This is a genomic window from Bacillus sp. S/N-304-OC-R1 (assembly GCF_019749375.1).
Taxonomy (GTDB): Bacteria; Bacillota; Bacilli; order Bacillales; family Cytobacillaceae; genus Cytobacillus.
Genome location: NZ_JACWFE010000009.1, coordinates 57,672 through 263,638, shown reverse-complemented (window position 1 = coordinate 263,638; position 205,967 = coordinate 57,672). Strand labels below are relative to the sequence as shown.

Annotated in this window: 222 protein-coding genes, 6 pseudogenes and 6 riboswitches; of the genes and pseudogenes, 179 read left to right on the top strand and 49 right to left on the bottom strand. The window is 37.7% G+C overall.

The genetic code is table 11. From position 1 onward, the window contains the following. Window positions 1-1,180: 1,180 nt before the first annotated feature. Window positions 1,181-1,627, bottom strand: coding sequence for a ribonuclease FAU-1 family protein (locus H0173_RS09985; protein WP_313770624.1), 447 nt, complete (start codon window positions 1,625-1,627; stop codon window positions 1,181-1,183). Window positions 1,628-1,846: 219 nt separating this feature from the next. Continuing rightward, window positions 1,847-2,182, bottom strand: coding sequence for a helix-turn-helix domain-containing protein (locus tag H0173_RS09980; protein ID WP_221846201.1), 336 nt, complete (start codon window positions 2,180-2,182; stop codon window positions 1,847-1,849). A gap of 426 nt (window positions 2,183-2,608) precedes the next feature. On the opposite strand from H0173_RS09980, the gene H0173_RS09975 reads away from it, so the two are divergent. The 14 genes from H0173_RS09975 to purD all read left to right on the top strand — a co-directional run bounded on the left by H0173_RS09975 (window position 2,609) and on the right by purD (window position 16,866). Further along, on the top strand, window positions 2,609-3,130 hold the full coding sequence (locus tag H0173_RS09975) for a DUF2179 domain-containing protein (protein WP_221846236.1): 522 nt from the start codon (window positions 2,609-2,611) through the stop codon (window positions 3,128-3,130). Beyond that, window positions 3,127-3,333, top strand: coding sequence for an NETI motif-containing protein (locus H0173_RS09970; protein ID WP_221846200.1), 207 nt, complete (start codon window positions 3,127-3,129; stop codon window positions 3,331-3,333). Before H0173_RS09975 ends, H0173_RS09970 begins: the two co-directional genes overlap by 4 nt. Window positions 3,334-3,423: 90 nt before the next feature. After that, window positions 3,424-3,525, top strand: a riboswitch (purine riboswitch). Between the two features lie 145 nt (window positions 3,526-3,670). After that, complete coding sequence (gene purE / locus H0173_RS09965; RefSeq protein WP_221846199.1) at window positions 3,671-4,156, top strand: 5-(carboxyamino)imidazole ribonucleotide mutase; 486 nt, start codon at window positions 3,671-3,673, stop codon at window positions 4,154-4,156. After that, window positions 4,143-5,297, top strand: coding sequence for a 5-(carboxyamino)imidazole ribonucleotide synthase (purK, locus tag H0173_RS09960; RefSeq protein ID WP_221846198.1), 1,155 nt, complete (start codon window positions 4,143-4,145; stop codon window positions 5,295-5,297). The genes purE and purK overlap by 14 nt, the downstream gene beginning before the upstream one ends. Window positions 5,298-5,300: 3 nt before the next feature. After that, on the top strand, window positions 5,301-6,593 hold the full coding sequence (purB, locus tag H0173_RS09955; protein ID WP_221846197.1) for an adenylosuccinate lyase: 1,293 nt from the start codon (window positions 5,301-5,303) through the stop codon (window positions 6,591-6,593). Between the two features lie 295 nt (window positions 6,594-6,888). Continuing rightward, window positions 6,889-7,614 (top strand): phosphoribosylaminoimidazolesuccinocarboxamide synthase, encoded by a 726-nt coding sequence (gene purC, locus H0173_RS09950; protein WP_221846196.1) that lies wholly within the window; start codon window positions 6,889-6,891, stop codon window positions 7,612-7,614. Next, window positions 7,602-7,856: a phosphoribosylformylglycinamidine synthase subunit PurS gene (gene purS, locus H0173_RS09945; RefSeq protein WP_221846195.1), complete on the top strand. Its 255-nt coding sequence runs from the start codon at window positions 7,602-7,604 to the stop codon at window positions 7,854-7,856. Before purC ends, purS begins: the two co-directional genes overlap by 13 nt. Then, window positions 7,853-8,539, top strand: coding sequence for a phosphoribosylformylglycinamidine synthase subunit PurQ (gene purQ / locus H0173_RS09940; protein WP_221846194.1), 687 nt, complete (start codon window positions 7,853-7,855; stop codon window positions 8,537-8,539). The genes purS and purQ overlap by 4 nt, the downstream gene beginning before the upstream one ends. Beyond that, window positions 8,523-10,739, top strand: coding sequence for a phosphoribosylformylglycinamidine synthase subunit PurL (gene purL, locus H0173_RS09935; RefSeq protein ID WP_221846193.1), 2,217 nt, complete (start codon window positions 8,523-8,525; stop codon window positions 10,737-10,739). Before purQ ends, purL begins: the two co-directional genes overlap by 17 nt. Further along, window positions 10,724-12,133 (top strand): amidophosphoribosyltransferase, encoded by a 1,410-nt coding sequence (purF, locus tag H0173_RS09930; protein WP_221846192.1) that lies wholly within the window; start codon window positions 10,724-10,726, stop codon window positions 12,131-12,133. The genes purL and purF overlap by 16 nt, the downstream gene beginning before the upstream one ends. Window positions 12,134-12,371: 238 nt before the next feature. Further along, window positions 12,372-13,397, top strand: a complete 1,026-nt coding sequence (gene purM / locus H0173_RS09925; RefSeq protein ID WP_221846191.1) for a phosphoribosylformylglycinamidine cyclo-ligase — start codon at window positions 12,372-12,374, stop codon at window positions 13,395-13,397. Window positions 13,398-13,418: 21 nt separating this feature from the next. After that, entirely contained in the window at window positions 13,419-13,988 is a 570-nt protein-coding gene (gene purN, locus H0173_RS09920; RefSeq protein ID WP_221846190.1) for a phosphoribosylglycinamide formyltransferase, read from the top strand. Between the two features lie 31 nt (window positions 13,989-14,019). Continuing rightward, window positions 14,020-15,555 (top strand): bifunctional phosphoribosylaminoimidazolecarboxamide formyltransferase/IMP cyclohydrolase, encoded by a 1,536-nt coding sequence (purH, locus tag H0173_RS09915; RefSeq protein WP_221846189.1) that lies wholly within the window; start codon window positions 14,020-14,022, stop codon window positions 15,553-15,555. A gap of 39 nt (window positions 15,556-15,594) precedes the next feature. Next, window positions 15,595-16,866, top strand: coding sequence for a phosphoribosylamine--glycine ligase (gene purD / locus H0173_RS09910; RefSeq protein WP_221846185.1), 1,272 nt, complete (start codon window positions 15,595-15,597; stop codon window positions 16,864-16,866). On the opposite strand, the gene H0173_RS22720 is transcribed toward purD, so the two are convergent. Together H0173_RS22720 and H0173_RS09905 are read right to left on the bottom strand one after the other, a co-directional pair. Continuing rightward, entirely contained in the window at window positions 16,844-16,957 is a 114-nt protein-coding gene (locus H0173_RS22720) for an EYxxD motif small membrane protein (protein ID WP_396021205.1), read from the bottom strand. The genes purD and H0173_RS22720 overlap by 23 nt on opposite strands. 54 nt (window positions 16,958-17,011) lie before the next feature. After that, window positions 17,012-17,284 (bottom strand): YgaP family membrane protein, encoded by a 273-nt coding sequence (locus H0173_RS09905; RefSeq protein ID WP_313770623.1) that lies wholly within the window; start codon window positions 17,282-17,284, stop codon window positions 17,012-17,014. Window positions 17,285-17,449: 165 nt separating this feature from the next. On the opposite strand from H0173_RS09905, the gene H0173_RS09900 reads away from it, so the two are divergent. The 8 genes from H0173_RS09900 to pruA all read left to right on the top strand — a co-directional run bounded on the left by H0173_RS09900 (window position 17,450) and on the right by pruA (window position 28,897). After that, window positions 17,450-19,192, top strand: a complete 1,743-nt coding sequence (locus H0173_RS09900) for an adenine deaminase C-terminal domain-containing protein (protein WP_221846183.1) — start codon at window positions 17,450-17,452, stop codon at window positions 19,190-19,192. A gap of 123 nt (window positions 19,193-19,315) precedes the next feature. Further along, window positions 19,316-20,374 (top strand): DUF3048 domain-containing protein, encoded by a 1,059-nt coding sequence (locus H0173_RS09895; RefSeq protein WP_221846182.1) that lies wholly within the window; start codon window positions 19,316-19,318, stop codon window positions 20,372-20,374. 27 nt (window positions 20,375-20,401) lie between these two features. Continuing rightward, entirely contained in the window at window positions 20,402-20,707 is a 306-nt protein-coding gene (locus tag H0173_RS09890) for a YerC/YecD family TrpR-related protein (RefSeq protein WP_221846181.1), read from the top strand. A gap of 160 nt (window positions 20,708-20,867) precedes the next feature. Further along, a complete protein-coding gene (gene pcrB / locus H0173_RS09885) occupies window positions 20,868-21,551 on the top strand; it encodes a heptaprenylglyceryl phosphate synthase (RefSeq protein WP_221846180.1) in 684 nt (227 codons plus the stop codon). 73 nt (window positions 21,552-21,624) lie between these two features. Next, window positions 21,625-23,847 carry a DNA helicase PcrA gene (pcrA, locus tag H0173_RS09880; RefSeq protein WP_221846179.1) on the top strand — a complete coding sequence of 741 codons (2,223 nt, stop codon included), beginning with the start codon at window positions 21,625-21,627 and terminating at the stop codon, window positions 23,845-23,847. A 49-nt stretch (window positions 23,848-23,896) separates the two neighbouring features. After that, window positions 23,897-25,903, top strand: coding sequence for an NAD-dependent DNA ligase LigA (gene ligA / locus H0173_RS09875; protein WP_221846178.1), 2,007 nt, complete (start codon window positions 23,897-23,899; stop codon window positions 25,901-25,903). Between the two features lie 52 nt (window positions 25,904-25,955). Further along, a complete protein-coding gene (locus H0173_RS09870) occupies window positions 25,956-27,104 on the top strand; it encodes a CamS family sex pheromone protein (protein WP_221846177.1) in 1,149 nt (382 codons plus the stop codon). A gap of 245 nt (window positions 27,105-27,349) precedes the next feature. Next, entirely contained in the window at window positions 27,350-28,897 is a 1,548-nt protein-coding gene (gene pruA / locus H0173_RS09865) for an L-glutamate gamma-semialdehyde dehydrogenase (protein ID WP_221846176.1), read from the top strand. Between the two features lie 401 nt (window positions 28,898-29,298). On the opposite strand, the gene H0173_RS09860 is transcribed toward pruA, so the two are convergent. Next, complete coding sequence (locus H0173_RS09860) at window positions 29,299-30,555, bottom strand: FAD-dependent oxidoreductase (protein ID WP_221846175.1); 1,257 nt, start codon at window positions 30,553-30,555, stop codon at window positions 29,299-29,301. A gap of 248 nt (window positions 30,556-30,803) precedes the next feature. Between H0173_RS09860 and aceA the strand changes: the two genes are divergently transcribed. The 17 genes from aceA (at window position 30,804) to H0173_RS09775 (ending at window position 47,305) form a co-directional block, all read left to right on the top strand. Continuing rightward, a complete protein-coding gene (gene aceA / locus H0173_RS09855) occupies window positions 30,804-32,090 on the top strand; it encodes an isocitrate lyase (protein ID WP_221846174.1) in 1,287 nt (428 codons plus the stop codon). Between the two features lie 283 nt (window positions 32,091-32,373). Next, window positions 32,374-33,534: a trans-sulfuration enzyme family protein gene (locus H0173_RS09850; RefSeq protein WP_221846173.1), complete on the top strand. Its 1,161-nt coding sequence runs from the start codon at window positions 32,374-32,376 to the stop codon at window positions 33,532-33,534. A 187-nt stretch (window positions 33,535-33,721) separates the two neighbouring features. Then, window positions 33,722-34,543: an amino acid ABC transporter substrate-binding protein gene (locus H0173_RS09845; protein WP_221846172.1), complete on the top strand. Its 822-nt coding sequence runs from the start codon at window positions 33,722-33,724 to the stop codon at window positions 34,541-34,543. Window positions 34,544-34,554: 11 nt separating this feature from the next. After that, window positions 34,555-35,238 (top strand): amino acid ABC transporter permease, encoded by a 684-nt coding sequence (locus H0173_RS09840; protein WP_221846171.1) that lies wholly within the window; start codon window positions 34,555-34,557, stop codon window positions 35,236-35,238. A gap of 13 nt (window positions 35,239-35,251) precedes the next feature. Further along, window positions 35,252-35,995 (top strand): amino acid ABC transporter ATP-binding protein, encoded by a 744-nt coding sequence (locus H0173_RS09835; RefSeq protein ID WP_221846170.1) that lies wholly within the window; start codon window positions 35,252-35,254, stop codon window positions 35,993-35,995. Between the two features lie 16 nt (window positions 35,996-36,011). Then, window positions 36,012-37,145 carry a bifunctional cystathionine gamma-lyase/homocysteine desulfhydrase gene (locus tag H0173_RS09830; protein ID WP_221846169.1) on the top strand — a complete coding sequence of 378 codons (1,134 nt, stop codon included), beginning with the start codon at window positions 36,012-36,014 and terminating at the stop codon, window positions 37,143-37,145. A gap of 179 nt (window positions 37,146-37,324) precedes the next feature. Next, window positions 37,325-37,753 (top strand): YueI family protein, encoded by a 429-nt coding sequence (locus H0173_RS09825; RefSeq protein ID WP_221846168.1) that lies wholly within the window; start codon window positions 37,325-37,327, stop codon window positions 37,751-37,753. 141 nt (window positions 37,754-37,894) lie between these two features. Then, on the top strand, window positions 37,895-38,680 hold the full coding sequence (locus H0173_RS09820) for a VanW family protein (protein WP_221846234.1): 786 nt from the start codon (window positions 37,895-37,897) through the stop codon (window positions 38,678-38,680). A 184-nt stretch (window positions 38,681-38,864) separates the two neighbouring features. Beyond that, the gene (gene gatC, locus H0173_RS09815) at window positions 38,865-39,155 is read left to right on the top strand and encodes an Asp-tRNA(Asn)/Glu-tRNA(Gln) amidotransferase subunit GatC (RefSeq protein ID WP_221846167.1); all 291 of its coding nucleotides are present in this window, start codon (window positions 38,865-38,867) and stop codon (window positions 39,153-39,155) included. A gap of 14 nt (window positions 39,156-39,169) precedes the next feature. Further along, window positions 39,170-40,627: an Asp-tRNA(Asn)/Glu-tRNA(Gln) amidotransferase subunit GatA gene (gene gatA, locus H0173_RS09810; RefSeq protein WP_221846166.1), complete on the top strand. Its 1,458-nt coding sequence runs from the start codon at window positions 39,170-39,172 to the stop codon at window positions 40,625-40,627. A gap of 13 nt (window positions 40,628-40,640) precedes the next feature. Continuing rightward, complete coding sequence (gene gatB, locus H0173_RS09805; RefSeq protein ID WP_221846165.1) at window positions 40,641-42,068, top strand: Asp-tRNA(Asn)/Glu-tRNA(Gln) amidotransferase subunit GatB; 1,428 nt, start codon at window positions 40,641-40,643, stop codon at window positions 42,066-42,068. Window positions 42,069-42,256: 188 nt separating this feature from the next. After that, window positions 42,257-43,312, top strand: coding sequence for a LytTR family transcriptional regulator DNA-binding domain-containing protein (locus tag H0173_RS09800; protein ID WP_221846164.1), 1,056 nt, complete (start codon window positions 42,257-42,259; stop codon window positions 43,310-43,312). Between the two features lie 129 nt (window positions 43,313-43,441). After that, a complete protein-coding gene (locus tag H0173_RS09795; protein WP_221846163.1) occupies window positions 43,442-44,290 on the top strand; it encodes an ABC transporter ATP-binding protein in 849 nt (282 codons plus the stop codon). Continuing rightward, window positions 44,287-44,994 (top strand): ABC transporter permease, encoded by a 708-nt coding sequence (locus H0173_RS09790; protein ID WP_221846162.1) that lies wholly within the window; start codon window positions 44,287-44,289, stop codon window positions 44,992-44,994. Before H0173_RS09795 ends, H0173_RS09790 begins: the two co-directional genes overlap by 4 nt. 193 nt (window positions 44,995-45,187) lie before the next feature. Further along, complete coding sequence (locus H0173_RS09785) at window positions 45,188-45,748, top strand: thioredoxin family protein (protein WP_221846161.1); 561 nt, start codon at window positions 45,188-45,190, stop codon at window positions 45,746-45,748. A gap of 20 nt (window positions 45,749-45,768) precedes the next feature. Beyond that, window positions 45,769-46,833 carry an NAD(P)H-dependent flavin oxidoreductase gene (locus H0173_RS09780; RefSeq protein WP_221846160.1) on the top strand — a complete coding sequence of 355 codons (1,065 nt, stop codon included), beginning with the start codon at window positions 45,769-45,771 and terminating at the stop codon, window positions 46,831-46,833. Window positions 46,834-46,960: 127 nt separating this feature from the next. After that, window positions 46,961-47,305, top strand: a complete 345-nt coding sequence (locus H0173_RS09775) for a hypothetical protein (protein ID WP_221846159.1) — start codon at window positions 46,961-46,963, stop codon at window positions 47,303-47,305. Window positions 47,306-47,344: 39 nt separating this feature from the next. On the opposite strand, the gene H0173_RS09770 is transcribed toward H0173_RS09775, so the two are convergent. Further along, the gene (locus H0173_RS09770; protein ID WP_221846158.1) at window positions 47,345-48,277 is read right to left on the bottom strand and encodes a manganese-dependent inorganic pyrophosphatase; all 933 of its coding nucleotides are present in this window, start codon (window positions 48,275-48,277) and stop codon (window positions 47,345-47,347) included. A 161-nt stretch (window positions 48,278-48,438) separates the two neighbouring features. Between H0173_RS09770 and H0173_RS09765 the strand changes: the two genes are divergently transcribed. After that, window positions 48,439-49,188, top strand: a complete 750-nt coding sequence (locus H0173_RS09765; RefSeq protein ID WP_221846157.1) for a metallophosphoesterase family protein — start codon at window positions 48,439-48,441, stop codon at window positions 49,186-49,188. Window positions 49,189-49,233: 45 nt separating this feature from the next. On the opposite strand, the gene plsY is transcribed toward H0173_RS09765, so the two are convergent. Then, window positions 49,234-49,860, bottom strand: a complete 627-nt coding sequence (plsY, locus tag H0173_RS09760) for a glycerol-3-phosphate 1-O-acyltransferase PlsY (RefSeq protein ID WP_221846156.1) — start codon at window positions 49,858-49,860, stop codon at window positions 49,234-49,236. 480 nt (window positions 49,861-50,340) lie between these two features. On the opposite strand from plsY, the gene H0173_RS09755 reads away from it, so the two are divergent. The 6 genes from H0173_RS09755 to rlmD all read left to right on the top strand — a co-directional run bounded on the left by H0173_RS09755 (window position 50,341) and on the right by rlmD (window position 56,795). Next, on the top strand, window positions 50,341-50,916 hold the full coding sequence (locus tag H0173_RS09755; RefSeq protein WP_221846155.1) for an RNA polymerase sigma factor: 576 nt from the start codon (window positions 50,341-50,343) through the stop codon (window positions 50,914-50,916). Then, window positions 50,913-51,389: an anti-sigma factor family protein gene (locus H0173_RS09750; RefSeq protein ID WP_221846154.1), complete on the top strand. Its 477-nt coding sequence runs from the start codon at window positions 50,913-50,915 to the stop codon at window positions 51,387-51,389. Before H0173_RS09755 ends, H0173_RS09750 begins: the two co-directional genes overlap by 4 nt. Next, window positions 51,386-52,468: a hypothetical protein gene (locus tag H0173_RS09745; RefSeq protein WP_221846232.1), complete on the top strand. Its 1,083-nt coding sequence runs from the start codon at window positions 51,386-51,388 to the stop codon at window positions 52,466-52,468. Before H0173_RS09750 ends, H0173_RS09745 begins: the two co-directional genes overlap by 4 nt. Before the next feature lie 104 nt (window positions 52,469-52,572). Next, window positions 52,573-53,511 carry a hypothetical protein gene (locus H0173_RS09740; RefSeq protein WP_221846153.1) on the top strand — a complete coding sequence of 313 codons (939 nt, stop codon included), beginning with the start codon at window positions 52,573-52,575 and terminating at the stop codon, window positions 53,509-53,511. A gap of 244 nt (window positions 53,512-53,755) precedes the next feature. After that, window positions 53,756-54,712: a diacylglycerol kinase gene (locus tag H0173_RS09735; protein ID WP_221846152.1), complete on the top strand. Its 957-nt coding sequence runs from the start codon at window positions 53,756-53,758 to the stop codon at window positions 54,710-54,712. Between the two features lie 712 nt (window positions 54,713-55,424). Next, window positions 55,425-56,795, top strand: a complete 1,371-nt coding sequence (gene rlmD / locus H0173_RS09730; protein WP_221846151.1) for a 23S rRNA (uracil(1939)-C(5))-methyltransferase RlmD — start codon at window positions 55,425-55,427, stop codon at window positions 56,793-56,795. 63 nt (window positions 56,796-56,858) lie between these two features. Here the strand turns inward: rlmD and H0173_RS09725 are convergent, their stop codons facing one another. The 5 genes from H0173_RS09725 to H0173_RS09705 form a co-directional block, all read right to left on the bottom strand. Next, the gene (locus H0173_RS09725; protein WP_221846150.1) at window positions 56,859-58,007 is read right to left on the bottom strand and encodes a tyrosine-type recombinase/integrase; all 1,149 of its coding nucleotides are present in this window, start codon (window positions 58,005-58,007) and stop codon (window positions 56,859-56,861) included. 16 nt (window positions 58,008-58,023) lie between these two features. Continuing rightward, entirely contained in the window at window positions 58,024-58,404 is a 381-nt protein-coding gene (locus H0173_RS09720; protein ID WP_221846149.1) for a hypothetical protein, read from the bottom strand. Then, window positions 58,404-58,766, bottom strand: coding sequence for a hypothetical protein (locus H0173_RS09715; RefSeq protein WP_221846148.1), 363 nt, complete (start codon window positions 58,764-58,766; stop codon window positions 58,404-58,406). Before H0173_RS09715 ends, H0173_RS09720 begins: the two co-directional genes overlap by 1 nt. Continuing rightward, complete coding sequence (locus H0173_RS09710; protein WP_221846147.1) at window positions 58,759-59,388, bottom strand: ImmA/IrrE family metallo-endopeptidase; 630 nt, start codon at window positions 59,386-59,388, stop codon at window positions 58,759-58,761. The genes H0173_RS09715 and H0173_RS09710 overlap by 8 nt, the downstream gene beginning before the upstream one ends. A 74-nt stretch (window positions 59,389-59,462) precedes the next feature. After that, entirely contained in the window at window positions 59,463-59,807 is a 345-nt protein-coding gene (locus H0173_RS09705; RefSeq protein ID WP_221846146.1) for a helix-turn-helix domain-containing protein, read from the bottom strand. A gap of 156 nt (window positions 59,808-59,963) precedes the next feature. On the opposite strand from H0173_RS09705, the gene H0173_RS09700 reads away from it, so the two are divergent. The 14 genes from H0173_RS09700 (at window position 59,964) to H0173_RS09635 (ending at window position 69,131) form a co-directional block, all read left to right on the top strand. Continuing rightward, window positions 59,964-60,197: a helix-turn-helix transcriptional regulator gene (locus tag H0173_RS09700; RefSeq protein ID WP_221846145.1), complete on the top strand. Its 234-nt coding sequence runs from the start codon at window positions 59,964-59,966 to the stop codon at window positions 60,195-60,197. Window positions 60,198-60,228: 31 nt separating this feature from the next. Beyond that, window positions 60,229-60,540 carry a hypothetical protein gene (locus H0173_RS09695; protein ID WP_221846144.1) on the top strand — a complete coding sequence of 104 codons (312 nt, stop codon included), beginning with the start codon at window positions 60,229-60,231 and terminating at the stop codon, window positions 60,538-60,540. Continuing rightward, window positions 60,540-61,328 carry a phage antirepressor gene (locus H0173_RS09690; RefSeq protein WP_221846143.1) on the top strand — a complete coding sequence of 263 codons (789 nt, stop codon included), beginning with the start codon at window positions 60,540-60,542 and terminating at the stop codon, window positions 61,326-61,328. The genes H0173_RS09695 and H0173_RS09690 overlap by 1 nt, the downstream gene beginning before the upstream one ends. A gap of 144 nt (window positions 61,329-61,472) precedes the next feature. After that, complete coding sequence (locus H0173_RS09685; RefSeq protein WP_221846142.1) at window positions 61,473-61,739, top strand: helix-turn-helix domain-containing protein; 267 nt, start codon at window positions 61,473-61,475, stop codon at window positions 61,737-61,739. Window positions 61,740-61,753: 14 nt separating this feature from the next. Beyond that, window positions 61,754-61,954, top strand: coding sequence for a hypothetical protein (locus H0173_RS09680; RefSeq protein ID WP_221846141.1), 201 nt, complete (start codon window positions 61,754-61,756; stop codon window positions 61,952-61,954). Between the two features lie 321 nt (window positions 61,955-62,275). Continuing rightward, complete coding sequence (locus H0173_RS09675; RefSeq protein ID WP_221846140.1) at window positions 62,276-62,455, top strand: hypothetical protein; 180 nt, start codon at window positions 62,276-62,278, stop codon at window positions 62,453-62,455. Window positions 62,456-62,534: 79 nt separating this feature from the next. After that, window positions 62,535-64,520 (top strand): AAA family ATPase, encoded by a 1,986-nt coding sequence (locus H0173_RS09670; RefSeq protein WP_260631116.1) that lies wholly within the window; start codon window positions 62,535-62,537, stop codon window positions 64,518-64,520. A 1-nt stretch (window position 64,521) separates the two neighbouring features. Beyond that, window positions 64,522-65,448, top strand: a complete 927-nt coding sequence (locus H0173_RS09665) for a recombinase RecT (RefSeq protein WP_221846138.1) — start codon at window positions 64,522-64,524, stop codon at window positions 65,446-65,448. Then, complete coding sequence (locus H0173_RS09660) at window positions 65,448-66,149, top strand: MBL fold metallo-hydrolase (RefSeq protein ID WP_221846137.1); 702 nt, start codon at window positions 65,448-65,450, stop codon at window positions 66,147-66,149. Before H0173_RS09665 ends, H0173_RS09660 begins: the two co-directional genes overlap by 1 nt. Window positions 66,150-66,174: 25 nt before the next feature. Then, window positions 66,175-67,086: a DnaD domain-containing protein gene (locus H0173_RS22535; protein ID WP_221846136.1), complete on the top strand. Its 912-nt coding sequence runs from the start codon at window positions 66,175-66,177 to the stop codon at window positions 67,084-67,086. A gap of 345 nt (window positions 67,087-67,431) precedes the next feature. Next, a complete protein-coding gene (locus tag H0173_RS09650; RefSeq protein WP_221846135.1) occupies window positions 67,432-67,854 on the top strand; it encodes a RusA family crossover junction endodeoxyribonuclease in 423 nt (140 codons plus the stop codon). Window position 67,855: 1 nt separating this feature from the next. Continuing rightward, window positions 67,856-68,227: a replication terminator protein gene (locus tag H0173_RS09645; RefSeq protein WP_260631115.1), complete on the top strand. Its 372-nt coding sequence runs from the start codon at window positions 67,856-67,858 to the stop codon at window positions 68,225-68,227. Window positions 68,228-68,253: 26 nt separating this feature from the next. After that, on the top strand, window positions 68,254-68,967 hold the full coding sequence (locus H0173_RS09640) for a hypothetical protein (protein WP_221846134.1): 714 nt from the start codon (window positions 68,254-68,256) through the stop codon (window positions 68,965-68,967). After that, window positions 68,967-69,131, top strand: a complete 165-nt coding sequence (locus tag H0173_RS09635) for a hypothetical protein (protein ID WP_221846133.1) — start codon at window positions 68,967-68,969, stop codon at window positions 69,129-69,131. Before H0173_RS09640 ends, H0173_RS09635 begins: the two co-directional genes overlap by 1 nt. 170 nt (window positions 69,132-69,301) lie before the next feature. On the opposite strand, the gene H0173_RS09630 is transcribed toward H0173_RS09635, so the two are convergent. Next, window positions 69,302-69,694, bottom strand: a complete 393-nt coding sequence (locus tag H0173_RS09630) for a hypothetical protein (RefSeq protein ID WP_221846132.1) — start codon at window positions 69,692-69,694, stop codon at window positions 69,302-69,304. A gap of 131 nt (window positions 69,695-69,825) precedes the next feature. Here H0173_RS09630 and H0173_RS09625 point away from each other — a divergent pair, with 131 nt between their 5' ends. The 6 genes from H0173_RS09625 to H0173_RS09600 are packed head-to-tail and all read left to right on the top strand — an operon-like array spanning window position 69,826 to window position 71,637. Continuing rightward, window positions 69,826-70,098 carry a hypothetical protein gene (locus H0173_RS09625; RefSeq protein WP_221846131.1) on the top strand — a complete coding sequence of 91 codons (273 nt, stop codon included), beginning with the start codon at window positions 69,826-69,828 and terminating at the stop codon, window positions 70,096-70,098. 46 nt (window positions 70,099-70,144) lie between these two features. Next, window positions 70,145-70,543 carry a hypothetical protein gene (locus tag H0173_RS09620; RefSeq protein WP_221846130.1) on the top strand — a complete coding sequence of 133 codons (399 nt, stop codon included), beginning with the start codon at window positions 70,145-70,147 and terminating at the stop codon, window positions 70,541-70,543. A gap of 34 nt (window positions 70,544-70,577) precedes the next feature. Further along, window positions 70,578-70,838 (top strand): hypothetical protein, encoded by a 261-nt coding sequence (locus H0173_RS09615; RefSeq protein WP_221846129.1) that lies wholly within the window; start codon window positions 70,578-70,580, stop codon window positions 70,836-70,838. A gap of 4 nt (window positions 70,839-70,842) precedes the next feature. Further along, a complete protein-coding gene (locus tag H0173_RS09610; protein ID WP_221846128.1) occupies window positions 70,843-71,130 on the top strand; it encodes a hypothetical protein in 288 nt (95 codons plus the stop codon). Window positions 71,131-71,156: 26 nt separating this feature from the next. Further along, window positions 71,157-71,408 carry an IDEAL domain-containing protein gene (locus H0173_RS09605; RefSeq protein WP_221846127.1) on the top strand — a complete coding sequence of 84 codons (252 nt, stop codon included), beginning with the start codon at window positions 71,157-71,159 and terminating at the stop codon, window positions 71,406-71,408. Between the two features lie 28 nt (window positions 71,409-71,436). Next, complete coding sequence (locus tag H0173_RS09600) at window positions 71,437-71,637, top strand: hypothetical protein (protein WP_221846126.1); 201 nt, start codon at window positions 71,437-71,439, stop codon at window positions 71,635-71,637. A 29-nt stretch (window positions 71,638-71,666) separates the two neighbouring features. Here the strand turns inward: H0173_RS09600 and H0173_RS22245 are convergent, their stop codons facing one another. Continuing rightward, window positions 71,667-71,834 carry a DUF8096 family protein gene (locus H0173_RS22245; RefSeq protein WP_313770625.1) on the bottom strand — a complete coding sequence of 56 codons (168 nt, stop codon included), beginning with the start codon at window positions 71,832-71,834 and terminating at the stop codon, window positions 71,667-71,669. A gap of 72 nt (window positions 71,835-71,906) precedes the next feature. On the opposite strand from H0173_RS22245, the gene H0173_RS09595 reads away from it, so the two are divergent. From H0173_RS09595 to H0173_RS09395, 42 genes and pseudogenes are all read left to right on the top strand, one after another. After that, on the top strand, window positions 71,907-72,107 hold the full coding sequence (locus H0173_RS09595) for an XtrA/YqaO family protein (RefSeq protein ID WP_221846125.1): 201 nt from the start codon (window positions 71,907-71,909) through the stop codon (window positions 72,105-72,107). Continuing rightward, on the top strand, window positions 72,104-72,832 hold the full coding sequence (locus H0173_RS09590) for a hypothetical protein (RefSeq protein ID WP_221846124.1): 729 nt from the start codon (window positions 72,104-72,106) through the stop codon (window positions 72,830-72,832). Before H0173_RS09595 ends, H0173_RS09590 begins: the two co-directional genes overlap by 4 nt. A gap of 175 nt (window positions 72,833-73,007) precedes the next feature. Next, window positions 73,008-73,382, top strand: coding sequence for a helix-turn-helix transcriptional regulator (locus H0173_RS09585; protein WP_396021203.1), 375 nt, complete (start codon window positions 73,008-73,010; stop codon window positions 73,380-73,382). Window positions 73,383-73,491: 109 nt separating this feature from the next. After that, window positions 73,492-73,671, top strand: coding sequence for a hypothetical protein (locus H0173_RS09580; protein WP_221846238.1), 180 nt, complete (start codon window positions 73,492-73,494; stop codon window positions 73,669-73,671). Between the two features lie 60 nt (window positions 73,672-73,731). Continuing rightward, window positions 73,732-73,872 (top strand): hypothetical protein, encoded by a 141-nt coding sequence (locus H0173_RS09575; protein WP_221846123.1) that lies wholly within the window; start codon window positions 73,732-73,734, stop codon window positions 73,870-73,872. A 164-nt stretch (window positions 73,873-74,036) separates the two neighbouring features. Continuing rightward, a complete protein-coding gene (locus tag H0173_RS09570) occupies window positions 74,037-74,246 on the top strand; it encodes a hypothetical protein (protein WP_221846122.1) in 210 nt (69 codons plus the stop codon). Between the two features lie 54 nt (window positions 74,247-74,300). Next, window positions 74,301-74,522 (top strand): hypothetical protein, encoded by a 222-nt coding sequence (locus H0173_RS09565; RefSeq protein WP_221846121.1) that lies wholly within the window; start codon window positions 74,301-74,303, stop codon window positions 74,520-74,522. A gap of 65 nt (window positions 74,523-74,587) precedes the next feature. Beyond that, the gene (locus H0173_RS09560) at window positions 74,588-74,905 is read left to right on the top strand and encodes a hypothetical protein (protein ID WP_221846120.1); all 318 of its coding nucleotides are present in this window, start codon (window positions 74,588-74,590) and stop codon (window positions 74,903-74,905) included. A gap of 83 nt (window positions 74,906-74,988) precedes the next feature. Beyond that, entirely contained in the window at window positions 74,989-75,744 is a 756-nt protein-coding gene (gene terS / locus H0173_RS09555) for a phage terminase small subunit (RefSeq protein ID WP_221846119.1), read from the top strand. Beyond that, window positions 75,744-77,018, top strand: coding sequence for a PBSX family phage terminase large subunit (locus H0173_RS09550; RefSeq protein WP_221846226.1), 1,275 nt, complete (start codon window positions 75,744-75,746; stop codon window positions 77,016-77,018). The genes terS and H0173_RS09550 overlap by 1 nt, the downstream gene beginning before the upstream one ends. A 9-nt stretch (window positions 77,019-77,027) precedes the next feature. Further along, on the top strand, window positions 77,028-78,473 hold the full coding sequence (locus H0173_RS09545; RefSeq protein WP_221846118.1) for a phage portal protein: 1,446 nt from the start codon (window positions 77,028-77,030) through the stop codon (window positions 78,471-78,473). Continuing rightward, entirely contained in the window at window positions 78,457-79,485 is a 1,029-nt protein-coding gene (locus tag H0173_RS09540) for a minor capsid protein (protein ID WP_221846117.1), read from the top strand. Before H0173_RS09545 ends, H0173_RS09540 begins: the two co-directional genes overlap by 17 nt. A 311-nt stretch (window positions 79,486-79,796) precedes the next feature. Next, window positions 79,797-80,408 carry a phage scaffolding protein gene (locus tag H0173_RS09535; protein WP_221846116.1) on the top strand — a complete coding sequence of 204 codons (612 nt, stop codon included), beginning with the start codon at window positions 79,797-79,799 and terminating at the stop codon, window positions 80,406-80,408. Window positions 80,409-80,422: 14 nt separating this feature from the next. Further along, window positions 80,423-80,782, top strand: a complete 360-nt coding sequence (locus tag H0173_RS09530) for a hypothetical protein (RefSeq protein ID WP_221846115.1) — start codon at window positions 80,423-80,425, stop codon at window positions 80,780-80,782. A gap of 15 nt (window positions 80,783-80,797) precedes the next feature. Next, window positions 80,798-81,847: a major capsid protein gene (locus tag H0173_RS09525; RefSeq protein WP_221846114.1), complete on the top strand. Its 1,050-nt coding sequence runs from the start codon at window positions 80,798-80,800 to the stop codon at window positions 81,845-81,847. Between the two features lie 44 nt (window positions 81,848-81,891). Next, the gene (locus H0173_RS09520) at window positions 81,892-82,236 is read left to right on the top strand and encodes a DUF7210 family protein (protein ID WP_221846113.1); all 345 of its coding nucleotides are present in this window, start codon (window positions 81,892-81,894) and stop codon (window positions 82,234-82,236) included. Between the two features lie 2 nt (window positions 82,237-82,238). After that, window positions 82,239-82,589: a head-tail connector protein gene (locus H0173_RS09515; protein ID WP_221846224.1), complete on the top strand. Its 351-nt coding sequence runs from the start codon at window positions 82,239-82,241 to the stop codon at window positions 82,587-82,589. A 4-nt stretch (window positions 82,590-82,593) separates the two neighbouring features. Beyond that, the gene (locus H0173_RS09510; protein WP_221846112.1) at window positions 82,594-82,953 is read left to right on the top strand and encodes a hypothetical protein; all 360 of its coding nucleotides are present in this window, start codon (window positions 82,594-82,596) and stop codon (window positions 82,951-82,953) included. Next, the gene (locus H0173_RS09505; RefSeq protein WP_221846111.1) at window positions 82,953-83,456 is read left to right on the top strand and encodes an HK97 gp10 family phage protein; all 504 of its coding nucleotides are present in this window, start codon (window positions 82,953-82,955) and stop codon (window positions 83,454-83,456) included. The genes H0173_RS09510 and H0173_RS09505 overlap by 1 nt, the downstream gene beginning before the upstream one ends. Next, window positions 83,446-83,868 carry a phage tail terminator family protein gene (locus H0173_RS09500; protein ID WP_221846110.1) on the top strand — a complete coding sequence of 141 codons (423 nt, stop codon included), beginning with the start codon at window positions 83,446-83,448 and terminating at the stop codon, window positions 83,866-83,868. The genes H0173_RS09505 and H0173_RS09500 overlap by 11 nt, the downstream gene beginning before the upstream one ends. A 4-nt stretch (window positions 83,869-83,872) precedes the next feature. Then, window positions 83,873-84,073, top strand: coding sequence for a hypothetical protein (locus tag H0173_RS09495; RefSeq protein ID WP_260631112.1), 201 nt, complete (start codon window positions 83,873-83,875; stop codon window positions 84,071-84,073). Window position 84,074: 1 nt separating this feature from the next. After that, window positions 84,075-85,397: a phage tail sheath subtilisin-like domain-containing protein gene (locus H0173_RS09490; RefSeq protein ID WP_221846109.1), complete on the top strand. Its 1,323-nt coding sequence runs from the start codon at window positions 84,075-84,077 to the stop codon at window positions 85,395-85,397. A gap of 13 nt (window positions 85,398-85,410) precedes the next feature. After that, window positions 85,411-85,884: a phage tail tube protein gene (locus tag H0173_RS09485; protein WP_221846108.1), complete on the top strand. Its 474-nt coding sequence runs from the start codon at window positions 85,411-85,413 to the stop codon at window positions 85,882-85,884. A 63-nt stretch (window positions 85,885-85,947) separates the two neighbouring features. Beyond that, window positions 85,948-86,372, top strand: a pseudogene (locus tag H0173_RS09480) (phage tail assembly chaperone). Between the two features lie 237 nt (window positions 86,373-86,609). Next, complete coding sequence (locus tag H0173_RS09475; protein WP_221846107.1) at window positions 86,610-87,266, top strand: hypothetical protein; 657 nt, start codon at window positions 86,610-86,612, stop codon at window positions 87,264-87,266. Window positions 87,267-87,319: 53 nt separating this feature from the next. Continuing rightward, a complete protein-coding gene (locus H0173_RS09470; RefSeq protein ID WP_221846106.1) occupies window positions 87,320-89,422 on the top strand; it encodes a hypothetical protein in 2,103 nt (700 codons plus the stop codon). Beyond that, window positions 89,423-90,097, top strand: coding sequence for a LysM peptidoglycan-binding domain-containing protein (locus H0173_RS09465; protein WP_221846105.1), 675 nt, complete (start codon window positions 89,423-89,425; stop codon window positions 90,095-90,097). Further along, window positions 90,094-91,053, top strand: coding sequence for an XkdQ/YqbQ family protein (locus H0173_RS09460; protein ID WP_260631109.1), 960 nt, complete (start codon window positions 90,094-90,096; stop codon window positions 91,051-91,053). The genes H0173_RS09465 and H0173_RS09460 overlap by 4 nt, the downstream gene beginning before the upstream one ends. 1 nt (window position 91,054) lies before the next feature. Continuing rightward, window positions 91,055-91,408, top strand: coding sequence for a DUF2577 domain-containing protein (locus tag H0173_RS09455; protein ID WP_260631124.1), 354 nt, complete (start codon window positions 91,055-91,057; stop codon window positions 91,406-91,408). Next, the gene (locus H0173_RS09450) at window positions 91,405-91,809 is read left to right on the top strand and encodes a DUF2634 domain-containing protein (protein ID WP_221846103.1); all 405 of its coding nucleotides are present in this window, start codon (window positions 91,405-91,407) and stop codon (window positions 91,807-91,809) included. Before H0173_RS09455 ends, H0173_RS09450 begins: the two co-directional genes overlap by 4 nt. Then, on the top strand, window positions 91,809-92,900 hold the full coding sequence (locus H0173_RS09445) for a baseplate J/gp47 family protein (protein WP_221846102.1): 1,092 nt from the start codon (window positions 91,809-91,811) through the stop codon (window positions 92,898-92,900). The genes H0173_RS09450 and H0173_RS09445 overlap by 1 nt, the downstream gene beginning before the upstream one ends. Continuing rightward, complete coding sequence (locus tag H0173_RS09440; protein WP_221846101.1) at window positions 92,893-93,441, top strand: putative phage tail protein; 549 nt, start codon at window positions 92,893-92,895, stop codon at window positions 93,439-93,441. The genes H0173_RS09445 and H0173_RS09440 overlap by 8 nt, the downstream gene beginning before the upstream one ends. Then, window positions 93,441-94,172 carry a hypothetical protein gene (locus H0173_RS09435; protein WP_221846100.1) on the top strand — a complete coding sequence of 244 codons (732 nt, stop codon included), beginning with the start codon at window positions 93,441-93,443 and terminating at the stop codon, window positions 94,170-94,172. The genes H0173_RS09440 and H0173_RS09435 overlap by 1 nt, the downstream gene beginning before the upstream one ends. A 14-nt stretch (window positions 94,173-94,186) precedes the next feature. Continuing rightward, a complete protein-coding gene (locus H0173_RS09430; protein WP_221846099.1) occupies window positions 94,187-94,609 on the top strand; it encodes a hypothetical protein in 423 nt (140 codons plus the stop codon). A gap of 1 nt (window position 94,610) precedes the next feature. After that, window positions 94,611-94,751 (top strand): CD1375 family protein, encoded by a 141-nt coding sequence (locus H0173_RS09425; protein ID WP_221846098.1) that lies wholly within the window; start codon window positions 94,611-94,613, stop codon window positions 94,749-94,751. Window positions 94,752-94,844: 93 nt separating this feature from the next. Beyond that, window positions 94,845-95,051 carry a DUF4177 domain-containing protein gene (locus H0173_RS09420; protein ID WP_221846097.1) on the top strand — a complete coding sequence of 69 codons (207 nt, stop codon included), beginning with the start codon at window positions 94,845-94,847 and terminating at the stop codon, window positions 95,049-95,051. Between the two features lie 243 nt (window positions 95,052-95,294). Next, complete coding sequence (locus H0173_RS09415) at window positions 95,295-96,239, top strand: hypothetical protein (RefSeq protein WP_221846096.1); 945 nt, start codon at window positions 95,295-95,297, stop codon at window positions 96,237-96,239. A gap of 107 nt (window positions 96,240-96,346) precedes the next feature. Further along, window positions 96,347-96,631 (top strand): hypothetical protein, encoded by a 285-nt coding sequence (locus H0173_RS09410; protein WP_221846095.1) that lies wholly within the window; start codon window positions 96,347-96,349, stop codon window positions 96,629-96,631. Next, the gene (locus H0173_RS09405) at window positions 96,631-96,864 is read left to right on the top strand and encodes a holin (RefSeq protein ID WP_221846094.1); all 234 of its coding nucleotides are present in this window, start codon (window positions 96,631-96,633) and stop codon (window positions 96,862-96,864) included. Before H0173_RS09410 ends, H0173_RS09405 begins: the two co-directional genes overlap by 1 nt. An 18-nt stretch (window positions 96,865-96,882) precedes the next feature. Beyond that, window positions 96,883-97,299: pseudogene (locus tag H0173_RS22235) on the top strand (glycoside hydrolase family 73 protein); the annotation flags it as partial. A 39-nt stretch (window positions 97,300-97,338) separates the two neighbouring features. Then, a pseudogene (locus tag H0173_RS22230) lies at window positions 97,339-97,890 on the top strand (N-acetylmuramoyl-L-alanine amidase family protein); the annotation flags it as partial. A gap of 560 nt (window positions 97,891-98,450) precedes the next feature. Then, window positions 98,451-99,488 (top strand): Abi family protein, encoded by a 1,038-nt coding sequence (locus tag H0173_RS09395; protein WP_221846092.1) that lies wholly within the window; start codon window positions 98,451-98,453, stop codon window positions 99,486-99,488. A gap of 13 nt (window positions 99,489-99,501) precedes the next feature. On the opposite strand, the gene H0173_RS09390 is transcribed toward H0173_RS09395, so the two are convergent. Next, window positions 99,502-99,672, bottom strand: coding sequence for a hypothetical protein (locus tag H0173_RS09390; protein WP_221846091.1), 171 nt, complete (start codon window positions 99,670-99,672; stop codon window positions 99,502-99,504). 176 nt (window positions 99,673-99,848) lie between these two features. On the opposite strand from H0173_RS09390, the gene H0173_RS09385 reads away from it, so the two are divergent. The 4 genes from H0173_RS09385 (at window position 99,849) to H0173_RS09370 (ending at window position 102,230) form a co-directional block, all read left to right on the top strand. Next, window positions 99,849-100,718: an ATP-binding protein gene (locus tag H0173_RS09385; protein ID WP_221846090.1), complete on the top strand. Its 870-nt coding sequence runs from the start codon at window positions 99,849-99,851 to the stop codon at window positions 100,716-100,718. A 69-nt stretch (window positions 100,719-100,787) separates the two neighbouring features. After that, window positions 100,788-101,351, top strand: a complete 564-nt coding sequence (locus H0173_RS09380; RefSeq protein WP_221846089.1) for a hypothetical protein — start codon at window positions 100,788-100,790, stop codon at window positions 101,349-101,351. Window positions 101,352-101,560: 209 nt separating this feature from the next. Beyond that, on the top strand, window positions 101,561-101,728 hold the full coding sequence (locus H0173_RS09375; protein WP_221846088.1) for a hypothetical protein: 168 nt from the start codon (window positions 101,561-101,563) through the stop codon (window positions 101,726-101,728). A gap of 73 nt (window positions 101,729-101,801) precedes the next feature. Further along, a complete protein-coding gene (locus H0173_RS09370) occupies window positions 101,802-102,230 on the top strand; it encodes a hypothetical protein (protein WP_221846087.1) in 429 nt (142 codons plus the stop codon). A gap of 161 nt (window positions 102,231-102,391) precedes the next feature. Here H0173_RS09370 and H0173_RS09365 read toward each other — a convergent pair whose 3' ends face one another. Together H0173_RS09365 and H0173_RS09360 are read right to left on the bottom strand one after the other, a co-directional pair. Beyond that, window positions 102,392-102,748, bottom strand: a complete 357-nt coding sequence (locus H0173_RS09365; protein ID WP_221846086.1) for a YhjD family protein — start codon at window positions 102,746-102,748, stop codon at window positions 102,392-102,394. Beyond that, a complete protein-coding gene (locus tag H0173_RS09360) occupies window positions 102,749-103,078 on the bottom strand; it encodes a YolD-like family protein (protein ID WP_221846085.1) in 330 nt (109 codons plus the stop codon). Between the two features lie 103 nt (window positions 103,079-103,181). Here H0173_RS09360 and H0173_RS09355 point away from each other — a divergent pair, with 103 nt between their 5' ends. Both H0173_RS09355 and H0173_RS09350 read left to right on the top strand, forming a co-directional pair. Beyond that, window positions 103,182-103,400 carry a hypothetical protein gene (locus H0173_RS09355; RefSeq protein ID WP_221846084.1) on the top strand — a complete coding sequence of 73 codons (219 nt, stop codon included), beginning with the start codon at window positions 103,182-103,184 and terminating at the stop codon, window positions 103,398-103,400. 2 nt (window positions 103,401-103,402) lie between these two features. Next, window positions 103,403-103,642 (top strand): YolD-like family protein, encoded by a 240-nt coding sequence (locus H0173_RS09350; protein WP_221846083.1) that lies wholly within the window; start codon window positions 103,403-103,405, stop codon window positions 103,640-103,642. A 31-nt stretch (window positions 103,643-103,673) separates the two neighbouring features. On the opposite strand, the gene H0173_RS09345 is transcribed toward H0173_RS09350, so the two are convergent. Further along, window positions 103,674-103,871 carry a helix-turn-helix transcriptional regulator gene (locus tag H0173_RS09345; protein ID WP_221846082.1) on the bottom strand — a complete coding sequence of 66 codons (198 nt, stop codon included), beginning with the start codon at window positions 103,869-103,871 and terminating at the stop codon, window positions 103,674-103,676. A gap of 257 nt (window positions 103,872-104,128) precedes the next feature. Here H0173_RS09345 and H0173_RS09340 point away from each other — a divergent pair, with 257 nt between their 5' ends. The 3 genes from H0173_RS09340 to H0173_RS09330 are packed head-to-tail and all read left to right on the top strand — an operon-like array spanning window position 104,129 to window position 106,354. Next, window positions 104,129-105,427, top strand: a complete 1,299-nt coding sequence (locus H0173_RS09340; protein ID WP_221846081.1) for an FtsK/SpoIIIE domain-containing protein — start codon at window positions 104,129-104,131, stop codon at window positions 105,425-105,427. Beyond that, window positions 105,375-105,944 (top strand): replication-relaxation family protein, encoded by a 570-nt coding sequence (locus tag H0173_RS09335; RefSeq protein WP_260631108.1) that lies wholly within the window; start codon window positions 105,375-105,377, stop codon window positions 105,942-105,944. Before H0173_RS09340 ends, H0173_RS09335 begins: the two co-directional genes overlap by 53 nt. Then, window positions 105,941-106,354, top strand: coding sequence for a hypothetical protein (locus H0173_RS09330; protein WP_221846080.1), 414 nt, complete (start codon window positions 105,941-105,943; stop codon window positions 106,352-106,354). The genes H0173_RS09335 and H0173_RS09330 overlap by 4 nt, the downstream gene beginning before the upstream one ends. A 670-nt stretch (window positions 106,355-107,024) precedes the next feature. Here H0173_RS09330 and H0173_RS22715 read toward each other — a convergent pair. Both H0173_RS22715 and H0173_RS22710 read right to left on the bottom strand, forming a co-directional pair. Beyond that, window positions 107,025-107,921 (bottom strand): methyl-accepting chemotaxis protein, encoded by an 897-nt coding sequence (locus tag H0173_RS22715; RefSeq protein WP_396021208.1) that lies wholly within the window; start codon window positions 107,919-107,921, stop codon window positions 107,025-107,027. Window positions 107,922-107,969: 48 nt separating this feature from the next. Continuing rightward, window positions 107,970-108,758 (bottom strand): annotated as a pseudogene (locus H0173_RS22710) (MCP four helix bundle domain-containing protein); the annotation flags it as partial. Between the two features lie 352 nt (window positions 108,759-109,110). Here H0173_RS22710 and H0173_RS09320 point away from each other — a divergent pair. Continuing rightward, window positions 109,111-109,608 carry a YehS family protein gene (locus H0173_RS09320; RefSeq protein ID WP_221846078.1) on the top strand — a complete coding sequence of 166 codons (498 nt, stop codon included), beginning with the start codon at window positions 109,111-109,113 and terminating at the stop codon, window positions 109,606-109,608. A gap of 536 nt (window positions 109,609-110,144) precedes the next feature. Here the strand turns inward: H0173_RS09320 and H0173_RS09315 are convergent. Then, window positions 110,145-111,032 (bottom strand): hypothetical protein, encoded by an 888-nt coding sequence (locus tag H0173_RS09315; RefSeq protein WP_221846077.1) that lies wholly within the window; start codon window positions 111,030-111,032, stop codon window positions 110,145-110,147. 242 nt (window positions 111,033-111,274) lie between these two features. On the opposite strand from H0173_RS09315, the gene H0173_RS09310 reads away from it, so the two are divergent. Both H0173_RS09310 and H0173_RS09305 read left to right on the top strand, forming a co-directional pair. Next, window positions 111,275-111,592, top strand: coding sequence for a PadR family transcriptional regulator (locus H0173_RS09310; protein ID WP_221846076.1), 318 nt, complete (start codon window positions 111,275-111,277; stop codon window positions 111,590-111,592). Beyond that, complete coding sequence (locus tag H0173_RS09305; RefSeq protein WP_221846075.1) at window positions 111,589-112,125, top strand: DUF2812 domain-containing protein; 537 nt, start codon at window positions 111,589-111,591, stop codon at window positions 112,123-112,125. Before H0173_RS09310 ends, H0173_RS09305 begins: the two co-directional genes overlap by 4 nt. A 157-nt stretch (window positions 112,126-112,282) precedes the next feature. Here H0173_RS09305 and H0173_RS09300 read toward each other — a convergent pair whose 3' ends face one another. Next, on the bottom strand, window positions 112,283-113,479 hold the full coding sequence (locus H0173_RS09300) for a DUF418 domain-containing protein (protein ID WP_221846074.1): 1,197 nt from the start codon (window positions 113,477-113,479) through the stop codon (window positions 112,283-112,285). 355 nt (window positions 113,480-113,834) lie between these two features. Then, complete coding sequence (locus H0173_RS09295) at window positions 113,835-115,061, bottom strand: MFS transporter (RefSeq protein WP_221846073.1); 1,227 nt, start codon at window positions 115,059-115,061, stop codon at window positions 113,835-113,837. Between the two features lie 105 nt (window positions 115,062-115,166). Between H0173_RS09295 and H0173_RS09290 the strand changes: the two genes are divergently transcribed. Next, window positions 115,167-116,942 (top strand): SgrR family transcriptional regulator, encoded by a 1,776-nt coding sequence (locus H0173_RS09290; protein WP_221846072.1) that lies wholly within the window; start codon window positions 115,167-115,169, stop codon window positions 116,940-116,942. A gap of 136 nt (window positions 116,943-117,078) precedes the next feature. Next, entirely contained in the window at window positions 117,079-118,137 is a 1,059-nt protein-coding gene (locus tag H0173_RS09285) for a beta-carotene 15,15'-monooxygenase (RefSeq protein ID WP_221846071.1), read from the top strand. A gap of 165 nt (window positions 118,138-118,302) precedes the next feature. Here H0173_RS09285 and H0173_RS09280 read toward each other — a convergent pair whose 3' ends face one another. Both H0173_RS09280 and H0173_RS09275 read right to left on the bottom strand, forming a co-directional pair. Beyond that, complete coding sequence (locus H0173_RS09280; protein WP_260631122.1) at window positions 118,303-119,616, bottom strand: DUF4179 domain-containing protein; 1,314 nt, start codon at window positions 119,614-119,616, stop codon at window positions 118,303-118,305. Continuing rightward, on the bottom strand, window positions 119,609-120,118 hold the full coding sequence (locus H0173_RS09275) for a sigma-70 family RNA polymerase sigma factor (protein WP_221846217.1): 510 nt from the start codon (window positions 120,116-120,118) through the stop codon (window positions 119,609-119,611). Before H0173_RS09275 ends, H0173_RS09280 begins: the two co-directional genes overlap by 8 nt. A gap of 485 nt (window positions 120,119-120,603) precedes the next feature. On the opposite strand from H0173_RS09275, the gene H0173_RS09270 reads away from it, so the two are divergent. Continuing rightward, complete coding sequence (locus H0173_RS09270; protein ID WP_221846216.1) at window positions 120,604-121,608, top strand: DUF3231 family protein; 1,005 nt, start codon at window positions 120,604-120,606, stop codon at window positions 121,606-121,608. Window positions 121,609-121,894: 286 nt separating this feature from the next. On the opposite strand, the gene H0173_RS09265 is transcribed toward H0173_RS09270, so the two are convergent. Beyond that, entirely contained in the window at window positions 121,895-122,371 is a 477-nt protein-coding gene (locus H0173_RS09265) for a glutathione peroxidase (RefSeq protein WP_221846069.1), read from the bottom strand. A gap of 28 nt (window positions 122,372-122,399) precedes the next feature. Next, window positions 122,400-123,650, bottom strand: a complete 1,251-nt coding sequence (locus tag H0173_RS09260) for a helix-turn-helix domain-containing protein (protein WP_221846068.1) — start codon at window positions 123,648-123,650, stop codon at window positions 122,400-122,402. Window positions 123,651-123,773: 123 nt separating this feature from the next. Between H0173_RS09260 and H0173_RS09255 the strand changes: the two genes are divergently transcribed. The 3 genes from H0173_RS09255 (at window position 123,774) to H0173_RS09245 (ending at window position 127,446) form a co-directional block, all read left to right on the top strand. Beyond that, the gene (locus H0173_RS09255; protein WP_221846067.1) at window positions 123,774-125,078 is read left to right on the top strand and encodes an MFS transporter; all 1,305 of its coding nucleotides are present in this window, start codon (window positions 123,774-123,776) and stop codon (window positions 125,076-125,078) included. A gap of 90 nt (window positions 125,079-125,168) precedes the next feature. After that, window positions 125,169-126,554: a leucyl aminopeptidase family protein gene (locus H0173_RS09250; RefSeq protein ID WP_221846066.1), complete on the top strand. Its 1,386-nt coding sequence runs from the start codon at window positions 125,169-125,171 to the stop codon at window positions 126,552-126,554. A 73-nt stretch (window positions 126,555-126,627) separates the two neighbouring features. Then, window positions 126,628-127,446: a GNAT family N-acetyltransferase gene (locus H0173_RS09245; protein ID WP_260631107.1), complete on the top strand. Its 819-nt coding sequence runs from the start codon at window positions 126,628-126,630 to the stop codon at window positions 127,444-127,446. Between the two features lie 55 nt (window positions 127,447-127,501). Here the strand turns inward: H0173_RS09245 and H0173_RS09240 are convergent, their stop codons facing one another. Next, complete coding sequence (locus tag H0173_RS09240; protein ID WP_221846064.1) at window positions 127,502-128,128, bottom strand: nitroreductase family protein; 627 nt, start codon at window positions 128,126-128,128, stop codon at window positions 127,502-127,504. A 140-nt stretch (window positions 128,129-128,268) separates the two neighbouring features. On the opposite strand from H0173_RS09240, the gene H0173_RS09235 reads away from it, so the two are divergent. From H0173_RS09235 to H0173_RS09220, 4 genes are all read left to right on the top strand, one after another. Next, complete coding sequence (locus H0173_RS09235; protein WP_221846063.1) at window positions 128,269-128,640, top strand: winged helix-turn-helix transcriptional regulator; 372 nt, start codon at window positions 128,269-128,271, stop codon at window positions 128,638-128,640. A gap of 153 nt (window positions 128,641-128,793) precedes the next feature. After that, window positions 128,794-128,975: riboswitch (Lysine riboswitch) on the top strand. Window positions 128,976-129,157: 182 nt separating this feature from the next. Next, complete coding sequence (locus tag H0173_RS09230; RefSeq protein WP_221846062.1) at window positions 129,158-130,015, top strand: transporter substrate-binding domain-containing protein; 858 nt, start codon at window positions 129,158-129,160, stop codon at window positions 130,013-130,015. A gap of 234 nt (window positions 130,016-130,249) precedes the next feature. Beyond that, window positions 130,250-130,975 carry an amino acid ABC transporter permease gene (locus tag H0173_RS09225; protein WP_221846061.1) on the top strand — a complete coding sequence of 242 codons (726 nt, stop codon included), beginning with the start codon at window positions 130,250-130,252 and terminating at the stop codon, window positions 130,973-130,975. 144 nt (window positions 130,976-131,119) lie between these two features. Then, a complete protein-coding gene (locus H0173_RS09220; RefSeq protein WP_221846060.1) occupies window positions 131,120-131,854 on the top strand; it encodes an amino acid ABC transporter ATP-binding protein in 735 nt (244 codons plus the stop codon). A gap of 146 nt (window positions 131,855-132,000) precedes the next feature. Here the strand turns inward: H0173_RS09220 and H0173_RS09215 are convergent, their stop codons facing one another. Continuing rightward, window positions 132,001-132,900, bottom strand: coding sequence for a TetR/AcrR family transcriptional regulator (locus H0173_RS09215; RefSeq protein WP_221846059.1), 900 nt, complete (start codon window positions 132,898-132,900; stop codon window positions 132,001-132,003). 185 nt (window positions 132,901-133,085) lie between these two features. Between H0173_RS09215 and H0173_RS09210 the strand changes: the two genes are divergently transcribed. Next, window positions 133,086-134,615, top strand: coding sequence for a DHA2 family efflux MFS transporter permease subunit (locus H0173_RS09210; protein ID WP_221846058.1), 1,530 nt, complete (start codon window positions 133,086-133,088; stop codon window positions 134,613-134,615). 177 nt (window positions 134,616-134,792) lie between these two features. Here the strand turns inward: H0173_RS09210 and H0173_RS09205 are convergent, their stop codons facing one another. The 3 genes from H0173_RS09205 to H0173_RS09195 form a co-directional block, all read right to left on the bottom strand. Next, a complete protein-coding gene (locus H0173_RS09205) occupies window positions 134,793-136,664 on the bottom strand; it encodes an ATP-binding protein (protein ID WP_221846057.1) in 1,872 nt (623 codons plus the stop codon). Next, window positions 136,665-137,057, bottom strand: coding sequence for an anti-sigma regulatory factor (locus tag H0173_RS09200; RefSeq protein ID WP_221846056.1), 393 nt, complete (start codon window positions 137,055-137,057; stop codon window positions 136,665-136,667). Between the two features lie 322 nt (window positions 137,058-137,379). After that, window positions 137,380-138,543, bottom strand: coding sequence for a pyridoxal phosphate-dependent aminotransferase (locus H0173_RS09195; RefSeq protein ID WP_221846055.1), 1,164 nt, complete (start codon window positions 138,541-138,543; stop codon window positions 137,380-137,382). Window positions 138,544-138,815: 272 nt separating this feature from the next. Continuing rightward, window positions 138,816-138,920, top strand: a riboswitch (SAM riboswitch). 36 nt (window positions 138,921-138,956) lie between these two features. On the opposite strand from H0173_RS09195, the gene H0173_RS09190 reads away from it, so the two are divergent. The 9 genes from H0173_RS09190 (at window position 138,957) to H0173_RS09155 (ending at window position 147,508) form a co-directional block, all read left to right on the top strand. Next, window positions 138,957-139,550: a dehydroquinate synthase/iron-containing alcohol dehydrogenase family protein gene (locus H0173_RS09190; RefSeq protein WP_260631106.1), complete on the top strand. Its 594-nt coding sequence runs from the start codon at window positions 138,957-138,959 to the stop codon at window positions 139,548-139,550. Between the two features lie 303 nt (window positions 139,551-139,853). After that, entirely contained in the window at window positions 139,854-140,831 is a 978-nt protein-coding gene (locus H0173_RS09185) for a proline dehydrogenase family protein (RefSeq protein ID WP_221846053.1), read from the top strand. 247 nt (window positions 140,832-141,078) lie between these two features. Beyond that, complete coding sequence (locus tag H0173_RS09180) at window positions 141,079-142,302, top strand: MFS transporter (protein ID WP_221846052.1); 1,224 nt, start codon at window positions 141,079-141,081, stop codon at window positions 142,300-142,302. Window positions 142,303-142,459: 157 nt separating this feature from the next. Then, complete coding sequence (locus H0173_RS09175; RefSeq protein ID WP_221846051.1) at window positions 142,460-142,852, top strand: hypothetical protein; 393 nt, start codon at window positions 142,460-142,462, stop codon at window positions 142,850-142,852. 370 nt (window positions 142,853-143,222) lie between these two features. Then, window positions 143,223-144,569 (top strand): cytochrome ubiquinol oxidase subunit I, encoded by a 1,347-nt coding sequence (locus H0173_RS09170; protein ID WP_221846050.1) that lies wholly within the window; start codon window positions 143,223-143,225, stop codon window positions 144,567-144,569. After that, window positions 144,566-145,597, top strand: a complete 1,032-nt coding sequence (locus H0173_RS09165; protein ID WP_221846049.1) for a cytochrome d ubiquinol oxidase subunit II — start codon at window positions 144,566-144,568, stop codon at window positions 145,595-145,597. The genes H0173_RS09170 and H0173_RS09165 overlap by 4 nt, the downstream gene beginning before the upstream one ends. Then, entirely contained in the window at window positions 145,598-145,711 is a 114-nt protein-coding gene (gene cydS / locus H0173_RS22705) for a cytochrome bd oxidase small subunit CydS family protein (protein WP_396021200.1), read from the top strand. 130 nt (window positions 145,712-145,841) lie between these two features. Next, window positions 145,842-146,516, top strand: coding sequence for a response regulator transcription factor (locus H0173_RS09160; RefSeq protein WP_221846048.1), 675 nt, complete (start codon window positions 145,842-145,844; stop codon window positions 146,514-146,516). Further along, a complete protein-coding gene (locus H0173_RS09155) occupies window positions 146,513-147,508 on the top strand; it encodes a sensor histidine kinase (RefSeq protein WP_221846047.1) in 996 nt (331 codons plus the stop codon). Before H0173_RS09160 ends, H0173_RS09155 begins: the two co-directional genes overlap by 4 nt. Window positions 147,509-147,550: 42 nt before the next feature. Here H0173_RS09155 and H0173_RS09150 read toward each other — a convergent pair whose 3' ends face one another. Genes H0173_RS09150 through H0173_RS09140 form a run of 3 tightly spaced genes read right to left on the bottom strand, consistent with a single transcriptional unit; the run spans window position 147,551 to window position 150,819 of the window. Further along, window positions 147,551-148,108, bottom strand: a complete 558-nt coding sequence (locus tag H0173_RS09150; RefSeq protein WP_221846046.1) for a class I SAM-dependent methyltransferase — start codon at window positions 148,106-148,108, stop codon at window positions 147,551-147,553. A gap of 19 nt (window positions 148,109-148,127) precedes the next feature. Then, a complete protein-coding gene (locus H0173_RS09145) occupies window positions 148,128-150,065 on the bottom strand; it encodes an FtsX-like permease family protein (protein ID WP_221846045.1) in 1,938 nt (645 codons plus the stop codon). Continuing rightward, window positions 150,052-150,819 carry an ABC transporter ATP-binding protein gene (locus H0173_RS09140; protein WP_221846044.1) on the bottom strand — a complete coding sequence of 256 codons (768 nt, stop codon included), beginning with the start codon at window positions 150,817-150,819 and terminating at the stop codon, window positions 150,052-150,054. Before H0173_RS09140 ends, H0173_RS09145 begins: the two co-directional genes overlap by 14 nt. A 338-nt stretch (window positions 150,820-151,157) precedes the next feature. Here H0173_RS09140 and H0173_RS09135 point away from each other — a divergent pair, with 338 nt between their 5' ends. The 9 genes from H0173_RS09135 to H0173_RS09095 all read left to right on the top strand — a co-directional run bounded on the left by H0173_RS09135 (window position 151,158) and on the right by H0173_RS09095 (window position 162,565). Further along, window positions 151,158-154,217, top strand: coding sequence for an efflux RND transporter permease subunit (locus tag H0173_RS09135; RefSeq protein WP_221846043.1), 3,060 nt, complete (start codon window positions 151,158-151,160; stop codon window positions 154,215-154,217). Between the two features lie 313 nt (window positions 154,218-154,530). After that, a complete protein-coding gene (locus H0173_RS09130) occupies window positions 154,531-155,877 on the top strand; it encodes a M20/M25/M40 family metallo-hydrolase (protein ID WP_221846042.1) in 1,347 nt (448 codons plus the stop codon). 130 nt (window positions 155,878-156,007) lie between these two features. Beyond that, window positions 156,008-156,619, top strand: coding sequence for a methyltransferase (locus H0173_RS09125; RefSeq protein ID WP_221846041.1), 612 nt, complete (start codon window positions 156,008-156,010; stop codon window positions 156,617-156,619). A 662-nt stretch (window positions 156,620-157,281) separates the two neighbouring features. Continuing rightward, a complete protein-coding gene (locus H0173_RS09120; RefSeq protein WP_221846040.1) occupies window positions 157,282-158,427 on the top strand; it encodes a trans-sulfuration enzyme family protein in 1,146 nt (381 codons plus the stop codon). A 189-nt stretch (window positions 158,428-158,616) separates the two neighbouring features. After that, a complete protein-coding gene (locus H0173_RS09115) occupies window positions 158,617-159,687 on the top strand; it encodes a YeeE/YedE family protein (RefSeq protein WP_221846039.1) in 1,071 nt (356 codons plus the stop codon). 12 nt (window positions 159,688-159,699) lie between these two features. Continuing rightward, on the top strand, window positions 159,700-159,924 hold the full coding sequence (locus tag H0173_RS09110) for a sulfurtransferase TusA family protein (protein WP_221846038.1): 225 nt from the start codon (window positions 159,700-159,702) through the stop codon (window positions 159,922-159,924). Window positions 159,925-160,072: 148 nt separating this feature from the next. Beyond that, window positions 160,073-160,519, top strand: coding sequence for a universal stress protein (locus H0173_RS09105; RefSeq protein WP_221846037.1), 447 nt, complete (start codon window positions 160,073-160,075; stop codon window positions 160,517-160,519). 217 nt (window positions 160,520-160,736) lie between these two features. Beyond that, complete coding sequence (locus tag H0173_RS09100) at window positions 160,737-161,393, top strand: 5-bromo-4-chloroindolyl phosphate hydrolysis family protein (RefSeq protein ID WP_221846036.1); 657 nt, start codon at window positions 160,737-160,739, stop codon at window positions 161,391-161,393. Further along, window positions 161,390-162,565, top strand: coding sequence for a toxic anion resistance protein (locus tag H0173_RS09095; RefSeq protein ID WP_221846035.1), 1,176 nt, complete (start codon window positions 161,390-161,392; stop codon window positions 162,563-162,565). Before H0173_RS09100 ends, H0173_RS09095 begins: the two co-directional genes overlap by 4 nt. A gap of 51 nt (window positions 162,566-162,616) precedes the next feature. Here H0173_RS09095 and H0173_RS09090 read toward each other — a convergent pair whose 3' ends face one another. After that, window positions 162,617-164,275 (bottom strand): PAS domain-containing sensor histidine kinase, encoded by a 1,659-nt coding sequence (locus tag H0173_RS09090; protein ID WP_221846034.1) that lies wholly within the window; start codon window positions 164,273-164,275, stop codon window positions 162,617-162,619. A 255-nt stretch (window positions 164,276-164,530) separates the two neighbouring features. Between H0173_RS09090 and H0173_RS09085 the strand changes: the two genes are divergently transcribed. After that, window positions 164,531-164,764: an excisionase family DNA-binding protein gene (locus tag H0173_RS09085; RefSeq protein ID WP_221846033.1), complete on the top strand. Its 234-nt coding sequence runs from the start codon at window positions 164,531-164,533 to the stop codon at window positions 164,762-164,764. Window positions 164,765-164,810: 46 nt separating this feature from the next. After that, window positions 164,811-165,052, top strand: a pseudogene (locus tag H0173_RS09080) (pyridine nucleotide-disulfide oxidoreductase); the annotation flags it as partial. Window positions 165,053-165,290: 238 nt separating this feature from the next. Here H0173_RS09080 and H0173_RS09075 read toward each other — a convergent pair. Beyond that, window positions 165,291-166,451: a serine hydrolase domain-containing protein gene (locus H0173_RS09075; RefSeq protein WP_221846032.1), complete on the bottom strand. Its 1,161-nt coding sequence runs from the start codon at window positions 166,449-166,451 to the stop codon at window positions 165,291-165,293. Window positions 166,452-166,855: 404 nt separating this feature from the next. On the opposite strand from H0173_RS09075, the gene H0173_RS09070 reads away from it, so the two are divergent. The 3 genes from H0173_RS09070 (at window position 166,856) to H0173_RS09060 (ending at window position 169,927) form a co-directional block, all read left to right on the top strand. After that, complete coding sequence (locus H0173_RS09070) at window positions 166,856-168,256, top strand: M28 family peptidase (protein WP_221846031.1); 1,401 nt, start codon at window positions 166,856-166,858, stop codon at window positions 168,254-168,256. 169 nt (window positions 168,257-168,425) lie between these two features. Further along, window positions 168,426-169,358: a DMT family transporter gene (locus H0173_RS09065; RefSeq protein ID WP_221846030.1), complete on the top strand. Its 933-nt coding sequence runs from the start codon at window positions 168,426-168,428 to the stop codon at window positions 169,356-169,358. Window positions 169,359-169,381: 23 nt separating this feature from the next. Continuing rightward, window positions 169,382-169,927, top strand: coding sequence for a GNAT family N-acetyltransferase (locus H0173_RS09060; protein ID WP_221846029.1), 546 nt, complete (start codon window positions 169,382-169,384; stop codon window positions 169,925-169,927). Between the two features lie 50 nt (window positions 169,928-169,977). On the opposite strand, the gene H0173_RS09055 is transcribed toward H0173_RS09060, so the two are convergent. Both H0173_RS09055 and H0173_RS09050 read right to left on the bottom strand, forming a co-directional pair. Next, the gene (locus tag H0173_RS09055) at window positions 169,978-170,940 is read right to left on the bottom strand and encodes a D-2-hydroxyacid dehydrogenase (protein WP_221846028.1); all 963 of its coding nucleotides are present in this window, start codon (window positions 170,938-170,940) and stop codon (window positions 169,978-169,980) included. Between the two features lie 71 nt (window positions 170,941-171,011). After that, on the bottom strand, window positions 171,012-171,830 hold the full coding sequence (locus H0173_RS09050; protein ID WP_221846214.1) for an MBL fold metallo-hydrolase: 819 nt from the start codon (window positions 171,828-171,830) through the stop codon (window positions 171,012-171,014). Between the two features lie 207 nt (window positions 171,831-172,037). Here H0173_RS09050 and H0173_RS09045 point away from each other — a divergent pair, with 207 nt between their 5' ends. After that, complete coding sequence (locus H0173_RS09045; RefSeq protein ID WP_221846027.1) at window positions 172,038-172,331, top strand: hypothetical protein; 294 nt, start codon at window positions 172,038-172,040, stop codon at window positions 172,329-172,331. A gap of 35 nt (window positions 172,332-172,366) precedes the next feature. On the opposite strand, the gene H0173_RS22530 is transcribed toward H0173_RS09045, so the two are convergent. The 4 genes from H0173_RS22530 to H0173_RS09025 all read right to left on the bottom strand — a co-directional run bounded on the left by H0173_RS22530 (window position 172,367) and on the right by H0173_RS09025 (window position 176,492). Beyond that, window positions 172,367-173,812 (bottom strand): TerD family protein, encoded by a 1,446-nt coding sequence (locus H0173_RS22530; protein WP_221846026.1) that lies wholly within the window; start codon window positions 173,810-173,812, stop codon window positions 172,367-172,369. Between the two features lie 190 nt (window positions 173,813-174,002). After that, window positions 174,003-174,437 carry a hypothetical protein gene (locus H0173_RS09035; RefSeq protein ID WP_396021207.1) on the bottom strand — a complete coding sequence of 145 codons (435 nt, stop codon included), beginning with the start codon at window positions 174,435-174,437 and terminating at the stop codon, window positions 174,003-174,005. 17 nt (window positions 174,438-174,454) lie between these two features. Beyond that, window positions 174,455-174,805, bottom strand: a complete 351-nt coding sequence (locus H0173_RS09030) for an ASCH domain-containing protein (RefSeq protein ID WP_221846024.1) — start codon at window positions 174,803-174,805, stop codon at window positions 174,455-174,457. A gap of 22 nt (window positions 174,806-174,827) precedes the next feature. Then, window positions 174,828-176,492 (bottom strand): glutamine--tRNA ligase/YqeY domain fusion protein, encoded by a 1,665-nt coding sequence (locus tag H0173_RS09025; RefSeq protein WP_221846023.1) that lies wholly within the window; start codon window positions 176,490-176,492, stop codon window positions 174,828-174,830. Window positions 176,493-177,017: 525 nt separating this feature from the next. On the opposite strand from H0173_RS09025, the gene H0173_RS09020 reads away from it, so the two are divergent. The 3 genes from H0173_RS09020 to H0173_RS09010 all read left to right on the top strand — a co-directional run bounded on the left by H0173_RS09020 (window position 177,018) and on the right by H0173_RS09010 (window position 183,581). Then, complete coding sequence (locus tag H0173_RS09020) at window positions 177,018-179,735, top strand: GTP-binding protein (protein ID WP_221846022.1); 2,718 nt, start codon at window positions 177,018-177,020, stop codon at window positions 179,733-179,735. Window positions 179,736-179,862: 127 nt separating this feature from the next. Continuing rightward, window positions 179,863-182,646 (top strand): response regulator, encoded by a 2,784-nt coding sequence (locus H0173_RS09015; RefSeq protein ID WP_221846021.1) that lies wholly within the window; start codon window positions 179,863-179,865, stop codon window positions 182,644-182,646. A 110-nt stretch (window positions 182,647-182,756) separates the two neighbouring features. Then, on the top strand, window positions 182,757-183,581 hold the full coding sequence (locus tag H0173_RS09010) for a CheR family methyltransferase (protein ID WP_221846020.1): 825 nt from the start codon (window positions 182,757-182,759) through the stop codon (window positions 183,579-183,581). A 575-nt stretch (window positions 183,582-184,156) separates the two neighbouring features. On the opposite strand, the gene H0173_RS09005 is transcribed toward H0173_RS09010, so the two are convergent. Then, window positions 184,157-184,846, bottom strand: a complete 690-nt coding sequence (locus H0173_RS09005) for a universal stress protein (protein WP_221846019.1) — start codon at window positions 184,844-184,846, stop codon at window positions 184,157-184,159. A 149-nt stretch (window positions 184,847-184,995) separates the two neighbouring features. Here H0173_RS09005 and H0173_RS09000 point away from each other — a divergent pair, with 149 nt between their 5' ends. The 8 genes from H0173_RS09000 (at window position 184,996) to H0173_RS08965 (ending at window position 191,439) form a co-directional block, all read left to right on the top strand. Next, a complete protein-coding gene (locus H0173_RS09000) occupies window positions 184,996-187,380 on the top strand; it encodes a Na+/H+ antiporter subunit A (RefSeq protein ID WP_221846211.1) in 2,385 nt (794 codons plus the stop codon). Further along, window positions 187,377-187,799, top strand: coding sequence for a Na(+)/H(+) antiporter subunit B (locus H0173_RS08995; RefSeq protein ID WP_221846018.1), 423 nt, complete (start codon window positions 187,377-187,379; stop codon window positions 187,797-187,799). The genes H0173_RS09000 and H0173_RS08995 overlap by 4 nt, the downstream gene beginning before the upstream one ends. Window positions 187,800-187,801: 2 nt before the next feature. Beyond that, a complete protein-coding gene (locus H0173_RS08990; RefSeq protein WP_221846017.1) occupies window positions 187,802-188,140 on the top strand; it encodes a Na(+)/H(+) antiporter subunit C in 339 nt (112 codons plus the stop codon). Continuing rightward, window positions 188,133-189,629 (top strand): Na+/H+ antiporter subunit D, encoded by a 1,497-nt coding sequence (locus H0173_RS08985; protein ID WP_221846016.1) that lies wholly within the window; start codon window positions 188,133-188,135, stop codon window positions 189,627-189,629. The genes H0173_RS08990 and H0173_RS08985 overlap by 8 nt, the downstream gene beginning before the upstream one ends. 13 nt (window positions 189,630-189,642) lie before the next feature. Further along, window positions 189,643-190,119, top strand: a complete 477-nt coding sequence (locus H0173_RS08980) for a Na+/H+ antiporter subunit E (protein WP_221846015.1) — start codon at window positions 189,643-189,645, stop codon at window positions 190,117-190,119. Further along, window positions 190,119-190,403: a Na(+)/H(+) antiporter subunit F1 gene (locus tag H0173_RS08975; RefSeq protein WP_221846014.1), complete on the top strand. Its 285-nt coding sequence runs from the start codon at window positions 190,119-190,121 to the stop codon at window positions 190,401-190,403. Before H0173_RS08980 ends, H0173_RS08975 begins: the two co-directional genes overlap by 1 nt. Beyond that, window positions 190,381-190,743, top strand: a complete 363-nt coding sequence (gene mnhG / locus H0173_RS08970) for a monovalent cation/H(+) antiporter subunit G (RefSeq protein ID WP_221846013.1) — start codon at window positions 190,381-190,383, stop codon at window positions 190,741-190,743. The genes H0173_RS08975 and mnhG overlap by 23 nt, the downstream gene beginning before the upstream one ends. Window positions 190,744-190,878: 135 nt before the next feature. Continuing rightward, the gene (locus tag H0173_RS08965; protein ID WP_221846012.1) at window positions 190,879-191,439 is read left to right on the top strand and encodes a tyrosine-type recombinase/integrase; all 561 of its coding nucleotides are present in this window, start codon (window positions 190,879-190,881) and stop codon (window positions 191,437-191,439) included. Between the two features lie 46 nt (window positions 191,440-191,485). On the opposite strand, the gene H0173_RS08960 is transcribed toward H0173_RS08965, so the two are convergent. Next, window positions 191,486-192,628: a PP2C family protein-serine/threonine phosphatase gene (locus H0173_RS08960; RefSeq protein ID WP_221846011.1), complete on the bottom strand. Its 1,143-nt coding sequence runs from the start codon at window positions 192,626-192,628 to the stop codon at window positions 191,486-191,488. 254 nt (window positions 192,629-192,882) lie between these two features. Here H0173_RS08960 and H0173_RS08955 point away from each other — a divergent pair, with 254 nt between their 5' ends. After that, window positions 192,883-194,244 carry an aspartate kinase gene (locus H0173_RS08955; RefSeq protein WP_221846010.1) on the top strand — a complete coding sequence of 454 codons (1,362 nt, stop codon included), beginning with the start codon at window positions 192,883-192,885 and terminating at the stop codon, window positions 194,242-194,244. 56 nt (window positions 194,245-194,300) lie between these two features. Here H0173_RS08955 and H0173_RS08950 read toward each other — a convergent pair whose 3' ends face one another. Further along, window positions 194,301-194,786, bottom strand: coding sequence for a QueT transporter family protein (locus H0173_RS08950; protein ID WP_221846009.1), 486 nt, complete (start codon window positions 194,784-194,786; stop codon window positions 194,301-194,303). Window positions 194,787-194,794: 8 nt separating this feature from the next. Further along, a riboswitch (PreQ1 riboswitch) is annotated at window positions 194,795-194,839 on the bottom strand. Window positions 194,840-195,014: 175 nt separating this feature from the next. On the opposite strand from H0173_RS08950, the pseudogene H0173_RS22700 reads away from it, so the two are divergent. From H0173_RS22700 to H0173_RS08910, 9 genes and pseudogenes are all read left to right on the top strand, one after another. Continuing rightward, window positions 195,015-195,545, top strand: a pseudogene (locus H0173_RS22700) (protoglobin domain-containing protein); the annotation flags it as partial. A 15-nt stretch (window positions 195,546-195,560) separates the two neighbouring features. Beyond that, window positions 195,561-196,307: a methyl-accepting chemotaxis protein gene (locus tag H0173_RS22695; protein ID WP_396021206.1), complete on the top strand. Its 747-nt coding sequence runs from the start codon at window positions 195,561-195,563 to the stop codon at window positions 196,305-196,307. Between the two features lie 221 nt (window positions 196,308-196,528). Further along, window positions 196,529-196,629: riboswitch (glycine riboswitch) on the top strand. Beyond that, window positions 196,630-196,728, top strand: a riboswitch (glycine riboswitch). A 102-nt stretch (window positions 196,729-196,830) separates the two neighbouring features. Then, window positions 196,831-198,231, top strand: a complete 1,401-nt coding sequence (lpdA, locus tag H0173_RS08940; protein ID WP_221846008.1) for a dihydrolipoyl dehydrogenase — start codon at window positions 196,831-196,833, stop codon at window positions 198,229-198,231. Window positions 198,232-198,253: 22 nt separating this feature from the next. Next, complete coding sequence (purU, locus tag H0173_RS08935) at window positions 198,254-199,123, top strand: formyltetrahydrofolate deformylase (protein ID WP_221846007.1); 870 nt, start codon at window positions 198,254-198,256, stop codon at window positions 199,121-199,123. Between the two features lie 52 nt (window positions 199,124-199,175). Continuing rightward, window positions 199,176-199,334 (top strand): FbpB family small basic protein, encoded by a 159-nt coding sequence (locus tag H0173_RS08930; RefSeq protein WP_260631104.1) that lies wholly within the window; start codon window positions 199,176-199,178, stop codon window positions 199,332-199,334. Between the two features lie 257 nt (window positions 199,335-199,591). Next, complete coding sequence (locus H0173_RS08925; protein ID WP_221846006.1) at window positions 199,592-200,374, top strand: TerC family protein; 783 nt, start codon at window positions 199,592-199,594, stop codon at window positions 200,372-200,374. 143 nt (window positions 200,375-200,517) lie between these two features. Continuing rightward, window positions 200,518-201,018 carry an RNA polymerase sigma factor gene (locus H0173_RS08920; RefSeq protein ID WP_221846005.1) on the top strand — a complete coding sequence of 167 codons (501 nt, stop codon included), beginning with the start codon at window positions 200,518-200,520 and terminating at the stop codon, window positions 201,016-201,018. Further along, window positions 201,018-201,812, top strand: coding sequence for a hypothetical protein (locus H0173_RS08915; protein ID WP_221846004.1), 795 nt, complete (start codon window positions 201,018-201,020; stop codon window positions 201,810-201,812). The genes H0173_RS08920 and H0173_RS08915 overlap by 1 nt, the downstream gene beginning before the upstream one ends. 70 nt (window positions 201,813-201,882) lie before the next feature. Further along, window positions 201,883-202,020, top strand: a complete 138-nt coding sequence (locus H0173_RS08910; RefSeq protein ID WP_221846003.1) for a hypothetical protein — start codon at window positions 201,883-201,885, stop codon at window positions 202,018-202,020. A gap of 187 nt (window positions 202,021-202,207) precedes the next feature. On the opposite strand, the gene H0173_RS08905 is transcribed toward H0173_RS08910, so the two are convergent. The 3 genes from H0173_RS08905 to H0173_RS08895 form a co-directional block, all read right to left on the bottom strand. Then, complete coding sequence (locus H0173_RS08905) at window positions 202,208-202,537, bottom strand: hypothetical protein (RefSeq protein WP_221846002.1); 330 nt, start codon at window positions 202,535-202,537, stop codon at window positions 202,208-202,210. A 116-nt stretch (window positions 202,538-202,653) separates the two neighbouring features. Next, window positions 202,654-203,052 (bottom strand): VOC family protein, encoded by a 399-nt coding sequence (locus H0173_RS08900; RefSeq protein WP_221846001.1) that lies wholly within the window; start codon window positions 203,050-203,052, stop codon window positions 202,654-202,656. A gap of 69 nt (window positions 203,053-203,121) precedes the next feature. Next, window positions 203,122-203,526, bottom strand: a complete 405-nt coding sequence (locus H0173_RS08895) for a GNAT family N-acetyltransferase (protein ID WP_221846000.1) — start codon at window positions 203,524-203,526, stop codon at window positions 203,122-203,124. 140 nt (window positions 203,527-203,666) lie between these two features. On the opposite strand from H0173_RS08895, the gene H0173_RS08890 reads away from it, so the two are divergent. The 3 genes from H0173_RS08890 to H0173_RS08880 all read left to right on the top strand — a co-directional run bounded on the left by H0173_RS08890 (window position 203,667) and on the right by H0173_RS08880 (window position 205,483). Next, window positions 203,667-204,044 carry a nuclear transport factor 2 family protein gene (locus H0173_RS08890; protein WP_221845999.1) on the top strand — a complete coding sequence of 126 codons (378 nt, stop codon included), beginning with the start codon at window positions 203,667-203,669 and terminating at the stop codon, window positions 204,042-204,044. A gap of 9 nt (window positions 204,045-204,053) precedes the next feature. Then, a complete protein-coding gene (locus H0173_RS08885) occupies window positions 204,054-204,566 on the top strand; it encodes a hypothetical protein (protein ID WP_221845998.1) in 513 nt (170 codons plus the stop codon). Between the two features lie 197 nt (window positions 204,567-204,763). After that, the gene (locus H0173_RS08880; RefSeq protein WP_221845997.1) at window positions 204,764-205,483 is read left to right on the top strand and encodes a YebC/PmpR family DNA-binding transcriptional regulator; all 720 of its coding nucleotides are present in this window, start codon (window positions 204,764-204,766) and stop codon (window positions 205,481-205,483) included. The last annotated feature ends 484 nt before the right edge of the window (window positions 205,484-205,967 follow it).

Sequence of the window (205,967 nt, the reverse complement as noted above, 5' to 3'; positions counted from 1 at the left end):
GTCGCCAGGCAAATGGAAAAACAGCTCATAAGAGCTGTTTTTTTATTGATTAAATGGTGTTCGAAGGAACAAGACTTAGTTAAGAAATAAAAATGCGAGGGTTTGAAGAAGCAAGGAGGTCAAGGAAGTAAGGAAGTGACGCCCGGAATGTGCGATGCATGAGGACGGAACGAGTGTAGCTGACGCAGAGATCCGCAGCTTATTCAAAGCCGAGCCCGAACACGGAAGTTAAGCTTCGGCGCAGATGGTTGTTAGGGGCTCTCCCCCTGTGGGAGTAGGACGTCGCTAGGCCAAAAAAGAACAGCTAATAAGGTAAATAGTTCCGTTTCAGTAGAGAAACATACCAAATAGAATGCAAAATAAGAGACCAAATCGCATATGATTTGGTCTCTTATTTTTGCCTCTTATATATCAACGATTTTGAGGTTTTACTACTTTAATCAGCAAGCAAAATCGTAACCTAAAAACATCTTGACAATTGTTTTTGTCAACGTACTAATTACTATTTTAATTCATATGCTATTTAATATGTTGATTTTTTTACTTAAGAGTAGGTAATTGATGTCTTTTTTGAGTAACCAAAGATAATTTAAAACATAAATGAGTTAACTGAATACACTTGACTAATCGTAAGAAATAAGCGGAAATTTTTCGGCTATACAGCAGGATAGAGCTCGGTTCGGGGGATATAAGCGGAAGTTTTCCGATTAAGCAAAGCAATCTTACTCATTTTCTCGTTTTTCGAATCAATAGTCGGAATCTTTCCGTCTATTAAGTTACTTTTAGTACTATTTTCTAACTTAAGGGAAATTTCTTCGCTTATTTATCAAACTCGCTTTATCGGCTAATGAACTTGTACAACTTCTAAATCAAAATAGATGGTTTTAAATGTTCTCCGGCTTCGCTCAAGAATTGTTTCAGATTTTAGGTTGTCATATCTCCCATTATGATATTATCAAAAAAAAGCTTTAAAAGATCACATTGAAAGCCATATATCTTTAGTGTAAGAGGGAAAGATAAGACGCCTTTCAGTTTTCGGAAAAGGCTCCCTTTTCTTGAATAACAAGTCTTTTAATAAATAATGCTATTTTAATTTATTTACTAAGATATCCTTATGAATATTTGATAAATTTAGCAATTCAAAACTACAGTTATTTATTAACTCGATAAGTTTGGTTGCTTAATCCCAAGCTAAATTGTAAAGAGACTCGTCAATAATTCCATTTATAAAAGCCCCTTCTAGTTCATCAGCATCTTTTTGAATTACCTCTCCAGAAGGTAACAAAACAATATCCAAAAATAAATCATCCATCCAAGGGATATTTCTATCTAATCCATTTTCCATGCAAATATCTATATACCATTGCACTATATTGCCTTTAACATCAAACATAGTTGTTACTGAATGTTTTTTCTCTAAGGGGAATTGTTGAAGCCACATATAGCCATCATCAACAATACATATTTCATTTTCTCCATAACTAACTGTTAATGGTTCAGTTACTTTAATAGTACGTAATAAAGTGATATACCCCTTAAATTCCTTTGTATCAAGAAATGATTGTGCGTATTTTCTTTTTAAAATTCGTTTCCATTCTGAACGATCTCCATACTTTCTCTTAAGCATCTCCATCCCCCCAAAATCAATTTTCCTAATTACGCCATATGTGGATCGCTTTAGACTTTTGAAAAAGGATTTTCACTTTTTTGTTCAGACCTATAATAGAGGCATCCCTTTGTTAAAGAAATGTGCCAGATTGTTGAAGATCGTTATTAGATTAAAGCCCCCTTTAGCAGCATTGGCAGCCCTTAACTTAACTCTTGCACCAGTTAGTTAAATATGGTTTTAGTATTGTCCGACTTTCACTGGTCCAGTTTCAGTTAACCATCTATCAATTGCTTTAACTGAGAAATAGAACTCATTTCCAATCTTTAAATATGGAATCTGGCTTTTTGTAACATCTTCACTAACAAACATTTTGATTTCCTCTTCTGTAATTCCAAGATAGTCTCCTAATTCGGATAAAGTTAATAATGGTTCCTCTCGTGTTGTTTCCTTATTACTTTTTTCATTAACCATTTGTTCTCTGCTATTATTTAATCCACTTGAAATTAACCAACTGCCAATTACAATAGCAATCGCTAATGAGAAAATTGATGTAGCAATTAAATTATTTTTCATTTCGCATCTCCCTTTTTAACTTACTAAACTAGCTGCTTCTTTACTTCAATAAGAAAGAGCCATTCTCCTTCTTGAAGAATAGCTCCCAATAGTATCATAAGGAATGTTATTGATTTATTCTAGATATCTAGGTTATTCAACAATCTGGCCCGTTTGTAGAACAAGAAAAAACAACATTTTCCATATATTAAATCTGCGGATCGCCCTTTTTTCCATTTTTTCATACTCTTCTTCTGCTTTATTGTTCAATATACTAATATACATTGAACAATAAATATTTTATTTATAATACACATCGCAAAATTTGTTATTCTTTTGTAAAATGATAATTCAATATTAGGAGTAAAATGGAGTATGGGAAGGGTATAAAAAAGGTAGAGGAACTTTTATAAGGAGAGGGTCGTTGTGCTCGAAAATAGTTTTATCATGGTCACCATTATTCTAGTAATAAATATTGTTTACGTGTCATTTTTTACGATTAGAATGATATTAACGTTAAAGGGACAACGATATTTAGCGGCCTTTATCAGTACAATAGAAGTGGTTATTTATGTGGTGGGACTTGGGCTGGTTCTGGATAATCTTAATCAGATCCAAAATTTGATTGCCTATGCAGTTGGGTATGGGATTGGGGTTATTGTTGGGATGAAAATTGAGGAGAAACTGGCTCTTGGTTATATAACGGTAAATGTCATTACGAAGGGATACGATGTGGACATGCCGAAAATGCTAAGGGAGAAGGGATATGGTGTAACTGATTGGGCTGCGAACGGATTGGAAGGAGACCGGATGGCACTGCAAATCCTGACTCCGAGGAAGTATGAGTTAAAGCTATATCAGACCATTAAAGAGCTTGATCCGAAAGCATTTATTATTGCGTATGAACCGAAAACTATACATGGCGGCTTCTGGGTAAAAACAGTAAAGAAAGGAAAGTTATCTTCATGAGTAAAGGAAAAAAGAAAATGATGTTTGAAGTACAGGAAAATGAAACAATTGGTGCTTGTTTAGATCGAATACAAAAAGCAGGTTATATGCCTGTCAGAAGGACGGAAAAGCCTGTTTTTGAGGAAAAAATAGTGGAGGGATCAACCATTTACGAGCCTATAGGACGGCAGATTGTGTTTGAAGCTAAGTTAATTGAAACTTAAAACACGAACATTAAATTAATATATTTTTTAATTGTTCGATTATTGGTTGACATGACTATCTATAGTTGTTAAGATGTGGATATAAGTTATAAATGAAGCGAATAATCCCCTCATATAATAATGGGAATATGGCCCATGAGTTTCTACCCAATGACCGTAAATGATTGGACTATGAGGGAAAGTAGATATGCCTGGCGCGTAATTCAGGAATTCATCCTGTTGTATTTAGGTGTGTTCCCGTATGCTTTTTTTGCCTGGACAAATTACTTTCTCTCATTGAGGAAGTATTTGTCTAGGCTTTTTATTTTGAAAAATACATAGATCCGGAGGAGAAAAGATGGCACAAGTTGCAGTGATCATGGGAAGCAAATCTGATTGGGAAACAATGAAGCATGCGTGTGAAATTCTTGAAGAGCTTGGAATCGACTACGAAAAGAAAGTTGTTTCCGCCCATCGAACTCCAGACCTAATGTTTGAATATGCAGAGATTGCAAGAGGAAAAGGCATTAAAGTGATCATTGCCGGGGCTGGAGGAGCAGCTCATCTGCCTGGAATGGTTGCTGCTAAGACGACCCTTCCGGTTATTGGTGTTCCTGTTCAGTCGAAAGCTCTTAATGGACTAGATTCTCTATTATCGATTGTTCAAATGCCTGGAGGAGTACCGGTGGCAACTGTTGCCATTGGCAAGGCTGGAGCAACGAATGCAGGCTTGCTGGCAGCTCAAATTCTAGGTGCATTTGATTCAAATTTAGCTGATAAATTGGAGCAAAAAAGAGAAAAAACTAAACAAGAAGTATTAGAAAGTAGTGATGAGCTTGTCTAATAAAGTGATTTTACCAGGACAAACCATTGGAATCATTGGCGGCGGGCAGTTAGGAAGAATGATGGCTATCGCGGCAAGAGCGAAGGGCTTCAGAATTGCTGTGCTTGATCCAACAGAGGATTCTCCTTGCGGGCAAGTCGCTGATCACGTTATACTCGGCGATTATGACAGCATTGATGCCATTAAAGAACTGGCAAAAGTAAGTGATGTCATTACGTATGAATTTGAAAATATTAATGCGAAAGCTTTAGATTGGCTATGTTCTAACACTTATGTCCCCCAAGGTTCTGCTTTACTTGAAATTACTCAGGATCGAACAAAGGAAAAAGCGGCTATCCAGAAGGCTGGTGCGGAAGTAGCTCCTTATGCAGTTATTGGGGATGTAAAAGACATTTATGAAAATATCGAAAAGCTTGGCATGCCTGCTGTATTAAAGACTGCTAGAGGCGGATACGATGGAAAAGGACAATATGTGATTAAGAATGAGAAGGATATTATAGAAGCAGCTAAGCTTCTTGAAAAAGGGATCTGTGTCCTAGAAAAGTGGATTCCTTTTGAAAAAGAGATCTCTGTTATTATTTTCAGAAGCGTGTCAGGGGAAGTGGCTGTTTTACCAGTTGGTGAAAATATTCATAAAGAAAATATTCTGCATCAAACAATCGTACCGGCTAGAGTATCAGAAGCAGCAAAGGAAAAAGTCATACAGGCAGCAAAACAGCTTGCAGAAGCATTCAAACTAGTGGGAACCTTGGCAGTAGAAATGTTTTTGACAGAAGATGAGCAAATTTATATTAATGAGCTTGCGCCAAGACCGCATAACTCTGGGCATTATTCTATTGAAGCTTGTGAAACCTCGCAGTTTGAGCAGCATATCCGTGCGATCTGTAATTGGCCGCTTGGTAGTACAGAGCTATTAAAACCGGCTGTAATGGTAAACATATTAGGAGAACATCAGGAGCCATTAATAAAGAATATTCCTTTACTAAAAGACTGGAAGATTCATTTGTACGGTAAAAAGGATGCCAAATATAAACGCAAAATGGGGCATGTAACCCTGTTATGCGAATCAGTTGAAGCAGCACTTGTAGAAGCTGAGGAGAGCGGCATTTGGTCCGATGTGACAGTAAAGATCGGAGGATAAAAGATGATTGAACGTTATACAAGACCTGAGATGGGTGCAATTTGGACAGAAGAAAACCGGTTTCAAGCATGGTTAGAGGTTGAAATTTTAGCTTGTGAAGCATGGGCAGAGCTTGGTGATATTCCAAAAGAGGATGTTCAGAAAATCCGAGAGAATGCTTCCTTTAACATTGATCGCATTAAAGAAATTGAAGAAGAAACGAGACATGATGTAGTTGCCTTTACTCGTGCCGTTTCTGAGACTCTTGGTGAGGAGAGAAAGTGGGTTCATTACGGACTAACGTCTACAGATGTTGTGGATACAGCCCTTTCCTACCAAATTAAACAAGCTAATCATATTCTTCTGAACGACCTTGAACGGTTTGTTGAAATTCTAAAAAACAAGGCTCAGGAGCATAAGTATACCGTTATGATGGGGCGTACGCATGGAGTTCATGCAGAACCAACTACATTTGGTCTAAAGCTTGCCCTTTGGTACGAGGAAATGAAGCGAAATGTTCACCGCTTTAAAGATGCAGCTGCCGGAATTGAATTCGGAAAAATCTCTGGTGCTGTTGGAACATATGCGAATATTGATCCGTTTGTTGAACAATATGTTTGTGAAAAGCTTGGCCTAAAGCCAGCTCCGATTTCTACACAGACATTGCAGCGTGATCGCCACGCGCACTATATGAGTACGATTGCCCTAATTGCCACTTCAATTGAAAAATTTGCAACAGAAATCCGCGGTCTGCAAAAGAGTGAAACACGCGAGGTTGAGGAATTTTTTGCAAAGGGGCAAAAAGGTTCATCTGCTATGCCGCATAAGCGCAACCCAATTGGTTCAGAGAATATGACAGGAATGGCAAGAGTCATTCGCGGCTATATGCTCACTGCTTATGAAAACGTAGCTCTATGGCATGAGCGTGATATCTCGCATTCTTCAGCTGAAAGAATCATTATTCCCGATGCAACGATTGCCTTGAACTATATGCTGAATCGCTTTGGAAATATCGTGAAGAATTTAACCGTCTTCCCTGAAAACATGAAGCGAAATATGGATCGTACATTAGGATTAATTTATTCACAGCGTGTTCTACTTGCTCTAATTGATAAGGGAATGCCACGTGAAGAAGCATATGACACAGTTCAGCCGCGTGCAATGGAAGCATGGGAAAAGCAGGTTCCATTCCGCAGTTTAATTGAACAGGACGAGACCATTATTGCTAAGCTTACATCGGCTGAAATCGAAGAATGCTTTGATTACCATTACCACATCAAGCATGTTGATACAATTTTTGAACGCTTAGGACTCTAAGAAATTGACTCTGTTAAAGCTCCTTGTTGAATGTGTTATTCGTTGATTGGAGCGGAAGGCGCGAGACTCCTCCAAAATGCATACGCATTTTGTCGTGCGGTGTTCATTCAAGGAAGTTTTTTCATTGTCCTGCGGGAAAAGCGAGTCTAAGGGAGACCCCGCAGGCGCGATAGCGACGAGGAGGCTCCCAGACCGCCCGCGGAAAGCGAGTGCCTGCAGCGGAAATCAACAGCAAGATAGCTAAAAAATTATATCTATATAAAATTCCCAATCTTCACACTTAGGAGGATCCAGCATGGAAAAGGGAACACTGTTATACGAAGGAAAAGCGAAAAAGGTTTATAAAACACATGATCAAAATGTTGTTTGGATTGAATATAAGGATTCGGCAACTGCTTTTAATGGGGAAAAGAAAGCGAGCATTTCAGGAAAAGGCCGCTTGAATAACGAGATTACGAGTTTGCTATTTTCGAAGCTTAAGGAGTTTGGGATAGAATCACATTTTATCAGACAAGTTTCAGAAACAGAGCAGCTGGTGAAAAAAGTAGAAATTATCCCGCTTGAAACAGTAGTTCGTAACATTTCCGCTGGGAGCTTCGCAAAGAAATTTGGAATGGAAGAAGGTAAGCCGCTCCCAAGAGCCATTGTGGAATTTTACTATAAAAATGATGACTTAGGAGATCCGCTCGTAACAGAAGAACATATTGAAATGCTTGGGTTAGCGAGTAAGGAAGAAGTAGAAATTTTAAAAGAAAAGGCACTAAAGGTCAACGAAGTTTTATCGGAATTTTTCAAAGAGTTAGGAATACGCCTCGTTGATTTTAAGCTTGAGTTTGGAAAAGAGTCAGGTGGTCATATTCTACTTGCAGATGAAATTTCACCAGACACATGCAGACTTTGGGACATCGAAACAAATGAAAAGCTAGATAAAGATGTATTCCGCAGAGATCTTGGAAGTTTAACAGATGCATATAAAAATATTTTAGCCAGACTGGGAGGCCAAACAGTATGTACAAAGTAAAAGTATTCGTCACATTAAGAGAAAGCGTATTAGATCCTCAAGGAACAGCAGTGAAAAACTCTCTACACACCATGAATTACAGCGAAGTTTCTGATGTTCGCATCGGAAAATACATGGAATTAGGCATTGGAAAATCAGACCGTCCAGTAGAGGAAATCGTGAAGGAAATGTGTGAACGTTTATTAGCTAACGTGGTGATTGAAGACTACCGTTTTGAAATTGAGGAGGCTGTTGCTCAGTGAGATTCGCGGTTATCGTTTTTCCAGGATCGAATTGTGACGTAGACATGTATCATGCTGTGAAGGATGAACTAGGTGCTGAAGTAGAATATGTTTGGCATGATGCAGAAAGCTTAGAAGGCTTTGACGGAATTCTGCTGCCTGGAGGATTTTCATACGGAGACTACCTTCGCTCTGGTGCCATCGCGCGTTTTAGCAATGTTATGAAGGAAGTTGTGAAGGCAGCTGAAGCTGGAAAACCAATTCTAGGCGTTTGTAATGGATTTCAAATTTTACTAGAAGCAGGGCTATTGCCAGGAGCCATGAGAAGAAACGAAAGCTTAAAATTCATTTGCCGTCCGGTTCAATTAAAAGTTGAAAATAACGAAACGATGTTTACTTCTGCCTATGAGAAAAATGAAGTGATTACGATCCCGATCGCACACGGTGAAGGAAACTACTATTGCGACGTGGAAACTCTAACAAAATTAAAAAACAATAATCAAATTGTATTCACATACAGCGGTACGAATCCGAATGGAAGTCTTGAAGATATCGCAGGCATTGTCAATGAAAAAGGAAATGTACTAGGGATGATGCCTCACCCTGAGAGAGCTGTTGATGAACTATTAGGCGGGGCAGATGGTCTGAAATTATTTCAATCAATCGTAAAACAATGGAGGGAAGCACATGTCGTTAAAGCTTGAGCCAAGTCCGGAACTATTAAAGGAACAAAAAGTATATAAGGAAATGGGTTTAACAGACGAAGAGTTTGCGATGGTTGAAAGTATTCTTGGACGTCTTCCTAATTACACAGAAATCGGTCTTTTCTCCGTAATGTGGTCTGAGCACTGCAGCTACAAAAATTCAAAGCCTGTGCTAAAAAAATTCCCGACTAAAGGGGAAAGAGTACTTCAAGGACCTGGAGAAGGAGCGGGAATTGTTGATATTGGCGATGAGCAAGCAGTTGTATTCAAAATCGAGAGCCATAATCATCCTTCTGCGATTGAGCCTTATCAAGGAGCTGCAACAGGTGTAGGCGGAATTATTCGTGATGTGTTCTCTATGGGTGCAAGACCTGTAGCGATGATGAATTCCCTTCGCTTTGGAGAATTAGATCATCCGCGTACGAAATACCTTTTTAAAGAAGTAGTAGCGGGAATCGCTGGCTATGGAAACTGTATCGGTATTCCAACGGTTGGCGGCGAAATTCAATTTGACCCAGCATACGAAGGAAATCCGCTTGTGAATGCGATGTGTATCGGCTTAATCGATCATCAGGATATTCAAAAAGGCCAAGCACATGGTGTTGGCAACACGGTTATGTATGTTGGAGCGAAAACGGGCCGTGACGGCATTCATGGAGCAACATTCGCTTCTGAAGAATTAACAGATCAATCGGAAGAAAATCGCCCAGCGGTTCAAGTTGGGGACCCGTTCATGGAGAAGCTTTTACTAGAAGCTTGTCTGGAACTTGTGAAATCAGATGCTTTAGTTGGAATTCAAGATATGGGAGCGGCTGGATTAACGAGCTCTTCAGCTGAAATGGCAAGTAAAGCTGGCTCTGGAATTGAAATGAATCTTGATCTTGTCCCACAACGTGAATCAGGGATGACTGCATACGAAATGATGCTATCTGAATCTCAAGAAAGAATGTTAATTGTTGTGAAAAAAGGCAGAGAACAAGAGATTGTCGATCTTTTCTCTAAATATGATCTAGAAGCAGTCGCGATCGGAAAAGTAACAGATGATAAAATGCTTCGTCTTCTTCATAACGGAGAGGTTGTGGCAAATGTTCCGGCTGATGCACTTGCTGAGGACGCACCGGTTTACCATAAACCATCACAGGAACCAGCTTACTATCGCGAGTTCCAAGCGATGGACAATGATATTCCAGCTGTCGAAGACTATAAAGAAACATTAGTTAAACTCCTACAGCAGCCTACGATTGCGAGCAAAGAGTGGGTTTATGACCAGTATGATTACATGGTTCGCACGAATACAGTTGTAGCACCTGGATCCGATGCAGCAGTCATTCGCATTCGCGGTACTGAAAAAGGCTTAGCGATTACAACAGACTGTAACTCTCGTTATATTTATCTTGATCCAGAAACAGGCGGAAAAATTTCAGTGGCTGAAGCGGCTAGAAATATCGTTTGTTCCGGTGGGGAGCCATTAGCGATTACAGATGGCTTGAACTTTGGAAGCCCAGAAAAGCCTGAAATCTTCTGGCAGATTGAAAAATCAGCGGATGGCATCAGTGCAGCATGTCTTGCATTAGATACTCCTGTTATTGGCGGAAATGTATCTTTATATAATGAAACGAACGGTGAAGCCATCTACCCGACTCCAATCATTGGAATGGTTGGACTTGTTTCAAGCTTAGATCATGTAACAACACAAGAATTCAAAGCAGCAGGTGACCTCATTTATCTTTTAGGAGAAACAAAGGATGAATTTGGCGGAAGCGAGCTGCAAAAGCTGACTTACGGCAAAATTTTCGGAAAAGCACCTGAAATTGACCTTGAAGTGGAAAATCGCTATCAGCAGCAAGTTTTACAAGCCATTCGTGCAGGGCTCGTTGCTTCTGCTCATGACCTTGCAGAAGGCGGCTTAGCGGTTGCTGTTGCAGAAAGCGCAATGGGATCAAAAGGCCTTGGGGCAACGATCCGAATCGATGGTAACAAAGTTTCAGCTCTATTTAGCGAATCTCAATCACGTTTCTTAATATCTGTCAAAAAAGAACATCAACAAGAATTTGAAAGTTTAGTAGATGCAAAGCTAATTGGAGAAGTGAGAGAACTACCAGTTCTTACGATCAACTCAGAGGATGGCCTTGTTTTAGCAGAGCAGGTGGAAACGCTAAAGCAGGCTTGGAAAGGAGCTATTCCATGCTTGCTGAAATAAAAGGGTTAAATGAGGAATGTGGCGTGTTCGGTGTATGGAATCATCCTGAAGCATCTCAAATTACTTATTACGGTCTTCATAGTCTGCAGCACCGTGGACAAGAAGGGACCGGAATGGTTGTAACTGATGGTCTGACGCTTAAAGGTAAAAAAGGCGAGGGGCTAGTGACAGAGGTTTTTTCAACAGATGCTATTAACGATTTAAAAGGGAAAGCAGCCATTGGACACGTAAGATACTCAACGGCAGGCGGAGGCGGCTATGACAATGTTCAGCCATTGCTATTCCATTTTCAGAGCGGCAGCATGGGACTTTGCCATAATGGCAACTTGATTAATGCGACTGGACTAAGACATCAGCTTGAAGGTCAGGGCAGTATTTTTCAAACAAGCTCTGATACTGAGGTGTTAGCTCATTTAATTAGACGCGGAGGTTTTACGGAGTTAAAGGATAGAGTTAAATATGCATTGTCGATGCTAAAAGGTGCTTATGCCTTTCTGATTATGACGGAGACAGAGTTAATGGTGGCGCTTGATCCAAACGGCATGAGACCTCTTTCTCTAGGGAAAATTGGTGATGCTTATGTGGTTGCTTCGGAAACATGTGCCTTTGATATTGTTGGAGCAACGTTTGTCCGTGATGTTCAGCCAGGGGAATTGCTGATTATTGATGATAACGGTGTTCGCTCCGAATTGTTTGCGCATGCTTCAAACATTGCGATGTGCACAATGGAATATATTTATTTCTCTCGTCCTGACAGCAATATTAACGGAATTAATGTTCATACTGCCCGTAAAAATTTAGGAAAACAGTTAGCAGTTGAATTTCCAGTTGATGCGGATGTTGTGACAGGTGTGCCTGATTCGGGAATCTCTGTTGCGATTGGCTATGCAGAAGCAACAGGAATTCCATATGAAATGGGCTTGATTAAAAACCGCTATGTTGGCCGGACATTCATTAAGCCTTCTCAGTCGTTAAGAGAGCAAGGGGTTAAAATGAAGCTCTCTCCGGTAAGAGGAGTCGTTGAAGGCAAAAAGGTTGTTATGGTAGATGATTCGATCGTGCGCGGGACAACGAGTAAACGAATTGTCTCTATGCTAAAAGAGGCTGGAGCAACAGAGGTTCATGTTCTCATCTGCTCGCCTCCAATCGAGCATCCATGCTTCTACGGAATTGATACTTCGACAAAAGAAGAATTAATTGCAGCAAATCATTCAGTTGAAGAAATTAGAGAAATGATTGGTGCAGACACTTTATCCTTCTTAAGTGTTGAAGGTATGGTGAAAGCGATTGGGAGAAAAGGAGATTCCTGCGGCCAATGCCTCGCTTGTTTTACAGGCAAGTATCCGACAGAAATCTATCCTTTGCAAACAGAACATTCTCCAGTGACAGTTTGATTTTTGACATGTAAAAAAAGCGGCATTGAAAAATGTCGCTTTTCTATTCAGTAGTATCAATCGTAGTTTATAGAGAAAGTAACTTTTTAATTTGAAAAATGTCTAGCTCCAGCGCCTACCCCCTCGAGGTCACAAGCCAATCCTCCTAAAAAGGTAAAGAACACCTTTCCAGGAGGCTCGTCTTGTGCTTGTCGGGGGTGACCAAGGCGCTTGCGCTTTTCTAATTAGGAGGATTAGGATGTCGAATGCTTATAAACAAGCCGGCGTGGATATTGAGGCTGGCTATGAGGCAGTTTCCCGAATGAAGAAGCATGTACAAAAGACTATTCGTAATGGTGTGCTTGGCGGACTAGGCGGCTTTGGCGGAATGTTTGATTTGTCTGTCTTGAATTTAAAGGAGCCTGTTTTGGTTTCTGGCACAGATGGGGTTGGAACGAAATTAATGCTTGCTTTCATGATGGATAAACATGATACGATCGGTATCGATGCGGTAGCTATGTGTGTGAATGATATCGTTGTCCAAGGAGCAGAGCCGATTTACTTTTTAGATTATATTGCTTGCGGTCATGCAGATCCAGCAAGAATAGAAGCAATTGTCAAAGGAATTGCAGCTGGCTGTGAGCAAGCTGGTTGTGCGCTTGTAGGCGGAGAAACAGCGGAAATGCCTGGCATGTACAGTCCTGAAGAGTACGATCTCGCTGGATTTGCAGTAGGAGCCTGTGAAAAGTCTAAATTAATTTCTGGTACTGATATTAAAGCCGGGGATGCTTTAATAGGGCTTGCATCGAGCGGGATTCACAGCAATGGCTATTCACTTGTGAGAAAGTTATTTTTCGAGAAAGCTCAGATGGCATTAACCCATTATGTAGAAGAGCTGGGCTGTACGCTAGGCGAGGAGCTCCTTCGCCCGACAAGAATTTATGTAAAGTCCATTTTATCGGCATTAGAAAATTTCGAGATTAAAGGACTTGCACATATAACAGGCGGCGGTTTTATCGAAAACATTCCGCGCATGCTGCCAGCTGGCTTGGGAGCTGAGCTTAAAGAAGAGAACTGGGAAGTTCCGGCTGTGTTTAAGCTTATGGAAACTATCGGTGATTTAGACAGAAAAGAGATGTACAATATTTTTAACATGGGGATAGGTATGGTTGTAGCTGTTGATGATGAAATAGCACAGGAAGTGATTGCCTATTTCAACTCTATCGGAGAAAAAGCATATCTTCTTGGAACGGTAACAAGTCATGAAGGCATTGAAATTCTGTAGTAAAAGTTACGGAGGAAAATCATGAAGAATATCGCAGTATTTGCTTCCGGGAGCGGGACAAATTTTCAAGCTATTGCCGATGCAGCGAAAAAAGGGAACCTCCATGCAAATATAAAGTTAGTAGTCTGTGACAAGCCTGATGCCTTTTGCGTTGAAAGAGCCGAAAGAGAAAACATTCCATGCTTTACTTTTTCGCCAAAGGAATTTGCAGGAAAAGAAGAGTACGAGAAAGAAATTTTACAAAAGTTACGAGAGCATCATGTCGAATTTATCGTTTTAGCAGGGTATATGAGACTAATTGGTTCTGTCCTTTTAAAAGAGTACGAGGGAAGAATTGTGAACATTCATCCTTCGCTGCTTCCAGCTTTTCCAGGTAAGGATGCTATTGGACAGGCAATTGAAGCGAAGGTAAAAGAGACGGGGGTAACCGTTCACTTCGTTGATGAAGGAATGGACACCGGCCCCGTTATTGAGCAGAAAAAAGTGAACATTTTCGTTGGCGAGACAAAAGAAAGCCTTCAGGAAAAAATCCACAAGGTTGAGCATGAGCTTTATCCGGCTGTACTTCACAAATTGTTTTCTAATTTTTAATTCATCATGAAAAAGGTCAGGAGGAAATCTGATGAAAAAAAGAGCGTTAATCAGTGTATCCGATAAAAATGGCGTTACGGAATTTGCCAAGAAGTTAAGTGAACTAGGCTTTGAAATCATTTCGACAGGCGGTACGAAAAAAACACTAGAGGAAAATGGTGTTCCTGTTATTGGAGTAAGTGATGTAACAGGCTTTCCAGAGATTTTAGAAGGGCGTGTTAAAACTTTAAATCCTATGATTCATGGAGGCTTGCTTGCCAAATTTTCAGAGCCTGGTCATAAAGAACAGTTGGAGAAGCATCAAATTCAGCCGATTCATGTTGTCTGCGTGAATTTATATCCTTTCCAGCAAGCGATAGCGAAGCCTGATGTAACAGTGGAGGATGCGATTGAAAATATCGACATCGGCGGTCCGGCAATGCTTCGTGCTTCTGCAAAAAACCATGAATACGTAACAGTTGTTGTCGACCCAATTGACTATGAAACAGTCTTGACTCAATTAAAAGAGAATGGCGAAGTAGAGAAGGAAACTCGCCGAAAACTTGCAGCGAAGGTATTCCGTCACACAGCTGCTTATGATGCGATGATTGCAGATTATATGACGAATCTTGCGAATGAAGAAGCTCCAGAAAAATTAACGGTGACATATGAATTAAAACAGTCATTACGATACGGAGAAAACCCTCATCAGAAAGCGGCTTTTTACAGGAAGCCTCTTGGCTCGGAGTTTTCCATTGCCAATGCTGAGCAATTACATGGAAAAGAATTATCTTATAACAATATTAACGATGCAGATGCTGCGCTTCAAATTGTTAAAGAGTTCAAAGAGCCGGCAGCAGTGGCTGTTAAGCATATGAATCCTTGCGGTGTGGGGAGCGGAGAAACGATTTATGATGCTTTTTCAAAAGCATTTGCAGCAGATCCAGTCTCCATTTTTGGCGGAATTATTGCTCTTAACCGTGAAGTAGATAAAGCGACAGCCGAGAAATTATATGAAATTTTCCTAGAAATCATTATTGCACCATCTTTCTCAAAAGAAGCAGAAGAAATTTTAACAGGGAAAAAGAATCTTCGTTTACTAACGATTCCTTTCTCGAACCATGATAAGCAAGAAGTAAAGCTCTCTTCTATTGAAGGCGGATTATTAGTTCAGGATAATGATCAATACACACTTGATCATGCTGAAATCTCTATCCCAACGAAGAGACAGCCAACTGAAGAGGAATGGAATGCATTAAAGCTTGGCTGGAAAGTAGTTAAGCAAGTGAAATCAAATGCCATTGTCGTCAATAATGCGGATATGACCCTTGGAATTGGTGCAGGGCAGATGAACCGTGTGGGTGCAGCGAAAATTGCGCTTGAACAAGCAGGAGAAAAAGCTGTTGGGTCAGTAATGGCATCAGATGCTTTCTTCCCAATGGATGATACGGTTGAAGCAGCGGCGAAAGCTGGGATTACAGCGATTATTCAGCCTGGAGGGTCTGTCCGTGATGCGGATTCTATTAAAAAAGCAGATGAATATGGAATTGCGATGGTATTCACGGGTGTTAGACACTTTAAGCATTAATAAATTTAATAGCTAAAAACCTAGTTGGGGGTTATTCATATGAAGGTACTAGTAATTGGGAAAGGCGGCCGTGAGCACGCTATTTGCAGAAAACTAGCTGAAAGTCCATCAGTGGACCAAGTATTTGTCGCACCAGGCAATGCGGGAATGGAAGATGTAGCTACACTTGTGGGAATCAGCGAAAGTGATCAGGAACAACTGATCCAATTTGCAAAAGAAAATGAAGTGGGCCTTACAGTGATTGGACCAGAAGTACCCCTGCTTGAAGGTTTATCAGATCGATTCCAAGCAGAGGGACTTCCAGTCTTTGGTCCAAAAAAGGAAGCGGCCATGATTGAAGGCAGCAAGTCATTTGCAAAAGATTTAATGAGAAAATACAACATTCCGACCGCTGATTATGCAGTATTTTCAACCTATGATGAAGCCAAAGCGTATTTAGAGGAAAAAGGCGCACCGATTGTGATTAAAGCGGATGGATTAGCTGCAGGTAAGGGCGTGACAGTCGCATTAACAATTGATGAGGCTAGAGAAAGCTTAGAGGAAATGCTACTAAATGAGAGATTTGGCGATGCATCATCAACAGTAGTGATGGAGGAATTTTTGACTGGAGAGGAAATTTCTCTAATGGCATTTGTTAATGGAGAAAATGTAATTCCGCTTGAGATAGCTCAGGATCATAAACGTGCCTTTGATGGAGATAAAGGTCCTAATACAGGTGGAATGGGCGCTTATTCTCCAGTTCCTCATATTAGTGAGGATACTGTAAAAATAGCGATTGAAACGATAGTAAAACCTACTGCAAAGGCTCTCGCACAGGAAGGCAAGCATTTTTGCGGAGTTTTATATGCGGGACTAATTATTACAGAAAATGGTCCAAAGGTTATTGAGTTTAATGCTCGTTTTGGAGATCCTGAAACACAAGTTGTCCTGCCGAGAATGACATCGGACTTAGCGGAAGTCATGCTCGCTGTTATCAATGGGGAAACCCCTAATATTGTTTGGGATAAGCAGGCGATGTTAGGAGTGGTCGCTGCTTCAAACGGTTATCCCGCAGAATATCAAAAAGGTGCTATCCTATCGGGATTAGAAGACATTAGTGGCAATGTTTTTGTTTTTCATGCAGGAACTGAAAAAAGCAGCTTAGGGGAATACATGACAAATGGCGGCCGTGTTTTCCTTGCTGCTGCAAAAGCAAACTCATTAAAAGAAGCCCAAGATCAAGTATATACAGAATTAGAAAAGGTAAACTGCGATGGCATCTTCTATCGTAAGGATATTGGACATAAAGCTATCGTGCACGTTTTCTCTTAGTTTTTCGCATAAACGCATACAGTAAAGCAATAATGCTGCCAACTAGGATAATTAAGACAAAGGACATATCTGTTAAATATTCCATAAACATTGATTGGCACTCCTTTTTTCATAAGCCCCCATATTGGGGGCTTTCTTGATTAATTTAAGTTGGATTATGTGGAACCATTTCACTATTTTCTTCGTTCTGGCCATTTATGCGTTCCTGTCCGCATTGATATAAGTCCGTTAAAGGACAGTATTTGACAATCCCTTCTGCCACTTTCATTGCACCCATTATGACAAGCAGTAAGTAAGACTCTCGCCAAGGACGCTTTACTAGCTTTGCTGATGCACATGATAATACAGTTAAACCGATGGTGATTCGGATTAATGCATTCAATATCCCGATATTTGGTTTGAAGCTCAAGCTATTCACCTTCTTAAAGTTTTTAAATTTCTTTAGTGCGTTAAATCACGACATATGTTAAGATTTAAAATGTAAGGGCTTTCTTTTTTTGCTATTTTTCCCTATTAAAAGTTAAAGTATATTTATACTTATAGAAATTCTATAAATAGAAGAAAAACCGGGGGAGGGATTAAAGTGCTGGAACAGCGATTTCGTTGGAAAAATAAGCACTTGCGAGACCATGTTTCCGTATTAGATGGAAAGATATCACCTACATTACTGCTAAAAAATGCACGATATTTAAATCAGGCATTTCGCAAATGGATAACAGCAAATATATGGATTTATAATGATCGCATCGTGTATGTAGGAGACAATCTACCAAACAACACGAATCAATGCGAAGTTATGGATTGTGATGGTTACTTACTTGTTCCAGGATATATCGAGCCCCATTCCCATCCGTTTCAATTATATAATCCCCATTCCTTTGCTAGCTATGCATCTCAATTTGGGACAACAACCTTAATTAATGACAATATGGTTCTAGCTCTGCAGCTGGATAAAAAGAAGGCGTTTTCCTTTATTGGGGAAATGAGAGAGCTGCCATCTTCTATGTATTGGTGGTGCAGATTTGATGCCCAAACGGAAATACAAAACGAGGGGGAAATCTTTTCACATAACAATATAAAATCATGGCTAGAGCATGATTCAGTTCTACAAGGCGGAGAATTAACAGGCTGGCCGAAATTATTAGATGGCGATGATTTAATTTTGCATTGGATCCAAGAAACGAAAAGACTTGGGAAGAAAATTGAAGGCCATTTCCCTGGCGCTTCAGAAAAGACATTAGCAAAGCTGATGCTGTTAGGAACTGATTGTGATCATGAAGCAATGACAGGGAAAGATGTCTACAATCGCCTAATGCAAGGATACACTGTATCCCTTAGATATTCATCAATTCGTCCTGATTTGCCTGTCTTATTAGATGAAATGCATGAATTAGGCATCGACCACTATGATAAAGTCGTGTTTACTACGGACGGGTCCTCTCCAGCTTTTTATGAGCAAGGGATTATTGATGGAATGATCCAAATTGCGATTGAAAAAGGGGTTCCTATAATGGATGCCTATAATATGGGGACGATAAACATAGCACGTCACTATAATATGGAACATTTGCATGGAAATATTGCGACAGGAAGAATTGCCAATATCAACTTCCTTACTGACGAGAGAAACCCAACTCCTGTTTCCGTATTGGCTAAAGGGAAATGGGTGAAAAAGGACGGGGAGCCACTAGATGTTTTCGGTTCGATCTCTTGGGAAGAAGAAGGATTTAAGCCGCTGCAAATCGATTGGGATCTAGATTCTGACGATTTACAATATTCCATGCCGTTCGGAATTAAAATGGAAAATACAGTCATTATGAAGCCGTATTCCATAGCCATTGATGTATCTGGTGATGAGTTATCCACTGATCATGATGAATGCTTTTTCATGCTAGTTGATCGGCATGGAAAGTGGAGAATCAATACACTGCTCAAAGGCTTTGCAACCAGCTTAGATGGGTTTGCCAGCTCTTTTTCTAATACAGGAGATTTTATTTTAATAGGAAAGAGCAAGCAGGATATGCTGAATGCGTTCAATCGAATGAAGGAAATTGGTGGAGGAATCACGGTTTCTGAAAAAGGACGAATTGTTCAGGAAATCCCACTTAGCATTATGGGACTTATGTCAAATGAGAAAGTTGAAAGCATTATTGAAAAAGAAAAAGAGCTGCGTTGTTATTTAAGGGAAAAAGGCTATAAACATGCGGATCCCATTTATTCACTTCTATTCTTCTCTTCCACTCACCTTCCTTACATCAGGGTGACACAGCAGGGAATGTATGATGTTATGAATAAAACAGTACTCTTTCCAACTATAATGCGTTAAAATATAAAAGTAAAATTGAGCATAGAAATGACATCTAGACTATTTTAGCAACTGCCTAAGTATTTGACGAAATCTGCGTTGGCAATTACAGTAGAAAATTCAACATTACACAGGGGTGTCTTCATGTCAAAAAAATGGATGGCTGCATTTGCGGCGTTAATGCTGCTTGTTTCAGGATGCAGTAAAAATGAAAAGTCAGTAGTTGATGAGGATGAAAATGAAGAAGCAATTGCTGATGAACAAGATGGAGCTTCCGAAGAAAAGGAACTGCCCTATGCATTTCCGCTAACCGGACTAGGTTCCGAGGAAGAGGCAAGTGGCCGTTCGGTAGCTGTGATGATTAATAACCATCCGCAGGCACGTCCGCAATCTGGTCTTAACAAGGCTGACATTGTTTATGAAGTGCTTGCAGAAGGAGATGTCACAAGGTTTCTTGCTATTTTCCAAAGTGAGCATCCTGAGAAAATAGGGCCGATCAGAAGCGCAAGAGATTATTACATGGAACTTGCTAAAGGCTATGATAGTCTTTATATCGCTCACGGATATAGCCCTGATGCGAAAGCAATGATTGATAGCGGCTATATGGATAATTTAAATGGGATGAACTATGATGGGACTCTTTTTTACCGTTCTAATGATAGAAAAGCTCCGCACAATTCCTATAGCTCCTTTGAAAATATTTTGAAGGGTGCCGAACAAAGGAATTATAAAATGGAAGAAGCTCCTCCTGCACTAACTTTCCTTACTAAAAAGGAAGTAGAAGCTTTACACGGAGAAGAAGCTAAAGCCGCAATGGTCTCGTATTATAACAGCAAGTTATTCAATGCAATCTATGAATATGATGAATCAATTGAAAAATATAAACGCTATTCCAATGGTGAATTAACTGTTGATCATGAAACAGGGGAGCCAGTGCTTCTTGATAATATTTTTATTGTAGAAACAGATCACCAAGTGATAGATTCTGCTGGGCGCAGAAAGATTAACTTTACCTCGGGAGGTAGGGCGTACCTTCTTCAAAAGGGGCAATGGCAGGCTGTTGACTGGAAAAATATTGATGGTAAAATTCTGCCGGTATTAAATGGAGAAAAGGTTGGACTTGTACCAGGGAAAACATGGATTAATGTCATTCCTACTAGTCCAGGATTAGAACAAACTGTCTCTTTTGATGTGAAGAAATAGAATCTATATTAAAAGGAGTTTGAGTATATGCAAATTGATAAATTAAGAGGAAAAGAGCTGGATCAGTTATTTAAATCCGTACTGTCTTTGAAGGATTTAGAGGAATGCTATCGTTTTTTCGATGATTTATGCACAGTGAACGAGATCCAATCATTAGCTCAACGACTCGAAGTAGCGCGTATGCTTCGCGAAGGAAAGACTTATCATAAGATTGAAACGGAAACAGGAGCAAGCACAGCAACAATTTCACGTGTAAAACGCTGCCTAAACTATGGCAATGATGCCTACGAAATGGCACTAGAACGGATTAAGGAAGACGAAACGATTAAATAAGAAATACTATGAAAAAGCCGTGGGTCTATGTTCCTGCGGTTTTTCTTATGACTTGAAAATATCGGCATATATGGATTTTGGTTGTTCTGCTCTATACTTTTTGATTCATGGCACAAATGCTATAATGTTGAAATGGAATGATAGAATGGGGGAAGTATGGATGTACGATGTTCGCGAGTGGCGACATGTGTTTAAGCTCGATCCAGATAAATATATTTCAGATGAAGATTTAGAGAAGATTTGTGAGTCAGGAACGGATGCACTCATTGTTGGCGGAACCGATGGAATTACTCTTGATAAGGTATTGGATTTGATGGCGCGGATCCGCCGCTATACTGTTCCGTGTGTGCTTGAAGTATCTTCTATTGAAGCCATAACACCGGGATTTGATTTATATTTTATTCCGACGGTATTAAATAGCAATGAAACAAAATGGATAACAGGTCTTCACCATGAAGCTGTAAAAGAATATGGAGACATTATGAATTGGGAGGAAATACTGGTTCAGGGCTATTGTATTCTTAATGAAGAGTGCAAAGCAGCTAAACTGACAAATGCCCAAACAGATTTATCCAATGACGATGTGAAGGCATATGCCATGATGGCAGAGAAAATGTTCCATCTCCCTATCTTTTACTTAGAATATAGCGGGAAATACGGCGACCCTGGATTATTGTCTGATGTACGGAAGACTCTTGAGAATACAACTTTATTTTACGGCGGGGGAATTGAAACCGTTCAACAGGCTAAAGAAATGGCTGCTCTTGCAAATGTCATTGTCGTGGGAAACATTATTTATTCTGACATTAATACAGCTTTAGATACTGTAAAGGCTGTTCGTTAAGGTTGTATTAAAGAGAAAAACGAATTAATATATAAATAAGAACATATGTTTTTATGGTGGTGAAGAAAAGGAAATGAATTTTTTAACAAATAAACTTTTAAATGGGCTTAATCCAGAGCAGCAAAGAGCGGTAAAAGCTACTGACGGTCCACTATTAATTATGGCTGGTGCGGGCAGTGGAAAGACGAGAGTGCTGACACACCGAATTGCTTATTTAATGGTTGAAAAAGGAGTTAACCCATATAATATTTTAGCAATTACTTTTACAAATAAAGCTGCACGCGAAATGCGTGAGAGAATCCAGAGGATGATGGGCGGAGCGGCAGATGAGATCTGGATATCAACCTTCCATTCTATGTGTGTGCGGATATTAAGAAGGGATATTGACAGACTCGGCTTTAATCGGAATTTTACGATTCTTGATACTACAGATCAGCAGTCTGTTGTTAAGGCTATATTAAAGGATAAAAATTTAGATCCAAAGAAATTTGATCCTAGAGCGATACTTGGGACGATTAGTTCCGCGAAAAATGAGCTGACAACACCTGAAGAATTTTCAAAAACGACGGGGGATTATTATCAGCAAGTTGTAAGTGATGTATATACGGAATATCAGAAGAGACTTCGAAGAAATCAAGCGTTGGATTTTGATGATTTAATTATGACGACAATCCAGCTATTTCAGCGTGTCCCAGAAGTGCTTGAGTATTATCAGCGAAAGTTTCAGTACATCCACGTTGACGAGTATCAGGATACGAACCGTGCACAATATATGCTTGTAAAGCTTTTGGCAGCAAGGTTTAGAAACCTTTGTGTAGTAGGGGATTCAGACCAATCCATTTATCGTTGGCGCGGGGCCGATATCGCAAATATTCTTTCCTTTGAGAAAGATTATTCTAATGCAAATGCGATTTTTCTAGAACAAAATTATCGTTCTACAAAAAGAATTCTTCATGCTGCAAATGAAGTCATCTCAAGAAATATGAATCGAAAGCCGAAAAATCTTTGGACGGAAAATGATGAAGGAAACAAGATTTTCTATTATCGGGCGGATAGTGAGCAAGGAGAGGCGCAATTCGTTGTCGGAAAAATAAAAGAGCTAACGAAAGATGGGAAACGTAATTTATCAGATATAGCTATTTTATACCGTACAAATGCCCAATCCCGAGTGATGGAGGAAGTGCTGCTCAAATCAAATATTGAGTACTCCATCGTTGGCGGAATTAAGTTCTATGACCGTAAAGAGATTAAAGACATACTTGCTTATTTAAGATTGATTGCCAACCCGGATGATGATATTAGCTTGCAAAGAATCATTAATGTCCCAAAACGCGGCATCGGCTCGGGAACGATTGATAAGATTGCTAACTTTGCATCGCTTCATGATATGACAATGTTCGATGCGCTTCAATCCGTTGAATTAATCGGATTAAGTCCAAAAATCACAAAGGCAGCTGCTGAGTTTAGGGATCTAATCAATAATTATACTGCGATGCAGGAATATTTATCGGTAACGGAATTAGTAGAAGAGGTACTAGATAAAACCGGATACCGAGAGATGCTAATGGCTGAAAAATCGATTGAAGCTCAGAGCCGTCTTGAAAACTTAGATGAATTTTTATCCGTAACGAAGAGCTTTGAAGAAGCTAGCGAAGATAAAAGCTTAGTAGCATTTTTGACGGATTTGGCGTTAGTAGCAGATATCGATAAATTAGATGATGATGGAGAAAAGGCGGATGCAGTTGTCCTAATGACACTCCATTCTGCTAAAGGACTTGAGTTCCCAACTGTTTTCTTAATTGGCTTAGAGGAAGGTGTTTTCCCGCATAGCCGTTCTTTAATGGAAGAGGCAGAAATGGAAGAAGAACGAAGACTAGCTTATGTAGGTATTACAAGAGCGGAGGAAGAGCTCTTCTTAACAAACGCTCAAATGAGAACATTGTTTGGACGAACAAGTATGAACCCGCCTTCTCGCTTTATTAAGGAAATTCCTGATGATTTGCTTGAAGGACAGCCTGCAAAAAGATCCTCTTCACCTTTTGAAAACACTGCTTTTGGCTCTTCAGCGGCGAGACCAACTCCAAGAAAGCCAGTTATTCGCCCTGCCATGAATGCAACAGGCGGCGATGAGCTTGGCTGGAAAGTCGGCGACAAAGCTGTCCATGGCAAATGGGGAACGGGTACCGTTGTGAGCGTAAAGGGTGAAGGTGAAGGAGTAGAACTTGATATTGCCTTCCTTAAACCAGTTGGCATAAAACGATTACTTGCTAAGTTTGCTCCAATAACGAAGGGGTAAAATTGACGTGTGCGGAATCGCAGTAGTTTTTAAGGAAAGGGTTGACTAAATGGACCTTCAAATCGCAGAAAAGAGAGTGAATGAATTAACAAATCTCTTGAATCAATATAATTATGAATACTATGTTTTGGATCAGCCCTCTGTTTCTGATGCAGAGTACGATAAGCTTTTGCGGGAATTGATTGCTCTGGAAGAAAAGTTTCCAGAATTGAAAACGTCCGATTCTCCAACACAGCGAGTTGGCGGAGAAGTGCTGGACATGTTTGAGAAGGTACAGCACCAATCGCAAATGCTCAGTCTTAGCAATGCTTTTAATGAACAGGATTTATTGGACTTTGATCGTCGTATCCGCCAAATTGTGGGGGATGAATTTACTTATGTTTGCGAATTGAAAATCGATGGACTCGCTGTATCACTCAGATATGAAGATGGATTATTTGTCCTTGGTGCGACGAGGGGTGACGGCTCCACAGGAGAAAACATTACCGCCAATCTTCGCACGATTCGTTCCATTCCTTTGCGATTAAATAAGGGAGTCTCGCTGGAGGCACGCGGAGAAGCGTTTATGCCGAAGCGTTCATTCGAGGCTTTGAATAAACAAAGAATGGAAAAGGGCGAAGAGCTCTTCGCAAATCCTAGAAATGCGGCAGCAGGCTCCCTGCGCCAGCTGGACCCGCGTATTGCAGCATCAAGAAACCTGGATGTCTTTCTGTACAGTGTAACAGATACGGGTGAAGAAAATATTGAATCTCATAGTGAAGCTCTGGACTTTTTAGATACACTTGGCTTTAAAACAAATAAAGAACGGCAAAAGTGTGCAGGTATCCATGAAGTCATTCAATATATCGAAAAGTGGACAAAAGAACGTCCTGAACTAGCGTATGATATTGATGGAATTGTGATCAAGGTTGACTCTCTTGATCAGCAGGAGCAGCTTGGGACAACAGCAAAAAGTCCGCGTTGGGCGATTGCTTATAAATTTCCTGCTGAAGAGGTTATTACAACCTTAACGGGCATTGAATTAAGCGTAGGAAGAACAGGCGTTGTTACACCAACTGCGATTCTTGAACCTGTTCGTGTAGCTGGAACAACTGTACAGCGTGCTTCTCTGCATAATGAGGACTTAATTCGTGAAAAGGATATTCGAATCGGAGATCAAGTCGTTGTAAAAAAAGCTGGAGACATTATTCCGGAGGTTGTCAATGTTCTAACAGATCGAAGAACAGGTGAGGAAGAGGAATTCCACATGCCGACTCACTGTCCTGAATGTGAAAGTGATCTAATCCGACTTGATGGGGAAGTAGCACTTCGCTGTATTAATCCTAAATGTCCTGCTCAAATCCGTGAGGGCCTTATTCACTTTGTGTCGCGAAATGCGATGAATATTGATGGCTTAGGCGAAAAGGTGATAGGACAGTTATTTTCTGAAAATCTAATTGCAGATGTTGCGGACTTATACAAACTGTCATACGAACAGCTTATTGGGCTTGAGCGAATGGGAGAAAAATCAGTCAATAATTTGCTGGATGCAATTGAAGCTTCTAAGAAAAATTCTTTGGAAAAATTATTATTTGGGTTAGGAATTCGTCACGTTGGAGAAAAAGCAGCCAAGACCATTGCACAGGTGTTTGAAACAATGGAGAACCTGGAAAAAGCGACCCATGAAGATTTAATTGCAATTAATGAAATTGGCGAGAAAATGGCTGATTCTATTGTTACTTTTTTTGAACAGGATGAAGTGAAAGAGCTGCTGCAGGAATTAAGAGATGCAGGAGTTAACATGCAATATACAGGACCAAAGCTCGTATCTGTCCAAGATTCAGAGTCCATTTTTGCAGGGAAAACGATCGTTTTAACAGGAAAGCTTGAAATGCTGTCAAGAAATGATGCAAAAGAAAAGATCGAAGCCCTAGGCGGCAAAGTATCAGGAAGTGTCAGCAAGAAAACAGATATCGTTATTGCCGGAGAAGATGCCGGTTCAAAGCTAACGAAAGCTCAAGAATTAGGCATCGAAATTTGGGATGAAGAGAGACTTGTTGAGGAATTACAGAACTGAATTGCGCTTGCGCTTTTCTAATTTAAGGTTATGAAAAGAGAGTGGGTAAACCATGAAAAAAATATTATTGCTTGCTCTTTCTCTCAGTCTTCTTTTAGCCGGGTGTGCACCGAAGTTTAATGAACAGGATGAAGTCGTTCATGAAAAAGAGGATGCTAAAGAGAAAGCAATTATTCCAAACTATAAAATTTCAGATAAATACTACCGTACGATTTTGCCATTTAAACCAAGTGAATCAAGGGGATTAGTTGTTGCAAATCTTAATTCTAAATATGATATTACTGAATTTGAGACAGGTCTTATGAGAGTGGCACAAAATACGTTTGACCCAGATAAGTATCTCTTTCAGGAAGGGCAATACTTGAAAAGAAAAACTGTCAAACTATGGCTAAATCGAAAATATACAGCTGAACAATTGAAAGAAAACAAGCTAACAGAAGAGGAAAACATTGGTCTGAATCCGCTAGATAATGGGAATGAAGAAACTCCTCAATATTTAGCACATATTTTAGAGCATAATTTCCTTATCAAGAATGATGAAGGCAAGGTAAAGCTTGCGGGAGTTGTCATAGGTCTAGCTTTAAATTCTGTTTATTACTATCAGAAAATCCAGTACGGCCCTACTTATGAAACGAAAATTCCCCATGATGAACTGGAACGTGAAGGAAAGAAGCTAGCTCAAGAAGTGTTAAGCCGGTTACGAAATATGGATGAACTGAAAGATGTGCCCATTACAATTGCGTTATTTGAACAGCAGAGCAAAAAATCTGTTGTCCCTGGTAATTTCTTTGCCTATGCTAATGCCTCAAAAGGAAGCAACAACCTAGGCGGATGGGAAAAAATTGATGAGAAGTATGTACAATTTCCATCAACAGATGCATCTGATAATCATCGTGATGATTTAACTGCTTTCTTAAATTTTAAACAAGACGTCGAATCCTATTTCCCGAATTTTAACGGGGTCATCGGACAGGCTTTTTATGTACGAGGGCAATTACAGGATCTATCCATAAACATACCTATCCAGTTTTATGGAAAAGCAGAAGGAGTGGGCTTTACACAATATGTAACAGGTCTTGTGATGAAGCATTTTCCAGATTATATCTCTGTGGAAGTGAATGTTTCTTCAGTATATGGACCTGAAGCTCTTATCGTCCGGAAGGCGGGCTCCAGTGAGCCGTTTGTGCATATTTATCAATAATAATTGAGATGAACTGGAAGACTTAGAATTGCGTATTCGTATAAAATATTAAAGGATGAGGAATCGTCTATTATTTATTATAGGCTCTTCTCGTTCCGAACGATGCAGCCCTTGTTGTTTGAAGAGTAAAATCAAAACATGGTAAAATGGGAAATGGATGAAAATATTATGTGAAAATAACAGTGAAACTACTCAATCTTTAATTGTTCACTGTTATTTTATAAGATTTTTTGGAGGCGAATAGAATGGTACAACCTTACAGACATGAACCATTTACAGACTTTAAAGTGAAGGAAAACCACCAAGCATATTTAGATGGTTTAAAAACCGTTGAAGGCTACTTAGGTCAAGATTATGATTTAGTTATTGGCGGAGAACGAATTTCGACTGATGATAAAATTGTTTCATACAATCCTGCCAAAAAAGATGAAATAATTGGACGTGTGTCAAAGGCAAGCCGCGATTTAGCCGAAAAAGCAATGCAGGCCGCTGTCGAAGCTTTCAAAACTTGGAGAAAAGTAAAACCAGAGACACGTGCAGATGTATTATTTAAAGCAGCAACAATCATCCGCCGCCGTAAACATGAATTCTCTGCTCTATTAACGAAAGAAGCTGGAAAGCCGTGGAATGAAGCAGATGCTGATACAGCTGAAGCAATCGACTTTTTAGAATATTATGGCCGTCAAATGCTGCGCATCAAAGATGGTGTACCGGTAAATAGCCGTCCGAATGAATATAACCGTTACGATTATATTCCTTTAGGAGTAGGAATTATCATTTCTCCTTGGAACTTCCCATTAGCTATTATGGCTGGTACAACCGTTGCGGCTATTGTAACAGGGAATACTGTGTTATTAAAGCCAGCATCTACTACGCCAATTGTAGCTGCAAAATTTGTTGAAGTAATGGAAGAGGCTGGACTTCCAGCAGGTGTGCTTAACTTCGTACCAGGAAGCGGTGCAGAAGTCGGCGATTATTTAGTTGATCATAAAGATACACGTTTTATCAGCTTCACAGGTTCACGTGAAGTAGGACTTCGCATTTTTGAACGCTCTTCAAAAATTAATGAAGGCCAAATCTGGATGAAGCGCCTAATTGCTGAAATGGGCGGAAAAGACACGATTGTCGTGGATAAAGAGGCTGATCTTGAATTAGCTGCAACATCCATTGTTTACTCAGCATTCGGTTTCTCAGGTCAAAAATGTTCTGCATGTTCTCGTGCTGTTATTGTGGAAGATGTATATGATCAAGTGTTAAATCGTGCTGTTGAATTAACAAATCAATTAACACAAGGCGATCCTACAGATCCGAACAATTACATGGCAACTGTTATCGACCAAAATGCTTATAATAAAATCATGGAATACGTTGAAATTGGAAAACAAGAAGGCAGATTAATGACAGGCGGCGAAGGAGACGATTCAAAAGGCTACTTCATTAAGCCAACAATCTTTGCTGATCTTGATCCAAAAGCACGTATTATGCAGGAGGAAATCTTTGGACCTGTAGTTGGATTCACAAAGGCAAAAGACTTCGACCATGCCCTAGAAATTGCAAACAATACAGAGTACGGCTTAACAGGTGCTGTTATTACCAACAACCGAATGAATCTTGAAAAAGCGCGTGAAGATTTCCATGTTGGTAACCTATACTTCAACCGCGGCTGTACTGGTGCGATTGTTGGTTACCAGCCATTCGGCGGATTCAACATGTCAGGAACAGACTCGAAAGCGGGCGGACCTGATTACTTGCTTCTTCACATGCAAGCTAAGACAACATCTGAAATGTTTTAATTTATAGAAAGTGGTCCTCGTTGGGGGATCACTTTTTTTGTTGCATGTCAGTACGCTGAGGAAAAACGTTATCATTGAAGTTTAATGTGATGGTTGTACTGTATGGTGAGGAGAAACGCTGACATTGAATGGTTTAATGTAATGGTTTTACTGTATAGTGAGGAGAAACGCTGACATTGAATGGTTTAATGTGATGGTTTTACTATATGGTGAGGAGAAACGCTGACAATGAAGGGTTTAATGTAATGGTTTTTCTGTGTGATGAAGAGAAGCGCTGATGTTGAATGATTCTATGTAATAGTTTCTGCACAATAAAGAGAAGGCTAGTAAAAAAAAGAGTGCTGATTTTACAGCACTCAAACTAGAAATATAAAATTACAATCAATTAGGTTGGTTCCAGATTAACTATACTGCGGACGCAATTTAGTCCGTTTATTGACATGCTGTTCAGCACTTAGAGCTGCGATGGCTCCGTCTGCTGCTGAAATAACTGCTTGTTTAATCGGTGTACGCCTTGCATCTCCTCCGGCAAAAACTCCTTCTACATTCGTACGAAGATGATCGTCTACAAGCACATATCCTTCTGCGTCTCTAATTACTGCATTTTGCAGGAAGTCAGTTCCAGGTTTCATACCCCCAAGATATAAGAAAACGCCATCTACTTCCCAAGTTTCTTCTTCTTTTTTATCATTTAGAATGACAATTTTTTCAACACTGTCTGAGCCGATAATTTCTCTTAGACGATGGCGCTTATAAATTTCAACGTTTGAATTTTTTTCTAATGCTGTCAGATCCACTTCGCCTTTTAACTGTTCTGTTGGGATCAGCAGTTTTACTGTTTTACAATACTTTGCAAGTGTCTCAGCTTCATGAATGGCTTCTTCATTGTCTCCGACAACGGCCACGACTTGATCCTGATAGAAAGCGGCATCACAAGTAGAGCAATAGCTAACACCCCGTCCTGTAAATTCTTCTTCCCCATTAATCTTGTTAGATGGTGCCTTAGCGCCTACTGCAATAAAAACACTTTTCGCCTTTATTGTGCCTTCCGCTACCTCTATCTTTTTCATTTCATCAGAAAAATCAACAGATAGAACGGTTGAACGAACAAACTCTGCACCGAAATCTTTAGCCTGTCCCTGCATTCTCTCAAGGAGCTCAAGTCCTGTTAATTCCTCTCTTACTCCTGGGTAGTTTGCAATTTTATGAGTAATGGCAAGAGTTCCAGCTTTAGGTGCCTTGTCGATCACTAATGTTTTCAATTTTCCGCGTGCTGCATAAACCGCTGCTGAGGCACCAGCTGGTCCGCCGCCAATTGTCACAAAATCATAAACTTCATCAAGTACCTTTTCATTTACCGAATGAAAAACAGATTCTGCATCTGTATTAGTTTCCATTGGAACAGTAGTACTTGACTCTTCTCCGATGTTTAGAAGCTTTTTAAACTTTTTCTCTTGAAAGCCTAATACTAATTTGCCATCTATAAGTGTTGCTGGTGTTCCAAAAATTTTACGCTCCTTTAGCTGATCAAAATATTCTTTATGTATAGATGCATTGCGTTCTTCATATTTAAACCCATTTTCGTCTAGATAGGATTTTACCTTTTCGCAGTATGGGCAGCCAGTACTGCTATATACAATAATTTCTGGTTTAGACATTTTTGGAAATCCCCCTACAATTTTAACTTAATCTTACTATTATAATAATATTAATATTATATGAAAGTCAAACTTTTTTAATAATTATTATAAATAAGCTAGTGTACTTCTTTTTAACCAATTTTCTAAAAATTTTAAAAATGGGGTTTCTTTTTAAAAGATGCTGTTATATAATACAAATTGAGTAAAGGGTATTGTGGTATAACAACAAGAGGCGGATCAAATTTAAAATTAAAGGAGGAGTAAAAATGACTGAGGCAAGAGTAAAGCAATTACAGGAAAACTGGGCGATGGATGAGCGGTGGAAAGGCATTGAAAGAACGTATACGGCAGAAGAAGTTATTAGGTTAAGAGGCTCCATCGATATTGAGTATACGCTGGCACGAAGGGGAGCAGAAAAGCTTTGGAAGCTAGTTAATGAAGAGGATTTTGTGAATGCATTAGGAGCTTTGACTGGAAATCAGGCTGTACAGCAAGTAAAAGCAGGTCTTAAGGCCATTTATTTAAGTGGTTGGCAAGTAGCAGCAGATGCTAACCTATCAGGCAATATGTACCCTGATCAAAGCTTGTACCCAGCGAATAGTGTACCTAATGTAGTCAAGCGGATTAATCAAGCGCTTCAGCGTGCTGACCAAATACATCATTTAGAAGGAGATTCCTCGATAGATTGGTTTGCTCCCATTGTGGCTGATGCAGAGGCAGGATTTGGCGGTCAGCTGAATGTGTTTGAATTAATGAAAGGAATGATTGAAGCAGGTGCAGCAGGTGTCCATTTTGAGGATCAATTATCCTCTGAGAAAAAATGCGGACATCTTGGTGGTAAGGTGTTACTGCCAACGCAAACAGCAGTTAAAAATCTAATTGCAGCAAGATTAGCAGCAGATGTTATGGGGGTGCCAACTCTAGTTGTTGCAAGAACAGACGCAAACGCTGCTGACTTAATTACGAGTGATGTAGATCCTTATGATGCGCCTTTTATTACAGGAGATCGTACGCCAGAAGGATTCTTTAGAACTAAAGCAGGTCTAGACCAGGCGATTGCTAGGGGCTTAGCCTATGCACCATATGCAGATTTGGTTTGGTGTGAAACAGCAGAGCCTGACTTAGAAGAGGCTAGACGCTTTGCGAAGGCCATTCATGAGAAATTCCCTGGCAAACTACTAGCTTATAACTGTTCGCCTTCTTTCAACTGGAAGAGCAAGCTCGATGACGAAACCATTGCCAAGTTCCAAATTGAGCTTGGGAAAATGGGCTACAAGTTCCAGTTTGTAACGCTAGCAGGCTTTCATTCTCTAAATCACAGCATGTTTGAGTTAGCTCGCGGCTACAGGGATCGCGGCATGGCAGCTTACTCGCAATTGCAGCAGGCTGAATTTGCAAGTGAGGAGTATGGCTATACAGCAACTAGACACCAAAGGGAGGTGGGGACAGGATATTTCGATCAAGTATCCATGACAATTACAGGTGGTACCTCTTCCACGACTGCATTAAAGGGATCAACGGAAGAGGCGCAATTTACATCAGTACAGCAGTAAGCATTATGCAGTAGATTTTTTTCTAAGCAGTTTTTTTACTAAGTATGATTTTTAATCCGTCATTCTATCGTGATTTTTGACCATTTTTTCTCCCATTTTGTCCTCTCTTCATTTGAAGGGAGGATTTTTTCTGAGTAAAAAAAATTGTCATATTGCTATGATTTGTTTTAAACGACAGCAAAAATGAAAATATTTATTTTACTAGGCTTAGATAGCGGGCAGTTTTTTTGCATAGAGATTAATAATTACAAAAAGTAAAAAGAAAAAATTTGGAGGGAAAAATATGAACTACTCATCAAAACTTGTAAAAGTAAATAAAGATCCAGGACATGGCTCACACATCTCCCCTGTGTATATGACTTCAACGTTTGTATTTGATAATGCTGAGATTGGAGCTAAACGCTTTGCAGGAGAAGATCCAGGATTTATGTATTCACGGTTAGGAAATCCCAATGTACGGGAGCTGGAAGAAAAGGTTACTTCATTAGAATTTGGAGAGGATTGTTTAGCGTTTTCATCGGGAATGGCTGCAATAACAGGCTGCCTTTTAGGAATTTTACAGGCAGGAGATCATGTTGTTGCACACACAGCATTATATGGAGCGACGCATGCATTTTTATCTGATACAGTCAAGAAATTTGGAATTGATGTTACCTTTGTACCGTTTAAGCAAGGAGAAGATCTTGAACCACACATAACGGATAAGACGAAAGTGGTGTACTTTGAAACCCCTTCTAATCCTACCCTTACATTAGTAGATATGGAGAGCGTAGCGGCAGTTGCCAAGAAAAAGGATGTCTTAACGGTTGTTGATAATACGTTTTTATCGCCATATTTGCAAAATCCCATTTTGTGTGGAATTGATATTGTTGTTCATAGTGCAACAAAATATCTGTCTGGTCATGGCTATCTAATTGGCGGACTCGTGATTTCCAGCAAGAAAATCATTGGGCTTATGAGAAAAGAGGTGCAGAAGACAATGGGAGCAACCTTGGCCCCAATGGACGCATGGCTACTTTCTCAAGGGATACGGACATTACATATTCGCATGGATCGCTCACAGGAAAATGCACAAATTTTAGCACAACGTTTAGAAAAACATAAGGCGATCGAAAAAGTGTATTTTCCAGGTCTAGAAAGTTTTGAGGATAAGGATATCGTGAAAAAACAAATGAATGGCCCTGGAGCGATGATTTCTTTTGTCGTGAAGGGTGGATATGAAGCAGGTGTCAAAATGATGAATTCAGTGAAGCTATGTACGTTAGCAGTTTCTTTAGGAGACGTAGGTACACTTATTCAACATCCAGCTTCTATGACTCATGCAATAATGCCAAAAGAAGAAAGAGAAAAATCCGGTTTACAAGATGGCCTTGTTCGTTTTTCAGTTGGAATTGAAGATGTAGAAGATATATGGACGGATCTTGAAAAGGCATTAGAAAATTAAAACGGACGTTTATGAAAAAAACAAAGGTGATAATAAGCATCGGGATAGTAAAAAAATAAAAAATATAATTTTTTTAATAGTCTAATTATTATTAATGGAGTATAATGAAAAACAAACTGATAATTCTTATTGAATTAGTCGGAAAAGATTTTTGTAATTTTTTCCAAAAACCAAAGGAGGAAAATCAATGAAAAAGAGTTTAACACTAATTGTTTTCGCACTGCTTGCTTCACTTGTTTTAGCAGCATGCGGAAAAACACAAAATCAGGAGACCGCACAGTCGGATCAAAAGGCTGCTGAGACTAAAAATCTGCTAGAGCAAGTAAAAGCAGATGGCGTTATTAAAATTGGTACAGAAGGAACGTATGCACCGTTTAGCTACCACGATGCTTCAGGGAAATTGACTGGATTTGATATTGAAATCGCTGAGGAAGTTGCAAAAAGGCTTGGAGTGAAAGCTGAATTTATTGAAACGCCATGGGATGGGATATTTGCAGGGCTTGATTCAAAGCGATTCGATATGATTGCTAACGAAGTGGGTATTCGTCCTGACCGTCAGGAAAAGTACGATTTTTCCGAGTCGTATATTGTGTCAAAGCCTTACTTAATTGTGCATGCTGATAATGACACAATGAAAACATTTGAAGATTTGAAAGGAAAAAAATCTGCTCAATCATTAACTAGTAATTATAGAGATATTGCCGAATCACATGGTGCAGAAATCGTAGGAGTAGAGGGGTTTAATCAGGCGATTGATTTATTAGTATCAAAACGTGTAGATGCGGTCGTAAACGATGGTTTATCTTTTCTAGATTTTAAAAAGCAAAAGCCGGATGCACCCGTGAAAATGGCAGCAGAGCTTGACGAACCATCAAAAATGGGAATTATGTTTAGAAAAGGCAACACAGAGCTTGTTGAGGCAGTAAATAAAGCACTAGCCGACATGAAGCAAGATGGAACATACTTAAGCATTTCAGAAAAATACTTTCAAAAAGATGTTTCTAAATAAGGAGAATCCTAATGTTTGCTGATGAAAGAACGCAACGGATCATTGATATTGTTATAAGCTCCTTTTTACCGATGTTAAAGGCAGGGATTGCTTTTACTGTTCCTTTGACCTTGATCTCTTTCTTTCTGGGACTCATACTTGCTTTGTTTACTGCAATGGGCAGAATCTCAGGAATTAAAATTCTTGATGCAATTGCAAGGTTTTATGTTTGGGTGATTAGGGGGACTCCATTGCTTGTACAGCTATTTATTATTTTCTATGGGTTGCCAAGCATTGGGATTACAATCGGTCCGCTGCCATCAGCAATTATCGGCTTTACGATAAGTGTGGGGGCTTATAATTCTGAAGTTATTCGGGCAGCGATTCTTTCGATTCCAAAAGGGCAATGGGAGGCAGCATATTCCATCGGGATGAGCTATCGCCAAGCATTAAGAAGGGTGATCCTTCCGCAAGCAACAAGGGTATCTATTCCGCCATTATCAAATAGTTTTATCAGTTTGGTAAAGGATACCTCATTGGCTGCGACTATTACTGTTACAGAAATGTTTAGAGTAGCCCAGCAAATTACGGCAACAACATACGAGCCATTGGTACTCTATTGTTTGGCAGCATTTATTTATTTAATGTTCAGTACAGTTCTTTCTAACATTCAAGGACGTATGGAAAAACGGCTTGATCATTATGTAACGGGCTAAGGGGGATACACATGTGATTGAGATAAGGAATCTCCATAAACAGTTCGGAAATACCGAGGTTTTAAAAGGAATTGATTTGAAAGTCGAGGAAGGGAACACCGTTTGTATAATTGGGCCTTCAGGATCAGGGAAAACAACTTTGCTGCGCTGCCTAAATTTACTTGAAGTCCCTACAAAAGGGGGAATCCAGTTAGGGGACTTTTCCTTAGAGTTTCAAGATAAAAAATCAATTCCAAAAGATACGGTCATTAAGTTCCGGCAGCAGACAGGAATGGTATTTCAAGGATACAATTTATTTCCGCATATGACTGCAGTGGAAAATGTGATGGAAGGTCTTGTCATCATTCGTAAGCTAGCAAAGGAGCTTGCTCGTGATAAAGCCCTTCACTTACTAGAAAAAGTAGGCTTAAAGGAACGTGCAAACCACTACCCTTTTCAGCTATCCGGAGGACAGCAGCAGCGTGTAGGAATCGCACGAGCAATGGCGATGGAACCTAAAGTCCTGCTTTTTGATGAACCTACTTCTGCGTTAGATCCCGAGCTAGTAGGAGAGGTATTGAAAGTAATGAAAGAATTGGCTAAAGAGGGTAGGACTATGGTTGTAGTCACTCATGAAATGAACTTTGCACGTGAGGCTGCAGATAAGATCGTATTTATTGATAATGGGATAATTATGGAAGAAGGGACACCACAGCAAATTTTTGAGAATACGATAAATGAACGGACACTGCAATTTTTGAATAAAATTTGTTCATAAGAAGGGGCTATTGGTTATGAGAATCAAAACCCGGTTAATTCATGGGGGAATTGACGGAGATCCGCATACAGGTGCCGTATCCGTACCGATTTTTCAAGTAAGCACATATAGTATGGAAGCAATTGATAAGCACAAAGGATATGAATACTCTCGTACTGGGAATCCGACCCGCCATGCTTTGGAAGTGTATATGGCTGAATTAGAGGGTGGAGCTCGCGGATGTGCCTTTGCATCTGGAATGGCCGCGACATCTACTGTTCTTTCATTATTTAATAATGGCGACCACATAATAGTGGGAGATGAGGTATATGGGGGTACATACCGCGTAGTAAGCAGTGTGTTTTCTCGTTTAGGTTTAGAAGCTACTTTTGTGGATACTACGAATCTAGAAAATATAGAGAAAGCGATACAAACGAATACACGTGCTATTTTTCTAGAAACACCAACGAATCCATTGTTAAAAATCAGTGATATCGCTGCTATTGCTGAGATGGCAAAGGCTAATGGGTTACGGTTAATTGTTGATAATACCTTTATGACACCGTATTGGCAGAATCCGCTTGAACTAGGTGCAGATATTGTCCTTCACAGCGCGACAAAATATTTAGGCGGCCATAGTGATGTATTAGCGGGAATAGCTGTTGCCAAAGACCAGCAGCTTGGAGAGGAAATTCACTACGTGCAAAATGCCATAGGTTCGGTATTAGGTCCTCAGGATTCCTGGCTTTTATTACGTGGGGCAAAGACTCTTGGCATTCGGATGGAAGAGCATGAAACGAATGCACGGACGATTGCTCAATGGCTGTCGGGAAAAAGCGGAATCTCTCGTGTAATTTATCCAGGTTTAGAAAATCATCCACAATTCGAGTTAGCTAAAAAGCAATCGCGAGGCTTTGGCGGAATGATTTCATTTGACGTCGGAAATGCTGAAAAGGCAGATGAAGTATTATCGAAATTAAAATACTATAAGATAGCTGTGTCATTAGGAGCAGTGGAAAGCTTAATCAGTGTTCCTGCAAGGACAACACATGCATCAATCCCGGCTGAGCGCCGCCAAGAATTGGGTATCACCGATGGATTGATTCGAATTTCTGTAGGAATTGAAGATGTCGAAGATTTAATTGAGGACTTAGAGCAAGCCTTATCTTAGTTTGTGAGATAAAAACGGAAAACTGCAGGTTCCATGAATATGGTTCCAGCAGTTTTTTTATGACGAAAATTTAATGGAGGCACCTCTTTTAACAAACATACATACATAATAATAGCCCTTCTTATGAAAAATATGGCATTGTAATAGAAAGTACGGATTAACGAGCAGGAGGTAGAATCATGTCTAAAAATATTGATGATTATATTATGCAGGGAATTCACGGTCAGAAGCAGACAAAGCCGGATGAAAGACGGAGGTTTCTTGGAACTTTGCGGGAAAGAATTGTGATTGCCCTTACACAATCACAAATCAGAGAGAAAGGCATCTACCCTCAGGTTGAAGAGGCACTGAAAAATAATAATAAGGCCCATCTCTACTTAAATGGAAATATGAATTACGAAGAGCTCTCTAAATACACGAAAATCGCTGCTAAATATCAAGTCGAATATACAATGGTAACCAATAAAGACTACAATTCAGAAATTGGCTTAGCGCTTGCCTATGATTATGCAATTGATAAGGAAGAGATTTATGTGAAAAAGAAAGCACCAAAGATCATAGAGCCAAAAAAGAAAAAAGGATTTTTCTCGCTATTTTCGAAACGATAAAGGGGCCAGGAAAAAGGCTCCTATTTTAATGCTAAAGCCCCTGATAAAAGTTTAATAAATATGTTAAATTTTATGAAAAAGTGAAGCGTGGTGATAGAAATCGTTAATCCAGTTGACTTAAGGCCAAAGAAAAGATCGGCGATGCGCATTCAAGCAGGTAAGTATTACTACACAGTAAGGCGCTATTTTGAATGGGTAACGGATGGGAAGAAATATGCGAAAAAGAAAAGTGAAGAGCTTTTTCCATACTCCGTATTTAAGCATCAAACGATTTTAATGAGGAAATTAAAAGATGTTGACATGTCATTACAGTACAATAAAACGATTAATCTAAAACAAGCGATTCCCAGATTAAACAAAATCGTCATCGGACCAGGGGAAACATTTTCATATTGGAAACTGCTGGGGAAGACTACATACAAAAAGGGATATGTGGATGGAATGGTCCTTCATTATGGAAACTTTACAAAAGGGGTCGGAGGGGGATTATGCCAATTATCCAATTTGATCTATTGGATTACGTTACATAGCCCGTTAACGGTTACAGAAAGACATCGGCACAGTTATGATGTGTTTCCCGATTCTAACCGTACCCAGCCTTTTGGAAGCGGAGCCACTTGCGCGTATAATTATCTTGATCTCCAAATAAAAAATGAAACGAATCAGCCCTTTCAGCTTCATCTTTACCTGACTGATACTCATTTGGCGGGGGAATGGCGTGCCAAGGAGCCGGCTCTTTATCGATACGAGGTTTATGAAAAAAATCATGCGATTACCCCAGCCTATTGGGGAGGCTACCTCCGCCATAATGAAATTTATAGGCGTGTTTATAATCGGCAAAACCAGCTAGTAAGCGATGATTATGTTACTGAAAATCATGCGATTATGATGTATGAGCCGTTGCTTGAAATGAATGAACAAATGTAAAAATGGAATGGCGGAACTAGTATGATTACTGGTTTCTTTTTTTTGCACTGCGTATTGTCGAATCTCATGGTAAAATGGCAGAGAAGTTAGATATCATAAGGTTTAATATTGCTTTAACGTGTGAAAGTTTGATATTATCAATATTATTGTGTCTATCGAATTATACACTTGGAGGTGTCGAATATTGTCTAGAATTTCTACTGAACAAGTTAAACACGTAGCCCATTTGGCAAGACTGGCTATTACGGAAAGTGATGCAGAAATGTTTACGAAACAGCTGGATGCGATGATTTCTTTTGCGGAGCAGCTAAATGAATTAGATACGGAGCATGTTGAGCCTACATCCCATGTACTTGATATGAAAAATGTGATGAGAGAGGATATTCCTCAGAAAGGGTTACCGCAATCCGAGGTTCTAAAGAATGTACCAGAACACCAAGACGGACAAGTAAAAGTTCCAGCTACATTTGAGTAAGGGGGGAAACATAGATGAGTTTATTCCATCATAAAGTGTCTGAGCTTCATGAGCTCTTACAAAAGAAAGAAATTTCCGTTACAGACCTCGTGGATGAATCCTACAAGCGTATTGGCGAGGTTGAAGATAAGGTACAAGCCTTTCTAACATTAGATGAAGAAAATGCACGTGTACAAGCTAAGAAGCAAGATGCAAAATTAGGAACGGATGAATCAAAAGGGCTTCTATTTGGAATGCCAATCGGGGTTAAGGATAATATTGTGACAAAAGGTTTGCGTACAACGTGTGCGAGTAAGATATTAGAAAACTTCGATCCTATTTATGATGCTACTGTTGTAAATAAATTACATAATGCGGAAACGATTACAATTGGTAAATTAAATATGGACGAATTCGCCATGGGCTCATCCAATGAAAATTCCGCTTATCAAAAAACACGCAACCCTTGGAATTTAGAAACAGTACCAGGCGGATCTTCTGGCGGTTCTGCAGCCTCTGTTGCTTCTGGGGAAGTATTATTTTCATTAGGATCTGATACTGGCGGCTCCATTAGACAGCCAGCTTCTTTCTGTGGAGTTGTTGGGTTAAAACCAACATATGGCCGTGTATCACGTTTTGGATTGGTGGCATTTGCGTCATCCTTAGATCAAATTGGGCCAATTACGCGCACAGTTGAAGATAATGCCTATTTACTGCAAGCTATTTCTGGTTTAGATCCAATGGACTCTACTTCAGCGAACATCGAGGTTCCAAACTTTGTACAATCGCTAACAGGCGATATTAAAGGTTTAAAAATTGCAGTGCCTAAAGAATATTTAGGAGAAGGAGTAAGTGAGGCATCTCGTCAGTCTGTCTTAGATGCTCTAAAGGTCCTTGAGAAATTAGGAGCTACTTGGGAGGAAGTTTCCCTGCCGCATTCTAAGTATGCGTTAGCGACTTATTACTTATTATCATCGTCTGAAGCTTCAGCCAACCTTGCAAGATTTGACGGCGTACGCTACGGATACAGAACTGATAATGCTGAAAACCTAATCGATTTATACAAAAAGACTCGTGCAGAAGGTTTTGGCGATGAAGTAAAACGCCGTATTATGCTTGGAACCTTTGCATTAAGCTCAGGTTATTATGATGCTTATTATAAAAAGGCACAAAAGGTACGTACTTTAATCAAAAATGACTTCCATGAAGTATTTAATAAATATGATGTCATTGTTGGACCGACAACACCAACACCTGCTTTCAAAATTGGCGAAAACATTGATGATCCGCTAACAATGTATGCGAATGATATTTTAACCATTCCGGTGAACCTTGCAGGAGTGCCAGGAATCTCTGTTCCATGTGGCTTTGACAATGGTCTGCCGTTAGGATTGCAAATTATCGGCAAGCATTTTGACGAAAGCACTGTTTATCGTGTGGCACATGCCTTTGAACAGGCAACAGAACATCACAAACAAAAACCGGTACTGTAAGGGGGGAGAAAAAATGGAATTTGAAACGGTAATAGGACTTGAAGTACACGTTGAATTAAAAACAGATTCAAAAATTTTCTCGGCGAGCCCGAACCATTTTGGTGCAGAGCCGAATACAAATACAACAGTTATTGACCTTGGTTATCCAGGCGTTCTTCCGGTCCTAAATAAAAAGGTCGTTGAATACGGTATGAAGGCGTCAATGGCGTTAAACTGTGAAATCGCGCCAGTGACAAAATTTGACCGTAAAAATTATTTTTATCCGGACAATCCAAAGGCTTACCAAATTTCTCAATTTGACAAGCCGATTGGGGAGCACGGCTGGATTGAAATCGAAGTGGACGGCTATAAGAAAAAAATCGGTATCACTCGTATCCATTTAGAAGAGGATGCTGGAAAGCTGACACATGGTGCTGGCTATTCTTTAGTGGATTATAATCGCCAAGGAACGCCATTAATTGAAATCGTATCAGAGCCAGATATTCGTACGCCAAATGAGGCATATGCTTATCTTGAAAAACTAAAATCCATCATTCAATATACAGGTGTTTCTGATTGTAAAATGGAAGAAGGATCACTGCGCTGTGATGCTAATATATCTATTCGCCCAGTTGGCCAAGAGGAATTCGGTACGAAAACAGAATTGAAGAACTTAAACTCCTTCAACTTTGTTCGTAAAGGATTAGAATATGAAGAAAAGCGTCAAAGAGAGATTGTTCTTTCTGGTGGTGAAATTCGTCAAGAAACGCTTCGCTATGATGAGGCTACAAATACAACGATCCTTATGCGTGTAAAGGAAGGATCAGAGGATTACCGCTACTTCCCTGAGCCGGATTTATTAGATGTTCATATTGATGAAGATTGGAAGGCGCGCATCCGTGCGGAAATTCCTGAGCTTCCAGATGAGCGCAAGAAACGTTATGTGGAAGAGCTAGGTTTACCAGTTTATGATGCAGCTGTTTTAACGGTTGTAAAAGAAACGGCAGATTTCTTTGAGGCAACAGTAAATGCAGGTGCAGAACCAAAGCAAGCTTCCAACTGGATTATGGGTGATGTTTCCGCGTATTTAAAGGAAGAAAAGAAAGAGCTCGCTGAAACGGCTTTGACACCTGAAGGTCTTGCTGGCATGATCAAGCTGATTGAAAACGGTACGATCTCTTCAAAAATTGCCAAGACTGTTTTCAAGGAATTAATTGAAAACGGCGGCGATGCAGAGCAAATCGTGAAAGCGAAAGGTTTAGTTCAAATTTCTGATGAAGGAGCACTTCTAAAAATTATCACTGAAGTTTTGGATAATAATCCGAAAATCATTGATGATTATAAAAACGGTAAAGAGAAAGCAGTTGGCTTCTTTGTTGGACAAATCATGAAGGCAACAAAAGGACAAGCAAATCCTCCGTTAGTAAACAAATTATTATTAGAGGAATTGAAGAAAAGATAAGAAAAAAGCTGATGACTAACCTCATCAGCTTTTTTCTATTCGACAATATTTCCTAAGAAATAATAAAATACTGCCTAATAAGAGGAATTGTGACATGCATTTTCTGATATTGAACGAATATAACTCTCTAATAGGTTATAATTACCAAGTAATCTTCTAAAATGAATAAACATTTAAAGGTGATAGATTTGAGTATTTTATTAATCAAGGATTTAGAAAAGCATGTTGAGCATACATTAGTATTTCCGGCTTTCAGCTTGGAAGTTTCGAAGAGTGAGGTTGCCGCGATCCATTCAAATACGAATGTACGGAGTGTTTTATTACAATTACTTATAGGAGAAATGCCAATAACAGATGGTGTAATCGTCATTAATGGGCAAAAGGAAAAACAAAATAGAAAGAAATATTTAAGAGAGACCGGCTTTTTCAGCTTAGAGGATGCCTTATATGAGAGATTAAGTGTAAAGGATAATTTATCATTTTATAAAAAGTTATTTGACTCAGAACTTTCACTTACTGAAGTCCTTCAAATGGTTGGGCTTGAGACAAAAGAAAATGTTCGATTTGGCAAATTAACGTATTCAGAAAAGCGAAGAGCCCATTTTGGGCGATTACTCTATCAAAATCCATCTCTATATGTTTTTGAAGAGCCTGATCAGAACATTGATTTAGAAACGAAACGTGTATTTTTAAAGATAGTGGAACAATTAAAGAAGCAAGGGAAGGCGGTCTTAATTCTAACAAGTAATATGGAAACCGCACTTTCTGTGACGAATCGGGTTTATCGTTTAGATGAGAGAGGTCTGCTTACTCTTGACGTGATATCAGAGGATGAGCATGCCAAAGAGGCGATTTTGACAGAGGACGCAAAGCAGACGGACGAGGAAATTATAATCCAGCCTGTCCGCTTTGAGAAAATCCCTACAAAGGTAAATGACAAAATCGTTTTATTCGATCCGCCCGAAATTGATTATATTGAGAGCAGTGATGGGCAGTCGAACATTTTCATTAAAGGGGAAATGTATCCAAGTGTGTTCACAATGTCAGAACTAGAGCAACGGCTGCATCCATATGGATTTTTCAGATGTCATCGCTCCTACATAGTGAATCTTCAGAAGGTTCGTGAAGTCGTGACTTGGACTAGGAACAGCTTTACTTTAGTGTTGGGCGATGTGAAAAAATCATCTATTCCATTATCGAAAACAAAAATGGCTGAACTAAAGGGAATGTTAGGGCTAAAATAAGCTCCATTCCACATGAAAAATACTCCATTCACCTTCATAATCACTCTTTTCATCGGAAATATAATGTGAAGGATTAAGTTGTTTAATACGATTGAGTCAGGTCAAGTAAACCTTCACAGGAGGATGGAAATGGAGAATATTATTGAAGTATCAAATTTAGCAAAAATGTTTTCAAATCAAATTGCGTTAGAAAGTGTTTCCTTCCAAGTAAAAAAGGGTGAAACTTTCGGTTTCTTAGGCCCTAGTGGATCCGGAAAAACGACCACCATTAAAATATTAACTGCTCAGATGGCTCAGACAGATGGAGAAGCTTTAGTTTTTGGTGTACCAGCTTCGAAATTAAAGGCTGCTAGCTACCGCAAAAAAATTGGTGTGCTGACAGATAATAGCGGGCTTTATGTTCGCCTAACGATATATGATAATTTAAAGCTCTATTGCGATTTGTACGATGTGCCTTATTCCCGCATCGACGAAGTGTTAGAAATGGTTAATCTAAAAGAAGTAAGTAAGAAGGCAGTGTCGAAGCTTTCAAAAGGGATGCTGCAGCGAGTGACGTTAGCAAGAGCATTTTTGCATAAGCCTGAACTATTGTTCCTGGATGAACCAACGTCTGCACTTGATCCTGTTAATACGAAGCATATTTATAAAGGCATGGAAAATCTAAAGGAGCAAGGGACGACAATCTTTTTAACCACTCATGATATGGAGGAAGCGGAAACTCTTTGTGACCGTGTGGCATTTTTAAATGATGGAAAAATTCGATTACTTGATTCACCTAAGGCATTGCGCCAAAAATTCGCTGATCCAACCTTAACCGTAGAGTTAAGTGATGGCTCGAAAAAGATTATTGATCGAGGACCTAACGGAGCGCAAGAGATGTATGCCTATATGACAGAAAATAAAGTTGTATCGATTTATTCAAATGAGCCTACACTTGGTGATATTTTTGTAGAGGTAACAGGGAGGAAATTATCATGATTTTTTCTATGAAACGTACAATCGCTATTTTACAAAAGGATTATAAAGATTTATCGAAAAATATGTTTGTGGCATCCTCTGTATTCATGCCACTCGTTTTGGCTGCTGTATATGGGAGAGCTGGAGTAAAAGAAATAAGTGGGCATTATATGATTATAAATTTGACCTTATGTTTAGTAGCGGCATATGTACAATGTTCTCTTATCGCTGAAGAGAAAGAAAAAAATACATTGCGTGGCCTTATGTTATCACCTGTAAACACGATGGAAATATTAGCTGGAAAAAGTCTTCTTAGTTTTATCGGGACAATTATTGTCATTATTGCAGGGGCATTTTTAACAGAATACAAGCCTGCTAATCTATTCACCGTTTCTATTGCCATCGCTTTATCGACTGTATTTTATATTGGACTTGGAACGGTGCTTGGTTTAGTAACAAAATCTGTGATGGAGGCATCTGTCGTTATATTGCCGTTCATGGGAATATTCACCTTTGGCTCCGCTTTGGGGGTATTTGCTGATAAATATCCCATTTTAAAGGCTGCTGAGTTCTTGCCAAATACACAATTAATTGAATTAGCCGCACAAGATGAATTAGGTGCTAGCTTCATAGATATTGGGCTTAATCTTGCTGTTATTCTTGCATGGGTTGTTGCTATTTATATAGTAGCTGTGATTATTTATAGAAAGAGAATGATGGATTAAAGCTGATGGGATCACCATCAGCTTTTCGACTTTTGTGGTAATTTTATTACAGGATTCTACTAAATTTCCTAGGAAATGACTTCCAAATAGTGCGTGAAATGACGAACGGTTGTCTGTGTGAGCTATATATTTCATTAGGGAAAAGAGATATGACATAATTAGGGGGAATATTCAAACATGTAGGAGGGCTATTATGGAATTAAATCAATGGTTTGAAAAAGGATTATCAGTGCAACAATACATTGAAAATATGAAAGTTAATGAAGTGGAAATGAAGCAAATTTTCCAAAGCTTTTCTCTTTCGGCAGAAGAAAAAGAAAGAATCGCTCATCTTAAAGAAGAAGGTTTTAAAGTAATTGTTCTATCAGAAGACTGGTGTGGAGATGCGCTGCTTAATAATCCGATTTTACTTAAAATCGCTGAAGAAATAAATATGGAAGTCCGTTTCATTTTAAGAGATCAGAACCTTGAATTGATGGATCAATATTTGACAAATGGAACTTCACGAGCGATTCCCATTTTTATTTTTATCAATCAAGCTGGAGAAGAGTTGGCTGTTTGGGGGCCTCGTGCACAGCAAATACAAGAAATGGTGAATCATGAAAGAAGTCAGCTTCCTTCTCAAGAAGATCCGGAATTCAAGGATAAGCAAATGGCTATGTATAAGAAATTTAAAGCGTCTTATCTAGAAGATTCAACACTGTGGCATATTGTAGCTGATAACATTATCGATACGATTAGCAAGATTAAGTAAATCTAAAGGATGTGCGTGCTGTGGAATGGAAGCAAAATGAGATAACGGAAAAACTGGGCATTTCCTATCCGATCTTTCAAGCACCGATGGCAGGCGGGATAACAACATCAAAGTTAGTAAGTGAAACATCAAACTTCGGAGGGCTTGGAAATATAGGTGCTGGTTACATGTCTCCTGAGGAAATGGAACAGTCCATTCAAGAAATCCGACTGTTAACAAGCAAACCGTTTGGGATTAATTTGTTTGTGCCAAATCAAAATATTGAATATTCAGAGGAAGAATATGCTGAAGCGCAGAATGCTTTATTAACATTTAAAAATGAATTAGGGATTAATGACAGTAATCAGGGGGTTAAACAAGATTATACAGCCCTTTATGAAAAGCAAGTCGAGGTTGTTCTGAAGCTAAAGGTTCCGGTATGCAGTTTTACATTCGGCATTCCTAGCGATGAAGTTATAAAGGAATTGAAGAATCAAGGCATAGTCATTATAGGGACAGCTACCAATGTAAAAGAGGCGATAGAGTTAGAAAAATCTGGTGTTGATATGATCGTAGCACAAGGGAGCGAGGCAGGAGGTCATCGTGGAACCTTTCATGAGGAAGGTGCTGGATTAATTGGGTTAATGGCTCTCATCCCTCAAGTAGCGGATGCTGTTAAAGTTCCTGTTATTGCTGCAGGGGGAATAATGGATGCTAGAGGAATAGCCGCTGCCTTTCTTCTTGGAGCTAAAGGTGTACAGTTAGGCACAGCCTTTCTAACTTGTAAGGAAAGTGGGACTCACCATGTTTACAAGAATGCCATATTGAATAGCACAGAAGAGCAGACAACACTTACTAAAGCTTTTTCAGGTAAATTGGCCAGGGGAATAAAAAACCGTTTTATTGGGGATATGAATAATAGCGAAAAACAAGTTCTTCCATTCCCGGTTCAAAATGATTTAACAGGATTGATTCGAAAGCAGGCTGCTCAATTAAATAATCCGGACTATATGTCACTGTGGGCAGGGCAAGGGGTTCGACTTGCGAAGGAGACCACTGTGAGGGAATTGATGGAGCGATTAATTAAAGATTATGGAAAACTTTGATAGAGCACTTTGACAGGATAAAGGATCGAGTTTATCGGACAGGAAACGGGGAAACTCAGGAGAGATTGTCCAATATCCGGGTTTATCGGCCAAGGTAGATCGAAATCAAGGGGAGTTTGTCCGATATTTGGGTTTATTGGACAGATATAGAGGAAAATCTAGAGAAGCTGTCCGATATCCGGGTTTATTGGACAGGTATAGAGGAAATCTAGAGAAGCTGTCCGGTATCTGGATTTATTGGACAAGTATAGAGGGAAATCTAGAGAAGTTGTCCGATATCTGGATTTATTGGACAGGTATAGAGGGAAATCTAGAGAAGTTGTCCGATATCTGGCTTTATCGAACAGGAACAGAGGAAACTCAAAGAAAGTTGTCCAATATCTGGCTTTATCGGACAGGAACAGAGGAAACTCAAGGAAAGCTGTCCGTTAAACTGAGTTTAAATCTAACAAAAGGGCCTCCAGAAAGTTAGCCGAAACTTACTTTCTGGAAAGCCCTTTTTTTCGTACTTTTACTTTTCAGTTAAAGCTTTTGTTAATCCAGGAACGATTTGCTTCTTGCGGGAAACAACGCCTTTTAAGAGAGCACGGTTGTTTTCAAGTTTAACATTGTATGCTTCCTCAACGGCTGCTGTTTCATTTCCAACCGCGATCGCTACAGAATCATTGTTTAAAATATCAGTTAGAACAAATAGGAACAAATCTAGTTCTTTATTTTTTACTACTTCAGAAAGTTTTGCTTCAAGCTCGTCCTGACGGCTTAAAACATCATTTAAATCTACTGCATTGACTTGAGCAATTTCAGTTTTGTAGTTGCCCATTTGGAATTCCTTAGCATCAAGAGAAATTAGCTCGTCAATTGTTTTATCGCTAAGGTCAGCGCCTGCTTTAAGCATTGCTAATCCATATTCCTCTGGATTAACGCCTGCAATTTCAGCAAGTTCGCGTGCTGCTGCTACATCTTCCTCTGTGCAAGTAGGAGATTTGAACAGTAAAGAGTCAGAGATAATAGCTGAAAGCATTAAGCCAGCTGTTTCTTTACTAATTTCAACGGAGTTTTCCTTGTAGATCTTTTTCAAAATTGTAGCTGTACAGCCAACCGGTTCAGCACGGTAGTATAAAGGATCGCTTGTTTCAAAGTTGGCAATACGGTGGTGGTCGATTACTTCTAGAATTTTCACATCACGAATATCCTCTGCACTTTGTTGAAATTCATTATGGTCAACAAGAATAACCTCGCTAACTTCCTTTGAAACAGCTTCAACGAGTCGCGGTGCTTCCACCTTGAACGTATCAAGTGCAAATTGTGTTTCAGCATTGACTTGTCCTAAACGGATAGGCTCAGCATCTACACCTAATTTAGTTTTTAACTCTGCATATGCTAGTGCGGAACAAATGGAATCTGTATCAGGGTTTTTATGACCGAAAATAAATACTTTAGACATAATCCTTCTCCTTGATTAAGTAAATTAATGGCGGTAAAAGCCTGTTGTTATTTTACCATATATACAATAGTAGAAAAAAACAACTTTTCATATAATGTGAAAAAATAAAGGGGATATCAGAAAAGATGGAGAAGTATTAAAAAATGTTAGGAGGGCAGCCCATGGGAAGCATAGCGGTCATTTCAGATATTCATGGAAATATAACGGCTTTAGAGGCCGTATTAGATGATATTAAGGCTAGAGGAATTGATACGATCTTTTGTTTAGGTGATTTAGTCGGAAAAGGACCCAATTCGCAAAGAGCCGTTGAGCGTATTCGAGATATTTGTGAAGTAGTCGTTCTAGGGAACTGGGATGATTTTATTCAGAAGCCAGCTGAAATCGAAGAGGTGAATTGGTATAAGGCTCAGCTCAGCAAGGGTTCACTTGATTATTTAAGCACATTGCCATTTCATCATGATTTTTATATGAGCGGTAAGTATGTCAGACTATTTCATGCTTCTGCAAAAAGTGTGTACCATCGGGTCGTTCCAATGCGGGATTCTTATGAAGAAAAGCTTGCGATGTTTGATAATACCGAGAAAATAACTCACCAGGGGATATTGCCTGATGTCGTTGGATATGGGGATATCCATGCGGCGTTAATTGAGCCGGTGAGGCCGCAAAAAATACTTTTTAATGCGGGAAGTGTTGGGAATTCATTAGATATTCCCCAAGCCACTTATACCATTCTTCATGGAGAGTATTTATCTGCAAAGCCTTCTCCTTTTTCGATTGAAATTATCCGGATTCCATATGATATCGAGAAAGAGATCGCGATTGCGAAGGAGATGGGGCTGCCCAATCTAGAGGCATATGCGCTTGAGCTCCGTGAAGCAAAATACAGGGGGGCTTATGGGGCGAAGGGGTAAAGAAAGAGACCGAATTTCAGTATTCGGTCTTTTCCATGAGACAGTCTATGCCCGTTTTGCGTTATTCTTTGGCGGAATTCGATCATCTTTAAGTGATTTGTCGTTAATTTTTGGTTCACGCTTATGGAAATGATTGTGAATATTAGATCGATGCAGGTAAATTAAAAATAATAGAAAAATAGAAAAGATAAGTTCATCCTCACGGTTCGGTGTGAAAAAAGAATAAATAAGAAGTGCTAATCCAACTGAAATGGAACCATAATATACATATTTCGAAATATATATAACTAGGAAAAAAGCTAAATACGCGGCAAAAAACATCCAAATATTTGCGGCAATCAGGACCCCGGCCGTCGTCGCAATGGCCTTTCCCCCGCGAAAGCCTGCAAAAATAGGGAAGCAATGCCCAAATACAGCAGCAAGTCCAATTAATAATGAATCTATTTCCAATCCTAATAAAACAGGAAGATTAGCAGCTAATGCTCCTTTTCCAACATCGATAAGCAGTACAATAATAGCAGCTTTTTTTCCAAGAACTCTTAAAGTATTGGTGGCTCCCGGATTGTTGCTGCCATGCTCGCGTATATCTATATTAAAAGCAAGCCTGCCAACGATAAGTGCAGTTGGAAAAGAACCAATTAGATAGGCAACGATAAACAGTATGATTGTCATCTCATCATCCTTTATGGGAAAATAATAGTGAGTGGCTTCCAAACTTGGGTGAAAACGGTTGATCTTATTTTACCATGGAAGTTTCTTCATTGCGCGAGAATTTTCAACGTGAAAGAATCGGTGAATTCTGTATGATAGGTTAATAAACTATAAATATAGGGGGGAGATTTCAATGAAGGCAGCCATTTTGTTTGTGATTGTCTTAACTGTTATTGCGGTGGTCTCTACAATTATTGTGATATCGAAAGGGGACCCAAACTATAGAAAATCTTCAAAGCGCAACACCAGAAATTTGACTGTTATTTATTCATTTACCATATTAATATCATTTTTCGCGCTTGCATTATATATTTGGATCTTTTAATATTTTCAATGACGCTTGGATCAATGATTCCAGGCGTTTTTTCATGTAACGCTATAATTTCTTAAAAAAAATTATTTTTAGTGTAGGGGTTTGATGGATAGGCTTCGTCTATTAGGGTGGAAGCTGTCAGAAAGGGGGGGAGAGCGATTAGCGACCAAGTTCTTATCCAAAAAGTAAAAAGCGGTAACGACCATGCCTTCCGGTTATTGGTTGAGAAGTATCGCAGTGATTTGTTCCGGACGATCTATGCGGTATTGCGAGACCAAAAAGAAGCAGAGGACGCTACACAAGAAGTATTTATCAAGATTTATACCTCTCTCTCCCAATATGAAAATCAAGGCTTTAAAACATGGATAACAAGAATTGCCGTAAATCATGCCATTGATGTAAAGAGAAAGCGAAATCGGCTTCAAGAAGATATAATAGATTTGGCAGAATACAGTACTTTGGGAACACCAAAGGAAAGTGTTGAGACAGAGCTTATTCATAAAGAAAAAGTGTTTCGTATTCGGGAAAAATTGCATGAGATGCCTGAAAATTATCGACATGTTATTTACGATTTCTATATTGCAGAAAAAACGTATGGGCAAATGGCTGAGGAACAAAATGTCGGAATTAAAACAATTGAGACGAAGCTCTACCGTGCCCGTACTTGGATGAGGAAGCATTGGAAGGAGGATGATTTTTCATGACACATTATTCGAAAGAAGAATGGATGAAATACGTGAATAATGAAATGACTCAAGACGTTCGGGAGGAGTATGAGAATCATCTGTATACTTGTGACCAATGCTTAACTTTGTACCTTGATGCGGTGGCAGAAGCGGAGGAAGATCTGCCTGAAATTGAGAATGAATCTGGATTTACAGATTTAATTATGGCGCAAATTGCTGAGAGCAAGCCACCTGTACTGAAAGCCGCAACAGAGAAGAAGAAAAGGAGCAGACCATTCTATCAAACGGCGATCTTTCACTATTCCATTGCAGCGGTCATGACCATCCTTTTAATGTCAACTGGTGTATTCCAGTCAATCACCCAATATACAGTAGCTCTTCAAAAACCAAGCTTCCAGGAAAAAAGGACATCGATCACAGAAGGAATTGTGGATAAAACCTTTGCCTGGATGGATTCATTAGAGAAAAAAAGCAAGGAGGCTGGTAAATAATGAAAAATCCAATTGTCGCATTTTTGCTAGGATTCTTTCCTGGTGGAGGATTAATGTACTTAGGGAAGGTTTTGCGGGGCTTAGCTTATATGTTCGGGGAATTTTTCCTGATTGCGATTACTTTAATGTTACTTAGTGTAAATTTTGAGGAATTTGCCCTAGTTATCGTATGTGTCGGAGTGCTTCTATATATTGTTAATCTTATTGATACGGGTATTACCGCCTCAAAAGTACTGCAGCGAAAGGAAAAGCTAAGTGCTGAAGCACCTTCTCCTGGCAGTGATATCGAATATGAACGGTTTCGCACGATTCTATTATCTATTATCCCTGGGGTTGGGCATTTTCAGCTTGGATTAATGAACAGAGGAATTACTCTATTAATTGCCTTTATGGGCTTAGCGGTTATGGTGTTTTTTGTAGCGGTATTAACACATAGAAGTGAGTTTTTAATCTTTTGGGCAATATTGCCAGTCATTTGGGTTTATGGATTTTTTGATGCTATTCAGCAATTAAATCGAAAGCAGCGTGGGGAGCAGCTTGTGGATCGCACGATTTTAGAAGACTTCGAAACCCGCAGAGAAGATGGTAAAAAGAGTAAAACGATTGCTACTCTTCTATCCGTTTTCCCTGGGGCTGGTCATCTTTATCTCGGATTGCAGCGTCGCGGAATTCAGTTAATGGCCGCATTCCTATTCTCAATCTATATATTAGATGTATTGAGGTTAGGCATTTTCTTATTCTTAATCCCCATTATCTGGTTCTATAGCTTCTTTGATGGCTTACAAAAAGCATCTAGATTCGAAGAAGAACCACTAGAGGACATGCCGATTATTTCGTATTTATTTAATCACCAAAAATGGATCGGCATTGGTCTTGTGCTGCTGGGGCTGTATTATTTAACAACGAATATTTTGCTGCCGGTCTTATCGCCGTTACTGATGGATTTAATTCAAGTTGATATTCGTTACTGGTTTGAGGGTTATTTCCAAACAGCCGTTGTCTGCATCCTCCTGATTGGCGGAGGATTGAAGCTGATGATGGGGAAAAAGGATCGAAAAGTGGAAGTGACGGAGGATTAAGCTTCTGTTGGCAGCCAGGGATTTTGAATGAATCCCTGGAGCTTTCATTAAGGCGAAAAATAAATCAATAAGACAATTTATTATATAGTAAGGAGGTTTTTATTATGAGAACCTGGCGTGTTGGTACATTTTCTATGGGGGCTTCGCTCCTTTTGCTCGGTATTTTTCTGCTTTTATCACAAATCCTTGGTTACAAGCTGTTGCATATCATGATGTCTTGGTGGCCAGTCATTTTAGTCGTCCTTGGAGCCGAAATTTTAATATTTTTACTAGTATCTAAGCAGGAAAAACCACTATTAAAATATGATTTTCTAAGCATTTTCTTTGTTGGCATTCTAGGAACTGTCGGTATAGGATTTGCGATTTTGAGTTCGACAGGAATATTGGAAAAGGTTAATGATGTTCTCCAAAGAGAAGAAAGAACAATGGAACTTCCCCCTTTGGAGCAGAAAATAAATGACAAGATCCAAAGAGTTGTGGTGAATACAGAACGGTCTCCGCTTGCAATTGAAGGAACGCAGGAAAATGAAATTACGATGTTTGGTACATATCGTGCTTTATCAGGGAAAAATGAAAAACTGATCACAGGCATAGATGATTATGTGTCAGTAAAAGAAAAAGGCGATACCCTTTATGTGAATGTGAAGGGTTTCCCAATTGAATCACTAGGTCCATTTAATCGATTTGGAAGCTTATCAGCAACAATATTAATTCCTTCTCATGTCAAGCTTGAAGTCATCGGAAATGATAATTCAATATCCCTGAAACCACGCTCGCTCAATAGTGATTGGGCTGTTGATGGCAGTTCCCATCTTTCTATTCAGATTCAGAACTCCAGTGATGTGAAGGTAACTGCATCTGAAGTTCAGGAAATTCAAGGGGATTTAGCCAAATGGAATATTACAAAAGAGAAGCAAACAGATGAAGAAGGCAATGAGTTTGATAATGGAGTTATTAAGCTAGCCACTTATCAAAATGGTCAAGGAATTCATCAACTTCAAATTTTGAATTGCTACCAAGTAAGTTTAAATTCTATTGAATAAGGAGATAATCACAAAATAGCAGATACCCGGATCATCCGGGTATCTTTTTCAAATCATAAGCATCTATTAGTATGAGAGAGGATTTATATTCATGAGTTTTGGGAAAAATGGGTGAATGCGTAAAATAAATGGGTCTATTTTCAGATTAGCAAAAAATTGATATGTTGGAGTCTTTTCGATATTATGTTAAATGGTATTAGAAAACGGATATTCAAACATAAAGTTTATTAATAGGATGATGGGTATGAAAAGAGCAAGAATTATTTATAATCCAACTTCCGGTCGGGAAATTTTCAAAAAGAATCTAGCGGAAGTATTGCAAAAGCTTGAGAAAGCAGGTTATGAGACATCTTGCCATGCGACAACGGGCCCAGGAGATGCAACGACTGCAGCAAAAATTGCAGTTAAACGTAAATATGATCTTGTTGTAGCTGCCGGAGGAGACGGCACGATCAATGAGGTCGTAAATGGCCTGGCTGAGCAGGAATACCGTCCGAAGCTAGGAATTATTCCTGTTGGAACGACAAATGACTTTGCAAGAGCCCTTCATATTCCGAGAGATATTGAAGCAGCAGCAGATATTATTGCTAAAGGCGACACAATTCCTGTTGATATTGGACGAATTAATGATAGATATTTTATTAATATTGCCGGCGGAGGAAGGCTAACAGAGCTAACCTATGAAGTTCCGAGCAAGCTGAAAACGATGCTAGGACAGCTGGCCTACTATTTAAAGGGAATTGAAATGCTCCCATCTATCCGTTCAACAGAAGTGAGAATTGAGTATGATGGAAAGCTTTTTGAAGGAGAGGCCATGCTTTTTCTTGTTGGTTTAACGAACTCAGTAGGGGGATTTGAAAAGCTTGCTCCAGATTCGTCGATCAACGATGGGCTGTTTTCGCTGTTAATTTTAAAAAAGACAAACCTGGCTGATTTTATCCGAATCGCTACATTGGCTGTCCGTGGGGAGCATATTAACGACCCGCAAGTAATTTATACACAGGCGAATAGAATTAAAGTGCAATCAAGCGAGAAATTGCAGCTAAATCTTGATGGAGAATTCGGCGGTTTGCTTCCGGCTGAATTTGTAAATCTGTATCGCCATTTAGAAGTATTTGTACCAATTGACCAAATCCGTGATGAGGACCGCCCGAGAGACTGGGCAAGCAATCTTGAGAGTGGTGAAGCTCGTTCCGAATAGGGAGCGGGCTTTTTATAGTTTGCTATTCGGGAGTCTAATGTAAAAGGCGTTGTTTCATTCCCCGTATAAGTTGGAAAAGGTAGTTTGCGGTAAAATAGTGGGTGTTTCATTTCCCGTGCGAAGAGAAAAAAGTGGTTTACGGTAAATGAGTGTGCGTTTCATTTCCCGAGTGAAGAGAAAAAGTGGTTTACGGTAAAATAGAGGTTGTCTCATTCCCGGTGCAAAGAGAAAATGGTGGTTTGCGGTAAATGAGGAGGTGTCTCATTCCCCATATGAAGAGAAAAAAGTGGTTTACGGTAAAATAGAGGTAGTCTCATTTCTCGTGCGAGGAGAAAAAGGTAGTTTGCGGTAAAATAGAGGTAGTCTCATTCCCCGTATGAAGAGAAAAAAGTGGTTTACGGTAAAATAGAGGTAGTCTCATTTCCCGTGCGAGGAGAAAAAGGTAGTTTGCGGTAAAATAGAGGTAATCTCATTCCCCGTCCGAAGAGAAAAAGTTGATTTACGGTAAAAGAGGAGTGTCTCATTTCACGTATAAAGTAAAAGAGGAGATTGATAGTAAATGAGCGGTCACGTAAATCACCTGTTTATAGTGAAAATGTATCTCTGAGCAGCGAAATTTCCCAGTGACAAGTTAATATCCTCAAGCACTTCGTATTTACCCTCATAATATGATACAATTTCCCTTATTAATGCTGAAAAAAGGAAGAATCGGATGAGCAAAACATTACCAGTACAGAAAAATGATTATATAGACGTGGTTTTTGAAGATTTAACTCATGAAGGAGCCGGAGTCGCGAAGGTGGAGGGGTATCCTCTCTTTGTTCCAAACGGGCTGCCAGGTGAAAAGGCAAAGATAAAAGTTCTTAAATTGAACAAGGGTTATGGATTCGGAAAGCTTATTGAAATTAATGAAAAAAGCCCATATCGGGTTGAAGCCCCTTGCCCCATTTATAAAGAATGTGGTGGCTGCCAGCTTCAGCACTTAAGCTATGAAGGACAGCTGAAAGCGAAGGAAAAGCAGGTAAGAGATGTTCTTGAGCGGATCGGGAAGCTAGAAAATGTAAAGGTGCATCCAGTGCTCGGAATGAAGGAGCCTTGGCGTTATCGCAATAAGGCTCAGGTACCTGTCGGAGAGCAAGAGGGCGGATTGATTGGTGGATTTTATCAGCAGCGCTCCCATCAAATTATTAATATGAAGGAATGCCTGATCCAGCAGGAGAAAAACGATGAAGTCGTTCAAACAGTTATTGACATCTGCAGCCGCTACGGTGTCCGCTCTTATGATGAAGGAAAACATAAAGGCGATCTTCGGCATATTATGGCCCGCTATGGACTTGTAACGGGAGAGGTAATGGTTGTTCTTGTAACGAGAACAAATGAGTTGCCTCAGAAGAACAAAATTGTTGAAGAAATTGTATCCCGTATTAAAGGGGTTAAATCCATTGTTCAAAACGTTAACTCAAAGAAAACGAATGTGATTTTTGGTGATCAGACAAAGGTCCTTTGGGGCGAGGAAGTCATCTATGATTTCATCGGCGATATTAAGTTTGCTATTTCAGCACGCTCCTTTTATCAGGTTAATCCTGAACAAACGAAAGTCCTTTATGATAAAGCTCTGGAGTATGCCAATTTAAGTGGAGAAGAAAGCGTAATTGATGCCTATTGCGGCATCGGAACGATTTCTTTATTTCTCGCACAAAAGGCGAGGAGGGTATTTGGGGTCGAAATTGTACCAGAAGCAATTGAAGATGCGAAGCGAAATGCGGAGCTCAATGGCATCGCGAATGCAGAATTTGCTGTTGGGGAAGCGGAAGTTGTGATACCGAAATGGTATGAACAAGGTAATTCGGCAGATGTGCTAGTCGTGGACCCGCCGCGTAAAGGCTGTGACGAAGCGCTTCTGAATACTATTATTGAAATGAAACCGAAGAAAGTCGTTTATGTCAGCTGTAATCCTGGGACATTGGCGAGGGATTTGCGCATACTGGAGGATGGCGGGTATAAGACGGTTGAAGTGCAGCCGGTTGATATGTTTCCTCAGACGATGCACGTGGAAGCAGTAGTGAAATTATCCTTGATATAACAAGACTTTAGTGCAAGGTATGTTGGCATTGACCACATTTTAACCACATACCTTGCAAAATCTTTAATTTGAAATGTATTTTTCAAATAGATCAACTGATTTTTCCTTCATTGATTCGGTTACGTGAGCATATACATCACCGGTTGTTTTTATACTACTGTGGCCGAGACGGTCTTGCACCTCTTTCAATGACATCCCAGCTTCGAGACACATTGTTGCATGAGTATGACGTAAATCATGGAATCGAATTTTCGTGACATTCGCATTTTTTATTGCTCTGTTAAATTCGGAAGTTAAGGACCTAGGAAAAATAGGCTTACCCGTATGAGTTGAGAAAATTAGATCAATGTCTTCGAAAACATTACGATAGGCCATTTTAATTTTATTTTGATGGGCTTTCCATTCTTTTAATTCTTTTATCAATGAATCTCCGACTTTAATTTTTCTAATAGACGATTCAGATTTAGGAGTTGTAAAACGAAATCCGTCTTTGTCGTATACAAGAGTTCGCTCAACAGTGAGATTTTTATTTTCCTCATCTAAATCAGACCATTTTAATGATAAAATTTCACCCCGCCTGCAACCAGTGTTAAGTGCTAAATTTGCAATTGAGTGTGTTCTAAAATCATTTAATCTGGTTGTTAGTAAAAAAAGGTTCATTTCGTCAATCGACCATGTTTTTTGTTCAACTCTTCTTGGTCGTGGCTTTTCGACATCTACCAGGGGATTTACTTGAATGATTTTCCACTTTCGTGCAGTTTCTAAAGCTCCATATAAAATTGTACTAATGTATTCAACATATCTAGGTGACAGCCCTTCGTCTGATAGGTCATTTACAAACTTTTGGAGGTTAATAGGATTTAATTGAGTTATTTTATATTTGCCTAAAACAGGTTTAATTCGATAATTATATGCGTTAGTGTATTCTTTAAACGTGGTTTCTTTTACTTTTCTCTTCATAATTAATTCAAACCATTTAACAAATAAACTTTCGACTGTGATTTCAGCAAGATCACTTGAAACACCATTGGCATCCTTTGTCTTTAATTCTTCAATTGCTGCATCTACTTTCTCCTGCGCTTCTTTTTTAGTATCAGCTCTTCTTGTAACTTGCCTCCTTTTTCCTGTAATTGGATCACGAGGTCCATCTTCTGTACACTTCCATTTGTATCCCTGCTTATTTTTTGCAGGAACTTTTTGAAAGTAGGCCATAAATCCCCCTCCTTATTTAGTTAAAAATTAAAGTATTTAATTTAAGTTCCTTAGGTAGTATGTTAATGAATTCATCCAACTCTGGGTGGGGTAGCACCAATTGGCGGATTAAACATGGGTCTACTCCAATACTTTCAATTCGTTTTCGAATAGTACTTAAGTGAATTCCAATTTTACCTGGAAGGTCATTATTAAAAACTAAATCTGATAGATAAATCGGCATGCTGATGATTGATTCATCGAACTCATCTCTTCCTGTATATTCAAAGGGCTTTAAGGCATCGTAGTAATGGATATGCTTGTCCCAGTTCAGTTCGAACGGGGAAAAGGTAAGAACATACCAGTATGGAACTAGCTGTTTTTCTACATATTCATAATAAAGTCGTTGTTGTGGCATTAGAAATTACCATTCTTATTAAATAGTGAAAGACTTTCTTCAATATCAGACATTAAAATAATTAGTTGCCGTACATTATTTGGATCGCCATCATTCTCAATGATTCTTTTTTTAATGTTTTTTAGTGTGACTCCTAAGATTGAAGCCTGTGTATTTGAACGAACAATATCAGTAGATCCGATAGAAACCCCCATCTGGTATTCATCAAAATCAAATATACTAAACCTTTCAAAAGGAGCTTTTACTTCAAAATAAAAAGTTTCTTTCTCCCAATTTATCTCTCCATCCTCAACGTTTATTACAAACCAGTATGGATACTGTTGTCCGTCAATTTCTTCATAGTATACAGCCTGTCTAGACATTGATTAGCGCCCCTTGTTTTTTCTTATGTTTCAGCTGATTATCTAACTGTTGCAAGAGTTTCTTTGTATCTACCGACCAATCTTGTACAACCCTTGTGTACTTGCTTTGCTCTTTTTCAATGATTGCAATATCGATTTTTTTTCTTAATACTCTTTGTTTTATTTGTTCCATCCTCTTTGCAGCCAATGAGAAAGGTACATTAAATATTTCTTCTATTGCTTTAATTGCATAAAACTCATTGTTTGGTAGTTCAATAGATTCCAACATAAATGTAGGCATTGCAGCATACAGCTGAAATTGATTAGCTTGTGTTTCTTGTAAATCCATAAACAATTTACATTTCATCTTTTCTTGAACACCAATATGTCTTAAAGGGTGACATAATTCATGAAAAAAAACTGCCCGTTGCTCTTTTTCAGGTAATAATGGGTCTAAAAAGATCAATGCATATTCTTCATCCCACAGAGCTCGTGAAGGTGCTTTTGCTATGTATTTGATATCAAAATTAAAAGTATCGCTTATATTTTTTATAGTTAAATCAGAGGGAGAAAGTAATTTTTTTTCTTTATATATTTTTTCGACAAGTAGTTCTAGTTCTGTTTTTTTATACAAAGTAAGCAAATTAATCACTCCAAAGATTATATTTTAGGAATGTATGTTCGATTTTAGGTAAAAAATAAATAAGGCTCTGGCCTTTATTTATTTTTCTTCTTTTTCATATCTCTAAATAATTCTAGCTGCATGTCCAGGTATTCTTTTTCTTCTTCTGTTAATTTTTCATAGTTATAAAATGCAGAATTGATATTTTCATTTTTCGAATGTGGTTTTGGATCATTGGTTCTCCCTAAAAGAAAATCGATAGTTGTATCAAATAAATCCGCTATTCTTAGTAGAGTTTCCTCTCTAGGAGTCCTATTTTTTTCTTCTGATTCATAACCGGCAATGGTTGGACGCGATAACCCTAACTTTTCAGCAACATCTTCTTGAGTCCATCCCATTCTTTCTCTAAGATGTTTAAACCTTTGAGCAAATGTTTCCATAAATATCACCACCGGAACAATATACATCAATTGTACAGAAAAATGTTCCTAAAAGAAACGTAGAATTTCGGAACAAATGTATTGACATAGTTCCATATGGGAACTATAATAAAATCAAATACAGTTCCTGAACGGAACTAAAAGGAGGGCTAATAATTGAGTCATCAAAGAAAAGACCTTATTAATAGAAGAAATGAACTTAAATTAACACATGACTCTGTTGCTTCTAAAGCAGAGATTTCTAGAGCATACTATACAAATATTGAAGCAGGAAGGAAAGATCCTTCCATGAAAGTAATGAAACGCATTGCAGATGCTCTTGAAACAACAGTGGATGCTATTTTTTTTACTTACCAAGTTCCGAAAGGGAACAAAAGTAAAACAGCCTAAAGCTCCACACTAAATAGTAGGGGGTGAATATATGTTCACAATGCAATTTGATGAACAACTCATTGAACAGCTCGCAAACAAAATAGCTGATCGGGCTACTGATATCCTTGCTGAAAGAATTGGTTCATTAAATAACCTACCTCTAATAATGACAAGGGAAGAGGCAATGAATGTTCTTAGGTGTGGACCAACTAAAATGGCAGAGCTAATGGCTAGACCTGACTTCCCAGTAAATCGTGAGTTTGGAGTTAAAATCCCAACTCATATGCTTATGAAATGGATTGAAAAGAACACAAACTGGATGGAACTAAACACCAATTATTTTAGCAAGGAGGCTATTTAATGAACGAACTTCAACGCATATTTGATTTTAATGGTCATGAACTTCGAATGGTAATTCAAAATGATGAACCATGGTTTGTAGCAAGAGATGTAACTGACATTTTGGAACTAGATCGAACAGCAATAAGGCGTTTGGAAGAAGATGAAAAGGATGTGTGTTCAATGCACACCCTTGGTGGAACACAGTCTCTTTCAATTATTAATGAATCTGGCCTTTACGAATTGATTTTTGCTAGTCGAAAACTAGAAGCAAAAATGTTTAAAAAATGGGTGAAGCAAGAAGTGCTTCCATCTATCAGAAAACACGGTATGTATGGAACACCACAGACTATTGAAAACATCCTAAATGACCCTGACTTCGGAATTAAGTTACTTACCACCATCAAGGAAGAAAGAGTGTTACGTGAACAAGCTGAGCAACAAAGAGATAAGGCGATTACACAACAACAAGCTGACCTTCCATATACAAACTTCGGTAAAGTCGTCTCTAATTCGAGTGGAGCAATTAGTATAGGTGCCTTTGCAAAGATGATGTACGACAAACACGGTATTAAGATTGGTCGCAACAAAATGTTCGAATGGCTCCGTGAAAATGGTTACTTAATCAAAAAAGGCCGAGAGTATAACAACCCTAAACAGATTTACATAGAACAAGGTCTATTTGATGTAAAACCAACAATTGTTACCAGAACAGAGGGGGATGTAGAAAAATTAACGACTCTGATTACTGGTAAGGGACAAGTAAAACTAGCAGAAATTCTATTAAAAAATGTAAAGGTAGCTATTTAAAAAGGGTATGCACCGAAAGAAGCCGCCAAGCAAAAAATCGGTGCTAGTTCCTTCTACTTATTAATTTTAAATCTATTTATTCCTATATTCTGTTCAGCGCTAGAACATGTTCTGATTTAGAACATTTGAAAGGGGGTGGAGATCATGCAGCTAGGTCAAATTTTTAAAAAATCTCGAAAATTATCAGGATTAAGTCAAGAAGCTTTGGCAGAAATAATGTACATGCCTAGAAGTACAATTTCAAAAGTTGAAAATGACAAGATGGAATTAAAAATTTCAGATGCGATTAGGTGGTTCCAGGCAACCCAAGCACCTGAAATGTTAGCAGCAGTTTTATGCGGAGTGGATATTACAACAGTTATAGATATGCTGTCAAAGCTAATCGGAGGGTTTATAAGCTATGTAGCTTAATTGGAGGGAATCAGATGTTTGGGCTAACACCAGATCAGTATTTTTTATTCTTATCAATTCACGCTAAGCATCTAAAGTCTATAGGATTTGAAATGCAAAAGAAATATTGCCTATCAAAAATTAAGGATATCTTCTGGGATGAGGATGAAGATTGTTTAAAAGTTTATTATGACGACACTTGGTGGCATTACGACAAAGGTGGGCGTTGGTACTAAAAGGAAGGTGAAAATGAATGAGAATTAAAGCTGGAGCATGGCTAACACTGCCTAGTAGTTCAAAGCTTGAGCTACTAACAATGTTCTCCAATCCAACCAAAAAAGAAAAAGCAGCTAGCTAAGCTGGCACTTAACTAACTGCTCAGAATCAAACCTACAATACAACGTAACTATATTTTACCATACGTATATCTGAAATGAAAGAACATTAGTTTGCATTTTCGAAACCGGGGTTTTCCTCGGTCCATCAGGACTGACCACCTGATGCTGATGAGATAGGTCGTGATCTTTGAAAAATAAATAGGAAGGAGGTCAATAAATATGTTTGAAACAAAAAGTGGGGTAATCTACGAGCCGACTACAAGTGTAAGCCAATCAGTCTTTGATTGGCTCAAGAATCATCAATCAACGCTTGAAGGATCCAGAGCATATGAAGATATGAAAGAAATCTATGAAACTCTGGAATACGATTTTGGGCAAAAAGAAAAACTCGTTGGCTAGAACGAGTTTCGTTTAAAAAACATTTTATTATCGTCATTTTAACTTGTTTATCAAATTAAATCAATGGAGGTATTGATTGATGAAAGAACTTAAATTGCTAAATCTGAACCTTCGAAATTTTAAAGGGGTTCAGCAATTCACTTTAGATGCTTCTGGTCAAAATGTAAAGGTATTTGGTGATAACGCTACTGGAAAAACTACAATATTTGATGCGTTTGTTTGGTTATTGTTCGATAAAGATTCGCAAAACAAAAAGGACTTTTCATTGAAAACATTAGATGTATCCGGAAAAGAAAAACACATGTTGGAGCATGAAGTAGAAGGGATATTTTCTCTTGATGGGAAAAAAATCGCTCTTCGAAAGGTTTACATGGAGAAATGGACACGTAAACGCGGATCAGCGACTGATGAATTTTCTGGTCATACTACTGATTATTTCATCGATGGAGTTCCATCAAAGTTGAAGGATTACAAATCATTAGTAGATTCAATTGTTCAAGAAGATATATTCAAACTTCTTACATCACCTTCATTTTTTAATGAGCAGATTAAGAAGGATGAAAGAAGAAAAACACTTATGGAAATTTGCGGTGACTTATCTGATGAAGAAGTAATTGCAAGTGATAATAGCTTGTCCTCAATACCTAGTATATTAGCTGGTCGAACAATTGAGAACCACAGAAAAGTGATTGCTGCCAGAAGATCAGAAATAAATAAGGAACTTGATAAGATTCCAGTTCGCATTGATGAGATCAGAAGAGGTTTACCTGAACTGGATGGACTAAATAAAGATTCCCTCAGAGCAGAAATCAGCAAATTAAATGCAGAAATAGACGAAATGATGAGCCAAATTAGTAGCATCCGTAACGGTAAAGCAATTTCTGATAAGGAAAAGGCTATTCAAGAAATTGAAATAGAACTCATGAAAATTAAACGTGATCACGATTCGGATTCTAAAGAACAACTTTACCAATTGAAAGCACGAGTCCAGGAAGAACAATCAAATATGTCAATCCTCACTGCAAAGTTAGAAAGCAACAAAAATAGCCAGAGTTTCAATAATGAACAAATTAAAAAAGTCGAAAATAATCTTGTTCTATTACGTCAAAAATGGCAAGAAGTTAACACACAAGAATTTAATCATAATGACCAATGCGAGTGCCCAGCATGTGGACAAGCATTGCCAGAGGAACACGTGAGTGCAGCCAGAGAAAAAGCCATATCTCAATTTAATTTAAGGAGAGCAAAAAAGCTAGAGGAAATCAATGTTAATGGTAAGAAGATGGCCGAAGAGAAACAAGTAATTGTTGAGCAAGGTGAAAAACTCACAGCTGAATTTGAAAAGCTGAATGGCCAAATTGTTGATAAACAAGAGCTCCTTGAAAAGCTAAATGTACAGTTAAAACAGCAAGAAAACCTTGTAACGGATATTTTGGATAATCCTGCTTATGTTTCTAAACTTCAAGAAAAGCAAGGAATAGAAGCTGAAATTAAGCAACTTCGAGAAATGTCCGAAGTTGCTATCCAGGATATTCAACTTGAAATCATTCAGCTGAAACAATCTCGTGATCAGCTACAAGGTGAAGTTGGAAAATTCGTTCTTGCAGAGCAATCCGAAAATCGAATTAGGGATCTAGAAATGCAAGAGAAAGAACTGGCTGCTGAATTTGAAAAGCTAGAGCATGAGCTTTACCTCACAGAAGAGTTCATTCGAACGAAAGTGAACCTATTAACAGAAAAAATTAATAGCAAGTTTAAATACGCTAGATTCAAGCTATTTGAACAGCAAATTAACGGTGGGTTAACAGAAGTTTGTGAAACGCTTTATGAGGGTGTTCCTTATTCCAGTGGATTAAATAACGCTGCAAAAATCAATGTCGGCTTAGATATTATCAACACTCTTTCAGAGCATTATGGCTTCTTTGCACCAATCTTCATTGACAATAGCGAAGCAGTTACGAAACTAATCGAAACTAAAGCTCAAACAATTAGCCTGGTAGTGTCTGAAAAGGATAAGCAACTGAGAGTCGAATACCCAGAACAATTGATGAAGGAGGCTATCTAATATGAGTATTCAAAACCAAGTTGCAATCATTCAAAAAGATATTACTGATGATGTAAATAAGAGTTTAACAAGGTTGCAGGATGACGGGTTAGTCCTACCTCCTAGTTACAATGCTAGCAATGCTTTAAAAAGTGCCTTTTTTAAATTGCAAGAAGTTAAGGATAAATCAGGTAAACCGGCATTAGAAGTGTGTACACGGGAATCAATTGCGAACGCTTTACTGGATATGGTTACACAAGGTTTAAGTCCAGCAAAGACACAATGTTACTTTATTGTTTATGGAAATCAGTTGCAATTAAATCGCTCATACTTTGGTACTCAAGCAGTTCTTAAGCGATTGACTAATGTTAAGGATATATGGGCGAATGTCATTTTCGAAGGCGATGTATTTGACTACGAAATTGATGGTGGACGCGAAAAGCTGCTGAAACATGAAACGAATTTTTTAAACCGTGATAAAGAGATCCTTGGAGCTTATGCCATAGTTAAAACGGTGGATGACCAAGAATTACTAACTGTAATGACTCGGAAAGAAATTGAAGCATCTTGGGGGCAGAGTAAAACATCTCAAACAGTCCATAAGAAATTCCCTCAGGAAATGGCAAAACGTACTGTAATTAATCGTGCTGCAAAAGCTTTTATTAATACATCTGATGATAGCGATTTGTTAGTAGATGCGATCAATAGATCTACAGAAAATGAGTATGAGAACGAGCGTAAGGAAGTAAACCCAGAGTATGAAACGCAAAAGGAAATTGAGCAAAAGGCTAATCAAGAGATAATCGATGTCAAAAGAAATGAACCTCTGAAAAAGCAACCTGAAATTATTGATATTCCCCAAGATAAGCAAGTAAATCAACAAATGCGAAATGAAAGAACTCAACAAGGAGAGCTATTTGAAACCGAACAAAATGGGCCAGGCTGGTAATGATTGAGATAAAAGCACTCGCATCTAGTTCAAAGGGGAACTGCTACCGTGTTACAGACGGTCATACGCCCCTTCTTCTAGAGTGCGGCATTAACTATCGTGAAATCCAAAAGGGCTTCAATTTTCGAATGTCAGAGGTTGCTGGCTGTCTTGTTACTCATGAACATGGAGATCACTGCAAGAGCATTAAGGATGTATTAAAAGCTGGCATTGATTGTTATATGTCGGCTGGAACTGCAGAGGAAATTGGTGTAGATCATCACCGTATTAAAAAAGTTGAGGCAAAGAAACAATTCGCCCTTGGTACTTGGACAATATTGCCTTTTGATGTGCAGCATGATGTTTCTGAACCTTTAGGGTTTCTGCTTGCTAACCAAGCCGGTGAAAAGCTTTTATTCGCAACTGATACCTATTACATCAAATATCGCTTTCAAGGGCTCACACACATCATGGTGGAGTGTAACTATTCAATGGCTGTTTTAAACGAAAATATAGCCACTGGGCGTGTTCCTGAAGTTATGAAAAAACGTCTCATGAAGTCTCATTTTAGCTTAGAAAATGTGAAGAAATTTTTCCTATCAAATGATCTTAGTAAAGTGCAGGAAATATGGTTGTTGCACCTTAGTGATACTAATAGCGATGAAAAATTATTTAAAGAAGAGATTCAAAAGGTAACTGGAAAAATGGTTTACGTGCCGTGATTTTCGGTAGGAAGGAGGTACAAGCGTGCAAGGATGGTTTAAATTACATCGAGAGTTGTTTGAAACGGATTTATGGCATGACGTTTCCACTTTTAGGCTCTTCCTTTATCTAATTTCACAAGCAAGCCATAAGGATGGAGTTAAGACAAAAGGCATTGAATTAAACCGCGGACAGTACATCCGATCCTATCGAAAATTAGCTGATGACCTGTCTTATAAAGAAGGAAGAGGATATAAAAAATACTCATTAAGCACAATTAAGAGTTGCGTTAACAAACTGATTGAGTCCGAAAGGGTGAACGTTCAAGAAACGGAAGTAGGAACACTGTTCACCATCCTTAATTATGCTAAATATCAAGATTTAGATGGTGAGGGTCAAGAAACTCCGAACACCAAAAGTGAGGAAGTCCGAACTAATGCCGAACTAACTCCGAACGAAGTCCGAACTAACTCCGAACAAGAACAAGAATTAAAGAATTTAAGAATTAAAGAATTAAAAGATACTACTACCACCGCAGCAGAAAATCCCATTCAGTTGTTTGAAAAATTACTTTGTCGTTTGTCTACCAATCAGTCGCACTCTTTATTTCAATGGGTGGATGATTTTGAAGGGAAAACGGAAATAGTGAATGAGGCTATTACAATTGCGGATAACAAAAATAAGCGTTATTTCGGCTTTGTTGAGTTCCTCTTAAAAGAATGGGCAAATAACAATCTTACTACCCTTGATAGAGTAAAAGCTTATGAACAGGAAAAGTTTAATAGCCAAAAAGTCAAACCTTACCCAAGGAAAGGTGTTATTCGCACAGAAAAACTACCTGATTGGTTTGATGAAGATTATGCCCAGCAAGAAAAACCAAAGCAAACAGTGGATGATATAAGCCGCAAGAAGGCAGAACTTGTAGAAACTCTTAAAAAATTGAAAGCAGGGAGTTGAAATGATGACCATATCCAATGTCAAACCTGTTACACGTTGTCCAAAATGTTTAACTGCCGGAGTTGTCCGACGAAAGGAAAAAACGCTTGTTGCTATGGAATGCCCCGATTGTATAAATACCTGGAAAACCTATTCAAAACTTTGCAAGGACTGCGGTGAGCCGAATGGCTATGTGGTAGAGGGTCCATGTATGGGCTGCTATGCAAAGAAATATAAGTCTTCTTGATAGATTAGAGGTTTTGGAATGGATTTGAAGATTGCTAATTTAGGCCAAATGCTATACATATCCAGATTTAGACAACAGGTTGGCTGCTCAAGAGGAATTGTTAAGGAGGATAGGTATGTATGATTCATTTTACGGTATACGGTGAGCCAGTCGCGCAAGGTAGACCACGAGCATCAACAATAAATGGTCGAGTCAGAATGTATGATCCGGCTAAATCAAAGGATTTTAAGAAATATGTGAAGTTGGTTGCTTCTCAACACCGTCCAGTACAACTTATTACAGGGCCGGTAGTTATGAAGGTGAAAATATTCAAGCCCTCTTTAAAAAGCTTTAGTAAAAAGAAAACTGCAGCTGCCGAGAGGGGGGAGTTAAGACCATTAACAAAACCAGACGTTGATAACTACGTTAAAGGTATAAAAGATGCTCTTAAATCGGTCGTTTGGAAGGATGACAGCCAGGTCGTGGATTTACATATTAGCAAGTGGTACAGCGAGACTCCACGAATCGAAGTAACTATTACTGAACTTGTAGGAGGTTATTAAATTGCCGAAAATAATTGATTTTAACACATTCGCTGATGGAGCTTTAGCTGAAAGAGCAAATGTGGAATTACAGAAAATCTTTGAAAATATTGCGGATCCTAACACTGATGCAACCAAAAAAAGAAAACTAACATTAACAATTACGCTCTCAGCAGATGATAAGAGAGATGTCATACTTTCAACAGTTGTTGCAAAAAGCGTTCTTGCTCCAGCTAAACAAATCGAAGCTAAATTCATTATGGATATGGATAGCAGAGGGAAAATCACTGGTGCTGAGCTTAAGTCAGGTATTAAAGGTCAGACCTATATTGACATGGAAACTGGTGAAATACAGGATGATCGCGGTACTAAAATTGTTAATTTTAAAAACTAATAATCTATTAACTGGAGGAATGGAAAATGATTAAAGAAGCAATTAAATACATTGTTGGATTAGGAAATACTAGAGTTGAGGAAATTGGTGGCCAAGATTATTCCACTCAACCAATGCACTTAATAAAGGAGCCGACACCTGCACCTTTACAAGTTAGAAGTCTTTCAGGATTGGTTGAGTATTTACAGTCAGAATTTGATGAAGATGAATTTGATCAAAGAATGGTCCATGTTTTGAGTCCAACAGAAGTTGTAGTCTTTAGCTCTTTTAACGGCAATTACAACCGAAATGAGTACATCCAGGCAAAAGCAATGCTTCCAGTATTTTCGTTTGATCGTTTCTATGATTCAGAGGATTTTAATATCAAGTTACAGTCAGCTTTTGTAAAAAATGAAGATCGAGACATTATGTTAAAGGTTGTAGGCAACATAAAAGAGGAAGCTGTTCAAACAGTGGGTGATGACGGAGTAAGCCAATCGGTCATAGCAAAAACAGGTGTAGCAACAGTAGGTAATGTCCTGGTTCCTAATCCAGTTATTGTAGCCCCATTTAGAACATTTGTAGAAGTTGAGCAACCAGAATCCGAGTTTATATTCAGAATGAGAAAAGGCCCTGAATGCGCACTGTTCGAAGCTGATGGTGGGGCATGGAAACTCAATGCAATGAAAAATATTAAAGATTATTTACAGGCTGCATTAAAACCGGAAATTGAAAAGGGTCAAGTAGTTGTTATCGCATAATGATTACAGTAATTATTGCTGATGATCGTCCGAAATGGATGCAGGAAGAAGATAAGAGAATGGCGTGTATCACACGCTGTTCTCTCTTTAAAAGATGTTCTTCTCGATTTGGTACGGATTGTAAGAGATTGGGTGGAACGGATATACCTAAGGTAAAGAAATAGATTTTGTATTATGTTTCGTATTGAAACCATCAGATAAAACCGTTGTAAAAATTTCGAGTAATGAACAGGTATCAAAAGAGACGGTTTTTATTAACTAAAAAAGAATTAATTTATTTAATAAAAAAACCCTCTTGTTGAGAGGGTTGGTGAAACAAGTTGTTTAAGTTGAATTAATTTTTTTGAATATAAAGCTCGTAAACTTTACAAAGTGTTTCAAGTTCAGTTTCATATCTTAAACCGTTATACCAAATAGGATGTTTCTCTTTTAATGCCTTAAATGCTTGTAGATAATTTCCATTAACCATTTGAAAGTTTAAATTAAGTTCATTCTTAGCTTGTAAAAAAATATGGTATTCAAATATTTCAGCAATGCTCTCATCAGGTTCTTCGCTATTATCAAACCATTTAACCCAATTAATTGGTTCATAGTCCTTTTTTGATAAACCTTGAAATAATGAGTCCCAACGTTCTCGAGTAATATCAACAATTTTCTCTTTTAATAAATGTAACTGTGAATCTACAAAAATACCTTGATTTTCATTTGATTCTAATAAGTTGGTCATTTATATCTCTCCCTAGATCTTATTCAGTAAATATATTTCTATAAGTTATCAATAAAATCCTTTTTATTGGGTGATGGTACACCTATTACTAGAAACAAAAGAGTAAAAACGTTAATTAAGGAGGGGTTCACATGGCGCGCTTAAAGTTTGAAATGTTTCTAAGCGACTATTGCACTAAACATCGCGGTATTTCTTCAAGGTTTACAGATGGAAAAGGTCGTTCAACTGTTAGTTGGTGGAGCAGTCCACCAGATAGCATTGACCATGTAGACATAACTTACCTGCAAGGGCGATATGGGAATGTTAGAACAAAAAGACATGAAGAATTTTTAAAACAGCGTTTCAAAGAGGAAATGAAACGATTTGAGGAATATCAAGAAAATAGATTTAAATCAGTTGGATAACAAAATAAGCAAGTGTTAATTAAAAATCAAAAATGGAGGGTTAAGAATGAATAGAAAAGAAATTGCTGCTGTTTTAAATAGCTTTGAAGTGATCGAGTCAAGTGGAGGAGAAGAAGCATACGCACTTGTGGCTAACACCGAGGAAAATCGAAAGGAACTAAATGAGGTAGGTGTTCCCAGTGATGTAATTAACGGATATGGCGATGAAGATACTTTTTGTATTCTTTCCTTAGGATTCAGTGAAGGGTATATTGACCTTTACGATGGAGAGAAGGTCATAGCTTTTGATGAAAGTATCGAATTTGAAATGGACGGAAATAAGAGTGTAACCTTGTACAAAAACGAAGGTGAATATTTCCTTTGTGTTTCCAATGATGGAGGTTCAGTTGACATCATGAACATTTCGGATGAACAGCGTGAAACTATCAAAAAGATACTTTGCTAAACAAAATGATAGATCAGTTGATTAGGGGGTAAACATGAGCGAGAAGTTATTTATCTTAAATCTTGCTAAGAATCAATGCCAAAATAAGGTTGAACTGTGTGAAAAGAAAGTAAGTAAATTGTCAGACAGACTTTTTCATATGGATGATAGCAACAGTACAGTTAGGCGAAGAGCAATGGAACGAACTAATTTATCTATCGCATGTGAGGAACGTGGCCGTTGGGAAAACAGAATCGAAATTATTAACAACTGGATTGATGAAATAAAGATAGAAGCGTTGAAGGTAGGGAGTTGAAGAAATGGTTAAAGTACCAAATGAATTGAAAGTAAAGATTAATATTTCGGAATTGGTTGGCACCGTTGAGGATTTGAAAGATATAAAAGCTAAAAAGAATGGTGAGATCACTGTAAATGAATTATTAAGGGTGTTATTGAATGAACTTAATAACAATGAAATTCAAGAGTTAGCAGTAGTTAGAAAATACAAAAATGGCTCTGTGTCTACTGGATGGACTACTACAGATGCTGTTGAAGGATTAGGGCTTGCTGAGTTTCTCAAGATACACATTCAGGACGGGATTTGTTAATAAACAAAAGGTAGGAGGAGTTAATTTTGAATAACGAAGAAGCACGAAGATTTTTAAGTTTTCAAAGAGAAAAAATAAACGCAGACATACAAAGGTTATTTCAGGCAGCAGTCGAGGCACAGCTTGCCAAAGCATCACCTGGTGCTCAAGATACAGAAAATGAAGCAACTTTATTACAACCAGATGATTACAATACAATGATCGATTTAGCGCTTGCGACTAATGATAAAGAGTGGTTCCTAGAATTGACAGGTAAAATGCAAAGTGTAGCTGTTTAAGTAAACAAAAGATAGAAGGTGATTATTAGTGGACAAGCCTAATGGGAAATTAACAAATATAGAACTGCAAATGATGATCGACGATATGAAAAGAACTCTCCCTTTTATGATTGAGTTTTGGAAAAATGATGCCAAGAGCATGTATGCCAGACGTAAATCATTAATTGAAGTAGGATTTACTGAAAAAGAAGCGTTGGAAATAATCAAAGCTAGAGGAAGTCAAATATAGAGTCAATTAATAAAAAAGGATGAGAAAAGCTATATACTCTTCTTCATCCCACAGTTGCTGCACTCTCTTATTAACTTTCCGCCACTAATAGAACTGTGGAAATGCGCTTTGTCACAGTTATCACAACGCCCACTATTTTTATCAGGATATTCATTAAAGTCATAAATAATATTTGTATCAATCTGATTATCTATGATATATTCCCGCCTTTCATAAAAAAGCCAGGACTTCTCCCGGCAACCCAATATAATTATACATGGAGGGATCCAATGCGGCTACAAAAGATAGAGATAAATCCTAGTACCAATCTACTAGAAATTGATATAATTAACAGAAAAGGAAGCTTTGCTATTGTGGTGTGTGATGGAAAAGCTAGATTCACTGAGCTGCCTGAACATGGAGAAACTAAGATTGTTACTCATCAAGGCAAAGTGAAAAGGGTAAAGTTTGATGAGGGGGAAGAGTTTTGAATAAGAATAATGAGGTACAGTTAAATGAGATAAAAGAGCAAATGCAAAACTGGATACTTGAACAACAGCTGAGTAATACCGAGAATACTCTCTCTGATACAATTGCATTTTTTTCAACAACATTTGCGGTAGTCGGGATAGCCGTTGCTATTCTCTTGGTGTTTGCAGCGTGGTGGATGAATAAACTTTTTGATTCCAAATTAGAAAAAGTACGAGAATATTCCGAGGCGACGATCAAAGACAAAAATGAAGTAGAGAGTATTAAGAGTGAGATTTCTAATAAACTTGATAATATTAAGCATTTAGAAGAGTCCCTTCAAAAGGCAATTGAAAAGTTGACACATCAAAAAGAAATTAGTGATTTTTTGGAACAAGAAAACAACTATCTTAAAGAACAGATTGAACTCACTCTTACATTAACAAGGTTTCAAAATATCATATTAAAAACTGAGAATTTATTAAGTAAAGTAAATGATGATGTTGTTGAAAAATCCCAATGGGCTAGTGCCTTTGAAGATCCATTAGATCAGTTTATGTGGGAGGAGAGCAGCTATTCAGATGCAAAAAATATATATGACCATTTTATTAATGCTGAATATAAGCTTAATGAGTATTTAGGTGATGTACAAGCAGGGGAGCAAGGAGATAGGCTTGAAGAATTGAAAGATGAGTTAAAAAACGCTCAGGATTTTTATGAAATATTAACATTAATATTAATAGAATAATAGTTCTACCAGCCATCTGGAGGGCACCTAATGACGCACAAAGCGTTACTTGGTGTCCTTTTTTATTTTATATAAGGAGAGATAAAGATTGAAAGAAGCCGCCAGCAAACAAATAGAATCTATACTCAAGGATTACCATTGGATGATGAACTCTATTAAGATTTTGAGGGACTCAATGAAAGATGCAGGGGAAGGGTTGACTGCTCAATACGGTGAAGAAGCAGCAATGCCAAAAGCGCAAGGTACAACAAGTGATCCAGTCTTTAGAGAAGCTATTCGTCGCAGTAAACGTTTTGGGGTTATTAATAAATACGAAAAAAAGATATCAATCATTCAGGATCGTATGCACCGCATTAAGGATGATCGAGAATTAGAAGTATTACATTGGCTGCTAGAGGGAAAAAGTTATCGTTGGATTGCCATTCATATGGGGTTATCTCATTCGCATATCGGGAGGATTAGAGATTGTATTGTTAAACAGCTTTCTGATACAAATGTTACAAATGTTCCAAAAGGTGATTCATGTACAAAGGTAAAATCTGCAAGTTAAAATGGGAGGCAGGACGGCGCGGAAAATTCCCTTCTTGGCCGTCCAGCTATGTAGTTTATGAGCGTCACCTCACGGTGGCGTTTTTTTATTCCCGAAATTAGGTGATGATATGAAAATTATTGATCATCTTTCTTCTGAAGAAAAACATCATATGAATAACCTCAAGAATAAAGATAAATCCTCTGATAATATATCAAATAAAAAGTTATCTAGTCGTGACCTTGCTGAATTGATGGGTATTAACAGACCTACTTACAAAAGGGTTAGAGGTGCGATTAGAAATAAGTAAAATTAGTGCAGGAAATTCCTTAGTTCTCCCGAATTATGTATGAAAAAAGGAGATGAAGCAATGGAGCAGGTTATTGAAAAATTGATTTGCTCGAATTGCAACTTGGAGATAACAGATGAACGTGAGTATTTAGATAATAACGGGGTATGTGATGACTGTTACAGCATCCCGCTAAAGAAGAAACTAAAGTTAAAAATTTAAAGGAGGTATTGTAATGAAAGATCCAGGTGGTGGCGGAGGATAAAGATGTTGCGTCGATCCAAGAGGCGGTGGCATTTTAAAAATATAGCACTCATTTTAATGGGTGCTCTTCTTAAATATAAGAAACCAAATCTCCATCCGATATATATGTTGGGGGTGTTATATTGGAATCAATAGATTTTAGTCCATTTCAAGGTCAAATCAATCACATGGTATTACAGCTTGCACTTATACTTTTTATCCCGTTATTTATTGGAATAGCTGTAAAATTTGTTCTAGTAAAAATTAAATGCCCACAAGGTTTAGCTAATTTTGTTGCTGTAGGAGTACTACTATTTGCATTTTATAAAATGGTATTCATCGTGTTGGTATAAAATGCGGGAAAATATCTCCTTTTGTCGAAAAACATTATAGAAGGAGTGGATAGTTTGAAAGTCGAGAAAATTATTAATCGTGACGGATTTGATATTAAAGTAGTAACTACAATAATTGATCCATTAACCGGACTATATAGGTCCTCAGCATTTTATAAAGATTATCCAGATAGAGTAGTAAGTATCCATCAAGATAAAAATAAAAACATTGCTGCTGAAGTAGCGGTGACAAAACTTATTAATGAATGCCCACCTGAAATATTAGATTTAATTTAATAGGTAAATAGTTGCAGGGAAACATTTCCTTTTGTCGAATTTAGAAGACGGAAGGGGGTGTAGTAATGACTGAAGTAGTACAGTTAAAAAAGGTAGTTTCTCAATCATTAATTGAGGAGATCCAAGCAAGTATTGAGCACTACGATTATGAAATGCGAAAAGCTTATGATGAAGAGAAAGATTTGAGAGAAAGAACACAAATTCTAGAATTAACTCTTACAAAAACAGATTCAGAAATGGCTAAGGATATAATACGTAATATGATTGAAGAATCACAAAGCGAACTTGTAAAACAGGTAGAACGTGCACGAATTTGTAAGAATAATAGAACGTATTATCAAGATATATTTGAAGCTTTAGATGAAGCAATAAAAAGTTTATAACTGTACCAAAAAGCATTTCTTCGGAAGTGCTTTTTCTTTTGTCCAAAACAACTCAAATTACTGGAGGTGGGTAGGTGATGTAGATGGCCGAGACTCGAATTGAAGCTGAAAAAGATTATGTAAAAGGTATGAAATATAAAGACATTGCTGAAAAATACGGTGTTTCTTTAAATACAGTGAAGTCTTGGAAAACACGTTATCAATGGTCTCGTGATGGTGTGCATACAAAACCAAAAGGTGTGCACACAAAAAAGAGAGGCGCACCTAAAGGAAATAAGAATGCTCTGGGCAATGAAGGTGGGGCACCTAAGCGAAATCAAAATGCAGTCACTCATGGCTTCTTTTCTAAGTTCCTTCCAGCAGAAACATTGGAGATCATGGAACAAATGCAGGAGCATTCGCCAGCTGACCTAATCTGGGACCAAATACAAATTCAGTATGCTGCTATTATTCGAGCTCAACAGATTATGTTTGTCGAGAGTAAAGACGAAATGATCAAGGAGCTTAAGAAAGCAAAATATGAGTACTTTGAATTGCCTAAAGATCAAGGTGGAGGGTTTGAAAAACAAATAGCTGAAGAGGAATACGAATTTCAATTTGCTTGGGATCGGCATGCTACATTCTTGAATGCACAATCAAGGGCCATGAGTGAATTAAGGAACCTTATAAAGCAATTCGATGAGATGGCTCATATTGATGACGAACGAAGGCTTAAACTAGAAGGCATGCGCTTAAATATTGAAAAGACAAAAGCTGAGGTTGAAAAGATTTCTTCCGGATCCGATGACAAACCAATTGAGATTGTTATTAAGAGAAAAAGCAAAGGTGAGGGCTCTTGATTGAAAAAGAAGTTAATCCCCACTTTGAAGATTTCCTTTTTGATTGGTCCACTAAGTTTCAATTTCTAGTTGGAGGATATGGGTCCAGTAAAAGCTATCACGTTGGTTTAAAACTCATTCTTAAATTGTTGGAAGAAAAGCGCACAGCCTTAGTCGTTCGTGAAGTTTATGACACTCATAGAGATTCTACTTTTTCATTACTGGAAGAGTTGGTAATAGATTTAGGTTTAGATGACAAAATTAAATGCGTCACTTCTCCAATGCAGCTACGTTTTCCGAACGGAAGCAAAATCATATTTAAAGGGATGGATAAGCCAGCTAAGTTAAAATCGATAAACAATGTTTCAATCATTTGGATTGAAGAGTGTTCTGAGGTTAAATACGCTGGGTTTAAGGAGCTTCTAGGGCGATTACGGCATCCTAAGTTAAAACTTCACATGATACTCTCTACAAACCCTGTAGGTGAGGATAACTGGTCATTCAAGCACTTCTTTAAGGATGAGGTAATCAATCGAGTTATTCTAGATGACCAGGTGCTTTATGAGAAGAGAACAATAGTTATAAACGACACTTATTATCATCATTCAACAGCAGATGATAATTTATTTTTGCCTGAAAGCTATATTGCCCAATTGGAGGAAATGAAAGAATATGATCCAGACCTTTACCGAATAGCCCGGAAAGGTCGTTTTGGCGTGAATGGGGTTAAGGTTCTTCCTCAATTTGAAGAATGGCCGCATGAAGAAGTAATGGCTGCTATTAAGAGTATCAGAAACCCAATCAAGCGTGTTGGAATGGACTTTGGTTTTGAAGAATCGTTTAATGCGGTTGTTCGTCTAGCTGTAGATCATGACAAAAAGATTCTTTATATCTATTGGCAGTACTATAAAAACAAAATGACTGATGATAAGACAGCTGATGAACTTAAGGAATTTAAGGAATCCAAGGAACTAATCTTAGCTGATAGTGCTGAGCCGAAAGCTATCCAATATTACAAACAGTGCGGTTTTAGGATGAAGGGAGCTAAGAAATTTCAAGGATCCCGTTTAGCTAATACAAAAAAGGTAAAGCGTTTTAAGAAAATTATTTGCTCTTCTAATTGCAAAGATGTCATCAGAGAATTGAAGTACCTAACTTACAAAGTGGACAATGAAGGGCATATCATTCCGGATGAATTTAAAATTGACCCCCATACCTTTAGTGCTATTTGGTATGGGTTGGATGGTTATGAGGTATCAGACCTAAAAGGCGGCTCTGTATCTGTACTGAAATGAGGTGAAAATGTGGTTATTGAGGATCTATACCGTAAGCCATACCACGAGTATTTAAATGACATCATTAATAACATGGTGGAAGGCGTGATTACGGAAAACAACATGCTAGTTAAAGAAATAAAGGAATGGCTTGATAGTGAAACTCGTAAAATAATGCTAGTTGGCGAAGCTTACTATCGCAATAAAACTGATATTAGAGAAAATAAGAAGCGTGATGCTGAATGGAAATCCAATGTTAAGCTTGAGCATGGATACGCCAAAAAATTAGTAGACCAGAAGGTTGGCTATCTGCTCACAAAGGATCCGACGATCGGTACTGAAAATAAGCAATACAGGGAATTACTGAAAGTTGTCTTTAACCGTAAATTGTTAAAGACTTTGAAAAATGTGGGCAAAGAAGCAATTAATAAAGGAATTGCCTATCTTTATATCTATTTTGATGAACAGGGAGTGCTTTCATTTAAGAAATTTCCTTCCGAGCAAATTTTGCCGTTTTGGAAAGATAATGAGCATACTGAGCTTTCTGCATTTGTTCGTGTGTACAAAGAGTCAATCTATCTAAATGGCAAAAAGGAAGTTATGACCAAAGTAGAATACCATCATCCGGATGGCATTAATTATTTTGTTCTTGAAGGTAATAAATTAGTACCAGATGTTCCAGCTGGTATTGAATCGACGTATCACTTTACTATCAACGATAAACCGTTCTTATGGAACCGTATTCCTCTTATTCCGTTTAAATACAACGAGGAAGAGCAACCGTTAATAGATCAAATTAAGTCTTTAATAGATAACTATAATACCCAGGCTTCAACAAATGCTGATTTGCTAGCAGACATACCGCAGTTCATTTACAAGCTTATCAATTATGGCGGTGCTGATTTAAAAGAATTCCTTAACGATTTGAATATTTATAGAGCTGTAAACCTTGATCAAGATGGTGATTTAGACAAGCTTCAAGCAACGCCTGAAACGGACGCTACCGAAAAGGAGCTTGATCGTGGAAGAAAATCCATTTATGAATTTGGCCGCGGTGTAGATACCACCGATGCAAATTTAGGAAATGCTTCTGGTGTGGCTTTACGCTATCGTTATTCAGACTTAGATATGGACTGTAATATCTTAGAATCAGAATTCCAGGCATCTATTGAGCATGTATTGTGGTTTGTTAAAGAGTATTTCCTAATGACGGGACAAGGCGATTTTACTAAAGAATCAGCCAATATTATTTTTAACCGGGACATCATAATTGCTGAATCAGAAGTTATCGCTGATTGTCAAAAATCAGTCGGGATTCTTGATGATAAGACTATCCGTGAAAATCACCCTTGGTATAACGAGGAAGTGGAGAAGCGGCTTGAGGAACAAAAAAAGAGTGAGATGGATGAATATGATAATTATCGAACATCATTCCAAAAATTAAATGGCGGTGGTGGTGATGGCCAAGAGTCGTGACTACTGGCGAAAACGTTTTGAGTTGTTACTAAATTCAGAGCTGCATAAAGGCGAAACGTATCTTATCGATATGGAAAAAGCTTATATCCAAACAATGGCTGAGATCGAAAAGGATTTAACAAAATGGTATGGTCGCTTTGCTGCTAACAATGAAATCTCTTTTACAGAAGCAAAACGCTTGCTTAAATCTGACGAGTTTAAAGAATTCAGATGGACTGTGGAGGATTATATTATCTATGGTGAAAAGAACGCAATTAGCCAAGCGTGGATGAAACAGCTTGAAAACGCTTCTGCTCGTGTCCATATTAGCCGTTTAGAGAGCTTGCAGATACAACTTCAACAACACATTGAAAAGCTTTATGGTGGTCAAATTGAAGCTGTAGAGCGTTTGATTAAAGAGACATATCAAAGCACTTACCTTCACACTGCTTTCGAGATTCAAAGTGCATTCGGTATCGGTTTTACTATGCATGCAATTGATGAAACAAAGCTCACGAAGATCATTAGCAAGCCATGGACAGTAGACGGACTGACTTTTAGCGATAAAATATGGCGTGATAAGCAGCTATTAGTCAACACATTGCATACAGAACTAACTCAATCTATTGCAAGAGGCCAGGCACCTGACAAGGTGATTTCCTCAATATCAAAAAAGCTGAATACTTCCCGATCCCACGCTGCCCGTCTAGTCATGACCGAATCAGCGTTTTTTAGTGCTTCAGCACAAAGAGAGACGTTTGGTGAGTTAAATGTCGAACGTTATGAGATCGTAGCAACTCTTGATAGCAAAACAAGCTCTATTTGCCAATCGATGGATGGTCAAGTGTTCAAAATGAGTGAGTTTGAACCTGGTATAACAGCTAACCCTTTTCATCCTTACTGCAGAACAACAACGGTACCTTATTTTGAGGATGACTACAGCCAGCGCATTGCCAGAGATCGTGATGGAAAGGTTTATTACATTGATAGCAAAATAAAGTTCCCAGAATGGGAGAAGAGATTTGTTGCTTAATGATAATTGCCTAAATAGTCGTGAAAAATCGGTATCTCTTACTAATTTAGAAACGGCAGTCGATGAATAGTCTTGTAGATTCAATGAATTATGAGCAATGGTCAGCTAAATTCGTTAGAAAGTAGGTAATACGATGTTAATCGACATTCTAACTATTGGAATACCTAGTTTCATTGCAGGAAATATTACTGGCTATTTTATTAGAAAAATGGTTAAAAAATATCGTCATCTTAGCATTTATGGACGTTAACTATTAAAGCTGGCGGTGGACGTAACCACGTAAAACAATCGTAACCATTGGAGGAATAAAAATGAAAAGAGAATTTCTAGAAGGATTAGGTCTTGATAAAGAAAAGATTGATTCTATTATGGCTGAACATGGAAAAACAGTTGAATCTCATAAGTCTAAGCAAGCCGATCTTTCTACTAGCTTGGAAGATTTAAAGAAGCAGCTGGAACAACGCGATAAAGACCTGAAAGAATTGAAGAAGCAAGCAGAAGGTAGCGAGGATCTACAAAAGAAACTAGCTGACCTTCAAAAACAGTACGATGATGACAAAACTAACTACGAGACCAAGCTAAAGGAAACTCAGTTAACTAGTGCTCTTAAGCTAGCATTAACAGGAAAGGTACATGACGCTGATCTTGTAACTGGCCTTATCGACAAAACCAAAATTGAATTAGGTGAAGACGGAAACGTCACTAAAGGACTTGATGAGCAGATTAAGACGCTGCAGGAATCGAAGTCCTTTTTGTTTGTTACAGGAACAAAAACACCAGGGATAAAAGGCGCTACCCCTCCAGGGGGAGATCCTGGTGCAGGCGGCGCAGGCACTGAATCCAGTTTTGGGAAGAAACTAGCCGAAGAAGCTGCTAGTAGCAATAAGGGGCTTGAGGAAGCTCGTAAATCTTATTTCGAATAGGGAGGAAAAAATTAATGAGTAAATTTGTAGAAACACAGTACACAAATAATAAAGGGATTTTAAAATTCCCAGATCATTACGTTAATCTTACCGTTACTGTAAGTGATTCAGGAATTTCGGCAAACGCAGAAGGTAAAAAAATCGTTCCGGCCGGGACAATTCTTGGCGGTGGTTTTTTAGCTAGTGAATCTGTGCTAGCTGTAAAGAAGAATACAACTGGAGCTGAGGGTGTCCTTTTCAATGATGTGGATGTTACTTATGGACCAGCGTCAGGCGCCGTTATGATCCACGGCTTTGTAGCACTTGATAAATTACCAGAAGCACCTACAGCAGAGGCTGTTACCGCGCTTAAACAAATCACATTTTTGAAATAAGAAGGGATGATATAAATGCCAACAATTTTTGATCTAGTAAATGCAAAAGAAATTGCAACTTATTACGAGAATAACCCATCAAATAAAGTTCCTTATCTTGGTTCTACTCTTTTCCCAGCTAAAAAGCAACTGGGGTTAGATCTTTCTTGGATTAAGGGATCTAACGGTCTTCCAGTGGCTCTTGAGCCATCGGCTTTCGACGCAAAAGCTAATGTCCGTGATCGTATCGGATTTAGAAAAATTCAAACAGAAATGCCGTTCTTCCGTGAATCAATGCGTATTGGTGAGAAGGACCGTCAAGAATTAAATAGACTTCTAGCTTCAAATCTTGAAGAAGCTTACAAGTCCATTGTTAACAACATCTATGATGATGTAACAACTTTGGTAAATGGTGCACAGGTCCAGCCAGAACGAATGATTATGCAACTATTGTCCACTGGAAAAATCGGTATTTCTGCAAATCGTGTAAACCTTGATTATGATTACAAAATGAAATCAGACCATAAAGAAACGCTAATTAGTGGGGCGCAATGGGATCATCCAGACTCAGTTCCACTCGAAGATATCCCTAGCTGGCAAGATACTGTGGAAGAAAATACTGGTACACGTCCTACTAATTGTATTATGACTCGAAAAACTTTTGGTTATTTAATGAAGCACAAGAGTGTTCGTTTAGACATGAATCCATTAGGTGGGCAACATATTATTATGACAGAGGCTTTATTGAAACAGTATCTTAAGGATAAATTCGGTTTATCAGTTGCTATTTATAACAAGAAATATCGTGCCGAAGATGGTTCCCTACACAATTTTTATCCGGATGATCATTTTACACTTATTCCTGACGGGCAATTAGGAAATACGTATTTTGGTACCACGCCTGAAGAAAGTGACTTAATGACTGGAGCAACAAAGGCGGATGTTAGTATCGTTAATACAGGCGTAGCAATTACGTCGATTAAAGAGGAGCACCCAGTTAACGTAATGACTATTGTTTCGGAAATTGTTCTTCCTAGCTTTGAAACAATCGATAATATCTTTATTGCAAAAGTTGCAGGAAATTAATAGGGAGGGCTTTTGTCCTCCCTATTTTTGGGGGTGTTTTTTTTATGACACAAGATATCTATAAAAATTTAACCGTTGAAGAAGTGTTGGAAGCTGTAAAAAACGAACAGCTATCTGCAGAAAAAGCATTTGAGTATGAGTCCCAAGGGAAGAACCGTAAAACATTACTCGAAGCACTAAAAGAAATGACTGCAGAAGTTAACGATTCTTTAGAAGACAGTAATGAGCCAAATTCCAGTGTAAATGACCCCTTGGAAACAATATCAGTTGTACTGACCGAAAATGTAAAGTTCGGAAATACGCGCTACAAAATCGGTAACAAGATCGACGTATCTCCAGATGATTACGAAGTGTTGTTAAAGGCTGGAGTAATCCAAGAGGATGCTTGACAATGGATGTAACAGAAATTGTAAAAGCAAAACTTCCAGCCGATAAACTTCCAAATGACACGATAATAAGCATGTATGTAGCAGAGGTAAGGCAAGCTATCCTCACCTACTGTAATCGAAGTGATATCCCAATGGAACTAACTTTTGTTCATGCTAACATGGTAATCGATATGATTTTTGAGGAAAATCAAAGAATTGATCCCGAAAACTCCAAGGTAGCAACGTCAATTCAAGAAGGCGATACACGTGTTGAACTTGGAAATAACAAGGTTTCAGCTAGTGCGTTATCTACTCAACAAATGATTTACAATTATCAAACTCAATTGAATAAATTTAGAAAATTGAGGTGGTAATCAGATGAACGCTGTAAGAAGAGCCATTGAAAGTATGTATGATAGCACATGCACAGTCAAAGAGTTTCAGTCAGTAAGAGACCCTGTAACCCAAATAACCAGTAAAAAAGAAATCGTAGTTCTTGAAAACCAGCCGTGCAAACTCTCTTACGAGAAACAAATGGCAGCATCCAATACAAGCGCGCCAGCAATTATTGCTCAATCTACTAAATTATTTCTTGCTCCAGAGATCACTGTCAAAGCGGGATCAAAAATCATTGTTACTAAAAACAGTAAATCTACTGAATACTCTCGAAGTGGAGAGCCTGCGGTATATACAAATCATCAAGAGATCATGCTCGAACTGTTTAAGGGATATGCTTAATGGCTAGGTGGGGACGAGTTGATTTTCGGCAGTTGCAACGATTACAAAAGCGTATGCAGAAGCTACAAAGGGTCGATTATGAAAAGTTTTGCGAAGATGCTGCAAAAGAACTTGCTGCTCGCTTTTTAGCTAAAGTAATTAGAAGGACTCCCGTTGGCATCTATGAAGATGGTATAGTAGGCGGAACATTAAGGCGAGGTTGGACTGCCAAGAGTCATAGAGAAGCAGAGTTGAGTGCAACATTTGGTGGCAGCACTGGTGTAAAAAAATTTGCTGATTCAATGGTTGTTACAAAAAAAGGTAACGTTTATGAAATTGAAGTGCTGAACCCTGTTGAATATTCGATGTACGTGGAGTATGGCCATCGTACTGCCAATCATAAAGGTTGGGTAAAAGGTCGTTTCATGATGACAATCTCTGCTGATGAAGTACAAGCTCAGGCTCCTCAAATTGTAGAAAAGAAGCTTATGGAAATATTAAAGGAGGCTTTTGATGGAGATTAATGATATTATCACAGCTATTTCTATTAAACTTCACAAGGCCTTTGGGGATACCTATGAAAAATATATTGATGAAGTGCCGCAGGGGTTTGAAACTCCTGCTTTTTTAATTCAGTTTTTGAATTTAGAGCATATTCGGCAGATCGGGAAACGATGGAAGGTCACAACGTTTTTTAACGTACAATATTTTCCCACCAATGGGGCATCAGAAAGCACAAATATGACTTTGAAGGTACAACAGGCCTTAAAAGAAATAACGCTGCTAAATGGCTCAATTATGCTTGGTACGGGAGCGAATAGCGAGGTTGTGGAAGGTATAGCTCATAACTTTGTACATTTTAATTTTTTTCTGCAAGAAGTGGAAGAAAAAACATTCATGGAATCATTAGAACAACGATTTAAAAAGAAAGGGTGAAAGCATGGCTGCCAAAAAGGAAATGAATAATGAAGCTGTTAAGGGTGAAGTTGCTGCCCTTACGTTTTCTAAATCACAAATCGTCAAAAGCAGAAGATATGCAGCTAGGTGTGATGCGTTGAATGCATTGTTGGAGGATGGTAAAACGTACTCATTCTCCGAAGTAGACAAGATATTAAATAAATTCGACGAAGGAGGTAATTGATTTGGCGTTAGGCGGCGGTACATTTTTAACTCAAAACAAAGTACTTCCAGGTACTTATCATAATTTCATTTCAGCAGCACGAGCATTTGTAAATCTATCAGATCGAGGGTATGTTGGTTTGCCAATGGCCCTTGATTGGGGTGTTGATGGCGAAGTATTCTCTGTAACTCAAGAAGATTTACAAAAAAATTCTCGTAAAATCTTTGGCTACGACTATACTGATCCCAAATTAAAAGGGATTCGCGATGTATTTAAAAATGCAATCACAGTTTACTTTTTCAAGTTGGCAGTTGGCGCGAAGGCTGCATCGAATACATTTGCAACAGCGAAGTATAAGGGTGTTCGTGGTAATGACATTACAATTGTTATTCAAGCGAATGTCGATGAGCCAACAAAATTTGATGTGCAAACTTTGCTAGATAATGTTTTAGTAGACGAGCAAACAGCTGTTGCTAGTGCTGCTGAATTAGTTTCAAATGATTATGTGTCTTTTAAGAATGACGCAACACTTACTGAAACTGCTGGCACCTTATTAACTGGCGGTTCGAATGGCAGCGCGATTAGTGGGGGAGCCCACCAAGAGGCGTTAGATGCTCTTGAAGCATACGGTTTCAATACGCTAGGGTGCTTATCAAAGGAAACTGTAATTAAATCTCTTTATGTGGAGTATACAAAGCGCTTACGAGATCAAGTTGGTGCTAAGTTTCAATTGGTTGGCCACAAACTTGGAGCTGCTGATCATGAGGGAATCATCGATGTCCAGAACGATGCAAACGGCGAAGGTGAAGAAATGTTCGGTGCCGTATATTGGGCCGTTGGAGCTCAAGCTGGTGTGGCAGTAAACAAGTCGAATACAAACAAAAAATACGATGGTGAACACATACTTTCTATGAGTGAAACGATGACTCAACCTCAGCTAACTAAATTACTACAGTCAGGAAAATATGTTTTCCATCGTGTAGGTGACGAAATACGTGTACTTGAAGATGTAAATACATTTATTTCATTTACAGTTGATAAGAATGAGGATTTCAGTATGAATCAAGTTATTCGAGTGCTGGACCAAATTGCTATTGATACAGCGCACCTATTTAACACTCGATACCTGGGTGAAGTTCCTAATGATCAGGCTGGTCGAGTTTCTTTTTGGAAAGATATTGTTAAGAATCGAAATGAACTTCAAAAGCTTCGGGCCCTACAAAATTATGATAAAGAGGCTTTAAAGGTAGAAAAAGGTAGCACTAAAAAATCAGTTATAGTTAATGAAGTTGTAGAACCAACAGTAGGTATGTCACAACTTTATATAACTACTATTGTAGCGTAAGGAGGGGCTATAAATGAATGAAAATACTATGCATGCCCGTGATGCCATTAACGGTGCTTCTGGTGAGTGTTTTGTAACTATCAGAGGTAACCGTTATAATTTTGCGCAAGTAATTAATATTCAAGCTGATATGGACAAAGTAAAAACTAAAATTCCAATTTTAGGACGTATGTCAAAGGGTAATAAAGGAGCTGGTGTGGAATACACCGGAAATGCTACCTTTCATTTTAATACTTCCATTTTTCGAGAGCTACTTTATCATTACAAAGAAACTGGTGAGGATATTTATTTTGATATCCAAACAACGAATGAGGATAAATCTTCTTCTGTTGGAAGACAAACAATAGTATTAATTGATTGTAATTTAGACGGTGGTATTCTAGCTCTATTAGATGCTGATGCAGAATATTTAGAAGACCAAATTGATTTTACCTTTGAAGATTGGGAGTTCCCTGAAAAATTCTCTATCTTAAGTTCAATGCTTTGATATTGGAGAGCTCACTTTGTGGGCTCTTGTTTATTTAAAATAAAATGAGGATAGGTGATATAAATGAGTTTATCAGCATTTTTAGCACAGAATGCTTTGAAAGCAGAAACAGAAAAGTATGTGGTATCCAAACGTTTTCTAGATGAGAATAAAAAGCCTATTGAATGGGAAGTTGGAGCTGTGAGTTCAGATGAAGACGAAGCGCTTCGCAAGCAACATACAAAGCGATTGCCTGTCCCTGGGAAAAAGAACGTATTCCAACCAACAACAGATTATGATTCCTACTTAACGAGTTTAGCTGTAAAGTGCACTGTTTTTCCTAATTTGCATATAAGGAATTGCAGGATAGCTATAAAGTAATGGGAGCCGAAGCGCTTCTAAAGAAGATGCTGTTACCTGGAGAATATGCACAGTATCTACAGTTCATCCAAACAATAAATGGTTTTGATGTTGGCTTAGAAGAAGCAGTAGAAGAAGCAAAAAACTAATTAATGAAGGCGATTATGAGGCTAACATAGCTTATTATTGCCTTCATAAACTTCATAAATGGCCGCATGAATTCGACTCTTTGCCAAAGTATGAAAAAGCATTTGTAATTGCAGCTGTACAGATCAAGATGGAAGCTGAGAAAAAAGCCGATAAAGAGGCGAAGAAAAAGAGCGGGCGAAGAAAGTGATGGAGAAATCTCTTCCTATTTTGTATATTTAAGGATAGGAGGGATATGAATGAAGAAGTTTTTTAAATTTGGATGTTTAGGTTTTGTTTTAATGTTTATTGTAATACTAGTATTTGGCGCCATACATGAGTTTAGCAATGCTGATGAATCAGGTGCAACACCAAGAGGTAAAGTTGCAAAATCATTAAATATTACACTTGAAAACGGAGAAAAAGCATTAAGTGTACTTCAAAATGTGGGTATAAAAGAAAATATTGATATTCAGCATGACGAGTTATTAGACAATGCTCATTATGAGAGCGAAAAAGGATATAGAATAAATTCTAAAGAAGCCTCTAATATTATTCTCTATATGAATGCAAATGAAACTATTAGTTTGATAAAATACGGGGACAATACGCTTTATGAAAATAATAGTGTCGTAGCAAGTCTAACAGATTTTATTTTAACGGAAGAAGAAAAAGCCGAACTTAAATATAAATGTCAAGAAACTATAAAAGGCATACTAAAAGCGCCGTCTACAGCTAAATTTCCTAACTATAATGAATGGAGATTTGGAAAAAAAAGTGGTGAGATAATTATTCAAAGTTATGTAGATGCTCAGAATGGTTTTGGAGCTAATATACGTAGTAAGTTTCAATTTATAATTAAGGATGATAAAATCACTTCTTTAATTTTTGATGGCAAAGAATATATGAAAAGGTAATTTTAGCACTCTTTTTAAGAGTGCTTTTATTTTTATAAAAAGTCGGTGAGATAATGGCCACTATTAGAACCGCAATTCAGATACAGGATAATATGTCACGAGCCTTTCAATCTATGAATAGCGCTATGAACATAGTTATCAGTAGCTTTGAATCGTTACAGTCAGTGTCTAGTAATGCTGTGGAAGTCGAAAGTATTCGGGCAGCAAGGCATGAATTGAATCAAGCTGAAATTGCGTTTAATGGAATCGAACAGGAAATAAGGCAAGCTAGTGAAGCTCAACAGCAATTTAATGAAGATGTAAGGAATGGGCAATCAGCTGCTGATGGTTTAGTAGGAAAAATCAAAGGATTAGTGGGTGCCTACCTTGGCATTCAGGGTATTAAAAAGGGAGCCGGTATAATAACTGACTGGCTAGGCTCAGCAGATGTTATTAATACAGCTGAAACCCAACTTGCTGCTGTAATGAATAATATGGGCGCTGTTCAAGCTGAATTTGAATCATTAAAAGCAAAAGCTGCAGAAGTTGAAGGCTACACAACTTATGGAGCAGAGGTGCTTTTGTCAGGAGCTGGAGAACTTGCAACTTATTTAGAATCTGGCAAAGCAATTGAAGCAATGATGGGTACATTGGCTAACTACGCAGCTGGAATGGGCGGTATAAACGTTGATGATCGGCAAATGGTCGAATATGCTACTCAACTTGGTAAGGCTTTAGATGGCCAATTTGATGGCTTAAGAAAAAAGGGTTTTGATGTAACCGATGCCCAAAAGGCAATAATCGAAAAAGGAACAGAAATGGAACGTGTTGCCGTCATTACTGATATTATTGCTCAATCGTGGGACGGTTTAGCCCAATCCATAGCAAATACACCACAGGGGCAGATTGTTCAAATGGAGAACAATTTTGACGGCATAAAACAAAAGATTGGGAATGATCTATATCCTGCGGTGGTTCAATTTTTTAGTACCATAAATTCGAATATGCCAACAATTGAGGCTTTAATGTTTGCATTTGCCTATGCAGCAACTGTGGTTATGGATGCATTAGGAGGCATAATAAACACCGCAAGTTGGTTAGCATCAGTATTTATTGATAATTGGTCTTGGATAGAGCCTATAATTTGGGGAATTATAGCCACGCTTGTTGTCTATAATGCAACGATGGGTATCGCTTGGTTAACAACCTTAAAGGATATTGCAGCTAAGGTATGGCGTACAGCTGTATCGTGGGCAGAAACAGCAGCGATACTGGCGTTAATTGTCGCTCAAGATGGATTAAATGCGGCGATGGCGGCATGCCCTATCACGTGGATCCTGATTGGCATAATAGCTATCATTGCGGTTTTTTACGCAGCGGTAGCAGCGGTTAATAAATTCGCAGGTACCTCTTATTCTGCAACCGGAATGATTGCAGGTGCTTTTTTTGTATTGGGTGCAATCATTTGGAATACCGTCGTTGGAGTTATCAATGCAATTATCCAGTTTTTGTGGACTAGTTTTGTTGAACCTTGGATTTCAATAATCGAATGGGTTTTGAATGTATTTAATGGAGGTTTTAATAGTTTTGGTGATGCCGTTGCAAATTTGCTAGGGCAAATAATTTCGTGGTTTTTATCATTGGGCAAAGTTGTAACTAAAATTATTGATTCTATTTTTAATACAAATTGGACTGCAGGATTGTCTAGTTTGCAAGACAGTGTACTTGCGTGGGGGAAAAACGAAGCAGCTATAACTCTCGACCGTGCAGCGCCGATGATTGAATCTAGAATAGAATACGGAAAAGCGTGGAATGCAGGTAATGAATGGGGATCAGGGCTGGAAGCTAAATTTAGTAATGCATTTAAAATGGACCAGCTTTTAGGAAATGCAGGGGCTTTTGGAGGACCATTAGATGATCTAAAAAGCACTGGAGCAGACACAGCTAAGAACACTGCAAAAATGGCTAAGTCCATGGAAGCTACTGAAGAGGATTTAAAATATCTTCGTGATATAGCAGAAAGAGATGTTATTAATCGATTTACAACCGCCGAGGTTAAAGTTGATATGACTAACCATAATACTGTTAACTCTGATCTTGATCTAGACGGCATCATTGACCGTTTCGGTGAAAAACTTGAGGAAACATTAGATGTAATTGCGGAAGGAGCGAATTAGATGGCATATAACTTCTTTATAGATAGTGTACAGCTTCCAGTTGCTCCTTCTAGCTTAGATACGAAGATAAGGAACAAGAATACTACAATTACATTGATCAATGAAGGGGAGGTTAATTTGCTTAAGAAGGCTGGATTAACCGAACTTTCTTTTGATCTATTACTACCAAATTCGAAGTATCCTTTTGCCGTTTATCCCGATGGCTTTCAACCAGCAACTTACTATTTAGATAAGCTTGAAAAGTTAAAGATTGATAATAAACCCTTTCAATTTATCGTCTCTCGATTAAAACCGAGTGGCGATTTATTATTTGATACAAATATGAAAGTTTCGTTGGAAGAATACACAATCAAGGAGAATGCAGATTATGGCTTTGACGTTGTAGTTTCAATTCAATTGAAACAATATCGGGATTATGGCACCAAGGTTATTGAAGTCAAAAAGCCAAGTGCTTCTGCAGCCGCAAATGTAAAGCCAATTGCTAAGACTACTCAGCCAAGAGCAACAACAAGTGCTCCCCCTCCGCCTCAGTCTCATAAAGTTGTTAAAGGTGATACATTGTGGGCGCTTTGCAAGAGTTACTTAGGTGATGGTTCGAAGTATCCGGAGATTGCGAAGAAAAACAATATTAAAAATCCAAACCTTATTTATCCGGGGCAGGTGATTAAATTTTGAGCATTGAGTTGATTATTCAAAATGGATCAAAATTGATGATGCCCGCCGTGGAGGAGGGGATAGTTTGGGAGACAGCCAGAAAAAACGTACCTGGCAAATTGACATTCAGTGTATTAAAAGATGAAGCGCTAAGTTTTGAAGAAGGAAATCCCGTCAGTTTTAAAAAGGACGGTAAGAACATATTTTATGGGTTTGTCTTCACTAAAAAGAGCTCAAAAGATGGTCTAATAAATGTAACAGCCTATGACCAGCTTCGCTATTTGAAAAATAAAGATACCTATGTTTATACAAACAAAACAGCTTCTGAATTTATAAAAATGGTAGCTGCGGACTTCCGTTTGAACACTGGAACAATTGAGGATACAGGTTTTAAGATTGCTAGTCGAGTAGAGGATAATAAAGAGCTTTTCGACATGTTTCAGAACGCGCTAGATCTTACACTGGATAATACGAAGAAAATGTATATCCTATATGATAACTTCGGGAAGTTGACTCTCAGAGCCCTTGAAAAAATGAAATTGGACGTGCTAATCGATGAGGAAACCGGAGAGAATTTTGATTACACCTCATCAATTGATTCGAATACTTACAACAAAATTAAGCTTTCTTATGAAAATGATAAAACCGGTAAGCGTGAAATCTATGTTGCTCAAGACAGTAACAATCAAAACCGCTTTGGAATTTTGCAGTACTTTGAAACCATTCAGGAATCAACGAATGGTAAAGTCAAAGCAGATGTATTGTTGTCCCTTTATAATCGAAAAACAAGAAATCTAAGCATAAAAAAGGCATTTGGAAATATTTATGTTCGCGGTGGCAATATGTTAGTAGTAAAACTTGATTTGGATGATATTAAAATCATGAACTATATGCTTGTAGATTCCGCTAAGCATTCATTTAACGAAAACGAGCATTTCATGGATTTGAAGCTAATTGGCGGTGATTTCGTTGCGTAATATGGATGACATTGTAATTTTAATCAAAAAGGCAGCAAGAGAAGCAATGGGAGCAATTGATCTAACTGCTATCGAATTTGGCCAAGTAACTAGTGTTTCACCACTAAAAGTTAATGTTGAACAAAAAAAGGAACTAACTACTGCTCAGCTAATACTGACTAGAAATGTTCGAGATTACGAGATTGAGATGAGTGTTGATCATGTAACGGAAGTCGCGGAAGGTCACTCTCATGAATATGAAGGACGAAAAAAGTTTATTGTCCATAATGCTCTTAAAGTTGGGGATACAGTAATGTTGGTGAAAATGCAGGGCGGCCAAAGATACATTGTATGGGACAAAGAGGTGGTAAAATGATCCCTCAAGTTAATGATGGTTTAATAGAGGATTTTGAAGAAGCTTTACCACCACCGACTAAAAATTTTAAATTATATATGGATAAAGATCGCTGTTTAGGCTTCGTTGATGAAATTGAAGCACTGAAACAAGCGATTTTTTTAATGCTTAATATTGAAAGATATGACTACATCATCTATTCGTGGATTTTCGGAGTGGAATTTAAAGACTTATTTGGAAAGCCAACAGCCTATGTATTACCTGAAATAAAGAGAAGAATCAAGGAATGTCTTATGCAGGATGATCGGATTAATTCAGTTGATAACTTTATTTTTGATGTTAAAAAGAAGAAAGTTCATGTCACATTTACGGTCCATAGCATTTATGGAGAATTTACACAGGTAAAAGAGGTGGAATATTGATGGCTGAACCTCTTAATTTGGATATATCTTATGAAGATTTAATGGCTCAAAAGCTTGCTGGAGTCGATCCATCTTTGGATACTCGTGAGGGCACATCTTTAATTTTTAATGCGACAGCTGCTAACAGTGCTGAAACAATTCAAATGCTTTTCACATTAAAAAACATGGTTGACCTCGTTTTCGCTGATACAGCACCTCGCGAATATTTAATTCGTCGAGCAAAAGAAAAAGGGTTAGAACCTGCTAATGCAACAAAAGCTCGACTAAAAGGAGTATTTAATATAGATGTGCCCATCAACTCTCGTTTTAGTTTAGATGAATTAAATTATGAGGTAATCGAAAAAATTGCACTTGGCGAGTTTATTTTGGAATGTGAAACAGCAGGCAATATTGGCAATCTATTTTTTGGTCAACTTATACCAATTGATTATATTGACGGTTTAACAAGTGCTGAATTAACTGAGGTCCTTATTCCAGGAGAAGATGAAGAAGATACAGAAGAATTTCGTAAACGCTATTTTAATAGCTTTGATTCTACTGCCTTCGGTGGGAATAGAAAAGATTATAAAGATAAAGTTAAAAATCTTCCTGGAGTAGGTGGAGTGCGAGTTTATCGGGCCTGGAATGGTGGAGGTACAACTAAGTTAGTGATTATTAATTCGCAGTTTGAAAAGCCATCAAAAACGCTAGTTGACGAAGTGCAAGAAGCAGTGGATCCATTAGGTGCTCAAGGGGAAGGTTTAGGGATTGCGCCAATAGATCACATTGTCACGGTTTTTGGGGTAAATGAAACAGTAATTAATATTGCCACAAATATCACTCTTCAAGATGGATGGGTATGGGAAGACGTTGAGCCAAACGTACTTCCGATAATTGATGGCTATTTTAAAGAGTTGGCCGAACAATGGGCACAAGCTCAAACATATGAAGAAGATCATGCAGGCTTAATCGTTCGTATCTCGCATATTGAAACTAGGATTTTAGGTGCGCCCGGTGTTCTAGATATAGCGAATACAATGTTAAATGGAGCTCAATCAAACATTGCGCTGGATAAAGAATCAATACCGAAACGGGGTGTTGTAAGTGGCTAGAGAAGTAAATATATTAGGTTATTTACCACCCGTGCTTCATGAAATTAAAGAATTGGTTCAGATAGCAAATGTAGAAAACCCTGTTTTAGAAAGTGTATGGCAAGAAATTGAAAATACACTTAATAATCAATTCGTCATTTCTGCTAATGAAAAAGGGGCAGCGCGTTATGAAAAGATGTTAAAACTTAATGTGCCGGCTACTGATACTTTGGCAACAAGACAATTCCGGATCTTAACGCGTTTTCAAGAACAAGCGCCGTATACTAATCGAGTTTTAAAGCAATTACTAGACAGCCTACTAGGTGCAGGACAATATGAGCTTAAGAGAGATGTTGCAGCAAAAACACTAAGTGTAAAAATTGAATTGACTGTTAAGGGGCAATTCGATGCAGTTGTTGTCATGTTGGAACGTATTACACCACAAAATATGGTCCTTACAGTGGAGCTTCGATACAATCAGTATTTAAAATTTACACAGTATACACACGCTCAATTATCAGCATTTACTCACAGGCAATTAAGAGAAGAGGTGTTGAACTAATGCCTGGTAACACAACTAATTTCAATTTAATTAAGCCTGATCAAGACGAGTTTTATAACGTATGTGATCAGAATAATAACATGGACACTATTGATAGAATCCTTAAAACTTTACAGGATGCTATAAACTCCGGTGCAACTGAGCAGGAACTAGCCACTTTAAGACAGGATCTTGCTACGCATTTGGCGGATGAAGAGAAGCACTTAAAGACTGGCGAAAGGACTTCTTGGAATGGAAAGTACGCTAAGCCAGGAACAGGAATCCCTAAAACAGATTTAGCAAGTTCAGTTCAAACGTCTTTAGACAAGGCAGATTCAGCCGTTCAAAACTCTGAAAAAGGTGCTGCGAATGGTGTTGCAACACTAGATGCTTCAAAAAAAATTCTACTTGCACAAGTTCCAGACCTTGCAAGTTTAGGGGTTGGAAAATCAGCAGAAGGAAGCTATGTAGGTGATGGGATAAAGGGAAAAAAAATTAATATCGGCTTTACACCAAAATTTGTCATGATAACTGCTGGGCGTACAGGTAATATATATACTTATTACAGTGGGATAATGGCTGGATTCGAGAAAGGATTTACTTACTTTGGTGGTACAAATCCAACTGCTTCTACCGTTGCCAATTTTGGAACAGTTGGAGGTATAACTCAAGACGGATTTATTCTAAACAGCACATCAGATTATGGTTTAAACTGTAGTGAAACAGTCTATTACTGGTCAGCATTTTCTTAAAAAAGGAGGATAACATGCATTTAATTATTTATAAAAAATCAAACGGTGAACCATTATTGCAAGAAACCATATCATCGTTTTTCACAACAGAGTTATTTAATACTAAGGATAGTTATGAGTATGTTGTTAAACATTTCGGTGGGAAAAATGAAGAATACAGCGAAATATGGCTTGATGATGAGACTACTATTCAAAAAACATATACACATGAATTCAAGGTCCAAAATGGTGAAATTGTTTTTGGGAATGAAAGAATAATAGAAGAACCTCCGAGGGAACCAACCTCAGGTGAAAGAATTGAATTATTAGAGCAAGAAAAATTAACTCTTCAACTTGCATTAGCAGAGACTATTGAAAAGCAGGAAATGGACAAGATTAGTAATCAACTTGCATTAGCAGAACTAATAGAAACATTAACTATAAAAGGAGTGTTGTAGGATGGTAACATTGTATGCTGACTTAGTGGAATTAGGATTAAGGGTATTAGAAAACCCAAAACCGGGTGAAATTGCGGTACCAGCGTTTTTAAAAGCTGATGTAAAAAAGGAATTAGATAGACGCGCAGCCACGAGTGCTTAAAAATTAAAAAAGAAATAGATGTCATAAGAACATCTATTAGCAGGATTTTATCATTCCTTGTCGAACATTGTTATAGATGAAAGGAGTGATAGAATGAAAAAATGGGAGTATAAAGTATTAGCATACAATGAACGAGGTCTATACAATAACGATGAGGGTTTACAAAACCTATTATCGAATTTGGGAAATGAAGGATGGGAATTGGTTTCGAGTATTCCTATGGTAGAGGGATCTGGTTCTGATGGAGATGTATCCCTAGATGTTCCAAGGATTAAATTCATTTTAAAAAGAGAAAAATAATCTCTAAGCACTCTCAATCAAGAGTGCTTTTCTTTATGTCTCATCAGGACGAAAATGTGCAGCAACTAACACCTAGAAATAGGTGACTTTTAATGACTTCAAAACTGTAGCTTGCTTGGAACTAATATTGTCTATTGAAGTTAATAAGAGAAAAATATTAGTATTGTTAGAAAATTTTATATACAAGGGAAAAAAATGGTGCTAAAATTCCTTTCGTAATAGTAAAAAAGAAGGAGGTAACATATGATAAAATCTATTGCAAAAGTATTAAGTCTAGTTAGCTTTATGATTTTTCTTTTTGTTTTTCAATCTTCGTTTGCATCAGCAAAAGAATTGTCAGTTGTAAACATCGAAAAAAGTAATCAAATTGAGGAATTAACGATTTCTGAGGATTCAATAATAAATGCTGAAGAAGGAGTATTAATTCCAAAATTGATCATAACTAATGGTGCAACAATTGTTGAAATTAATGCTAATGTTCAAATTCTTGAAGTTGCAGCTCAAAATAATGTGGAACTAATCGGCAAGGGTAACATTACAGATCTTATTATCTCCACAGGTTCAAAAGTGGCTGTGAATACTGCTGGTGACATTCACAAACTTGAAGTTACTAATAAGGATGCACGTATAGTTGTGAAAGAAGGAACTAAAATTGCTGAATTAGTAATTCCAAATGGTGCAAAAGCTTCAGATATTATTACAAACTACGAAAACGCAAAAGGTAGATTTGAAAATATTGTTGATGGTGCAGTAAAGGATCCGCAAATTCAAGAACCGCCAGTTATTGAAGAAGAACTTCCTGTAGAAACAGAAGCACCAGAAGAAGGTTCAACGCCACCAACGGAAGATGAGACAACACCACCGCCAAGCGATGATAACACAACACCTCCGACGGAAGAAGAGACAACACCGCAAACTGTTACAGTCACTGAAGGTTTGCTTGCTTCGTATGGTAAAATCGGTGATAAAAAATACATTACTATAAAAACAGATGATGATTCTTTTATACCAATTTTTTATGAAAATCCTTTGGTACAATATAAACATTTCATTAATGGAAATTCTGTAGAATCTAACATTTTCGAACTTCAAGTTGAGAGTTCGCGTAGGGACAGAGACAGAGTAATTGTTGAAGAAGGTATAAAAGATGAATATAATACAATTAATTTGATTATTCCACTAGGATAATTAGAACTTAAATTTTTAAGAGCTCTTAGTAGAGCTCTTTTTATTGCTTTAAGAATTAGCTTTGCCCCGAACCGATCGGGGCTATTTTGTTTATGGATGGTGAATAAATGACAATCGAATTAGGAGTATTTATATCTGTTCTTTCAGTGTCAATTGCTTTTTTGGGATATTCACTGAATAAATCAAAAGCTATTAAATCAGATGGTCAGGAAAGCGCTGAATTAAAGGCTGAATTGGGATACATTCGTAAAGGTGTAGATGATATTCGCATCGATTTAAAAGCAAATGAAAGGCAAATTACAGCTCTAGGAGAAAGAGTTACAAGAATTGAAGAAAGTTCTAAGGCTGCTCATAAGCGCTTAGATATGCTAGAAAAGGAGAATGATAAATAATGTTTGAAATTGCGATTATTATTGCCGTAGTATTGGCTCTAACTGAATTTGTCAAAAGAATGGATTGGATTCCGGCAAAATATGTACCTGCAGTGTCTCTAGTTTTGGGATTACTTGCAGGTATTTTTTATGTAGATGTTTCAACCTTAGAGGAACAAATAATGTTTGGATTAATGATCGGGCTTTCAGCTGCAGGCCTATTTGATCAGTCGAAAATCATAACTAAAAAATAAAGGGAAGGGTTGGATGTAATGAATTTCGTTGAACAGATTGCCCCTTATGCTGTTAAATACATGAAGTCAGAAGGAATTCTGGCTTCTCTCTCTCTTGCCCAAGCTGTATTAGAAAGTGATAAAGGTAATTCAGAGTTAGCGGTCAATGCAAATAATCTTTTTGGAATAAAAGCTAAGCCGCCTTGGACTGGTCCTATATATATAAAGAGAACGAAAGAATTTGTTAATGACAAATGGATTGAAGTTGTTGCAGATTTTTGTAAGTTTAATAGTCTTGAAGAGTGTTTCGAGTATCGAAGTCGAGTGTTTTTGAAAAGACCACATTATAAGCCATTATGGGGAATCACAGATTATAAAAAAGCTGCTCAAATCATTTGGCAATGTGGCTATGCAACTGATCCAGAATATCCTCAGAAGTTAGTTAACAAAATAGAAGAGCTAAAATTATACTTATATGATAAGGAGGTCAATAAAGTGGTAAAAATATTTATTGATCCCGGGCATGGTGGGACTGATCCAGGTGCAGTTGGTAATGGTTTACTGGAAAAAATGCTAACTTTAACAATCTCTAAACGTATTCGAGATATGCTGACCAGATATGAAGATGTAATTGTCAAATTAAGTCGTGAAGATGACCAAACATTATCACTGAAGCAACGTACTGATATGGCAAATGCTTGGGGAGCTGACTTTTTATTGTCAATTCATATAAATGCTACACCAGGCGGATACGGTTATGAAGACTTTGTTTATCCTAATTCCAGTGGGGCAACATTTGCTTATCAAAATGCAATACACGAAGAGGTAATGAAGCAGGTTGACTTCCGAGATCGTGGCAAGAAACAAGGAAACTTGCATATGTTACGTGAATCAAAAATGCCAGCTTTACTAACTGAAAACGGCTTTATCGATAATGCAGCTGATGCAGCCAAACTCAAGCAAGATGCTTATATTAATAAGATTGCACAAGGTCATGTAAATGGATTGGTACGGGCCTTTAACCTAAAGGAAAAAGCTCAATCAGTCCTAATGTGGGGGAAAACAGAGTTTAAAAAAGGGCAGATTGGCCGTGTGGAAATTTTAAAGCCAATTAACCTATGGACTGAAGATGCAGCCGGTAAATTGCAAATGGTCCGCATCTTACAACCGGGAGATCAGTACCGAGTATATGGATTTAGACCTGATCATGGCGGCCAGTATGATGTCGGGGCTAATCACTGGGTAACTAAGATGGACGGGTACATTAAGTATGAGACACCCTCAAAGACGTTGCTAGCCAAAGTTGCAGAAGTATATATGTAACGATAAAATCCCTTTAAACCTGAAAAGTTTTAAATTAGCTTTTTGATTAAAAATAGGTATATTTTCATGGTAATTTCTCGAATATTAATATTTTTTATAGGATTTTATCATATATTGTTGTAACTTTTAACTTGTAATTGAAGATTGAGATGGATATAATGAATTTAATAAATGAAATGGGCTAGGTATAGCTAGGGAAAAACCTTCTAATTTTAGAATTAGAAGGTTTTTTTCTTTTTTTCAGTGTATAATTTAAGCAATAGAAAATCCTAAGGGTGATTTATTTGACCAAGCCTTTTAAAACATTGGATGAACAGATTGAAATATTGATAAATAGAAATTTATTAATACACTCTAAAGATAAAGCTAAATATTTGCTAACTAAAAATAGTTATTACTCTGTAATTAATGGTTATAAAGGAATATTCCTTAAACCTAAAATAAATGACCATGATGAAGATATTTTTGAAGATAATACTACTCTTGAAGATATTATTGATATACATTTGTTTGATAAGAAAATTAGAAATGAAATTTCTTTTGCACTTGGTAATGTAGAAGATACTATCTCAGCTAATATCGCTTATATACTAGCTGAAAGATTTGGGGATCAACAGGGTGATTATTTAAACGCATCAAACTATAAATTAGGTCGGAGAACCAATTCGGGTAGATATGAAAGAGATATTTTGATTTATGAATTAAATAAAATTTGTCGTAGTTACGAGCATCCTATGAAACATTACCGAGAAACTTACCAGAACATCCCTCCATGGATTATTGTAAAAGGAGCTACTTTTGGAACTCTTGTATATATCTATAAACTTTTTAAAAAAGACGAAAAAGATTACTTGATTTCTAGATGTTTAGGGGTATCTATAGAAGAAATAGATGAAGATTTGAAACAGTTTTTTAGTAAAATGCTAGATATATTTAGGAGATATAGAAATTGGGCAGCTCATGGAGGTAGAATTTATAGTCACAGAGTGAGTGAAGAACTTCCATATTATCCACCAGCATATAACAAATTTAAGTTTGATAAAAGTAAATATGACAAAGGACAAGGAAAAAGTGATGTATTTTCATTGATAGTTGCTTTATCGTTCTTTCTTAAAAGTGATTTTAATGCATATATTCATTTATTGGTGGGATTCACTCATACATTGAAAAATTATAGTGAAAAAAATCCTAAGTATTATATTAGGGTTTTAGAAAATATGGGTCTGCCTTTTGATTATTATGAATCTTTAAGTGAAATTACAGATTTAAACCATGCTGATTTTCTAAGTAAAATAAATTCTTTTAGCTTAGTAAATGTTTAATTTAAAGCCCTTCTCACTTGAGAGGGGCTTCTTTTCGTACTGCTTTTTTAGCTTTTGCAATTGTCTCTTTAAAGGTTTTTCCTTTTGCGTTTACTGCAAATGTCTTTGTTGCAGCATAAACCGTCACTTCGTCCTTAGTTGCAAAAATATGATATGTTACACCCTTCTCCCTAAATGCAAGCATTCCTATCCCTCCTGCCTATATATTAGCTATTCAGGAAGAAAGTCCTTGTGACGGTATTGTGAATTAGAATGAATCCTCCAAAAGTAATGGTTATTTATATTTATTTTTTAACACATTGCAAAATTGCTTTGTCGGTTTTAAAATTAATTTATGACATTAGACTAGGAGATTTAATAATGGACTTAATTTTCCCTGAATACTTAAATTCTAAAGAAATGGAAAAGGTGCTATTTTCGTTACAGGGTAGTGACGGAAATTTTAATGTGGTTGATTTAAGCAAGATTAATTTTATCTTTCCCTATGGTTTAAATATGTTGTTGCATATTATGGAGGAAATAGAGGCTTTTAATACTATTAAGTTTCCAAATGAGAAAATAATGTCGTATTTAATTAGAATGGGTTTTTTTGAAAAACTAAAGGAATCATGGGATTTGACAGAAGAAATACTATATGATATTTCATTACATGAAAGAGGGATAAATTCTGATAATAAAACTCTATTAGAATTAACTCGAATCTCTCACTTCTCTCATGTTTTTCCTGTATTACATACAATCGAAGAAAAAGTTAGCAGTATCTTGAAGGAACAATTACATTATACTTCTCAAGAAATAAAGAAGTTTAAAGATATATTAGATGAACTATGTCAAAATATTAGTAGGCACAGCAAATCACACGGATATGTATCGGTACAGTATGTCCCTTATTATTTCACACAAAACAGAATAAAATATAACTGGCCTGTTAAAATAGGTATTACAGATTGTGGAATTGGATTTGCAGAGACTTACGATAATGTATTCAGCGACAAAGAAGCAATATATCAAGCTGTCATTGAAAACAAATCTAGTAAATCAAAAGGGGGAATGGGTTTTAAGTATATAAAGAGCTATGTTTCTGAATTTGGAGGAGAATTATTTATAAGATCTGGGGGAGCAAGTTATTATCAAGATGGGAAAAAAGGAAACTACGAAATAAATTCGGATATCTCCTTTTTTAAGGGATGTCAAATTGATATAACTCTACCAACAAAACTAAGTAGTTGACATTTCTTCTACTAGATTATAATATTAGTTCATAGAGTTTTATGTTTTTTCTAAAAGGGGGGTGTGGTTATGAGAGTGATAGATGTTTCTGCAATTACAAAAGAAGTTTTTAACACAAATTTATTTGTAACTCGCGAGTTCGGACAACACTTAACGCCACGGTTTGAAGAAGTAATAAATAGTACGATAGAAAATGTATTTGTTTTTGATTTTTCTAATGTGCTCTATATTGACTTTTCCTGCCCCCATGAAGTATTCGGTCATATAATCCCGATATTAAAAGAGAACCCTGAAAGATTTGTTTTTTTAACTGGGCTTAATCCAAGCAAGAGAGAAAATATTGATATTGCATTATCTGAGGATAAAATTGCAATGATTGAAATTATTGATAGTATGGTCCAGATAAGAGGACATTTGCCTGATTATCTAGGAGATATATTTAGCCGTTTGATTAATAGCAATGCTGAGTTAACTGCAAGACAACTTGCAGATGAAAATAATACAAAAATTAGCACAGCGAGTTCAAAACTTTTGGCACTATGGAAGCAAGGTTTAATTGACAGAGATGAAGTAATAAGTGAAGAGGGAAAACAATTTAAATATAAATCAGTGAGGTCGTTGTTGGAGAGTTAGTCTCCTTTTTCTCAATAAGGGTTTTTAGAAAAAAAAGCAAAGGGTGATGAAAAATGGACAAAAAAAATAGCCCATACGAAGGGCCGACGTAAATCTTACGTAGCAATGTGATTGTCGCTACATTATACATTAATTTTGGCGAATTAATATATATAATGTATCACTAAGAACGGTCCTTTGTAAATACATTTGCAAAGGAATTGATAAAAATGGAAAAACAAAAATTGAAATGGTCTGAATATCATCAGAGTTTTGGAATTTTTAGAGCTTGGAGAAAACATCCAAAGACCCAGCAAATTTTGTGGGCAAGGGCTTATGGGAAAAAAGCTTGGTTTATCCCAATTGGTGAATTAGAAAACGAAGAAACTACTAATTAATGGCTTAAAAACATATCCTGAGCGACACAGGATATTCGTTTATCTAAATTCACAAATATTGGAGGAAATTGAGATGATTCTAGAAACATATACTAATAGACCTGGTAAAACTTTAGCAAGCGTTATTTTACTTCTTCTCGGAGCCTATACATTTTTCTTTCATCAAGAAGTCCAAGTTGAGAGCATTGAGAGTTTTATTTCAATAGTGACTGAAGCTAGTAATGATATGAAAAAAATCCTTATGACCTGGGGCTTGAACTTGTTGTGTGCAATGGGTTATGTCCTACTTGGAGCTGGTTGGCTTAAAGATGTATTTATTTATAATTACTTAGATAATTATCCAGATCAGAGTAGGTTTATTTGCTTTTTAATGAGCATGTTATGTTTTGGAATATCATGGGTTTTCATTAGTTTTATTTTTACTAAATTAATTGGAATAGTTATTGTTACAGTACTTTCAGCAATCGTTATTTATGGTAATTCAGACGACAGAAGAAGGTAATGATTATTAAAGCCCCTTGTTGGGGCTTTTTGTCTTCAGAAGTATCTAACTTTATAATAAATTCATTCTACCGTTGAAACACTACCCCTCATGCCCGCCAACCAACTTACTTCGATGCAAAGCAGTTCAAGCACCTATAAAGAAACAGTCCTCAAATTTTTTCAGTAGCGTTTATACAAATAGATCTCTAATAATTCCTGGACCTTGTTCCGGATTCGAGGATTAAAATAATTATGCTGCTCCTCATACCCCTTATAAAAGAATACAAATTGTGTAAACGTGTCATCATGGCCAATTTGTTGAAGATTCATATTACCTTTCCGCATTTTTTCTTTTACTTCCTTCAAATTTCTTTGAACTGCTTTAATAGTTTCTTCTACCAAGTTTATGTAAGGTTGCTTAAGTTTAAAAGGAGCCTTTTCTATTACCAGTCGATCACGTTCAAGGACAGTTAAAAGCATTGGTAAATACATTGCCTGCTCGATGATATCTCGGTCATCACTGGGTATCCTTGTCATTTAAATCCTCTCTACGGCAGTAATATCACTGATCATAATCTGTTCCATAAAGTTTTCAGTCTCTAATAGTATGTGCTTCATTATTGGATCAACCTTGCTAACTACCCCTAAATAATGTTTAAAATAGCCGTGATTCCAAACTGTAACCTTTATTAGTAGTGCATAATTAAGCGAATCCATGATCATGATTCCTATTTCTTCATATTCTTGTTCGTCTAGGATAGGCTTTTTCTGTTTACGGCCATCAAGCTCAAGTTTTTTAAGCATGGAAACATGTTCAGGCATAAAAAAAGCGGACTGCCATTTGATTTTTCCTCTATCACGAATCATAAGTCCATCTCCTTCATGTACATTATATGCGAACGTTAGTTCTTTATTCAATTGAAAACGAACAAAAGTTCGTGTAAAATGATAATAAAGGAGGTCGGATTGGATGAGAAGTATACTATTAAAGGCAGCATCAAGTGGCGAATTATTAGAAATGATATATCAGGACTGTAAGGGGAGCATTAGTCAGCGTGGAATTAAGGTTTTATCAGTAAAAGAGGAGTCATTTAGAGCATATTGCTACATTCGTAAGCAGCAGAGGACCTTTAAAATAAGTAACATCTTATCGGTTGGACCAGTACGAAGTATGAGGAGAGGTGCGTAATTATGGCTAAAGATAAGAAAAAAAGACCGACAAGAGACGAGTTTGAGCTAGAAGAGATTGGCAATACACTTGTTGAGGCGCATAATGAAAAATCAGAAGTAATATTAGATGTTTGGGAAAAAGAGACGGTTCAAGGAAATATTATTAAGATGGATAGCCGTACAAGATTAATTCATATTGAAAAGAACTCAGAGATTACTAAGGTTCCATTTATGGACATAATGAAAGTATCTGTATTATAAAGTGGAGCTCCTCTTATTTGAGGAGCTTTATTTAGTCCACCATATCTCCCCATAGGTTTTCTACTGTTTCATTTAATACCCTTGCTATCTTGATTGCTATTGGTAAAGTGGGTACAGACTTTCCCCTTACAATTAAACTGAAAGCTCCTCTTGATACCCCAGCCTTTTCAGCGATAAACCCTTGTTTCAATCCGCGTTCTTTAATAATTTTAGCTAACTTAGTCTCCATATTTATATCACCTATTTTAATATTCGCTTAAAAAATGGCTTGTCCTTTAAAAATTTTAGTTATAGGACAAGCAAATGCCTAAATAGACATATACCAATACATCACAATATTCGTTATCTATATTCGTTCTTAATTTCGTTACCTGAACAGGTAAGTGAAGCTTATAAGTTCAATATTAGTAATGGTCACAGTTTTGTTTTCGTTATTCGTATTCAGTGAAACTATTTATTACTAAATAATAAATAAGGGGTGATGAAATGCTGTTTGAAATACTCTCGACTTCAGCCGCCGCTGCATTAGTTGGAATCAGTTATTTAAAACGAACAGAATTGGATGATGGGGAGAAAATTAAAAAAATCTCACTTAATTGTGGTCTTTATATTAAGGAGGGGAAGGAGCTTAAAACGATACAGTTATATAGAAAGAAAAAACATGAATGGGGAACTGAATATATTTATCGGATCCCATTAGGATTATCTTTTAGTGATTTTGAGAAGAGGAAAGATCATCTTAGGGATGGGCTAAACAATAGAAAGGGAACGATTGAATTTAAATCATTTACTCAAATAAAACTAAAAAGCAATCCAATTAGGCAAATAAAAGACATATATGAGAACAGGTATGTATCTGAAAAGGATGTCGAGCTTAGTTATGATGGAATGTTGCATATCAAAGTTTTAGATCGCCATATGCCTTCAAAGATAATATTTGATGAAAGTATGTTAAAGCAATGTATTGATTGGGAAGTTCCACTTGGGGAAACGAGATATGGCTTTATAAATCACAATATGGAAAGAGGGCATATAACTTTAGCCGGGGCAACAAGAAAAGGGAAAACGGTATTATTAAAACTTATTATTTCATCTTTAATCAATCAGCAACCAGATAATACAAAGCTGACGCTCATTGATCTGAAAGGCGGCCTAGCATTTACTCGTTTTAGGAATGCCAAACAAGTAATAGAGGTTGCAACAAATTTAGATGAAGCTTTATCAACGTTATTAAAGGTAAAAAATGAAATGGAGCAAATGAAAGGGTGGTTTGATAAAAATGGATCAGAAGACATTAAAGAAGCTGGGATTGATATTAGACATTTCATTATTATTGATGAAGCAGCACAAATCTCGCCAAACATCATCACAGGGAAAGAAGAGAAGGAAAAAGCCCGCAAGTGTGAAGAAGCGCTCTCGGAAATAGCTAGAATTGGGGCTGGGTTAGGTTACAGACTCATTTATTGCAGCCAATATCCAACCGCAGATGTTATGAATAAACAAATTAAGCAGAATTGTGATACAGTCATTACTTATAAGTTGAGAGATGCCATTGCTTCAAGAGTAGTACTTGATGAATCGGGGGCTGAAAAACTTGAAGTACCTGGTAGAGCAATTTATAAGACTCCTGATGGTGTTCAAATAGTTCAAACTCCATTTATTGAAAATGAACAAATAGAAAAAATTATTACTCCTCATATAGTTATCAAACCACGAAAGGAGGATTTAACCATTGAAAAAACAGCAAAGAGTGGAGGAAATACTTTTAAGCTTGAAGAAATATGATTATCTTTCAAGGGTGCAATTACAGAAACTGCACGACTTAGGCCAAACTCGAAATGCTCAACGGATCCTTAGCAATATGAAAGAATTTATCTCTCATTTTAACGAAGATAGGAAGAAAATCTATTATTTAAATGCTAACGGTCGCGAAATTGTTCAGGCAGATAAGATTCGTAAGAAAACACCTCAAGTAAATCACTATTTAATGAGGAATGATTTATATATATCAATGGGCCGCCCCTCAAGTTGGAAGAACGAAGTAAAAGTATCCGTAAATGACATAACCCTCGTAGCAGATGCAGCCTACATTTATAATAAACTCCATCATTTTATAGAAATTGACTATAAACAATCGATGTCCAAAAATATTCAAAAAATAAGAAAATACAAAAAGTTATCAACATATAATCCACAATTTGTATTAGTTTGGGTTACGACGACTCCATATAGAAAAAAGAGATTGGAACAGTTATGTGATGGACTTATGTTCAAAACTTATTTATGGGAGGAATTGCAATGAGGGCTCAAACAATGTCAGTCAGTGAATTTTTGTCTGGTGATTTCCGGCATGCTAAGAAAAAGAAGAACGTAGGAAAATTACTTCAAAGAGTGGGGACGACTATTGTCATTCCGTTAGTTATGGCTAAACCGGTATTTGCAGCCGAAGCAGTTCCAGTTACTGCAAAAGAATGGATGGGGGAACAAACACTTTCTATGTTAGCTCATGTATTGGATCCGGTAGTGGATATACTAGTTGCGCTTAGCTTCCCAATTGCTTCAGTCATAATCGTTGGAGCCTGCTTCATGTTTATGTTTAATAATGCTGAAAAAGGGTGGACCATGATCCAAAATGCTGGATTAGGTTATGTACTAATTCAAGTTTCTCCATTAATATTAAATGTTTTAAAACAAGTGGGGCATGCGATTTAAAATTGACCACATGACCACACTCTTTACCACAAAATCGCTAAAAGATGCTGAAAATCTATGAATATATTATTCTATTGATTAGGATGAAACACTCTTATAATCTCAGGTATAAAATACTGCGAAAATGTGCGAAATCGGCAACCACAAACGATGCATTGTGAAGCAGTTGCGAGACTAGAACTTAAATAAAATGGAGTTTTTTAAGTTTGGTGCTAGGTCCCCAGTACGGTAATAGTTTACTGGGGGACTGGCACCTTTTTTAGGAATATTATTATTACTGTCTCTTATCATCATTGAATTTGTGAAACTAAAAATTAAATGAATTTAATCTTTTGTGTCATACTCGCTCCTATCCCATCAATAATCACTCATCTACTCCTTTCCCATTCATATAGCCTGCTGATTTCCTCAATGATATTGTCTGATAGATAATTTATAATTTTATGAGCGCCTATTTCCATTGCCGCCGCTAGCTTTTCGTCGGAACTTGACGTAACGATTACATTTGCTTCTAATCAATCGCTAATTATCGATGTCAAATAGGGGCTGTTTTTTTATTGAGACCGTCATCAATTTGACGGTCCCATCGGTTATATCAATGATCGTACTATATTCTTATCTAGTAAAACAGTAACATTTGGTTATACCGAAATCTCATTTAATGGTGACATTATACTTTGAACTTAGAAACGGATTCCTGAAGTTCATCAGCCAATTTGCTTAACGCAACAGCAGATGAAGTAATCTCTTCCATTGAAGCGTTCTGTTCCTCAGCCGCTGCCGCAACGTTTTGGGTATTCCCAGCTGATTGTTTAGAGATGACAGCAATTTCAGAGATCATGTTCACCATCTCTTCTGTCCCTGCATTCACTTCTTCCACAATGGCTGAAACTTCTTGTGTTTGGGCAGAAATCCCATTAATCATCTGGACAATTTCTTTGAATGATTGACCTGTTTCATTCACTTTCTTAATTCCTACGTTTACAGATTCAGTTCCTTCATTCATAGATTGTATGACATAATCAATTTCGCTTTGTATTTGTTGAATCAACTCTTGAATGGATTGTGTAGCTTCTCCAGATTGTTCTGCTAATTTGCGAACTTCATCCGCAACCACGGCAAATCCTCGTCCATGTTCACCTGCTCTTGCGGCTTCAATTGCAGCGTTTAAAGCAAGCAAATTGGTCTGTGCAGAAATCTCAGTAATTAAGCCCACAATACTGCCAATTTCATTCGACCGTTTTCCAAGCTCATTTACAATAGCTGATGTTTTCGTTACCTGCTGATGCACAGTATTCATTTGTTGTACGGTTTCCATAACGCCTAGATTTCCAAATTCAGCTTTTTGATTCGTATCTGCACTCAGATCTTTTACCGTTTGAATAGAAGCTGCTACCTGCCCCATGCCACTTGATATTTCTGTTACCACTTGATTGGCTTGTTCTGTATGATCTACTTGTTGTTCAGACCCGTTGGCTACTTCTTGTATGGCATCCGTAATTTGTTCTGTAGCTTTCGTCGTTTGTTCTGTGCTTGCTAACAATTCCTCTGATGAGGCTGCCACCATTTCAGATGTTGCACTAACTTGTCGGATTAAATTCGCTAAGCTCGTCCCCATCTGATTAAATGCCTTTGCTAAATCCCCTAGTTCATCTCTGTTTTTAACCATGACAGGATCCACTGTTAAATTACCATCTGCTACTTGTTTAACAACTTCAGAGATTTTGTCTAGCGGTTTTGTAATCATTCTCGACACAAAGTAAGAGATAGATAGTCCAGCAAATATCGCAATGATCAGTAAAATTATGCTTTGCGTTCTTCCATTTGCATACATCTCATCCCCATCTTTACTTGCCTTAACGCTATTATCCATATTAATATGTACAAGCTTATCTAACTCAAGTTGCATACTCTCAGATAGTTCTCTTGATTGTTTTATAATTTCAATCAGCTTATTTCCATTATCTGAACCAGCACCATTGATAATGTCCATTTTTCTGCCTATATCAATGAATGATCGATGTAGATTAACATACTTGGTCCATTTTCCAACTAATTCATTGAAGTGTTTAAGATCCTCATCAAGGATAATCGTTTTTTCATAAACTCCTAATAAACGATTAACTTCTTTTATATCTGCATTCATGTTTTCCTCAAATTTATCCATTTGCGCAGCATTTGGTTCAAGCGTAAAGCGATATTCCAATGTAGCTAGATTTTCTGTTAAATAGTTAATATCGTTAATAGCATTAATAGCAGGCAACCAAGTTTCTGCAATTTCTGTCGATTTTTCATTAATATTTTTCATTTTAATAATGGATAGCCATCCTAAAGAACCCATCAAAATTAAGATAGATAGAAAGCCAAAATATAATTTCTTGCCAACTGAGAATCTAATCTTCATGATTATTCTGCCCCTTTTTAATAGCATGATTGATAGTTAATACTGCTAGAATTAAATCGCAATCCTTAAAATTTAATACACGAATTCGCTTCAATTTCTTAACTACTCTTTATTTTCTAACTATTTTTTATTCTAACATAAAAACGACATTTCTTTCACTGGGACACGACAAGAATTACCATCACTCGGCATATTTGGTATTTCAGTTAATATTTTTTGATTCTTAATCTCACTGAACCCCTTTTTTCCAAGTCACCAAAGACTTTTTTGATATCTGAATTACGATGAGGTAGTATTAGATTAGTCAATTGGGACAGAGGATTGACGCTAATTTTTTTTATGGAGGCCTATTGTGGATAATAACGATATATTAATTCGATTGAGATATGCTTTAGAAATAAAAAATAAAGAAATGGCAGAGATCTTTAAACTTGGGGGAGTGGATGTAACCGTTCCGGAAGTAATAAAGATACTCACAAAATCAGATGAGGACGAGGACGAAAATGATGATAGAATCAAATGTAATAACTCTATGTTTGATTCATTTTTAAATGGTTTTATTATTTATAAAAGAGGAAAACAAGAGCCCAAACCAGGGCAGCCAGCTACGCCGGAACCGTCTATAAAGAAAAGTGTAAATGTTAATAATCTCCTGTTAAAGAAAGTAAAAATAGCATTAGAGTTAACGACTGAGGATATGCTGGATATATTCGAAAATGCAGGAATCACGGTTACAAAAGGGGAACTGGGCGCTTTATTAAGAAAAGAAGGGCATAAGAATTACAAAGAGTGCGGAGATAAATATGCTAGGAATTTCTTAAAAGGATTGGCGATCAAATACAGGGGATGACATGAAATTAATCTCTAAAGCCACCTAAAAATAGTATTACTTTTAAATTATTGATAATGGTATTATTTAACAGTAAGATTATCATTTAGGAGGCTTTTATCGATTGGATAATAAAGTTTATAATTAAACATTGCTAATTAATCTTGAGGGAGAAAATAGAATTGATTAAACAATGGTTTATTTTACTGCTTTATTATTCAATATTTGGATTAGTGCTCAGCCCTTTATATTTCCTCGTGTTATTTATATCAGTAATGGCTACTGATTCCGGCACAGATGAAGCACAACAGGCCGGATCCATTATTTTGAATATCGGTGCTTTTTTAGTTACTTCAATTCCATTATTAATTTCTCTAATGGTTTTTAAGAATATTAGAGCGGGGTTTAAGTTGATATTCGGTATCATAATCATATTTATTATAGAACTAATAATTTATTTAGAGAGTTATCACACTAATATCTTTTATAATATTTATAAATTGATATTTTGAGTTTGGTGCCAGTCCTCACAGTACGGGGGGACTGGCACTTTTTTTCTAAAACTGCACCTCAATCGGATTGCTTTCTACAATCTCTTCCACTTCCTCATATCCGGGTAAAAATGCAAAGTTATAGCGGGCAGGCAAAGCAAAGACGTACTTCTCATTTCGTGCCAATTCTTTTGGTCCAATCGGAGCTGCGCCTATATGGAATTTTTCAGCCTTTATGGATTCCCACTGGTCAATCGTAAAGATCATGATCGGGATATCTTGGCGTGGATGTTCCGAAGTCCATTCAGGATGGCGGATTAATAGCATTGGTCCTTTTTCAATTACCTTCCCATTCGCTTCACCGACCCACTCGTCCTCAACAACTGAATAATCCTTCCAACTAACCGGAAGCTTAAAGTGGAAACCGTATTTATCGTTTACATAGACAATCGAATTGCCATTTTCGCCTTGACTTATTTTTACACTAGTAATCATCCACTGTTTCCCGACCTTTTCCACAATTAATTGAATGGGTCTTCGATCGGCTACCTCTGTATTCGTAACTTCAATGATTTCACCTTTTACCGAATATTTTTGGTCTGATTGTTTCTGGGTCTCTGTAATATCGATACGATCTGGCCAAGGACTGGATGTTAGTCTCCCTGGGGCATTTTGCGGGTCTTTCAACCACTGCTTTATCAACTCCGGAGAAACGATACCACCATAATTTTCTTTCATGCTTTTTTCCAATTCCGTTTTAGGTCCTAATAAAGAAACGTTTTGGAGTTTATCCCCAAATTTATCAACTAGGCTTATTACCAGTTCCTCAACAGATTCATTTGTTTCGGCTGGACTTTGTTCTTTCTCGGATGGTCCTTCACTTGTGCTTTCCTTACTCATACATCCGAATAATGAGATGCTCAATAGAAGTAGTAAATAAATGAATTTTTTCATGAACTTCCCTCCAGTATTCCGTATATATTTTTAGACGTCATGAGTTAGTTTTTGTTACTTTCATTTTTTTAGTAATAAAAAAGGTCTAATTGTTTATTAGAGTTTTAGTACCTGTCCTTTACTTTGGTAATAATACCATTTATAGGATTATGATCCTTTTTTAGTATTGACGACTATATCGGCATCTGATATATTTATTATATCGATAGACGATATAACGGTTGACGATAGGTGGTGCAGTTATGGAGGAGAATTCTCCGTTGACAGAAGGAGTTTATTATATTCTTTTAGCGCTTTATGAGCCGCGGCACGGATACGGAATTATGCAGTTTGTCTCTGGATTAAGCAGTGGTCGTGTCGAGCTTGGAGCCGGAACTATCTATGGAGCGATTAAAACATTGGTTAAGCGAAAATGGATCGCTCCATTGGATGAAGATGGGCGAAGAAAAGAGTATGTGATCACAGATACAGGTAAGTTCATGGTTGAACATGAAATTAAACGACTTCGAGAGCTATATAATAACGGGTTGAAGATTACGAAGGGAGAGAGTTTGCTGTGAAGAAAGTGTTGTATCGCTTTTTTTTAGATTACGAAAAAGAAGAGAAATGGGTTAATGAACGGGCAGCGGAAGGCTGGCATTTAGAGAAATTTTCTCTCGGACGTTTCGTTTTCACAAAAGGAGAGCCCGGAACGTATATTTTTCGCAATGAATTTATCCGAATGACTTCAAGTGAGAAAGAGGATTATTTTGATTTTTTAAAGGACAGCGGGATTACGATCATTAATGAATGGGGTGGTTGGGTGTATATGAAAAAAGCAGCAGCCGAAGGTCCATTTGAAATATATACGGATAAGGAGTCAAAAATTTCCTATTATAATCGAATGTTAAGTGTTTTTTCGTTTCTCTTTTTAATTAATGCTTGGTTTGGAATTATGAATATCGGTGTTTTAGGGGATAGTGCAAGAGGCGGGAATATTAGTCCAACGATTGGTATTCTTAATATAATTGTTGCGTTGCTGATAGCGTATCCAATAATAAAGATTTATCAACGTAAAAAAGGGTTAGAAAAAGAAGACCAGTTTTTCAAATGACCAAAATTGTCTGAAACAGTTTGGGGTTTAGTGCTTGTCCTCGGTAATACTTTAATATACTAGGGGGCTGGCACTTTTTTAAATACAAATAGGGTCAGACCTCCAACCCGGTAAAGTTTCACCTAGATTGAGGACTGGCCCCGTTTCATTAAATACTTTAGCCTTTCTTAAACTGCTGTGCTTTCCCATATGTCATAACTCGCCATACCCATTCAAAAGGACCGAATTGGAATTTCTTTAACCAAAGATAGCTAAAGAGGATTTGCACGCAATAAAAGATGATTGAAAATAGGAGTCCTTGTGCTAATGATATTTTACCGAACAAACCGAACCCGTAGAATACGATAACGCCAAAGAAGGTCTGGCATAAATAATTGGTGAGCGCCATTTGGCCAACATAGCGAAATGGATTCAAAACGCGTTTCCAAAGCTGCTTTTCAAGCATGAGTGCAATGGAAACAATATAAAAAATAGATAAAGTAAATCCGGTAAAATGCAGGTAAAAATAGTTTCCTAGACTGGTCATAAATACGACTTCATCAAGCTTTGAATAATTGAAAACAATCAAAGCAAGGGGAGGAATGCTGACTAATAATGTCACAAGCTGAATGATGCGGAGTTTGCGCTTTAATTCAGTAACCCTGCGGAATAAATTGATTTTCCCTGCGTATAGACCGAGTAAAAACATTCCAAGCAAATCTGGAATCACGAATGGCTCATTTGTAATGACCTTTACTAATTCATTCGGCATCCGCCATTTCAACAATTCTGGATATGATAGGGTTGAATAGGCTTCAATCTTCTTTTCACCTTCTGCTAACGTTTCCATTCTCAGTTCTTCAGAAATATTCAAGGTTTCATCCAATTGTTCGCCAACATGCGCTAATAATGCTGATGCCCCTGTGAGGAATTGAAAGAAAAGGATGAGGGAAAGTCCCCAGATGAGGACCGTTTTTGCCTTCCGGCGATAGAATAATAATAGGAAGAACCCGATTAATGCATAAGAATGCAAAATATCACCATACCAAAGAAAGACTAGATGCAAAATCCCGAATAGCAGCAAAGCAAACAGCCTTTTGGAAAATAGCCAGAAGACCTTCTCTCCTCTTGCCTCTGCCCGTGTCATAAAAATATAAAATCCAAGTCCAAATAAGAATGAAAAGATCGTATAAAATTTTGTTTGGATGAACATATCAAACAGCATTCGAATGGTTTTATCCACACCGGTATACACCATAAATTCGCTTCCTGTAAAGGCTGGCATGTTCACTAAAAAGATTCCTAGAATGGCAATCCCTCTTATTACATCCAAAGTCATCATTCGATCTTTCCCTAATACTGATGTTGACGACATATTTTCCCTTCCCCTCTATAGATCCTTCTTTTGTCCTCTTTTACATACGTCCTATCTCAATGAATGGTTCCCAAAAAACAATAACTGGAATTTTACCTCGAGTAAAGGATATTTTATCTCTTTGAGTGTAATCCCTCTTTTAACAATTGGATTCATGCATTGTTGCCATCCACAATTATTTAATAGAGTTACACACTATCCGATAATCGCTTCCTTAATTTTCGCGAATGGAAAAAAGAACATAGTGAGTTTCCTTGTTTAGTAGGGTGTTTTGAGAAAATGGATCATCTGTAGTGCACATCGACTCTGATCATTTCCTTCTATTTTCGAATCTGCTATCACTGAAATCATTAAGCTATTTCCAAAGCAAACTCGCACGGCAAACGATGAATATTCCAATATTTCCGAAACACGCTAAAAGAAAAACGATTGATGGACTTGCGAGTTCAGATATCCACCCTGAAGCAAAGATTGCGAATGGCATCCCTAATTTAAATAGAGAGCCGGTGATTCCGCTAATTCGTCCAATTAGGTGCTGCGGGGTGGTTTCTTGTCTAAATGTCCAAATCGAAACATTGCTAATTGTACTAAAAAGGCCGTATAACGCTAATGCAAGGCTAATCATAATGATTGAGTCGCTAATAAATAGCAAAAAGTAAGTGAATCCTAGCAATAATGTTGTTACGACCATAATCTTCCCTGTAGACCATTTATTTCGAACAAGTCCAACCATTAGGCTTCCAACCAATCCACCAAAGCCTATGGAGGATAAGAGCATGCCAAGCTCTCCATCATTCAGCTTTAATACATCTTTGGAAAAAAAGATAATAGTCGCATCCACCATTCCTGAGGTCGAATTCAAAAATACGACGGCCATAGTCACAACCCAAAGTATTTTATTTTTATAAAGCTCTTTCCATCCCTCTATAAATTCCATCCAAAATCCTTGATTTTTTATTAGCCGTGGTTCCTCCTGAGTTTTTAAAAAAAGCAAGATAACGAAGGAGAAAATCATAGCTAGAGCTGTTAACAAAAGGCCTGTATGCAGGGATGAAAACATAAGGATTATCCCTGTTAAGGCAGGCCCCATAATGCTGATAAAAGTTGTAATAAAATTAAACGATGCATTTGCAGCCGTTAAATATTCTGTTGGCAAGGATTGTTTCACTATACTCATCCGTGCGTTAAAAAAGGCATAGTTGAAAGTCATTAACAAAAATCCACAAATATAAAACATATACAGTGATACGTTTCCAGCTTCAATAGAGAAATATAACAATAGCAGAAGCCCAATTTGCAGCAGAATGGTCCAAAGACTCCATTTCTTCTTATTGGCACGATCAACTAGGACCCCGATAAACATCGCCAGAAAAAAATTAGGCAAGAACTCAATTCCTCTCATTGTCGACATGACAATAGGAGAGGCAGTGTAATGGTAAAGGATTAAAGGAAGAGCCAGCTCATAAATTTTACTTCCAAAAGAAATAACAGCCCCAGAAATAAGCAAAATGACAAAATTTGCATTCATCCATATTGGTTGTTTTCCTGCTAAAGAATTTTCTTTTCTCACAATCGGTATCATTTTTCTACTCCTTCTTTACTGCCTTGTTGGAAAAAATTATACTTTTATAAAAGGTGAAGAAAAAGAGAAAAAATCAAATGCATAATTTCGTCTTTTATAGAGGTGATGATTACGAATATCGAAGAGTATTACATAATGCTAAAGAAGCAGTATCACTTGGCTCAAGAAGGTGAATGGGTACCCATTACCATTGATGAGCTCTCAACCTTACTCTGCTGTACAAAAAGAAATACTCAATTAGTGGTTAATAAAATGAGGGAGAATGGTTTGATTGAATGGGTTCCTGGAAAGGGGAGGGGGAATAAATCCAAGTTAAGGTTTTTACAGCCCATTTCTGGACTGGCTCTTCAAAGAGCCAAGCAATATGTTAAAGAGCAAAAGATGGTGGAAGCATTTCGTCTTATCGATGAGGTGCAGATTATAAAATACGAATTTTCAGAATGGTTAACACAGCAATTTGGATTTAAAAATAATGAAGAGAAGGATATTCTCCGTTATCCATTCTATAGACCTGTTTTACGGCTTGATCCAACATTTGTAAATAGAAGAACAGAAGCAAATTTAGTTAGACAAATTTTTAATACATTGGTCAAATATGATGTAAAGAAAGGTTTGGTAATACCACAATTGGCGCATTTTTGGGAGAGCAGTGATTGTAAAACCTTTTGGAGGTTTTATCTCAGGAAAGGGGTCCGCTTTCATCATGGACGAGAAATGACGTCAGCTGATATTGTTTTTACATTCAGAAGAATAATTAGCGAATCTCCTTTTGAGAGCATAAAATATATGATTTCGGATTTGATTGCTGTGAGTAAATATGTGGTAGAAATAAGGTTGAGAGAACCAAATAGCTTGTTTCTCCTTCATTTATGCTTGGAGTCCTGTTCAATCCTGCCTTTCGACTTAAAGGAGCTTAATCAAAATCAGTCCTTTGAAAAAACTCCAATTGGGACTGGGCCTTTTCGGGTGAACAAAAACGATGAATCGCTCTTAATTCTTGAAGCCTATGATTATTATTTTGAAGGAAGGCCACATTTGGACGGCATCGAAATGTGGGTGTGGCCAGATTACAAGGGGGATTCCCATCTACTCAAACCCGAGACAAATGATATATATTTCATGGACTTCGAGATGAAGCAAGACTCATTGAAGCAAATGACGAATATTGAGCAAGGCGCTACCTATTTAACTTTTAATCTAAAAAAAGCGGGGCCATTACAAGATGCTCATTTACGGGCAGCCATTCATTACGGATTGGATCGAGAGAAACTGATAAGGGAATTGGGCAGGATTAGAGAAATTCCTGCTGTCTGCTTCTTTCCTTCTTCTAGTCAGCCGTTTAAAAATGAATATGATTTAGTCCGTGCAAAGTCGTATCTGGCCCAATCCTCCTATAGTGGAGAGACTATCCATTTATATACATATGAAATGAAAAGCAATGAAGAGAATGCTAGATGGATCGCAAATGAGCTAAGAGAGATAGGAATAGACATTCAAATTACGATCCTTCCTATTACGGAGCTGTCAAAACATGTGGTTCGTGGAGAAACGGATATGGTAGTGGCTGGAGAAGTATTTGGAGATCAAGTTGACCTTGGAATGGTAGAAATGTTTTCCTTGAGTCATGGATATATTCATAACCATTTGGGGGAGGAAGAGGAAAGAATGGTTCAATATTTTCTCTCACTTTGTAAAAAAGAAGAATCATCAGATATGCGAATGAGCTATTTAATACAACTTCAGCAAAAATTAATTGAGCAGAACCAGATTTTATTTTTATACCATACGAGACAGACGCTGCAGCATAGCCATTTACTAAACGGGGTTATACTCAATTCTTGGGGGAAGGTTGATTATCAAAACATTTGGATTAAGCGATGAAAAGGGGAAAGTGGCAAAATCCCAATGGACAAAAAGGAACCCAATTTGATAAGTGTAAAAATTTAATAAAATCGTCAAAAATCATGTGTTGTAATAGCTGGTTTTAAGTTACAATTTAAGTAAAAAAGGTGATATTATGACAGCGAGGCAGCTAGATAAAAGAAGCTATTTTTGGATGGCCTTATTAGTATTGGTACTAGGATCGAATTTTTTATTATATAGATCGCCTCTAACACCTATTGTTTTGCCAGAGGAAACAAAATGGGTGATTATGGGCTCTTTACTGGACTTGGCAATTATTTCACCGCTTTTAATGCTGGCGATTTCGAAAAGAAAAGGATCCTTTATAAAACGGTTCATTATTTTAATGGCTGGCGGATTGATTTTGGCCAGATTTATAATTCCAGCAGAGTATTTTGTGCCATTTCAAGGAATCTCCTACATTGGTTTTGCGATTGAAGGATTTGTAGTTTTATTAGAAGTATCCTTGATTTTTATGCTTATTCGTTATGTGCCTGTGATTATTAAACAGATACAGACAAGTGATGAAACGTTATTATTTTCTTTTCCTGCTGCAGTTCAGGAAAAGGTTCGCAGTCATCCAATCGTGAAGGCTGTATCATCAGAATTGCTTATTTTTTTCTATGCCTTTGCTGCTTGGAAGAAGCGGTCCCCGGCAGGGAAGGAATACTTTACTTTGCATACGAAGTCTAGCTTAGTTGCATTTCATATCATGCTGATTCACGCAATTGTGATTGAAACGATTGGACTCCATTGGTGGCTGCATGAAAAGTCAATGATTCTGTCAATTGTACTTCTGATTCTCAATGTTTATTCCGTAATCTTTTTTCTTAGTGATATTCAGGCAGTTCGTTTAAATCCTGTAAAAATTGCTGAGAAAAATATATACCTGTCACTGGGATTAGCGAAAAAAATGGTGATATCCGTAGATGATATTGAATCAATCACAATGGAAAAAGAGAAGCTGGAACAAAAGCTGGATCCAAAAACAACAATTGATTTTATTGCAAAAGATTTTGAATCGGTCTATCCTCATATGATTTTAGAATTAAAGCAGCCTTGCCCTGTGACACTTTTCTTTGGAATTGAGAAGAAGTATACAAGAGTTGCAATTCGTTTGGATGATCCGGTAGGGTTTCATCAGGAATTATCTGAACGGATCGGAATGAAATAAAACAAGGGTTGTTCTCTAAGGAGCTTCGTTCCACAAAAGACAAATATCTACCTTGATTAGATATTTTCATTCGAGGTGCGAGGCTCCTTCGTTACTTTCCTAGATAGGGTTAATTGATGCAAGAAAAAGAGAAGAAGCCATCCATTTGGACAGCTCCCTGTCTGTTTATTTTATTGTAATAGACACTTCTTTATGAATTGTTGCCGGATAGTCAAGCAATTTTAATTTAATTGGTCCAGGTGGTGCATTTTCAGCAGGATATGGAATCATATATAATATATAATCATTTTCATGTGTCAAACCTACTCCTTCTTTTCTGCCAATAATATTTCCTTCCTGATCGATAGCATGGGCGAAAACAAACTCAACATTGGAATCAGTTTTGGTTTCTAATTTTATTCGAACTTCATCCCTCCATATTTCGACATCTTTAAATTTCCCGTCTTTAGGTGCCTTAAGAATTTTTTTGTTTGCCGGATCGAGTTCAAGCCATAGCTCATTTTTATTAAGCGCCCGCAGAGAACTGAATCGCAAATGTAACTCTTTCGGGTTAGAGAAATAGTTACTTTGCAAATGTATGATGAATTCGTCGTCACTAATAGGATAATTACCTCTTGAAGTTAAATCCCAAACCTCTCCCGTTTCATCGACTAGCTGGAGATCATTAAAGCCGAAAATTTGTTTACTATTTTGTGGATTCAATGATACATGTACATCTGCTTGCGAAGGATAAACGACGACCTCTTTAATTGTCAGCTCTTGCCCTTCTATCTTGACTGTTTCATTCAGATTAAACACTTTCTTTTCAACAAACTTGTTTTCATCTAGCTGAAACGGAATTTCCCAAACCTCTTTTTGGAGTTGTTGATCAATAATAAATTGGGATGAAAAAATAAGATCTTTCGGAAGATCCTCTTCCTCATTAAGAGAAATCCTTATTTCTGATAGAGCGTTTTTATCTGCTGACCAATACCCTCCATACGTTGAAATGGAAAGTTCCTCGCCCTTATGATTTAAAAGTTTAAAATTATCTGCTATGACAAAAAGATCTTCATTCTCAGCTCGATAGTTATAAAACAAAATTAAACCTTTTTCATCATGGATGACAGAATCTAACGTTAGTTTAATACCCGAATGTTCAACAGTAGCATTTATTTTTTGGATATAATCGTTTTCTGCCGCTGCCAACAACCCCTTGTCATTTCGGACAAATTCTATTACCTTTTCCAATCCCGGAATGTTTTTCATATAAGTAGCCATTGTTTCAGAAACATTTACAGTTGTGATAAAGGAAATAATGATAATGCTTGCTGTTAATAGAATCTTTATTGGGAGAAATGCTTTTCTCCTTTTAAGTTTTAGTTCTTTTCCGCGCTTCATGCCTTCCAAGATGGCTGCATTAGCTTGATCATCAGAAAAGACAAATTCATTATAAAAATCTCTGGATCTCTCAAGCTTTCGTTCTTCCTTTTCAAACATTGTATCCACTCCTATCCTCCATCTGACTTCTCAAAGCTTTCAGCCCTTTGTATAACCAAGTTTTAATCGTGCTTTCCGGACTTTCTAATATCTCAGCAATATCCTTAATCCTTAGATCGTGATAGTACTTGAGAATAATTACCTCTCGGCAACGAGAATCTATTTTTTCTAAAGCTTCTTGGATTTCTAATGTTTGATTAGGATCTGTTGTTTCCGCCAGATTATCTAATAAACTATTTTCAGCTATTCTTTTTTTCTTCTGAGCCTGATCATGACAGTAATTGAGCATAATTCGAATCAGCCATGTTGAAAAATATTGGGCTTCTTTTACTTTATGTATAGATCGATAGGCTCTAAAGGTTACTTCCTGCAACGCCTCCATCGCATCGTCTTCATTCCGGAGATAGGAGAAAGCAATTTTTAATAACTGTATTTTATGAATTTGCATCAGTTCATAAAAGGCCCCATCATCTCCTTTTTTTGCTTTTTTAATTAATGACATGACTTCCAAGGAGGTCCCCCCTTTCTCTTTTCTACATGTTAGACATGGGCAGGGATTAAAAAGTCTTAATAATTTTTATTTAAATCTAGTGAGATATGAAAATTTCACAAACAAACTCTATCAATTTATAAATATTTTACAATATGATTTTTGTTTTTTAGTGCGGGTGCAAAATAAATTTGAATAATCATTACTGGAAACATGAAAGAAGAATCACAAGAGGATGCAATAAAGAGGTTGTGGAGATTTTATTAATGCTAAATCATTATTGATGAGAGGTGTTTATATAATATCCTCCTATTTGGGGCATATTATTCTTGCCGGATAAAATATATGTGATGAATCAATTCCCGTAACAAAAATAAATACATATGTTTCCTAATTACATGATTTTGCTCTTTTGGGATTTTGGATAATCCGGGTATTGAGATCTTCAGAAAAAAATCACATAATTCATTCAATAAAAAATCGAAAGGGATTTGGTTATGGGAGAAAATCGAATAAAACTTACTACAGCTGAAATAGGAACTCTTTGGACGATTTATACTGAAAATACAGCACTCAGATGTTTTTATAAGCATTTTCTACAGTATCTACAAGATACCGAAATAAAATCGGTTATTAAAGAGGTTTTATATTTGGTTGAAACACATGTTGAGAAAGTCAAAATGATTTTCGAAGTGGAAGGAATCCCCATACCCCAGGGGTTTTCAGATACTGATGTTGATTTGTCAGCCCCGGCATTATACACAGACTTATTTGCATTAAGTTTTGTATACCGCGGAGGGCAGGTGATTATTCCTTATTATGCCAATTCACTTACAAAGGTAGCCCGAATGGATGTTGTAGATTTATTGGAGGAGTGTTTATTAAGTGAATCTAAACTATATAAGAAAGTATTAAATCTTATGCTTTCTAAAGGACTATACGATCGGGCACCTAAAATGGAATATCCAACAAGAGTAGAGTTTGTTAAACACAATTCATCATTAATAAGTACGTGGTTAGGTGAGCGAAGACCTTTAAATACTTTAGAAGTTGGAGAACTTTATTCTGAAGTGGAGAGAAATGCAATAGGTTTAATCCTTTTAATGGGATTTATACAGGTAACAAAAGATAAAGAAATAAAGGAATATTTATTAAAAGGAAAAAAACTTGCTGAAAAACAAATAGAAACCTGTAATAAGTTGCTAAGGGAAAATGATAATTTTCTCGGCATACCAACGACTATGGAGGTAACAAATTCAACAATCTCTCCATTTTCTGAGAGGTTGATTTTGTTTTTCGTAGGCTCAACAAACCAAGTGGGAATATCTACACTAGGATACGCTTTGTCGATTACCATGAGAAAGGATATATCCACCCATTATGCCTTATTTATGGCTGATGTAATGAACTATGGTCATGATGGTCTTAAACTTTTGATTGAACGAGGATGGATGGAAAAACCTCCACAGCCTATTGATAGAAAGGAATTTTATAAATCGTGAAAAATGATGGGGGAGCATTGTTGCTGTAGCTAGTTCAAAAGACTTTAATTTATTTTGAACGGGTTCCCTAATTTCGTTTTAGTTATAATTTTGAATATGCCTTAATGCGAATTAACAAAACATAAAAACTGCCCCTGCTTCTCTAAAATGTTCTCATCGAAGAGGACATTTTAAAATAGCAGGGGCGTAATTAATTGAATAAACCTGTAAAGCACTCAAGTAACTGCTTCATTAACCAATTAAACTCATTCGGACGCTCTGCACCACCAGAAAGGGAGAGGCTGCTTTAAAGTAAAGGAATTAAATCCTCCTCGATTTTAGTAGGATTGGTCATTGGCGCATATCGCTTTACAACCTTCCCGTTGCGGTCAACAAGAAACTTTGTAAAATTCCATTTTATATTTTTGGATAAAGTCCCTTTTTTCTGCTCTTTTAAAAATTCGAATAGTGGGTCAGCGTGTTCGCCGTTTACATCTATCTTAGCGAATATTGTAAAAGTTACCCCGTAATTTAGCTCACAAAACTGTGTTGTTTCCTCAATATTTTCAAATTCCTGATTATTGAATTGTGCACAAGGAAATCCTAGAATTTCTAGACCTTGATCTTTATATTTTTCATATAGCTCCTGAAGCTCTTTAAATTGGGGAGTAAATCCGCATTTGCTTGCCGTATTGACAATAATTAAAGGTTTTCCTTCATAATCTTTCAGAGATTGTATCTCACCATTTGCTTTTTTAACTTGAAAGTCATAAATGGTTGCCATGTAATCCACCTCTTTCTTAAATAAATCCCTACGCTTCGTTGATTTTCTTATTAATAATATTGTGTGTTTCAATTACAAATTCTTTAAGCAGGTATGGAAGGGGGGCAAACCGTTCCATTGCTAAGTTTGCAAATTGAAGTGCTTCTTCTCCATTTTCTAGATGCATATGGCAAAGAGCTTTATACGCATCCATAACATAAAAAAGTGATAAATCAAACGGATGATGTGTGTAAGGTGGAAGCTCTACTTTTTCAAGGTAGTGAAGAGCTTCTTCATAACGAGCAAGTCCAAAAAGAGCTTTTCCTTTTTCCAGATAAAATAAGTATTGATAGCTCTCTGACAGCTGCTGATTTTCCAAAATTTCATTGATTTTTTCAATCGCTTCTTCACAGTGCTGCTTTTCAGATGTGAGAGATTCAATAATCATAAAATGATAAAAAAGGATGGAATTAATATCGTCCGCAAATTCTCCGTATTGCTTAAGCTTTTTGGAGTAGTATAATCTTTTCTCTGTATCCTTCTTTATCATTGCGTATCCAGCGGCAAGCCTATACAAATCGTCAATTCGATAGAAGATCCGATGCTTTTTTGAATAGGCAATGGCTTCTTCCATTACATGTGCAGCTGCATCGGTTTGTCCCACGGCAAAATATAAAACTGCTTCATGGTAATCAAGGTCAAGCCGGGTTTCTGGAGCAATATATGCATGGTTAGCCTCGATTTTGGCACGATCACTTAAAAAGAATGATAATGCTTGATTATAGTTATGTTTGAACACATGTTCACCCGCACGAAAAATTCCAATGGATACTCTTCTGGATGTGAGGTTCATTCGATCATATATGGCCGCGGCTTGTTCGGAAAACTCCTGCCACCCATCTGCATTTTCGTTGTAAAGACTCCGACTGTAAATATCTAATAGCCGTGCTGACTCATAGTCCTGAGTCAAATTTGAAATGTATGGTTTAATGAGCTCAATTATTTCTTTATCTTTATCTGAGTCAATTACTTCAGTCTCTATTTCACATAATCTCTTTACATTATATAATTCTTCTGCTTTATCAAGAACTTCCCTTAATTCTAGAGAACTGATTTCCTCCAATAAATCCGTGACTTCAACCCCGAGCCGTTCAGCAATATAATGTAAGCTTTCCATTGAAGGGTTAGCCTTATTGTTTTCTATGAGGCTAAGCATTCCCTTCGTAAGTGCATTCCCTGCTAGTTCCTCGAGCGTCATTTTTTTCTGTTTTCTTAATTTTCGTATCCGTTCTCCTAACATTTCGACTAGGCACATCCCTAATTTTATTATTTGTTTAATTATATTAAACTTTCTCTTGTAAGGGAAGGTATATTATGGTAATATTTGTTTAATTAAATTAAACTTTTTGGGGATGTGGGATTTATGGAAGAGATTTATAAGTTGAAAAAAGCAACCTATCATCTGTGGACATTCACCATTAGCAAACTGATTTCCTCGTTTGGATCACAAGTATATTCCTTTGCGATCAGCTTTTACATTTTACAAATGACAGGCTCAGCGACGAGTTTTGCGACTAATCTTATTTGCAACATATTACCGCGTACACTTGTATCGCCTTTTGCAGGATATGCTGCGGATAAATATTCGAGAAAAAAGATTGTGATTATAGCTCAAATCTGTACCACTCTGGCGATAGGAGGACTGCTTCTAGTTACCTTGACTTCAGGTTTATCACTCGTGGCGATTTATATAACAACCTGCGTATTGTCCATAACTTCTTGCTTTTCAGGGGTAGCCTTCACTTCTTCTATTACCGGACTTGTTAACAAAGAGAGGATACAACGAGCGATGTCAATGAATCAAATGTCTATGTCGTTTGCCTCCATTGGAAGCCCTGCAGTAGGCGGGTTATTGTATGGTACCGTTTCTATGCCAGTATTCCTTATTACGTACATGGTTGCTTCAACTGTCGCTGTAATTTTGGAATCGACGATGAATTTCAACCTATTTGCCAACCGAAAAAATAATGAAGTCGATCAGGAGAAAGAAGAATCGATGTGGCAGAGCATGAAAGAAGGAATTCAATATTTAAAGCTACAGCCAATCATTATGTCGATGATCTGGATCGGGTTGCTTGTAAACTTCTTATTCGGAGCGTTTGAAGTTGGTTATTCCTTCATTTTAATTGAAAAACTTAAAATATCATCCATCCATTTTGGTTTAACAGAAGGAGCTTTTGCTGTTGGAATGCTGCTGCTGTCCATTTATTTATCAGTAAGAAAGGAATTTAATTTTCCATTTTTAGTTTCTAAAAGAGGGATCATTGGGCTGGGAATTACCATGTCGGCGATCGGACTTCCTTTGATCGTTTCGATGTCCTATAACTTCATGTTTGTTTTTTATGTATTGATTATGTTTAGTTTCGGGGTATTAATCATTTTTGTGAATACACCACTTCAAGTTATGATGCAAAAATTGATCGACGATGATTTTAAAGGTCGTGTCTTTTCGATTCTTGAAACATTTTCAATGGCTCTTATGCCATTAGGAATGGTCATCTACGGATTTCTATATGATATTTTTTCTGCTCAATGGGTATTAATATTGTCTTCCGCTATGCTTATCGTAATTGTTCTATATCTGGCAAGACCGTCTGTCATTCGTCATGTTCACCCAGAAGTAGGAGAACGTAAGAAAATTAAAAAAGAAGTAGAATCTTTTTCATAGAATCTAAGAATACAATGAAATAAAAAAAGGAATTTTCATTTCGAATACCGAAATAAATAACCATTCATTAAATTAGGGAGGAATATGAATATGTCACTTCAAGCTTCCATTTTATTTTCCAATGATTTACGTATTCAAAAAAATGAAAGAATTAAGCAATTTATTGAGAGTACCAAAGCAGACTTTACAGCGTTATTTCTTGGGGATGAGTTAGTTGTCGCGATAAAAGAAATAGAGAAAGAGAAGCAGACATATGAAAAGGTCCGGATGATAGCTGGTGCGATTACCCGTGAATTAAGTGGGCGTAAAGTTGAAAAGGCGATTGTTCAAGTGGATGCTCTTAGTGAAACAATGCCAAGGCTTCAAGCGGAAGAACTCGTAACAGCCTTTGTTGAAGGTTGGCATTTAGGTGCCTATAAGTTTGTCATCTATAAGTCGAATGAAACTGCTTTTCGGACTGATTTGTTAGTAGAAGGTAAAGCGGATTTCCATTCTTCGATTAAAAGGGGAAAAATTCGTGCTGAAGCAGCCAGTTTTTCTCGTGATTTAATGAATGAAGTACCAAATGTATTGAATCCAGAAACATTCCCATCCATTTTACAAGAGGAGTTTTCCACGACTGGTGTTCAAGTAAATGTTTTTAATAAAGAAAAGCTTGAAGAAATGGAAATGAACGGTGTATTAACGGTTGGCCGCGGAAGTAAATACAAACCTTCATTTGTAGAACTCGTCTACAAAGGGGATGAAACAAAACCGCTTGTTGCACTTGTTGGAAAGGGAGTTACGTTTGATACAGGCGGAATCAGCTTAAAGAGTGGAAGAGATTTAAGTGATATGCGCATGGATATGGGTGGTGCGGCGGCTGTTGCTGGTGCCATGAAGCTGCTCGCTGCGTCTAAGGCGCAAGTAAATGTAGTGGCCCTTATCCCGATCGTTGAAAATTCACCTGACAATACTTCTGTACTACCAGGTGAAATCATCCGATATAAAAATGGGCATACCGTACAAGTGGGGAATACAGATGCAGAAGGACGCCTGATTCTAGCTGACGGTCTTATTCGTGCAGGTGAATGGGGAGCTCAGTATGTAGTAAATATTGCGACGTTAACTGGAGCTATCTTCAACGCACTTGGTACGAAAATCGCCGGTGTATTTGGTGATGAGCAGCTATCGGTTGAAATGAAGGAAATTGGCAAAGAGAACGGTGACTTTGTTTGGCCGATGCCATTAGTCGAGCAATATGACAGCTATTTAAAAAGTGATTATGCTGATTTTAGTAATATTAGCTCTAAAGGCGAAGCTGGTTCTATAACGGCTGGATTATTCCTGCGTCGCTTCGTACCGGAATCCTGCAAGTGGCTGCATATTGATATGGCAGGAGTCATGGAGAGTGAAGAGGTTGGCTATTATCCAAAAACAGCTACAGGATTTGGTGCTAGATTACTAGCTGATTTTACTGCCCACGTTTCTAGGTAAGTACTAATATTGGTCGGATGCATTAATGAGAGAAGTAAATAGTATTCGATCATCTTTTCAAGGAGGAAACCATTTGTTAACGAGTAAGCAATTAATGGATATCAAGAAGCTTCAAAACGTATGTGAAGCAGGTGAGTCATTTGAATTAAAGCTAAATTGGGATATGCTGAAGGCTGAGGATAATACTGACACAAAAGGTTTTTTCCATTATGTGGACGAAAAGCTTGTCGGGTTTATCGGTCTGTATGGTTTTGGAAATAAAGTAGAGTTATGTGGGATGGTACATCCTGATTTTCGCAGAAGGGGGATTTTCACTCAGCTTTATCAGGAAGCGCAAATTGTAATGAACGAATGTGGGTACAAAAAAATTCTATTAAATGCCCCAGCAAATTCTGAATCGGCAAAAGGATTTTTGACATCCATTCCATGCTCATACTCTTTATCAGAGCATCAAATGAAATGGGAAGAAAAAGAAATGGTCCAATATGACGATGTAAGTTTAAGATTATCAACTCCTGACGACTTCGAGCTGGAGGTCCAATTAGAGGTACAATGCTTTGGTTTTGAAGAAGAAGAAGCAATAAAATATAATCAGCAAAAAAATAGAGAGGAAGATGAAAATTATATCATCCTTTCAGGTGAACAGGCAGTTGGAAAAATGCGTGTCTCTCATTATGATGGAGAAGCATGGATTTATGGCTTTGCCATTCTGCCAGACTATCAGGGGCAAGGGATCGGAAGAAAGGCTCTTTCAAATGTTGTAGTTAAGGAACATCAAAACGGTAATCCGATTTTCTTAGAAGTAGAAGCCAAAAATGCCAACGCATTACGACTATATGAATCTTGCGGATTCAGAGCGTATCATTCTCAGGATTATTACGAGAAGAAATAATGAAAAGAGGTCAGTTCTCCACTACGTTAAAAAGGTGGGGAACTGACCTTATTTATTAAATAAAAGTTGCTATTTCTTCAACAGCCATACGAGTAGAGTTGTATGCAGGGGCAGCTGCTTTACCTAATGCAATTAGGACAACTGGCGCATAGCGGCTATCTAGCTCGAATTCTTCTGCGAATTGCTTTTTATTGAATCCTCCCATGCATACGGTATCATAGCCTTTTGCTTTCGCGAGCAGCATCAATTGCATAGAGATTAACCCAGTATCAAAAGAAGCAATATTCATTCTAACTTCAGAAGGAACAGACGGATATAATGCTTTAGCATTTTGAGTTTGGCGCTCTAAATTAATTTCATCGATATTGCCAGCTTCAAAGTTAGAACGGTAAATTTTATCAATATTATGATGCATCTCTGTATCTGCAATGACGGCGATAACTGCTGAGCATGTTTCGATTTGTTCTTGATTATAGGCAATTTGCTTAACCTTTTTCTTTGTTTCTTGATCTTGGATCACGATGAATCTCCAAGGCTGCAAATTGCTGGATGATGGGGCTTCGGTTGCTTGCTTTAGCATAGAAGCAATTTCCTCTTTTGAAATTGTATATGATGGATCGAATTTTCTTACAGATTTACGTTCGCGAATGACTTCAGATAAGACAGTGTATGTTTCGGTCATAAAAGATCTCTCCTAGTAGTATGAAATATGATTTTTAACTTACTATTAGTAAGTACGAAATTAAGGTTACTATTAGTAAGTTTGTTTGTCAATAACTATGTATGTTAATATGGAAGTATCAAATAAATGGAGTTTTTTTTATGGAGAAAAAAGAGTGTTTAATTCAATCTTCAATATCTGAAAAAGGCGTTACGAATTGTGATAGTTTTCATTCAGCGATTGAGTTTATAGGCAAGAGATGGATGGGGATTATTATTTATCATTTATTAAGCGGACCGAAGCGCTATCATGAGTTATTCGCTGACATTCATGGTATATCCGATCGATTATTAACTGAAAGATTACGCGAATTGGAAGCACAACGTTTAATTATCAAAAAGGTTTCTAAATCTTCTCCAAGAAAAGTAGAGTACGAGCTGACAGAGGCTGGAAGAGGCTTGGAAGAAACAATTAGGGCCATTTTTAAATGGGTTAAGGAACATAGCGGTCAAACTTGTAATAAAACAAAATAATGGCTGGAGTATTGTGTTATAAGTTTGTTAGAAGAAGAGACTTTTATCATATAGATGATCCAAAAGACTTAATTTTCCTCCATTGGTTAGGTTGACACAAATATTAAGTTATTGTAGACTTTATATAACAATTTAATAAGACCTCACTTTTACTAGTGAGGTAGAGGCGCGATGTTTAACAGTCTTTAGTGGAGCTTGAGAAGCTGTGATGCTAGGGAGAAGGAAATATCGCCGAAGTCTGTAATATTCTCAGTATTACTGGCTGGGTCTGCAGTTAAGAACTGCAGGACTGTCTCAATAAACTTCCCGGTTTATTGAGGGGTGCTATCTCATTTAGGGAAAAGAAGAGGACTTAAGGGATATTGTATACAACGAGACCTAAGTTTTCCTTAGGTCTCTTTTTATTTTGTGAATTAACAAAATAAATAAAATAGTGCCTCTTATCTGATAAGCGGCAGGCATACCTAACTACCAGGAAAAATATACTAAACTAGTATAACAAAAGGAGAGAACCATTATGAGGAAGAAATTATCACTAATGTTAGCTATGGCTTTATCTATGATTCTGCTATTGGCAGGATGCGGTACTAGCGGTAATACAGAAAAAACAAGCGGCTCTGGCAGTGCAGGCAGCGATACGAAGGGAACTTTTAAGGTTGGTATGGAAGCTGGATACGCGCCATTTAACTGGACACAAATGGATGATTCCAATGGCGGAGTGAAAATTGATGGCAATGCTGAATTTGCAGGCGGCTATGATGTAGAAATGGCTAAGAAAATTGCTGAAGGCTTAGGGAAAGAATTAGTTATTGTGAAATTAGAATGGGATGGCCTTGTACCAGCCCTTCAATCAGGCAAAATTGATGCAATTATTGCTGGTATGTCTCCGACTGAAGAACGTAAACAGACGATTGATTTCTCAGAAAACTACTACACATCTCATTTTGTTATGGTTGTAAAAAAAGGCGGACCATTTGATGGTGCTAAATCAATTCAAGATTTTAGCGGTGCAAAAGTAACTGGCCAATTAAATACATCACACTATGCAGTTATCGATCAAATTAATGGCGTTAAAAAGCAGCCGGCAATGGACAACTTCCCAGCTATGCGTGTGGCACTTGAATCAGGTATGATTGATGGCTATGTTTCAGAACGTCCAGAGGGTATTAGTGCTTCTTCTGCTAATCCTAATTTTGCAATGGTAGAATTCGAGGATGGATTTAAAGCAGATGAAGCAGACACAGCTGTTGCAGTTGGTCTTGTTAAAGGCAGTGAGCTAACTGAAAAAATTAATGAAATTTTAGCTGGCATTTCTGAAGAACAGCGTCAAAATATTATGGACACTGCTATTAAGAACCAGCCGGCAGCAGAATAATAATTTAAGTGAATACCGGCTGCAGCTTTTTGCAGTCGGTATTAGACTTTACGTGCACAGGCTGTTCTTTTAGTAAGGCGCTTCCGCATTTCTATTGTCCAGCTACAGCGCCTAGCCGCTCGAGGTCATAAGCCGATCTGGCTAGAAGGTGAAGAACAACCTTCTAGCCAGATCGTCTTATGCTTGTCGCGGCTGGTCAAGGCGCTTCCGCATTTCTGATCATGGAGGGAAATTATGAGCTTAGAGTGGATTTTAACAATGATAGCAAACAACTGGCCAATGTTCCTTCGCGGAGCGGGGATGACACTCTTTATTTCAATTATTGGTACGCTAATCGGAGCAATTATTGGATTATTGGCAGGGGTCATACGTACAATTCCCGTGCCCGAGAAAAAAGGAAAACGAATATTTTTAAAAGTGATTAATGTAATTTTATCTATTTATATAGAATTTTTCCGAGGAACACCGATGATCGTGCAGGCTATGGTCATTTTCTACGGCTCTGCTTTAGCATTTGGTTTAGATATGGATCGCACATTGGCAGCAATCGTGATTGTTTCGATTAATACCGGTGCTTACATGGCTGAAATTGTTCGCGGTGGTGTAATCTCCATTGATAGAGGACAATTTGAAGCCGCACAGGCAGTGGGCATGAATCATGTACAAACGATGCTTAATGTCGTTTTGCCGCAAGTGATTCGAAATATTTTACCAGCAACCGGCAATCAATTTATCATTAATATTAAAGATACTTCCGTGCTGAACGTTATCGGTGTAACTGAATTGTATTTCCAGACAAAAACGGTGGCAGGAATCAGCTTCAAGTATTTTGAACCATTCTTTGTTGCGTGTGTTCTGTATTTCGTTATGACATTCACGGTAACACTAATTCTGCGCTATTTCGAAAGAAAATTAGATGGACCGGAAAACTACAGCATGATTGATACGAAAGCTCAGTAATAAGAAAAGCGCAAGCGCCTTGACCAGCCCCGACAAGCACAAGCCAATCCTCTCGGAAAGGCGTTCTTTCCTTTCCGGGAGGATTGGCTTGTGACCTCGAGGGGCTAGGCGTTTGCGCTAGACAAAAACGAAGGAGGAGCACCTTTGGAAAAAGTAATTGAAGTTCAGCATTTAAGCAAATCCTTTGGATCGCATGAAGTATTAAAGGATATAGACTTTTCCGTTAATAAAGGGGAAGTGGTGTGTATTATTGGATCCTCAGGGTCTGGAAAATCAACACTTCTTCGCTGTATAAATTTGTTAGAAAAGCCAAGCGGCGGTCAAATTATCTATCACGGAGAAAATATATTAGATGACAAGCATGATATTCATGCGTACCGTACAAAGCTGGGTATGGTGTTTCAGCAATTTAATTTATTTAACAACCACACAGTTCTAAGCAACTGTGTAGTTGGACAAGTAAAGGTGCTGAAACGATCGAAGGAAGAAGCAGAAAAGATTGCCATGAAATATTTAAAGGTTGTTGGCATGGACAAATACGTGAATGCCAAGTCAAAGCAGCTATCAGGCGGGCAAAAACAGCGTGTTGCCATTGCGAGAGCGCTCTCGATGGAACCGGACGTCATGCTGTTTGATGAACCTACCTCTGCGCTAGATCCAGAGATGGTTGGGGAAGTTCTTAAAGTAATGAAGGAGCTTGCTGGTACAGGACTTACGATGCTGATCGTAACGCATGAAATGGAATTTGCTCGAGAAGTCTCAGATCGGGTTGTATTTATGGATAAAGGGGTTATTGCTGAAGAAGGAACACCAGAGCAAATCTTTAATAACCCTACTCAAGAGCGGACGAGAGAATTTTTGAAACGTACTTTAAAATAAAGCGATGATCTGTCCAATTTGATCATTTCTTTCAAAGCTTTTAAATTTTAAACATAAAAAAAACGCTTGGAATTACTGGATCTGCCCTCGTATGAAGCATTTGGGACAGCTACAATTCCTTGCGTTTTTTTTAATATATTTAGGAATTAGTAAGATTCCTCAATTTGTGAAAAATAGTTAACAACTAATTTTTCTAAATTGGTTAGTTCGGTGTTGTGACTGAATGCTTCATCCGATTTTAAACTTTGAAGCGTCATGTCAATAAGGAACTTCCGCGGTTTTTTTGAATCTAATAATTCCTCTTGAATAAAATCAAGTAACTGAATCATTTTTTCCTGTTCCGCATGATGAGTTAGACCCCTCTTTAATTCAAATATTTCATGGGTTAACTCCTTTTTAAAGCCATGGTTGTTTCCATTACAATTCGGCAGCCAGTTTTCTAATACTTCAGGTTTAAGTAATTGTTCATCTGAGTTCGCTACCTCATCAACCATTTTCACCATTCTTTTAACACAATAGCGTACGATTTGGTTCAGATTGACATTAGACTCAGTGGCAAAATTATTATATTTGAGATTATGTTGAAGAATCCCCATGAACATAATGGAACAGTCCAATAAATAAGGTTTCTTGCTCTCACCGAAAATATCGATAAACCGGTAATAGTTCCAGCGGAGCATTCGGAGGTTGCCATTTTTCATGTAATTTTTAAGTTCTTCATCATTTGAAAAAATAACTTCTTCAAAAAGTGAAATTAATTTATTAGCACGGTTGGTCTCAAGCTGTAATTCAACCTGTTTTATAAAAACTTCAATATCCGATGGATCTTGTCCAATGAGCAAATCGTTTCGATCCTTTTCGAGCTGTTTATATATAGTTTTGAAAAGGGCGATTAATAATTCATTTTTTGACGAAAAGTAATTATAAAATGTCCCTTTAGAAATACCACTGTAGGCTATGATGTCTTGAATGGATGTTGCTTGAAATCCTTTTTCCATAAAAAGCTGGTGGGCCATCTTTATAACATGGCGCTTTCTTTCATTCATAAATAATCACCTTTAATCATATTGGACTCCTGGTACAAAATAATAGTACATTACTTTTAAAGTTTACACAAACCCATAATTAACGAGTATTTTTTTATTGCAAAAATTGAACACATGGTATATTATTATGTTCTGTGTGAAACACGAGTACAAAATAATGTACTGAACGTATAGGGGGAAAACGAATGGGGAATTCCATTAAAAAGTCTAAAAAGTCACCGTATGGGATCCTGACAATCCTAATGATCGGCGCCTTTATTACATTTTTAAACAATACACTCTTAAATATTGCACTTCCTTCCATTATGAAGGATCTTGATGTTGGGCCATCGACTGTTCAGTGGCTGACAACTGGATTTATGCTTGTTAATGGTGTTTTGGTACCAACTACTGCATTTTTAATCCAAAAATATTCTGTGAGGCATCTGTTCATCACTGCTATCGGTCTATTTGCGCTTGGAACGATTCTTGGCGGCTTCGCTCATGCGTTTCCTATATTATTAGCAGGCAGAATGATTCAAGCATCCGGTTCCGCTATTATGATGCCGCTATTAATGAATGTAATGCTAGTAAGCTTCCCAGTCGAGAAAAGGGGAGCAGCTATGGGACTATTTGGTCTGATCATGATGGCAGCTCCAGCCATTGGTCCAACTCTATCAGGCTGGATTATTGAACATTATGATTGGAGAATGCTTTTCCACCTTATTACTCCGATTGCAATTTTAGTTCTACTAATCGGATTTTTCTTGCTTAAAGACAAGAAAGAAAAGGTTAATATTCATCTTGACATCTTATCAGTTATTTTATCAAGTGCTGGTTTTGGCGGATTGCTATACGGATTTAGCTCTGCCGGAAGTAAAGGCTGGGATAGCCCGCAAGTTTATGCAACCATCATTGTAGGTGTAATTGCATTAGTTTGGTTTATCCTTCGCCAGTTCAGAATGGAACGACCAATGCTAAACTTTGGTGTTTATAGATATCCAATGTTTGCCTTATCATCTGCCATTACGATGGTTCTAAATATGGCAATGTTCTCTGGTATGCTGTTACTTCCGATTTATGTTCAAACTCTTCGTGGCATATCACCGATGGATGCAGGTCTAATGATGTTGCCCGGAGCACTTATCATGGCTCTAATGTCGCCAATTACAGGACGACTATTTGATAAAATTGGCGGCCGTATTTTAGCTATAATTGGTTTAACGATTACGACTATTACGACCTACTTCTTTAGCAAATTATCGCTTGATACTTCCTACACACATTTGGTTATTCTAAATGCTGTTCGGATGTTAGGTATTTCAATGGTAATGATGCCTGTGTCAACAAACGGTTTGAACCAATTGCCAGCTCGTTTTTATCCGCATGGCACAGCTATGAACAACACAATGAACCAAGTTTCAGGTGCGATCGGTACAGCATTGCTAGTTACGCTTATGTCTAATCGTACAGAAACACATGCGAAAGATTTAGCGGCAGAAGCGATGAAACATGCAACTGGCCAAGCGCCTACAGAAGCAGCCATTGCTGCAATGAAACAGGAAATTACCATGAAGGCAATGTTAGAAGGTATTAATGATGCATTCTTTGCTGCTACCTTTATTGCAGCTGTTGCCTTAATTCTTACTTTCTTTATCAAACGTTCTAAACAGGCTGAGGATCCAATGGAGAAAAAGGTTGAGCCTAATAAAATTGCAAAATTAGCTGAGAATTGATTTTAAATCCTAATAAAAAAGGAAGTGGAGATTTTCTCCACTTCCTTTTTGTGTTTCTGTATATCGGCCAAGTTGAAGCCATTTGACCGAGAACCTGTCCAATAAATCTGTATATCGGCCAAGTTGTAGAATAATGACTGAGAACTTGTCCAATAAACCTAAATCAGTTCGGGTCCTTTATCTACCCACATTAAATTGCTGAATATCCTCCAAAGCCTGCTGCAGATCAGATCTTGTTTTCAATTCATTATCAATTTCAATCCCCAGCTCAATCATAGTATCCGCAATATCAGGACTTATTCCTGTTAAAATCGTATTGCAGCCTAATAATCGGATACCCTTTACAATTTTAAATAAATGATTCACAACTGATGTATCTATGAACGGTACACCGGAAATATCAATAATTAATTGTTCAGCTTTTAATTCTTTTACTCTCTGCAGTGTTTTCTCACGAATTTTTTTAGCTCTATACGTATCAACATTTCCTACTACTGGCAGAATACACACCTTTTCAGCGATAGGAATAATCGGAACGGATAATTCATCAACTGTTTCCCGATGAATTTTTAATAATTCATCTTTATATTTAACATAATACGCTGTATGAGAATCTATGTATAAATCAATGATGTCATTCACATATCGCTCTAACGCAAAGTATTCCTCCATCGATAGTGAGTAATTAGATTCAAGGTAGAAAACTTTAATAGCATTCCATATAATTCCGCGTGCTGATTGGAAAAGCTCCAACGACAGATGAATCGGAAAGTCACTACGTGCGCTTTGACCGCCTCTTTCCTTTGCATGCTCCATAATCTCTTCAGTCTTTAACTCAAGGATATTTTCAGTTACAACCTTGATAATCGGATTTCCGTCTCTTTCATATTCCTCAAGCATTCTATGCTCTTTCATATAAGAGGTGAGATAGCTTTTATTTTTTTGTAAATACTGAATCCATTCCTTTGTATAAAAGTCTAGATTATCTCTTAAAAACTGTGCTAATTCTGTTTTAGACTGCACTGAATTTATCATCATATGGCCCCCTATAGGTGAGTTAGAATGTTGTGCTTTATTGAAAGTTAGAAAAAAAGTTGTTCCTTGTCCAGATTCACTGGTTACGTGAATTTTACCATTATTGCCTTGAATAGCATTAAACACTTGGGCCAAGCCCATCCCTTTTCCATCCTGTTTTAAAGTGAAAAAAGGAGTGCCGAGCAGTCGAAGCTTGTCTTTAGGGATGCCAATGCCTGTGTCGGTTATACTAAGATGTACTCCTTGGGTGTCTTCAAATTGCTCAATGATTAAGGCACCACCTTGACTCATGGCCTCCAAGGCATTTTTGATTAAGTTGAAAAGAGCCTTTTTTATTTGATCTTTCCTGCCTGTAATGATGGCACTATCATGATCAAACTTTTTAATAAGCTGAATGTTATAAAGCTGATTTTGAAACAGGAGCAGAATGGATTCGATTTCCGAACATAAATTAAAGGTCGACGGCTGTTCCTGGAAAAATTCTGGCTTCGATACACTCATTAAATCATTTAAAGTTTGAATGGCACGATCTAATTCACTTTGTGCAATTTGGGAATATTCCTGATTATAGCTTTGTTCCATTAGCTGGAGGAATCCTTTGACCGCCGTTAATGGATTTCGAACCTCGTGAGCAATGCCAGCTGCCATTTCGCCAATGGATGACAATAGGTGGGTATTCCAATTATTATGTTCATGCAGGCTTTGTAATTGATTCATATTAAATATAAATATATGTATTTTATCTAACTTCTCGCCTTTAAATGTTCGATGAAAAAGAAAGAAGTGTGGCTGAGTTTCAATGGTTACAACAAATTCATTTAATTTCCCCATAAAGCATTCATGCAGCTTGGTTTTGATTTCGTTATTTACTATCCGATGAAAAAGGTAATTGGAATCACTATTCTCTGAAAATAATAATTTAGATCCTTCATTGTTTGTTTTCTGTATCGTTCCATCAGGATTAATTTCAATTAATCCGTACGGAGCTTCATATGAGGCTGGAGATTTCAACATTTAGTTACCCCCACTATTGAGCCACTTTACAGCCCTGACTTTTGTTCCGCTTTTTATACAGCTGCTAATTTCAAACTCATCCATAAGGCGCTTCACCCCAGATACACCCAATCCTAATCCTGTTTTGGAGGAATAAGAATGGTTTAAAATTTTGTCCAAATTTCGAATTCCTGGACCTTGATCGGTTGCAGTGATTTCTATGCCGTTTGGAATTGTTTGAATGACTATCTCGCCTTTGCCTGCATAGAAAACGATGTTTCGGCTTAATTCCATAATTGAAACAACGAGCTTTGTTTGCTGACTACCATTTAAGCCAAACTCGTTTGCAACCTTTTTCCCAATTGAACTTGCTCTGTATACATCATCCTCACATTCAATAACAATCCTGTACAAATGAAAAGTCAATCCTTTATATGATAAGTTTGAATTTTAAGAGTATTTTATCACAATTCAATAATATTGAAACTGAAAATTATTTAAAAAATAGTAATTTTTTACTGTAATTCTGTATAAAATATTTATTTTTTCTAGAAAAAAGGATTTCGAATGAAAAAATAAGGATAATCAAATGACCTTTCGAAAAAAATACTTACTATAAATCAGTCAAACTTTGGGAATAATTTGGTTATAAAAATATTATTTTAGAATAATAATAAATGACAATTAAAAAACGAGGGCACAATTAAAATGGCCCTCGTTTACATAGATTTATAGTTTAAAACAAATTAAGCTTTCCGATTCGTTCAATAGCCTCTACAAGCACGTCTTCGTCTACTAATAAACCAACCCGGACATAGCCTTCTCCATATTCCCCAAATCCTTTTCCTGCGGCAACGGCTACATCTGCTTTTTCAAGTAATAGGTCGGCAAAGGCTTCACTTGTCAATCCATCCGGAACAGGGAGCCAAGCAAAGAAAGAACCGCTTGGTGCTTCAGCCTTCCAACCAATTTTGTTGCATTGGGCAATGAGGACATTTCGGCGGCTTTCATAGCGTGCTACGAGTTCATCAACACAGCTCTGGTCTTCCGTAAGAGCAGCAGCTGCCGCTTTCTGAACCGCTGGAAAAAGACTGCAGTATAAATGATCCTGGATTAGATTAAGAGCCTCGATAATTTTTGCATTTCCAACTGCAAATCCGACACGCCATCCAGCCATATTATACGTTTTGGATAATGTGTACATTTCAACGCCAACTTCTTTAGCACCTTCAATTTCTAAGAAGCTCGTTGGTTTTTTACCATCAAACCCAATTGCTCCATAAGCAAAATCATGCAAAATGGTGATGTTATTTTGCGTCGCAAACTCTACCGTTTCTTCGAAAAACTTGCGGTCTGCAGTAGCACCCGTTGGATTATTAGGATAGTTCAAATACATGAGCTTTGCCGCTTTTCTTTGCTCTTCAGGAATAGCATGAAAGTCAGGCAAAAACTTGTTTTCTGCTTTCAAAGGAAATGTCTCATATTGAACACTCGCCAGAACAACGCCTGACAAATAATCCGGATAACCTGGATCCGGAAGCAGCATTAGATCGCCTTCATTTAGTAAACACATAGGAAGCTCGACTAGTCCCGTTTTTGTTCCAAAAAGGACAGCTACCTCAGTTAATGGATCAATTTCAACTCCATATTGTTTTTGATAAAATTCTGCCGCTGCATTTTTTAATTCCTGTATGCCACGAAATGGCGAATATTTATGTGTTTTTGGATCCTCAGCAGCAGCTTGAAGCGCCTTTACGATGTGAGGGGGAGTAGGCTGATCTGGATTTCCTTGTCCTAAATTTATGATGTCTCTGCCTTCTGCAATCGCTTTGCTGACTTTTTCTACTAAAGTGGCAAAAAATTGAACAGGCAGTTTTTTTAAGCGATCTGAATATTCCATGTGCTTCACCTTTTCTATAAAAAATAAGTTTATGTCCGTTTTGTAAATGAATTGCATTTTAATTTCAAATTTATATTTTTTAATTCAAAATGTCTAGAGTTTAGCAGAAATAGTCTGAGTTAATATTTGGTTATAAATTTTTTTTATTTTCTTTTTTTTATAGATTTAATCGGAATGAAGGCATTATCTATTTTTGTTTATAAATTTTTCCATGATCGACAAGATTTAAATACCTTTGTATGATCGTAATTATTCAAATTAAATAGTCAATTTACTTATCCAGAGCGACCGAGGGGCAAGGCCCTATGACGTCAGGCAACCCCCAATATTGGGAAGATGCCAATTCCTTCAGAATGATTTCATTCTGAAGGCAACAAAACCTTACTTTCCGGAATTCACCCAGGTTGCATATGATGAATATACCTATATGGGGAGAATGTTCTCTAAGTGAAATCGAAGCATTAGCACAGCTTGTAAAGATGCAAATATCCCACTTTACAGCGGAACAATGTAAAGACTTAATATTGAATCATTCAGAGGGAGCTGTTAATGCTGCTAAGGAAGGGCAATTAACAGATGACTTTATTAAGATCGTGGAAACGGTAATTGTGTTGGGAGGAATGGTTGGCGGTTTTGGCGATCATTTCGGCAGCCTTGCAGGCGCACATTCTACTCACAATGGATTAACAGCTATTCATTCCACTCATCACGCACTTCATGGTGATAAAGTAGCCTACGGCATTATTGTTCAGCTAGTTCTTGAGGAGAAATGGGAAGAGATTGAAGCGATTCTTCCATTTTATCAAGTACTGGGATTGCCTGTTTCACTTAGAGATATCGGAAATACAGATATAAATGAAGAAGTAATAACTGTCATTGCTGAAAAATCATGCTTGCAAGAGGAATCCATTCATGTGATGCCAATTGGGGCAATCACTCCAGAAAGAGTTCATGCAGCGATTACGGCTCTTGAAACGTTTACTTCCCATTTTGTTATCAATAGTTAATTTAGAGGTCAGTTTTCGCATTCGCTTATGCAGAGAACTGGCCTTGTTTGTGAAAAAAAATCCAAAAAAGAAAGCCGCTGGTTTTTTTGTAAGCCATCAAGGAAGGTAAAAACGAAGAAACTAACGTAAATAAGGGCATACTAATATCAACTCCTTGACCCACTTTCCAGAAATGGATATTAATTAGAAAAAGAGGAAGCCAAAAGTGAAAAAAATGCAAAAAACCCTTTAAAATTCTGAAAATTATACCCGAAAAGGTATGATATAATTATTTTAAAAAAATAACAGTGAGGAGTAATCTCGATGTTAAAAGATATCTTTATGGGTCTATCTCAAAACAAATTTCTAAACAGTGCAGCTAAAAAGTATGGTTTAAAAATGGGTGCACAAAATGTTGTGGCGGGAACAAACATAGAAGAAACAATTAAAAGCATTAAAGAACTAAATGCTCACGGAATTTCTTGTACTGTTGATAATTTAGGTGAATTCGTATTTAAAGAAGAAGAAGCACTTGAAGCAAAAGACCAAATTCTTAAAGTTATCGAAGCCATCCATGAAAACCAAGCAGATGCTCATATTTCATTAAAACCTACTCAATTAGGTCTTGATATTGATTATAACTTCTGCTTAAATAATTTAAGAGAAATTGTAGATTTAGCAAGTAAATATGATATGCATATTAACTTTGACATGGAAGACTATGGGCATCTTCAACCATCATTTGATCTTCTTGATGAGCTTTCGAAGGAATACAACAATGTGGGTACAGTAATCCAAGCTTACTTCTTCCGTGCTGAAGAAGATATCCAAAAATACAAGGATTACCGTCTTCGTATCGTAAAAGGTGCTTACAAAGAGCCTGAGCAATATGCTTACCAGGATAAAAAAGATATCGATAAAAACTTTGTAAAATTAATTGAGTACCACTTATTAAATGGTAAATTTACATCTATTGCTACACATGATCACCATATTATTGACCATGTGAAGGAATTTGTGAAAAAGAATAATATTCCTTTAGATAAATTTGAATTCCAAATGCTATATGGTTTCAGAAAAGAAATGCAATTACAATTAGCTAAAGAAGGCTACAACTTTACAACATATGTGCCATTCGGAAAAGACTGGTACGGCTATTTCATGCGTCGTCTAGCTGAAAGACCGCAAAACTTAAATTTAGTTGTGAAGCAAGTATTTAACAAGAAAACAAACACTGTAATCGGTGTAGCAGCTGGAGCTTTCCTATTAGGAAGAGTGACAAAAAAGAAAAATAAAAAATAATACCGAACTTACCTTTAATACGGTCCCGAGAGGCCGAAAAGGGCTGATAGATTAGGTTGGCTTGCTATGCCTGCCTCATCAAAAATCTTTCTTGGTTATTCAAGCCCTTTTGTCCATTGGACGAAAGGGCTTTTTTATACAGTAACTCTTTTAAATCAAAGTCCTGTGAGACTTGGAAAGAGAATGGAAGAGCAATAAGTCCATTCCCTCAAAGCTTAAGGAACAACAACATTGGAGGGTGTAACAAATGGATTATCAAAGAAAAACAGTAGTAGCATCCGTAGCTGGATTAACTTTAGAAGGCATGGACATTATGTTTATTTCTTTTGCCATGTCGATGATTGTAGCGCATTTTCACATTGATTTAGCAACAGGCGGCCTCATTTCATCAATTACAAATTTAGGTATGCTGGCTGGCGGTGTCATTTTCGGAGTTCTGGCAGATAAATTTGGACGCGTGCGAATCTTTACCTATACGATCATCTTATTTGCGATTGGTACAGCTTTAACTGGATTAGCACAAAACATTGAGCAGGTATATATCTTTAGATTTATTGCAGGACTCGGTGCTGGCGGAGAATATGGGATTGGCATGGCGTTAGTTGCAGAAGCATGGCCAAAGAATAAACAAGGAAGAGCGTCTTCTTATGTAAGTGTTGGTGCCCAATATGGGGTTATTCTTGCAGCGCTGCTCAGTGCAATCATCCTGCCGACATTAGGCTGGAGAGCATTATTTTTCGTAGGAGTCCTACCGGTAATTTTTGCTTTTATTGTACGAAAAAATTTAGATGAGTCACCAGAATGGCTTGAAACTCAAAAGAAGAAAAAATCACCGGAAAAAGTAGAAAAAGGCAAGCTTACCCAGCTTTTTGAAACACCGAGAGCCACGATAACAACTATTTCTTTAGCGATTATGGCAACAGTTCAAATTGCTGGATACAATGGCTTAATGATTTGGCTCCCATCTATGCTGCAAAAATCACAGGGCTTATCTGTATCGAGCTCAGCTCTTTGGACAATCAGTACAGCTGTTGGCATGATCGTTGGCATGCTGACGTTTGGCCAGATTATGGATCGTTTAGGTGCAAAACGCGCATTCGGAATCTTCCTGCTTGCTTCGGCATCAGCTGTATTCTTCTACTCTTTTGCTCAAGGCAGTGTAGGTGTTTTAGTAGGCGGGGCCATTGTTGGTTTCTTCTCGAATGGAATGTTTGCAGGGTATGGAGCACTCATTAGCAGCTTCTATCCTGTTGAAGTTCGAAGTACAGCGACAAATACAATCTTTAACTTTGGACGAGCAGTAGGAGGATTATCCCCAATCTTAGTAGGGTATATCCTTCAAAACTACGACATGAAAGTGGCTATGGCTTATCTGGCTGTCTTATATGTTCTATCGTTCACCATCATGTTAAATCTGAAAAAAAGTCCGTCAAAAGTGGTGGAAAATTATATAGAAAGGTCTGTCTCTTAAGAGGCAGGCTTTTTTGTTATACGTTAGGAAAACGTTTATTGCCCGTCGGAGCAGAAAAAGAGCGCCCACGGTAAAAGAGCAGGAACTTTTTCTGCTTGGAAAAAGCCTAATAGATGATAAAATGTTAGTATTACTGATTAATACTGGGGAGATACATATGCCTAAAAGTAATAAGAAGATTTATTGGACTAGTGGTTTGCTGGTGGCCGTTCTATCTTTTATTTTGCATTTAGTGGGGATTAGCGTCATTTTGGGCTCGGAAATAAATATGAAGAATCTCGCAGCCTTTCTAGGTTTTTCTATTGCTGCTGGACTCATCACATTATTATTAGTTCGTTTTCGTTTTAAAATAGCACTTACTCTGTTTTTGGCAGGGCTTTTCATCGGCTTTTTTGAAATGTACCTTCTTTTTTTACGGGACTCTTCTGGCTGGGGGGATTTAGCTGGCCTCATTTCGCTGTTTATGTGGGTTTTTATCGGAATTGGTTTAGGGGTTTTTGCGGAATTAGGTGTTTATTATTACCGGAAGATTATAAAAAAAAATGAATAATCCTGAAGAACGATCAGTTAAAGGAGCAGTACATTCTCTAATTGATCGTTTTTTTGTTGTTCAAAATCCTACCTTTTGACTCAAATTTAATTCGTAATCGTATAGTTAACTAAAAATGGGAAAAGTAATAATTGGCATACAATATTATTATCTATTTGAGTTTGTCACATATTTATCATGAATACGTTGGAAAGTTGTCATCATTACCTAAGTTTAACTATCATTTCCAAGTGTAATATAAAGGTGAGGAGTGATGATCATGTATAAAAAGCAAGAAAAGATATTAATGTGGGTTGTTTTTTCCGTTGCTGGCATTATGATGTTATCACTATTAGGAAGGATATTCGGCCATTAAGGAGGCGATTAGGGAATGGGAAATGAGGAGGCAGTTTTTTTTAGTCGTGTACTTACTGAGCTTACATTATCGTTTCATATTATTTACGCAACGATCGGTGTAGGGATTCCGCTCATGATCATGATTGCGCAGTGGATCGGAATTAAAAAAAATGATGAGCACTATATATTACTTGCACGAAGATGGGCAAGGGGATTTGTCATTACAGTTGCCGTGGGGGTCGTGACCGGAACAGCCATTGGCCTGCAGCTATCGCTTCTATGGCCAAATTTCATGGAGCTCGCGGGAAATGTGATAGCTTTGCCACTATTTATGGAAACGTTTGCGTTTTTCTTTGAGGCGATTTTTCTCGGAATATATTTGTATACATGGGATCGGTTCGAAAATCAGAAAAAACATTTGCTTTTATTAATACCGGTTGCAGTCGGTGCATCTTTTTCAGCAATTTTTATTACCATAGTGAATGCATTTATGAATGCGCCGCAGGGGTTTGATATTGAAAATGGGCAGCTTGTGAATATTAACCCGCTGATTGCGATGTTTAATCCGGCTATGCCGACTAAAGTGGCTCACGTATTAGTTACTGCTTATATGACTTCAGCGTTTATTCTGGCAGCGATTGCAGCATTTCGATTACTGAAGGGCTCAAAGCATGTGTATCATAAAAAAGCGCTTTACTTATCGATGAAACTTGGGCTTGTATTCTCTATCGCAACAGCTATGATTGGGGATTTTTCCGGAAAATATTTAGCTGAATATCAGCCGGAAAAGTTAGCTGCGGCTGAGTGGCATTTTGAAACAGAAGAAAATGCACCGTTATATTTATTTGGTGTTTTAGAAAATGGGGAAGTAAAGTATGCGATCAAGATTCCATTTGCATTAAGTTTTTTGGCTCATAGTAATTTATCAGCTGAAGTGATTGGTTTGGAACAATTTCCTGAGGATGAAATTCCGCCACTTTATATTCACTACCTATTCGATATCATGGTGTCCATTGGTGTTTGGCTGACTGTCTTATCTGCGGTATATGTTTTAGGCACATGGAAAAACTGGTCCTTTGTTAATAAGACCCCGTTCCACGGATTTATTGTTGCTGGTGGACCACTTGCTATTATTGCTATTGAAGCTGGATGGTGGTTTGCAGAGGTAGGCAGACAGCCATGGATATTAAGGGGACTTATGAGAACAGAGGAAGCGGCAACAACGAGTGGTCAGGTTGACTTAATGCTGGTGCTTTTCTCTGCTTTATATCTCATTTTAGGGGTCGGAAGTATTGTTGTTTTAACAAGGATGTTTAGGAGAAACCCTGTTGAAAGGGAGCTTGAGGATCGGCATGCTGAAATAGGCGGTGATCATGTATGACTCTTGAAGTAATCGGAATTTCAGTCCTATGGCTATTTCTATTTGGTTATGTGGTTGTAGCTTCGATAGATTTTGGGGCTGGTGTGTTTAATGCATATAGTCTCTATACTGGCCGAAATCATATTTTAACGAATATCATTCAAAGGTATTTATCTCCCGTTTGGGAAGTAACGAATGTGTTTCTCGTTTTCTTCTTTGTTGGGATGGTTGGCTTTTTTCCAAAAACCGCTTTTTATTACGGAACCATCCTTCTTGTTCCAGCAAGTATCTCCATCATTTTGTTGGCGATCCGCGGATCGTATTATGCCTTTGAAACATATGGATCAAGAGGTCACAAGGGATATACCTTTATGTATGGTTTATCCGGTTTGTTTATCCCGGCGTCACTTTCCATTGTCTTCACCATATCAGAAGGCGGTTTTGTCTCAATGGTGAATAACAATCCAGAGCTTGATTACTGGGCACTATTTACAAGTCCGTTAACATGGAGCATCGTTGTCCTTAGTTTAGCGGCTGTTCTTTATATCTCCGCTGTTTTTTTAACTTGGTATGCGAACAAAGCAAAAGATTTTCAAGCAACGGAATTATTAAGAAAATATGCGTTAATCTGGGCAGGGCCGCTAATGATTACAGCGGCAGGAATTATAGTAGAGCTGAAAGCACATAATGCTGAGCATTATGCACGAATTCTGAATCTATGGTGGCTGCTTGGATTGTCTTTTCTATTATTTCTCGGAACAGTATGGCTTATCTGGAAACGGAAGAGTTATGGGCTCGCTTTTGGTTTGCTGGCAGGCCAATTTACCTTAGCGTTTTTCGCCTACGGAATTGCCCATTACCCTTATTTACTTTATCCGTACTTGACCATTTATGACAGCTTTACAAATGAAACAATGGCAATTTCACTCATTATCGCTTTCATTGCGGGACTTTGCTTGTTGATTCCTTCGTTATGGCTTCTATTGAAGCTGTTCCTGTTTGATAAAAAGTATGTTCAGGGAGATAGTAAAAAAGGGAGGCTTACGTAAATGGAGAGTTTTTTCATTTTTTATGCACCATTTATCGTTGTTGTCTTATCAATTGGGGCTGCATTCTGGCTGGGAGCAAAGGATGGGGCTGTTAGAGGAAATAGTACAGAATAGAATGCAAAAGGTCAAAACTTCTCTTAATTGAGAGTTTTGACCTTTTTTTTGACTGCAATCCATGAAAAAAATTATGATAGAACTAGATAAAATACTTTATTGAAAAAATTGAAGACAAGGTGCGATTCCAATGGTAAAGGTAATGATAATTGAAGATGATTACAAGCTGAGAACGATGATTGCGGATCATTTAGGAAAGTGGAATTTTCAGTCGGTCATCGTCAATGATTTTGAAAAAATAGATGAGAAGGTTTTAGAGCATGTGCCCCATTTAATATTACTAGATATTAATCTGCCAACCTATGATGGCTTTTATTGGTGCGGGAAAATTAGGCAAGTGTCAAATGTGCCAATTATATTTATTTCTTCACGAACAGAAAATATGGATATTGTAATGGCTATGAATATGGGTGGCGATGATTTTATCCAAAAGCCGTTTTCACTGGATGTTCTTGTGGCTAAAATGAATGCTATTTACCGAAGAACGAATGGGAATCAACAAGGTCATGCAGACATAATTACAGCGGGTGAACTCGCTTTAAATCTTGCTAATGGGTCAGCCTCTTATGGAGGAGATGAGGTAGAGCTGACGAAAAATGAATTCCATATTCTTTATTTGCTCATGGGAAAAAGCGGTCAAATTGTATCAAGAGATGAGATTATGAGAGCACTTTGGGAGGATGAACAATTTATTGATGATAATACACTGACAGTCAATATGAATCGGCTAAGAAAAAAGCTGGAAACAATAGGTTTATCCCAAGTGATTGTCACAAAAAAGAGACAAGGATATTTATTTCAATGAAGCTAAAAGACTATTTGCAATCGCAAAAATGGCTGTTTCTCATGTTTGGGGTGCTATTGACCTTTTTTACGATTATCACTTTAATTGACCCAGTCGCAAACATTCATTTTACGAGTTTACTTTACATACTAGGCATCGCTTGTATGATTTTCATCGTTTATTGCAGCTTCGATTACTTTCGAAGAAAAGCATTCTTCGATCAATTAAAAAGAAAAACGGATTGTGATGAATATATTCCATTTCATGATTTGGATAATATCTTTGATAATATGTATGTTGAACTGCTAAAAGCACAGCAGGATAAGTATTTTGAGAGACTTGAGCAAATGGAGCTTGAGCGCAAAGAGCTACAGGAATATATGACATCATGGTTTCATGAGATTAAGACACCTATTGCTGTTAGCCGGATGATCTATGAAACGAAAGGGAGTATTGAGAGCTTATCAGAGGAAATGGATAAGATTGAGCATTTTATTGAACAGGCTCTTTATTATTCTAGAATAAATGATTTTCATAAAGATTACTTTATTCAGGAAATCGATTTAGAGCGTGTTGTTAAAGAAGCAATCAAATTGCATACAAAAACCTTTTTAGCTAAAAGGATTAGAATCAATCTCGATTTGCAAAAGCTTGAAGTGCTGACGGATAAAAAGGGTGTTCTTTTTATACTCAACCAATTGCTATCTAATTCATTGAAATATACAGCCAATAATGGATCTATTTCGATTGGGATTGATAGCGGAAAGAGGGCCATAACGATTAGGGATAACGGTATTGGTATCGCGCCTGAGGATATTCCGCGTGTTTTTGATAAAGGATTCACGGGTAAAAACGGACGGCAATTTCATTCATCAACCGGAATGGGTCTCTATTTAGCGCAAAAAAACGCAGAAAAGCTTGGACATACACTTGCAATCACATCGAAGAAGGAGCATTATACAGAGGCTGTGCTTTCATTTCCTAGTACGGAAGACAAATTGTATCAGATGTAGAAAAACCCCCAGAGATCCTATTAAAGAGGCTGGGGGGGTTACTTATCTTTTTCTGCAAATATATACGAAGGCTGGTGGAATATTAATAGGAACAAAGTCAATCTTCTCAATCTGGAAGACATCTGATAACTCTTTTCTCATCTGCAGCGAGTATTGAAAAGCAATGAAATAACCTCCTGGTCTCAACGCTTTTAACACTTGATGGATTAATGCTGCTCTCATTTCTTTAGGGAAATTGAAGAAGGGTAATCCGCTTATGACGCAATCTAATCCTGTTAATCCTTCCTCCACAATCGTCCTCTTTAATGTTAACGCATTAGTATGACACATAAAATCCGGGTATTCTTTTTGAAGCATGTTCTTCATCACTTCATCCTTCTCAAACAAAAATACTTTTGTCGTATTAGCTGCATGAGATTGGATGGAGGCAGTTATAGCTCCTGTTCCGGAACCTAGCTCCGCTACTGAATGGATTTGTTCCCATGGAACATGCTTGACCATTTTCTGTGATAGAAATGGTGAGCTTGGCCAAATGCTTCCGACTTGCTTTGGTTTATGAAAAAACTTTCGCAAGAATAATAGTGATCTGGAAATTTCCATACTAGCTACCTCCTGTTCCTTATTTGCTGACAATTTCCGTATACTTGAATAAGGTTAATACGTAATATGTTAGATACATTCCAAGATATATCCCAATCATTGTTATAAAGGATTTCAGCATGTTCATTCCAAGGAACGAAGATAGTGCAAAAATAATAACGGAGCTATGGAAAATAGCGATCATGAACGGGATAAGATAGATAAAGATCAACTGCTTTGCGACTGATTTCCTTATTTGTGATTGGCTCATGCCGATTTTTTTCAAGATCTGATAACGAGGCTGATCTGAGGATGCCTCCGTCAAGAGCTTGTAGTGGAGCATGCTGCCGGTTGCCAGGAGGAACACAAATCCTAAAAAGGCACTGATGAAAATGAGCAGCCCGTATACTTGAAAGAATTTATGATAATTCGAATAAAAGCTTGAAAAGATATTTTCCTCTCTTTCAGCAAAATTTAATGATGGGTTTATATAGAAGAGTTCATCTAGCTTGTGATCTAATTCTTTTGCGGATTTTTCATTTTTTAAGCTATACAGCTGCAGCTCCTTGCGCTCTCCATCCTTCTCAAATTGCTCGTATTGTTCATCTTTGACAACGAGCGGAAAAACATAAAGATCATGATTAAATAGGGTATAGCTTTCATAGGCTGCGATTGTAATCGTTTTGTTGCCTGCAAGCCGTATGTCTTTGCCGGTAAAAGGGTCAGAGCTTTGGTCTAAATTCCCATCATAAAATGAAATGGCTTCATTTTGATTTAGTTGCCAATTTGCCCTTTGCCCGATTTGATGAGCAAGTAGCTTATAGGTTGATTCAGGAATTAAGACAATCTGAAAGTCACTAGGCACTCTTTTTAGATTCGACAAATCGCCTTTTATCTGCAAATACTCAATTTTTTGGGAGAAGGTAATTTCGTTTTTTCCATTTTCCTCAATGAGCTGTTCTGCTTTTGCCGCTTTATTTGGATCTGGAACAGTGTACATAATACTGAAAGGGAAGCTAGTCTTTGAAATTTCATTCAAATTGGAATACAGGCTAAAGGTTGTCCCTAATGCAAATAGTGTGAATGTGCTTAACATCGCAATGACGGATAGGATAAGAACATTTCCTTTAATTCGATAGAACAAGTGAGTAATACTAATTAAATGAACATCTTTATAGTAAAAACGTTTCATGCCTTTCATTTTTTCAAGAATGAGTACGATAAAAGCTCTTACAAATAAATAGGTTCCAACGATGATCATGAAAAAGGAGCCTAGAATAGCTTGAAAACCATATTTGTTCCAAAAGAAGGCATCGCTCGGCTGCAAAAGGATTCCGTAGCCGGCACCAATGAAAATAAGAGCGATAAAAGCTGCTAGCCATGACGCTTTTTTCGGTGCTTTCTCTGATTGCTTATGAGCCTTCATCAGCTGTAGTAAAGAATGACGATAAATAAGGCGGTAATTGTATAGAGACGTCACTGCGATGATGATGGTAAAACCAATGATCGTTTGTACAAAAGCCTTAGAAGAAATTGTTAGCTTCGTAATAAGCGTGAGTCCCATTAATTTAATGAGGAGCATGGCAAACAGCTTAGAGAGCGCGACCCCTAATACTAATCCAACACATAATGCCCCAATTCCCAGGATGATGTTTTCAAAAAATAGAAGCAGTCCAATTTGTCCTTTTTCAATGCCAAACAAAGAATAAAGAGCGATCTCTTTCTTGCGGCTCTTAGTAAAAAAGGCATTTGAAAACCAAATGAACCCTCCTGCAAACAAGAATAATAGGAAGGATGATGTTTGGAAAGCGGGCTCGATCTTGTCATAAATATCCATAGAATCGATAATTTGCTGATTATACTGCAATGATGCAAACGTGAAATAAATGACAACGCTAAAAATCATTGGGTATAGATAAAGCAAATAGGCCTTCACATTCTTGCGGAGATTTCTAAGCGCTAGACTATATAACGTCATGGTGACCGCCACCCCCAAGTGTTGCCAAAATATCCAAAATCGCTTGGAAAAATTGTTTTCGAGTTCCTTCCCCTTTATAGATTTCGGTAAAGATGACGCCATCCTTTATCACAAGTACTCGTTTGCAAAAGCTCGCGGCATATGCATCATGTGTAACCATTAAAATAGTAGCTTTCTCTTTTTCATTTAAAATAGACAAAGTCTGAAGAAGACTGTAAGCTGCTTTTGAATCAAGCGCTCCAGTAGGCTCATCCGCAAATATTAAGCTTGGATTCGTAATAATTGCCCGTGCTGCGGAAGTTCTTTGCTGCTGGCCGCCTGATAATTCATATGGGTATTGCCCGAGTATTTTTTCAATTCCGAGCAGCTCTGAAATGCGTTTAATCCGGCTTTCTATTTCTGCAACGGATATATTGGAAAGGGCGAGCGGCAGTGATATATTTTCTTTAGCTGTTAATGTATCTAATAGATTAAAATCCTGAAAAATAAAGCCAAGCTGCTCTCTGCGGAAACGGGCAAGCTCATTTTCTGATAGATTCATAATATTTTTTTCGTTGATCTTAATATGACCGCCTGTTGGGGTATCAATAGTAGATAGCACATTTAGTAATGTAGATTTCCCCGCACCTGAGGGTCCCATGATCCCTACAAATTCTCCTTCTTCCACACGAAGATGGATTCCATTAAGAGCTAAATGGACATTTCCTCTTTCACCGTAAACCTTTTTCACTCCTGAAGCCTCTAATACTGCCATCCTTCATTCTCCTTTTTGTTTCATTCACTGTCTTTACTATAAAAGAGGTGAAAACTGCTATCCATAACTTATCCTTACGATTTTTTAGCCTAATCTTACATTTTTGTCACTTAGTTGTAAAATCCTATATTCATTTATTTCAAAATCTATGGAAGGATGCCCATCAGACTAGAGACCTAGATAAATATCTGTCTAAGGCTCGTTATGAAAGAGGTGGAATGTAGGTAAGATAGTAAATGAATAAAATGTTAATCTTTACCTAGTTGTGATAAAAATTCCAAAATAGGGTCGTTTACAATAAATAATCTGCAGGTAAAGGTGAGAGTGAGGAGAAGGGCTTGAAATTATTGAGGTTTATTGTTCAAAGGAAGATTTTAATTGCATTAATGTCAGTGCTGGTTTTAGCGATTGGAAGCTACTCCATCTTCGACTTAGACAAGGAATTAATGCCAGCCATCAAGATGGATGGCGGGTATGTTGAAATTCATGCGGGAGAAATGGCAGCAATTGAAGTTGAACGGACGATTACAACTCCATTAGAGCAGAAAATTAAAGGGATAGACGGTGTAGAAGATATTCAATCAACTACAAGCATTGGCCGAACGTCTCTGCAAATGACCTTTGAACGCGGAAAAGGAGAAGAAGTGTTTAAAGAGGTTGAGTCCATTGTGAATGCAGTTAAGGCAGAGAACACAGGAATTACGGAAACAATGGCAGGACAATACGGTGCAAGTCAAAGCTACGAATTTTTCATGGATATATCTGGCGGCAGTATGGAGGACATGACACAGTTTGCGAAGAATGTATTAGAACCTAGATTAGAGGAACTGCCGGAGGTTCGGGATGTGATGCTATCCGGGATATTGGAACATGAAGTTTCCATTGAATTTGATCGTGATAAAATGCTGGAGTACGGCTTAGATGCGGCTCAAGTAATTGGAGCGATCAGCCAAGTGAATAGTGAAGCAACTTTAGGTGAATTAAGCAATGAAAAGGACCGTCCTTCACTCCGCTGGGATACGAAATTAGAAAATATCAATGATGTGAAAAAAATTAAAATACCTACCCAGTCAGGATTCATTAACTTAGAGAAAGTAGCAAAAATATCTCTTCAGCCAAAGGAAAGTTCATCATTTGTTTGGAAGGAAGGATCGAAGGATCTCATTTTTATCCAGATTGGCCGTGTGTCAGATGTAACGCAAATTGAAATGGCAAAAGCTGTACGTGCTGAAATTCAAAAAATTCGTGATGAAGGTCTTATGAAAGGGTTTCAATTAAACGAGATGGTGGCACAGGCAGATTATGTTCAAGATTCCATCGATGGAGTCACGAGCAATATCCTTGTTGGAGGGCTAATCGCTGTGATCATCCTGCTTATTTTCTTAAGAAATCTAAGAGCAACGGTTATTATAGGGATCTCCATTCCAACCTCTGTATTATTAACTTTTGCATCTATGTGGATATTTGGTTATAGCTTTAATATCCTTACATTAATTGGACTTGGATTAGGAATTGGTATGATGGTAGACTCATCGATTGTCATTTTAGAGTCCATTTATCGAAAGAAAGAACTAGGATTGAGCAAGCTTGAAGCTGTTTTAGAAGGAACAAAAGAAGTTGCTTCGGCTGTTTTTGCCTCAGTTTTAACAACGATTGTTGTATTCTTGCCAATTGGTCTGATTGGCGGAGAAATGGGACAGTTTATGATCATGCTTTCAGCAGTTGTTGCGATCACGCTTATTAGCTCCATGATTGTGGCGTTTACCCTAATCCCATCCCTATCAGAAAAATTTATAAAGCTTAAAAAGTTTAAGGGAGAAAGACGAGAGGGGATGTTCATGCGAAGCTATACAAATGCTGTTGCATGGACGATACAAAAGAGACGCCGGAGCTTCGGGGTCATTACTCTCTTCATCCTTATGTTTGCAGGGTCATTATTATTGATTTCCAAAATCCCAATGACGATTATGCCTGATGTATATAACCGTTATTCTGAATTAATGGTAGATTTGGAACCAGGGATTACAAATGAGGAAAAAACAGAAATCGTTCAATCCATTCATAACAAGTTAAGCAAGATTGAGGATGTTGAAACGAGTTATGTACTTGATAATGGCGGCATGCTATACACTATTATCAATATGACAAAAGGCGATGAAATTAAAAAGGAACAAAAAGAAGTAAATGAAGACATCATGAAGCAACTGCGGGAATTGCAAAATAGGCATCCAATTGAAGGTGTTCGAAGCGCGATGTCTGGAGGCGGAGGATCCCCTGTTCAAGTTCATATTAAAGGGGAGAGCATTGAACAGCTGCAAAATACATCCAAAGATTTTGTGAAAAAGCTAGGTAAGATTGATGGAATTGTTGGCATCAGAACATCGATGGAGCGTATGTCTCAAGAGGAAGTAATCCTCTTAAAATCTGCGGAGATCGAAAAAGCTGGGTTATCACAGCTGCAGATTAAACAGCTGATTGATCAGTCATTTTTGCAAATGCCGGTTGGCACCATGTCTATTAATGATGAAAAGGTTCCTTTATCTGTTAAGTGGGATCAAAAGATAGCGACGAAAAAGGATTTACTCGATATAAAGATTCCGACTCAAGAAGGCGAGAAAAAATTATCCGACTTTATTGAACTTAAGACTGTGAATACACCTAATGAAATTTCACATCGTGATGGCGAACGCTTTATCTCTGTTTCTGCCGATATTGAAGGCAGGGACCTTGGAGCAGTAAATCGGGATGTTCAGAAATTAATAGAAAATTTCAAGGCACCAGCTGGCTACACTGTTTCAGCAGCAGGTGATCTAGAACAGCAGCAGAAATTAATGATGGAAATGATTTTTGTATTAGGAATCGCGCTTTTCTTAGTTTATCTCGTGATGGCCGTTCAGTTTAATCATTTAGGCCACCCCCTTATTGTCATGTCAGTCATTCCAATGACAATTGTAGGTGTCATTCTAGGTCTATTTATCACTCAAATGGAATTAAACCTCATGTCAGGCATGGGTGTTATCATGTTAATCGGAATCGTCCTTAACAATGCCATATTGTTGATTGACCGAACGAACCAGCTTCGTAAGGATGGATACTCAGTAGAAGAGGCACTAGTTGAAGCAGGAAAAAATCGCATACGCCCGATTTTCATGACAACCTTAACAACAGCAGGCGGAATGCTTCCACTAGCCTTGGCTTCCGGAACATCAGGAAACTATCAGGCTCCAATGGCCACGGTGATCATCTCTGGCTTAATGTTTGCAACCTTTATTACATTACTGCTTGTCCCAGCGGTATACCGTTTATTTACTGTAAAAGGATTAAAGATCGGGTTGGCCCGAAAACAAAGCCGTAAAGATAAAGTGGAAGTTCAAGGAGTTCCTGAAACGGTGAATTAAGGAATGAAAGTATGGAAACAGCTCAAATATGGTTTGGGCTGTTTTTTCATTCATTAATGAAGTTTTAGCATGTGCAAAAAATAATAGATATGCAGGATAGTTAGTATCAACCTTTTGTATCTTGATGTAACAAGTGCTCATTAGACTTTCGGCTTATTGGTTTGGAGCAAGCTAGCCAATACCTTAGTCCCGTGGGGAAAGCTCTTAATAATAAATTGCTAGGGTAAAAGTTTCGTTTTTTAATTTTGTAAAGGATTGGAGATGATGAAAGCGAATACTTCTTGAGAAATTACTCTCAAGGAGGTTTTTAATAATGAAAAAAAGCTCTTCTATCTTGCTCTCCACACTTCTAGTTACTTCATCTTTGTATTTCGCTCCTTTGAATTCCGCAATTGCTGCAGAAGCAGCACCAAACCATGATGTCCATCCAAGTGAAAAGGCATTTGACCAAAAAGTGATTGCCCGTGTTAGTGCAGAGAGAATTTACGAAGATGTTTATTTTCTTTCTGAAACGATCGGCCCGCGTGTAACGGGTACCGAAGAAGAACAGAGAGCAGCAGAGTTTATTAAAGAGCGCTTGCTTTCCTACGGGTATGAAGTCTCGACACAGGAATTCAGCATCCCTGATAAAATGACAGGTCATTTACAGACAAGTGATCAAAACGAGGTTTTGGTCAGTATTCCTTCAGGTTCTGCTGATACACCGACAGAAGGAATTACGGCAGAACTTTATGATGCAGGTTTAGGCAAAGGAGCTGATTTTACAGAGGAGGCTGCCGGAAAAATTGCTCTCATCTCAAGAGGAGAGATTACTTTTAGAGAAAAAGTCGATAATGCAGCAGCAGCTGGAGCAATTGGGGTGCTTATTTATAATAATGTTGATTCTCCGGGTCCGATCAATCCGTCTCTTGGCAGCGGAGAAGTATCCATTCCAGTTGCAGGGATTACAAAGGCAAGCGGGGAGGCGCTTCTTCAGGACGTAGCTGCTCAAAATAAAACTGTAACATTAAAAGTGAAACGGATTGAAAATGCAAAATCGCAAAATATCATTGCAACCCGAACGCCTCAAAAGGGGAAGGATCATGACATTGTTCATGTTTCAGCACATTTTGACAGTGTTCCATTTGCACCAGGTGCGAGTGATAATGCCTCTGGTACAGCAGTTGCACTGGAGCTTGCCAGAGTATTAAAAAGCTATCCTATTGAAAAAGAACTTAGATTTGTCTTTGTAGGTGCAGAGGAAATTGGGCTAGTAGGTTCTGAGCACTATGTAAGCCAGCTAAGTAATGAAGAGATTCAAAGAAGCATCGCAAACTTCAACATGGATATGGTTGGAACATCATGGGAAAATGCGACAGCCATCTATATGAACACAGTGGATGGAAAAGCGAACATTGTAACGGACACGGCACAGGCAACAGCCAAAAGAATTGGAACCCCTTCTGAATTAGTTCTATATCAGCGCGGGGCTTCTGATCACGTTTCCTTCCATGATTCCGGAATTCCAGCTGTCAATTTCATTCGACGGGAGCCAGGCACCGCTAATCTCGAGCCTTACTACCATACACCCCTAGACAAAGTCGAACATATTAGCATCGCACGATTAAAAGAGGCTGGCGATTTAGTAGGGGCGTCTGTTTATAATTTAGTAGGTAAGTAATTTAATAGATAGAGAGAAGCTGATTTCTTATAGAAGTCAGCTTTTTTGATGGAAAAATTCTTCTTGTTGCAATGAAAAGATTACAGGATAAAATAGACATATTAAATATGTTTGACGGGTAGGAGCCTCTATGAAAGAACAAGATTATGATCAATTATTGCAAATAAAAACATGCGGGGATCAAAAGGGTTTTAACACTTCTTTTCATTATCACCGTTATGAATCTACACCCTATCACGCACTTGAAATTTTATTTAAACAATATGAATTGAAAAGCAGCGACAGGTTAGTTGATTTTGGCTGTGGAAAAGGAAGGCTGAATTTTTTTGCAAATGATTGCTTTCATGTTTCTGTAGTGGGAATTGAAATGAATAGGGAGTATTATGAAGAAGCTATTAAGAACCGGGATTCATATTTAAAAAAATATAAAAACAGAAAAGAAGATATTCATTTTCATTGTTGTTTAGCAGAAGACTACAATATTGATCCAAAAGATAATTGCTTTTACTTTTTTAATCCCTTTTCCATCCAAATTTTTATGAAGGTGATTAACAATATTTTGCGCTCTGTAGAGGAAGTTGAACGGAATATCGATTTGATTTTATATTATCCCTCGGAGGAATATATCTACTTTTTAGAAAATAAAACAGCTTTTGAAATGAGAGAAGAAATATTATTACCACAGTCTTTTCATAATGCAAATGAAAGGTTTCTAATATACCGGTATTCAGAAGGGGAATAGGACTTTTTAGAATAAAAGCAGGTTCAATTGTCTGTCATTGAGGGAATGACGGCCAAGTCGGAAGGAACTTAGGTTCGAAGTGGTCGTCATAGGAGGAATGACGGCCAGTTCAGAAGGAACTTAGGTTCAAAGTGGTCGTCATATAGGGAATGACGGCCAAGTCAGAAGGAACTTAGGTTCGAAGTGGTCGTCATAGAGGGAATGACGGCCAGTTCAGAAGGAACTTAGGTTCAAAGTGGCCGTCATATAGGGAATGACGGCCAGTTCATAAGGAACTTAGGTACGAAGTGGTCGTCATAGGAGGAATGAAGGCCAAGTCAGAAGGAACTTAGGTTCAAAGTAGTCGTCATATCAGGAATGAAGGCCAAGTCAGAAGTCACTTAGGAGCAAAGTGGTCGTCAAAAAAGAATAGCGAATACTTTAGATTTAAAGTAACTCGAAATGTTCATTAGCGCCGCAACAGACATATTTAAAGCCTTAACAGCCTAGACGATACCCAAATTCAATCAAACGTTTGATTAAATAAAAACACTTCTAATTAATAGATAAATAATATAGGAATATTCTTTCACTTTGGTTTAAAATAAAGAAGTAAGTATCGAACAATTCTATTAATCAAACGTTTGTTTAAAAAACTCTACTACATAAAGAAGGTGCCTGTTTTGGAAAAGCGATTTGAAACTTTAGTGTTACACAGCGCAGAAAAAAATAAGAAGCCGATTAAAAGCAAGGTTACACCTATTTATCAAACCTCTGCCTTTACTTTTGAAGATTTAGATGATCTGGAAGGGTATTATCAAGGTGAAGGAAATTACTTATATTCTCGTGTAGGAAATCCGAATACAGATGAGCTTGGCCAAGCTGTCGCTGCGATTGAAGGAGCACCTGCGGGCGTCGCTACTTCATCTGGTCTCTCTGCGATTTTGGCTGGCGTACTTGCAGTAATAAAAAGCGGGGATCACATTGTAGCTGCTGATGATGTGTATGGCGGAAGCTTCCATTTACTTAAGGAAGAACTAAATCAGCTTGGGATTGAAACGACATTTGTGCCCTTCTCAGACTTGAAAAATGTAGAAAATGCAATTCAATCTAATACAAAGCTTCTATACACAGAATCGATTTCCAACCCACTATTAAGGGTGGAAAATCTTGAAGCTGTTGTCGAGCTTGCGAAAAAGCATAAGTTAGAATTGCTAGTAGACAATACCTTTGCTACTCCATTTCACTGCACTCCCTATAAATTAGGAGCCGATTTAGTTATCCATAGTGCGACTAAATATATTGGCGGTCATAGTGATGTTACGGCAGGAGTTGTTGTCGGCAGACAAGATTTAGTTGAAAAAGCGAAAGCAAAGGTCGTAAATCTTGGAGCAAATGTAAGTCCATTTGAAGCATGGCTTACATACCGTGGTTTAAAAACTCTCGCTCTTAGAATGAAAAGCCAGTCCTTCAATGCCAGAAAGCTAGCTCTTGCTCTAAAAGAGAATGTAAATATTTCAAAAGTATATTATCCATTTAACGAAGCTGAAACTGGATTTGGCGCAATGGTTTCGATTGAACTTTCCAAAAATGTGGACGTGAATCAATTTTTCAAATCCCTTTCATGGGTGAAGATCGTTCCGACTCTTGCTGGTGTGGAAACAAGCGTTTCGCATCCATTAACCACCTCTCACCGTGCCCTACCTCCTGAAGCATGCGAAGCGTTAGGGATCACAAGAGAAGTAGTGAGAATTTCTGTTGGAATTGAGCATGAGGATGATATTATCGCTGCATTCGAGCAGGCTATAGAACAATCAATAATAAAATAAATACCCGAGTAAAAGAGTCTGTTTTATATATTAAAGCAGACTCTTTTTTTTATGTAAAAAAACATTACAAAAGTGTTGAAATTGTAATGTTTTGTCAATGATTTTTACTTTAAATCATATTGACAAAAAACAAAATCGGCATTACTATTATTCCTATCTTATTACTTGGTTATTGAGGAGGAATCCAATATGCTTCAAATGATCCTTACAGGTTTGCTGATCGGAATATTGCTTGGTTTTGTCATGCAACGAGGCCGTTTCTGTCTAACAGGCGGATTTAGAGATATGTATATTGCCAAAGATAATCGAATGTTTTATGCACTACTGATAGCGATTGCTGTTCAAAGCATTGGTGTATTCACGTTAATTCAGTTGGGGATAATCGAGTTCTCGGCAGGGAATTTTGCTTGGCTAGCAACAATCGTTGGCGCTTTTGTCTTCGGCATTGGTATTGTATTTGCTGGAGGGTGTGCAACCGGAACATGGTATCGTGCGGGCGAAGGATTAATCGGGAGCTGGATTGCTCTTTTTGGATATATGGTTATGAGCGCTGTGATGAAGTCAGGCCCATTGGCTTCTTTTAATCAATCTTTAAAGACCATTCAATTTGGAAGTAATTCTATAGCAGAGTCTACGGGACTTCCTGTTTGGGTATTTATTGCTATTCTTTCTGCCATTGTTGTATGGATTCTTATTAGAGAAAGCAGAAAACCGAAAGTGGCAATTCCTACTATGAAGCCAAAGCGTAAAGGAGTCGCTCATTTATTATTTGAAAAACGCTGGCATCCGTTTTTTACCGCTTTATTAGTTGGGTTCATCGCTATCGTTGCTTGGCCTTTAAGTGAGGCAACGGGAAGAATGTTTGGTCTAGGTGTTACCGTCCCGACTGCTAATATTCTTCAGTATTTAGTAAATGGAGATTCATCTGTATTGAATTGGGGAGTATTTCTCATTCTAGGAGTTTTCTTAGGATCTTTTCTGGCTGCAAAAGGAAGCCGCGAATTTCGTTTTAGAATGCCTGATACAAAGACAGGAATTCGTAGTTTTATCGGTGGTATTTTAATGGGATTTGGAGCAAGCCTTGCTGATGGATGCTCTATTGGAAACGGGCTAGTAATGACAGCGATGATGACATGGCAAGGATGGGTTTCCTTAGTATTTATGATTTTGGGCACATGGACGGCATCATATTTCATCTTTATCCGTCCAACGGTGAAAAAGAAAGCAGTAAATGCAGGAACAACAATTAAAACAGCATAGGTGGAATGTATGATGCAAAAGGTATTACAAGTGATGGGAATGGTTTGCCCTTTCCCTTTAGTAGAAGCAAAAAGTGTTATGGAAGAGCTTCAATCAGGAGATGAATTAGTTATTCAATTTGATTGTACACAGGCAACGGAAAGCATTCCTCGATGGGCAGCGGAAGCCGGCCACACTGTGACGAATTACGAGCAACTGGATGAAGCTGCATGGACCATAACAGTGAAGAAGAAATAATGAAAAGCCTCAGTTTGTTGACTGGGGCTTTTCGTTATTCAGGATTATTTTCGTACATAAAGCATTAGAATTTTTCACTAATATTTAACAATTGCCAATTTCCATCATTCCGAAAAATGATAAAATCAAGGAGGGAGGAGAGATTAATATGGGACTAACGTATAGAAATATTGTCGTTGCGGTGGATGGTTCAGAAGAAGCAGAATGGGCTTTCAAGAAAGGAATCGAAATTACGAAGCGGAATAATGCGGATTTGCATATTGTTCACGTAGTAGAATTACGTTCCTATCCTTCCGATGCTGCTTCCATTAAGGGAAGAGCAGAGAAGTATGGGACCGAATTATTAGAGAAATATAAGAAAATGGCTATGGAACAAGGAATTCAGAATGTAGATATGGTGCTTGAATTTGGCTCTCCAAAAGTTACGATCACCAAAAAGGTTGCACCTAAAATTAAAGCAGATCTGATTGTTTGTGGAGCAACGGGTTTATATGCAGTGGAGCGTTTATTTATCGGCAGCGTATCTGAGAACATAACTCGTTCAGCTAACTGTGATGTCCTTGTTGTTAGAACTCAAAAAAATGAGAGTGAATAATTCTGTTAAAAAAGCTCGCCAATCGGCGGGTTTTCTTTTTTTGCCTAAAATTTCAAAGCTAAGTCTCAAGACCTAGAACAATTTACTTTTGCAGTCTATAGATGGAAGTCTTTTTTTCGTGTATGTTATAGAAGAAGGGAAATTTTTTCACAACTGAAACTTGGAATTGTGTCATACGTATATATATTAAGGATTTCATGTCAGGAGTCGATTAAAAATGAATCAATTTTTAGCGTTTCTTTTACGGATGTTAATAGCAATTCCAGCATCCTCCAGTGTATGGCTGCTAAGCTATTTTGCTTTCAATCAAGCATTCTGGATGTCAGGGGTCATTGGCTTTGGAGCTGGAGTTCTTACTTATTCAATAACGGGTGTCATTCAAAAGCATCGTTTCTTAAAACAGCATGGGCTAACTAGGAAGGAATATCAATACATTAAGAAGAATATTGTTGAAGCCAAAGAGAAAATTACGCGTTTGCACAAGGCGGTTTTCTCCATTCGACATATTCCCTCTTTAAAAAAGCGGATGGAGTTAATGCGGACAACAAGAAAAATTTATAAGCTAACGAAAAGGGAGCCAAAACGTTTTTACAAAGCCGAACAATTTTACTTTTCCCATTTAGACTCAGCTTTGGAGCTCTCTGAAAAATACGTGTTTCTATCCTCACAGCCGAAAAAAACATATGAGCTGGATCAATCGCTTTATGAGACACGCCGTACTCTTGAGGAATTAACAACTATGATTGAAGAAGATTTATATAAAGTCATTTCCGATGATATTGATCAGCTAAATTTTGAAATTGATGTCGCCAAGCATTCGATTAAAACAATAAAGGATACACGAATTATTGACGAAAGCAGGAGATTAAAATGAGTGAACACAATTCATCTCTTTTAAAAAGTACAGCCGAAACTAATTTAATGGATGATTTGCTTGCAAATCCATTTGGAGATGATCAAGAGCTCGTTAGCCAAAATGAGGAGCCGAAGGATAAGCGGGTCAGGCTAATTGATGTAATACCAGAGGAAAATAGAGAAAAGGCTTATCAGCTTGCGAAGCAAATCGATCCAACAAATCATCAGGCAATGATTTCCTACGGTACGCCTGCACAGTCTAAGCTTTTATCCTTTTCCAATTCCATGCTTGAACAGGTTCAAAAGAAGGACATTGGCGAGGTCGGGGAAATAATTAGTGAGTTAATGATGAAATTCAATGAAGTGAATCCTGATGATCTAAAAGCGGAGAAGCCGTCTTTTCTGTCACGCATGTTTGGCAGAATTTCGAGCTCCATTCAAGAAACATTGTCCAGATATCAGAAGACAGGTGCACAAATTGATCGAATTAGTGTGAAGCTTGAACGCAGCAAAAATATCCTTCTATCGGATGTTGTTATGCTTGAAAAGCTTTACGAAAATAACAAGGAATATTTCCATGCGCTAAATATCTATATTGCTGCAGGTGAACTAAAACTGGAAGAATTGAATGAAGTGACGATCCCAGCCTTTAGGAAAGTAGCTGAGGAATCAAACGATCAAATGAAGTTTCAAGAAGTGAATGATATGATCCAGTTTGCAGACCGGCTAGATAAAAGACTGTATGACTTAAAATTGAGCAGAGAAATTACGATTCAAAGTGCACCGCAAATTCGTCTAATCCAAAATACGAACCAGGCTCTAGTTGAAAAGATTCAATCATCCATTATGACAGCAATTCCTCTATGGAAAAACCAAGTAGCCATTGCTCTGACGCTCATAAGGCAACGCCATGCGGTCGAAGCACAAAAGCAGGTTTCGAAAACGACGAATGAGTTATTATTGAAAAATGCAGAAATGTTAAAGACCAATACGATAGAGACAGCTAGGGAAAATGAGCGGGGTCTTGTCGATATTGAAACGTTGAAGAAAACACAAGAAAACTTAATCTCCACTCTTGAAGAAACGCTAAGAATTCAAGAAGAAGGCCGTCAAAAGCGCCGCCTGGCTGAACAGGAGCTTTCCTCTATGGAAAACGAGCTAAGACAAAAGCTGCTGGAGATAAAAGGATAAGTTGAAAAAGCCGTATTAATCAAACGTTTGATTAATACGGCTTTATTAATATTACGCCTGTTCCACTAATTTTAATCTGTTCTCAGTGAATGCCGGGAATTTGATTATCACTTCTGTTCCTTCATTCACCTTACTATTGAAAACAATAGTGCCATTATGAGATTGGGCAATTTTATAGCTAACAGTCAGTCCTAAGCCGGTTCCTTTTTCTTTAGAAGAATAAAAAGGTTCCCCGATTTTTTCTAGTCGTTTTTCGGATATGCCACAGCCCTTGTCCTTTACCGTAATAGAAATTTCACCAGTATCCTCAGACTTTATATGAACAGTCACTTTTCCTTTACTTGTAGAGGCTTCTATTGCATTTTTGATAATATTAATAAACAGTTGCTTTAATTGACTTGGTTCGCAGTCCATACAATATTCATCCTGGTCAGAAAGTAAATCAATTCCAACATTATATAAATTGGCATCAGATTGCAGCAAGGATATAACCTCAAATAGAATTAATCGGACATCCGCCTTGATAAATTGAAGCTGCTGCGGTTTTGCTAGAAGGAGGAGCTCTCCTGCAATATAATTAATTCGATTTAATTCATCCAACATAATTTTATGATATAAATGATCTTTTTCGTTTTCATTCTGAAGAAGCTGAACGAAACCGATTAGCGATGTAAGCGGGTTTCGAATTTCATGTGCAACACTTGCTGCTAATTCACCAACAACGGATAGCTTTTCAGTTCTTCGCAATCTTTCTTCTGTCTGTCGAAGAAGGGTAACATCTTTACCGTAACCAATGATACCATCGACTTTACCATTCATCATAATTGGAAGGTTTGTACATTGCAAGGTGATGATATCGCCATTTTTGTGGGTAATATCCAGCTCATACTTTTGATTACTTTCACCATTAATAATATTCGTGATGGAGCGTAGTACAAGTTGATAGTCATCATTTGATAATGAGTCTTTTAAATGTTTTCCGACTATTTTCTCGCGATTAAAACCAGTAATGGTTTCAAATTGTGGATTTACATTCGTTACAACACCGTCTAAATTAATCATGTAGACAATATCAGGATTATACTCGAATAGCGACTTATACTTTTCGCGGCTTCTCTTTAAGAGATTTTCAACGTTTTTTCTTTCAGTTATATCTCTTCCGATAATAACAAGCCCTTTACGGCTGCCATCTTCATGAAAGAGAGGGACTTTTATCGTATCAAAGGTTTTTTGCAGTCCATTTGGCAGCGGAACGACTTCTTCAATATGAGTAATACTTCTATTATTCCATGCCTCTTCATCTGAAACCACGCAATAGCGAAGAGCATCCCCGTAAAACTCTGTATATTCTGCTAGCTCCGAGTCTGTCTTCCCTTTATAATCTACATTTTCTAGCTGGAATAATTTTAAACCGAATTCATTTGCTTCAATCCAGCGTCCTTCTCCATCTTTGAAGTTAACGAAGTCGACCATAGAGTTAATTAGAGTCGATAATCGCTTTTCTTCATCTTGGACACTATTTAATTTTTCGGTTTTATTGATAAAATAATAGAATAACCATCCAGTTATCACGATATATAGTAATTCCTTCAGTCTTTCTATTACAGTTATAAATGGAGAGGGCTGAAATAAACTTAGGAGATGGTTGGATCCATAAATCCAAATAACACTAATTATTATATAAAGAATTAATAGTCTCTTTTTGTTCATTTGATGATTGATCTCCTGTTCCATACCTAAATAGAGGAAATGACAGTTTGCATTTAGCTATGTTCTTATTGGTAAAATTATAATAACAGACCTAATAATGAATACATTTTATATATTCTAACTTAGTTTAACAAGCAGATAAAGACCTATCCATAAAATTGGAAGAGTTGTAGAGATAAATTTTTTATTTTAATCAGTATAACGTAAAATAATGACAAAAAGATGAATATTTACAAATAAAAGGAGTAAGAAAATATGTATCTAACAATCGAAGAAGCTGCCGAATATCTATCTGTTTCAGTATCATATGTAGAGAATCTAATTTTGCAAGGTAAAATCCGGTTTCTGCACGATAGCGAAGGAGAAGTATTGATCTACAAGAATCAGTTTAAAACACATTTTGAACAGCTGGAAAAGTACAAAAATCTAGTGAAGGACTTACAAAATGAGCCGATCCCGGAAGATCGAGATATAAAGGATGAAGATTAATATTTCACTTTATAATAAATAACAAGTTTGGCGTTGTAGGTTAATAAACCTTGCAGAGAAGACCGAATTAAAAACGAAGACTGTACAAGAGCCGCGCATCAAAAACTATTTTGATGTGGATGCTGATGGCAAGACGAACATTGAGGGAATTTGAACAGCTGGGACGGTTGCGTTGCGGGTGTTAGCATGCATACTATTATTACTGCAGGTGACGGGGCAAAGGTAGCAATTAATGTCATCAGCGAGCTGAATAGTGAACACTATGTTGACCATGATATTTTAAAATAAACTTTTTCAAGAAAACAAGCAGAAGGTATGCAGGATTTAAATTAAAATTTGCATACCTTCTCCTTTTTAATAATTATTACAAGACTTTCTTCAACTTCGAATATTAAGTTTGTTCGATTTGATTAAGGAGGAAATTTACTATTTCTTCGAGTACCTGACCAAGGAGTCCCTTAATTATTTTCGTACCCTTACTTTGCACGTTAATTCTTATGTATTTCCTCTTTGATATGGATTCACGTCATTTATCTGCACAGCAGGTGTTTATCAGCTTGTGTAAAATGGAAGGCCACCAATCCATCACTCCCCATTTTTTTCCTAAACGAATCGCTATCGCATTGTTTTCTGGACTAATGTAAAGTACTTGACCTAAGTTACCTAGAGCAAAATAGTCATTATTCTCTTCCCGATTTTTATTTCCCCACCATAAATATTTATAGTAAGCCTTATTTTGCCTAAACCACATTTTCCCCCATGGATGGTTCTCGTAATATTGGAAATGCTGCTTATCACATATAACATGTTCCCGACTAGTAGACTCTTGGATCCACTCAGGGCTAATTAGCTGTTCTCCTTGCCATTTTCCTTGCTTAAGATATAAAGAGCCAAACTTTGCTAAATCAATAGCTGTCATAACTAGTCCACTTTCAGTTTTTTCAAAAGCGTGTTTCTCACTGTCTAGAATCCAATGGCTCTGAAATTCTAAGCCCAATTTACTGAGAATCGCCTGATACATGTATTCTGACACTGATTGGCCAGTGACTCTTTCAAGAATTAGCCCCAATAATAATGAATGATAATCATTATAGTGAAAAAATGATCCGCTCGAATCTTCCACAACTGATAATGCTAGTTCTCTTGCATTGGGATGTAAGTAGACTTTTGCTTCATCATTCCAAGGCAAGAGGCCTTCTTTAAACTTAATACCAGAGTCCATTTGTAATAATTGCTTGATCGTCATACTTTTCAACTTCAATTCAGGTATGTAGGTAGTAATCTGATCATCAAGGTGAAACAACCCTTGATTAATGGCGATACCGACTAATGCAGATACATATGATTTAGTAATAGAAAAAAGTTTGTGTGGAGTGCCTCTTTCATGTCCGTTAAAATAATCTTCATAATATATTTGATCGTCTTTAATAAGAATGAGAGCCGTGGTTCCTGTGTGCGTCATGAACTGCGTAAAGGGGCTACTCTTCCTTTGTCCTTTATGTAAGTATTCTATAGAATTAAATTTACTTCTATCTAATATTGTGTCATACCGAAAGTATTCATCGCCTCTTGGAAAATCTTTAGTTGAGAATAAATGATAATCGTCGTAACCGACTGAAAATCCATTTTTCATTAGGTAAGAAATATAAGATTGCATGTAACTATTTTGCTTCAAACGTGCTTTCATCCTTTTTCCTCCGAACATAAATAATACACAAGCTATATTTAGATTTTTGGCAGTAAATTTCTATATACAAAAAAATGAACAAAAAGTACCCTTCTGGAGTTCATTCGACAGAAATATATTCCTGTAATACTTATCGGCCAATTTCTTCCGTTATTTTAGTTCTACAATGGAAAAAAGAGTAATATATATCTGACACTTAATACTATTAATCTTTGGATATTTTAAGGTGGTCAACTAGAGAGACTGTGTACACTCGTGATATAATGCCTAAGCGCTTTCTCCTTTTATGAACAGAATAGAAGCTAAATGGAATTTAAGTCCCGCTAAATATTGGTAATAAACTCACTTCTAGAAAATTTAGAATAGTTTAAAATTTTATTAAACTATGTTCTAGGAGGGTTTATATGAAAAAACCAATTTTATCAATAGCACTGGCAACAACATTAGCTTTAGGGGCAGTAAGTACCCAGGCTGTTTGGGCTAAACCGGTTGAAGCAGGACAAGCACAGCCCGTTAAAGTATTTGATCACATGGTTGTGAATAAGATTAATGCAGAGAATATTTACAAAAACATTGCGCACCTATCAAAAACTCCTCGTGTAGCAGGTACGGAAGCAGAGGACAAAGCTGTACAGTTTATTAAGGAACAGTTTGAATCCTATGGATATGACGTGGAAATTCAGCCATTTAGCTTCTATGGATATACTCCTCCATCTAATATTGATTTAACAGTGAATGGATATGATGGTGATTTGCATCCAAGTGCCTTTACATACACAGTTAGCGGGAATGTTTCTGGTGATCTTGTTTATGCTGGTCTAGGTAAGATGGACGAGCTTGCGAATAAAGATCTTACTGGAAAAATTGCTCTCATCCAGCGCGGTGAGATTAGCTTTGCAGAGAAAGTGTTAAATGCAGCTGAAAAAGGTGCTGTGGGGGTTATTATTTTTAACAATACGAGCGGAGCTGTAAATGGAACGCTTGGTGAAGCAAATGATAAGTATGTTCCAGCAGTTTCTTTAACAAAGGCGGAAGGTGATGCGCTTCTTGCAAAGTTAAATGGGGGTTCAGCATTAAAGGCTTCTCTAAAGGTGGAAGGAGCAAGAGCGGGAGAAAGTACTTCGCATAATGTTATTGCCACAAAAAAGCCAACAAATAAGCAGAAAGATACAAACAAAATTATCGTAGTCGGTGCGCATCATGATTCTGTTGCAGGTGCCCCGGGAGCAAACGATGATGCATCTGGCACAGCAACGACCCTTGAACTTGCACGTGTATTTAAAAATGTGCCTACCGATACGGAAATTCGCTTTATTACATTTGGTGCAGAAGAGCTCGGTTTAGTAGGTTCAACTTATTATGTTAATAGTCTATCAGCAGATGAAAAAGAGCGAACAATTGCGAACTTTAACCTTGATATGGTCGGAAGCCGGGATGCTGGAGATTTAGTGCTGCTTACCTTAGATGGGAAGCCTAACCTCGTGACGGAGCTTGCACAAGCATCAAGTACAAGACTTAACGGGGAGCCGACACCATACGATCAAGGCGGACGAAGTGACCATGTTCCTTTTGCTGAAGCGGGAATCCCGGCAGCATTATTTATTCACAGCCCAAGCGAGCCTTGGTACCATACTCCGGAAGATTCTATTGATAAAATCAGCAAAGAAAAGCTGCAAGATGTAGCAGAAATTGTTGGGGCAGCCGTTTATGATCTGGCGCGCTTTGATAATATGGGTGCGGGCTGGAAAAAGGGTCCAAAGGTGAAAGCTGATAAAGACCAGTATCTTGAGCAGGACGTAAAATAATTGATAAGAAAGCCAGTTCTCTATTTGGAGGATTGGCTTTTTTGCATTACAGAGTACACTGCTACCCGTATCTAATTCCAAATTTAATTCAAATAGAACAATAAAATAAAGACCAAAACATGGTAAAATGAGTTTAATTATTTGAAATATTAGGAAGAAGGAAATCACCTTGAAAAATATTCAAACCTATCTCTTGCTAATGGGAGTAATGGTTGCTTGGGGATTTAATGTACCTATTATAAAAATATTGGTTGGATATTTTCCCCCTGTGACCATTACGTCCATGCGAATATTTACTGCGGGCATTACAGTCTTTATAATAATGGCTGCCATGAAGAAAATTCGCAAACCTAGCTTCGGAGAATGGAAGTTTATTATTTTTGGCAGTTTATTTAGTATTGTTGGTCATCATTTCTTTTTATCCATGGGACTAACAAAAACAAGTGCTACAAATGGGGCGTTAATATTAGGAACTGGACCATTGCTGACAGCGATTCTTTCATCTGTTCTCCTGCGGAATCGGCCGACCTGGGTTCAAATAATGGGTTTTCTTTTTGGAAGTGCTGGGGTATCATTTATTGTCCTGTCAGGTGAAAAGGGACTTTCTGGTTTGTCGATTGGTGATTTAAATGTATTTCTTTCGATATTATCACAAGCTCTCAGCTTTATTCTAATTAGTAAGGCTGCGAGGACATTGGACCCGCGATTATTAACAGGATATATGCTTATATTTGGGAGCATCCTGTTATTTTTCATTGGCCAATGGCAAGAGCCTCATGGATTGAAGGGGATTTTCCACGCGCCAATCTTACTTTGGGCTGCCTTCCTATCTTCCGCAGTACTTTCTACTGCCCTAGGACATATGGTTTATAATTCTGCTATTAAAAAAATTGGTCCAGCAGAAGCTTCAATTTTTATAAATTTAAGTACCTTTTTCTCGTTAGTCGGTTCGGCCGTTCTTTTAGGAGAAATTATTACTTCTATTCATCTTTTTGGGCTGCTATTTATTGTTGCTGGTGTTGTTCTAGGATCAGGTGCCTTTGAAGATCTGCTGCGGAAAAGAAAGAGAAAGGAACTAGGGCAGACTCAGAAAAACTATTAATCACTGCAATGAATGGAGATGCTATGATAATTAATAAACATGATTTTTTTGTTAAAGGGCTTCACTATACGATAAGATCTGCAACAGAAGAGGACGCAAAGGCTTTATCTCAGTTAAGATTACAGATAGATGGAGAAACCGAAAATTTAGATCGGGAAAAAGGCGAAGCTTTCATTGATGAGGATGGATTTAAAGGAATCATTAAAGAAGATTCGGAAAAGCCAAGGAATTTATTTTTAGTAGCAGAAACGGATCAACGGCTTGTCGGGTTTTCAAGATGTGAAGGATCAGATTTAAAGAGATTCTCTCATAAAGTAGAATTTGGTGTCTGTGTGTTAAAGGAATTCTGGGGATTTGCGATCGGAACAAATCTATTGAAAGAATCGATTGAATGGGCAGATTCTAATGGTATTAAGAAAATGACATTGAACGTGCTTGAAACGAATGATAAGGCGGTAGCCCTTTACCAGAGGCTTGGCTTTGAAATTGAAGGGATATTAAGGAATGACAAGATTCTCTCAGATGGTAAATTCTATAATACGATAGTGATGGGAAGATTGGAGAAATGAGCTTGGCTTCCAAAAGGCTTGAGTTTTTACACTCAAGCCTTTTCGATTTTTTAATAACCTTTTAAATAATCAACTAAATTAATTGGAAGTTTTTCTTCTTTGAGATAGCTCTTTAAATTAGGGATGAAAATATCTTCGATAACGCGATTATCGTAATACTCGGTTGATCCGGCTGTATGAGGGGTGATAATGACATTTTCGAAATCCCATAAGGGGCTGTTGTCACCGAGCGGCTCTTTTTCAAAAACGTCTAATCCTGCACCAGCAATTTTCTCTGCCTCCAGTGCTTCAACCAGATCTGATTCTACAACAATATCGCCTCGGCCAATATTAATAAAGAAGGAAGTAGACTTCATTTTGTTAAATTGTTCTTTTCCAAATAAGTGTTTTGTTTCATTCGTAAGAGGCAATGTGACAACTATATAGTCACATTCAGGCAAGATTTCATTCATTTGATCGAGTGTATACATCCGATCAACGTATTCTTCAGGCTGTCCAGATTTGCGGAAGCCTAATACATTCATGCCGAATGCCTTAGCAATTTTTGCTGTTTCTTTGCCAATAGCGCCTACACCAAATAGGCCCATCGTTTTGCCATGGAGCTCTAGTCTTAATCCTGAATGATGCCATTTTTTTATTTGTTGATTTTTAACATACCTATGTATTTTTCTTGTGAGTGCAAGCATTAAGGCAAAGATCGTTTCGGAAATAGGATAGGAGTGAACACCATTTGCCGACGTTAGAAGGATGTTACGGGAATTAAATTCATTTAGTGGCATACTGTTAATGCCTGCAGACCAGCTTTGGACCCAGCGCAGCTTTGATCCATCTGTTAAAGCATATTGGGCAATGTCTTTTTTCCAGCCGGCAATTATTTCAGCATCCTTAAGATGCTCTTGCCAGATTGATTGCTCTTTTCCAACAATCAGCTCCCATTCCGGAACTATTTCTTCTATCGATTTAATTAATTTTTCATCAAGTTTTTGCGTAACAATAAGCTTTCTTTTATCCACATTAATTCCCCCTTTTGAAGATAACTATATCATAGCAAAAAAAGGAAGATCCATTAAGGACCTTCCTCTGATTAATGTATGCCATCGACATAGCGGCCGTAATCAGGTACGGCAATTGTATCGAACTCATTTACAAGCTTTGTTAAGCTAGATGTTAAAAGTTCTCCGGAAATGGGCATTCCATGACCTGTGACCGCGTAAGCCGGCTGAAGAGCTAAGAGCTTTTCAACAGATCTCTTGGAGGATGCCCAGTCAGGGGTTAAATATCGCGGCGGTCCGCTAATCTCAAATTCTTGAGTAAGCACCTTGTATAAGGATTCTTGCTTAACGGTAACAAAAGCATCACCCGCAATCAGTGCATGATCGCTTTCTCTAAATAACGAGACATGGCCAGGCGTATGACCTGGAGTATGGATCCATTTCCAGCCCTGCATATGCGGGATTGTCCCATCTTCAGGAAGAGGATGGAGATAAGCTGAAATATCAATTCCTTCATTCGGAAAGAGCGGAGACATTTTTGCAACCATTCCCCCTTCAACAGAGGCATCAGGCTGTATGTAATTTTTTTCCCCGGTTAAATAAGGCATCTCCACGGTATGGGCATATACAGGGACCTTCCATTGATCGAGGAGGTCGATTATAGCCCCGACATGATCGAAATGTCCGTGTGTTAAAATGATCGCTTTAGGCTTTGCGCCTTCTCCGTTGAGCTCTTCCGAGGCTCCAATAATTTTTTCTGCAGACTGTGGCATACCGGCATCAATTAATACCCAATCCCCAGGAGCATCAGATAATGTCACAAAACAAATATTTACGATTTGAACTGTATAACTTTGTATGCCTGCAGCGACAAATTGAAACATGCCGCTTGCGACAGAAGTCATTGGCATATAACGTTCTGTTGAAGAACTTCCTTCGATATTTGTACGGTTCTCTTCCAACGGCGTTGCCTCCTTTCCTTTTAAGGTGAGTTTCCCCTTGATTTATGAAGAGTATTCGGGAGTAGTAGGAAAGGGATATTAATAATAAATTTGTTTATCGGACAGGTTTAGAAGAACATTGGCTGAAGGTGTCCGATATCCGGGTTTATTGGACAGGTGCAGGAGAAAATCGGTGGAAGCTGTCCGATATCTGAGTTTATCGGAAAGGTGCAGGAGAAAATCGGTGGAAGCTGTCCAATATCCGGGCTTATTGGACAGGTGCAGGAGAAAATGAGAGGAAGCTGTCCGATATCCGGGTTTATTGGACAGGTGCAGGAGAAAATGAGAGGAAGCTGTCCGATATCAGAGTTTATTGGACAGGAACAGAAGAAAATGAGTGGAGGTTGTCCAATACCGAGCATTGAAAAGGAACATCAGGAATTTAAAATAAAAAAAGCCTCCAGAAAGTAAGCTGAAACTTATTTTCTGGATAGCCCTTATTTTTTTCAAGACAAAAATTCATTTGGGTTTAAGCCTAATTCCATACAAATTTCTGAGACGGTTTGCTTTTCACTTGGGTCAAAATGTCCATCTGCGTAGCCAAGTGCAATACAGTAGCGAGCAACTAGGCGGGCGATTTCAGGTTTTGAGCGGACACGGCTAAGAGCTCTGAATGCTTCAGCACGGCCAATGATGGAATCACGTTCGATTTTTTGGACAAAGTAATTGAATTGCTGAATTACTTTATTTGTATCAAATACTCGTAATTCTTCACTTTGGTTAACAAACTCCATCATCTTTTGGCGCTCAGACGGATCTAGTCTGCCGTCTGCTAAGGCAACAAGTGCACAAGCGGCTACGACTGCATCCATTACATCCTGGCTTTTATAGCGGGCAAAGAGCTCCTGAGCTTTTCTTTTTTGCTGATTAGCCCATTGTGCATAATCGGTTTGGTTTGGCGACCAGGAGTTACCGCAGTTGTTGCATGTAAATTTCAGCTGATTTTTACCGATAAATCCGCCTAATAAGCCGATTGGACCAAGAATTAATCCGCCAATAGCTGCTTTTCCGAGACCAAACCCTTTTTCACCGGTCCTTACATTAGAAGAACCGCACCGGATACAATGAATATTATCCCCACCATAGGCACCAGAAGAGGAATATCCTTGACCGTATGCCGGCTGATTATATCCGCCTTGCGAGCCATAATCCGGCTGATTATAGCTAGAATTAAATCCCGGCTGATTGTAAGCAGGGGGATTCACAGTTGATTGGCCAAAGGCAGACTGCTGCCCAGGATAGGAATTAAATGATTGATTCTGCTGAGAGCTGCCGTATGATTGTGACGGATAAGTCTGCTGTACAGGAGCTGGTTCATCATCGACATGTACGCCAAAATTCCGGCAAAGCGCGGCTAATCCTCCTTGAAATCCACTGGCAATGGCGTTGAATTTCCATTCACCATTATGACGGTATAATTCAGCTGCCACAATAGCAGTTTCGACAGTAAAATCACGGCCAAGGTCAAAACGAAGCAATTCTTCATTTGTGATTGCGTTGAAAATTCTCACATAGGCATTCGAAACTTGTCCGAAATTTTGCTGCTTTACATGGGCATCATGGATCGTAATGGTGAATGCAATCCGATGAATAGAAGGAGGCACTTTATTTAATTCGATTTTAATTTGTTCATCATCACTAGCACCAGAACCCGTACGATTATCACCGCTATAGATTACCGAACCGTTACCGCCTGTCGGATTATTATAGAAAACAAAATCCATGTCGCTTTGGACCTTGCCAGATGGACCGGTTAAAAAAGCAGAAGCATCTAAATCATATTGAGAATGGCTGTGACTAACATCCCATCCCAATCCGGCAACGACAACCTCTAAACCTGGATGAGCCTTTGTTAAATCGACCTTTTGCCCTTTACGTAAGGTAACACCCACTAATCATTCACTCCTATCCGTTTATATTTAAATTCGTATTATTATGTCGCGTATAATTTCAAACTCTTTGACTGCAAATATATTATAAAGCACAATGGAATCAAAAGGAAAATGATAACATGCTAAAAATGGCCAGGCTTTTTTAAAAGCCTGGCCACTATAATATATCAATCTTATTTGTAGTTTCCTATTACCAAAGTGAAGGTTTGACTACCATGAGCCAAAGCATGGCCATTAAGAGAATGAAATATAGCCATGTTGACTTTAAGAGCTTTTGAACAAGCTGATGCTGGTCTTGTCCAGGCTCATGAAACTTTCGGATGATTGGCGTGAAAGCTCGGGCAAGAAAAAAGATAGAACCAAACATTAAAGCTAATGTCGCTATAATCCAAGATGTCTTCCATGTCCAGTGCCCCATTGCAATAAGCAATACTCCGCTGCCAACAAGAACATGTCCGGCATGTTTAACAAGCCGGACAGTATAAAGGAATATATCCAAGTAGGCTTTCTGGATGTCCTCTCCTGCTGCCCGTAATTTTTTCGTAATCGGGATTAAGATGACGAACGGGCCAATCGATAAAATCGCACTGCCTACATGGATAAAAAGAATGATGCGATACAATATGTTCATGTAAAACTATATTAGTCCGAAACAGGACGGAACTCATGCACCCATACTCTCATTTGCGGCAGCCAAGGCATGCCCGGGTGATAAGAAAGAATCGACTCTTTATATTGTTCAACTGTTTCAAAGCCTTCCTGCTTGGCATGCTCATTTGTCAATTCACCTAGTGACTGTGAATAAACCTTCTCTACTACAAATTTATGACCTTGAAGCTCCATAATTTCACCGATATCCGCATAGCGTCCATTTCGGCGTGTTGCTGTTTTTTGACCTGCAATTACTTTTTCAATATCTGAAGGAACCGTGACAAGACGTTCAATTGTACAAGTTTTTGGCGGAAGTGCCTGGTTGTCATGCTGGTTGTTCATATTTTCTTCCTCCTTAAATATCCTATAGTTTAAACGAACTCTTTAATGAAACAATCCGGTTAAAGACTGGTTTTTCTGCACTTGAATGCTTTGGATCCACATTAAAATAGCCATGACGGAAAAATTGGAATTTATCCTGAGGCTTAACATCCTTTAAATTAGGCTCGATAAAGCCTTGGACAATTTCAAGTGATTTCGGATTAACAAAATCTAAGAATGTTTTTTCTTCATTGCCTTCAGCTTCCGCCTCTAATTCTGAATCTAGAATTAATGGCTCATATAAACGGAACTCAGCAGGGACAGCATTTGTAGCTTCTACCCAATGAATCGTTCCTTTTACTTTGCGGCCTGTAAATCCTGTTCCGCTTTTCGTTTCAGGATCATAGGTGCAATGAATTTCAATTACATTGCCGTTTTCGTCTTTGATCACATCGTTGCATTTAATAAAATAAGCATGCTTCAGACGAACTTCGTTTCCAGGGAAGAGACGGAAATATTTATTCGGCGGATTTTCCATGAAGTCATCCTGCTCAATATAAATTTCCCTAGAGAAAGGAATTTGCCTCATACCCATTTCTGGATTTTCTGGGTTAATCTCTGCATCCAGCATTTCAACTTGATCTTCTGGGTAGTTAGTGATTACCACTTTAAGCGGATTCAATACACCCATTGTACGAGGAGAAGTAAGCTTTAAATCTTCTCTTACGAAATGCTCAAGCATCGCTTCATCAACTGCACCAGATCCCTTTGAGATACCAGTAGCTTTAACGAATTCACGGATGGCTCCAGGTGTAAATCCTTTTCTTCTAAGACCAGAAATGGTTGGCATGCGAGGGTCGTCCCAGCCGTCTACATAGCCTTCATCCACAAGCTGCTTTAGCTTGCGCTTACTCATTACTGTGTTTGTAATGTTAAGACGTCCGAATTCAATTTGCTGTGGCTTGCTTTCCATTTCGCATTCTTCCACAACCCAATTATAAAGTGGGCGCTGATCCTCGAATTCAGTCGTACAAATAGAGTGAGTTACATCCTCAATCGCATCCTCTAGCGGATGAGCAAAGGCATACATTGGATAGATGCACCATTTATCACCAGTATTATGGTGTGTAGCATGTGCAATACGATAAATGACAGGATCACGCATATTTAAATTCGGTGATGCCATATCGATTTTTGCACGAAGCACTTTACTGCCGTTTTCGAATTCTCCATTACGCATACGTTGGAATAAATCCAAATTTTCCTCTACGGAACGGCTGCGGTATGGACTTTCCTTTCCAGGCTCTGTTAGTGTTCCGCGGTACTCGCGAATTTCTTCCTGAGATAAATCGTCCACGTAGGCTTTTCCTTTTTTAATAAGGAGAACGGCACGATTATACATTTCTTCAAAATAATCTGAAGCAAATCGGAGGTCATCCCATTCATAGCCAAGCCATTGTACATCTTCTTTAATAGAATCAACGTATTCCTGATCCTCTTTTAGTGGGTTGGTATCATCAAATCGTAAATTTGTCTTTCCGTTGAATTCATCTGCCAGCCCGAAGTTAATGATGATGGATTTTGCATGACCGATGTGAAGATACCCGTTCGGTTCGGGAGGAAAACGAGTAATAATGTCTTTATGTTTACCTGACTCCAAATCATCGATAATAATATTCTTAATAAAGTTTGACGAATTTTGTTCCAAACCGGTATCACCTTTCTATAAGTATGTAATTATTTCTTATTTTACTGTTATTACGGTTGTAAATCAATCGGAGGCAATCATAAGCTAATGAATTGATTCAGTTATGTTGTTCTGGAATAGTTTCAATACAGAGCGAATACAAATGATCACATTTTAAAATTTTTTTCATGCATGACAATAGTCATAGGAAATCTTGCCATAAAATCCGGTCTTCATTCGAATGATTTGCTGAGGCGATTTTTCGTAAGGGCTGAACCAAAAATAATAAAAATTGAGTTTGTAACTTAGATAATGGGGTATTGAAATAGGATACAGGTATTAGGACTATTGCCTATTATTAAATTTGTTACATAGGAATACAATAATGTATCAAAAATGAAATTTATTGCAAAAAATATTTTGTTAGAATACAAGAAAGGGATAATCAAGTATGGCTACTTGGGTTCAGACCGACCTACTCGGTTTGTTTTGATATTAGAATATAGATATCAATTCTGTGAAAATATGTTCTGCGGGGGTAGCACAATGACAATAGATGAACAGCTAATAAGGAAAATGTATTATAAAACAATCGTCGAAGGCAAAGAGGATGTACATCCTATAAAAGCACTAGGCGAACTTTATATGGAAGAGCAGCAAAAAGCGATATCCGATCTCTCTTTAATTCGCTTTGCTCAAGCTGAGGTTTACTTCCACCACAGTGATTTTGAGGCAGCCATTTTTAAATGGGAAAATATTAATAATGAGCTTGAGCCGTGGGCAAAGAAAAATATGGCTGACGCTTATTTCAAATTGGAAATTCTTACGACAGCTGAGGAGCTGTACCAGTCCATACAATCGGATTCAGGTACTTTGAAAATTGAAGTTCTATTGCAGCTGTTTTCTGTCTATGTTGCATTAGGAAAGCTAGATTTAGCAGTTGAGGCCATTAAAGAGGCTGTTGCATTAAACCCAGACTATCCAAATGTAACAAGCATCGCGAAAGATTTTTTTGAAAAGCATCAGGATTGGAAAAATGCGATTGAACTGTCAGTTAATGAAGGAATTCGTACTGGAGATCTATTCTGGTTTGATACACTCCAAACTTATGCAGAGGAAGGCAAGGTTAGAAAAATAGAGCCTGATTATTTTACTGAGGCATTTGTTGCTTTATTTAAAGCAGACTTGGCAAGATTTGAGAAGCTGGCTGTTGCTTTATGGAAGCATTATCAGCATGGAGAATTATATTTTACTTGGATTAAAGAGTTTAATCATATTCTTTTGCATATGGAGGGTGGCAGTACCCATACGTGGAAGGAGCTTTCTGTCGTTTACCATGATACATATTTTGAATTAATCAATGGAAAGAAACTAATAAGGGAAATCTCACATCTAATTCCAAATCATTTAAGTAATTGGGTGAAGATTGCGGATTCATCTTTTTCTTTAATGGCTGCGGCTTCTGCTCTAGCATGGAGTGAAATTTTCCCGACAAGTATCGAGCACTCATCCATTAGTTTAGCCGAGAAGAAGATCAGTGAATCTTTACGTTACGGTAATGGGTTAGAAGACGGTTTCCAGTTGTTTAAGTCTGTCATTACCTGGGCTCGGCAAAATGGGATTGAGATTGGGTACCGCTTTGAATGGATGGTGAAGGAGCTTTTAGATCTTCGTGCTCCTTACTTATTAATTGCCGGGGCAGCTGGTAATGAGAAATCAGGTTTTATGAATGAGCTGATAGGGGAAAAAGTAATCAATGACTCTATTTCCTCAACTATCTTCTTTAAAGATGATCAGGAAATGGAATTACGGGAAATCTCTGATGAAGGAGAAAGAGAGCTTGCTCATTTATCGGACATCGATGAAAGCACTCAAACGGTGATTTTATATAAAAAGCCTATGTCTATCCTGCATGAAAAGCAGCTTGCTTTCATTCAAACACCAGGTATATCAGGAGTTAACAGATTCAGGAATGATGTGTTCCAATATTTGCAATTTGCCGATAGTCTGCTGTTTGTCTTAAATGCTAAAAAGGTTTTAACAGAGGATGAGCTTGAAATTCTTGTGAAGATCCGAGAGCAGGCACCAGATCTTCCTATTCACTTCCTGTTAAATGAAGCTGGCCCATATGGACTGAATCAGGATGTAATCGATCTTGCAGCTTCAAAAGTAAATACGTATTTTCCTAAAGCTCAGCTATTTGCCTTTTCAGGGCGTAATGAACATTTAGATTCGTTAGCTCATTTCTTAGTGTCAATAGGCAGCAGCAAAAAGCTTGAGGAGAAGAGAACGTCTAAAGTTCAGCACTATATTCGCAAGACGATTAAGTTTTTATTGGAAAGACGCGTTGAAATGGAGAATGGCTATATTGAATCCATTAAATGGAATGAAGATATGGTTACAAAATTATCCGGAGCAACGAATCAATTACGCGATTTAGAGGAAGATAAAATCCGAATCATGAAGAAATCGTTTACGAAAATAAAGGACGATATCAAACTTCAGCTTATGCAAGATATTCCGGAGCTGCTGAAGGATAGTTCTGATTTAATTGATGAGGAAAGTGATTTTGGAAAAGTTCATATTCACCTAAATGCTGAAATGAATAATCGTATCCGCCAGCATTTGAACGAAACTATTTTGCCAGTCTTTCATACGGCCATTCATCAATGGATTGATGAAGCAACCGGGGAATTTAATGGAGCTCAAGGATTTCTGAATGAAATGGGAGCAGGATTTAATGAACTCTATGAGGAGGATAAATTAATTCTTGCCTGTGACTTTAAAGTGCTTGATGACTGGAGAAGAGACGCGGATCGGATGACGAGAGGGAATGTGCAATTAGAAAATATCAATATATTAAATCGTTTTACACCGTCACAATTCTTATTAAAAAGCGCAGGAAGGCTGCTCGGTGCACTTCAGCAAAATAAATCATTAATCTATACAAAATATAAACAATATATTGAGAATGAAGATTATAGTGAAGCAGCTGAAGAGGTTGCAGAACAATTCTTCCACCCATTCGAGCTTTTTGAAAAGTCAATTGATCGGGATGTCAGTATGTTTTTCAGTCCGCCAATTACTGAGTTGCAGGAAGCAGTTAGTGAATCTGGCAGACAAATTGAAGAAAGTAAAGTGTCATTGCAGGAAATACGAGAAAATCCAGAATTATACCGTGATCCAATCACTTTATTCCAGCTTAAGCTTCTTCAGCTTGAATGGATGACAACTTCCGATGAAGAGATATATCAAAAACAGTAATGCCTAGAAGTTGCCGGGATGCTTATGAATCTAGCTTCCGGCAGCTTTCATACATATAAACTGCATTTAAACGTACTTATTATTCATCTTATTCAATATTTATTTCATCAAGAAGGAGGCATATTCAGTGAGTTATAAAAAGAAGCAATATCTTAATTTAGGCTTAACTGTTTTTTTTATGCTTCTATTGATGTTTGTCATTCTATTTATGGCAAATATAATAAAAGCGAATATGCTAGAGATTGTTAAGGATCGCTATTATAAAGTAAATCAAGTAACTGAAATTAGGACATTATTCGATCAGACAGACCGTCAGCTTCTAAGGATGATTATTGTTAAAGATAAAATGAATCCAGAGATTGTTGAAGAGTCTTTAAAGGAAAATGAAAAAGGGATCTTTAATCAAATGGTGGAGCTAGAGGGCACGGTCAATACAAATAGAGGAAGAGTCCTTTTGCAGCAGATTGAAGCGAGCTATGCATCTTATAACCATATGGAAACAGAGTTTTTGAATAAATTTAAGAATGGGGAATTTGACGAATTAGAGTCTGTATATGATAAGGAAAGACTCAATCGAGACCAGCTGCTGCATGATCTAAATGAATTTATACAATATCAGGAATCATTAATGGATCAATCGTTTCTCAGTGCAACGAAAACACATGCACAGCTCGTCATGGTTCTAATTGCTGCTGTTTCGTTTGCTCTAATTATGATGGTCATTGCGACACTGTCTCTAATTAGAAGCACATCAAAAATTATGACAAAAATACTTAAAGCTCTAAATCAAGTGGATTATAAAAAACTGTCCAACCTTCCAAGAATTGATATACAGACAAAAGACGAATTTGGTGAGATAGCAAAATCCTTTAATTCTATGGCGTCTTCATTAGAAGTCTATAACGAAAAGGAAGGTAAATATGTTGCTGAAATAACAGAACAAAATTGGATCAATACGCATTCAGCCGAAATCGTCCATCTATATAGCCAGCATGTCAACATCCATTCACTAGGAGAAGAGTTTATTAATCAATTATCTCGTGCTGTAAATGCAAATATGGGTGTTTTCTATATAAAAGAAACAGAGAAAGGAAAAACGATCTATCGAAAAATTGCTTCTTACGCGGAAGGAAAACACGGAGCGGGAAGAGAGTATTTCTACGATGGCGAAGGATTAGTAGGGCAATGTGCAATAGATAAGAGAGTATTGCTTCTTAATGACGTTCCAAATGACTATAAGCTGATTACGACTGGATTGGGAAGTGTAGGACCAAGAAGTATATTAATGGCACCTGTTTTAATAAAAGATGAGGTCGTGGCCATTGTAGAATTAGCCGCTCTTTCCGATTTTTCATCGACACAATTAAAGCTGTTAGAGGAAGTTCTTGATACTTTCGGAATTGCTATTACAAACATATTAGGAAGAATGGAAATCGCTCGTCTTCTCGAGGATTCACAAGCAAAGACAGAAGAACTGCAAATGCAATCTGAGGAATTGCAGACTCAATCGGAAGAGCTGCAATCACAATCTGAGGAACTCCAGACTCAAGCCGAAGAGCTGCGTATGATCAATGAGCAATTGGAAGAGCGTACGAAGGATGCGGAATTGAAATCGGAGGAGCTTAGAACTGCTAAGGAAGCACTTGAAGAAAAGGCGAGAGAGTTAATGCAAAGCTCTAAGTATAAAACTGAATTCCTTGCGAACATGTCTCATGAGCTACGAACTCCATTAAATAGTATTCTATTACTTTCGGAAATGTTAATTGATGATGGGAATCATGGTCTCACTGATGAACAAGTTGAGTTTACGAAGGTGATACATTCATCAGGTCAGGACTTGCTTGATTTAATCAATGATATACTGGACCTTTCTAAAGTCGAGGTTGGAAAGCTGGAGATTCACTTTGAGGAAGTGAATATGAGTGACTTTGCGGAGCGGCTAGAAAGGAACTTTATCCAATTGGCTAAAAAGAAGAATCTTGAATTCTCCGTTACACTTAGTGAAGACGCGCCTGCAGCAATTTTTACTGATGAACAGCGTCTCCAGCAAATGATTAAAAACCTGCTGTCAAATGCCTTCAAATTTACAGAAGAAGGTTCTGTTGATGTTATATTTGAAAAGGCACATAGCCATGAAATCAACAATTTACCTCAAGCGAATTGCTCAGATACTTGGCTAAAAGTAGTCGTATCTGATACGGGAATCGGCATTCCGACAGAGAAGCAGGAAGAGATATTTGAAGCTTTTCAGCAAGTGGATGGAGCCACAATGAGAAAGTATGGCGGAACAGGGCTAGGATTATCCATCACAAAAGAGTTTGCGCAGCTGCTTGGCGGGGTATGTAAAGTAGAAAGTGAAGAAGGAAAAGGAAGCAGCTTCACTTTATTTATTCCAAGCTTGCCTGAAGGATTGCAGGAAACCTTCCAACAAACGATTCATGCTGAGGCAGCTTCTGCTAAGGACTTAGACATGATTACAGAAAGGTCTACAGAAACCTTGCCGATGAATGCTCTGGATGATCTTCCATCTGACACGGTATTACAAGGAAAATCAGTTCTTGTTGTGGATGATGACCATCGAAATATTTACGTCATCAAAAACGCCCTTGAAAAAGAAGGGATGCACGTGCTAACAGCCGAAAATGGGATGGAGTGTTTAGAGACGATTGGGCAGGAAGAGAAAATAGATATTGTACTAATGGATATTATGATGCCGGTCATGGATGGCTATGAAACAATGAGAAGAATACGTGACCTTGAACAATATCAAGAGATTCCAATCATAGCCTTAACTGCAAAAGCAATGAACTATGATCGCCGAAAATGTATTGAAGCCGGGGCATCAGATTATATAAGCAAGCCGTTAAAGCTGGATCAGTTATTGTCTGTCATGCGTGTATGGCTATCATAGAAAGTTTAATAGAATAGACTCTGCTGTATATGATTGCAAACGGACGATACGTTCCAATTTTGGCAGCAAACGAGGGCGCATGGAAAGTAAAGATATGGGATGATGAAAAAATGTTTAGGATAAATAAAGAGGATGTAGAGCTGGAGCTTTTGTTATTAGCGATTTTTCGTCTATCAGGCTATGATTTTAGGCAATATATGAAGTCCTCCATCATGAGAAGGGTGCAAAATCGATTAAGTCTAGAAAGACTATCTAGTATTACGAGCTTAACAGAGAAAATTATTCACGACGAAGCTTATTTAAATAAGATATTAAGCGATTTTTCGATTAATGTGACTGAAATGTTTAGGGATCCTGCCTTCTTTAAGGCTTTTCGAAACGAGGTCGTGGCGCTATTGAAGGACCTGCCTGAAATTAGAATCTGGCATGCCGGATGCTCGACAGGGGAAGAGGTTTATTCGATGGCCATCTTGATGGAGGAAGAGGGTCTTGGTTCTAAGACCAAAATCTATGCTACTGATATGAATGAAAACGTGCTCGCTAAAGCAGAACGAGGAATAATTCCTCTGCAAAAAATGCAGCTTTATACAAAGAATTATCTGTTGGCCGGTGGAAAGAAGTCGTTTTCTGAATATTATACAGCCGACTGTGAGGCAGCCTATTTAAACCCAGATTTACTGAAACATGTCGTCTTTGCCCAACATAACTTAGTAACAGATCGGTCGTTTAATGAGTTTCATGTGATCGTCTGCCGGAACGTCTTAATATATTTTAATGTGGATTTGCAAGCTCGGGTCTTCCATCTGTTTAACGAGAGTCTTAGTCCGGGGGGATTCCTTGGACTTGGCAGCAAAGAATCCATTCGAACAGATATCAAAAGCTTTGAAGACTTTAATCCTATCGAGAAAATTTTTAGAAAAAAGAATCGAAAATAGCTAAAAGATTGATTGGAAGAACTATAGAGAGGAGCGCTAAAACTTCGTGTTTAGCGCTCTTTTTATATTTGAGCAGGTTTTGTATCGGACAACTTTTAACTAAAATGGACTGATTTGTCCAATAAACACTCCTTATCGGACAGTTTTTAGAAAAAGTTCCCGAAGTTGTCCAATAAAGAGTGTTTATCGGACAGCTTTTTTAGAAAATAGCAATGCGTGTCCAATAAAAGGGTTTATTGGACAACTTTTCATAATAAGTACCCAAAGCTGTCCAATATCAGTAGCAGGCCTACAAGAATACTCAATATTTCTCAAGTGAAAAAATTTTTTCATATTGGTTTGCAATAGCCTTAGAAAGGTTAGAAAACACCTTCTTAAGACAGTTTCACTTTATAGAGGCTGTATTTTTTTGTCTAATTCCGAGTATTTATTGATTGTAATGTTACTTATTTTTTGATAAGTTATTTTTATGTAACATTAGAAAAGCGTAAAAATCCACTTTTGGCCAATATTCAATTTTTGAAAAACAAAAACACTTCCGCAAAAAATTCGGAAGTGTCATAGAGTATTTGAAGTTATGAATTGCTGTTAGTATCTATCGGCTCAGTCATTCTGACATTTTTTAGTTCTCTAACAATGTCCTCGGTGACAACAACTTGAAGTGTTTCTTTGTCTTTCATAAATTTGAAAACACCATTATTAAAATCGGTTCCTTGTTCTTTAAAGAAAATGCCTTCATAATCGACGTCTTTCGTATGATTAAAGCTTAGACGATAGAAATTATCTTCCTTAACCAGGTATGCACGGACACCTTTGTCAAACAGCCCCTCTTGATCTCTTAAGGATCTTGAAACAGAAACGATGTGCAGATCGACAAAAGGAATTTCACGCAATAGGGAGTTGATGATGGAGCCCTTTGCAATTTGCTCCCATCGACTTTGAGCGGTTTGTCCAAGAATAATTTGGGTAATATGTTTTTCGCGAGCAACCTCTGCAATCACCTTTGCTACAGGACGCTTATCATTATCTTTTAGAATAAATTCCTCAATGCCATGTTGTTCAGCGATTTGTTTCCATCTAGTAATATAATCTGATTTCTCTGCATCCAGTTCATCAAAGGGTAACGGATCGATGGTCAAAATATAGAGTGGACAGTCAAGCATTCCTGCAATTTTACAGCCGCGTTGAATTAGACGTTCACCATTTGGACCATAGTACACACAGACGAGGATGCTTTCGTCCATACGCCCTTTTACTAATTTCATTTCATTTCACCTCGAGTTAGATGGAGTTTAATAGAAAGTCCATTCAATTAAACTATGTTTGAATATATCCCATGCCTTGGCATGAAGTCAATCGATTTCCATTATTTGCGAAAGAAGGAGGAGATTTGGTGGATTTATTGTTTTTTTTCATGACCTTTTTGCCGTTTATTTTTGCTATATTAATACCTTTTATATATAAACTGTGTGGACAAAAAATACATACGGGATGGTTTGTTGTCCTTGTGCCGCTCTCTTTATTTCTTTATTTCTTACAGTATATTCCCTTAATCGCAAGTGGACATACAGTAAAGGAGAACATTCCATGGATGCCGTCGTTAAATATTAATATAACGACTTATATGGATGGATTAGCGCTAATTTTTGGGATTTTAATTACTGGAGTTGGAACCCTTGTTGTTCTATATTCCATTTATTACATGTCAAAGAAAAGAGAAGCGCTCCACAATTTTTATGTATATATGTTGTTATTTATGGGTGCAATGCTAGGACTAGTCTTTTCAGATAATATTTTGGTTCTTTATGTTTTTTGGGAGCTAACGAGTATTTCCTCCTTTTTATTAATTGCGTATTGGTACCAGCGGCAAAATTCCCGCTATGGTGCACAAAAGTCGATGATGATCACTATTTTTGGCGGTCTGGCGATGTTATCGGGGTTTATCATGCTCTCGATCGTGACGGATACATACAGTATTCGTGAAATGTTGAGCAAGTTGCAGGTGATTTCGGAACATTCATTGTTTCTCCCCGCGATGATTTTGCTTCTTCTAGGTGCTTTTACTAAATCAGCTCAATTTCCATTTAGTATTTGGCTTCCGGATGCAATGGAAGCTCCAACACCGATTAGTGCTTATTTGCATTCGGCAACGATGGTGAAAGCCGGAATCTATTTAGTAGCTAGATTTACCCCTGTTTTCGGGGGAACGAGTGAATGGTTCTGGATTGTTACAGGTGTCGGCCTCATTACTTTATTTTACGGCTCAATCAGTGCTGTGAATCAGAAGGATTTAAAAGCTTTGCTAGCGTATTCAACGATCAGTCAACTGGGGCTCATTATGTGCCTTCTCGGATTAGGTTCTGCGTCCCTTTATTTTGGAAAAGGGGATGAAACAGTTGTTTATGCTTATGCCGTTTTAGCAGCGATGTTTCATTTAATCAACCATTCCACCTTTAAAGGCAGCTTATTTATGGTTATCGGCATCATCGACCATGAAACAGGAACACGTGATATTCGAAAATTAGGCGGCCTTATGAGTTTAATGCCGATTTCGTTTACCCTCACAATCATTGGCAGCTTTGCTATGGCTGGTATTCCGCCATTTAATGGCTTTTTAAGTAAAGAGATGTTTTTTACAAGCGTGCTAACCGCTGCAGAACATTCCGTATTTGGTTTTAAAACATTGAGTCACTTCATTCCTTTCATCGCATGGGTGGCTAGTGTATTTACATTTATTTATTGCATGATCATTGTGTTTAAAACTTTTATGGGGAAGCATCAGCCAGAGAAGATAGACAAAATTGCAAAAGAAGCCCCAATTGGCAAGTTGATTCCGCCTAGTATTTTAGCCTGTCTCGTGATCGTCATATTTTTTGTTCCAAATGTTATTTCTAAGAACTTTCTTCAGCCTGCATTACATGCAATTTTGCCGGGAATCACCATAAATAAAATAGAGGCCACCATTAAGCCTTGGCATGGCTGGAATACTGAGCTGCTAATGACAATTGGTGTAGTTGTGGCTGGATTTATTATGTATAAACTTTTAAGACGCTGGCTGTTTCTATATGATATCTACCCAAAGGCTTTGACGCTGAATCATCTGTATAATGCTTCTCTTTTGGGAAGTGAGAAGATTTCCTTCAAGGTGACCGAACGGTATATGACAGAGTCTATTCGGGATTATTTAGTTTATATATTTGGTTTCATGATTATCATCTTAGGGAGTGCGATTTGGCTGTCAAAAGGTTATGTCATAAACGTTGCAAATGACTCGGAGATTAATATGTATGAGGCAGGAATAATTGTGGCGCTGGTCATATCGGCGGTTACGGTCTTTCTATCTAAGTCTAGACTAACCGCGGTCGTCGCCTTAGGAGCATTAGGTTACCTTGTTTCCTTGCTCTTTGTCATATTCCGGGCACCTGATTTGGCTCTTACCCAGCTTGTTGTTGAAACCGTAACAGCCGCTTTATTCTTGCTCTGCTTTTATTATTTGCCTGAGCTGAGGAAGGAGAAAACTCGTATCAAATTCAAGTTAACCAATATGATCATTTCGCTTGGGGTTGGAACGATTGTCACGATTCTTGCTTTAGGAGCTAATAATCATCGGCTTTTTGCATCGATATCAGGATTTTTCGAGGATTCCTATACACTTGCTGGAGCAAAGAATATCGTTAACGCCATACTTGTTGATTTCCGGGGATTGGATACGATGCTCGAAATACTCGTTTTATGCATTGCCGGCTTAGGAATTTATACTTTGATCAAAGTTCAATTAGCAGGGAGGGGGAAGGAATGATCCCAAATGATGTTATTTTACGTTCAGTGACAAAGGCTGCCATTGTCATTATTTTCACCTTTTCCATTTATTTATTTTTTGGGGGACATCATAATCCAGGCGGTGGATTTATTGGCGGATTGAGTGTTGCTTCAGGACTTGTCCTTCTCTATCTATCGTTCGATATTGAAACAGTGAGTAAGAATATCCCGGTTGATTTTAAAAAAGTGGCAGCATTTGGTGTACTGCTGGCATTACTAACCGGCATGAGTTCATTATTTGTTGGAAAGCCATTTTTAAATCAAACCTTTGGCTATTTTGAGCTTCCTATTTTCGGGAAGACGGAGCTTGCTACAGCTGTCCTCTTTGATGTTGGCGTGGCATTAGCTGTTATCGGAACGGCTGTTACGATCATCCTTAGCATAAGTGAGGATGGGTAAATATGGAGACGGTCATTTCAATCCTAATCGGTCTGTTCTTTTCCATCGGTACTTATTTAGTTTTGAGTAAAAGCTTAATTCGAATTATTTTAGGAACGTCCATTATCAGTCATGGAGTTAATTTACTGATTTTGACAATGGGCGGATTAAAGAGGGGGGGGGCTCCTTTATTAGGAGGGATTGAAACAAAATTTACAGATTCACTGCCGCAAGCACTTATATTAACAGCGATTGTCATTAATTTTGCAGTTACTGCTCTATTCCTGGTGCTTAGCTACCGAACTTATAAAACATTAGGGACAGATGATACCGATCGATTAAGGGGAAATGTGGATGAATAATCTTGTCATAATGCCAATCATCATCCCGCTATTAGCTGGGCTTATCTTAATTTTATTTTCAAAAAACATTGGATTTCAGCGATTCTTCAGTGCTTCAGCTATTTTAGCTAGTGGATATGTGGCTGTCATATTACTGCAGCAAATAAAGGGAAAAGGGATACAGGTTCTTCAGGCAGGAGGATGGGAAGCTCCCTTTGGGATTAGCATTGTTGCGGACATGTTTTCGGCATTGTTGTTGCTCTCTGCAAGTATTGTTGCGTTCTTTTGTCTGATGTATGCATTTAAGTCCATTGGCCGAGAGAGAGAAAATCATTATTTTTATCCGTTTTATTTGTTTTTAATAACAGGAGTAAATGGCTCATTTTTGACTGGTGATCTATTTAATTTATTTGTTTGCTTTGAAGTGATGCTCATTTCCTCGTATGTGCTGCTGTCTTTAGGCGGGACACGGATTCAGCTCCGTGAATCTATTAAATATGTATTAATTAATGTTCTATCGTCCTCTTTATTTCTTATAGCCGTTGCCTATCTTTACGCCATGCTTGGAACATTAAACTTTGCTCATTTATCCTTACGCGTTGCTGATGCTGGGCAGGATGGTTTACTGACAACGGTGGCATTATTATTTCTTATTGTTTTTGGGATGAAGGCTGCGCTGTTTCTTTTCTTTTGGCTGCCTGGGTCGTATAGTGCACCACCGACAGCCATTGCAGCGATATTTGCAGCGTTATTAACAAAAGTAGGCATATACGCTTTGTTCCGGACATTTACCCTAGTATTCTATCATGAGCCGCAAATCACTCATTTCATTATTGGAATACTCGGTGCATTGACGATGATCCTTGGAGCAATTGGAGCGATCGCCTATTGGGAAATTAAAAAAATCTTAACGTATAACGTTATCGTCGGCGTTGGATTCATTATGGCGGGCTTAGCTTCTTCAACTCATTATGGGATGATGGGATCTATTTATTACCTTATACATGACATTCTCATAAAAGCACTTATTATCCTTTTAGGAGGAACCATTATTTATATAATGGGCACGAGCAAGCTGAAAGAAATAAGCGGGCTCATTCGCAATCATCCTTTTTTAGGCTGGATGTTTTTTATTGCAGCATTATCGCTGGCGGGAATCCCGCCGTTAAGCGGATTTCTAGGGAAGGTGTTTATCACACGTGGAACCTTTGAATCAGAGTACTATTGGTTAGGCGGAATTGGATTATTCACAAGTTTGATGGTTTTGTATTCAATTATGAAAATTTTTATGAATGTTTTTTGGGGCGAAACGAATGTAAGTAAGGAAATGGAAAAAGGTACAGCAAAAGGATTAGTGCTGCCAATTGCCGGTCTTACGGGGTTAACCATCACGTTAGGAATAGGAGCAGAGGGGATTGCCGAATCTGTTCGAATTGCAGCAGATGGTTTACTAAATCCCTCCCTATATATTGAAGCGGTAATAGGAGAGAGTCAATTCGGCAGTAAATAAGGGGGGGAGAACCTTGCCTGTACAGGTGTTAATTAATCTTTTTATCGCTTTTTTATGGATGTTTTTCCAAGATGAGTGGGGGATTCTATCTTTTTTTAGCGGATATATTGTCGGTATAGTTGTCCTTTTTTCTTTGAGACGTTTTTTTCCTTCATCCTTTTATTTGAAGCGTTTTTTTGCCATTATGAATTTGTTCCTTTTGTTTATTAGAGAATCGGTTACATCCAGTGTCGCAATTATGAAAGAAGTTATCAGGCCTAATATCGATGTAACTCCAGGAATATTTAAAATGGAGACTGATTTAGAGGGTGATTTAGAGATTACTTTACTTGCACTTCTTCTCACTTTAACGCCTGGCTCTGTCGTGATTGAGGTTTCACCGAGCAATAAGATTTTTTATCTGCATGCGTTAAATTTGCCTCAGTCCAAGCATGCTGTTTTTCAGTCGCAGATAAAATATGAGAAAGCGATAAAGGAGGTTACTCGATAATGTTTAATGGATTTCTGCATATCTGTTTATTTTTCTTGTCATTATCGATACTCGCTGCCCTCTACAGGGTAGTTAAAGGACCTTCCACCCCTGATCGGGTCATGGCTTTAGACAATATTGGAGTAAATCTAATCGCCATCGTTGCTTGTCTCTCTATTCTTTTAAGGACACATGCTTTTTTTGACATTATTTTATTAATTGGAATCCTGTCGTTTGTAGGTACTATCGCCTTTGCAAGATTTATAGAAAGAGGGACTGCAATTGAACGAAAACGTATACATTGATGTGATTGTAGGCGTCTTTCTGTTTTTTGGAACGGTATTGAGTTTCTTAAGTGCGATCGGACTCATTCGTTTGCCTGATGTGTATTCACGTTCTCATGCGGTATCAAAAAGTGCAAGCTTAGGCGTGCTTTGTACACTGTTTGGCACCTTTCTATTCTTTTTGCTTGTGGATGGATATTTCAGCATTCGATTAATACTCGGTATTTTCTTTGTTTTCTTAACGTCCCCGGTTGTTGCACATCTGTTAAATCGGGCCGCCTATCGTTCAAAGGTTGAACTAACAAAGGAAACGGTGCAGGATGATTTAAAGGAGTTTCTAGAAGGAGAAAAAATCCATTGAGTTAGCATGATAATGACTAAATTATTCCTCTTAATGACTATTACGAATCTTACTAAATAGCCGCAACGTATTGTAAGGGTCTATAATATCTGATACCTTATCCTTTAGTATATAAGTTTGCAGGAGGATTTATAAGTGGAGTACGTTGAACCTATTAAGGACATTGAAAAAATAATAGCGATTAAAGAAAACTTGAGAAGGAAGTCATTAAGAGATTTCTTGCTATTTGTATTCGGCATAAATACAGGAATTAGGGTTCATGATTTACTTACATTAAAGGTAAATGATATTTGGGATGGCGAGGGGATTAAGGAATTCCTTGAAGTCTCTGATGATAAGGGTGCAATCAAGGTTCATTACATCAATAGCAAAGTTAATGCTGCTTTACAGGATTATCTATCAACATTGCATGTTGAGAAAGACGATTTTCTTTTTAAATCTAAAAAAAATAATCTCCCCATTACACGGCAGCAAGCATATCGTATCATTAATCAAGCTGCTAAAGAAGTTGGAATTGCCGGTAAGATCGGTACTCATACACTTAGAAAAACGTTCGGCTATCATGCTTTTCGAAAGGGAATTGCCATCTCTATTCTGATGTCTATTTATAATCATCATACACATGCTGAAACCTTGCGCTATATAGGTGTGGATAAATGTGAGGAAAATTTAATAAAAGTGGATGTAAATCTTTAAAAAAAGGAAGCCAGTATTCAGTTCAATGAATACTGGCTTCCTTTTCTTAATCAGCCTGAATCAAGACAACACACATGTCATCATCGGCATTTACTTGTTGTTTTTTCGTTAGAATAAAATCTATTGGCTCTTTACACTTAGTATCATGCCAATATGAAGAGGCGATTTCTTTAATAAACTGTAAACCGTTCGTACCTGTACTATCGATTGTCTCCTCTACTCCGTCTGTACATAGCAGTAATTGTACGGAGTCGGAATATGTAATGACGTTCTTCTTTATATCAATGTTTTCAAAAAATCCAACTGCACAAGTATTACTGGAAAGCTCAATCAGCTCATTATGATTTATTAAAGCAAATCCAGTAGGATGACCTGCATTCACATATTCTAATGTCTTTTCTTTTGTATCAAGCACAAGGTAAATAGCTGTGAAGTAATAAGGAATTTGCTGGTTTTTTTGATTTAATGAATTCATCCACCGGTTGAGTTCCTTGATTACATATTCAGGATCGGCATAGGTTGAAATGCTGTCCCTTAATACGGATGAAATAAACATACAAACTAGCGAAGCAGAAATTCCATGTCCCATCATATCAAGCTGAATCGCAGCAAAACGGTGGTCATTAATTTTATGCCAATAATACATATCGCCTGCTAGCTTATACGCTGGTAAATAGGATGCCTTTAATAAAAGATTTTCCTTATAAATGGGCTCACTTAATAAGCTAGTTTGGACCTGCATAGATAATTCTAACTCATTGCGAATCTTTTCCTCCTGCTCAATATGCCAGTCTTTTTCATATTTCAATCTAAGCGCTACTCGAATTCTTGCCAACAGCTCTGTCTTATTAATTGGCTTTGTTACATAGTCAATTCCGCCGGCATCAAGAGCCTCAACGACTTTATTTGAATCTTCTAGTGCTGTAACAAATATAACAGGAATATCCTTTAAATGTGGAAATTGCTGCAGCTGCTTACAAGCTTCAATCCCATCCATTTCAGGCATCATAATGTCCATAAGGATGATGTCTACCTGTTTTCCTATTTCTAATGGCTGTTCGCTTTGCAAATATGTAAATAAATCATGTGCGGAGGTAAATGATAGGTAATCATCATAGCCTGCACGTTTAAGAATATTTTCGATTACAAACAAGTTCGCCTGGTTGTCGTCCACAATAAGAATTCCCATATTGTCTGCTCCCTTATTTTCTACTTATTACTACTTATTATATTTTAAAAATACGTAAAGTTGTTAGAGATTAATATGTTTATATAAATTCAAAATAATTCTGTACTATATGTATATGGAAAACCATAGGTCTTTAAGACTATTTTGTCCTTTTCAAATAAACAAATGTCCTTATACGGAGGAAAAACGCTTGATTATTTTCTGAATAGGAGTAAAATTAGGGATATATTTTTTTGAGGTTAGGAGATGTCAGGATGAAAGTCGTAAAGTTTGGCGGATCTTCATTAGCATCCGGAAAACAACTAGAAAAGGTCTTCCAGATTGTTGTTTCAGATCCAGCAAGAAAAGTAGTTGTGGTGTCTGCACCGGGAAAGAGATTTGGCGATGATGAAAAGGTAACAGATTTGCTGATTCAGTGTGCAGAGCTCTGTTTGGAAAATAAGGATCCAAAGGAAAAATTCGATGCTGTTATCGAAAGATATTCTTTAATTGCAGAGGAGTTAAATATTTCGGAAGACATTATCAATGTCATTCAGCAAGACTTACTTGAAAGATTAAACTCAGACAGGAGCAAACCGGATAGATTTTTGGATTTGCTGAAGGCTAGCGGTGAAGACAATAATGCTAAGCTTGTTGCTTCATATTTCCGCGAGCAAGGAGTGGAGGCACAATATGTAAACCCTAAAGATGCAGGTCTTTTTGTAACGGCTGAACCAGGAAATGCGCAAGTTCTGTCAGAATCCTATGATCGTTTATTTAAGCTGCGTGAGCTTTCAGGTATTATTATTTTTCCAGGTTTTTTTGGGTATAGCCATGAAGGGGAAGTCTTTACGTTTTCGCGGAGCGGATCCGATATTACCGGATCGATCCTCGCTAATGGGGTGAAAGCGGATTTATATGAAAACTTTACTGACGTAGATGCTGTTTATTCAGTTAATCCTTTTATCGTCGACAGACCTAAAGAAATTAAAGAATTAACGTATCGGGAAATGCGGGAGCTTTCTTATGCTGGATTTACCGTTTTACATGATGAAGCACTAGTACCGGCATTTCGAGCGGGAATACCTGTACATATCAAAAATACGAATAACCCGTCTGCACCAGGAACAAGAATTGTTTATGAGAGGGACAATACAAATGGACCGGTTGTTGGGATTGCAAGTGATGAAGGCTTCTGCAGCATTTATGTCAGCAAATACTTAATGAACAGAGAAATTGGGTTCGGCCGAAAATTATTAGCTATCTTAGAAAGCTATGGCATGTCTTATGAACATACACCATCAGGAATAGATGATATTTCAATTATTCTACGTGAAAATCAATTTACACCTGGGATGGAAGAGGAAATTATTAATCGAATTAAAGTAGAATTGGATGCTGATGAAGTCGTTGTCGAGCATAGTCTTGCACTTATTATGGTGGTAGGGGAAGGCATGCGCCACAATATTGGTACGACAGCAAGAGCCTCTAAAGCCCTCGCTAAAGCGGAAGTAAATATTGAAATGATTAACCAAGGATCATCTGAGGTCAGCATGATGTTTGGTGTGAAGGAAATAGACGAAAAAAGGGCTGTTCAGGCGCTTTATGATGAATTTTTTGCACCTGTGATGGTGTAAGGGCATTTGGGAGATACAGAAAAAAGAGTTGGCGCAATTTTTTACGCCAACTCTTTTTAAATCAATTTTTCAAAATGTACACGTTTATTTAATGCATACATAACAGGCATGCCGACTGCCATAACGACGAATTCACCGATTGCAGTTGTCAGCCATGTAAACATAAATGGTAATCCAAATGCAAGATGAAGCTCAAGGGCGATGAAGAACATGGTAACCGTAAAAACAAGTGTATTCACAGCCATGCGTGCCCAAATATTTTTAATAAAGCGGCAGCAGGCAATTGTAATTAATAAGGAAATAATTGTCTGGCCAACACCGAATATTAAATCATACACGACCATTGGTGAAAATAATAGATTTGTTAAAAATACACCTAATACCATTCCAAAGATATACTTTTTGTTAAAGACAACTAGGTGATTAAACATTTCGGACACACGAAACTGAACTTGTGTAAATCCAAACGGCTGAATGAGCATAGAAACAGCAATATATAAAGCTGCTAATATACCATTGCCAACAAGTGTTTTGACATTCATATGAAATTCTCTCCTTAGTTTTTTATCGTGGGATGGTTACGAACCACGTGGGCTTTGCCCAAAGACTATATTTTAATATGTTTTATACTTGAAGTCAAATAGAGTCCTAAGACTTTTGTCTCAAAAATATATAAAATTTTGAGTAGGTAATGACTTTTGTACAGTTTATGTTATTATTTTCCTAAGCTAATATAGTTGGAAAGTAGGGGAAATGTATTGGTATTTGGGATGCTAAAAAAATCAAAGGAAAAGGCTGAAAAGTCGGAAGTAATGCCAATTGGTAAAGGTGAAATGAATATTTCACAAGGATCAGATCTCGAAAGACAGATAAAAATGATTCATCTTACCAAAGAGGATTTGCATGTTATTAGTCGTTTACAGCCTATTGTTATAAAGGAAATTGATAGAATAGTTGAAAACTTTTATAAAAACTTAGAGATTGAAGCATCATTATTAAATATCATAAATAGCCATAGTTCAGTGGACAGGCTGAGACAAACACTTCGTCAGCATATAGAGGAAATGTTTTCTGGAGTAATTGATCATGCATATATTGAAAAAAGAATTAGGATTGCACATATGCATGTTCGTATTGGACTGAAGACGAAATGGTATATGTGTGCATTTCAGGATATGCTGCTTTCTCTCATTAATATTATTAATAGCAGTATACATAAAAAAGAAGAGTACTTTGAAGCAATAACAGCAATCACAAAAATACTTAATCTTGAACAGCAAATTGTATTGGAAGCATACGACGCTGAGCTGGAACGGATGAAAGAAAAGCAGGAAGAAACTAAAAATATTGTCAGAGAAAATGTATCAAATGCATCTGAAAACCTTGCAGCTATTTCGGAAGAGACGAATGCTTCTTTTCATCAATTGCATTCTCAGTCAGAAGAAATTGTTACATTGGCTAATAAAGGAACAGAACTTTCAAACTTAGCGGAAGAAAGAGCACAGCAGGGGAAAGCTCAATTAAACGTACAGCATAATAATATGGATCATATCCATAACACAGTTAGCCAAATCTCAGAAGATATTCAACAATTGTTAAGTATATCTAATAGAATGCAAGAGATTGTTAGTATTGTGACAGGAATTGCGGACCAAACAAACTTATTATCCCTTAATGCGGCTATTGAAGCAGCACGTGCAGGCGAAGCAGGGAAGGGATTCTCAGTCGTTGCTGGTGAAGTTAGAAAGCTATCAGATGAAACAAAGAAATCAGTCACAAATGTAGCATCTTTAATTTTAGATATGAACTCTCAGGTTGATAAGCTGACAATTTCTTTGGAGAAAATTGGTGAAGCCGTACTCATGGGACATACTAGTATGACCGAAACGGATAAGTATTTTGAACAGATTTTAACGACTATGGGTGAAACGAAAGTCCAAAATAATAAAATTGAAAGCGAGTTAGTATCATTTATTAATGTAATAAACGAGCTTGGTGCAGCATTTGAGGAAGTAACTCTTTCTGCTGATAAATTATCCATGATTACGAATGAGCTAAAGTAGTTTCTTAAATGAGATTAGTCGTTTAGGTAAATAAGGGGATGCAGACTGTGGAGTTTATGTTATATACTAAATCAGTCTTTGCATTCCTTTTTTCATGATATTGCTATACAATTGAACTATTTGTGAAAAACTTCTCAAAAAATCAGGATAATCCATGTTAATGGTTGACATTACAGCACTAAAGTATTATTCTAAATTTAATGAAAATTCAATACAGGCGGATGACGGTTGTGGGAGAGAGCATTACAGAAGCCACCGAAGGAGCAAGTTCCAAAAAGACCCTTGGAACAAATCTCTCAGGTAGATGAACCACAACGGGACGCATCTCTGGAGAGCGCGTATAAAACAGTACGACACCCAAGGGGACCCCATATAAATTTTTTGGGCCTAAACTCTCAGGTAAAAGGACAGAGAAGGGTAGATATTCATACCCTTTTTCTGTCCTTTTTTTGCATGGATAAAAGGGAACATTAAGGGAATGATTGTTTAATTGTTCACAATATATCCAAAAGGAGAGAATGATTTGACCAAAGAATATGATGTAGTCATTATTGGTGGAGGTACTGGCGGATACGTGGCAGCAATCCGTGCCTCTCAATTAGGTTTAAAGGCTGCGGTCGTTGAAAAAGGGAAGCTTGGCGGGACTTGTCTTCACGCTGGATGTATTCCCAGCAAGGCCTTACTCCGCAGTGCAGAAGTGTATGCAACAGCAAAAAATGCAGCTGTATATGGCGTTATTGCCCCCGATGTAGGACTGGATTTTTCCAAAGTACAAGAAAGAAAAGCAGAGATTACTGATCGTCTCTTTAAAGGTGTACAGCACTTGATGAAAAAAGGGAAAATCGATGTCTACGAGGGAAAAGGCAGAATCTTAGAGTCAAGAAATATATTAGTAGAATTAAATAATGGGGAAGGGGATATTACCCTTGTTCCTAAAAATATAATCATTGCCACAGGTTCACGCCCGCGAACTCTTCCAGGGCTAGTAGCAGATGGAAGGTATGTCATGACGTCTGACGAAGCTCTGCAAATGGAAGAACTCCCAAAATCAATTATTATTGTAGGCGGAGGCGTCATTGGAATTGAATGGGCTTCCATGCTAGCTGATTTCGGATTAGAAGTAACAGTCATTGAATTCGCCAATCGCATTATTCCAACAGAGGATCTGGATATCTCCAAGGAAGTTCAGCGATTAATGAAGAAAAAAGGGATTAAGATTGTAACAGGTGCTAAGGTGCTCCCGAACACGCTGGAAAAAGGCGATGGGGTGACTATAAAAGCGGAGCATAAAGGCGAGGAGAAAACATTCTCCGCTGATAAATTGTTAGTTTCAGTAGGACGTCTGCCTAATATTGAGACGATTAGCCTTGAAAATACTGGGATTGATGTTGTCCGCGGTTTTATCGTCACAAACGAATTCTACCAAACAAGTGAGCCAAATATTTATGGTATTGGTGATGTGATTGGCGGGCTGCAGCTTGCCCATGTTGCTTCACACGAAGGAATCATTGCGGTTGAACATATGGCAGGAAAAAATCCGGTACCACTAGATTCTTCATTCGTCTCAAAATGTATTTATAGCAATCCTGAAGTGGCAAGTGTCGGCTTAACCGAGGAGGAAGCGAAATTAAGAGGCTTCGAAGTAAAAACAGGTAAGTTCTCCTTCCGTGCGATTGGAAAGGCGCTTGTATTCGGTGAATCGGATGGGTTTGTAAAGCTGGTTGTTGAAGAGGGAACGAATAAACTGCTAGGAGCCCATATGGTAGGACCGCATGTAACCGATATGATTACAGAGGCAGGGCTTGCACGTGTTCTAGAAGCAACATCGATGGATATTGCAAGAACGATCCATCCGCATCCGACTTTGGCAGAGGCAATTGGAGAAGCCGCATTAGCTGTAGATGGTCTAGCCATTCATGCATAATTTTTGAATAGAGGTGTTTCGGGTGACAGCTAGAGAGAAAGAAAATAGAGGCATATTATTAATTTCCTGTCCGGAAAAGCCGGGAATAATTTCAACCGTATCTAACTTTTTATTAGAGCACAAGGCGAACATCGTTCACTTTGATCAGCATACTACTGATCCGCATGCCGGAAGATTTTTTATGCGTATCGAGTTTGATTTACAAAACCCTGAAGCTTCTATTGAAGCTCTTGAACAGGACTTGCATGAAATTGCACAAACTCATTCCATGGATTGGAAGCTTAGCAGTTCAAAGAAAAGAAAGAGAATGGCGATCTTTGTTTCGAAAATGGATCATTGCCTTTTAGAGCTAATTTGGCGCTGGAAGTCAAAGGAATTACCAGTCGATATTCCTATTGTCATTAGTAATCATGCTCACTTAGCTGATGAGGTAGGAAGCTACGGAATTCCTTTTTATCACATTCCGCTCACTCATGAAACGAAGGAAGAAGCTGAAAAGAAAGCTTTGGAACTATTAGAAGGGAAAGCCGATTTTATTGTGCTTGCACGATATATGCAAATTCTTTCCCCAAATTTCATTGCAAAATATCCGAACCAAATTATTAATATTCATCATTCATTCCTGCCGGCATTCGTTGGTGCTAATCCATATGTCAGGGCTTTTAACAGGGGAGTGAAATTAATCGGGGCTACGGCACACTATGTTACAAATGATTTAGATGAAGGGCCAATTATTCAGCAGGACGTGCTGCGAGTAAACCACCGTTATTCAGCAGAGGATTTAAAAATCGCTGGACGTCATGTAGAAAGAACAGTCCTTGCAGAAGCAGTTGCCTGGCATGTTGAAGATCGTGTTCTTGTACATGGGAATAAAACAATCGTATTTGATTAATGGGGATAAATTCTATTTAACATACATCATAGAGATAAGGGAGATCATAAAAATGAGCAGAAAAAAAGTAACTTTATCAAGTTTAATCAGTAAAAATAGAGAAGAGCTTTTAAGAGATAGAGATCAGCTTGATTTAATCGAGAAGCGTATTGATGATAAGCATATCATTACAAAAAAGAAAACGAGCCGTTTTGGTTTACAATATAATTAGGTTATAAATGTATTTGACAGCATGAGAATTCATCGTTTATGATTAAAGTATCAATTAAATAAGTTCTCCTAAAGGGGAGTAGCTTTTACGGCAAAGTCGTCACTTCGGAGTTCATTACTCCCGGCATTGTCGGCAACCATTTATCGTTGTTAGCAAGACCTTTACCTAATACGGGGTAAAGGTCTTTATTTTTGTCTTTTTAACCTTTACCGTCTATTGGTAAAGGTTTTTTTATTTTTAACAGAGGAGGAAATTAAATGGAGTTATCAATCTTATTAGAATATGGTTGGGTGTTATTGCTTTTAATCGGGATAGAGGGGCTTTTAGCAGCTGATAATGCATTAGTATTGGCAATCATGGTAAAGCATCTTCCTGAAAAGGAAAGAAGAAAAGCTTTATTTTATGGTCTAGCCGGGGCGTTTGTTTTCCGATTTGGGTCCCTGTTTGCGATTTCTCATTTAGTAGATATTTGGCAGGTTCAGGCCATTGGTGCTCTTTATTTATTATTTATCGCCTTTAATCATATTTTCAGGAAGCTCATTGTGAAGAAAGGGAAAGATAAAGCTGCTGTTCAAGAAGAAAAGAAAAAAGCTGGATTTTGGATGACAGTTTTTAAAGTAGAGCTAGCAGATATTGCCTTTGCTATCGATTCCATTCTAGCAGCTGTAGCCCTTGCTGTAGCCCTTCCGAATACGAGTCTGCCGAATATTGGAGGGCTTGATGGAGGAAAATTTATTGTTATTTTCGCAGGAGGCTTTATTGGTTTAATCATCATGCGTTTCGCAGCAAACTTCTTTGTGAAGCTGCTCCATTCGAAACCCGGCTTGGAAATTGCTGCATTCCTTATTGTCGGATGGGTAGGAGTTAAGCTATCCGTTTATACCCTTTCACACCCTGCATTATCAGTGCTGCCAGCGGAATTCGCTCATTCAATAGAATGGAAAATCACTTTCTATGCTGTACTTATTCTGATTGCACTTGGCGGATGGTTCTTTTCAAAAGACAAGAAGGAAATGCTGACAGAGGAGAGGGCAAGTTAAGATATGGTAAAATTTTGAGGTTAACCGGTACGGTTAGCCTTTTTAAATTATATTAAAAGTGTTGTTAGAAAACTTTCAATAAGGTGAAACAGAATGCCTGGTTATTCGACTAATGACTAGAGAGGCAAACTGGGGGAAGTTAGATGGATCAAGACAAATTAAGTCAATGGTTTTATGAATACAGCAATGATATTTATCAATTTTTAATATATTACATTGGGTCTCATGATGTAGAGGATTTGGTGCAGGAGGTTTTTATTCGGGCCATTAAGGGTTACAAATCATTCGAAGAAAAGTCTAGTCCGAAAACATGGCTATTCAGTATTGCCAGGTATGTAGGAATAGATGAAATTAGAAAAAATCAAAGGAAAAGAATGAAAGATTATTTGCTTCTGAAATCAGACGAATGGATCGATGAAAAAAATCCTGAAGCTTCTTTGCATTTAAATGAAACGAATAAAGAGCTATATTCGGCCATTCGGCAATTAAAAAAGACCTATAGAGATGTGATTATTCTGCGTGGGATAAAGGAGCTATCAATTAGTGAGACGGCGGAAGTATTGAACTGGAGCGAGGGGAAAGTCAGGCTAACCTTTCATCGGGCAATAAAAGCGCTGCAAAAAGAGAAAGAGAGGTTTATGTAATGTGTAATGAACAATTCAATGATGTGATGGACGAATTAAAATCTCTCCCGAAACCAGAGCTTCATCGCCAAGCGCAGAAGGAAATGTTAGATGAGATTCAGCTCATTAACGCAAAGCACCATAATCGAAAGAAGTGGGGAATAAGATTGCAGCGATCTGCGGTTGGAGTGATGAGTGCTGCCGCGATTATCACGTTAAGTATATTAGGCTTTACATTAATTGAAGGAAATAAAGACTCCGTTCAACACCATCCACACTCGCAATTGAATTCCAGTGAACATCAAGCAATTATTGATCAAAGCAGTCATTATGATTCAGTTTTAGAAGAGCACCAAATGGCTTTAGATGACTTATTTGTTTGGATTCCGGAACGAAAAGGCACCGTTCAAATTGACCGTAAAGTGGAGAATGGCTTTATCATTGCTGAGGTAAAAGATAAAGAAACGAATGAACTTCTTTATACGTATGGCGAGTCGTTGGATGGTGGGGATGTGAAATCAGTATTCCGTGAAATACCGTTACAGCACACCAAAGTTCGAATCCAGGCAATGGTAGAGGTTAATCCGGAAAATTATTTAATAAGCGGAATTGAGAATACAAGTGCTTCTTTTAATCCCCAGCCATTTAGAGTGGAAGGTGAGGATAGAATATTTTCCGCCTCTAGGTCAAATGAATATCCAACCCAGGAAGCTGAGGTATTGGCATCTATGACCGTGTATAAAAGTAAAACAGAAATAGAAGGGAATTTATATGAAGGCTTTACTATTGGTGTCATTAATAAGGGGGAAAAGTAGTGCGTGTTAAGATGAATGTTTTTTGCTAAATGGCTAAACCTTTTAATAAAAGAGAAAGGGGTTGGACATGTTGAAAGAAAAGCAAAGAGATTCAGGAACTATGGATGAAGCAGTAAGTGATGAGCAGGAGTTAATTAGAGAATTTGCAAAACCAGATACAAAGCAGCCTATGCCGCAGCCGAAGGATTTTGAGGAGATTGAGTATTAAAAAGGAAAGCCAGTTCCGGAGAGCTTTTACTCTCTGAAACTGGCTTTTATAAGTTAGCTCTTTTTAAAGAAATCAGCGATTGCTTGGTAAATTTCGACACCCTGGTAACATAATAAGCTAGATGCAGTGAGTGAAAAAATTCCAATTAATAAAAAGCGAATCCACATATTGCTCTCCTCCTTTGTTTTTATTCACAAGAAGGAGCATCATCCACATAATTCGATTGATAAAAAATAGGGGTAAACAATACGGCTTTTCGGGAAACCCAGATTAGTTTACTGCAGAATAAAGATAGGGCGATGATAAAAATAAATAATACTTCAGTGCTGAAATCAGGCTTTATGAAGTATTTTTTTATATCATCTTTTAAAAGAAAGACCTCTATCGTATCTGATGAAATGACTGCATGATGTTCATGATCAGTTAATGATGCGACATGTCCCCCGGGATACTGCGTGATTAGGAATGAGAAAAAGATAAACAGAAGGACAAATGACCGCAAAGTGGTTTTCCTCATTTTCCTAACCTCCCCTTAAAAAGTGTGTTCTCATCATAACGCAAAATTAAAAAAATGTAAACAAGAGAATTCTGATTATTCGGGATTTATTTTCGTGGTTTTCCTAAAAACATATCTTATTGACCTAAATGCGATACATTGCAAGCACTTAATAAATTTCCATCTGGATCTTTGAATCCAAAGCCCCCAATTCCATTTTCATTCACATTAAATGTACCAACTTCCACATGCTCTTTTTTTAGCCATTCATAAAACTCAACAAGAGAAGGAGTATAAAAGTCAATAACACTATGTATGATACCATTGTTTGAATTGGAGAAAGAAAGTGATTGAACATCTGCTGTTTCTACAAGATATAGGGTTGGTACCCCTTTTGATTGAAAGCTAAGCATAGCATTTTTTTCACCTTTAAAGGATACTTTCACTCCAAGAACGCGAGTATAGAATTCAATCGATCTTTCAAGGCTGGAAATAGGAATTTCTACTGTAGCAATGTGAGTGATGAAATTAGACATATTTGGCCTCCGAGTAAAATTTTTTTAAAATGATTATTCAAATTGAATAAATTCCTAAGTAATGAACGATTATTCTTTCGAGAATTTCATCCCAACTGTAAAAACTTCAAAACCCAACCTTTCATAATAAGGAGCTTTCGACTCATCACTTAGCAATTGGATATGTAGTTGATCTTTCATTCCTTGTTCAACAAGCCTGCGAACGATCTCCTTACCTATTCCCTCATTCCGATAGTCTGGACGAACCATGACTCCGCAAATGTAACCATTAATGACTCCGTCAGAAATAATTCTGCCAGTGCCGATCAATTGGTTACCATCATAAGCGCTTAATACATACCAGCTCTGCTGCATAGCTTTATGTAAAGTTTCCTTTGGCAATTTCAAAAAATCATTCCAGCCATCATTTTGATAAAGTTGATAGAGCTCATCCTGATTGGGTAATTCTTCTGTAAAGGTTATGGATTGCTTCATTCTAATTCTCCTCAATAGATTTATTATTACTATTCTTCATTTATAAACTAATTCCCTTCCAAAATGTCAGCTGCAGCAACTTTTTAAAGGAATTAAGCCTTCATTTGTAGAACCCATAATCAGAATGAGGAGGGTTTTATATGGAGCAAATAAATGAGGTGTTGAAGGATTATTTCAAAAGCTGGAATGAAGCTTTCATTACTAAGGATGGAGAAAGAATAAAAAGCTATATGTCCAAAGATTTTAGAGGATACTGGGCACACTCCGGTTTAGAAGAGCCTGATCAATATGATTATCACTATGATTTAAATGGAGTTCTAGAGCAGTACGATCAGGCTGAAAAAAGCTTTGTACTAGCCTCCATTTCGATGAGGAAAAATGGTGAAGAGTTTGTTGCCATTGGCACGGAAACGGCTTTAATTAATGACGTGGAATTTCCTGCCACTTGCATGTTGGTATGGAGAAAAGAAGAAGATGAGTGGAAATTATTACGAGAATATATTGAATTAGAAAAATAGGTGATTGGATTGAGTAAAAAGCAAAAAGCATTATTTCGATTTTCCATTGCAATAAACATTATTCTCATCCTAGTCATAGTTTGGGGATACATACATATTAACTTAGCAATGGAGCAATTATTTTTCACTGAAGTTCAGGAGTCACTAGTGGAGTTAGAAGGTCTAATCGAGCATGAAAAAAATAATAACTGGTCTGAGCCCAATTTGGTTACAACAAAGCTAAATGAAGTGTTAAATGGAATCGAACTAGGGATACATACAGGAACCAATTCTAAATGGATATCAGAAGACGATCAAGCAGTGCTTGGCAGGCTAAGCTCAAGATTAAGACAATATCCAACTGATTCATTGTACCAATTTGCTGAGGTAACCCAAAATGATCAGAAAAACTTCGAGGAATTACAGCAATATTTAAGAGAGGCAGGATTAGGATTAAATATTACTATATCAAATGATTGGGATATTTTTATGAAGCAAGCACAAATCTTAGAGAGAAGCATTCCGGTTCCTTTGAATGAGTAATAGTGTTAGTGATAAGATGAAAACTAGAAAAAATTAAGGTATAATATTGCTTGTCTTACGAACAGGAGAACATTTTCATTTTCCTATCTTGGTAATATTTCCTGTTGTTGAAGTTATTCTGAAAAAGTATTGAAGAAATAACCTATTTCGTATTAATATTTTCTATGTAGATCCAAAGTGGAAAGAGAGTGGTCAATATGGGCCGTAAATGGAATAATATTAAGGATAAAAAGGCATCTAAAGATGCGAATACTAGCCGTATATATGCTAAGTTCGGGGTTGAGATTTTTGTAGCAGCCAAACAGGGCGAGCCAGATCCGGAAGCGAACCAAGCATTAAAATTTGTTCTAGAACGTGCGAAAACATATAATGTACCGAAACATATTATTGACCGTGCGATTGATAAAGCAAAAGGCGGTTCAGATGAAAACTATGATGAGCTTCGTTATGAAGGATTTGGTCCTAACGGTTCTATGGTCATTGTAGACGCTCTAACTAACAACGTGAACCGTACAGCTTCTGATGTTCGTGCTGCTTTCGGGAAAAACGGCGGAAACATGGGTGTAAGCGGATCGGTTGCATATATGTTTGATGCAACGGCTGTTATCGGTCTTGAAGGCAAAACAGCAGATGAAGTCCTTGAGACTTTGATGGAAGCAGATGTAGATGCACGTGACATTTTAGAAGAGGATGATTCAGTGATTATCTATGCAGAGCCTGATCAATTTCATGCTGTACAGGAAGCATTAAAAAATTCAGGTGTAACTGAATTTACAGTTGCTGAAATTACAATGCTCGCTCAAAATGAAATTGAGCTATCAGATGATGCAAAAGCAAAATTTGAAAAAATGATCGATGCACTCGAAGACTTAGATGATGTCCAGCAAGTGTACCATAATGTAGATTTAGGTGAATAAAAGATAAGCATAGACAGACCTTTTCGTGGAAAAGGTCTGTTTTTTTGTGGGTAATGTCATTGGCTAAAAGAAAGGTAGCCTAATTGCCCGTCCAAGAAGAAAAAGGGAGTGCCCGGTAAAAGAGAGGCCGTCTCATTGCCCGTTCAAAGAGAAAAAGGGAGTCTGCGGTTAAATAGAGGTCTCCTCATTGCCTGTCCAAGAAGAAAAAGGGAGTCCCCGGTAAAAGAAAGGTAGTCTCATTGCCCGTTCAAAGAGAAAAAGGGAGTCTGCGGTTAAATAGAGGTCTCCTCATTGCCTGTCCAAGAAGAAAAAGGGAGCCTGCGGTCAAATAGAGGTCGTCTCATTGCCCGTCCAAGAAGAAAAAGGGAGTGCGTAGTCAAATAGCGGTAGTCTCATTGCCAGTTCAAAGAGAAAAAGGAGTCCTCGGTAAAAGAGAGGCATTCCCAATTCCCCTATACAAAAAAGGTTTTTTATTTTCCCATGA

Coding starts and splice junctions, on each gene's coding strand:
- H0173_RS09985 (WP_313770624.1), bottom strand. CDS start 1,627: ATGCTTAAGAGAAAGTATGGAGATCGTTCAGAATGGAAACGAATTTTA.
- H0173_RS09980 (WP_221846201.1), bottom strand. CDS start 2,182: ATGAAAAATAATTTAATTGCTACATCAATTTTCTCATTAGCGATTGCT.
- H0173_RS09975 (WP_221846236.1), top strand. CDS start 2,609: ATGGTCACCATTATTCTAGTAATAAATATTGTTTACGTGTCATTTTTT.
- H0173_RS09970 (WP_221846200.1), top strand. CDS start 3,127: ATGAGTAAAGGAAAAAAGAAAATGATGTTTGAAGTACAGGAAAATGAA.
- purE (WP_221846199.1), top strand. CDS start 3,671: ATGGCACAAGTTGCAGTGATCATGGGAAGCAAATCTGATTGGGAAACA.
- purK (WP_221846198.1), top strand. CDS start 4,143: ATGAGCTTGTCTAATAAAGTGATTTTACCAGGACAAACCATTGGAATC.
- purB (WP_221846197.1), top strand. CDS start 5,301: ATGATTGAACGTTATACAAGACCTGAGATGGGTGCAATTTGGACAGAA.
- purC (WP_221846196.1), top strand. CDS start 6,889: ATGGAAAAGGGAACACTGTTATACGAAGGAAAAGCGAAAAAGGTTTAT.
- purS (WP_221846195.1), top strand. CDS start 7,602: ATGTACAAAGTAAAAGTATTCGTCACATTAAGAGAAAGCGTATTAGAT.
- purL (WP_221846193.1), top strand. CDS start 8,523: ATGTCGTTAAAGCTTGAGCCAAGTCCGGAACTATTAAAGGAACAAAAA.
- purF (WP_221846192.1), top strand. CDS start 10,724: ATGCTTGCTGAAATAAAAGGGTTAAATGAGGAATGTGGCGTGTTCGGT.
- purM (WP_221846191.1), top strand. CDS start 12,372: ATGTCGAATGCTTATAAACAAGCCGGCGTGGATATTGAGGCTGGCTAT.
- purN (WP_221846190.1), top strand. CDS start 13,419: ATGAAGAATATCGCAGTATTTGCTTCCGGGAGCGGGACAAATTTTCAA.
- purH (WP_221846189.1), top strand. CDS start 14,020: ATGAAAAAAAGAGCGTTAATCAGTGTATCCGATAAAAATGGCGTTACG.
- purD (WP_221846185.1), top strand. CDS start 15,595: ATGAAGGTACTAGTAATTGGGAAAGGCGGCCGTGAGCACGCTATTTGC.
- H0173_RS22720 (WP_396021205.1), bottom strand. CDS start 16,957: ATGTTTATGGAATATTTAACAGATATGTCCTTTGTCTTAATTATCCTA.
- H0173_RS09895 (WP_221846182.1), top strand. CDS start 19,316: ATGTCAAAAAAATGGATGGCTGCATTTGCGGCGTTAATGCTGCTTGTT.
- H0173_RS09890 (WP_221846181.1), top strand. CDS start 20,402: ATGCAAATTGATAAATTAAGAGGAAAAGAGCTGGATCAGTTATTTAAA.
- pcrB (WP_221846180.1), top strand. CDS start 20,868: ATGTACGATGTTCGCGAGTGGCGACATGTGTTTAAGCTCGATCCAGAT.
- pcrA (WP_221846179.1), top strand. CDS start 21,625: ATGAATTTTTTAACAAATAAACTTTTAAATGGGCTTAATCCAGAGCAG.
- ligA (WP_221846178.1), top strand. CDS start 23,897: ATGGACCTTCAAATCGCAGAAAAGAGAGTGAATGAATTAACAAATCTC.
- H0173_RS09870 (WP_221846177.1), top strand. CDS start 25,956: ATGAAAAAAATATTATTGCTTGCTCTTTCTCTCAGTCTTCTTTTAGCC.
- pruA (WP_221846176.1), top strand. CDS start 27,350: ATGGTACAACCTTACAGACATGAACCATTTACAGACTTTAAAGTGAAG.
- H0173_RS09860 (WP_221846175.1), bottom strand. CDS start 30,555: ATGTCTAAACCAGAAATTATTGTATATAGCAGTACTGGCTGCCCATAC.
- aceA (WP_221846174.1), top strand. CDS start 30,804: ATGACTGAGGCAAGAGTAAAGCAATTACAGGAAAACTGGGCGATGGAT.
- H0173_RS09850 (WP_221846173.1), top strand. CDS start 32,374: ATGAACTACTCATCAAAACTTGTAAAAGTAAATAAAGATCCAGGACAT.
- H0173_RS09845 (WP_221846172.1), top strand. CDS start 33,722: ATGAAAAAGAGTTTAACACTAATTGTTTTCGCACTGCTTGCTTCACTT.
- H0173_RS09840 (WP_221846171.1), top strand. CDS start 34,555: ATGTTTGCTGATGAAAGAACGCAACGGATCATTGATATTGTTATAAGC.
- H0173_RS09830 (WP_221846169.1), top strand. CDS start 36,012: ATGAGAATCAAAACCCGGTTAATTCATGGGGGAATTGACGGAGATCCG.
- H0173_RS09825 (WP_221846168.1), top strand. CDS start 37,325: ATGTCTAAAAATATTGATGATTATATTATGCAGGGAATTCACGGTCAG.
- H0173_RS09820 (WP_221846234.1), top strand. CDS start 37,895: ATGCGCATTCAAGCAGGTAAGTATTACTACACAGTAAGGCGCTATTTT.
- gatA (WP_221846166.1), top strand. CDS start 39,170: ATGAGTTTATTCCATCATAAAGTGTCTGAGCTTCATGAGCTCTTACAA.
- gatB (WP_221846165.1), top strand. CDS start 40,641: ATGGAATTTGAAACGGTAATAGGACTTGAAGTACACGTTGAATTAAAA.
- H0173_RS09795 (WP_221846163.1), top strand. CDS start 43,442: ATGGAGAATATTATTGAAGTATCAAATTTAGCAAAAATGTTTTCAAAT.
- H0173_RS09790 (WP_221846162.1), top strand. CDS start 44,287: ATGATTTTTTCTATGAAACGTACAATCGCTATTTTACAAAAGGATTAT.
- H0173_RS09785 (WP_221846161.1), top strand. CDS start 45,188: ATGGAATTAAATCAATGGTTTGAAAAAGGATTATCAGTGCAACAATAC.
- H0173_RS09770 (WP_221846158.1), bottom strand. CDS start 48,277: ATGTCTAAAGTATTTATTTTCGGTCATAAAAACCCTGATACAGATTCC.
- H0173_RS09765 (WP_221846157.1), top strand. CDS start 48,439: ATGGGAAGCATAGCGGTCATTTCAGATATTCATGGAAATATAACGGCT.
- plsY (WP_221846156.1), bottom strand. CDS start 49,860: ATGACAATCATACTGTTTATCGTTGCCTATCTAATTGGTTCTTTTCCA.
- H0173_RS09750 (WP_221846154.1), top strand. CDS start 50,913: ATGACACATTATTCGAAAGAAGAATGGATGAAATACGTGAATAATGAA.
- H0173_RS09740 (WP_221846153.1), top strand. CDS start 52,573: ATGAGAACCTGGCGTGTTGGTACATTTTCTATGGGGGCTTCGCTCCTT.
- H0173_RS09735 (WP_221846152.1), top strand. CDS start 53,756: ATGAAAAGAGCAAGAATTATTTATAATCCAACTTCCGGTCGGGAAATT.
- rlmD (WP_221846151.1), top strand. CDS start 55,425: ATGAGCAAAACATTACCAGTACAGAAAAATGATTATATAGACGTGGTT.
- H0173_RS09725 (WP_221846150.1), bottom strand. CDS start 58,007: ATGGCCTACTTTCAAAAAGTTCCTGCAAAAAATAAGCAGGGATACAAA.
- H0173_RS09720 (WP_221846149.1), bottom strand. CDS start 58,404: ATGCCACAACAACGACTTTATTATGAATATGTAGAAAAACAGCTAGTT.
- H0173_RS09715 (WP_221846148.1), bottom strand. CDS start 58,766: ATGTCTAGACAGGCTGTATACTATGAAGAAATTGACGGACAACAGTAT.
- H0173_RS09705 (WP_221846146.1), bottom strand. CDS start 59,807: ATGGAAACATTTGCTCAAAGGTTTAAACATCTTAGAGAAAGAATGGGA.
- H0173_RS09695 (WP_221846144.1), top strand. CDS start 60,229: ATGTTCACAATGCAATTTGATGAACAACTCATTGAACAGCTCGCAAAC.
- H0173_RS09690 (WP_221846143.1), top strand. CDS start 60,540: ATGAACGAACTTCAACGCATATTTGATTTTAATGGTCATGAACTTCGA.
- H0173_RS09685 (WP_221846142.1), top strand. CDS start 61,473: ATGCAGCTAGGTCAAATTTTTAAAAAATCTCGAAAATTATCAGGATTA.
- H0173_RS09680 (WP_221846141.1), top strand. CDS start 61,754: ATGTTTGGGCTAACACCAGATCAGTATTTTTTATTCTTATCAATTCAC.
- H0173_RS09675 (WP_221846140.1), top strand. CDS start 62,276: ATGTTTGAAACAAAAAGTGGGGTAATCTACGAGCCGACTACAAGTGTA.
- H0173_RS09670 (WP_260631116.1), top strand. CDS start 62,535: ATGAAAGAACTTAAATTGCTAAATCTGAACCTTCGAAATTTTAAAGGG.
- H0173_RS09665 (WP_221846138.1), top strand. CDS start 64,522: ATGAGTATTCAAAACCAAGTTGCAATCATTCAAAAAGATATTACTGAT.
- H0173_RS09660 (WP_221846137.1), top strand. CDS start 65,448: ATGATTGAGATAAAAGCACTCGCATCTAGTTCAAAGGGGAACTGCTAC.
- H0173_RS09650 (WP_221846135.1), top strand. CDS start 67,432: ATGATTCATTTTACGGTATACGGTGAGCCAGTCGCGCAAGGTAGACCA.
- H0173_RS09640 (WP_221846134.1), top strand. CDS start 68,254: ATGATTAAAGAAGCAATTAAATACATTGTTGGATTAGGAAATACTAGA.
- H0173_RS09635 (WP_221846133.1), top strand. CDS start 68,967: ATGATTACAGTAATTATTGCTGATGATCGTCCGAAATGGATGCAGGAA.
- H0173_RS09630 (WP_221846132.1), bottom strand. CDS start 69,694: ATGACCAACTTATTAGAATCAAATGAAAATCAAGGTATTTTTGTAGAT.
- H0173_RS09625 (WP_221846131.1), top strand. CDS start 69,826: ATGGCGCGCTTAAAGTTTGAAATGTTTCTAAGCGACTATTGCACTAAA.
- H0173_RS09620 (WP_221846130.1), top strand. CDS start 70,145: ATGAATAGAAAAGAAATTGCTGCTGTTTTAAATAGCTTTGAAGTGATC.
- H0173_RS09615 (WP_221846129.1), top strand. CDS start 70,578: ATGAGCGAGAAGTTATTTATCTTAAATCTTGCTAAGAATCAATGCCAA.
- H0173_RS09610 (WP_221846128.1), top strand. CDS start 70,843: ATGGTTAAAGTACCAAATGAATTGAAAGTAAAGATTAATATTTCGGAA.
- H0173_RS09595 (WP_221846125.1), top strand. CDS start 71,907: ATGCGGCTACAAAAGATAGAGATAAATCCTAGTACCAATCTACTAGAA.
- H0173_RS09585 (WP_396021203.1), top strand. CDS start 73,008: ATGAAAGATGCAGGGGAAGGGTTGACTGCTCAATACGGTGAAGAAGCA.
- H0173_RS09580 (WP_221846238.1), top strand. CDS start 73,492: ATGAAAATTATTGATCATCTTTCTTCTGAAGAAAAACATCATATGAAT.
- H0173_RS09575 (WP_221846123.1), top strand. CDS start 73,732: ATGGAGCAGGTTATTGAAAAATTGATTTGCTCGAATTGCAACTTGGAG.
- H0173_RS09560 (WP_221846120.1), top strand. CDS start 74,588: ATGACTGAAGTAGTACAGTTAAAAAAGGTAGTTTCTCAATCATTAATT.
- terS (WP_221846119.1), top strand. CDS start 74,989: ATGGCCGAGACTCGAATTGAAGCTGAAAAAGATTATGTAAAAGGTATG.
- H0173_RS09540 (WP_221846117.1), top strand. CDS start 78,457: ATGGCCAAGAGTCGTGACTACTGGCGAAAACGTTTTGAGTTGTTACTA.
- H0173_RS09535 (WP_221846116.1), top strand. CDS start 79,797: ATGAAAAGAGAATTTCTAGAAGGATTAGGTCTTGATAAAGAAAAGATT.
- H0173_RS09530 (WP_221846115.1), top strand. CDS start 80,423: ATGAGTAAATTTGTAGAAACACAGTACACAAATAATAAAGGGATTTTA.
- H0173_RS09525 (WP_221846114.1), top strand. CDS start 80,798: ATGCCAACAATTTTTGATCTAGTAAATGCAAAAGAAATTGCAACTTAT.
- H0173_RS09520 (WP_221846113.1), top strand. CDS start 81,892: ATGACACAAGATATCTATAAAAATTTAACCGTTGAAGAAGTGTTGGAA.
- H0173_RS09515 (WP_221846224.1), top strand. CDS start 82,239: ATGGATGTAACAGAAATTGTAAAAGCAAAACTTCCAGCCGATAAACTT.
- H0173_RS09510 (WP_221846112.1), top strand. CDS start 82,594: ATGAACGCTGTAAGAAGAGCCATTGAAAGTATGTATGATAGCACATGC.
- H0173_RS09505 (WP_221846111.1), top strand. CDS start 82,953: ATGGCTAGGTGGGGACGAGTTGATTTTCGGCAGTTGCAACGATTACAA.
- H0173_RS09500 (WP_221846110.1), top strand. CDS start 83,446: ATGGAGATTAATGATATTATCACAGCTATTTCTATTAAACTTCACAAG.
- H0173_RS09495 (WP_260631112.1), top strand. CDS start 83,873: ATGGCTGCCAAAAAGGAAATGAATAATGAAGCTGTTAAGGGTGAAGTT.
- H0173_RS09485 (WP_221846108.1), top strand. CDS start 85,411: ATGAATGAAAATACTATGCATGCCCGTGATGCCATTAACGGTGCTTCT.
- H0173_RS09475 (WP_221846107.1), top strand. CDS start 86,610: ATGAAGAAGTTTTTTAAATTTGGATGTTTAGGTTTTGTTTTAATGTTT.
- H0173_RS09470 (WP_221846106.1), top strand. CDS start 87,320: ATGGCCACTATTAGAACCGCAATTCAGATACAGGATAATATGTCACGA.
- H0173_RS09465 (WP_221846105.1), top strand. CDS start 89,423: ATGGCATATAACTTCTTTATAGATAGTGTACAGCTTCCAGTTGCTCCT.
- H0173_RS09455 (WP_260631124.1), top strand. CDS start 91,055: ATGGATGACATTGTAATTTTAATCAAAAAGGCAGCAAGAGAAGCAATG.
- H0173_RS09450 (WP_221846103.1), top strand. CDS start 91,405: ATGATCCCTCAAGTTAATGATGGTTTAATAGAGGATTTTGAAGAAGCT.
- H0173_RS09445 (WP_221846102.1), top strand. CDS start 91,809: ATGGCTGAACCTCTTAATTTGGATATATCTTATGAAGATTTAATGGCT.
- H0173_RS09435 (WP_221846100.1), top strand. CDS start 93,441: ATGCCTGGTAACACAACTAATTTCAATTTAATTAAGCCTGATCAAGAC.
- H0173_RS09430 (WP_221846099.1), top strand. CDS start 94,187: ATGCATTTAATTATTTATAAAAAATCAAACGGTGAACCATTATTGCAA.
- H0173_RS09425 (WP_221846098.1), top strand. CDS start 94,611: ATGGTAACATTGTATGCTGACTTAGTGGAATTAGGATTAAGGGTATTA.
- H0173_RS09420 (WP_221846097.1), top strand. CDS start 94,845: ATGAAAAAATGGGAGTATAAAGTATTAGCATACAATGAACGAGGTCTA.
- H0173_RS09415 (WP_221846096.1), top strand. CDS start 95,295: ATGATAAAATCTATTGCAAAAGTATTAAGTCTAGTTAGCTTTATGATT.
- H0173_RS09410 (WP_221846095.1), top strand. CDS start 96,347: ATGACAATCGAATTAGGAGTATTTATATCTGTTCTTTCAGTGTCAATT.
- H0173_RS09405 (WP_221846094.1), top strand. CDS start 96,631: ATGTTTGAAATTGCGATTATTATTGCCGTAGTATTGGCTCTAACTGAA.
- H0173_RS09390 (WP_221846091.1), bottom strand. CDS start 99,672: ATGCTTGCATTTAGGGAGAAGGGTGTAACATATCATATTTTTGCAACT.
- H0173_RS09385 (WP_221846090.1), top strand. CDS start 99,849: ATGGACTTAATTTTCCCTGAATACTTAAATTCTAAAGAAATGGAAAAG.
- H0173_RS09380 (WP_221846089.1), top strand. CDS start 100,788: ATGAGAGTGATAGATGTTTCTGCAATTACAAAAGAAGTTTTTAACACA.
- H0173_RS09375 (WP_221846088.1), top strand. CDS start 101,561: ATGGAAAAACAAAAATTGAAATGGTCTGAATATCATCAGAGTTTTGGA.
- H0173_RS09370 (WP_221846087.1), top strand. CDS start 101,802: ATGATTCTAGAAACATATACTAATAGACCTGGTAAAACTTTAGCAAGC.
- H0173_RS09365 (WP_221846086.1), bottom strand. CDS start 102,748: ATGACAAGGATACCCAGTGATGACCGAGATATCATCGAGCAGGCAATG.
- H0173_RS09360 (WP_221846085.1), bottom strand. CDS start 103,078: ATGATTCGTGATAGAGGAAAAATCAAATGGCAGTCCGCTTTTTTTATG.
- H0173_RS09355 (WP_221846084.1), top strand. CDS start 103,182: ATGAGAAGTATACTATTAAAGGCAGCATCAAGTGGCGAATTATTAGAA.
- H0173_RS09350 (WP_221846083.1), top strand. CDS start 103,403: ATGGCTAAAGATAAGAAAAAAAGACCGACAAGAGACGAGTTTGAGCTA.
- H0173_RS09345 (WP_221846082.1), bottom strand. CDS start 103,871: ATGGAGACTAAGTTAGCTAAAATTATTAAAGAACGCGGATTGAAACAA.
- H0173_RS09340 (WP_221846081.1), top strand. CDS start 104,129: ATGCTGTTTGAAATACTCTCGACTTCAGCCGCCGCTGCATTAGTTGGA.
- H0173_RS09330 (WP_221846080.1), top strand. CDS start 105,941: ATGAGGGCTCAAACAATGTCAGTCAGTGAATTTTTGTCTGGTGATTTC.
- H0173_RS22715 (WP_396021208.1), bottom strand. CDS start 107,921: ATGGTGGCAGCCTCATCAGAGGAATTGTTAGCAAGCACAGAACAAACG.
- H0173_RS09315 (WP_221846077.1), bottom strand. CDS start 111,032: ATGAAAAAATTCATTTATTTACTACTTCTATTGAGCATCTCATTATTC.
- H0173_RS09310 (WP_221846076.1), top strand. CDS start 111,275: ATGGAGGAGAATTCTCCGTTGACAGAAGGAGTTTATTATATTCTTTTA.
- H0173_RS09300 (WP_221846074.1), bottom strand. CDS start 113,479: ATGTCGTCAACATCAGTATTAGGGAAAGATCGAATGATGACTTTGGAT.
- H0173_RS09295 (WP_221846073.1), bottom strand. CDS start 115,061: ATGATACCGATTGTGAGAAAAGAAAATTCTTTAGCAGGAAAACAACCA.
- H0173_RS09290 (WP_221846072.1), top strand. CDS start 115,167: ATGATTACGAATATCGAAGAGTATTACATAATGCTAAAGAAGCAGTAT.
- H0173_RS09285 (WP_221846071.1), top strand. CDS start 117,079: ATGACAGCGAGGCAGCTAGATAAAAGAAGCTATTTTTGGATGGCCTTA.
- H0173_RS09280 (WP_260631122.1), bottom strand. CDS start 119,616: ATGTTTGAAAAGGAAGAACGAAAGCTTGAGAGATCCAGAGATTTTTAT.
- H0173_RS09275 (WP_221846217.1), bottom strand. CDS start 120,118: ATGTCATTAATTAAAAAAGCAAAAAAAGGAGATGATGGGGCCTTTTAT.
- H0173_RS09270 (WP_221846216.1), top strand. CDS start 120,604: ATGGGAGAAAATCGAATAAAACTTACTACAGCTGAAATAGGAACTCTT.
- H0173_RS09265 (WP_221846069.1), bottom strand. CDS start 122,371: ATGGCAACCATTTATGACTTTCAAGTTAAAAAAGCAAATGGTGAGATA.
- H0173_RS09260 (WP_221846068.1), bottom strand. CDS start 123,650: ATGTTAGGAGAACGGATACGAAAATTAAGAAAACAGAAAAAAATGACG.
- H0173_RS09255 (WP_221846067.1), top strand. CDS start 123,774: ATGGAAGAGATTTATAAGTTGAAAAAAGCAACCTATCATCTGTGGACA.
- H0173_RS09250 (WP_221846066.1), top strand. CDS start 125,169: ATGTCACTTCAAGCTTCCATTTTATTTTCCAATGATTTACGTATTCAA.
- H0173_RS09240 (WP_221846064.1), bottom strand. CDS start 128,128: ATGACCGAAACATACACTGTCTTATCTGAAGTCATTCGCGAACGTAAA.
- H0173_RS09235 (WP_221846063.1), top strand. CDS start 128,269: ATGGAGAAAAAAGAGTGTTTAATTCAATCTTCAATATCTGAAAAAGGC.
- H0173_RS09230 (WP_221846062.1), top strand. CDS start 129,158: ATGAGGAAGAAATTATCACTAATGTTAGCTATGGCTTTATCTATGATT.
- H0173_RS09225 (WP_221846061.1), top strand. CDS start 130,250: ATGAGCTTAGAGTGGATTTTAACAATGATAGCAAACAACTGGCCAATG.
- H0173_RS09215 (WP_221846059.1), bottom strand. CDS start 132,900: ATGAATGAAAGAAAGCGCCATGTTATAAAGATGGCCCACCAGCTTTTT.
- H0173_RS09210 (WP_221846058.1), top strand. CDS start 133,086: ATGGGGAATTCCATTAAAAAGTCTAAAAAGTCACCGTATGGGATCCTG.
- H0173_RS09205 (WP_221846057.1), bottom strand. CDS start 136,664: ATGTTGAAATCTCCAGCCTCATATGAAGCTCCGTACGGATTAATTGAA.
- H0173_RS09195 (WP_221846055.1), bottom strand. CDS start 138,543: ATGGAATATTCAGATCGCTTAAAAAAACTGCCTGTTCAATTTTTTGCC.
- H0173_RS09190 (WP_260631106.1), top strand. CDS start 138,957: ATGAATATACCTATATGGGGAGAATGTTCTCTAAGTGAAATCGAAGCA.
- H0173_RS09185 (WP_221846053.1), top strand. CDS start 139,854: ATGTTAAAAGATATCTTTATGGGTCTATCTCAAAACAAATTTCTAAAC.
- H0173_RS09180 (WP_221846052.1), top strand. CDS start 141,079: ATGGATTATCAAAGAAAAACAGTAGTAGCATCCGTAGCTGGATTAACT.
- H0173_RS09175 (WP_221846051.1), top strand. CDS start 142,460: ATGCCTAAAAGTAATAAGAAGATTTATTGGACTAGTGGTTTGCTGGTG.
- H0173_RS09170 (WP_221846050.1), top strand. CDS start 143,223: ATGGGAAATGAGGAGGCAGTTTTTTTTAGTCGTGTACTTACTGAGCTT.
- H0173_RS09165 (WP_221846049.1), top strand. CDS start 144,566: ATGACTCTTGAAGTAATCGGAATTTCAGTCCTATGGCTATTTCTATTT.
- cydS (WP_396021200.1), top strand. CDS start 145,598: ATGGAGAGTTTTTTCATTTTTTATGCACCATTTATCGTTGTTGTCTTA.
- H0173_RS09160 (WP_221846048.1), top strand. CDS start 145,842: ATGGTAAAGGTAATGATAATTGAAGATGATTACAAGCTGAGAACGATG.
- H0173_RS09155 (WP_221846047.1), top strand. CDS start 146,513: ATGAAGCTAAAAGACTATTTGCAATCGCAAAAATGGCTGTTTCTCATG.
- H0173_RS09150 (WP_221846046.1), bottom strand. CDS start 148,108: ATGGAAATTTCCAGATCACTATTATTCTTGCGAAAGTTTTTTCATAAA.
- H0173_RS09145 (WP_221846045.1), bottom strand. CDS start 150,065: ATGACGTTATATAGTCTAGCGCTTAGAAATCTCCGCAAGAATGTGAAG.
- H0173_RS09140 (WP_221846044.1), bottom strand. CDS start 150,819: ATGGCAGTATTAGAGGCTTCAGGAGTGAAAAAGGTTTACGGTGAAAGA.
- H0173_RS09130 (WP_221846042.1), top strand. CDS start 154,531: ATGAAAAAAAGCTCTTCTATCTTGCTCTCCACACTTCTAGTTACTTCA.
- H0173_RS09125 (WP_221846041.1), top strand. CDS start 156,008: ATGAAAGAACAAGATTATGATCAATTATTGCAAATAAAAACATGCGGG.
- H0173_RS09115 (WP_221846039.1), top strand. CDS start 158,617: ATGCTTCAAATGATCCTTACAGGTTTGCTGATCGGAATATTGCTTGGT.
- H0173_RS09110 (WP_221846038.1), top strand. CDS start 159,700: ATGCAAAAGGTATTACAAGTGATGGGAATGGTTTGCCCTTTCCCTTTA.
- H0173_RS09105 (WP_221846037.1), top strand. CDS start 160,073: ATGGGACTAACGTATAGAAATATTGTCGTTGCGGTGGATGGTTCAGAA.
- H0173_RS09100 (WP_221846036.1), top strand. CDS start 160,737: ATGAATCAATTTTTAGCGTTTCTTTTACGGATGTTAATAGCAATTCCA.
- H0173_RS09095 (WP_221846035.1), top strand. CDS start 161,390: ATGAGTGAACACAATTCATCTCTTTTAAAAAGTACAGCCGAAACTAAT.
- H0173_RS09090 (WP_221846034.1), bottom strand. CDS start 164,275: ATGAACAAAAAGAGACTATTAATTCTTTATATAATAATTAGTGTTATT.
- H0173_RS09085 (WP_221846033.1), top strand. CDS start 164,531: ATGTATCTAACAATCGAAGAAGCTGCCGAATATCTATCTGTTTCAGTA.
- H0173_RS09075 (WP_221846032.1), bottom strand. CDS start 166,451: ATGAAAGCACGTTTGAAGCAAAATAGTTACATGCAATCTTATATTTCT.
- H0173_RS09070 (WP_221846031.1), top strand. CDS start 166,856: ATGAAAAAACCAATTTTATCAATAGCACTGGCAACAACATTAGCTTTA.
- H0173_RS09060 (WP_221846029.1), top strand. CDS start 169,382: ATGATAATTAATAAACATGATTTTTTTGTTAAAGGGCTTCACTATACG.
- H0173_RS09050 (WP_221846214.1), bottom strand. CDS start 171,830: ATGCCAATGACTTCTGTCGCAAGCGGCATGTTTCAATTTGTCGCTGCA.
- H0173_RS09030 (WP_221846024.1), bottom strand. CDS start 174,805: ATGAACAACCAGCATGACAACCAGGCACTTCCGCCAAAAACTTGTACA.
- H0173_RS09020 (WP_221846022.1), top strand. CDS start 177,018: ATGACAATAGATGAACAGCTAATAAGGAAAATGTATTATAAAACAATC.
- H0173_RS09010 (WP_221846020.1), top strand. CDS start 182,757: ATGTTTAGGATAAATAAAGAGGATGTAGAGCTGGAGCTTTTGTTATTA.
- H0173_RS09005 (WP_221846019.1), bottom strand. CDS start 184,846: ATGAAATTAGTAAAAGGGCGTATGGACGAAAGCATCCTCGTCTGTGTG.
- H0173_RS09000 (WP_221846211.1), top strand. CDS start 184,996: ATGACCTTTTTGCCGTTTATTTTTGCTATATTAATACCTTTTATATAT.
- H0173_RS08995 (WP_221846018.1), top strand. CDS start 187,377: ATGATCCCAAATGATGTTATTTTACGTTCAGTGACAAAGGCTGCCATT.
- H0173_RS08990 (WP_221846017.1), top strand. CDS start 187,802: ATGGAGACGGTCATTTCAATCCTAATCGGTCTGTTCTTTTCCATCGGT.
- H0173_RS08985 (WP_221846016.1), top strand. CDS start 188,133: ATGAATAATCTTGTCATAATGCCAATCATCATCCCGCTATTAGCTGGG.
- H0173_RS08975 (WP_221846014.1), top strand. CDS start 190,119: ATGTTTAATGGATTTCTGCATATCTGTTTATTTTTCTTGTCATTATCG.
- H0173_RS08960 (WP_221846011.1), bottom strand. CDS start 192,628: ATGGGAATTCTTATTGTGGACGACAACCAGGCGAACTTGTTTGTAATC.
- H0173_RS08955 (WP_221846010.1), top strand. CDS start 192,883: ATGAAAGTCGTAAAGTTTGGCGGATCTTCATTAGCATCCGGAAAACAA.
- H0173_RS08950 (WP_221846009.1), bottom strand. CDS start 194,786: ATGAATGTCAAAACACTTGTTGGCAATGGTATATTAGCAGCTTTATAT.
- H0173_RS22695 (WP_396021206.1), top strand. CDS start 195,561: ATGAAAGAAAAGCAGGAAGAAACTAAAAATATTGTCAGAGAAAATGTA.
- H0173_RS08930 (WP_260631104.1), top strand. CDS start 199,176: ATGAGCAGAAAAAAAGTAACTTTATCAAGTTTAATCAGTAAAAATAGA.
- H0173_RS08925 (WP_221846006.1), top strand. CDS start 199,592: ATGGAGTTATCAATCTTATTAGAATATGGTTGGGTGTTATTGCTTTTA.
- H0173_RS08920 (WP_221846005.1), top strand. CDS start 200,518: ATGGATCAAGACAAATTAAGTCAATGGTTTTATGAATACAGCAATGAT.
- H0173_RS08915 (WP_221846004.1), top strand. CDS start 201,018: ATGTGTAATGAACAATTCAATGATGTGATGGACGAATTAAAATCTCTC.
- H0173_RS08905 (WP_221846002.1), bottom strand. CDS start 202,537: ATGAGGAAAACCACTTTGCGGTCATTTGTCCTTCTGTTTATCTTTTTC.
- H0173_RS08900 (WP_221846001.1), bottom strand. CDS start 203,052: ATGTCTAATTTCATCACTCACATTGCTACAGTAGAAATTCCTATTTCC.
- H0173_RS08895 (WP_221846000.1), bottom strand. CDS start 203,526: ATGAAGCAATCCATAACCTTTACAGAAGAATTACCCAATCAGGATGAG.
- H0173_RS08890 (WP_221845999.1), top strand. CDS start 203,667: ATGGAGCAAATAAATGAGGTGTTGAAGGATTATTTCAAAAGCTGGAAT.
- H0173_RS08880 (WP_221845997.1), top strand. CDS start 204,764: ATGGGCCGTAAATGGAATAATATTAAGGATAAAAAGGCATCTAAAGAT.